The sequence below is a fragment of the Pseudomonas songnenensis genome, from assembly GCF_003696315.1.
GTDB classification, from domain to species: Bacteria; Pseudomonadota; Gammaproteobacteria; order Pseudomonadales; family Pseudomonadaceae; genus Stutzerimonas; species Stutzerimonas songnenensis.
This window is the reverse complement of the sequence record NZ_RFFN01000007.1, coordinates 1-186,378: the sequence shown is the minus strand read 5'-3', so window position 1 is coordinate 186,378 and position 186,378 is coordinate 1. Positions and strand designations below refer to the sequence as shown.

Genomic DNA, 186,378 nt, shown 5'->3' with positions numbered 1-186,378 from the left:
TTGTTCCTCTACTGCTGCATCATGGGCGTATGGGCGGAGAGGTCGGCGTTGGGTTTGGTCATCGGTTGCGGCGCGGCTCGTTGTAGGGCGAGGGAACCCAAATCATGCGTCCCCGTGGTGGCGTTGCGTTACCACACGGTTGGGAAAGGGTTCCCGCGGAAAGCCGGCAAGGTTACCACGGGCTGCATTGCCCGGCAGGGGATGGAGCGGTCAGCGTCCTGATCGATGTCGCCAAAGCATGTCATCTGTCGGGCCGCGGGAGGAAAGCGTTGACAGGTCAGTCGCCGCTGCCGATAACTCTGCCCCGTCGATCGGTTGTCGGTGCGCCACGTGCGCGACCTGCGTCATACCTTTCGATGCCTTCCGATCTTGCGACTATTCAGGCCCTCGGCGCCTGTTGCGGTAGCCTGCCTGATCGTCGTTTCTGCCTCGTATCGTTCGAATTCCGGCAACCGCCCGGCGAACAGCGAGTGCTTGCGTGCATGACCCCCTCGCGTCAGTCCCTGCAGTAACTCTGGCAACTCTCCACCAGGTCCAAAATGAGCAGCAGACATGTCCCGACTACTCGGACTCGATGCCCTGCGCGGCGTTGCGGCATTGTGCGTCGCCTATTCCCATCTGATTGCAAAAATGAAGCGTGACGGCCAATTCGACGAGATGACCGGCCTGCTGTTTCTTCTCAGCAAGGCGGTGCTGGATGTCGGCAAGACCAGCGTGCTGGTGTTGTTCGCGCTGAGCGGCTACTTCGTCGTGGCAGCGCTGTACAAGAGCCGAGGTCGATACCAGCGGCCTGTCGTGGCATTCGTCTACCAGCGCTTCTTCAGGCTGTTCCCGTTGTACTGGTTGTCGCTGTTTCTCGGCGTCATGTTCCCCTGGGACGATCCGGCCAAGGTGTTCAGTCCGGCCGTCATCGCCATCAATGCGACGATGCTGCAAGGCTTCGTGCTCGTCGAGAATGTGATCGGCCTGTACTGGACGCTGCAGATCGAGCTCACCTTCTATGTTCTCTGCATCCTGATCTTCGCGCTGCGCCTCGGTGGTTCGGCAAAACGGGACCTGCTGTTTCTGCTGGTGCAGTATCTGTTCACGCTGTCACTGGCCTTTATGCGCTACAAGTTGGAGATCAAACTGCCGGTGGCCCTGCCGCTGATGCTGAGCGTGTGTTTTCTCGGTGCACTGTGGAAGGCGACGGACAACGGCCGGGCGACCGATACCGGGCGCTACGCGCGTATCGCGGTCGGATTGTTCTATCTGTTCCTGCTGCCGATTTGCGTGCTCGCTTATTCCCGCGATACGGGGTTCGGTGAAACCTGGTACCGCTACTTCATCAGCTACGGCGTGGGGGTTGCGCTCTTTCTTGGCGCCACGCGCATCAGTGGCAATCGGCTGCGCTGGCTGGCGCCGCTTGGTGGCATCGGATACATCATCTTTCTCTCGCATCCATCGGTGTTCGCCATCGTCGAGCTGCTGGGCTTTGGCGCTGGCGATCTGGCGATTCCGGGCCCGCTTTATATCGCGGCGATGCTGATTCTGCTGACGTTGTTCGGGTTCTTCGTCAAGCGAACCCTCGCCGATCCCATTCAGCGTTATGGCGACGCGGTGGTGAGTCGGCGCGGACGGCGGGTGGATGAGAGCATCGCACTGCCGGTTCGCCAGGACGCCTGAGCCGGCCGTGGACCGCCCGGCCAGTCATGGTCTGGGCGGTCTGGACTCCACGTTCTGCTGGTGTAGGGTATGGGCCACTTTCAGGATTTTGCGAGGCGCCGATGAATCTCACTGAACTGGCTGCACGCCTGGGCGAAGCGCTGCAGCGCCTCGGCGCCCAGGTCACCACGGCGGAGTCCTGCACCGGTGGCGGCATCGCCGAGGCCATCACCCGTATCGCCGGCAGCTCGGCCTGGTTCGAGGCGGGCTACATCACCTATTCCAATGCGCAGAAGACCCGTCAACTTGGCGTGCCCGCGGAGCTGTTCGAGCAGGTCGGTGCCGTCAGCGCCGAGGTCGTTCAGGCCATGGTGCATGGGGCCCGGCAGAACAGCGGCGCGCGCTTTGCCGTGGCGGTCAGCGGCGTTGCCGGACCGGGCGGCGGTACGGCCGAGAAGCCGGTGGGCACCGTCTGGATCGCCTGGGCCGATGGCAGCCAGGTGCATGCACAGCGGCATCTGTTCAGCGGTGATCGTCAGGCCGTGCGCGAGCAGACGGTAGCAGCCGCGCTGCAAGGGTTGATCGCGCTGGCGGTCGGAGAAAAACCGGTTCGGGGCTAGGCGAGTAAAATTGCCTATGTTCTAATACTGTCTACTTATACAGTTGTTGTGGCCTCCGGCCCTCTTGATCAAGTGAGGATTTGATGGACGAGAACAAGAAGCGCGCCTTGGCTGCAGCCCTGGGCCAGATCGAAAAGCAGTTCGGCAAGGGCGCAGTGATGCGCATGGGCGATCACGATCGCCAGGCCATTCCGGCCATCTCTACCGGCTCGCTGGGCCTGGACATCGCGCTTGGCATTGGCGGCCTGCCGAAGGGCCGTATCGTCGAAATCTACGGTCCGGAATCGTCCGGTAAGACCACCCTGACCCTGTCGGTGATCGCCGAAGCGCAGAAGATGGGCGCTACCTGTGCCTTCGTCGATGCCGAACACGCGCTGGACCCGGACTATGCCGGCAAGCTGGGCGTGAATGTCGATGACCTGCTCGTATCGCAGCCGGACACCGGTGAGCAGGCGCTGGAGATCACCGACATGCTGGTGCGCTCCAACGCGGTCGACGTGATCATCGTCGACTCCGTGGCGGCGCTGGTGCCCAAGGCCGAAATCGAAGGCGAGATGGGCGATACGCACGTCGGCCTGCAGGCTCGTCTGATGTCCCAGGCGCTGCGCAAGATCACCGGCAACATCAAGAATGCCAACTGCCTGGTCATCTTCATCAACCAGATCCGCATGAAGATCGGCGTGATGTTCGGCAGCCCGGAAACCACCACCGGTGGTAACGCACTCAAGTTCTACGCCTCGGTGCGTCTGGATATTCGTCGTACCGGCGCGGTGAAGGAAGGCGACGAAGTGGTCGGTAGTGAAACCCGCGTCAAGGTCGTGAAGAACAAGGTTGCGCCACCGTTCCGCCAGGCCGAGTTCCAGATTCTCTACGGCAAGGGCATCTACCGCAGTGGCGAAGTCATCGACCTTGGCGTGCAGCAGGGCCTGGTCGAGAAGTCCGGTGCCTGGTACGCCTACAAGGGCAACAAGATCGGCCAGGGCAAGGCCAACGCCGCCAAGTTCCTGGAAGACAACCCGGAAATCGGCCGCGAGATCGAGCAGCAGATTCGCGACAAGCTGCTCGTGGTCTCGGGCGGTAGCAAGGCGAACCTGGTCAGCGAAGATCTGGCTGACGCCGACCTCTGATCCATGCCAGCCGTGCTCGATACTCCTGTCGCGGTGCGGCGGGTAGCCATGGATCTACTGGCTCGACGTGAACATGGACGCGTCGAGCTGGCCCGCAAGTTGCGCCAACGTGGCGCCCCGCCTGATCTGATCGAACAGGCCCTGGATCGCCTCTGCGAACAGGGCCTGTTATCCGAATCCCGATACCTAGAAAGCTTTGTCAGAAGCCGGGCCAATGCCGGCTATGGGCCGTTGCGCATCCGTGAGGAGTTGTCCCAGCGCGGACTGCCCCGGGCGGATATCGAGCAGGCTCTGCGCGATAGTGGCTTCGACTGGAACGAGCAGCTGCATGAGCTCTGGCAGCGCAAGTTCGGTCAGTTGCCAGCCGATGCGAAGGAGCGGGCCAAGCAAGGGCGCTTTCTCAGCTATCGCGGTTATCCGCTGGAGCTGATCAGCCGATTGTTACGCGGTGGTAGTTCGGCTGATTGAAGTGGCGCAAGCGGGCCGCCTGATTGCTTGAGCTGTTCCGGCTGCCTAGGCATTTATGTGCCGGGCTGTCGTTCCCTTGGCTCGTCGCTGCGCTGGCTGCGTCAATCTTCGGTTGCCAGCGGTGCTGCCCAGTTGGCCGGCTCGTTGACGAAATCGGTCAGCTCGCGCAAACGCCCGTGATTGCGGCCGTTGAAGACGAAGCTCAAGCGCGGCAGGCGCTGCAGTTCCGGCTCGTCGAGTTCCGATTCGCAGCAGTTCTGTTGCTCGAACGCGCCTTTCACGCAGAGATCGGTGAACTCGTCGTTCAGGTATTCCATCGCCTGCGGGTTGAGCGGGTGGTTCATGCGCAGGACGAAGCGATCCTTCAGCCAGCGGCTCGAGTGGAAGTTGCGATAGAAGTTGGCGATCTCCCTTGCCGCTTCGTCCGCATCGTCGACCAGGCGCATCAAACGCATATCGCTGGGCAGAATGTAGCGGTTTTCCTCCAGCTGGCCGCGCATGAACTGCAGCGCGTCCTTCCAGTAGGTGCCGCCGGGTTCGTCGAGCAGTACGACAGGAACCAAGGGGCTCTTGCCGGTCTGGATCAGCGTCAGCACTTCCAGCGCTTCGTCCAGCGTGCCGAAGCCGCCGGGGCAGAGCACCAGCGCGTCCGCCTCCTTGATGAAGAACAGCTTGCGCACGAAGAAAAAGTGGAATGACAGCAGATTGTCGGTACCGCCGACGGTCGGGTTCGGGTGTTGCTCGAACGGAAGCGTGATGTTCAGGCCGAGGCTGTTGTCACGCCCGGCGCCTTCATGTGCGGCGGCCATGATTCCGCCACCGGCGCCGGTAATGACCATGAAATTGTAGTGGGCCAGGGTGGCGCCCAGCTGTCTGGCCAGCGCATACAGCGGGTGCTCGACCGGTGTGCGGGCGGAGCCGAACACGGTGACCTTGCGCCGACGCTTGAACTGGTCGAGGCGGCTGAAGGCATGCTCCATTTCGCGCATGGTCTGCAGCAGGATCTTGGCGTCCCAGCGACTGCGGTCGGCTTGCGCCATGCGGGTGACGGTCACCAGCATTTCCCGGTAAAGCGGCAGATTGGGGCTGGTTTCGGAAACCACCATGGCGACCAGTTCGTCGATCTTGCTTTCCAGTTCGGCGCCGCTGGTCTTGAAATGTCGCGACAGGTAGTCGTCCGTATCGAAAGACATACAACTTCTCCATGTATGGGCTTCGCGCTCAGGCTATAGGCTACCGCCGGCGGGCTCAAGCCGGGCCGCTGCTGGGCCGAAACCGCAGAGGCTTCGGCCCGCTCGCTCAGAGTGCGATTCGATCACCCGGCTCGGGTATCCGTGCTTCCCAGTTCAGACGATCACGTATGGCCTGCTGCAGCACCTGCATCTTCTCCAGTTCACCGTGGACCAGGTAGAGCTCCGGGCGGTTCTCGAAGTTGCTGACCCAGTCGATCAACTGCGATTGCCCGGCATGGGCGGAGAAGCCACCAAGCGTATGGATCTTCGCGTTCACGGCGATGCGCTGGTGCAGCAGCTTGACGCTGCCGGCGCCGTCAACGATGGCACGGCCGAGTGTGCCACGCGCCTGGAAGCCCGGGATCACCAAGTGGCATTCCTCGCGCCAGAGGTTGTGCTTGAAGTGGTGCAGAATGCGCCCGCCGGTACACATGCCACTGCCAGCGATGATGATCACACCGCTCTTGAAGCGGTTGATGGCCATCGACTCTTCAGGGGTCGGTGTGGGCTTGAGGATTGGCAGCCAGCGTTCGGCGTACAGCTTGCCGCTGGTCCCGCTAAGGGCGGCGTCGATGCCGTTGAGGTCCAGCTGGTCTTTGTAGTGCGAATAGATGGCGTTGGCACCAATGGCCATCGGACTGTCGAGGAACACCGCCTGCTGCGGCAGGCGGCCTTCGCGATAGAAGCGCCCGAGGTAGTAGATCAGGTCCTGGGTGCGTCCGACGGCGAAGGACGGCATCAGCACATTACCGCCATCGCGGTGCGCTTGCTGCAGGATGCCGGCCAGCTCTTCGATGGTGTCTTCGTGGCTGCGGTGATCGCGATCACCGTAGGTGGACTCCATCAGCACGACGTCGGCTTCCTTGAGCACGGTTGGCGAATGCATCAGTGGCGAGCAGGCGTTGCCGAGGTCGCCGGAGAACACCAGACGACGTGTTCTGCCGTGGTCGCGGACGTCCATCTGCACAATGGACGAGCCGAGGATATGGCCTGCGTCATGGAAGGTCACGACGACGCCCTGGGCAACCTCGAAGGCCTCGCCATAGGCATGCGGCGCGCGCTGGCTCAGCATGCGTTCGGCATCGACACGGGTATACAGCGGCTGGATCATCGGTTTGCCGATGCGCGCGCGCCACTTGTTTTCCCATTCGGCATCCTTTTCCTGGATATTCGCCGAGTCCAGCAGCATCAGCTCCAGCAGCTCGGCGGTGGCCTCGGTGCAATGCACCGGACCGCGGTAGCCGAGCGCAACCAGGCGTGGCAGCAGGCCGCTGTGGTCGATGTGGGCGTGGGACAGTACGACCGCATCGAGCGTTTTGGGGTCGAAGGCGAATGCCGCGCGATTGTCGCTTTCTTCTTCTCGGCGACCTTGATGCATGCCGCATTCAAGCAGAACCCTGATGCCGTCATGGGTCTCAATGAGATAGCAGGAGCCGGTTACCTGCTGAATGGCGCCGAGAAAACTGAGCAAAGCCATGTTGCCTTCCTGTCTGTACGATGATGTCCACATTGCCTGCTCGGCCGCCCTGGTGACTTGATACATATCAGAGATAGCGAAACGAGCCCTGCCTAGACTACAGCACAACCCGCTTACCAACGGAGTGATCCCATGAGTCAGCTACTGCCCAGCCTTGTCGAGCTGGATCAACACGCACAAGCCGAACCGGAATTTGCCGCCTGGCGCGGCGGTTTTGGCCCGTTCGAGCATGGGCTGGAGACCCAGGCGGCGGTCTTTCGTCTGGCCCATCAGCTGGTGCAGGCGGGACACCAACCGGATCTGGGCAGCGTCTATCGCCTGTTGCAGGCGGTCGATCGCGTCGCCAGTGCCGGCCTCTGGCTGGTGGTGCACATGACCTACGCGCAGCACGTGCATCTGGATGGCACGCCGCTAGCCGTCGACGATTTCAAACGTAGCCCCGAGGGGCATACCGGCGGAGCACTCAACATGGTGCCGGCCTATGCGGGCTACCTGGCGCTGAATGCACTGACCGGCCGGACCCGAGCTTGGCTGATGGGGCAGGGCCACTGCGTGGCCGCCGTCGATGCCCTCAATCTGCTGACTGGCAACCTGCACCCGGAGCAGGCGCAGGCCTATGGCGGCGGCGAAGCGGGCATGAATCGCCTGCTGCAGGATTTCTACGGCTACCGCCAGGCGGCCGATGGCAGTCCGCTCGCGCCACTGGGTAGCCACGTCAACCCGCATACCGCTGGCGGGATTGCCGAGGGTGGCTATCTGGGCTTTGCCGAGCTGCAATATGCGCATATGCCCCTGCCTGGCGAGACGCTGGTGGCCTTCCTTTCCGATGGTGCGGCGGAAGAGCAGCGCGGCAGCGACTGGATACCGCGCTGGTGGCGCGCCGAAGATTGTGGCGTGGCGTTGCCGGTCATGATCGCCAATGGGCGACGCATCGAACAACGCACCGCACTGGGCACCGAGCAGGGCCTCGCCGATTTCCGCCAGCATCTGAGCCAGTGCGGTTTCGATCCGATGCCGTTCGATGGGCGCGACCCCGCGGCATTCGTTGCGACCCTTTGGGAGATGGAGCTGCGCCTGGAACGTCGGGTGGAGGAAAAGGCCCGCGGCATTCTCAATTACCCACTGCCGATGCCCTACGGTATCGCCGAAACGGTCAAGGGTTTCGGCTTCTACGGTGCCGGCAGCAATGCCGCACACAACCTGCCGCTGCCCGGCAATCCGAGCCAGGATGAAGTATCGCGTGATCTGTTCAACGAGCATGCGGCACGGTTGTTCGTTCCGCAGTCGGAGCTCGCGACCGCAGTGGAGTTATTCGAACGCAACCGCCAGGGGCGAGTGCTGGAACGCGACAACCCACTCGCGTTGCGTCGGCCACCGGCACCGGTCATTCCAAAGCTGAATTACCGCGACGACACCTGTTCGCCGATGGCCGCGGTGGACCGTTTCTTCGTCGAGCTGACTGCGGCCAATCCGTCATTGCGGCCGCGCGTCGGCAATCCGGACGAGCTGGCTAGCAACCGTCTGGGTGGTGTGCTGAAGGCGCTCAAGCATCGGGTGATAGAGCCGGAAAGCGAACTCGAAGCGATCGACGGCGCCATCATCACCGCGCTCAACGAGGAGGCTGTGGTTTCGGCCTGTCTGGGCAATCAGGGCGGATTGAATCTGGTTGCCAGCTACGAAGCCTTCTGCGTGAAGATGCTGGGGGTGGTACGACAGAGCATCATCTTCTCCCGTCAGCAGAAAGAAATCGGCCGGCCGGCGGGCTGGCTCGGTTGGCCACTTATCGCGACATCGCATACCTGGGAGAACGGCAAGAATCAGCAGTCCCACCAGGACACCACGTTCTGCGAGGCGCTGCTCGGTGAGATGAGCGATATGGTCCGGGTGCTGTTTCCTGCCGACCACAACAGCGCCCTGGCATTGCTGCCGGCGATCTATCAGGCGCGTGGCGAACTGGCTTGCCTGGTCATGCCCAAGCGTGATCGGCCGTGCTACTTCGATCGTGCGCAGGCCGAACAGCTGGCACGTGACGGTGCCATCGTGGTCGAGGAACAGCCGGGCAGTGAGCCGTTGCTCTTGATCGCCAACGGCAGTTATCAGCTGGGTGAAATGCTTCGTGCCGCCAAGCGTCTGAAGGAGGCCGAATGTGCCTATCGCCTGGTTTATCTGCAGGAGCCGGGTCGGTTCCGCGGGCCTCGTGACCACTGGGAAGTCGAGGCGCGAGCCAGCGATGGAGTAGCTGAGCGTCTGTTCCCCGACGAAATGGAGATGCGTGTGCTGCTGACCCATATGCGCCCGGAAGTGGCCCGCGGTCATCTGTGGCCGATCCTGCCCGATGCACGCAAATGCTCGGCGCTTGGCTATCGCAACCGTGGCGGTACGCTGGATGAGTTCGGTATGCAGTTCGCCAACCGTGCCAGCTGGGCCAATGTGCTGGCTGCCTGCGCGCGGTTGCGTAATGTCCCACGCACAGCGCTGCTTACGCGGGATGAGGCTGCGGCGGTGGCCGGCAAGGGTGATCCGCAGATATTGCGCGGCGATGCCTGACAGAAGGGGCGCAGCGGGAGTGCGGTCAGGTCGTACTCCCGCGGGCCTTTGCGGTACTACAGACCGCAGTCGGACGCCTTGTAGCTCTCGCTGGCAATCGGCTTGTTGCTCTGGTACTCGCTGAAGTCATAGCGCAGCACGGCGCCCTGGCTCATCAGCTTGCGCAACCCCTCATTGCCGCAGACGCTGACCGCAAGCTGGCTGCGCACGTCGGCCGGGTTATCCCTCATCTGCGCTGCATGCCGCGGCTGGACACTGAGGTGATTGACCAGCTGGTTGTTTTCCACGGTGTAACCCTGGTCGAGGATGTCTTCGTTGATCGCACGGGGCGTGCCGACGCTGCTTTCACGGGCAACCTGGTCGAGCAACTGGCTGAGCTGCTGTTCTTGCAGTGAGGCAGCGTGGGCAACGGGTAAGGCGAGGCTCAGAGCGAGCAGGGTAGTCAGACGGTACATGGCGGTCTCCTTATGACTGCGCTATTTCGACCGGCTGGCTGTGGTGCGGTTCATTTACCGGTATCGCCCGGCGAAGGCGTGGCCGCTGGTAGACTGCCGCGCTTCATCGTCCGTCTTCGAGCCCAACCCATGCCCCATGCCGTAGCCCGTCTGCGAGACGAGCGCCTGGCCAAAAGCCTCAAACCTTTCGTTGCGCGTGGCTCGCGTGCTCCGCGTTGCGTGCGTTGCCGTGTGCCGTTCAGCCACTGTGTCTGTTCGTGGCTGCCGAAAATCCATAGCGATTGCGGCGTCTGCCTGTTGATGCACGATATCGAACCGCTGAAACCGAGCAACACGGGTTGGTTGATCGCGGATGTCGTTCCCGACACTTTCGCCTTCACCTGGCAACGTAAGGGGGTCGACCCGCGACTGCTGGCTCTGCTGGCCGATCCGCAATGGCAGCCGCTGGTGATCTTTCCTGGGGAATACGCCGAGGCGCATCGGGTTGTGGGCGAGGTCGAGCGACAGTCGGACAAGCGCCCGCTGTTCATCCTGCTCGATGCGACCTGGACCGAGGCGCGCAAGATGTTCCGCAAGAGTCCGTACCTGGATGGCTTGCCGGTTCTGAGCCTGCAGCCCGAGGCGTTATCACGCTACCGGCTGCGCCGTTCGACCCGCAGTGACCACCTGTGCACCGCGGAGGTCGCCGCTCTCTGCCTGGACCTCGCCGGCGACTCGGTCGCGGCGAATACCCTGGATGCCTGGCTCGATGTGTTTACCGAGCACTATCTGGGGGCCAAGTATCATCGCCAGCCGGATCTGCAGAATCCGGCACATCTGACTTTGAAACCCGCCCCCTGATGCGCTTGCCCCTCAGACCTTGACGGCTGTGCTGGGCGTAGACGCTTCCGGCTTGCGTGGCCAGAGTTGCGCGGCCAGCATGCCGATGAACATCAGTACGCAGCCCATGTACCCGCGCAGCGTCAGGCTTTCCTCAAGGAACAGTGCGCCGGCGATGGCAGCGAACACGGCCTCCAGCGACAGAATGATTGCGGCGTGGGATGCAATGGCATGCTTCTGCGCCACGACCTGCAGCGTATAGCCGACCGCAACCGCAAACAGACCGCCGTAGATGAGCGCTGGTCCGGCGAGCCAGATGCTGGACGGATTGATTTCCTCGAAGACCAGGGCCAGCAGCAGACTCACCACTGCGCAGGTGGCGAACTGCAGAAAGGCCAGGCGGATGGCGTCGTGGCGGCTGACGAAAAAACTCACCAGCAGTACGTGCACGCCCCAGACGAAGGCGCCGGCTAGCTGAATCCAGTCGCCTGAGGCTACGGTGAAATCTTCGCCGATGCTCAGCATTGCCATGCCCGCGACGGCGAGGAATGCACCGAGCCAGGTGCCGAGGCCCGTCTTGTGGCCGATGGCGAGCCCCAGCAAAGGCACCACGATTACATAAAGGCCGGTAATGAAGCCGGAGTTTGTCACGCTGGTGAAAAGCAGGCCGACCTGTTGAAGGTTTATGCCCAACGTCAGCGCAAGCCCCATGCTCAAGCCCCCAAGAAGCAGGCCTCGCTGCAGGAACGGTTCGTGGCGCGCCTTGGTGCGGCCCTGATAGATCACCAGTGGCAGCAGCGCCAGGGCACCGAGCGCGAAACGCAGCCCGGTAAAAAGAAACGGACCGATGTTGTCCATGCCGATGCGCTGGGCCACGAAGGCAGTACCCCAGATCATGGCGGTGATCAGCATCAGGAAGTCGGCGCGGAGGGCTTGGCTGCGCATGTTTCGGCTCGTTCGGGAAAAGTCGCAAACTTTGCTATAAAGCGCCGCGCTTGACCACTTATTCATCGGTGGGCATGCTTGCGCCGCTTGATTTGTTGTAGCGGGCGACCGATATTCGGTTCGACCGGCTGAAATATCCACATCGGACCATCCCCGAAGCAATTTCTTGGGGTTCTGCCGTCATCATGTCGGCATCGGCTGCTCAAGCCGATGAAAAGCGCCAATAAAAACTACAGGTCTGCCAATGGCTGCTTACGAAATAATCATCGCCGATGATCATCCGCTGTTCCGCAGTGCGCTTCAGCAGGCGCTGACCATGGGGCTGGGGGAAAATGTACGTCTGGTGGAGGCGGCCAGCATCGCCGAACTGGAAACCTTTCTGAACCAGGGCGCCGACTGGGATCTGGTCCTGTTGGATCTGAACATGCCGGGGGCTTATGGCTTTTCAGGTCTGGTGCTGCTACGCGGGCAGTATCCGCATCTGCCAGTGGTGATGATCTCGGCGCAGGAGGACGCGGCGGTTGTGGCGCGCTCCCGCGAGTTCGGGGCCAGCGGCTTCATTCCCAAGTCGAGCTCTCTGGAAACCATTCAGGAGGCGGTGCGCGCGGTGCTGGATGGCGACGTCTGGTGGCCGAGCAACATCCAGGACGTGGCGAATGTCAGCGATGAGGCCAAGGCAGCCAGCGCGGGGCTTGCCAGCCTGACGCCGCAGCAGTTCCGTGTGTTGACGATGGTCTGTGATGGCCTGCTGAACAAGCAGATCGCTTACGAACTCAATGTGTCCGAGGCTACCATCAAGGCTCACGTAACCGCCATTTTTCGCAAGCTTGGCGTGCGCACACGAACCCAGGCCGCCTTGCTGCTACAGCAGATGGGGTCCATTCCTACCAGTTGATGCCGGCCGCGTCTGCTGCAGCTTTCAGGCGATCGGCGGTAGGTTGATCTCATCGCTGCGGCGGACACCCGAAGTCATCGCGCGGCACTGCTCGACGAATTCGAGCATGGCTGCGGTCTGGTATTTCTGCGAGTGCCAGATGAAATAGAACTGGCGTCGCAGGTCCAGCTCTGGAGTCGCCACCGGCACCAGGCTCCCGCGGCGGAACGCATCGCGCAGGGCCAGGCGAGAAATGCAGCCGATACCAAGCCCCGATTCCACGGCGCGCTTGATCGCTTCGGTGTGCTCCAGCTCAAGTCGCACATTCAGTTTGCCCGGACGATGACGCACGGCCTGCTCGAACGTCATGCGGGTGCCTGAGCCCTTCTCGCGGAGTATCCAGGCTTCGGACGTCAATTCCTCCAGACTCACCAGATCTCGTCCGGCCAACGGATGCTGGGGCGCACAGAACACCACCAGTTCGTCCTCGATCCACGGCTGGACTTCCAGATCCGGATGCTGACACTCACCCTCGATCAAACCCAGATCAAGTTCGTGTTGCGCGATCTGGTGCACGATGTGCGCGGTGTTCTGAACGTGCAGTTTCACCCGGCATTCCGGATGACGCTGCATGAAGCTGCCGATCAGCAGGGTCGCTAGATAGTTGCCGATGGTCAGCGTTGCACCCACTGCCAGTGAGCCAAAGCCGCTCTTGCCGTTCAGCAGATCCTCGATGGCACGGGCCTGATCAAGCAGGGCGACTGCCTGCGGCAGCAGCTGTTGCCCGAGTGCATTCAGGCAGAGCCGCTTGCCGGCCCGGTCGAACAGTTGACAGCCGGACTGCCGTTCCAGCTCGGCCAACGAGGTGCTGGTTGCCGACTGCGACAAGGAAAGGCTTTCAGCGGCACGAGACACGCTTTCCTGTCTGGCTACGGCGGCGAAAACTTCGATCTGACGGAGCGTGAAATGCATATCTATATAACCGATAACCGATATCTTTATTATCCATTTAACGGATATTAAAGCTATCGCTAGACTGACCCCAGGTAACGACGCCCGTCGCGACACCACGAGGAATTCGCAACATGAGCAATCTGAACGTTGAGCGTGTTCTCAGTGTGCATCACTGGAACGACACGCTGTTCAGCTTCAAGACTACCCGTAATGCAGGGCTGCGCTTCGAGAATGGCCAGTTCGTCATGATCGGCCTGGAAGTCGAAGGCCGCCCGCTGATGCGCGCCTACAGTATCGCCAGTCCGAATTACGAAGAATACCTGGAGTTCTTCAGTATCAAGGTGCAGAACGGTCCGCTGACTTCACGGCTGCAGCATCTGCAGGAAGGCGACCAGATCATGGTCAGCCGCAAGCCGACCGGAACTCTGGTGCTCGACGATCTGCTGCCTGGTAAGCACCTCTATCTGCTAAGCACGGGCACTGGGTTGGCGCCGTTCATGAGTGTCATCCAGGACCCGGAGACCTATGAGCGGTTCGAGAAAGTCGTGCTGGTGCATGGGGTCCGCTACGTCAATGAAGTTGCCTATCGCGAGTTCATCACCGAGCACCTGCCGCAGAACGAATTCTTCGGTGAGGCGGTAAAGGAAAAGCTGATCTATTACCCCACGGTTACCCGTGAGCCATTCGACAATCAGGGGCGCCTGACCGAACTGATGCGAAGCGGCAAGCTGTTCAGTGACATCGGGCTGCCACCGATCAATCCGCAGGATGATCGGGCAATGATCTGCGGAAGTCCCAGCATGCTGGACGAAACCAGCCAGGTGCTGAACAGTTTCGGCCTGAGCGTCTCGCCGCGCATGGGCGATCCAGGCCATTACCTGATCGAGCGCGCCTTCGTCGAGAAGTGATGCACCTCGGGGGCCGTGGCGTTAAGTCGCGGCGACCCGGTAGGCATCAGACATAAGCGGCGCAGCACTTCTTGAACTTCGCACCGCTGCCGCAGGGGCAGGGGTCGTTGCGTCCCGCCTTCAGCGGTACCGTGGGATCGATGAAGTACCATTTCCCGCTGCTTTGAACGAAAGCCGAGCGTTCCTGGTGGGCATGTTCGCCGCTCTGATCGTGCCAGCGCGCCGTAAAGGTGACCAGCGCATGCTCGGGCTTGCCTCCGAGTACCACGCTGTCGTTCACCTCCAGCCCCAGCCACGTGCTGTTCAGGCTCCAGCGCCTTATCCCCTCGAGATCCAGCGCGGCCTGCTGTGCCGGCAGCGTGGTCGCCTGCAGATAATCAACCCGCCCCAGCACATAGGCGCTGTAACGGGAGCGCATCAGCAACTCGGCGCTGGGCGCGGGGGTGCCTGCATGATAATGACCGCAGCATTGATTAAACGCATTGCCGCTGCCGCACGGGCAGTTAGAGTCGAGTTGTTGCTGGTCGCTCATGTCACCACCAGTATTTGCCGAACATTTCTGGGTTCGCCCAGAACCTGGCGTTCAGCCAGTCTGGAACCTGCTTGTATTGGAGCAGGTCGTAGGTGAAGAGCGTCAAGGTCTGTCCGTCGCGCTGGAAGTGGTCGCTGACCTGCAGTGCCAAGGCATAGAAATCGGTGGTCTGCCATTCGCAGGCCTGCAGATCGACGAGTACGGCCATGCGGCTGGCGTTCAGGTTGCGGACACTGCCCAGCAGCTCCAGGCCGCTGCGTTTTGGCAGATGTTCAAGGCAATCGGCGAACAACGCCAGGTCATAGCGCTGCTTTGCCAGCTCCTCGGGCAGCGGAGCACCATCGGCGCGCTCGAGTTGACACTCCGGATGACATTCGGCGTAGGCAGCCAGGGCGGGTTGATCGCTGCGCCCCACGTGCAGCAGGCGCGACGGGGCATAGTGATCAAGCATTGCCGCGAGCGCTTGCTGTGGCGTATGCGATACAGGGTTTTCAGTCAATCGAGAATCCTCGTTTCAAAGGTGAAGACTAGCGCGGTGCCGTTTGTCGGCCTAGTCTGAAAGTAACCGGAGCCACCCGGACTCCCGTACGCGGCGGTTCTGGCTGAATGTCCACACTGGAGGTTTTGATCGATGAGTACATTACGGACAGCAGTACCCGTTATTGTCATGACCACGTTCCTGGCCGGTTGTGCAGGCGTGCAGAAACAGGACTGGCCGACATGTGCGGCCGTAGGTGGCGTGACCGGTGCCGCGCTTGGGGCTATCGAGAGCAGCTCCTATGCCGGTTGGGGTGCGCTGATCGGTGGTGGCGTCGCAGCGGCCTATTGTTGGGCCAATGGCATGGAGGAGGAAACCGTTGCCGTTGTCGAAACGGTCGAGCCGATGCCTCAGTCTCAGCCGGAACCAGAGCCTGCGTCCGAGCCGGTGCGCGTCGAGCTGGACGTCAAGTTCGACTTCGACCGCGACGTGGTCAAGCAGGACAGCTACGGCGACATCCAGAACCTGGCCGATTTCATGAAGGAATACCGCCAGACCACCACCGTGCTTGAAGGTCACACCGACTCGGTGGGTACCGATGCCTACAACCAGCGTCTTTCCGAGCGGCGCGCCAATGCCGTGCGTGAAGTGCTGGTCAATCAGTACGGTGTCGAAGGTAGTCGTGTGAATTCGGTTGGCTACGGCGAATCGCGTCCGGTGGCCGATAACGCTACCGAAGAGGGTCGTGCCATCAACCGTCGCGTAGAGGCCGAAGTCGAAGCGCGCCCTTGATTAGGCTGAGGTGGTAATCCAGCCGGGCCTCGCGCCCGGCTGTTTTGTTTAGCGTCCGTTAAAACAGCGGTCTGGCACTGGCCAGCGCAATCACCAGCAGGCCCAGCACCAGGTTGATGCCGACCAGTCGGCGAATCTGGCCGAGCACAGCGCCTCCTTCGGGCCATTGCTCGCCCGCGACTGCGCGTTTGAGTGCTGGCAACTGCAGCAGCTGGATTCGCAGGAACAGCGCCAGCATCACCAGATACAGTCCCGCCATGATGTGTACATAGCGCGGCGCACTTTCCAGCGCACCGAAACGCATGTGCCACATGCCAATTCCGCTGACCGGTAGTACCAGCACCGCGACCCAGACCCAGACGAAAAAACGCCGGAACACATCAGCCCACAACTTCAGTCGTTCCGGCGCCTGCAACACCGACACGGCCGCCGGACGCAACACCATCCAGGCGAAGAACATGCCGCCCACCCACACCGTTGCGGCAAGTACGTGTAGTGCGTAGAGCAAGGCGAAGGGCGTCATGGGCAAATCTCCGGTGGCGGTTGGGCGAACGCGCGTTATCATAGCCGCCCGATTGAAATACTGAAAATATATACAGCTCCGCGCCCATGCTCAGCACCGAACTCAAGTCCCAGATCCAGGGCGCCTACACTCGCTTTCTCGAAGCCAAGGGGCTCAAGGCCCGCTATGGCCAGCGGCTGATGATCGCCGAAGTGGCCAAGGTGCTCGGTACCATCAAGACCGACGGTGAAGGGCGCCGCGAGAGCGAGCCGGCGGTGGTCGCGGTCGAGGCGGGTACCGGTACCGGCAAGACGGTTGCCTATAGCCTTGCGGCGATTCCGACAGCGAAGGCAGCAGGCAAGCGCCTGGTAATCGCCACTGCGACCGTCGCCCTGCAAGAGCAGATCGTGCACAAGGACCTGCCGGACCTGATGCGCAACAGTGGGCTGAACTTCAGCTTCGCCCTGGCCAAAGGGCGCGGGCGTTATCTCTGCCTGTCCAAGCTTGACCTGTTGCTGCAGGAGGGTCAGGCGCAGAGCGCGACCGCCCAGTTGTTCGAGGAAGAGGGTTTTCGTATCGAGGTCGACGAGCGTAGCCAGAAGCTCTTCACCAGCATGATCGAGAAGCTCGCCGGCAATCGCTGGGATGGTGATCGCGACAGCTGGCCCGAGGAGCTGGGTGATGCTGACTGGTCGCAGCTGACGACCGATCACAGTCAGTGCACGGGCCGGCATTGTCCCAATTTCCAGCAGTGCGCGTTCTATAAGGCGCGGGAAGGCATGACCAAGGTCGACGTGATCGTCACCAACCACGACATGGTGCTTGCCGATCTCGCGCTTGGCGGGGGCGCAGTACTGCCCGATCCGCGTGAGACGATCTATGTATTCGATGAAGGTCATCACCTGCCGGACAAGGCAATTGGTCACTTCGCACATTTCACCCGGCTGCGCTCGACCGCGGACTGGTTGGGGCAGGTAGAAAAGAATCTGACCAAGCTACTTGCGCAGCATCCTCTTCCGGGCGAACTCGGTCGACTGGTCGAGGGCATTCCCGAACTGGCGCGCGAACTGCGTACCCAGCAGCAGTTCATGTTCAGCGCCTGCGAGCAGCTCGCCGACTTCAAGGCTGGTGAGGACATGGAAGGTCGTGAGCGGCCACGGCATCGCTTTGTCGGTGGCGTAGTGCCGGAGCATCTCGTCGAGCTGGGTACTGAGCTGAAGAAAGGTTTCGCCAAGCTGACCGATCTGTTCACTCGCATCGCCGAGCTGCTCAAGGAGGCGATGGATGGCGAAACCGGCAGCGGGATCGCCAGTCATCAGGCCGAGGAATGGTATCCACTGTTTGGCAGCTTGCTGACGCGCTCGCAGGGTAACTGGGAGCTGTGGACTGCATTCACTGTCGAGGATCCGGAAGACAGTCCGCCGATGGCGCGCTGGCTGACGTTGGCGGACGGTGGTGCGCTGTTCGATATCGAGGTCAATGCCAGCCCGATCCTCGCTGCGGAGACGTTGCGGCGTAACCTCTGGAATGTCGCTTTCGGTGCGCTGGTGACGTCTGCGACGCTGACCGCCCTCAACAGCTTCGATCGTTACCGCATGCGTGCTGGCCTGCCAAAGGGCGCCGTCACTGCCGTGGTACCGAGTCCCTTTCACCATGCCGACGCCGGCGTGCTCCGAGTGCCTGACCTCAAGGCCGATCCGCGCGACGCCGCTGCACACACAGCCGCGATCATCCGTGAGCTGCCGGCATTGGTCGAGGGCGCCCGGGGCACGTTGGTACTGTTTTCCTCGCGCAAGCAGATGCAGGACGTGTTCGATGGGCTGGAGCGTGAATGGCGTCGCCGGGTTCTGATCCAGGGCAACCTGTCCAAGCAGGAAACCCTGAACAAGCACAAGGCGCGGGTGGACGATGGCGAGTCCAGTGTGCTGTTCGGCCTGGCCAGTTTCGCCGAAGGCGTGGATCTGCCCGGTGCCTACTGTGAGCATGTGGTCATTGCCAAGATTCCGTTCGCTGTGCCGGATGACCCGGTCGAGGCCGCACTAGCGGAGTGGATCGAAGCGCGTGGAGGCAACCCGTTCATGGAGATTGCAGTGCCGGATGCCTCGCTGCGGCTGGTGCAGGCTTGTGGGCGTCTGTTGCGTACGGAGGCGGATCGCGGAACCATCACGCTGCTCGACCGGAGGGTGGTAACGCAGCGCTACGGCAAGGCGATTCTCAATGCGCTGCCGCCGTTTCGCCGCGAGATCGGTTGAACAGGCTGCGATAACCGGGCGCGATGCTCGTCCATCACCGCGCCGCCTGGCGGTTCCATTGCCTGGCGCTGGTTGCAAGAATGCAGGGCACAGACTTCGAGAGGGTGGCAACGTGCAGGTGCAAGGCTATTTCGATCTTCGTTTCGAAGCAGTTCGCGATGCGTTCGGCTCACTGTTCGAAGGCACTCAGCAACGTGGCGCGGCACTCTGCGTGCAGATTGGTGGCGAGACGGTCGTCGATCTATGGGCGGGCGTTGCCGACAACCAGGGCGAGCAGGTCTGGCACAGCGATACGTTGGTCAACCTGTTTTCCTGTACCAAGACGTTCACTGCAGTCGCTGCGCTGCAGCTTGTCGGGGAGGGCAAGCTGGAACTGGACGAACCCGTCGCCGGCGTATGGCCGGAGTTCGCCGCCAATGGCAAGGCCGCCATCACCCTGCGTCAGCTGCTCTGCCACCGGGCGGGTTTGCCGGCGATACGCAGGCCGTTGCCCGCAGAAGCACTGTACGACTGGGATGTCATGACCGCCGCGCTGGCTGCCGAAGAGCCATGGTGGACGCCTGGCGCTGATCAGGGCTACGCCGCGATGACCTATGGCTGGCTGGTGGGCGAGCTGCTCCGTCGTGTCGATGGCTGCGGTCCGGGCCAGTCGATCACGCGTCGCACGGCTGCGCCACTTGGACTGGATTTTCATGTCGGCCTGGCTGATGCCGACGCCGATCGTGTCGCCTATCTGACTCGCATCAAGAACGATTTCGGCGATGCTTCTGCACAGCGGCTGTTCAAGACACTAATGAGCCAGCCGGACTCGATCAGCACCAAAGCATTCAATAACCCGCCGTCGATCATGAGCAGCGGCAACAAGCCGGAATGGCGTCGCATGGCGCAGCCGGCCGCCAACGGTCATGGCAACGCGCGTTCGCTGGCGGGGTTCTATACCGGTCTGCTGCAAGGCAAGTTGCTCGACGAGGCGCTGCTGCGCGAGATGACACGCCAGCACAGCGCCGGGGAGGATCGCACCCTTCTGGCTGCCACACGCTTCGGTCTGGGCTGCTGGCTGGATCAGCCGGACGTGTCCAATGCCACATTCGGCATGGGCGCGCAGGCCTTCGGTCACCCGGGCGCAGGCGGCAGCATCGGTTTTGCTGACCCGGATCGGCAGCTGGCGTTCGGCTTTGCGACCAACACTCTTGGGCCTTACGTTCTGATGGATCCGCGTGCACAAGCATTGGCGCGTTGCGTCGCGGGATGCATGCGATGAACCACTCGTCACTTCTGGTTAGGCAGGCTTTTCAAAAGAAGGACTTGCGTCCACAATTTCAACTCGAACTCACCAGTGGCCTCGCCTCGACAGGTCGCCCCTCCCAGAACGCTCGTGGTTGACGGAAACTTGCTCATGAACCTGCTGAAAAGCGTCTCCCTGATCTTCTGCATGATCGTCGTGGCGGGCTGTAGCTCGAAGAGCGAAAAGCCCAGCGAAGTTGCTGCTCCGGTCGCGGCCAAGGTCGATTATGCCTGGCTCGACGAGTATGAGCCGAAACTGCGTGACGCTCTGGTGGGTACAGGTTTTGAGGTGGAGCGGCGCGAGAGTGTGCTGGTGGTTACCGCTCCGGTGGACTCCTCGTTCAACCCTGACCGTCCAGGCATGCTTCTGCCGGTTACCCTCGGGCCAATCACCCGGGTGGCAAAACTGGTAGAGAAGGACGACAAGACAGCGGTCGTTGTGCTCGGCCATGCCGACAGTACCGGCGCCGATGAAATCAATCGCACCATCAGTCGTGAACGGGCCGGTGCGGTAGCGGCCATCTTCCGGCTGAGTGGGCTCAAGCATGACCGTCTGCGTATTCGCGGTCTGGGCTCCGACATGCCGCGTGCTGCCAACGACAGCAAGGAAGGTCGAGCGCTGAATCGTCGGGTTGAGATGGTTCTGGCGCCGCAAACAACGATGCTGGCGCTGATTGCCCAATATGAGCAGCCCGCACAGCCTGCAACCCAGGTGGCTCAAGCCGAGGTGGCAAAGTAACGCTACCCAGATGGTGTGATGTCGAACAGGCCCGCTTGCGGGCCTGTTTTCGTTGGGCATGGTTGCCTTGAATCAAGCGCGGCACGCGGGAAGGCGGCTAACCTTTACTTCGCAGGCCGGCTCGGTAATCGACCGTCGCCCGGCTACCACTCGCTTGGTACGCTGAAGCCTGCTTATTCGAGAACAAGGAGCCATGCGATGATCCAGACCCTGGCCGATATGCGCCGTGATTACACCCGTGACGGACTCAGCGAAGCCAATGCCCCCGCAGAGCCTTTCGGTCTGTTCCATCAGTGGTTTACCGAGGCGATGAAGACGGAGCAGGCTCCGGTAGAGCCAAATGCAATGTCGCTGGCAACGGTCGACGCTGACGGTCGTCCGCACTGCCGCATCCTTCTGCTCAAGGCGCTGGATGAGCGCGGCTTCACCTTCTTCACCAACTACGACAGTGCCAAAGGGCAACAGCTTCAGGCGACACCTTATGCCGCCATGACATTCTTCTGGCCCACGCTCGAGCGGCAGGTGCGGATCGAGGGGCGGGTGGAGAAGGTCAGCCAAGATGAGTCGGATGCCTATTTCCATGTGCGTCCGTTGGGTAGCCGGCTGGGAGCCTGGGCCTCGCCGCAAAGTCAGGTCATTCCGGACCGGGCGGCGCTGGAGCGTCTGCTGGCCGAGACCGAGCAGCGCTTCCTCGACAAGGCTCCACATTGCCCTCCGCATTGGGGCGGCTACCGCCTCCTACCGGAACGCATGGAGTTTTGGCAGGGGCGTGCGAGCCGCTTGCATGACCGACTCGACTACCGCCTGGTCGCCAACAGCTGGCAGCGGGAGCGTCTGGCGCCTTGATCTAAGGCGCGACGGCAGCCGCACAAGCCTTGCCTTGTCCTGAATTGCAGGGTGTCACAAGGCGGGCCGAGCACTGGCGTCGTCGTTACCCTGTGGCCGGTAATCTGTCGTAACGCAAAGGACGCACCCTCGCTTAGAGGAAGCGCCTGTTCTGCGGTCTGATGATTCAGTTCGAAGGCGCTATCGCTGCTGCGACCAGTCTGCGAAATTTCATTGTGCCGCGGGGTAACGTTGGGCCTGTTGCTTGAGCCAGCTCTCCAGGTCCCGCCGTTTGATCTTTTCGGTCTTTGCGTCGGCGAGCCGTTGTAACATCCAGCTGCGCTTGGCCGGGTCATCGCCGGCCATGGACAGCGCCAGATCGCGATCAGCCCAGCGGCGGAAGCGGACTATGAGCCAGGCATGAAAAGCCAGGCCGGCCACCGTGGTGATAGCTATGATGAAGTAATCCATGGGTCGTCTCTTGGGAAGGAACCCGGCGCACCAGGTTCGACTCGCATATGTATGCCTCGAAGGTGGCAAATGCTGAGTCAGGATGGTGAAGTTGCCAAGCGCTTTTTCATCGCTGTCACGCCAGGCCACACCCGGAACGAAACAGCTGCTTGCAGGAGAATCACAATGCGTAAATCTATTTTTGCCGCTTCCTTCACTGCCTTGGCTTTGGCCATGGGTGGCTGCGCCTCCAGTCTTACCGGAGATACCTATTCCCGAGACGAGGCCCGTGCCGTTCAGACAGTGCGCTATGGAACCATCGAATCCCTGCGTCCGGTCAAGATCGAAGGCACCAAGACACCCATTGGTTCGGGCGCGGGCGCGGTCGTTGGTGGGGTTGCCGGCAGCGGCGTCGGCGGCGGTCGTGGCAGTGCAGTCGCTGCTGTGATCGGTGCGGTGGCGGGTGGCATGCTCGGCGCGGCCGCGGAGGAGGGTATCACCCGCACGCAGGGCGTCGAGATCACTGTTCGTGAGGATGATGGCAACATGCGCGCCTACGTCCAGGCTGTCGAGCCGAATCAGGTTTTCCGGGTCGGGCAGCGGGTGCGCATCATGACTGTCAGTGGCACCAGTCGCGTCGCGCCTTGACTGCTTCACTGTTGTCCTGAGCTGAACTCAGGCGCTGCCATCCGTTCCGAAAAACGGGACGGAGGTGGCGCCTTTTGTTTTTCGTAATACATGAATCCATGACGCCGGCATCATCCGTATGGATAATCGGGCGCACATTTGTGTGCTGTTTCAGGCATTTGCTGTGCCTGCAAGGATAAGAACGCCTCCGAAACGGTGGCTTAAGGGGTCTCGTTCATGGCGCTTGCGCTGATTATCGCTTTGCCATTTCTGGGCATCTTTTTGCCCCTTTTCCTGGAGCGTTTTGGTCGCTCCGCCTGTGCCTTCGGTGCCGGGATTGCGCCGCTGGCCGCGCTGATCCTGTTGCTGTCCAAGCGTGCCGATGTGTTCGCCGGCCAAACCGAGATCATTCACTACGACTGGCTGCCCCAGCTGGGCCTGAACCTCAGCCTGCGCCTGGATGGGCTGGGTTTTCTGTTTGCCCTGTTGATTCTCGGCATCGGTTTGCTGGTGATTCTCTATGCGCGCTACTACCTGTCGAAGAAGGATCCGATGGGGCGCTTTTACGGGTTCTTCCTGCTGTTCATGGGCGCGATGCTCGGGGTGGTGCTGTCCGAGAACCTGTTGCTGATGCTTATGTTCTGGGAGCTGACGAGCCTTTCGTCGTTCCTTCTGATCGGCTACTGGAACTACCGTGCCGATGCTCGCCAGGGTGCGCGTATGGCGCTTGCGGTAACGGGGGGAGGAGGGCTGGCGCTGCTCGCTGGCATTCTGCTCATCGGTTATATCGTCGGCAGCTTCGAGCTGACGACGGTGCTGGCCTCGGGTGACCTGATACGTGCCAATGCTCTTTACCCTGTCGCGTTGATCCTGGTCTTGCTTGGGGTGTTCACCAAGTCGGCGCAGTTTCCCTTTCATTTCTGGTTGCCGCAGGCGATGGCCGCGCCGACGCCGGTGTCCGCTTTTCTGCACTCGGCGACGATGGTCAAGGCTGGCGTATTTCTCCTCGCACGGCTTTATCCCGCGTTGGCCGAGTCGGAATGGTGGTTCTATCTGGTCAGCATCACTGGCTTGACGACCTTGCTGCTGGGCGCTGTGATGGCACTGTTCCAGCACGATCTCAAGGGGCTGCTGGCCTATTCCACCATCAGCCATCTGGGCCTGATCACGCTGCTGTTCGGTCTGGATTCCCGTCTGGCAGCCGTGGCGGCGATCTTCCACATCATCAACCACGCCACGTTCAAGGCCTCGCTGTTCATGGCCGCAGGGATCATCGACCACGAGACCGGGACGCGTGACATGCGGCGCATCAACGGCATGTGGAAGTACATGCCTCATACGGCTGCGCTGGCCATGGTCGCGTCCCTGGCCATGGCCGGTGTGCCACTGCTCAACGGCTTCCTGAGCAAGGAGATGTTCTTCGCCGAGACGCTCGATCAGCATCTGCTCGGAAGCTTCTATTGGACCATTCCTGCGGCTGCGACCCTCGCCGGTGCGTTCTCGGTCGCCTATTCGCTGCGCTTCGTGCACGACGTGTTCTTTAATGGCGAGCCTGTCGACCTGCCGAAGTACCCACCGCATGAGCCTGCGCGCTACATGAAGATACCGGTGGAGATTCTGGTACTGCTTTGTCTGCTGGTGGGCATGCTGCCGGCATTTACCGTCGGCCCGCTACTGGCCGCTGCGGTGTCGGGTACCCTGAACGGAAACGTACCGGAGTACAGCCTGTCGATCTGGCATGGTTTCAATCTGCCGCTGGCGATGAGCTTCGCGGCGTTGATCGGGGGCATCCTGATCTACTCGCTGCGCAAGTGGGCGTTCCGCTGGTACGAGGGGCTGCCTACTGTCGATTCGCTGGAAGTCTTCGAACGCGTGATGGGCGGATTGACGCTTGGCGCACGTTACATCACCAGCCTGCTGGAGAATGGCTCGCTGCAACGGTACATCGCGCTCATGCTGATCAGTACGTTGGTGCTGGTTGTCTTCGCGTTGACGCCCCTGCAGAAGCTCCACGGCACGGTCGCGCTGACCCCGCTGGACGGCATTACCGTGGCGGGGATGGTGATCCTGGCGCTGACTTCATTGCTCACTGTGCTGTTCCATCGCCGGCGTCTGGTGGCGTTGATTGTGCTCAGCGTCGTTGGCCTGATGGTCGCCCTGGGCTTCGCTCGCTACTCGGCTCCGGATCTGGCGCTGACGCAGCTGTCGGTTGAGGTCGTGACGATAATCCTGCTCATTCTGGCGCTGTTTTTCATGCCTGACCGCACACCTGCCGAATCGAGCAGCCTGCGCGCGTTTCGTGATTTCATTCTCGCCGGTGGCTGCGGCACGATGGTGGCGCTGCTTGCCTATACGGTGCTAACGCGTCCTTACGACAGCATTGCGTCGTTCTTCCTCAAGAACAGTGTCTCGGGCGGCGGCGGCACCAACGTCGTTAACGTGATTCTGGTGGACTTCCGCGGTTTCGATACGTTGGGTGAGATTGCCGTACTGGCGGTCGCTGGCGTCGGCATCTATAGCCTGCTCTATGGCCTGCGTCTGCCTCATCCGATTCGGGACGCTGGTGGGCGGCTCTGGTCGCTGGACAAGCATCCAATGATGCTCGATGCGCTGGCGCGTGCGCTGTTGCCGATGGCTTTGCTGATCTCGGCCTTTATCTTTCTGCGCGGGCATAACCTGCCGGGTGGCGGATTCATCGCCGGTCTCATCACGGCCGTCGCGTTGATTCTGCAGTACATCGCCCATGGCGTGGCCTGGGCTCAAGCGCGCCAGCCGTTCAGTTATCACGCCATGTGCGGCGCTGGCCTGCTCATTGCTGGCGCAACCGGCTTAGGCAGTTTGCTGTTCGGGCACTCGTTCCTCACGTCCGCGTTCGATCATTTCCATCTGCCGCTCATCGGTGAGTTCGAGCTGGCTACCGCAATGCTGTTCGATCTGGGGGTTTATCTGGTGGTTGTCGGGGCGACATTGCTGATCCTTTCCAATATCGGCCAAGTCAGGCAGGACGAGACAAGCAGGGAGGTGCTCTGATGGAAGCGGTGTTCGCGATAACGCTTGGAATCATGACCGCCAGCGGTGTCTATCTGCTGTTGCGTGCGCGGATCTTCCCGGTGGTGATGGGGCTGACGCTGATTTCCTACGCGGTCAATCTGTTCATTTTCTCCATGGGCCGCCTGGCTACCGGCGTTCCGGCAGTCATCGGAAAGAGCGCTGAGTACGGTGATCCGTTGCCTCAGGCGCTGGTTCTTACTGCAATTGTCATCGGCTTTGCCATGACGGCGTTCGTAGTGGTGCTGGCGCTGCGCAGCATCGGCGAGTTGCGCACCGACCATGTCGATGGGCAGGAGCCCCGCTGATGAATCATGCGTTGATCCTTCCATTGTTGGTGCCCTTGTTCGTGGGCGCGGTACTGCTGTTTGCTCACCGGATGGGCAAGCCAGCCAAACGCCTGCTCTCGCTGGCTGCGACCTGGGCGCTCGTGCCGATAGCACTCTGGCTGGTGCTGCTCTCCGATGATGGCCAGCTGCGCATCTATGCCCTCGGCAGTTGGCAGCCTCCGTTCGGCATCATCCTCATGCTCGATCGCCTGAGCGCGCTCATGTTGCTGGTAACCGCTGTTCTGGCAGGCTTCGCCGTGCTGTATGCCAGTCGCGGTGACGATGAGCGTGGCCCGAACTTCCATGCGCTCTATCAGTTCCAGCTGCTCGGCATCAACGGTGCCTTTCTCACCGGCGATCTGTTCAATCTGTTCGTCTTCTTCGAGATCCTGCTGATCTCCTCATATGCCTTGCTGTTGCACGGCCATGGGCAGAGACGGGTGCGTGCCGGCATGCATTACGTGGTGCTGAATCTGCTCGGTTCATCGCTGTTCCTGATCGGTGTCAGCATGCTTTACGGTCTGCTGGGCACGCTGAACATGGCCGATATGGCGGGCCGCGTGAGCGCCGCCGATCCGTCCGATGCGCCGTTGCTTGCCGCTGCAGGTTATCTGTTGCTGGTGGTTTTCGCGCTGAAGGGCGCCATCCTGCCGCTCTATTTCTGGCTGCCCCGTGCCTATGCCTCGGCTACTGCCCCGGTCGCTGCCCTGTTCGCCATCATGACCAAGGTCGGGCTGTATGCGATCGTTCGCGTCTTTACCCTGGTGTTTGGCAGCGAGGCGGGCGAGCTCGGCAATATGGTCGAAGTCTGGCTCTGGCCATTGGCGCTGCTGACCCTCGGTGCTGCGGTGATAGGTGCATTGGCTGCACGGAACCTACAGGTGCTGCTTGCGTACCTGGTGGTGGTATCGGTAGGAACGCTTCTCGCCGGCATCGCCCTGGGTACCGATGTGGGCCTCGCTGCTGCGCTGTATTACCTGGTGCACAGCACGCTAGTTGCCGGTGGGCTGTTCCTGCTTGCCGACCTGATCGCTCGCCAGCGCGGCGACCTGGGCACCGACCTGGTTTCTGCGCCGGCCCTGCGCCAACCATTGCTGTTTGGCTCGCTGTTCTTCATGGGGGCGATTTCGGTTGCCGGACTACCGCCTTTTTCCGGTTTTCTCGGCAAAGTGATGCTGCTGCGTGCCGTCGAGGTCGGCCCGGACGCCATAGCCCTATGGGCTGTCGTGCTGGTAGGTGGGCTGGGCATGCTGATAGCGCTCAGTCGCGCTGGTAGCCTGATCTTCTGGCGTCATGCTTCGGAGGCGGTGGGGCAGGTGGCTGATCCGATCCGGGTGGTCGCGACTGCGGGGCTGCTCTTTGGCAGCGTGGTTCTGGTGGCTGCGGCCGGACCGCTACAGGCGTTCATGCAGGCTACCGCTGCGCAGCTGCTCGACGTCGCGCCCTATTTGCAGATCGTTCCGGGAGGTGCGGCATGAGGTCCCGCTGGTTACCGAGTCCTGCCCTGACCGTGCTGCTGGCTCTGCTCTGGTTGCTGCTGCATAACACGCTGAGCTTTGGCCATCTTCTGCTTGGGCTGTTTCTCGGCTGGGGTATTCCGCTTCTGGTTCGCGGCTTCCTCATTGAGGTGCCAACCATCCGCAAGCCGCTGAAGTTGTGCCTTTTCACGCTCAAGGTTCTCTATGACATCGTGATTGCCAATATGCAGGTCGCCAAGCTGGTGCTGGGGCCGAAGAAGAATCTGCGCCCGGCGTTCATCGAGGTGCCCATGGCGATCGAGAATGAGTTTGCTCTCGCTACCCTGGCCAGCATCATCTCGTTGACGCCGGGTACGGTGTCGGCGTGCCTGAGTCCGGACCGCCGTATGCTGATGGTGCATGCGCTGGACGTACCGGATATCGATGCGCTGATCGCCGACGTCAAACGCAACTATGAAGCGCCGCTGCTGGAGATCTTCGAATGCTCGCCTACGTAATTCCGCTCTGCATGGCCGTGCTGGGTGTGGCGGCTGTGCTGAACGTGGTCCGCCTTGTTCAGGGCCCAGACATGCCCGACCGGGTTCTTGCGCTCGACACGCTCTACATCAACGCCCTTGCGCTGATCGTGCTGTTCGGTATCTGGCTCGCCTCGGACCTGTTTTTCGAGGCGGCGCTGTTGATCGCCGTGATGGGGTTCGTCAGTACCGTGGCAGTCGGCAAGCACCTGTTGCACGGCGATATCATTGACTAAGGGGGCGACATGCCATTCTGGATTGAAGTGCTGGTTAGCGTTTTCCTGATCATCGGAAGCCTGTTCGCCCTGATCGGTGCGATCGGCTTGTATCGCCTGCCGGATTTCTACACGCGCCTGCATGGCCCTACCAAGGCAACGACGCTCGGGGTAGGAGGTGTCGTCATCGCATCGATGATCTTTTTCAGCAACCAGAATGACAGCTTGAGTCTGCACGAGCTGCTGATCACGCTGTTTCTCTTCCTTACCGCGCCTGTCAGCGCGCATATCCTCGCCAAGGCTGCGATGCAGCAAAAACTGCCAGCCGTCGAGCAGACCCGCGGAAAACCCTGGGATTGAGCCGATCAACCCTCCTGCCGCCGCGGGCGTGCAGCAAGGTGACGGGATTTGCTCAGATCACGATGCTGCTAGGGGAAGGTTGCTGCTCGTTCTCTTGCTGCAGTTCCTTGATCAGTGCCTGTTGCAGGCGCACGCAGAACTGCGGATCGGACAGCGGCTGATTGTCCGCGTCGGTAACGAAGAACACGTCCTCCACGCGTTCGCCCAACGTGGCGATCTTGGCGTTCTGCACCGATAGGTCGAAATCGAGGAACAGCTGGCCTACCCGTGCCAGCAGGCCGGGCCGGTCTGGCGCAATGATCTCCAGAATCGTCTGTGGCCGCTGCGTGTCGTTATGGATGGTGACCTGCGGCGGAAAGGCAAAGTGCTTGAGTTGACGTGGTACGCGGCGCTGGATGATCGTCAGGTAATCGTCCGGGTTGCGTAGCGCGGCGATCAGGCCCTTGCGGATTTCATCGATGCGTTCCGGATTGTTGCCGATGGGGCTGCCGTCGGCATCCAGCACGATGTAGGTATCGAGCGTGAACTGGCTGCTCGACGTCAGAATACGTGCGTCATGAATGTTCAGGTTGAGCTGATCCATGGCCGCTACGGTCACGGCGAAGAAGTCATGCTGGTCCGGTGCGTAGATGAATATCTGCGTGCCGCCTTCGAATTCGCGCTGTGTAGTTTCCTTGATCAGAACCAACGGTCCGCCGTTGGCCGGGTGCTCGATAATCGCGTCGGTATGCCAGGCCACATCGGTGGCGGTGTGCCGGAGGAAATAGTCGTCGCCCAGTTGCGCCCAGAGCTGTTCGGCATCGTCCGGGTCGGTGCCATGCCGCACCAGGTCGTCCAGAGCGGCGCGCTGAGTCTGACGGATCTGCTCCTCGCGACCCAGCGGATTTTCCAGGCCGCGCTTGAGTGCGCGTTTGGTTTCGGTGTAGAGCTGACGCAGCAGGCTTGCGCGCCAGGAATTCCACAGCGTGGGGTTGGTGGCGTTGATATCCGCCACGGTCAGCACGTAAAGGTAGTCCAGGTGCGTCTCGTCGCCGACCAGTTGGGCGAAATCGTTGATCACCTGCGGGTCGGAAAGGTCCTTGCGCTGCGCCGTGGTGGACATGACCAGATGGTTTTCCACCAGCCACACCACCAGACGTGTGTCCCATGCCGGCAGCTTGTGGCGGCTGCAGAACTGTTCGGCATCTACCGCGCCAAGTTCCGAATGATCGCCGCCACGACCCTTGGCGATGTCGTGGTAGAGCCCGGCGATATAGATCAACTCTGGCTTGGGCAGCTTTTCGACCAGTTTGCTGGCCAGGGGATACTTCTCGGCGACGCCCGGCTTGGTCAGCTTGCGCAGGTACTTGATGACATTGAGCGTGTGCGCGTCGACGGTGTAGATGTGGAACAGGTCGTGCTGCATCTGCCCGACGATATGGCCGAACTCCGGCAGGTAGCGGCCCAGGATGCCGTAGCGGTTCATGCGCCTGAGGTTGCGGTGAATGCCTTCCTTGCACTTGAACAATTCGATGAACAGGCTGGTGTTGCGCAGATCCTGGCGGAAGACATCATCGATCAGGTAGCGATGGTCGCGGAGCAGGCGAATGGTGTCGGAGCGCACCCCCTGAATGTCCGGATGCTGGGCCAGCAGCACGAAGGTTTCCAGAATGGCGAAGGGCGTGCGCTTGAAGATGGCTGGGTTGCTGACTTCAAGGTAGCCGTCGCGAACCTGAAAGCGGCTGTTGAGCGGCACGATCGGACCCGATTCACCTTCCCAGAGAATCACTTCGGCGAAATGCTGGCCAACCAGATCGCTGAGCTCGGCAATGCTCATGACGACCCGGTAGTACTTCTGCATGAAGCGCTCGATGGCCAGCTTGGCGTCGTTGTCTTCATAGCCCAGCAGCGCGGCGAGACTGCGCTGGTGGTCGAACAGCAACCGATCCTCGGCGCGGCCGGCAAGCATGTGCAGGCCGTAACGGACCTTCCAGAGAAATTCCTGGGCCGCGGTGAGCAGGCTGTGCTCGCCTTCGGTAAGAAAGCCCTGGTCGACCATGGCTTGCAGGTTGAGGGTGCCGAATTCGCGACGAGCAATCCAGAGGATGGTCTGGATGTCGCGCAGGCCCCCTGGGGAACCCTTCACGTTGGGCTCCAGGTTGTACTCGGTGTTGTTGTACTTGGCGTGCCGCGCGCGCTGTTCGTTGCGCTTGGCGAGGAAGAACTCCTTGCTCGGCCACATCTGCTGGGCGCTGGTGACCCGCAGCATAGCCTGGCGCAGGCGCTCCGGGCCGGCGATCGTCCGGCTTTCCATGAGGTTGGTGATGACGGTGAGATCGGCGCGCGCCTCGTCGGCGCATTCGGCGACGGAGCGGACGGCCTGTCCGACTTCCAGGCCGATATCCCAGAGCAGAGTCAGAAAGCCCTCGATCGAGTCGCGAAAGATCTCCTGGTCGTTGGCGTCGAGCAGGATGAGCAGGTCGATATCGGAGTAGGGGTGCAGTTCGCCTCGGCCGTAGCCGCCCACGGCGACGAGCGCAATATCGGCACCCTTGTTCCAGTCGAAGCGATCCCAGGCCGATCGTAGGATCTGATCGACGAACCAGGCACGATCCTGGATCAGGCGACGTATGTCCCGTCCGGCTTTGAAGCGCTCGTCAAGCACCTGCCGCGCCTGGCGTATTGCCTTCTTGTACGCGGCGATAGGACTGGCCTTCAGCGCCAGCTCTGCCTGAAACTGGCTGCGATCAAACAGCTCCGGGTCAACCTGGGGCATGCGGACGTCCTCCCATGGGTACTGCGACTGGGGAATTCTCAGGCAGAGGTGCGGGCGATGGTGTCGTCGCTGCGCAAGGTGAAAATCTCGTAGCCGTCTGCGGTGACCAGTATGGTGTGCTCCCATTGCGCCGACAGCTTGCGGTCCTTGGTTATCGCGGTCCAGCCATCGCCGAGCAGGCGGGTTTCCGAACGGCCCTGGTTGATCATCGGCTCGATGGTGAAGGTCATTCCTTCCTTGAGCTCCATCCCGGTGCCGGCTCGTCCGTAGTGCAACACTTGCGGCTCCTCGTGGAAGACCTTGCCGATGCCGTGGCCGCAGTATTCACGGACCACGGAAAAGCCATTCTTTTCGGCATGCTTCTGGATCACCTCGCCAATGTCGCCAAGACGGGCGCCGGGGCGGACCAGCTCGATACCTTTATAGAGGCATTCCTGAGTGACCTGGCAGAGTCGTTCGGCCCACTCGGGGACCTTGCCGACCATGAACATCTTGCTGGTATCGCCGTGATAGCCGTCCTTGATCACGGTGATGTCGATGTTCAGGATATCGCCATCCTTGAGTGGCTTGTCGTTGGGAATGCCATGGCAGACGACGTGGTTGATCGATGTGCAGATCGACTTGGGAAAGCCTTTGTAATTCAGCGGCGCAGGGATGGCCTGCTGCACATTGACGATATGCTCGTGGCAGAGGCGGTCGAGCTCCTCGGTGGTGACGCCTGGCTTGACGTGCTCGCCGATCATCTCGAGAACCTCGGCGGCGAGACGCCCGGCTACGCGCATCTTCTCGATATCTTCGGGCGTCTTGATGGTGACTGTCATGCAAACCTCTGATAGCGCCCGCAGGCGAAGGCAATAAAAAGGAAAGCCGCGATGATAAACCAAAGCACCCATGCCCTGCAGGCGAGGGATGGTCGACTGCCGAACGCGCGCGGGTGGTCAAAGCAGTAGCCTGTCGATGGCCTTTGTGCTATAAAACGCGCCGCTCAGCGGGGTAGACCCGGTGAGCCTAACCCCACACACGTGTCGACACGGTATCCTGGGTGCTCGCAAGAGTTGGATATCGGGACGCGTGGAGGCCTAACCCGACTTATTCGAGGACTGATCATGTCTCAAGTCACTATGCGCGATATGCTGAAGGCCGGTGTGCACTTCGGCCACCAGACCCGTTACTGGAACCCGAAAATGGACAAGTACATTTTCGGCGCGCGCAACAAGATCCATATCATCAACCTGGAAAAAACCCTGCCGATGTTCAACGACGCCCTGCGTTTCGTTGAAAAGCTGGCTGCAGGCAAGAACAAGATTCTGTTCGTTGGCACCAAGCGTTCCGCTGGCAAGATCGTTCGCGAAGAAGCTGCTCGTTGCAACTCTCCGTATGTCGATCACCGCTGGTTGGGTGGCATGCTGACCAACTACAAAACCATCCGCGCCTCCATCAAGCGTCTGCGTGAGCTGGAAGTTCAGTCCCAGGACGGTACTTTCGAGAAGCTGACCAAGAAAGAAGCACTGATGCGCACCCGCGACCTCGAGAAGCTCGAGCGCAGCCTGGGTGGTATCAAGGATATGGGCGGCCTGCCAGACGCCATGTTCGTCGTTGACGTCGATCACGAGCGCATCGCCATCTCCGAAGCCAACAAGCTGGGTATCCCGGTCATCGGCATCGTCGATACCAACAGCAGCCCGGAAGGCGTTGACTACATCATTCCTGGTAATGATGACGCCATCCGTGCCGTGCAACTCTACCTCGGCTCCATGGCTGATGCTGTTCTGCGCGGCCGTCAGAACGGTGCCGGCGGTGCTGACGAGTTCGTCGAGGAAGTTGCTTCCGAAGCGGCTCAGGGCTGAGTGCGGCGCACTGCAGCGTGACACCCGATGAACAAAAAGGGGGCTAGGCCCCCTTTTTGTCTCTTGCGAATTGATCACCCGCGTCATGGGTGAGTGGTTTAGAAACCAAATCGAGAGGATTCCCAACATGGCAGAAATCACTGCAGCCTTGGTCAAAGAACTGCGCGAGCGTACCGGTCAGGGCATGATGGAGTGCAAGAAGGCTCTGGTTGCCGCCGGTGGCGACATCGAAAAAGCGATCGACGACATGCGTGCTTCCGGCGCCATCAAGGCAGCCAAGAAGTCGGGCAACATCGCTGCCGAAGGTTCGATCGCCGTTCGCGTCGAGGGTGGCCGTGGGCTGATCATCGAAGTCAACTCGCAGACTGACTTCCTGGCTCTGCAGGACGACTTCAAAGCGTTCGTCAAGGATAGCCTGGACGAAGCATTCGAGCAGAAGCTCACCGAAGTGGCTCCGCTGATCGCTTCCCGTGAATCCGCTCGCGAGGCGCTGGTCGCCAAGTGTGGTGAGAACGTCAATATTCGTCGCCTGACCGCCGTTGAAGGCGAAGTTGTTGGTGCCTACCTGCACGGTCACCGTATCGGCGTACTGGTCACTCTGAAAGGTGGCGATGCCGAGCTGGCCAAAGATATCGCCATGCACGTGGCTGCCAGCAATCCGGCTGTTCTGAGCCCGGCTGACGTTTCCGAGGAGCTGGTCGCCAAGGAAAAGGAAATCTTCCTGCAGCTCAATGCTGACAAGATTGCCGGCAAGCCGGAAAACATCGTCGAAAACATGATCAAGGGTCGTATCAACAAGTTCCTGGCCGAAGCCAGCCTGGTTGAGCAACCGTTCGTCAAGGATCCGGAAGTCAAGGTCGGTGAGCTGGCCAAGAAAGCCGGTGCCGAAATCGTATCCTTCGTTCGCTACGAAGTAGGCGAGGGTATCGAGAAGGCTGAGGTCGACTTCGCTGCCGAGGTGGCTGCCCAGGTAGCTGCGACCAAGAAGTAAGATCGCTTCGCGGTATGACAAGAGGCTGCCCGCTTACGCGTGCGGCCTCTTTGTCGAATTGGGCAGCGGATTTGTTTTTTTGTCACGATATAGTCATCGCTTGGCACCAACCCCAGGTTGCGCTGTCAAAGCGCAGATATTTTTGGTCTGGGTCATACAGACTTGGTCATAGCACGCCGCAGGAGATAACACGCCAATGGCTCAGCAGATGAGTGCACGCAATCCTCGCTATAAACGCATTCTGCTCAAATTGAGCGGCGAGGCCCTGATGGGCTCCGAAGACTTCGGTATCGACCCGAAGGTCCTCGATCGCATGGCTCTGGAAGTCGGCCAGCTGGTGGGGATCGGCGTTGAAGTCGGCCTGGTTATCGGTGGTGGCAACCTGTTCCGTGGTGCGGCGCTTTCCGCGGCCGGTATGGATCGTGTAACTGGCGACCATATGGGGATGCTGGCCACAGTGATGAATGCACTGGCCATGCGCGATGCGCTCGAGCGCTCAAATATTCCGGCGCTGGTCATGTCTGCCATTTCCATGGTGGGTGTGACCGATCACTATGATCGCCGCAAAGCGATGCGCCATCTGAAGACTGGCGAAGTGGTCATCTTCTCGGCGGGTACGGGTAATCCGTTCTTCACCACCGACTCGGCGGCCTGCCTGCGTGCCATCGAGATCCAGGCGGATGTCGTGCTCAAGGCAACCAAGGTTGACGGTGTCTACACCGCAGATCCGTTCAAGGATCCCAATGCCGAGAAGTTTGCCGAACTTACCTACGATGAAGTGCTTGACCGCAAGCTCGGTGTGATGGACCTGACGGCCATCTGTCTGTGTCGTGACCACAATATGCCGCTGCGGGTCTTCAACATGAACAAGCCTGGTGCCCTGCTCAACATTGTGCTTGGTGGCGCCGAAGGAACACTGATCGAGGAATCGAAAGAATGATCAATGAGATCAAGCAAGACGCGCAGGAGCGCATGAAGAAAACCCTGGAATCGCTGGATCATGCGTTCGCCAAGATCCGTACCGGTCGTGCACACCCCAGTATCCTCGACAGCGTGATGGTGTCCTACTACGGTTCCGACACGCCGCTGCGCCAGGTAGCCAACGTGATCGCCGAGGACTCTCGGACGCTGGCGCTGACCGTGTTCGACAAGAGCATGATCCAGGCGGTAGAGAAAGCGATCATGACTTCGGATCTGGGTTTGAATCCGGCGACCGCTGGCACCACCATCCGCGTGCCGATGCCGGCCCTGACCGAGGAAACCCGCAAGGGTTACACCAAGCAGGCGCGCGCAGAGGCTGAAAATGCTCGCGTCGCGGTGCGTAACATCCGTCGCGATGCAATCGCGCAGCTGAAGGACCTGGTCAAGGAAAAGGAAATCAGCGAGGACGATGAACGTCGTGGCCAGGATGACGTCCAGAAGCTAACCGATAAATATGTTGCCGAGATCGACAAGGCTCTTGAGGCCAAAGAAGGCGACCTGATGGCGGTGTAAGGCCGGCATCGAAACGCTGTCGCGTCACGGATTCGCTAGACCTTCCGTGGCGCGGTGGCGTGGATGCCACCGAGCTGTTGCTTGCAGCTTTTTCTTTTGGTTCGCAGCGTGTTTTAGCGCAAGTAGAGTTGTTCATGGAAAAGGTCAGGCAGATCGCCGGGCGGAATGTACCCCGTCACGTGGCGATCATCATGGATGGCAACAACCGCTGGGCGAAGAGACGTTTGCTGCCTGGCGTGGCCGGACACAAGGCCGGTGTCGATGCGGTTCGTGCGGTGATTGAGGTCTGTGCCGATTCCGGTGTCGAGGTGCTCACGCTGTTCGCGTTTTCCAGTGAGAACTGGCAGCGCCCGGCGGACGAAGTAGGTGCGCTGATGGAGTTGTTTCTATCGGCGCTCCGGCGCGAAGCGCGCAAGCTGGATGAAAACGGTATCCGGCTGCGCATCATCGGCGATCGTGCGCGTTTCCATCCAGAGCTCCAGGCGGCAATGTTGGAGGTCGAGGAGATCACTGCCGGCAACCATCGCTTCGTCCTCCAGGTCGCGGCCAACTACGGCGGCCAATGGGACATCCTTCAAGCGGCTCAGCACCTGGCTACCGAGGCGCAGGCCGGGCGGTTGAATCCGGCTGAAATAACTCCGGCTCTCTTCCAGAGCTATCTGGCGACCGGCGACATGCCGTTACCGGATCTGTGCATCCGAACCGGCGGTGAGCGGCGTATCAGTAACTTTCTGCTTTGGCAGCTTGCCTATGCGGAGTTGTACTTTTCCGACCTTTATTGGCCGGATTTCAAGCATGTCGCGATGCGCAAGGCGCTCGCCGACTTCTCCACTCGCCAGCGGCGTTTCGGCAAGACTGGCGAGCAGGTTGAAAGCGAGGTTAAGGTCGAATGCTGAAGCAGCGAATCATCACGGCCGCCATCCTTCTCCCTGTCGCGATCATCGGATTTTTCTTCCTGCATGGGCTTGCGTTTGCGCTTTTCATTGGCCTGGTTGTCGCGCTAGGTGCATGGGAGTGGGCGCGCTTGGCCGGTTTCGCCAGCCAGCCGGCCCGCGTGGGTTATGCCGTTTTGGTCGTAGCGCTCCTGGTGGCGCTGTATCAGCTTCCTGGGTTGACGCCCTGGCTGTTGGCGCTGGCCATCTTCTGGTGGCTCGCTGCGACCTATCTGGTGCTGACGTATCCCGAAAGCAGTCGTCTCTGGGGTGGTTCCGTTGGCAGCTTGCTGATCGGGCTGGCGATTCTGTTGCCGGCATGGCAAGCCCTGGTTGTGCTCAAACAGTGGCCGCTCGGCAACTGGTTGATTCTGGCGGTAATGGTGCTGGTTTGGGTTGCCGACATTGGCGCGTATTTTTCTGGCAAGGCATTCGGAAAGCGCAAGCTTGCGCCTCAGGTAAGTCCTGGCAAGAGCTGGGAGGGACTGGTAGGCGGTCTGCTGACCAGTCTTTTGGTTACGCTCGCCGTAGGTGTCTATCGTGGCTGGGCACCGCGCGAACTGATTCTCGCGTTGCTGGGCGCTGCAGTGGTGGTCTTGATCTCGGTGATCGGTGACCTGACTGAAAGCATGTTCAAGCGCAGTTCCGGCATCAAGGACAGCAGTCAGTTGCTCCCTGGGCATGGCGGTGTCATGGACCGTATCGATAGTCTGACTGCCGCTGTGCCCGTATTTGCAGTGCTGTTGTGGCTTGCTGGCTGGGGCGCGCTGTGACTCGACCTTTGCAGATCACTGTACTGGGTGCGACCGGATCGATTGGGCTGAGCACACTGGATGTTATTGCGCGTCACCCTGATCGCTATCGCGTTTTCGCCTTGAGCGGCTTCAGTCGACTCGCCGACCTGCGTTCCCTGTGCGTCAAGCATCGGCCTGCCTATGCGGTCGCCGGCGATCAAGTGCAGGCTGCGACCTTGCAGGAGCAGCTGCAGTCCGATGGCGTTCTGACGCGGGTTTTGGGCGGCGAGGGCGGCTTGAGCGAGGTGGCTGCTCACCCGGAGGCAGACGTGGTCATGGCTGCCATCGTCGGTGCCGCCGGGCTGAAACCAACGCTCGCGGCGGTTCAGGCCGGCAAGCGGGTTCTGCTGGCAAACAAGGAAGCGCTGGTAATGTCCGGTGCGCTGTTCATGCAGGCGCTGCGCGACAGCAAGGCAGTGCTGCTGCCGATCGATAGCGAACACAACGCGATCTTCCAGTGTCTTCCATCCAACTACGCTCAGGGGCTGGCTGCTGTAGGTGTTCGACGAATATTGCTCACTGCGTCCGGTGGCCCCTTTCGTGATATCGCACCGCAGCTCCTGGCGGACGTAACGCCTGAGCAGGCCTGTGCACATCCCAACTGGTCGATGGGCCGCAAGATATCGGTAGATTCGGCGAGCATGATGAACAAGGGGCTTGAACTGATCGAGGCCTGCTGGCTGTTCGATGCGCGACCGCAGCAGGTCGAGGTGGTGATTCATCCGCAAAGCGTCATCCACTCGATGGTGGATTACGTGGACGGTTCGGTGCTGGCGCAGCTCGGCAATCCCGACATGCGCACACCAATTGCTCATGCGTTGGCGTGGCCCGAGCGGATTGATTCCGGCGTCTCGGCGCTCGATCTGCTGCAGGTCGGTCGGTTGGACTTTCAAACGCCCGACGATCTGCGCTTCCCTTGTTTGCGACTCGCTCGGCAAGCAGCGGAAACTGGCGGTACGGCGCCAGCCATGCTCAATGCCGCGAACGAGGTGGCGGTCGATGCCTTTCTCAATCGGCGCATTCGTTTCACCGAGATCGCGAGTATCATCGACGACGTATTGAATCGTGAGGCAGCGGTCGCGACCGCCTGCCTTGAAGATGTGTTGGCGGCGGACAGGCAGGCGCGCAAAGGTGCCGAAACCTGGTTGAGCCGCCACGGGCGATAGGGTCTGCGGGCCTCGAGGCTTGCAGCGAAACGTCTACAGACCCAATCCCGGAGGGAAGTATGGGCGCGCTCTACATGATCGTTGGTACCCTTGTTGCGCTCGGGGTGCTGGTGACATTCCACGAATTCGGTCATTTCTGGGTCGCACGTCGTTGCGGGGTCAGGGTGCTGCGGTTCTCCGTGGGCTTTGGCAGTCCGCTCGTTCGCTGGCACGACCGGCACGGCACCGAGTTCGTCATCGCAGCCATACCATTGGGTGGCTACGTCAAGATGCTCGACGAGCGGGAAGGTGACGTGCCGGCGGCTATGCTTGACAGCGCCTTCAACCGCAAGACTGTGCGTCAACGCTTCGCCATCGTGTCGGCTGGTCCGCTGGCCAACTTTCTCCTCGCTCTGGTGTTCTTCTGGCTCCTGGCAATGCTTGGCAGCGAGCAGGTGCGCCCCGTAGTTGGCGCTGTCGAGCCTGGCAGTCTTGCAGCGCAGGCTGGCCTGGCCGTCGATCAGGAGATCGTTGCGGTCAATGGCAAACCCGTCAGCGGCTGGGGCGAGGTCAATCTGCAGTTGGTCCGTCGCTTGGGCGAAAGCGGTCAGCTCGATCTGACGGTTCGCGACATAGGGAGCAGTGCCGAGCGACATCTGCAGGTTCCGCTGCAGAACTGGCTAAAGGGGGTCGAAGAGCCGGATCCGATCACCTCGCTTGGTATCAGGCCTTGGCGCCCGCAAATTGCGCCGGTCATCGCCCAGTTGGACCCCGAGGGGCCGGCGCAGGCGGCTGGCATCCGTCTCGGTGACCGTTTGCTGAGTCTGGATCAGCGGCCGCTCGATGACTGGCAGCAGGTAATAGACGCGGTCAGGGTATTGCCCGGTGAGCCGGTTTCACTGCAGGTTGAGCGTGACGGTCAGCGTCTGGATGTGCCGCTGACGTTGGCTGCTCGAGGCGATGGGGATGCGCGACGCGGTTATCTTGGTGCAGGGGTTGAAGGCGGAGAATGGCCGGCAGAGATGCTGCGCGAGGTCAGGTTCGGTCCTCTCGACGCGCTGGTAGAAGGTGCAAAGCGTACCTGGACCATGAGCCTGCTGACCCTCGATTCGCTGAAGAAAATGCTCTTCGGGGAGCTCTCGGTAAAAAACTTGAGCGGCCCGATAACCATTGCTAAAGTGGCGGGCGCTTCTGCCCAGTCGGGGTTGGGGGATTTCCTCAATTTTCTGGCCTATCTGAGCATTAGTCTGGGGGTTCTCAATCTATTGCCTATCCCGGTGCTCGATGGTGGTCATCTGCTCTTCTATCTCGTCGAGTGGGTCCGTGGGCGTCCTCTGTCGGAGCGGGTGCAGGGATGGGGGGTACAGATCGGTATCAGCCTTGTGGTAGGGGTGATGCTGCTAGCACTGGTCAATGACCTTGGCCGTCTGTAACGCCGAATCCGTAGTGTCGCCGTGCCGAATCGCCGGTTCATTTATCAGGTTTGAATAAGAAAGGACTTCATGAAACGTCTGCTGCTACCTGCGGTTATTTCCGCATTGATGATTGCCGAAGTTCACGCTGAGTCCTTCACTATCTCCGATATCCGGGTCAACGGCCTGCAGCGGGTTTCCGCTGGCAGCGTATTCGGCGCATTGCCTTTGAACGTGGGTGAGGCTGCTGACGATACCCGCCTCGTCGATGCAACTCGTGCGCTTTTTCGCACCGGCTTCTTTCAAGATATCCAGCTCGGGCGCGAAGGCGATGTGCTGGTCATCAGTGTAGTCGAACGGCCGTCCATTTCGGGCATCGAAATCGAAGGTAACAAGGCGATCAAGACTGAGGATCTGCTTTCGGGTCTGCAGCAGTCCGGACTGGCTGAAGGCGAGATTTTCCAGCGTGCCACGCTCGAAGGCGTGCGCAACGAGTTGCAACGCCAGTACGTCGCTCAGGGCCGCTACTCGGCAACCATCGAGACCGAAGTCGTGGCCCAGCCGCGCAATCGTGTTGCGCTGAAGATCAAGATCAACGAAGGCTCGGTTGCGGCCATCAAGCACGTCAACATCGTTGGTAACTCTGTCTTTGCCGACGAAGATCTGGTCGATCTTTTTGAATTGAAAACGACCAATTGGCTCTCTTTCTTCCGCAACGACGACAAATACGCGCGTGAAAAGCTGTCCGGTGACTTGGAGCGGCTGCGTTCCTACTATCTGGATCGCGGCTACATCAACATGGATATCACCTCGACCCAGGTATCCATCACCCCTGACAAGAAACATGTCTATGTCACTGTGAATATCGACGAAGGCGAGCGCTATACGGTTCGCGACGTCAAACTCAGTGGTGACCTCAAGGTGCCGCAAGAAGAGATCGAGGCGCTGCTACTGGCCAAGGAAGGACAGGTCTTCTCGCGCAAGGTGATGACCACTACTTCCGAATTGATCACCCGGCGGTTGGGTAACGAAGGTTATACCTTTGCCAACGTCAACGGCGTTCCAGAGGCGCATGACGAAGACAATACGGTGTCCATTACCTTCGTCGTCGATCCGGGCAAGCGTGCGTACGTCAACCGCATCAATTTCCGTGGCAATACCAAGACCGAAGACGAAGTGCTGCGCCGCGAGATGCGCCAGATGGAAGGTGGCTGGGCTTCGACCTATCTGATCGACCAATCCAAGACTCGCCTCGAGCGTCTCGGTTTCTTCAAGGAAGTTAACGTTGAAACGCCCCAGGTCCCGGGCACGGATGATCAGATCGACGTTAACTACAGTGTCGAGGAACAGCCGTCCGGTTCGATCATGGCCAGTATCGGCTTTGCGCAGAATGCTGGTCTGATCCTCGGTGGCTCCATCAGCCAGAACAACTTCCTCGGTACAGGTAACCGCGTATCGCTGGGCTTGACGCGCAGCGAGTACCAGTCGCGTTACAACTTCGGTTTCGTGGACCCCTACTGGACCGAAGATGGCGTCAGTCTTGGCTACAACGCCTTCTATCGCACCACCGATTACGATGAACTGGACTATGACGTCTCCAGTTACTCGGTGGACAGCTTGGGTGGTGGCGTCAATATTGGATACCCGATCAGCGAAACCTCCCGTCTGTCCTTCGGCTTGACTGTACAGCAGGACGATCTGGATACCGGCCGCTACACCGTGGATGAGATCTTCGATTTCATGGAAGAAGAGGGTGACAGCTTCCTCAACTTCAAGGCGTCGGTGGGGTGGTCGGAGTCGACGCTCAACCGCGGCGTGCTTGCGACACGTGGTCATTCTCAGAGCCTGGTCTTCGAAACCACGATTCCGGGCAGCGATCTGTCGTTTTACAAGCTCGATTACAACGGCCAGCTGTTCGTGCCGATGAGCAAGGACTACACCCTGCGCATGCATACCCGCCTGGGTTACGGCGACGCCTACGGGTCGACGTCAAGCTTGCCGTTCTACGAGCATTACTACGCAGGTGGTTTCAATTCCGTGCGCGGTTTTGAAGACAGCAGTCTTGGCCCACGTAGCACGCCGAGTGATGGTTCGCGTCCGGGAACTATTGCAGATCCGGATCAGGACCCGTTGCCGTTCGGTGGTAACGTGCTGATTCAGGGTGGCCTGGAAGTGCTGTTCCCGATGCCGTTCGTCAAGGATCAGCGCTCTCTGCGAACCTCCGTATTCTGGGACGTGGGTAACGTGTTCAATACGAATTGCCCATCGGGTGCGGCCAATTGCAGCGATATCGATTTCGGCGACATGGCCAGTTCGGTCGGCGTTGGTTTGACCTGGATTACCGCCATGGGCCCGCTGAGCTTCAGTCTGGCCATGCCGGTGGTCAAGCCCGATGACGCCGATACCCAGGTATTCCAGTTCTCGCTGGGACAAACGTTCTAATATTGCGGCGTTGATGCTGCCGTGTTTTCTTTCAGGAGTGGTGTTTACCGTGCGTAAGTTGACTCAACTGTTTCTCGTCGTTGCCGCGCTGGTAGCGACCCCCGCGTTTGCTGAAATGAAAATTGCGGTCATGAACTATCAGATGGCGCTGCTCGAGTCCGATGCTGCCAAGCGTTACGCGGTCGATGCGGAGAAGAAGTTCGGTCCCCAGTTGAGCAAGCTCAAGACACTGGAAAGCGACGCCAAGCGCATCCAGGACCGTCTGATGAAGGATGGCGACAAGATGCAGCAGGCCGAGCGTGAGCGTCTGGAACTCGAGTTCAAGCAGAAGGCTCGCGATTTCCAGTTCCAATCCAAGGAGCTGAATGAATCCAAGGCGGTGGCTGATCGCGACATGCTCAAGCAGCTGAAGCCGAAGCTGGACCAGGCTGTCGAAGAAGTCATCAAAAAAGGCAACTACGATCTGGTGTTCGAGCGCGGTGCCGTGGTGGATGTCAAGCCTCAGTTCGACATCACCCGCCAGGTCATCGAGCGCATGAATCAGCTGCGCTGACATGGCAGGCGCAGTTTTCACACTCGGTCAGCTGGCCGGGGAGCTGGGTGGCAGCCTGCGTGGTGACGCTGCCCTGATCGTAAATGGGCTCGCGACCTTGCAGGAAGCGGGTCCATCGCAGCTGAGCTTCCTGGCCAATGCCCAGTACCGCAAGTACCTGGCGGCTACCCAGGCCGCTGCAGTGTTGCTGTCTCCGGCGGATGCCGAGGCTTATGAACGCCCGGCTATCATCGTCAGCGACCCCTATCTTGCCTATGCTCGGGCCTCGCACCTGTTCGAGACCCGCCCGCAGACGGCCAGTGGCATCCATCCCACCGCATTGGTAGCGGCCGACGCGCACGTTCATCCATCGGCCAGTATCGGGCCCTATGTGGTGATCGAGGCAGGTGCCTCCATCGACGCGGATGTGGTGATTGGTGCGCAGTCGTTCATCGGGGCGCGCAGCCGGATCGGCGAAGGCGGGCGACTGGCTCCGCGGGTCACGCTTTATCACGATGTGCTGATAGGCAAGCGCGTGGTGATCCAGTCGGGTGCGGTGATCGGTGGTGAGGGGTTCGGTTTCGCCAAGGAGAAGGGCGCTTGGCAAAAGATTGCACAGATCGGCGGCGTGCGTATCGGCGATGATGTCGAAATAGGCTCCAATACCACCATTGATCGCGGTGCCCTTTCCGACACGCTGATCGGTAACGGTGTGAAGCTGGACAATCAGATCATGATTGCGCACAACGTGCAGGTGGGGGACAACACCGCGATGGCGGGTTGCGCCGGCATCTCCGGCAGCACCAAGATCGGGCGTAACTGCATGATCGCCGGCGGGGTCGGCATGGTTGGACACATCGAGGTCTGTGACAACGTGTTCGTGACAGGGATGACCATGGTCACTCGTTCCATTACTGAGCCTGGCAGCTATTCCTCCGGTACGGCGATGCAGAATGCTGCCGATTGGAGAAAGAGCGCGGCGCGGATCCGTCAGCTGGACGACATGGCCCGCCGGCTGCAACAGTTGGAGAAAAGCCTGGCCGCCGTGACTCAGGCTCAGAATCCGGCTTCTGATGCCTGAGCTTACCGTCTGATCCGACTTTTTCGGGGTTAATGCACTGTCAGTGCTGGCGCGAGCTTTCAGCGCAGGCTGCCCTATACTTTTTTACAGGCTCTTTCCTGACATGATGGATATCAACGAAATTCGCGAATACTTGCCTCACCGCTACCCGTTCCTGCTGGTGGATCGTGTGACGGAGATGGACCTCGAGGCCAAGCGCGTTCGTGCGTACAAGAACGTCACCATCAATGAGCCGTTCTTCAACGGGCATTTTCCACAGCATCCGATCATGCCGGGTGTGCTGATCATCGAGGCCATGGCGCAGGCTGCCGGCTTGCTGGGCTTCAAGATGATGGGTGTCAAGCCATCCGATGGCACGCTTTACTATTTCGTTGGCTCTGACAAGCTGCGTTTTCGCCAGCCGGTCGTTCCTGGCGATCAGTTGGTCCTGGAGGCTTCTTTCATCAGCGCCAAGCGTGGCATCTGGAAGTTCGATTGCCGTGCCAGCGTCGATGGCAAGCCGGTCTGCTCGGCCGAAATCATCTGCGCGGAACAGAAGATATGAGTTTGATCGACCCTCGCGCCATCATCGACCCTGCGGCCCGGCTGGCGGATGACGTCCAGGTCGGGCCTTGGTCGATCATTGGCGCGGATGTCGAGATTGGCGAAGGTACTGTGATTGCGTCGCACGTGGTCATAAAAGGACCGACTCGCATCGGGCGTCACAATCGCATTTATCAGTTCTCCTCGGTCGGTGAAGACACGCCGGACCTGAAGTACAAAGGCGAGCCTACGCGCCTGGTGATTGGAGATCACAACGTGATTCGCGAGGGTGTGACCATCCATCGCGGCACTGTTCAGGATCGCTCCGAAACCACCATTGGTAATCACAACCTGATCATGGCCTATGCACACATTGGCCACGACAGCGTGATCGCCAATCATTGCATTCTGGTCAACAACACCGCGTTGGCCGGTCACGTCCATGTAGGCGACTGGGCCATTCTTTCCGGTTACACCTTGGTGCACCAGTTCTGCCACATCGGCGCCCATAGCTTCTCCGGGATGGGAACCGCGATCGGCAAGGATGTACCCGCATTCGTCACCGTATTCGGCAACCCGGCGGAGGCGCGCAGCATGAACTTCGAAGGCATGCGTCGTCGTGGCTTCAGCGCCGAAGCCGTTCACGCCCTGCGCAACGCTTACAAGGTCGTCTACCGCAAGGGCTTGACCGTGGAGGCCGCCCTCAGCGAGCTGGCTGAGAGTGCGGCGGCATTCCCTGAGGTCGCGATCTTCCGTGACTCGATCCAGGCTTCAACTCGTGGCATCACCCGCTGAAATGAGCCGGCCGCTCAGGGTTGCCCTGGTGGCCGGAGAATCCTCCGGTGACATCCTTGGTTCGGGTCTGATGCAGGCACTGAAGGCTCAGCACGCCGATGTCGAGTTCATCGGCGTCGGCGGCTCGCGCATGCAGGCCGAAGGGTTGCAGTCGTACTTTCCGCTCGAGCGCCTGGCGGTGATGGGGCTGGTCGAAGTGCTTGGCCGTTTGCCGGAATTGCTGGCCCGCCGCAAACGCCTGGTGGATACACTGATCCAGCAGCGGCCGGACGTCTTCATCGGTATCGACGCGCCCGATTTCAATCTCGGGCTTGAGCTCAAGCTGCGCCGCGCCGGGATCAAGACCGTGCACTATGTCAGTCCATCGGTCTGGGCCTGGCGGCAGAAGCGGGTGCTGAAGATACGTGACGCCTGCGATCTGATGCTCACGCTGTTTCCGTTCGAGGCCAAGTTCTACGACGCCCACCAAGTACCGGTGCGCTTCGTCGGTCATCCCCTCGCCGATGCCATTCCGCTTTGCGCCGATCGGGCTGCGGCACGGCAAACGCTCGGGTTGCCGGCGGATGGCCTGGTTGTCGCGCTGATGCCGGGCAGCAGGGGCGGCGAGGTGGCTCGGCTGGGGGATCTGTTTCTTTCCGCGGCCGAACGGTTGCGTGCCATGCGACCGGGCATTCGCTTCGTCATGCCTTGCGCCAGCCCGGAACGTCGGACCCAGCTTGAACAGATGCTGGTCACCCGCGATCTGCCGCTGACTCTGCTCGATGGTCGCTCCCATGAGGCTCTGGCCGCCTGCAACGCGGTACTGATTGCCTCCGGCACGGCAACACTCGAGGCGCTGCTGTTCAAGCGGCCAATGGTGGTCGCCTACAGTGTCGCGCCAATGACCTATCGCATTCTCCGGCGACTGGTTAAGAGTCCCTACGTCGCGCTTCCCAATCTGCTGGCCCAGCGCCTGCTGGTTCCGGAACTGTTGCAGGATGCGGCGACTCCCGAGGCGCTTGCCCAGGCGCTGTCGCCGTTGCTTGACGATGGCGACGTGCAGACAGAAGGCTTCGACAGCATCCACCGCACGCTGCGTTGTGATGCCTCGAGTCAGGCAGCCGACGCTGTGCTGCGGCTGGTTGGGGGGCGCTGATGCAGTTCGGGCTCGATTTCAACCTGGTCGAAGAACTGGTCGTCGGCGTCGATGAGGTAGGGCGCGGGCCCCTTTGTGGTCCGGTGGTAACAGCCGCCGTGATCCTCGATCCGGCGCGTCCGATCGAAGGCCTCAACGACTCAAAAAAGCTGAGCGAGGCTCGTCGCGAGGCATTGTTCGACGAGATCTGCGAAAAAGCGGTGGCTTGGTGCATTGCCCGAGCCGAAGTCGAAGAGATCGATCAGCTGAACATTCTTCACGCCACGATGCTCGCCATGCAGCGTGCGGTAGACGGGTTGAGCGTCACGCCGCGGCTGGCCCTCATCGATGGCAATCGTTGCCCTCAGCTGAACGTTCCCAGCGCACCGGTGATCCAGGGCGACGGTCAGGTGCCGGCTATCGCTGCGGCATCCATTCTTGCCAAGGTCAGTCGGGATCGTGAAATGCAGGCACTTGACCTCTGTTATCCGGGCTACGGGCTTGCCGGGCACAAGGGGTATCCGACTCCCAGTCATCTGGAAGCGCTTCGTCGGCTGGGGCCGACACCCATCCATCGTCGCTCCTTCGCTCCCGTCCGGGCGTTGCTGGAGCAGGCCGTCGTCGACACCCAGGTTCCGGTCAGCGTTCTGTTGGTCTAGCCCGCGACAAGCGATGATCTGCTGCGTGCAGGCCGCGTGTTTTGCGTTTCCCGCTCTTCGCTGGCATCCCCGCTGACCGCATGATGCCGCGCCCCCAGTCCCCAGCCGATCCATGCTTTCCGGTACAATCCCGCGCCTGTCGTTTTACCAGCTCAAGGTCTGTACATGCCTGTTTCCTTCGTCCATCTCCGTCTGCATACCGAGTACTCGCTGGTCGATGGCCTGGTGCGGGTCAAGCCGCTGATCAAGGCGGTGGCGGCGGGCGGCATGCCGGCTGTGGCCGTGACCGACATGAGCAACATGTGCTCGCTGGTGAAGTTCTACAAGACGGCACAGGGCGCCGGAGTCAAACCGATCTGTGGCGCGGATATCTGGCTGGCTGGCTGTGATGAGGATGGTCCGCTCAGCCGGTTGACCCTGTTGGCGATGAACCCCAAGGGTTACCGCAATCTCACCGAGCTGATCTCTCGCGGCTGGACCGAAGGCCAGCGCAATGACCTTGTGATCATCGAACGCGACTGGGTCAAGCAAGCCGCGGAAGGCCTGATTGCGTTGTCCGGGGCCAAAGAAGGCGAGGTCGGCCAGGCGTTGCTCAACGGTGACGAAGCGTTGGCGGAAGCGCGTTTGGCCGAATGGCGCGACGTGTTTGCTGATCGCTTATACCTGGAGATCCAGCGCACCAGCCGGGTCAATGATGAAGAACATCTGCACGCCGCGGTCGCGCTCGCCGACCGTACCGGCACCCCGTTGGTGGCGACCAACGACGTACGCTTCCTCAAACAAGAGGATTTCGAGGCGCACGAAACCCGCGTGTGCATCGGCGAAGGCCGCACGCTGGATGATCCGCGACGGCCGCGTACCTACTCTGATCAGCAGTATCTGAAGACTCCGGCAGAGATGGCTGAACTGTTCAGCGATCTCCCTGAGGCCCTGGAAAACACCGTCGAGATCGCAAAGCGCTGCAACATCGAAGTGCAGCTGGGCACCTACTTCCTGCCGAACTTCCCGGTGCCCGAGGGCATGACCATCGACGACTACCTGCGCCAGGTGTCGTTCGAGGGGTTGGAGGAACGGCTGGAGGTGCTGCTGCCCAAGGACACGCCCGACTACGAGGCGAAGAAGCAGGTCTACATCGATCGTCTCGAGTTCGAGCTGGGCACCATCATCCAGATGGGCTTCCCCGGTTACTTCCTGATCGTTATGGACTTCATCAAGTGGGCGAAGAACAACGGCGTGCCGGTAGGCCCGGGCCGTGGCTCGGGTGCCGGCTCGCTGGTCGCCTACGTGCTGAAGATCACCGACCTCGATCCGCTGGCCTATGACCTGCTGTTCGAGCGCTTCCTCAACCCCGAACGTATTTCCATGCCCGACTTCGACGTCGACTTCTGCATGGATGGTCGCGACCGGGTCATCGATTACGTGGCCGAGGCATATGGCCGTAATGCGGTCAGCCAGATCATCACCTTCGGCACCATGGCGGCCAAGGCCGTGGTGCGCGATGTGGCGCGGGTGCAGGGCAAGTCGTACGGCCTGGCTGACCGCCTGTCGAAGATGATTCCCTTCGAAGTCGGCATGACGCTGGAAAAAGCCTACGAGATGGAGGAGCCCCTGCGTGACTTCCTCGCCGTGGACGAGGACGCCCGGGAAATCTGGGAGATGGCGCTCAAGCTCGAGGGCATCACCCGCGGTACCGGCAAGCACGCCGGTGGCGTGGTGATCGCGCCGACCAAGCTGACCGACTTCGCGCCGATCGCCTGTGACGAAGAGGGCGGCGGTCTGGTGACTCAGTTCGACAAGGACGACGTCGAGCAGGCAGGCCTGGTGAAGTTCGACTTCCTCGGTCTGCGCACGCTGACCATCATCAAGTGGGCGCTGGAAACAATCAATCGGGAGCAGGCCAAGAAAGGTCTGGAGCCGATCAACATCGACTTCATTCCGCTGGATGACAAGCCGACCTACCAGTTGCTGCAGAAGGCCGAAACCACTGCGGTATTCCAGCTGGAATCGCGCGGCATGAAGGAGCTCATCAAGAAGCTCAAACCCGACTGCCTGGAAGACCTGATCGCACTGGTGGCGCTGTTCCGTCCCGGTCCGCTGCAGTCGGGCATGGTCGACGACTTCATCAACCGCAAGCACGGTCGTGCCGAGGTTTCCTATCCGCACCCGGACTATCAATACGCAGGTCTGGAGCCAGTGCTCAAGCCCACCTACGGCATCATCCTGTATCAGGAACAGGTCATGCAGATCGCCCAGGTGATGGCCGGCTACACCCTCGGCGGCGCGGACATGCTGCGCCGTGCGATGGGCAAGAAAAAGCCCGAGGAGATGGCCAAGCAGCGTGGCGGCTTCATCGAAGGTTGCGCCAATAACGGCATCGATGGCGAGCTGGCAGGTAACATTTTCGACCTGGTGGAGAAGTTCGCTGGTTACGGCTTCAACAAGTCGCACTCGGCTGCCTATGGCCTGGTGTCCTACCAGACCGCCTGGCTCAAGGCGCATTACCCGTCGCCGTTCATGGCTGCCGTGCTTTCTGCGGATATGCACAACACCGACAAGGTGGTGATCCTCATCGAGGAATGCCGCAGCATGAAGCTGCGCATCGATCCGCCGGATGTGAACGTTTCCGAGTTCAAGTTCACGGTCAATGACGACGGACGGATCGTCTACGGGCTCGGCGCGGTCAAGGGCGTCGGTGAGGGGCCCGTGGAGGCCATCGCCGAATGCCGAGCGGAAGGCGGGCCGTTCAAGGATCTGTTCGATTTCTGTGCACGCATCGATCTCAAACGCATCAACAAGCGTACTCTCGAGGCGCTGATCCGCTCCGGTGCATTGGATCGTCTCGGACCGTATTTCTTCGAGGAGGCGAAGGCCTACCAAGCCAACATCGATCGCAATCGAGCGGTGTTGCTGGCGGCCATGGAAGAAGCTGTCCAGTCTGCCGAGCAGACGGCGCGCAGCGCGGAAAGTGGGCACATGGACCTGTTCGGCGGCCTGTTCGCCGAGCCGGAGGCCGATGTCTATGCCAATCACCGCAACGCCCGCGAGCTGTCGCTCAAGGAGCGCCTGAAGGGCGAGAAGGATACCCTCGGTCTGTACCTCACCGGTCATCCGATCGACGAGTACGAAGGCGAGGTGCGGCGCTTTGCCCGCCAGCGCATCATCGATCTGCGTCCGGCGAGAGGTGAGCAGACCATCGCTGGTCTGATCGTCAACCTGCGCGTGATGAAGAACAAGAAGGGCGACAAGATGGGCTTCATCACGCTGGACGATCGCTCCGGGCGCATTGAGGCTTCGCTGTTTGCCGAGGCGTTCAACAGCGCCCAGGCCCTGCTGCAGACCGATGCGCTGGTTGTGGTGGAGGGGGAAGTCAGCAATGACGACTTCTCCGGCGGCCTGCGCCTGCGGGCCAAGCGCGTGATGAGCCTGGAAGAGGCGCGTACCGGGCTCGCCGAGAGCTTGCGCGTGAAGGTCGCCGGCGAGGCGCTCAAGGGTGAGCGCATGCGCTGGTTGGCCGATGTCTGTGGCCGTCACCGTGGTGCCTGCCCGATTACCTTGGAATACACGGGGCGCGATGCGCGCGCCTTGCTGCAGTTCGGTGAGGAGTGGCGGATCGACCCCGCTGACAACTTGATTCAGGCATTGCGTGACCAGTTCGGACGCGACAACGTCTTTCTGCAATACCGATAGAGGGCGGACGCCTGGAAAGCAGCGCAAGCGCGCTTTTCGAGCCAAGGCCCGAACGGCCCGGTGATGACCGGGTCATGGTTCAGAACAATTTTTGTTCGACCTGAATGCGCCTCTCCCGTAAGGTAAGGCGCAAAAAACGGAACAGCCTCCCGGCCGCCTGGCCGTCGACGCATGACGGATGCCTATGAACCCGAATTTCCTGGATTTCGAACAGCCGATCGCCGACCTGCAAGCCAAGATCGAAGAATTGCGCCTGGTTGGTAACGACAACTCGCTGAACATTGGCGATGAGATTGCCCGCCTGCAGGACAAGAGCGAATCGCTCACCGAAAGCATCTTCGGCAACCTGACCAGCTGGCAGATCGCTCGCCTGGCTCGCCACCCGCAGCGGCCCTATACCCTCGACTACATCAATCACCTGTTCACCGAGTTCGAAGAGCTGCACGGTGATCGCCACTTCTCCGATGACGCCGCTATCGTTGGCGGGACCGCACGTCTGGATGGCCAGCCGGTGATGGTGATCGGGCATCAGAAGGGCCGTGAGGTACGTGAGAAGGTGCGCCGCAACTTCGGCATGCCGCGCCCCGAGGGCTACCGCAAAGCCTGCCGTCTGATGGAGATGGCCGAACGCTTCAAGATGCCGATCCTGACCTTCATCGACACCCCGGGCGCCTATCCGGGTATCGATGCCGAAGAGCGCAACCAGAGCGAGGCCATTGCCTGGAACCTGCGCGTGATGGCGCGTCTGAAGACGCCGATCATCGCCACCGTGATTGGTGAAGGTGGTTCAGGCGGTGCGCTGGCCATTGGTGTCTGCGACCAACTGAACATGCTGCAATACTCCACCTACGCGGTGATTTCGCCGGAAGGCTGCGCCTCTATTCTCTGGCGCACTGCCGAGAAGGCGCCGGAAGCCGCCGAGGCCATGGGTGTCACCGCCGAGCGCCTGAAGGATCTGGGCATCGTCGACAAAGTGATCCCCGAGCCGCTGGGCGGCGCTCACCGCAATCCCGCCGTCATGGCCGCGGCCATGCGCGAGCAGCTCAATAGCCAGCTGCACATGCTCAAGTCGCTGGATACCGATGCGCTGCTCGCGCGTCGTTATGAGCGCCTTATGAGCTACGGCATCGCCTGATCCATTGCGCCAGCCAAGCGTCTCGATTCGGTTGGTCCGAATCGAGACGCTTGGTTGTATGTCGTGGTTGCTGCTTCCCCTCGCTGCTTGCCCCGCTGAGCTTTATGCTTGCCGACAACGTCGGTTCTCGAAGCGCTTGCATGTCCCTCGATTCCCTCCTGCTTTCCGCGCTTGCGCCTTGGCGTAGCTCACCGATCTGGTGGGTGGCGTTCTCTGGCGGTCTCGATTCAACCGTTCTCCTGCATTTGTTGGCTCGGCTCGCTGATCGGTATGAGCTGCCGGTCATTCGCGCGATTCATGTGCACCATGGCCTGCAGGTTGCTGCCGATGATTGGTCGGCCCACTGCCAGCTGGTCTGCGATGAGCTTGGCGTCGCGCTAAGCGTCATCCGGGTGCGTGTCGGGTCTGGTGCCAGTGTCGAGCAGGCTGCCCGCATTGCCCGCTATCAGGCCTTTGGCGAGTGCTTGGGTGAAGGTGAACTGCTGTTGACCGGCCAGCATCGCGATGATCAGGCCGAAACGGTGCTATTCCGTCTGCTACGCGGTGCCGGTGTGCGTGGGCTGGCGGCGATGCCGGCGGTGCGATCGCTGGGGCGCGGTAGTCTGGTTCGGCCGTTGCTGGAGGTGTCGCGGGCCGATCTCGAGGCTTATGCGCGCGCCAACGGCCTCGCGTGGGTAGAGGATCCCAGCAACCAGCAGCTGGAATATTCGCGCAATTTTCTGCGCCGTCAGGTTTTGCCGCTGCTGCAGCAGCGCTGGCCGCGGACGGTATCCAGTCTGGCGCGTACCGCCGGCCATATGGCCGAGGCGCAGCAATTGCTCGACGAGCTGGCGCAGCAGGATCTCGCCGCCGCGCAGGGCATTGGCGATTGCCAATGGTCGAACCTGCCGAACCTGGCGCTAGCGCCGCTGCGTGGGCTGACATCGGCGCGACAGCGTAATGCGCTGCGTTATTGGTTGGCAGGGCTGACCCTGGCGCCGGATGAGAATCACTGGGCCGGCTGGGAGTGTCTGCGGGACGCCAGGCCAGATGCCACGCCTCGCTGGCGCTTGGCTGGCGGCGAACTGCAGCGCGGTGGAGATCGAATCTGGTGGTTGCCGGATGCCTGGCTGGAGCCCGTTGGCGGGCCAGTCAGCTGGTCCGGCCCGGATACAAGCCTGGCACTGCCGGGTAACGGCACCTTGCGAATCGAAGGGGAACTGCCCTCGGGCAGGCTGCAGGTCCGCTATCGACAGGGCGGCGAAACAATGCTGGTGCCAACGCGCGGTCGGCGCGACCTCAAGCGCCTGTTGAGCGAAGCCGGGGTGCCGACATTCGTGCGCGCCCGCCTGCCGTTGCTGTATTGCGATGAGGAGCTGGTCGCGGTGGCCAACCTGCCGCAGCTCAGTAGAGGGGGTGTTGCACTTAATTGGTGCGCGCCTGAATTCTAAGTGGTTTGAGCTGATAAGGCCTTTCCGGTAGACTACGCTCCCGTCTCAATACAGCTTCTGCGGTTTCTTCGAATCCGTGGCAGTTGCGCTATTGCCGCACGCGAGCAATGGCACCTTCGCTTTCCCCCGGCGGCGCCAGCCGCTTAACGCAGACTTCTAGGGTTTTTCATGACGCGCTACATCTTCGTCACGGGTGGTGTTGTTTCTTCATTGGGGAAAGGCATCGCCTCGGCTTCATTGGCGGCCATCCTGGAGGCGCGGGGCCTGAAGGTCACGATGCTCAAGCTTGACCCTTACATCAACGTCGATCCGGGCACCATGAGCCCGTTCCAGCACGGTGAGGTGTTCGTCACTCATGACGGCGCCGAGACCGATCTCGACCTGGGACACTACGAGCGGTTCATCCGCACCCGCATGACCCAGAACAACAACTTCACCACCGGTCGCGTCTACGAAGACGTGCTGCGCCGCGAGCGCCGTGGTGATTACCTGGGCGCGACCATCCAGGTCATTCCGCACATCACCGACGAGATCAAGCGCCGCATCATCAAGGGCGCCGGCGATGCCGACGTGGCTCTGGTGGAAGTCGGTGGCACCGTTGGCGACATCGAGTCGCAGCCGTTCCTCGAAGCAATCCGCCAGCTGCGCGTCGAAGTGGGTGCCAAGCGCGCCATGCTGATGCACCTGACGCTTGTGCCCTACATCGCCACCGCCGGTGAGACCAAGACCAAGCCGACGCAGCACTCGGTCAAGGAGCTGCGCTCCATCGGCCTGCAGCCGGACGTGCTGGTCTGCCGCTCCGATCGCGCCATCGATGTTTCTTCGCGCCGCAAGATCGCGCTGTTCACCAACGTCGAAGAGCGTGCGGTGATCAGCCTGCCGGACGCCGACACCATCTACAAGATTCCGGGCATCCTGCATGCTCAGGGCCTCGATGACTACGTGGTCGAGCGCTTTGGCCTGGAGTGCCGTGGTGCCGATCTCTCCGAGTGGGATCGTGTCGTCGATGCCAAGCTGCACCCGGAGAAGGAAGTCACCATCGCCATGGTCGGCAAGTACATGGAACTTCTGGATGCCTACAAATCTCTGATCGAGGCGATGAGCCACGCTGGCATCCAGAGCCGTACCAAAGTGAACCTGCGCTATATCGACTCCGAAGACATCGAGAATCAGGGCACCGGTCTGCTGGAAGATGTCGACGCCATTCTGGTGCCCGGCGGCTTCGGCCTGCGCGGCGTCGAGGGCAAGATCGCTACGGTGCGCTACGCCCGCGAGAACAAGATCCCGTATCTGGGCATCTGCCTGGGTATGCAGGTCGCGGTCATCGAGTTCGCCCGTGATGTGCTGGGCTGGTCCGACGCGAACTCCACTGAGTTCGACAAGGACAGCAGCCATCCGGTCGTCGGCTTGATCACCGAGTGGGAAGACGCCAGTGGCGCCGTGGAAACCCGCAGTGATAACTCGGATCTGGGCGGCACCATGCGTCTTGGCGCTCAGGAGTGCGGCCTCGAAGCCGGCTCCAAGGTATTCGAGTGCTACGGTCAGGAGCGTATCGTCGAGCGCCATCGCCATCGTTACGAAGTGAACAACAACCTGTTGCCGCAATTGCAGGCAGCGGGCCTGAAGATTACCGGGCGCTCCGGCGACGGCGCGCTGGTGGAAGTGGTCGAGGCTCCGGATCATCCCTGGTTCGTCGCTTGCCAGTTCCACCCTGAATTCACCTCCACGCCGCGTGACGGCCATCCGCTGTTCAGCGGTTTCGTCAAGGCGGCGCTGGAACACAAGGCTAAGAAGGCATGAGCCAGAAGACCATCCGCGTAGGCAACATCGAGATCGCCAACGACAAGCCGTTCGTGCTGTTCGGCGGCATCAACGTGCTGGAATCCCGCGATCTGGCCATGCAAGCCTGCGAAGAGTACGTGCGGGTGACCGAGAAGCTCGGCATTCCCTACGTGTTCAAGGCCAGCTTCGACAAGGCCAATCGCTCCTCGATCACCTCGTTCCGCGGTCCGGGCCTGGAAGAGGGGATGAAGATCTTCGAGGAAGTGAAGAAGACCTTCGGCGTGCCGGTCATCACCGATGTGCATGAGCCCTGGCAGGCGCAGCCGGTTGCCGAAGTCTGCGACATCATCCAGCTGCCGGCCTTTCTCTCCCGGCAGACCGACCTGGTGGTGGCGATGGCCAAGACCGGCGCGGTGATCAATATCAAGAAGGCCCAGTTTCTCGCGCCGCAGGAGATGAAGCACATCCTCAAGAAGTGCGAGGAAGCCGGCAACGATCAGCTGATCCTTTGCGAACGCGGCTCGTCCTTCGGCTACAACAATCTGGTCGTCGACATGCTCGGCTTCGGCATCATGAAGCAGTTCGAATACCCGGTGTTCTTCGACGTCACCCACGCGTTGCAGATGCCGGGTGGTCGTTCGGATTCCGCCGGTGGCCGTCGCGCCCAGGTCACCGATCTGGCCAAGGCCGGTCTGTCCCAGGGACTGGCCGGTCTGTTCCTCGAGGCGCATCCGGATCCGGACAACGCCAAGTGCGACGGCCCGTGCGCGCTGCGCCTGAACAAGCTCGAAGCTTTCCTCACCCAGCTCAAGCAGCTGGATGATCTGGTCAAGAATTTCCCGCCAATCGAAACTGCTTGAAAGCCTTGCAGCTATCTATGGAGTGTTAACAACAATGGCAAAGATCGTCGACATCAAGGGGCGTGAAGTTCTCGACTCCCGCGGCAACCCCACCGTGGAAGCCGATGTGATCCTCGATAACGGCATCATCGGCAGCGCCTGTGCGCCGTCCGGTGCATCCACCGGCTCCCGCGAGGCTCTGGAACTGCGCGATGGCGACAAGAGCCGTTACCTGGGCAAGGGCGTACTGACCGCCGTTGCCAACGTAAACGGCCCGATCCGTGAGCTGCTTCTGGGCAAGGATCCGCTCGATCAGAAGTCGCTGGACCAGGCGATGATCGAACTCGACGGTACCGAGAACAAGGGCAAGCTGGGTGCGAACGCTATCCTCGCCGTGTCCCTGGCTGCTGCGAAGGCTGCTGCCCAGGCCAAGGGCGTGCCGCTGTACGCCCACATTGCCGATCTGAACGGCACTCCGGGCGTCTACTCCATGCCGGTGCCGATGATGAACATCATCAACGGCGGTGAGCATGCCGACAACAACGTCGACATCCAGGAGTTCATGGTCCAGCCGGTCGGTGCCAAGACGTTTGCCGATGCTCTGCGCATGGGCGCGGAGATCTTCCACCACCTCAAAGCCGTGCTGAAGGCTCGTGGTCTGAGCACGTCCGTAGGTGACGAGGGTGGCTTCGCGCCCAACCTCGCCTCCAACGAGGACGCCCTGGCGGCAATCGCCGAGGCCGTGGCCAATGCCGGCTACAATCTGGGTGATGACGTCACCCTGGCTCTGGACTGCGCTTCCTCCGAGTTCTTCAAGGACGGCAAGTACGACCTGGCCGGCGAAGGCAAGGTGTTCGACGCCGCTGGATTTGCCGACTACCTGGCCGGTCTGAGCCAGCGCTATCCGATCATCTCCATCGAAGATGGCATGGACGAGTCCGACTGGTCTGGCTGGAAGGTGTTGACCGACAAGATCGGCGACAAGGTGCAGCTGGTCGGTGACGACCTGTTCGTGACCAACACCAAGATTCTCAAGCGCGGCATCGACGAGAAGATCGGTAACTCGATCCTGATCAAGTTCAACCAGATCGGCTCGCTGACCGAAACCCTGGAAGCCATCCAGATGGCCAAGGCCGCTGGTTACACCGCGGTGATTTCGCACCGTTCCGGCGAAACCGAAGACAGCACCATTGCCGACCTGGCTGTGGGTACCGCCGCTGGTCAGATCAAGACCGGTTCGCTGTGCCGCTCGGACCGCGTGTCCAAGTACAACCAGCTGCTGCGTATCGAGGAGCAGTTGGCCGGCAAGGCGCCTTACAAAGGTCGTGCCGAATTCCGCGGCTGATCCGCGGCACTTAAAAAAGGGCGGCGCGAGTCGCCCTTTTTTGTTTCAATCGGCGTCGTGTCGGCGCAATCGTTATTGCACCGCTCAAGCCACTCGCATTCCGATACACGAACCACAGCCGAAGTCGTTTCATGCCTTCTAAGCGTCGCCCCTACTGGTTGTTCGTCGTCCTGCTCCTGCTTCTTGGCGGGCTGCAGTACCGTCTCTGGGTGGGCGAGGGCAGCCTGGCGCAGGTCAACAGTCTGAATAAGCAGATCGCCGAGCAACAGGGTGAGAACGAACGGTTGCTGGAGCGCAATCGAATCCTCGAGGCGGAAGTCCGGGAGCTGAAGCAGGGCATGGAAACCGTCGAGGAGCGCGCCCGTCAGGAGCTTGGCATGGTCAAAGAGGGTGAGACCCTCTTTCAGCTGATCGAATGACCCGGCGCCCGTTGCCCTCGTTCTGGGTAGTCATTCCTGCTGCCGGCGTTGGCAGCCGCATGCGCGCCGACCGTCCGAAACAGTACCTGCAGCTGGGCGGCCGGAGCATCATCGAACACACCCTCGATTGTTTTCTCGATCATCCGACGCTTGCCGGCGTGACGGTCTGTATTGCGCCAAACGATCCCTATTGGCCAAATCTGCCCTGTGCCGGCGATCCGCGTGTCCAGCGCGCGCCAGGTGGCCGCGAGCGTTGTGATTCGGTGCTCAACGGGCTGCGGCGTCTCAGCGAGCTGGGCGCGAACGGGCATGACTGGGTGCTGGTGCATGATGCGGCACGCCCCAATCTTGCACGCGAGGATCTGGACAGGCTTTTGCTTGAGCTGGCGGACGATTCGGTCGGCGGGCTGCTGGCAGTGCCCGCTCGGGATACGCTTAAGCGGGTAGGGCTGGACGGTCGGGTAGTCGAAACGGTTGATCGCAGCGTCATCTGGCAGGCTTTTACACCGCAGATGTTTCGCTTGGGTATGTTGCGCGACGCGCTCGTGGGAGCGCTTGACGCAGCTGTGCGGGTTACCGACGAAGCCTCGGCGCTGGAATGGGCCGGTCACGCGCCGAAGGTCGTCGAAGGTCGCGCGGATAACCTGAAGGTGACGCGGCCCGAGGATCTCGACTGGCTGGAGCAGCGCTGGGGCGGCGGTCGCGTCGAGTGAAGCGGGCAGGGTTGCCTGCCCGCCTGACGCCATCAGAACCGATAGATCGCTGCCGCGCCCGTGCCGGTCGGCATGCGTTCGGTCGGCACCACGACCACCTCGCCGCCTTGTTCCAGCGTCCAGATCGTCAGTTCATCGAGCAAGTCCGGGGTATTGACGTCGTCCTCGGATGCAGGCGTTGCCGTCCCGTCATTCTTATCGACGTGTCCCGGAATCTGCCGCTCGGCCTCTACCAGGAGGGTGGCAACCCGACCCTGGCGAGTGGCCTGGCCGATGTCCTCCAAATGGTCGGATGCCAGCCCTTGCCCGTGGGACGCGCCAAACTGGTTGAGCAAGCCTTCAAGGCGCTTGAGATAGCGTGGCTGCATCACCATCCAGCTTTTGCTGCGCAGTTCTTCGATGCTCAATGCGTGCAGGCCCATCTCGATGCCTTCCGGTAGCAGGTTAGGGTTATGACTGAGGCGGCGGAAATGCGGCTGCTGCTCGGGTAGGGCAGCGAGGATCAGCGGTAGACCTGACGGTTTGGAGTGATGCTCCAGGATGGTCCGGTCGACCTCGCGGAAGTAGCGATCACGGTCGCGGTCTATCTCCGCCTGCTTGCCGCTGCCGCCGGCCTCTACCTGCATCGGATCGCCACGTTCGCTGGCACGACTGTACCCCTGTGGGAAACCGCTCTGGCCCTTTTCGGTAAGGTCGCTGCCAAGGGCGTCGGCGAGCGTCTTCGGTACGGCTTCATGCAGCCTTACCTCATCGAGCGCATCACGGTTGCCCTCGAACAGGCGTACCGAGTCGCGCGAGAGGCAGAGGATCTGGAAGCGATCAGCCGATTGGGCGATGCGCATCAGCGGCTTGAGGTGCATGCGCGAGTTGGCGACCGCCATCTCCGGCACACTGCGTTGCAGTCGATAGATCTGGAAGTAATCTTTCGCGCCAAAGGCTGCAAGCCCATCGAGGTTGTGGTTCCAGAAGTCGTTGTTGTCGATAAGCGCGTAAAAAGGTTCGAGCAGCGCTGAAGCCTGTTCGGCGTACCCTTGTTGCTTGAGTGTGTCTTCCAGTTGGCGGACCAGATGCCTGAAGCGGATCGGGTCCTGCTGGCGCTCGGGGAAGCTGCGATGAGTGGGCTGATAGACGGAAAGGCAGGGCCCGTCACGTCGTGCCAGCAGGTTGGTCAGGGTTTCGCGATCGAGCAGTCGGTTCATGCGTGGCCTCCAGTAGCTGTGGTTCGGTCCCTCGCAGAAAGGTCGATGGCTCACTCAATGGCCATCGTGGGCCAGGTCAATGGCGGTTGAGCTTGTCCAGTGCGTGACCCAGCGCGTGGTTCAGCTTTTCCGCTGCCCCGTTGATTGCCATGTCGAGCGTTTCGGCCTTGTGCGTGGCCGAAATGGGGTCGTGACCCTTGACTCGCGCTTCCATCTGGCAGCGTTTGTCCTGGGGGCCACTCTTGTTGCTGTTTTCGTCGTTGAGATGAACTTCGACGCGGGTCAGATGATCATCGAAGCGTTCCAGCTCGGTCTCCACCGTTGCCTTGATCCGATCTTCAAGATCACTGGTAACACTGATGCTGTGGTTGCTGTTCACCAGAACCTGCATGGCTTCCTCCTGATTGCAGCGCTGCACCCTTCGCAGCACAGGCGGCCCGAAGAGCTGCAGCTACACAAGGTACGACGTGGTGGAGTCGGGCGGGTTCCGCCACCGTCCTGGCCTCGGACGCGCGGTTCAAGTTCTGTTCAGCTTGGGCTGGCGGCATACTCGTGGCGCCGGCCAAGCCCGACCTTGAGCGCTTCGACGAGCAGGCGCACCTTCGGCAGCGGATAGCGGCGTTGCGGATAGACCGCCCAGACAGCGGTATCTGGTGGCTGGTTACCTTCCAGTAGGGAAACCAGCTCGCCGCGCTGCAGCGGGCCTTGCACGTAGTAATCCGGCAGCTGACACAGACCAAAGCCACGCAGGGCAGCGTCGAGCACCGCCTCGCCGCTGTTGCAGCGCCAGTTGCCGCTGGGCTTGAAATGCTGCTCGCGGCCCTCGATCTGGAACGTCCAGATGTCGCTCGTGCCGATCAGGCAGTTGTGCCGCGCCAGTTCCGACAGCGTGTGTGGCCGACCATAGCGCTCGAGATAGTCGGGTGCTGCGCACAGATACATCGCGCGTGGGGCAATTCGTGTGGCGACCAGTCGTGACTCGCCGAGTTTGCCTAGGCGAATCGCCAGGTCGTAGCCTTCCTGCACCAGATCGAGCGTACGGTTGGTCAGCTCGATATCGACCCGCAGCTGCGGGTGCCTTGCCATGAATTCGTTGACCAGCGGCACGATGAAGCGCTCGCCATAAGCCACCGCCGCGGTCATGCGCAGCAACCCGGTGGGGGCGCTATGCAGATCGCTGATGGCAAGGAACGCCTCGTCGCGCTCCTCGATCAATCGCTGGCAGCGGGCGAAGAAGGTATGACCGGCTTCGGTGAGCGACACGCGGCGCGTGGTGCGGTACAGCAGGCGGGCCTGCAGGCGCTCTTCGAGGCGGGCGATCTGTCGACTGACATGGGATGACGAGACGCGCAACCGCTCAGCGGCGCGCATAAAGCTGCCGCATTCAGCGACAGCCACGAATTCATCGAGGCCTTCCCAGCGATTCATGGTCACACATCCTGATGTAGGGGAGCGACGTCGCTTGATTGCGCAGTCGGGGAGATTATCCCTGTATGGCAATAATGTTTTCCAGAATCCTCCATCAATCCCTGATTGGTCGTGAATTACACTCCGTGTTTTCCAGACAGTCGAGTGATGTTCATGACCATCAAATCGCGCGCCGCCGTTGCCTTCGGTCCCAACCAGCCCCTGCAGATCGTGGAAGTGGATGTCGCTCCGCCCAAGGCCGGCGAGGTCCTGATCCGCATCGTCGCCACCGGTGTTTGCCATACCGACGCCTACACCCTCTCCGGTGAGGATTCGGAAGGCGTCTTTCCCTGCATTCTCGGCCACGAAGGTGGCGGCATCGTCGAGGCGGTAGGCGAGGGCGTCACTTCGGTGGCGGTCGGCGATCATGTGATTCCGCTCTATACCGCCGAATGCCGGGAGTGCAAGTTCTGCAAGTCCGGCAAGACCAACCTCTGCAGCTCGGTTCGCGCCACCCAGGGCAAGGGCCTGATGCCCGATGGCACCACGCGCTTCAGCTACAACGGCGAGCCGATCTACCACTACATGGGCTGCTCGACCTTCTCCGAGTACACCGTGCTGCCGGAAGTCTCGGTGGCGAAGATCCCGAAAGAGGCGCCGCTGGAAAAGGTCTGCCTGCTCGGTTGCGGCGTGACCACCGGTATCGGTGCCGTGCTCAACACCGCGAAGGTTGAAGAAGGCGCTACCGTGGCCATCTTCGGTCTCGGCGGCATCGGCCTGGCGGCGATCATCGGCGCGAAGATGGCCAAGGCCAGCCGGATCATTGCCATCGACATCAACCCGGGCAAGTTCGCCATTGCCGAAGAGCTGGGCGCCACCGATTTCGTCAATCCGAAGGACCACGACAAGCCGATTCAAGAGGTGATCGTCGAGATGACCGATGGCGGTGTCGACTATTCCTTCGAATGCGTTGGTAACGTGCAACTGATGCGCGCAGCGCTCGAGTGCTGTCACAAGGGCTGGGGCGAGTCGACCATCATCGGCGTTGCTGGCGCGGGGCAGGAGATCAGCACGCGTCCGTTCCAGCTGGTCACCGGGCGCGTCTGGCGCGGTTCGGCGTTCGGTGGCGTAAAGGGCCGTACCGAGCTACCGAGCTATGTGGAGAAGGCGCAGAGCGGCGAGATTCCGCTGGACACCTTCATCACCCACAACATGCCGCTGGACCAGATCAACGAAGCGTTCGACCTGATGCACGAAGGCAAGAGCATCCGGACCGTCATCCACTTCTGATCCCCTGGGTGGATAACGCCGTCGTTTGGCGGCTTGTCCACCTCGACCGGTGGAGGCCCGCGCGGTTTCCACCTTGCGCGAGGCCCGTTCATGACCCTTGAAATCGTTTCCAGCAACAAGAGCTTCGGTGGCTGGCACAAGCGCTACCGCCACCGTTCCAGCAGCCTGAACTGCGACATGGTATTTGCCGTGTTCCTGCCGCCGCAGGCCGAGCAGGGTGAAAAACTGCCGGTGCTGTACTGGCTGTCCGGCTTGACCTGCACCGACGAAAATTTCATGCAGAAGGCGGGAGCGCTGCGCATGGCGGCCGAGCTCGGACTGATCATCGTCGCGCCGGATACCAGCCCGCGCGGAGCAGGCGTGCCGGATGATCCCGACGGCGCCTGGGATTTCGGCCTGGGCGCGGGCTTCTATCTCAATGCGACGCAAGAACCCTGGGCCCAGCATTACCGGATGTACGACTACGTCGTCGAGGAACTGCCGGCACTGGTCGAGGCCAATTTTCCCGTTTCCAACCGCCGCGGCATCAGCGGGCACTCGATGGGCGGACACGGCGCGCTGATCTGCGCGTTGAAGAATCCCGGGCGGTATCAGTCGCTCTCGGCTTTCGCGCCCATCAGCAATCCGCTCAACTGCCCGTGGGGTGAAAAGGCGTTCAGCCGCTACCTGGGCGCCGACCGTTCGCGCTGGCGCGAGTGGGATGCCTGCGCGCTCATTGCCGATGCCAGCGAGAAGCTGCCGATGCTGGTCGACCAGGGCGATCGCGATGACTTCATGGAGGGTCAGCTCAAACCGCACTCGCTGCGTGCCGCTGCGGACGCTGCTGGGCACCCGCTGACGCTGCGCATCCAGCCGGGTTACGACCATAGCTACTACTTCATCGCCAGCTTTATCGATGATCACCTGCGTCATCATGCCGAGGCGCTGAAGGCGTAGGGTGGGTAACGGCGCTCGCGTCTACTGCCAGTACGTCAGCCACAAAAAAGGCCCGTCCGGACATGCCGGTCGGGCCTTTCCATCGCCAGGAGCTTAGAGCGACGGATAATCGGTATAGCCAATCGGGCCCTGGGCATAGAACAGCTCAGGCTTCGGCTCGTTCAGCGGCGCATCCCGGCGCAGGCGCTCGACCAGATCCGGATTGGCGATATACGGAATGCCGAAGGCCACCGCATCGGCCTTGCCTTCCGCCAGCCAGGCGTTGGCCTGCTCCTTGGTGAAGCGTTCGTTGGCGATGTAGACGCCACCGAAGAGCTGCTTGAGCTGCGGACCGAGGCTGTCTTCACCGGCCTTCTCGCGGGTGCAGATGAACGCGATACCGCGCTTGCCCAGCTCCCGAGCGACATAGCCGAAGGTTTCCGCACGGTTGGAATCGCCCATGTCATGGGAGTCGGCACGCGGTGCCAGATGCACGCCGACACGACCGGCGCCCCACACCGAGACCGCGGCATCGGTCACTTCCAGCATCAGTCGGGCGCGGTTCTCCAGCGAACCACCGTAGGCGTCGGTGCGCTTGTTGGTGCTGTCCTGCAGGAACTGGTCGAGCAGGTAGCCGTTGGCGCCATGGATTTCCACACCGTCGAAACCAGCCTCCTTGGCATTCTCTGCCCCCTTGCGGTAGGCCTCGACGATGCCCGGGATTTCATCGGTCTCCAAGGCGCGAGGCGTCTCGTAGTCCTTCATCGGGCGCACCAGGCTGACATGGCCGGCCGGCTTCAGTGCACTGGGCGCGACCGGTAGCTGGCCATCGAGATAGATCGGGTCGGAGATGCGGCCGACGTGCCAGAGCTGCAAGACGATCTTGCCGCCCTTGGCGTGCACCGCGTCGGTGACCTTCTTCCAGCCCTGAACCTGCTCGGCGGACCAGATGCCCGGGGTGTCCGGATAACCGACGCCCATCGGCGTGACCGAAGTGGCTTCGCTGATGATCAGGCCTGCGTCGGCGCGCTGGGCGTAGTACTCGGCGATCAGATCGCCGGGGACGCGGCCGGGCTCGGCGCGGCAGCGCGTCAGCGGTGCCATGATGATGCGGTTGTTCAGTTCCAGATCGCCGATCTTGATCGGGTCGAAAAGCGTGGGCATAGCGATACCGCTCCTTTACTGATGGTGCGAGAAGGGGCTCAGAGTTCCTGGCCGATGCGCTCGATGAAGGTCTGGATGACCGCGTCGTTGCGCTTGAAGAAATGCCACTGGCCGACCTTCTGGCTGGTGATCAGCCCGGCTTTCTGCAGCGTTGCCAGATGGGCCGATACGGTTGATTGCGACAGGCCGGCGCGCTGGTCGATCTGGCCGGCGCACACACCGTTCTCCAGCGAGTGGTGCTGCTCGGCGAAATAGCGCTGCGGCTCCTTGAGCCAGCGCAGAATGTCGCGGCGCAGCGGATGGGCGAGGGCCTTGATGATGTCATCGAAGTCGTCCGGCATGTGTTGGCCTGGCTGTGTATATCGGAATGAGGCGAACTATATATCGGTAAAGCCCGATATAAGATCGATTCGGCTGATGGTCGTTATCGCCGATGTCGATGGTTGCGCGGACTGGCAATGCCCTCAGGCTGCCGCCGTGTCCTGTAGAATCGCCGCCTCGAGATTTTCCAGGGTGTTTCATCTATGCGTATCGGCCACGGTTACGACGTGCACCGCTTCGGCGAGGGCGACCACATCACGCTAGGTGGCGTGCGAATTCCCCACAGGTTCGGGCTGCTGGCGCATTCCGATGGTGACGTGCTGCTGCATGCCTTGAGCGATGCGCTGCTGGGCGCCGCGGCGCTGGGCGATATCGGCAAGCATTTCCCGGATACCGATCCGCAGTTCAAGGGTGCCGACAGCCGTGTGCTGCTGCGCCATGTGTGGAAGCAGGTGCAGGCCAAGGGCTACGTGGTCGGCAACGTCGACGCCACAATCATTGCCCAGGCGCCCAAGATGGCACCGCATATCGATGACATGCGTGCGCTGATCGCTGCGGATCTGCAAGTCGAGCTGGATCAGGTCAATGTAAAGGCCACCACTACCGAAAAGCTCGGCTTCACCGGGCGTGAGGAGGGGATCGCCGTTCACGCGGTTGCCTTGCTGGTCCGCGCATGACCGAAGACCAGTTGCTCGGGCCGCGCGCCCATGGCGAACCTTGCGGCAGAGCGGTACTGAAGGCGGTCGCGGAGGATTTCCAGGTAGACGAAGTGCTCGACATCCCGCTGTCGGGAGAGGGCGAGCACCTCTGGTTGTGGGTGGAAAAGCGCAACCTGAATACCGAGGAAGCTGCCAAACGCATCGCCCGCGCCGCCGGCGTGCCGTTGAAGATGATCAGCTACGCCGGGTTGAAAGACCGACAAGCGCTGACCCGCCAGTGGTTCAGCCTGCATCTGCCGGGCAAGGCCGACCCGGATCTTGCCGCCGCCGAGAGCGATGGCCTGACGATCCTCAAGGGCACCCGGCATCAGCGCAAGCTGCAGCGAGGCGCGCACTCGGCCAACGGCTTCTGCCTGCGCCTGACAGAGCTAAGCGGTGAGCATGGCGCTCTGGATGAGCGGATGGAGCGAATCAAGGCCTTCGGCGTGCCGAATTACTTCGGTCTGCAGCGTTTCGGCTATGAGGGCAGCAACCTGCACGGGGCACGGCACTTCGCGGCGAAAGCAGAGCTTCCGGAGCAGCGCAACATGCGTTCGCGCCTGCTTTCGGCTGGCCGTAGTTATCTGTTCAATCGCGTACTTGCCGAACGGGTCGCCGATGGCAGTTGGAATCAGGCGCGCGTTGGCGATCTGCTGGCTTTCACCGACAGCCGCAGCTTTTTCCCGGCAGGGCCGGCGGAATGCAACGATCCGCGCCTAGCCATTCTGGACCTGCATCCCACGGGTCCGTTATGGGGAGTGGACGGCTCGCCGGCTGGCGACGAAATACAGGCGCTCGAAAACGCTGTCGCTGCAACTGACTCGGCGCTCGTCAAATGGTTGGCGCAAGCTGGAATGAAGCACGAACGGCGCATTCTTCGCCTCCCCATCGGCGGTTTGTCGTGGCATTATCCCGAGCCTGACATTCTGCAACTGGAATTCGTCCTGCCGACCGGATGCTTCGCCACCGCCGTGGTGCGTGAGCTGGTCAGCCTGGCAGGGCAGACGGACATCTGATGCGTATTCTGATCGCCAACGACGACGGGGTGTATGCACCCGGGCTCGCCGCGCTTTATGACGCGCTGGCCGACTATGCCGAGTGCAAGGTGGTAGCCCCGATTCAGGACATGAGCGGCGCCAGCAGCGCGCTTACCCTGGACCGCCCGCTTCACCCGGTAAGCATGCCGAACGGCTTCATAGGGCTGAACGGTTCGCCCACCGATTGCGTGCACCTGGGCCTCAACGGCCTGCTCGAGGATGCGCCGGACATGGTGGTGTCCGGCATCAATCTGGGCGCCAACCTCGGCGACGATGTGCTCTATTCGGGAACGGTTGCTGCGGCCATTGAAGGACGCTTCACCGGGCGTCCGGCTTTCGCCTTCTCGCTGGTATCACGCTCGACGGAAAACCTGCCGACTGCCGCGCATATCGCGCGCATGCTGGTCGAAAAGCACGATCAGCTGGAGCTGCCGCCACGTACGGTGCTCAGCGTCAACGTGCCGAACCTGCCTCTCGACCACATCCGCGGTATTCGCCTGACTCGGCTGGGGCATCGCAGTCGCGCCAAGCCGCCGGTAAAGCAAGCCAACCCGCGCGGCAAGGAAGGCTACTGGATCTCGGTGGCCGGTGACGTCGAAGACGGCGGGCCGGGTACCGATTTCCATGCGGTGATGCAGGGCTACGTATCGATCACGCCACTGCAGCTGGATCGAACCTTTCATGAGGCCTTCGGTGGTCTCGAGAGCTGGCTGGAGAGTGTGCTGTGAGGAATCGCGGACAAGACAGCCTGCTGCATGGCTCAGGGATGACCTCTCAGCGTACCCGTGACCGCCTCATACAGCGCCTCTACGAGGAAGGGCTGTCGAACCCTCAGGTCCTAGAGGTGATCCGTCGCACTCCGCGCCATCTGTTCGTCGACGAAGCACTGGCGCACCGCGCCTATGAAGATACGGCACTGCCCATCGGCCACAACCAGACCATTTCCCAGCCATTCATGGTCGCGCGCATGAGCGAGCTGCTGCTGGCCGACGGCCCGCTGGACAAGGTGCTGGAGATCGGCACCGGTTCGGGCTACCAGACTGCGGTGCTGGCGCAACTGGTCGAGCGGGTGTTCTCGGTCGAGCGCATTCAGGCCTTGCAGGACCGGGCCAAGGAGCGTCTGGTCGAACTCAAGCTGCGCAATGTGGTCTTTCGCTGGGGCGATGGTTGGGAGGGCTGGCCTGCGCTGGCGCCTTACAACGGCATCATCGTCACCGCGGCGGCAGCCGATGTGCCGCAGGCCTTGCTCGGTCAGCTGGCGCCCGGTGGGCGTCTTGTGATTCCAGTGGGTGCCGGCGAGGTCCAGCAACTCATGCTGATCATTCGAGAGGAGAACGGCTTTTCACGCCATCTTCTGGATACCGTACGTTTCGTGCCGCTGCTCAATGGACCCGTGATTTGATCATTCAGCGGAAGGAAGTATGAAAAACGCTTTATTGTTGTACGCCAAGGGCATGGCCATGGGCGCGGCGGATGTGGTGCCCGGTGTCTCGGGCGGTACCGTGGCGTTTATCACCGGTATCTACGATGAGCTGCTGCGCTCCATCAGTGCGGTGCCTTACGCGGTTGGCCCGTTGCTGCGTGGGCGTTTCGCCGAAGCCTGGAAAACCGCTAACGCTGGCTTCCTGCTGGTACTGTTTGCCGGCGTCCTGACCAGCATCCTCAGCCTGGCCAGGTTGATCACCTATCTTCTTGACGAGCACCCGATTCCCGTCTGGTCCTTCTTCTTCGGTCTGATTCTGGTTTCGGTGCATCTCGTAGGTAAGGAAATCCAGCGGCGTAACCTTTCGCGTCTGGTGAGTTTCTGCCTCGGCATCGGTTTCGCCTACTGGATTACCGTTGCCGCTCCGGTGCAGTGGGGCAGCAGCAGCCTGAGTCTGTTCTTCGCAGGTGCCATCGCGATCTGCGCGATGATCCTGCCAGGTATTTCGGGCAGCTTCATTCTCGTGCTTCTGGGCCTGTACCCGGTGGTGCTTGGTGCGGTGAGAAGCTTCGATGTCGCAGTCATGGGCATTTTTGCCGCGGGATGCGTGGTGGGCCTGTTGAGCTTCGCCAAGTTTCTCAGCTGGTTGCTCAAGCGTTGGCGTGACCTGACCCTGGCGTTTCTCACCGGCTTGATGCTCGGCTCGCTGAACAAGGTCTGGCCGTGGAAGGAGACGCTGACCTGGCGTACCAATTCCAGCGGCGAGAACGTTCCGGTCCTGCAGCAGAACCTGCTGCCCGGCGCCTATGGCGATCTGACCGGTCAGGACCCGCAGCTGCTGCTTGCGGTGCTGCTCGCCGTGGGCGGTATCGTGCTGGTCCTGGGGCTTGAGTGGTTTGCCGGTCGACGTCAGCCGATGACCGAAGGCGTCTGACGTACTTGTCTATGAAAGGGAGCGGGCATTGAGGCTCACAGCAGTACCGCAGTGGATTCGCGACCCCATGGTCCGTTCGTTACTCGGCGTTCTGGTGATAACCGGAACGCTGGGCGGGTGTGCGTCGTCGCCTCAGGGTGGCGGTGTGCAGGTCGTCGATCGCAACCAGCGCGACCGCGTCACCAGCGGCCAATACATTGTCCGTCGAGGTGACACTCTCTGGTCCATCGCCTTCCGCTTTGGTTGGGACTGGCGCGAGCTGGCTCGGGTCAATGGTATCCAGCCGCCGCATGTCATCTATCCCGGGCAGAAGATCCGCTTCGATGGCGGTTCGTCGCGCGTTGCATCCGCTGCGCCACGGCCAGCACCTCAGCCTGCACCGGCGCCTGCTCCTTCGAGTCCTGTGGTCGTCACCACGCCGGTACCGCGTCAACCGGCCATTACCACGCCTTCAAGCCAGCCTCCAGCTGCTCCGCCGGCGAGCACTCAAGTGACGCCGGTCGCCCGCTCGGCAAGCGGTTGGGCATGGCCGGCGAACGGCGCAATCATCGGTCGATTCTCGTCAAACGGTAGTTTGAATAAAGGAATTGATATCGCTGGGGAATTAGGACAGCCTGTCCTGGCTGCTTCTGATGGAACTGTTGTGTACGCCGGTAGTGGATTACGGGGTTACGGCGAACTTGTGATCATCAAGCACAGCGATACCTATGTAAGCGCCTACGGACACAACCGCAGGCTGCTGGTGCGGGAGGGCCAACAAGTCAAGGCTGGGCAAAGTATTGCCGAGATGGGATCGACGGGAACCGACCGGGTGAAGCTGCATTTCGAAATTCGCCGCCAGGGCAAGCCTGTAGACCCGCTGCAATATCTGCCAAGACGTTGACCTGTCGCCTGCCTGTTCCAGCACTAGGTTGGGCTTGAGCGTAGCCAGGGACCCGCGTCGCTTGGGCCTGTTGTCGAACTCGGAACAGGACAAGAATAAAATGGCACTTAAAGACCAAGCGCTGGAGTTTGACGTCGACGATGCGGTTCTGTTTATGGAAACGCCCATCCACCTCGACCAGAAAAGCAACGTGACCAGGGCTGCCACGGCAGGTAGACCCAAGGCTGCATCCAGCAAACAGCACAAGTTCATCGATTACAACCGGGCCCTGGATGCAACCCAGTTGTATCTCAACGAAATCGGTTTCTCCCCCCTCCTGACACCCGAAGAAGAAGTGCACTTCGCGCGCCTCGCTCAAAAAGGCGATCCGGCGGGGCGCAAGCGCATGATCGAAAGCAACCTGCGCTTGGTGGTGAAGATCGCTCGACGATACGTCAACCGTGGCCTTTCGCTGCTCGATCTGGTCGAGGAAGGCAATCTCGGTCTGATCCGCGCCGTCGAGAAGTTCGATCCCGAGCGTGGCTTCCGTTTCTCCACCTATGCCACCTGGTGGATACGGCAGACCATCGAGCGGGCCATCATGAATCAGACCCGCACGATTCGGCTGCCGATCCACGTGGTCAAGGAGCTGAACGTCTATCTGCGCGCAGCCCGCGAGCTGACCCAGAAGCTCGATCACGAGCCCAGCCCGGAAGAGATTGCCAATCTGCTGGAGAAGCCGGTCGGTGAGGTCAAGCGCATGCTGGGGCTCAACGAGCGGGTCACTTCTGTAGATGTCTCGCTTGGTCCGGACACTGACAAGACACTGCTCGATACGCTGACCGACGATCGGCCGACCGATCCTTGCGAGCTGCTGCTGGACGACGATCTGTCCAACAGCATCGATCAGTGGCTGTCGGACCTTTCCGAGAAGCAGCGAGAAGTGGTGATTCGCCGCTTCGGCCTGCGTGGCCATGAAGCCTCGACGCTGGAGGAGGTAGGCCAGGAAATCGGCCTGACCCGCGAGCGTGTCCGCCAGATTCAGGTCGAGGCGCTGCGTCGTCTTCGCGAGATTCTGGAGCGTAACGGTCTATCGAGCGACGCGCTGTTTCAATGAAGTACCGTCGGGCTTGGTGCTGCCAGGCCCGACACCTCCGCTCCACAGTAGAGAATTACTGTCGCGCCTGCCCCAATGGTCGATCCATTGAATTAATCCGTTTTTGCCCATTCTCCGTATTCGCCTCTTCGGCTGTAAGCATTTACTTACAAGCACTGTAAGCAAAGCTCTCAAACTAGCCGCGGCGCTGGGCGATCTCTGTTTTTTCCCTATCTAAGTGACTGATAAAAAAGAACTTTAAATTTTTCCTGCGGTAGGCTGCACAGTCCAGTGCGGATAGGCGCCAGTTGCTGGTCAGCGGCCAATCATTAATATCGCACCCGTGCTCAGGGATTAGCACGGCCTTCAGGACGAAGGTCAGGGACCATCGCAGGAAGCGGTGTCATCCAGGACGATGAGAAGGGATACAGGGAACAAGGACGGAGGCGGGCGGGGTCAAACCCGCCCCTTTTTTTGCCTGTAAAAAAGTCTCGCTGAACCGAGTGGTCGGGGCACGGCCTAAGGAATGGAATCCATCAGCGGAGAACGAAAAAATGAATGGCGACCAGCATAACGACCCGTCACCCGAAGATCGCGATGACGTGGCCCGTCGGCCGGACGAGGCTGATGAAGATCAGCTCGATGAGGCTATCGAAGAAACCTTCCCGGCCAGCGATCCTATCTCGCCTTGATCTGATGTCGCAGCGCAGCAGGCCACGCGTTCGGCTTGCGCCATGCGTGCCAGGAGGGCTGGCATGACATGGCCGCGCAATAGCGGCGCGATGTCATCCCGCTCGCACGGCGCTGCTTCCAACCAGGCCATTTCTTCCAGCTCGGCTTGCACCGTCACTGCGCGGGGCAGCCGTGCAATGAATACGTCCGCTTCCACCTGATGATCCGGTTCGTTGGCGGCTTGCGCCTGAAAGTGGCCCAGTGGATCGAGGTCGTCGTCTTCTAGCTGCAGATCCAGTTCCTCTCGCAGCTCGCGTCGGAGCGTTTGCAGCGGTGTTTCGCCAAGTTCGGCCTTGCCGCCCGGAAGCATGAAGAAGCGGGTCCCGCGTTTCCGTACCACCAAAATGCGCCCGCAGTCGTCCAGCAGGCATGCGATGGCGATATTCAGGGTGGCGTTGGGCATTGGCATCATCCTTTGGTCGTTCTGCAAGGCGATCAGCGTTTTGCTGCTTCGATAACGCGTAAGCCGGTCTGCAAGGGTGGCAGGCAGGCAGTTCGCAACCGAAAAGCCGAGGCGTGAATAGAACTCCACAAGCTCGGGTTTGCAGAACAGCCAGACCGGTCCTGCGCTGGATGCTACCGCGTTGCGCACCAGCTGCGCGCCGATTCCGCGGTTTCGCTCCGGCGGAGTTACCAGCAGACCCGTCAGAAAATGGCCCTGTGCCACAGGTGTAAGGCACAGCCCTCCTACGATATCGCCACGCCGCGCTACCCAACATATGGCTTCGGAGCGTATGCGGTTACGGCTGTTGTGCGCACGATAGAACTTCGCCAGCAAGGGCTGCAGGTGGTTCGGAAGCTGCGAATAGGCAAGAGCGGACATGGCCATCCCGGCTGTTTTCGAAGCCGCCAGTCTAGCGCTTGTGCCCGGGGGGGACGAACCTCTGCTGCGTGAGTAATGCCGTTCATCCGTTCAGTGCATCTTTTCTTCCGTCTGGGCGCTCTCACCTGTAGCGCTTCCAACGACAGGAATAACAAGATGTTGGATCTACTGATCGTGCTTGCATTCATCGTTTACGGCCTTTCGGCGGGGATGCGTGCGCGCACCAAGGCATCACAAAGCCTCGACGAGTACTTTCTGGCCGGACGCACCATCAAGGGTTGGCGTGCCGGCGTTTCGATGTCCGCCACACAGTTCGCCGCCGACACGCCGCTGCTGGTCAGCGGTCTCGTTGCGACTGCCGGTGTGTTTGCGCTCTGGAGGCTGTGGATCTACGGGCTGGCGTTTCTGCTGCTGGCCTGGGTATTCGCTTCGGGTTGGCGACGCGCCGGGGTGCTCACCGACGCGGAGCTCACGCGTGTGCGCTACAGCGGCCCTGCCGTGGTCCCGCTGCGCTTGTTCAAGGCCATCTACTACGGCACGGTGATCAACTGCGTCGTGCTGGCCATGGTGCTGGTGGCAGCCATTCGCATCGCCGAAGTATTCCTGCCTTGGCACGAGTGGCTGCCGGGCGGGGTCTACGCGGTGATCCTGGGGGCGGTCGAATCCAGCGGGATCCGCCTGGGCGAGAGCATCAGCGGGCTCGATCAACTGACGACCAGCACCAACAATCTGATTTCGATACTGCTGATCCTGGCCTTCACCGCCATGTATTCCATCACCGGGGGCCTGCGTGCGGTGGTACAGACCGACGTAATGCAGTTCAGCGTGGCCATGCTCGGTACGCTGGCATACGCCTGGTTCGTAGTCGATGCCGCGGGTGGCCTTGGAGGGTTGACGGACCGCATCGTCGAGCTCTACGGCAGTGAGCAGGCGGCCAAGATGCTGTCGTTTGCGCCGCCGAGCAACGCAGGCGAGGCGCTGATGCCGTTCCTGGTGATTGTCGGGCTGCAGTGGCTGTTCCAGATGAACTCCGATGGCACCGGCTACCTGGCGCAGCGCAGCATGGCGTGTCCGACGGATCGCGAAGCGCGTATCGCGGGCCTGGTGTTCACCTGGTTGCAGATTTTCCTGCGCAGCCTGTTCTGGCTGGCCATCGCCATCGGTTTGCTGGTGCTCTATCCGTTCAGCCCTGAAGAAATGAACGGGGAGGGCTTCACCGCTGCCCGCGAGGCGCTGTTCGTCACTGGCATCGATGAGCTGCTGCCGCCGGGATTCCGCGGGCTGATGCTGGTGGGCCTGTTGGCCGCGTTGGCGTCGACGGTCGATACACACCTGAACTGGGGCGCTTCCTACTGGAGCAATGATGTGTACGGTGGCGTCGTCGCGCCAAAGCTGCTCAAGCGCAAGCCAAAGGACAAGGAGCTGGTGCTTGTGGCCCGTTTGTCCAACGTGCTGATACTGCTGATTGCGATGGTCATCATGGCGAACCTTGGTTCGATCCAGACCGCATGGTTCATCTCACTGCTATTTGGCGCAGGCATGGGCTCGGTGCTGGTACTGCGCTGGCTGTGGGAGCGCATCAACCTCTACTCGGAGCTGACCGCAATGGTCACGTCCCTGATCACGGCGCCGCTGCTGCTCTACTTTCTCGGTACGGATCCGGAAAGAGAGTGGATTCGTCTGGGCATCATGTCGCTGGTGACCTGCAGCGCCGCGATTCTGGTCAGCTACATCACACCGCCGACTGATGAGCAAACCCTCGACCGCTTCTACCGCAGGGTTCGCCCGTTCGGCTTCTGGGGAAAGACCGCAACACGCTGCGGTGTAACGCGTCGTGACTCGATCAAGGCACTGGGCGCACGCCTGTTTGCGGTTGCGGTGACTGCCTTGTCCGTCTTCACGCTATTGATTGGTGTAGGGCGGCTGCTATTCCCGCAACCGGGCGGGAGTGCGCTTCTGGCGTGGATATGCATCGCAGTTGGCCTGGCTTTGATGCCGGTCTGGATGTATCTGGCGTTCAGCCGTTATTTCGATGACCAGCACGAAGAAGATAAAGCTGAGTTGCAACCAGGGCGCGCCGAAGTTGTTAGTTGATATCGGGTGCGAAGGAATTCCGTACTTACATCTCACCCAGATTAATGGCAAATTAATATCACGGGCATGCGAAAAATGATGTCATGACGATATTGTATGTATACATAAAATGATAAGAATCATCGGATTAGAACATTTTTCTCCTGTTTTTCATGAAATATGGGTCATTCGTCGATTCTTCGGGCAACCATTGCTTTTACATGCTTGTCTCAGGACTACGCATTGTTATGCGTATACCGACAAGCATAAATAGAGGTGCCGTCATGAACCGACTCTTCAAAACTACATTGATGATCGCTGCGATGCTGCCGGCTATTGCCGGAGCAGCTCCAATGACGGGTGACAAGGAAATTACCCTGGGTGGCGCGGGCAGCAGTGATAAAGACTTCGACGATACCATCTTCTCTGTACAGGGAAGTTGGGGCCAGTATCTGAGCGAGTCTTCTTTATGGGGTGTTCGGCAGACCGTCAATGCCCGTGATACCGAAGGCGAAAGCGTCAAGTTCGACGGGTCAACCCGGGTGTTCTACGACTACCACTTCGGTACCGGCAAGGCGCGGCCCTTCATTGGCGCGAGCATCGGCGGCGTTTACGGCGATCGCGTAGATGAGACATTCATGGCGGGACCGGAGATCGGCTTTAAATATTGGGTTCAGGACAAGACCTTCATTACCGCGATGGCGGAATATCAGTTCCTCTTCAAGAGCGGCAGCGATGCGCAGGATCGTTATGATGATGGCGTGTTCCTCTACAGCATCGGTATTGGTTTCAATTACTGATCGAAGCGTGCGCGGTGCCCATTGTGGCATCGCGCCTGCTCAGTAACCGCCATAAGCGTTTTGCTTGTTTCCGGTCAACGGCTCAGCCCTCGACCAGTTGCTGGAGAAAGTTCTTCAGCGCGACGCCGGGTTCATCGTCTTCGGATGCAATCATGCGAATGCCCCATTGCCGTAAGACTTCTTCCTGTACCGGATTGGGTTTGTGGGAAAAGACGTAGGAAATGGGCCTTACGCCCAGTGCTTCATGTTCGTTCCATATCTTTGACAACTTGTGGAAGAGCAAGCGGATATTGGTGTCCGACAGGCTGTAGCCAATAAACAGAACGGCCTTGCTTAGCGTGTCAGCACGCAATTTGATATCCAGCGGCGTTTCGAATTGCAGGCGCTGGTAGTAGCTCGTTTCGTCGAGCACGATCGATGCGTCATCATCGAAGTCCCCATGAAACTTCACGATCTGTCTGACCCCGTCGCGCGCCTTGGTCAGGTCGCTGGCATTGGCGATCTTCACATAATCGACCGCATGCGCCTCGTGGGCATATTCCAGCCAGCGGTCATAGTTGGTCGTGTAGATCGCGGGAAAACGCCCACGGACAATCAGCCGATGGATGTCCGAATCTCGTATTTCGATGTTGCGGTGCCATTCGCGATCCATCCAGCTGCGCAGCGGGCCGATACTGCCTTTCTTGATCCGGTAGTACTCCGCCAGTGCAAGGAAATTGCCATAGGTGTTGAACACCTCGGGATCGTAATCGAGCTGCACGGCGATTTCGTCTATCAGGTCCTTCCAGGGTGGGAGGCCGATGTTGGCGGAAACGCCTGAGCCGACGAACAGAATCAGGCGATTGTTTCGATACGCCTCGCGAAGCTGGTCCATGGCTACTCAGGACTCCCGCAGAAAGGTGACGAAGGCGTCCAGTGCGCGCCGGCGCATGGACAGCCCGTTCTTCTGCTTGCCCAGTTGCGCGAACGTCTCGTTGTGCCCATCGGGGATGAAGACATCGTCCCATTCGAAGCCCCCGTGACCTGCAGGGGACGATGAAATACGCCCGGCAACGATGCCCTCGAAGAAGTGTCGCTTGCGGCCGTCGCAATAGCCGATCAGGGTCCGTGCTTCTGCCGCAGGATCGTCGAGTCGCCCGATCAGCTCCGAGAATCGCTCGGCTTGCAGGCGATCCCAGAATATCTGCGTCAGGCCACCGGGGAAGCCATTGAGGCTTTTGACGAACAGCCCGGTATGCTCGACGAAGACCGGCTTGCCGATCAGTTTGAAAGCCGTCAGGAGCTTGTCGCTCACCAGTTGCTGGAGGTCCTCGGTGCGCAGCTCCTCGATACGCAGTGGGAAGGGTTTCACCTCGATCCCGCTCGGCTCGAGGATCTCGCAGACCTCGCGGATCTTCTGCTGGTTGATGGACGCAAAGCGGATTTTCATACGACGAGCCAACTCCGGGTGATCGGCGGGCTGGCGCTGCCGCGACAGCAGCTGCCATGTCTGTATGACGCGGGGCGGGTGGCTCGGTTCGCCTTTGACCGGATGACTGGAACGAGCCAGTGCGTTCATGCGCCCGTGTTTGGCGCAATCGGCATGACCTGTTCGAAGGGTGGCCAGCGCCAGGCCTAATCGGTGGTTTCAGCCGGCACGTTGCTGCTCAGCTATGGCCGGACCTCGCCGGGCAGGCCGCTTGCACCTGACGGATACGCTCGGCCGGGACGCGCAACTGACGCAACAGGTATTCGGCGAACGCCGGTGTGTAGGGCTGACGGGCAATCGCCTGCTCCATGCAGAACAGCCACGCGTCCCGCTCGGCTTCGCCCACCTGCCAGCGGGTGTGGAACTGCGGAATGCTGATGCCACCGTACTTTTCCGCGTAGCGCTTCGGGCCGCCCAGCCAGCCGCTGAGGAAGCTCGCGAGGCGATCTTGCGCTTCGCTCAGGTCATCCGGATACATGGCGCGAACCGTCGTCGCCTGGGGCGATTCGTCCATTACCCGATAGAAGTCGGCGACCAGCCGTTGCAGTCCGGGCTCGCCGCCGGCGGCCTGGAAAGAAGCGTCACCGACGCCGAACACCGGTTCTTGATCGGAGGTCATCAGGCTTACCCTGGCTTGTTGAAAGAGGCGCGCGATGATGCGCGTTTGCGCCAGATCAAGACAAGTGCAACCAGTGCCGACAGCTCAGCGGCAGCTGGTCTAAGCTGAGAATCCACACAACAGCGGAGACAGCAACATGCGCAGGCTTCTGGTTGCATACGATGGTTCGGACAACGCCAAGCGGGCTCTGCAGTACGTTGTCGATCTGGCGCGGGATACAGGGATGACGCTGCAGGTGCATTTGGTCAACGTCCAGCACGAGCCGGTCATCTATGGCGAATATTTCACTGCGGCCATGTACGACGAACTGAACAACAGCCTGATTGCCAAGGCTCGTACCGTTCTCGACGAGGCGGCTGCCGTACTGCAGGCCGCGGGTCTGACTTGTGAGACCCATGCGCTCATGGGCAACGTCGCTGAACAGATCGCCGATGCTGTAAAGCGGCTGGGTTGTGACACGGTGGTGATGGGCACCCGCGGCCTGGGCAGCTTCACCGGGCTGGTGCTGGGGTCGGTGGCGAACCGGGTGATCCATGAGGTATCGGTCCCGGTTCTGCTGGTCAAATAAGCTGAAACGCCAGCGCTGGCCGATCAGCCCTGTTTGCCCTTGAGCAGGTCGGCCAGGTTGGCGAAGGCCTTGAAGGTTTCCTTCGGACCAAGGTCGCTGCCGGGGCGGGCTTCGGCCTGGTACTGGTTATCCGTGTAACGGGAATGCTCATTGTCGTGGCAGTACAGGCAGAGCAGCTCCCAGTTCGAGCCATCCTCCGGGTTGTTGTCGTGATTGTGGTCCTTGTGATGGACCGTCAGTTCACTCAGGCGCTTGCCGGAAAACTCCCGGGCGCAACGCCCGCAGACCCACGGATACATCTTCAGTGCTTTTTCCCGGTAGCCCTGCTCGCGCTGGCTGTAGGGCGTGGTGGGTTTGCTGGTACTCATCGTCAATCCTCGCCGGATCACGTTGTTCTTCAGAGGCCGTTCCCGTTTGCCCGTCACAACGAGTGGGGCAGGAACAGCCTCAGTTAAGCCGATGGCGGTCAGCCAGCCAGGCCGACATAGACGTTCTGCACGTCGTCGTGGGCATCGATGGCTTCGAGGAAGGCTTCGACTTCTTCGAGCTCCGCGCCGGACAGGCTGACCGGGTTCTTCGGGCGATAACCCAGTTGTGCCGACTGCACCGTAAAGCCGAACTCCGGCAGCGCCTTGCAGACGGCGTCGAGATCGGTCGGTTCGGTGATGAACAGCGTGGCACCGTCATCTGCCGCTTCGAAATCCTGGGCCCCGGCCTCGATGGCGGCCATTTCGGCGTCGGCGTCGCCCTGAGGAGCTGCCTCGATCATGCCGACATGGTCGAAGTCCCAGCTCACCGAGCCGGAGGAGCCCAGCTGGCCCTTGCGGAACAGTACGCGGATCTCGGCGACGGTACGGTTCACGTTGTCGGTCAGGCATTCAACGATCAGCGGCACCTGGTGCGGAGCGAAGCCTTCGTAGAGGGTGCGCTCGTAATGAACCACTTCACCGCTGAGGCCGGCCCCTTTCTTGATGGCGCGCTCGAGGGTGTCCTTGGGCATCGAGGCCTTCTTGGCTTGTTCGACAACCAGGCGCAGACGCGGATTCATGTCGGGGTCGGCACCGCTGCGGGCTGCGATCATGATTTCCTTCGACAGCTTGCCGAAGATCCTGCCCTTGGCGTTCGCCGCCGCTTCCTTATGCTTCGCTTTCCACTGTGCGCCCATGCTCGTCCCCGTCGAAATGTGATGAAACCAGGCGCGGATTCTATAGCGTCCATACGGGTTTCGTCGCCGGGTGGTGGGCAAGCCGGGCAGCGGGTCGCGTTACGGTCCGATCGGCGGTGCGATGGCGACTGTGCCGCTCAATTGGGTTGCGACTGTATGGACTGTTCGATAGCGGTCGAAGCTCTAATGGACCTTTGCGTAACAAGGTGCGTCGCCATGTCGCCTCGGGACCTGCTGCTTGCGTTGGTTGTCATCATCGTCTGGGGCATGAACTTCGTGGTCATCATGATCGGCCTGGATGATGTGCCGCCGATGCTGCTTGGGGCGCTGCGCTTCCTGCTGGCGGCGGTGCCGGCAGTGTTCTTCATCAAACGGCCGCAAGTGCCATTGCGCTGGATGCTGGCGTACGGGCTGACCATTTCGCTGGGGCAGTTCGCCTTCCTGTTCACTGCCATGAAGTACGGCATGCCGGCAGGGCTGGCGTCGCTTGTGCTGCAGTCACAGGCGTTCTTCACGTTGTTCTTCGCCGCAATGCTTCTCGGCGAGCGGATACGCGCAGCCAACCTGCTGGGCCTGGTCATAGCGGCCTGCGGCCTGGCGCTGATCGGCGCGCAAAGCGGGCTGGGCATGACCTTGAGCGGGTTCGTGCTGACTATCTGTGCGGCGTCCATGTGGGCGCTGGGCAACATCGTCACGCGCAAGGTCGGCAAGGTGAATCTCGTCGGTCTTGTGGTCTGGGGCAGTCTGGTGCCGCCATTGCCCTTTCTGGCGCTGTCGCTATGGCTCGAGGGGCCGCAGGTGATCGAGACGGCGCTGCGCGGCATCGGCTGGCAGACGATTCTGGTGCTCGCATACCTGGCCTTCGGTGCGACGATTCTTGGCTATGGCCTGTGGAGTCGCCTGTTGTCGCGCTATCCGGCGAATCAGGTGGCGCCATTTTCGCTGCTGGTGCCGGTAGTCGGGCTGACTTCGGCCAGTGTGCTGCTGGGCGAGCGGCTGGGGACGTGGCAGTTGGGCGGGGCGTTGCTGGTGATGATAGGGCTGGCTGTGAATGTCTGCGGCGGCTGGCTATTGGGCCGGCTGCGCCTTGCCAAGGCCTGAAACGCCCGGCGTCAGACCGGGCGTAGCAGTAACTGGCTTCAATGGGTGGCGGCGTGAGCGCCGAGCAGCGTGGTGGAGCCACCCTTCTTGTCGCGCTTTGCCATACGTTTCTCTTGAGCCGTTTTCATCGGCTTTTTCTTGCCACTCTTTTTCGCGTCCATTCCCTTGCTCATGGTGTTCACCTCTGATTGCGCGGCTGGACAGGTTCCTGATGCTTGCAGACCTGGCTGCCGCTGGTGGAGCGGCGTCTGTTTCGGTCTGGTGTCTTCCGTGACCGCTGCAGTATGGCACTGCTGCGCTGCAATGCACGTAATGCTTTGTCCTGGGCTCAGTCGAACAGGCTGCGCTGGTCTCGCTGGCCGCGGCGAGCGTCGTAGCGCTGGCGGAATATCGTCCGATAGTGCGTGGCAAGGCGTGGCAGCTCGGCCAGTTGCAGCAGTGTTTCATCCGCCAGCATCGGATCGAGAAAGCAATGCCAGACATGCGCGACGCTGATGGCGGGGTATGGCCGTTCTAGCAGTTGCAAGCTGTCGCCCGGGTGCACTGTTCCTTCCTCGAGGGTCCGGTACAGCCAGCCGGTACGACCGCTCGCCGACAGCTGCCGTGCCAGGCCACGCAAGCCGTGCCGGTTGTCCAGCCTGACGCAGGGCGAGCGCGGCTGGCTCAGTTCTATGAGCGCGTCGCCCCAGCGCAGCCGGTCGCCGATGCATACCTGATGCTCATCAAGCTGTTCGCCGCCCAGGTTTTCGCCGAAGGCGCCTAGAGCAAGCCGTGTGCGCAACTGCGGGAAGCGTTGGGCCCAGTAAACGTAATGCTGCGTCGGATAATGACAGAGCGTGCGATCCGGGCCTGCGTGAAAGCGCTGGTCGGCAACCCGATCACCCTGCAAACCGGTCATTCCGAGCCAGAGCGGGCCCGTGCTTGTCCGCTTGTCCATGGCGGTGGCCTTGCTACTGCCGGGTAGTGACGAAAACCGCTCGCACAGCAGCGGACCGCTGACCGCCCAGGAATGCAGCGGGGTGGTCGCAAAGCGCTCGCTCAAGGCTGCTGTGCCTGGTTCAGCCGTTCCAGTTCGCGACGCACCATCGCGGTATATTCCGGCGGGCTGAGCTGATACAGCTCGGTGGCGACCCAGGCCAGCCAGCGCGAGCCAAGGGCCGCTTGCTGGTCCAACAGCCGTTGGGCTTCGGCGCGGGCGCGCTCGGCGTTGTTCTGATGAAAAGCTGCTCGACTCACGAATCGTCTCCGTCGCCGTGCTTGGCGATGAAAGGGGCGGCGATGGTAAACCCGCAACGCTCGCGTTAGGCTCGATGGCTCATATTTTTAGCGCCGCGAGAACGATGCATGCCGGTGTCCGTGAACTTCAAGCACAAAATCTCCCGCCAGCGCCCCTATGGCAAGGGTGAGGCAGGCCAGCGGGCCAGCGACGGCAACCTCGACGCCCTGTTGGACCAACTGGAGAGCGACCGCGGGCGCATCATCAACTCTGCCGCGGTGCGTCGCCTGCAGCAGAAGACCCAGGTCTTCCCGCTGGAGCGCAATGCCGCGGTACGCAGCCGGCTGACGCACTCGCTGGAAGTGCAGCAGACCGGCCGCTTCATCGTCCGCACGCTCTACAAGCAGCTTGGCGACAGGGCTGCCGAGTTTGGCCTGGACGGGCTTGAGCCAGCACTGCAGAGCCTGGTCGAAATGACCTGCCTGATGCACGACATCGGCAATCCGCCGTTCGGCCATTTTGGTGAGTACGCCATCGGCGAGTGGTTCGTGCGTCACCTCGACGCGCTGTTCACTGCCGCTGTGACGCCGGGGCAGGGCGACGCCGAATTGCGCAAACGGATGCTGGTCGACCTCAAGCACTTCGAAGGCAACGCCCAGGCGGTTCGGTTGGTGGTTTCGCTGCAGCGGCTGAACCTGACCTTCACGCAGACCGCCGGCCTGCTCAAATACGTTCGTCCTGCCTATCAGGCCAGGCCGGCGAAGGGGACGCCTGGCGCCTATCTGCTGAAAAAACCCGGTTTCTACCTGTCCGAGGAACCCTTCGTGCGTACCTTGCAGGCCACGCTCGACATGCAGCCGTGCACCCGTCACCCGCTGGCGTACGTGATGGAAGCCGCCGATGACATCGCCTATTGCCTGGCCGATATCGAGGATTCGGTGGAGAAGGGCATTTTCAGCATCGAACAGCTGGCGAAGCTGTTGCTCGACAAGTTCGCCCTGCATGGTTCGGTGGATGCGCCGGTGCCGGGGCCGGAGCGCAGCTTCCGCACCATGGTCAACTACGCGCTTGAGCGGGCGCACAAGGAGCCGATCAACAAGGCTGGCGAGTTCTTCATCTGGCTGCGGGTGAGCCTGGTCCATCCGCTGGTTCAGCATGCTGCGCGGCAATTCGTCGACAACATCGAGGCCGTCTATCACGGCACCCTCGACCGTGCGTTGCTGGAGGACGACAGCCTGGCCAACGCCATCGTGCAGACTTTCAAGGATGTCGCGATGGACAAGGTGTTCTGCCACCGCGAGGTCGAGACGCTGCAGTTGCAGGGCTATCGCATTCTCCAGGGCCTGCTGGAGTTCTATGCGCCGCTGTTGCGCGTGCCGGCAACGGTATTCGATGCTCTTACCCTCGGCACCTGCCGCAGCGAACCCCACCTGCAGATGCTTGCGCGGCGTCTGCCCAACCAGCTGGTCAAGGCCTATCACGAAGCCCTCAAGGACCACGGCGAGCAAGCGGCCGATTGGCCACTGTGGGAGTTCTACTACCGCAACCGGATGCTGCAGGACTACATCAGCGGTATGACCGACCAGCTCGCCCAGGACGAGTACCGCGCACTGTCCGCACTCTGACCGTGCGCTGCACCAGGGCTGTAACCAGGATTGGTACGGGCATTGCTATCGCTTGGTGCAGCAGTCGTCGTGCAAGCCCCGCAATGGCGCACGGCGGGAAACCGGTAAAATCCATAATCTATTGATTACAAAGGATTAACGACGCTCGGGCGGCATGCTCGAAGCGACCGTCGGCTGCAGGTGATGGTAATCAGTCATGGCGCAGTGATGCATCTCGGTGCGTGCGCCGGGTCGTGGTTACCGTTTTGGTGCGTAGTACCCGCTGAGGCTGTAGTCATCCATGGAAAACCTCGACAGTGCCGTGCAAACCCTGGTTCACGGCTCCAATACCCTGTTCATCCTGATTGGCGCTGTGATGGTGCTGGCCATGCACGCCGGCTTTGCCTTTCTCGAAGTCGGCACGGTGCGCCTGAAGAATCAGGTCAATGCCCTGTCGAAAATCATCACCGATTTCGCCGTATCCACCCTGGCGTATTTCTTCATTGGTTACTGGGTCGCCTACGGCGTCACCTTCATGCAGCCAGCGGATCAGCTGGTGCTGGACCATGGCTACGCGCTGGTGAAGTTCTTCTTCCTATTGACGTTCGCCGCGGCCATTCCGGCGATCATTTCCGGTGGCATCGCCGAGCGCGCGCGTTTCGGTCCGCAGCTATGTGCAACGCTGCTGATCGTCGCGTTCGTCTATCCGTTCTTCGAAGGGCTGATCTGGAACGGCAATTTCGGCCTTCAGGCCTGGCTCGAGCACCGGTTCGGTGCATCGTTCCATGACTTCGCCGGCTCCGTGGTGGTGCACGCCATGGGTGGATGGCTGGCCTTCGGTGCGGTGGTCCTGCTGGGGCGGCGCAACGGTCGTTATCGGGACGGCAGACTGGTGGCGTTCGCGCCGTCGAACATTCCGTTCCTCGCGTTGGGCTCGTGGATTCTTATCGTAGGCTGGTTCGGCTTCAACGTGATGAGCGCGCAATCCATCGAAGGCATCAGCGGGCTGGTGGCGGTCAACTCGTTGATGGCGATGGTTGGCGGAACCGCCGCGGCATGGCTGGCCGGGCGCAACGACCCGGGCTTCCTGCACAATGGGCCGCTGGCCGGGCTGGTGGCGGTCTGTGCCGGTTCCGACCTGATGCATCCTGTCGGCGCGTTGGCCACCGGTGCGATCGCAGGCGCGCTGTTCGTCTGGGCGTTCACCGCCACGCAGAACCGCTGGAAGATCGACGATGTGCTGGGTGTATGGCCATTGCATGGCTTGTGCGGGATCTGGGGCGGGGTGGCCTGTGGAATCTTCGGTCAGGCGGCACTGGGCGGGCTGGGTGGGGTGAGCCTGATCAGCCAGGTGATCGGCAGCGGCCTGGGCATGCTGGTGGCGCTGCTGGGCGGCTTCGGCGTCTACGGCTTGCTGAAGGTGACCACAGGCATACGCTTGAGCCAGGAAGAGGAATTCAACGGCGCGGACCTCTCCATTCACCGGATCGGCGCACTGAGCCAGGATTGAAGCACTCGGTCGCGTCTGGCCCCGCAGCCGCGCTTCAATAGCCGCGGCTGCGTTCCACCAGGTCACTCAACGGCTGGGCATCACGTAGCGCTCTCAGGTTCTGCACGACGATCCGTGCGGCGCTGCGCATGTCCGTTGCAGCAGCCACGTGCGGGAGCACGGTTACCTGCGGATGGCTCCAGAAGGGATGGTCCGACGGCAGCGGCTCGTTGCGGAACACGTCCAGCACGGCATGGCTGACCTGGGCGCTGGCCAGTGCCCGCAGCAGATCCGCCTCGACCAGATGCCCGCCGCGTGCCAGGTTGACCAGCCCGGCGCCGGGACGCAGGGCATTGAAGAAGCGTTGATCCAGCAGCTCGCTGGTCTGTGCAGTCAAGGGCAGCAGGTTGATCACGATGTCGCTACGGGCGAGTAGCGGCCAGAGCGCGTCCATGCCGTGTTCGAGTGGCAGCCCCTCAAGCGTACCGCCGCGCAGATTCCAGCCTGTCATCCGGTAGCCCAAGGCGAGCAGGCGCATGGCACAGGCTCGGCCCATCTGCCCCGTGCCGAGCAGCGTCACCTGGATCTCATCGGCACGTCGTTGTGGCAGCTGCTGCCATTCGCGCGCGTGCTGTTGCTGCGCGTAGGCGTAGAAGCGCCGGTGCAGCGAGAGCGTCGCCCACAGCGCGGTTTCAGCCATGGCCGCACTCATGGCGGGATCGACCATGCGTGCCACCGGCACGTCGGGCAGGGTCGGATCGTTCAGCAGGCGGTCCACCCCGGCCCACAACGACTGGATCAGGCGCAGATTGGGCAGCCCTTGCAGCGAGCCCGGCAGGGGATTGGCGACCACCGCCGCTGTGATCAGGCCGGCATTCTCCGGCGTTGCGGTCAGGTGCCAACGGGCCTCGGGCAGGGCGTCCTGCAGTTCGGCGCGCCAGGCGTCACGCTCGGCATCGTCGAAGCTGCCGCTAAGCAGTATGTCCATGCGGTGCATTCCTCGTAGGGCCAGGCGGAACTGTACTGAGCCGGCGGACCTCTGAATAGGCAAGTAGCGGAACGCGCGCGATGCGCCTTTCGGCCGTTTAACGAGCCCCTGGGAGAGCACCATGGAATTACCTAACAAAGATCTTGGCACCCTGTTCGAGCAGCTTGGTCTGGCGTCCGATCCTGCCAGTATCGATGCGTTCATCGGCAAGCACGGGCGCTTGCCGGAAGACGTCCGGCTGGCTGACGCCCCGGTCTGGAACGACTCGCAGCGTGCGCTGCTACGCGACGAGTGGGCCGAGGATGCGGAGTGGGCGCCCATCGTCGACGAGCTGAACGTGCGCATGCACGAGCACTGATGGCCCCCCGGGCTGCGGCAAGCGCCGCAGCCCGAGGCCGATTGCGCGCAGTTCAATCCAGCAGATCGGCCGGGACGTTGCCACCGTTGTCGGCCAGCTTGTTCAGCACTGTCTTGTGCAGCCACATGTTCATCTGTGCCGAGTCGGTCATCTTGTCGGCTGGGCAACCCAGTTCGCTCGCCAGCTCCTTGCGCGCCGTCAGGCTGCTGTCCAGGCCGAGCAATTTCAGCAGATCGACGATGGAGGTGCGCCAGTTGAGTTTTTCGGGGTGGTTGTGCGCCATGCCGTCGAGCTTGGCGGCGACGTCCACCTGATCCACGGCCGGTGTGGCGAGCGCCCCGGCGCCGCCTGTCGAGGCTTCTGGAGGCGTGGTGGGTGCGGTGGAATCCGGCGCGGCGTGCGCCTGGCCGAGGCCGATCTTTTCCAGTATCGAGTTGAACAAGCCCATGGGAATCTCCTGTCTGCGTGGGTGAGCCGTGGCTCGCAGATAGGACCGCCGGCTGCCTGATTCGTCGCGGCTGCAGCGTCTGCTCTGGTGCGGACAACGCTCGTCAGACACGGCAGCATCAGAGCGAACGCGCTCGCCGCCGAGGAACCTAAAGATTTCCAAGGTACCGAAGCGGAGTTGTCATGACCGAAGAACGCCGAACCCTCACGACACGTCAGGGGCATCCCGTCAGCGACAACCAGAGCCTGCGCTGCGTGGGCGAGTGCGGCCCTGCCATGCTGGGAAACTACCCGACCCAGCCCGGCGTCGTTGGCTGAAGCGTGCTGCCGGTGGCGGGAGCGCCCGCTGCCCTCGTGCTGCACGCCACGCCTGTCTAGAATGCCGCTTTTTTGCCTGGGAACCGCACCATGAGCAACCTCGACATCGATGCCCGCTATGCCTGTGCCAAGCGCCTTGCGCTGGAGGCTGCGCAGCTCGGCATGGACTACTACCGCCAGCGCGAGACGCTGGACGTCGAGCACAAGGGCAGCGACCAGCAGGATGTGGTCAGCATTGCTGACAAAGGCATCGAGGATTTCATTCGCGCACGGCTGGCCGAGCAGTTCCCGCAGGACGGCTTCCTCGGCGAGGAGAGCGGTTCGGCCGATCTCAAGGCGCGCTGCGTCTGGGTCATCGACCCCATCGACGGTACGGCCTGCTTCGTCAACGGTTTGCACAACTGGTGCGTCTCCATCGGCCTTCTGATCGACGGCGAGCCCCATATCGGCGCGATTGCCGATCCCAACCATGACGAGCTGTTTCACGGTTGCGTGGGCCGTGGCGCGTACGTCAACCAGACCCGGCTCAAGGCCAGCGCCGCGACCCATGTGCGCGAGGGGCTGACCGGCGCCGGTACCTTCCACCCGCGCGGCAAGGAGCACTTCATTCCGTTTCTGGAAAAACTCCTGGCCGAAGGCGGCATGTTCATCCGCAACGGCTCTGGCGCACTGATGACCGCCTATGTCGCTGCAGGGCGCTTGATCGGCTACTACGAAACCGAACTCAAGAGCTGGGATTGCCTTGCCGGGCTGGTGCTGGTGGCCGAGGCAGGCGGCCTGCGCAACGACTTCTTCCGTAATGATGGCTTGCTCAGGGGCAACCCCTATCTGGTGGCGGCGCCGGGCGTGTATCGGCAGCTGAGCGAACTCATCGGTCCGTCGCTGGACGCCTGAGTCGATCGACGTTCGTCGACCCGCCTGTACCCGTCGGCACAGGCCGCACAGCCTGTGCTATACCGTTCTGACGCATTGGGCCGGCGAAATCGGCCTGTTTACAGGGGGACATCGGCGGCCCATCAGGCCCGAACCACCTGCGTGTTCTGATGGCTGCCCGCACAGAGCGAGGTAACGATCATGACCATGATGCAATGCACCTACCGCGACCACCTCATCACTGCCGAGGTGATGGAGTATCCCGGCACCCCGACCCCCTGGGCGGGCGGCTGCCGGATCACCGACTCCGCCGGCAACGTCACCCGCCGCATGCCACTGCCGCTTGAACATGCGTTCATGGACGAGCTGGGCAAGGCTCAGCGACTGTCCATCGCCCATGGCAAATGGCTGGTTGACCAGCACCTCGACCATGGCCGACAGCTGTTCCAGCACGCCGCGTAGCGCCTGCGATCATCCGCTCCTGCGTCGGGCGTCTGCTGTCCGACGCAGGGGCGATCGTCCTGGCGCCAGCTGCACACAAATAGTTGCACCCCATTGGCTGCCGGCATCTGTCCAGCTTCACGCGAGCAATGGCGGCGATCGCGCTAAGTTTCGGATAGCAAAGCGAAATTTGCGTCAGGCGAGAAAAGCTTTGGCGACATCTTGGCCGTTGCTTATTCAGCGAAACGGTGGCATAGCTATTACCAAGCCACTGGCAACGGTGGTGCTCATAAGCGGAAGTAAGGACGACTTATGCAAATCCAGGTTCACAGCGATAACCACATCGAAGGCAGTGCCCGTCTGGCGGATTGGGTCAGTGCCAGTGTCGCAAGCAAGCTGGACCGGTTCGACGACGAGCTGACTCGCGTCGTCGTCCACCTCAACGATGAAAACGGTGACAAGGCCGGCGCCCACGATAAGCGCTGCCAGATCGAAGCGCGTCCGAAGGGGCTGCAGCCGATTTCCGTTACGCACAAAGCCGAGTCGCTGGAATTGGCGATCGATGGTGCGGTCGACAAGCTGAACAATGCCCTGGCGCACCAGTTCGGCAAATTGCGCAGCAAGCGCGGCGGCAGCCAACCGCAGATGATCGACGGTGCGGTCGCCGAACGCGATGCGCTGCTGGAGGAAGATTTCCTGGCGGACGAGCAGGTCCGCATCTCATAAGTCACCCAGGCAAGGGCCTTCCTCGGAAGGCCCTTCGCACATCCAACCCAGCAGTTAGTGCAGCAGTTCCGGCGGAATGCTGCCGCCGTTCTCAGCCAGCTTCTTCATCACCGCCCGGTGCAGCCACATGTTCATCTGCGCTGAGTCGGCCATCTGCTCCGGCGGGCAGCCGAGTTCGGTTGCCAGTTCACGGCGCGATTCCATGCTGCTATCGAGTCCGAGCAATTTCAGCAGATCCACGATCGAGGTGCGCCAGTTGAGTGCTTCGGGATGCTGCGCCGCCTTGGCTTCCAGCTGCGCCACCACATCGACACCACGGGTCGTGCCCGAGGTCTGATTCAGGTCGTTGTGCGGAGCGATGGTCGCGTTGTCGGTGGTGGTCGGTCTGTCACTCAGGGTAATGCCTTCGGCGCTTGAGTGCGTGGCGTCTGCCGGCGGCACAGCGGCCTTGGTCTGTGCCTCGTTGGAGACATCGCCCAGGCCGAGCTTCGCCTTGATCGTATCGAAAAGTCCCATGTCCGTTCTCCGTGCTGTTGATGTCCGCATTCGACAGCCAGGCAGGGCGGGGCATTCGCTTCCACAGGTCGGGTCGTTGCGTTAACCCGGCGTTATCCATGTTCCAGCCAGGCGAGCGCCTCGGCTTCCTGGTGCAGATCGAAGGCCTTGATCGTAAGCCCCGGGATCAATGCGCCTTCGACCTCGCTAGCCTTGCGCAGCCATTCCTTGCCGGCGATCACCGCGCAACGATCGAAGCGGCGGATGAAGCGGAACAATTGCGGCAGGCGCGACAACTCCACCCCGACGGCGCCGAGCGTGGGCAGGTCGAAATCGCCGATGCGATAGAGCATCCGGCCATTGCTGATGCCTTCGGACTTGAACAGCAGGTCGTCCAGCGCGGCGCGCATGGCCTGGCTGTCCAGCTTGCCGGAGAAGTCGATATCGATGCGGTTTTCGCCTCTGCGTGATACCTGAAACATGACTTGGCCCTCGGTCGAAATCCATAACTTCTGCGAGTCATCTCGCGTTATCTGACCATAGTCGCTGTGCCATGGTCGGGCCAAAAAGATCAGCCCTGCCGCGGGCCGTTTCGTTGACCTGGGTCAGTACGTGACCAGTCGTTCACTGCGTGCCGGCGAATGGGCGGAAGCCGCGTGGTGTCTGGCCTCAAGATGCCTGACCAGTGGTATCAAGTTGCCCCGTTGGCGGCCGAGAACCGGATGAGTGCAGCGTCATTTCGACGCTGACGACGCAACCTTTTCCGTAGTTGGAACATTCCATGACCAGCACCTTGGCGAACGTCATCCAGGCCCTTTTACGCGGACTGGGTCTGCGTACCATCAACCATCAGTTCTTCTTCTCCTACAGCCTGATCTTCTTTTGCGCGGCATTGACCGCCGGCGTGTTGTTCATGTCCAGCAAGGACGCCAGCCAGATCGATATGGCCGGTGCGCAGCGCATGCTCAGCCAGAAGATGATGAAGGAGGCCCTGCTGGCCGCGCAGGGCATTGGCGGCCCGGCCGACGTGGATAAAACCATCCAGCGTTTCGAGCAGTCGCATCGGCTGCTGCTCAACGGCGACCATGCCCAGGGCATTGCGCCCGTGGAGCTGGCCAGCGCGAAACCGCACCTGCAGCGTGTCGACCAGATCTGGCAACGCTACCGTCCAGCCGTGCAGGCGTTGGCAGCAGGTCAGGGCGCCGATGTGAAGGCCATCGCTACCGACTCCAACGATATTCTCGCCGCGGCCAATGAGGTCGTGTCGCTGATTTCCGCTGACGCCAATCGCAGCGCGTCGCAGCAACTCTGGGTCGCCCTCGGTTCGACGCTGTGCATCCTGCTGCTGGTCATTCTCGGACGGATCGCCGGCATGAACTGGCTGATGCTGCAGATCGACGAGCTGCGCGGGCGTCTGGAGAAGGTCAGCCAGGGCGACTTTTCCGCGCCGCTGCAGGTGCGGCATGCCGATGACGAGATGGGCATGATCACCCTGGCCTACAACCGCCTGCTGGGCCAGGTGGGCGAGATGATCAAGGGCGTGCGGCAGGCCGCTGACGATGCTGACGCGCAGTGCGTGCGCATGGCTGGTCTGGCCGGTGACAGCGCGCGCAACGTGGAAGGGCAGCAGGCCGAGATCGATCAGGTCGCGACCGCCATGAACGAAATGCTGGCGACCTCGCACGAGGTCGCACGTAGCACCGTCGAGGCTGCCAGTGCGGCCGACGTGGCCGAGCAGGAAACCAACGCCGGCAGCGCCGTGATGAATGAATCGGTCGGCGCCATCCGCACCCTCAGCGGCCATGTCGACGGCCTGTCCGACGTGATGCAGCAGCTGGTCCAGGACAGCCACGAGATCGGCAAGGTGCTCAATGTGATCAGCGGAATCGCCGAGCAGACCAACCTGCTGGCGCTCAACGCCGCCATCGAGGCTGCCCGTGCCGGTGAACAGGGCCGCGGTTTCGCAGTGGTTGCCGACGAAGTACGCAGCCTGGCCAGTCGCACGCAGAGCTCGGCCAAGGAGGTTGGCGTACTGGTCGAGCGCCTGCAGAGCCAGGCGACTCGCGCCGGTCAGGCCATGGATGCGTCGCGCCAGAGCAGCGCGACCACACTCACCCAGATCGAGGCAGCCCAGCATGCGTTGGGGCAGATCGTCGGTGCAGTTCAGACCATTCGCGGGATGACCAACCAGATCGCCACGGCCGCCGAGGAGCAGTCGCAGGTTGCAGAAGACATGAATCAGTCGCTGACACGCATCGCCCAGGTTGCCGATCAGGCAGCAGGCGTCACGCAGGATACGGCGGCATCGGGCAATACCATCATGCAGAGCATGAAAGGCCTCAAGGCACTGACCGGGCGCTTCCGTCTGGAGTCGTGACCGGTAGCAGGCGTAGCGGGGAGGTGCTGCTGCGGGGAGGGGCGCCTCTTTCGGCGTGATGCGGGAGGCGTCCCTGCACCTTGTGTGCAGGGACGAGGCGATCAGTCCTGGCGGCTGGTCACTTCCAGCAGGTGATAGCCGAACTGCGTCTTCACCGGGCCCTGCACGACATTGATCGGGGCGCTGAAGACCACAGTATCGAACTCCTTGACCATCTGACCGGGGCCGAACGAGCCCAGATCGCCGCCCTGGCGACTGGATGGGCAGCTGGAATTCTCCTTGGCGACTTCGGCGAAGTCAGCACCCGCTTCGATGGCGGCCTTGAGTTCATTGCACTTGGCTTCGGTGGAAACCAGGATGTGACGGGCGGTTGCACGTGCCATGGGAAAGCTCCTCTTGAAATAGGCCGCCGAGGCTACCGCAAACCGATTCTCTTGGCGACCGGGTCGGCGATGGCACTGCTGACGGCGCAATGAAGGCCCCCGACCGCAGTGCTTTCGGTTACTCTCGCGCGCTTTTTCACCGGACCCGGAAAACGCTCCATGCTTGATACCACCCTCGCGCAACTCGAAACCGTCATCAACGATCTGCTGCAGCGCAACCAGAACCTCAGCCAGCACTGCGCCCTGCTTGAGCAGCAGCTGCTGCAAGCGCGCGAGGAGAATGACAACCTGCAACTGGCTGCGCTGGAGCAGGAAGACAAGCAGGGCGCAACCCTGGCCAGGTTGCAGGCGCTGCTGGAGCGAGCGACCGGCAGCAACGCCGCATGACGGCGGATGGCGTTCAGGTACTCAAGGTGTTCGGTCGCGAGTACTCGTTTAGAGCCCCGCCCAGCCAGGACACCTTGTTGCAGGAAGCTGCAGCCATGCTGCAGCAGCGTCTGGCGGACAGTCAGCGGCAGTTCCCCAATGCCACGGGCGACAAGTTGCTGGTGCTGACCGCTCTGAACCTCTGCGTTCCGCTCCTGCAACAGCAGGAGCAGATGCAGGATGTCGAGCAACGCATCGCCGCCAGCGTCGCGCGGATCAGCCAGCAGCTCGAGGCGCAAGGCTGAGCGGCTGCCTCAGGCAGCGTCGCTGCTGCGCGAGGCTTCGCTGACTGGCCGCTCTGTCAGGTAGCGCGCCAGGCGAGCCTTTTCCGGCTCGCTGAAGGCCAGTCCGAGCTTGGTGCGGCGCCAGAGGATATCGTCAACCTGGGTTGCCCACTCCTCGCGGCGAAGGTACTCGACTTCCTGCGCGTACAGCTGCTGGCCGAGATCCTCGCCCAGTGCATCGAGCGAGCGCGCTTCGCCCAGCATGCGCCATACCCGATTGCCGTAGAGGGTTGCCCAGCGCTTGGCCAGCGGCAGTTTCAGCCCCTGCACCTTGGCCACCAGCTCTTCGGTGAGTGCTTCTGCCGTGCTCATGCCTTCGCCGCCAGGCAGTGCCGCCTGCGCCGTCCAGCTTTCACCCATGGCCGGGAAGAATGGCTTGAGCTGCGCCATCGCTGACTCGGCGAGCTTGCGGTAGGTGGTCAGCTTGCCGCCGAACACCGAAAGCAGCGGTGCCTGCTTGTCTTCCGCCGCCAGCGACAGGGTGTAATCGCGGGTAACCGCGGACGGATTATCCGACTCGTCGTCGCATAGCGGCCTGACGCCGGCGAAGGTATGCACGACGTCCCTGGATTCCAGCTGCTGGCGAAAGTGCGTGTTGGCCACGCCCAGTACGTAGGCGATCTCTTCCTCGCTGATGCTCACTTTGGCCGGGTCGCCGTGATATTCGCGGTCCGTGGTGCCGATCATGGTGTAGCGATCGAGGTAAGGAATGGCGAAGACGATGCGCCGATCCTCGTTCTGCATGATGTAGGCCTGCTCGCCTTCATACAGCTTGGGCACGATGATGTGACTGCCCTGAATCAGGCGGATGCCGTACGGCGAGCGCTGCTGCAGATGCTCGCCAATGAACTGTGCGACCCAGGGACCGGCCGCATTGACCAGTGCCTTGGCGCGCAAGGAAAAGCGACTGCCATCCTCGCGCTGCAGCTCGACATCCCAGATGCCACCGGCACGCTTGGCGCTCAGGCACTGCGTGCGGGTATGGATATGCGCACCTTTTTCCCGCGCGGCCATGGCGTTGAGCACCACCAGGCGTGCGTCGTCGACCCAGCAGTCGGAGTATTCGAAGCCGCGGGTGATCGCCGGCTTGAGCGGGCTATCGCTGCCGAAACGCAAACCCCGCGATGCCGGCAGCTTCTTGCGCATGCCCAGGTTGTCGTAGAGGAACAGCCCGGCGCGGATCATCCAGGCCGGGCGCAGGTGAGGGCGGTGCGGCAGCACGAAGCGCATCGGTTTGACGATGTGCGGTGCCTTGGCCAGCAACACCTCTCGCTCGGCCAGTGCCTCACGGACGAGTCGGAATTCGTAGTGTTCCAGATAGCGCAGCCCGCCGTGGATGAGCTTGCTGCTCGCCGATGACGTATGGCTGGCCAGGTCGTCGCGTTCGCAAAGGAACACCGACAGCCCTCGGCCGGCGGCATCGGCCGCGATGCCGACACCATTGATACCGCCGCCGATCACGGCGACGTCATAGAGCTCGGAGACGGGCTGAACGGGATGTGGCACGGGCTTCTCCTCGGAAACGAAAGTTCATGTTCGGTTTTGAACATGCTATTCGCAAAAGAATCCACGCGAAAGCATAAAATGTTCGAAATCGATAAAAAGGAAAATATTCGAAAGTCGAGGGTCGTGTAGTCTGCCAACGCGAACGTGCGGAGCCGCGTGCTTACGTCGGCGACTCCGGTTGATCTTGCGGAGGTTTTCCGACCTTGAGGACACCGAGCCAGCTGGCTACACAGCGGCGCGGAGGGTCGAGAGACAGCGCTTGCATGGGGACCGGAGCAGCGCCCATTCAGCGGATGCTGCGTGTCCGTTGTAACGGTAGGCTGGCTGCAATACGCGGTCGAGATCGCAGCTACAGGTTCAACGTCACCTGATCGGTGGGTTGGCCAGGCCGGGAATGCAGGCGGTCCAGCCTACTCGGCGATTTCCAGCTGTACCTTGTGGCGGGCCAGCAGCTCGGCGAACACCTCGGAAGGTGCCGTGTCGGTGAACAGGCAATCGATCTGTTCCAGCGAACCCAGACGCGTCATGGCACTGCGGCCGAACTTGCTGGAGTCCGCGGCGAGGAAGACCTTGCGTGCGTTGTGGATGATCGCCTGGGAGACGCGGACCTCCTGGTAGTCGAAGTCGAGCAGGGTGCCGTCCTCGTCGATGCCGCTGATGCCGATCAGGGCGAAATCGACCTTGAACTGGCTGATGAAGTCCGCGGTAGCCTGGCCCACCACGCCGCCGTCGCTGCGCACGTTGCCGCCGGCGATCAGCACGTCGAAGTCTTCCTTGGTGCTGAGAATGCTCGCCACGTGCAGATCATTGGTGATGATCTTCAGGTCGCGGTGGTTGAGCAGGGCGCGGGCGATGGCTTCGGTGGTGGTGCCGATATTGATGAACAGCGAAGCCTGGTCGGGGATGCGCGCGGCCATGGCGGCGGCGATGCGCAACTTCTCGTCGCGCATCTGGTGCGCGCGCTGGCTGTAGGCGGTGTTCTGTACGCTGGAGTCGTAGGCCGCGCCACCGTGGTAGCGCCGCAGCAGGCCGGCATCGCCGAGCTGATTGATGTCGCGGCGGATGGTCTGCGGCGTGACGGCGAAATGCCGTGCCAGCTCGTCGATGCTCACGTAGCCGCGCTCGCGCACGAGTTCCAGAATGTTCTGCTGTCGGGGCGCCAGGCTCATGAGGCTTCCTTGTTCGCGGTTGTGCGGGAAGCATGCCGTAGTCTGGCGTTCGATTAAAGCGCCGGCTGTTCGAATTCGCACATCCCAGGCCTGTCTCCGAAACCCTCCAGAGGCAGGTCTGTTGTCCGTCGGATCAGTCTTCGGCCCAGTTGCGCGTACGGTCGACCGCCTTCTGCCAGCCGCGATAGAGCGCTTCGCGCTGTTCACTTCCGCACGCCGGTTCGAACACCCGCTCGATGCTGCTCTTGCTGCGCAACTCGTCGAGATCGCTCCAGAAACCGGTCGCCAGCCCGGCCAGGTAGGCCGCACCAAGGGCGGTGGTTTCCTTCATCTGCGGGCGTTCGACCTGGGTGCCGAGCAGGTCGGCCTGGAACTGCATGAGGAAGTTGTTGGCCACTGCGCCGCCGTCCACGCGCAGGGCGCGCAGGCGCTCGCCGGCATCCTGCTGCATGGCATCGAGTACGTCGCGGGTCTGGTAAGCGATGGACTCCAGCGCCGCACGGATCAGGTGGTCGACCTTGACCCCGCGGGTCAGGCCGAACAGCGCGCCGCGGGCACGCGGGTCCCAGTAGGGCGCGCCAAGGCCGGTGAAGGCTGGCACCAGGTAGATGCCGTTGCTGTCCGGCACCTTGGTGGCGAAGTACTCCGAATCCAGCGATTCGTTGAGTACCTTCAGTTCGTCACGCAGCCACTGCACGGTGGAGCCGCCATTGAAGATGGCGCCTTCCAGCGCGTAATTCACTTCGCCCCGCGGCCCGCAGGCGATGGTCGTCAGCAGACCATGTTCGGACTGCACTGCCTTGGTCCCGGTATTCATCAGCAGGAAGCAGCCGGTGCCGTAGGTGTTCTTGGCCTGCCCGGGTTCGACGCACATCTGGCCGAACAGCGCGGCCTGCTGGTCGCCGGCGATACCCGCGATGGGAATGCCGGTGCTCTGGCCAGAGCCGATGTAGGCGTGGCCGTAGATCTCCGAGGAGGAGCGCACTTCCGGCAGCATTTCGCGCGGGATATCCAGCGCTTCGAGCATCACCGGGTCCCAGTCCAGTTTGTGGATATCGAACAGCAGCGTGCGCGAGGCGTTGGTGTAGTCGGTGACGTGGGCCTTGCCCTGGGTCATCTTCCAGATCAGCCAGCAATCGACGGTGCCGAACAGCAGCTCGCCACGGCGGGCGCGCTCGCGGCTGCCTTCGACGTGATCGAGAATCCACTTGATCTTAGTGCCGGAGAAGTAGGGGTCGATCACCAGGCCGGTGGTCTTGCGGATGTGCTCTTCCATGCCGTCGCGCTTGAGCTGGTCGCAGATCGGCGTGCTCTGGCGGCTCTGCCAGACGATGGCGTTGTAGATAGGCCTGCCGGTGACCTTGTCCCAGACGATGGCGGTCTCGCGCTGGTTGGTGATACCGATGGCCGCCACCTGCTCGTTGGTGATGCCGGCCTGGGCCAGGGCTTCGACGAACACGCCGCTCTGGGTCGCCCAGATTTCCATGGGGTCATGCTCGACCCAGCTCGGCTGCGGGTAGATCTGCGCGAACTCGCGCTGGGCGATGGTCACCACATTGGCGTTGCGGTCCAGCACGATGGCACGGGAGCTGGTGGTGCCCTGGTCGAGGGCGACGATGAATTGCTTGTTCTGGTTGCTCATGGCGTCGTTTCCTTAGCGAACTTTGCTGATATCGGGCTGGGCGGCGCCCATTTCGGCAGAGGCCTTTTCCTTGGGTTTGGGTGCATCGCAGGCGGCAGAGCCAACGCCCGGCAGGTGTCGGCAGATGAGTGCCTTGTAACCGGCAGCGCCGAGGCAGGCGCCGAGAATCGGGGCGAAGATCGGAACCAGGAAGTACGGGATGTCTCGCCCTCCGGTAAAGGCCACATCGCCCCAACCGGCCAGGAAGGTCATCAGTTTAGGCCCGAAATCCCGCGCCGGATTCATCGCAAAACCGGTCAGCGGTCCCATCGCGCCGCCGATCACGGCGATCAGCAGGCCGATCAGCAAAGGTGCGAGCGGGCCGCTGGGCAGGCCATTGCCGTCGTCGGTGATGGCCATGATCATCGCCAGCAGAATGGCCGTGATGACCACTTCCACAAGGAACGCCTGACCGAACGACAACGAGGCGTGCGGGTAGGTGGAGAAGACCGACGCGAGTTCGAGGCTCTCGACACTGCCACGCACCATCTGCTGGGCCTGTTCGAAATCGAAAAACAGGCTGCTGTACAGTCCGTAGACCAGCGCCGCGGAACAGAAGGCGCCGGCCACCTGCGCGAGGATGTAAGCCGGCACCCGGTGCCGTTCGAATGTGCCGAACAGCCACAATGCGATGGTGACAGCCGGGTTCAGATGGGCACCGGAGACGCCGGCGGCAAGGTACACCGCCATCGAAACGCCGATGCCCCAGATGATGCTGATTTCCCACAGCCCCAGGTCGGCGCCGCCGAGCTTGAGCGCGGCGACGCAGCCGGTACCGAAGAAGATGAGAAGGGCAGTGCCGAGAAATTCGGCGATGCATTGTCCCTTTAGCGTCGGGACGATGGGCGTACTCATGCGCGGAGCCTCGTTCATTTGTTTTTGTTTTATTCCGAGCACTGCATTGGTTCGGAATTGTTCGGAAACGAAAACTTAGAGGCAAAGAATGCCGCTGTCAAAGTAAAAATTCGAACATTTTGCGGGTTTTCTGCGGGAACAAATGCTGGCTCTTGCTGTCGGTCTGCACCCCGGAAGGAACGCTGTGACCGATAAAGCCTGTTCATCGGGCGGGAATCGGAAGCCGTCGGTGCCTCAGTGCTTACGCCGCCAGAGCCGCCAGCCGAGCAGCAGATCGTCAGCCATCGGCACCAGAGCCAGTGCCAGCAGCAGAGCGGCCAGCGGGACGGTGGCGAGGAAGCCGAAGTGCTTGAAGCCGATCGCGCCAGTCAACCCGCCGGTGAAGAAACTCATCACCATCAGCAGGTTGATACGCAGGCGCTGTCGGTTGGCCCGGACCGGTGGCATGTCGTCATGACGATTGCGGTTGAAATAGATCAGCCGGCCCAGCTCGATACCGATGTCGGTCACCATTCCGGTGATGTGCGTGGTGCGCACCTCGGCGTTGGAAAGCTTGGTGATGATCGCGTTCTGCAGACCCATGATGAAGCACAGCAGCACCACCGTCAGCGGTACGAAGAAGCCTGGGACCGCCATCAGCCGTGCCCCGAGGATACCGAACAGCAGCAACAGTACGGCTTCCAGCGCCAGCGGTAGCGCGTACTGGCTATGCAGGCGGCGGCGCCGCGAGAAGTTGATCATCAGCGTCGAGCACATGGCGCCGAGGATGAACGAGAGCAGGGCACCAAAACCCGCCAGCGCCAGATCGGTGGCACCGAGGGCCAGGTTGTCGGCCATTGCCGAAACGATACCGGTCATGTGCGAGGTGTACTGCTGGACCGCAATGAACCCGCCGGCGTTGGCGGCGCCCGCGACAAAGGCGAGGCACAGGCCAAGCTGACGATTGCTGTGTGCGGACCGTCGACGATCGGTCAGGCGACGGGCGTACTTGATCGGCATGGCAGGCTCGCGCTCGGCAGCAAAGCGGCGATTATAGGGCTGTTGGCCTGCCTGGATCGCGGTTGGCGGAAATTCTCAGCGTCGCCGTCCGGCCTTGCGGCCGCCGCCGCGTCGTACTGCCCGTGGCTTGCGCTGGCGTGACAGCTCGCGGGTGATGGCATCGTTGAGCAGCTTGCGCGCGTCCTCGCCGTCGTCGTGCTCGGGGAAGTGCTCGGGGAGGCTGCGGGCCAGATGCAGGTAGGTTTCCACCACATGCAGAGTGCTTTCCAGGCTGGCCAGGTCGCTGCCGAGCAGCAGCTTGGGCATCGGAATGGCGTGGCCTTCGGCGACGCGTTTGATCCAGCGCTGGGCATGCTGGCTGGCCGGGCTGTCGAAACCGCCGCGGATCGGCGTGCAGGCGAACGTCCAGCGCAGCCAGAGCGGAATCTTCGGGTCGTCGATCAGCTCGATCCACTCGGCCAGTTCGTCCGGCAGCACCGAAATGAAGGCCTCGCCGTAGTTGATGTTGCGGTTGAAGGTCAGCCAGGCGCGCAGCAGGCTCGGCTCGCCCATCAGTTCGGAAATGGCGGACAGGTGATCGATGGAAGGGCGCACCTGGAACTGACTCAGGTCCACCGGCGCATCCGGGCTGTTGAACAGGCGGCGGATGGACTTGAGCGTCTGCGGATCCAGTGCGGTGATCTCGCCGCTGTCGTGGTGGCCGAAACGCCCCGCGCGCCCACCGATCTGCTTGACCTCCTGCACCTTGAGCTGGCGGTTCTGGATACCGTCGAACTTCTCGTCGGTGTAGAAGCACAGGGTGTGCGCCGGCAGGTTGAGGCCCATGCCGACCGCGTCGGTGGCGACCATGATGTCCGCCTCGCCTTCGCGGAAGCGCCGCGCCTGCTCGCGGCGCACCTCCGGCGACAATGCGCCGTAGACCACCGAGACGCTCTTGCCGGCGCTCTCGAGCATGCCCTTGAGTTCCAGCACCAGCTTGCGGCTGAACGCCACCAGCAGCGAGCCGGGTTCCAGGCGCTCCAGCGTGATGGCGTGCTTGGCCACCTCTACCGGCGACAGGCGTTTGGTGCGCTGCACCTGCAGCTGGTCCTCGCAGAGCTCGCAGAGCGTGCGCAGCGACGGCTCGATCAGTGCCGGACCGGTCATCATCAGCTTCGGCGTATGTGCGCTGACCAGTGCATCGACCCAGGCCCAGCCACGTTGCGGGTCGGCCATCATCTGCACTTCGTCGACCACCACCACGTCCCAGTGCTCATGCCGGAAGCGGGCGAACTCCTCCACGGTGCAGCAGAAGTGCGTGGCGCCTTCGCGAATGATTTCCTCCTCGCCGGTGACCAGCGAGCAGGGCACACCCATCGACTCGATGCGCTCCTGATTCTCCAGCGCCATCAGGCGCAGCGGCGAAAGATAGATGGCGCGCTCGGCGGCGGCCATCGCCTCGATGGAGCGGTGCGTCTTGCCGCTGTTGGTCGGGCCGAGCAGGGCGATCCAGCGTCGCGTCAGCCGGCGCGCCGGATAGAGCTTGTGGTAATGGACGAAGCGCGGGTTGTTTTCCAGCAGCACGGCAAAGGCCATGCGCTCTTCATGCTCGCGGCGGGCGGCACGTATCGCCTTGCGCATGCGTCCGGGTTCGAGCGCGATGAGTTCGGTGAGACGCTTGTGGCCAAGCTGCTGCAGGTCGAAGCCGTCGGCGAGTTCGAGCATACGGTCGAACGTTGCCTGCAGGTCTTCGCGATCCTGTCGCTTCCAGGCCTCGACTTCAGCAGCGCTGAGCAGGTGATCCTGGTCGGCGGGAATGCGCCGCTGCAGTTCCAGCTCGAGCGTGCCGTGACGCAGCGTCACCAGATAGCGCAGCTCGTGGCGAATCTCGTTGACCGTGGCGACGGCGTGCGGCAGGAACTCATCGACTCGCGACAGTTCCGGTCGAATGCGCGCCAGACAGCGCTGACGCTCGTCTTCATCCATCTCGGCGAAGGGCCGTTCGAGCACCTGCAGCCGATTGCGCACATAGCGCTGTACGGCCTGTTTCAGGTTGCCGGCGAAATCGCCGCGCTGCGGACTATCGTCCAGACGCAGCGCCCATTCAGGTTCCAGCAGATGGGGCGGGGAGCCCAGGCTGAAGGTCTTCTCGCTGCCGAACAGATCGATGCTGCAGGCAATTTCGCCGAGGTCTCGGCTGACAACCCGATCGAGCAACTGGTCTGCGACCGGTTCTGCCAGCAGATCATCCACCGCCGGCCCATGCAGCCCCAGCCAGAACGCCTTGGCCGCGCGACCCAGACCGGCGATGGGGTAGCCAACGTAAGGCGTGAACCACTTTTCCTGATGGTGCTTCTTCGCGGTGAAATCCGGATAGCGCGCCGTCGCCCAGTCGAGGAAACGTGCCAGACGCTCGAGTCTGATGGATTTGAACTGCTTACCGCCGGCCTTGGCCATGATCGACACCTTTACTGATCAGTCTTCTTTTCTACGACTCGCGATGCGCTTTTTTGCTCGGCGCGGCGCATGACCGGTCGGCGATTATAGGGGCAGGTGTCGTGTTTTCTCTTGTTGCGTGACGGCAATCAAGAAAGCGAACCGTCCGTCAGGATGGCTGTTGGCCATTATCTGGCCGTGCCCTATAGTGCGCGCCGCAATGGATGGCCAACAGCCCGGGTAGAGCCGGGTGGATGAGAGCTGTCGATTTTCGATGGACACCAAGGAACTTGAACATGAACGCCAAACACCTTCTTGCCGTAGCTGTCAGTGCCGTACTGCTTTCGGCCTGCACCGCCACCACTTCGCTGCGCTCCACCGATCCGGATCTTGCCATCAAGATCAACCAGGACGCGCCGCTGGTGCTGAAGAACCCCGTCAGCAAGACCTACAAGGCCACCAGCTTCGGCCAGTACCGCTTCCGTGCCGAGAAGCCGGGTATGGAGCCGATGTATGGCCTGATTCCGTTGAAGTTCAACAGTGGCTATCTGGTCGCGGACATCCTGTTCTTTGCCCCCGCAGCGTTCTACAACCTGCGTGAGGTCTACCCGTTCTACGAGTTCGACGTAGAGAAAAACGAGGTTCGCTACAAGAAGAATGCCGGTGACCAGTGGACCGTGTACAAGCCGACACCGGCTGAAGTGGCTCGCGCTCAGGCCTACTTCGCCAACTGATTGCACCTCGGTAGCCCTTGCGCCTTCAAGGTGCGGGGGCTTTCAGCTCAACTCCCTCGCTCCACCGTATCGCCATCTTCACGGCGATCGCCACCAAGCTGCAGCTTCAGGCTGCGCACTTCCTCGGTCAGGCATTCCACTTGCAGCAGCAACCGCTGCATGGTTTCTCGATCGGCCAGTTGTTCACGGTTGTCTTCCTCGTGCCGGTCGGCGACGAACAGCGAACCGATGTACGCCGCGAAACTGCCGAACAGCCCGACCCCTGAAACCATCAACAGCACCGCAACGATGCGCCCCTGGGTGGTGACCGGATAGAAGTCGCCATACCCGACCGTGGTCACGGTGACGAATGCCCACCACAGCGCCTCTTCCGGCGTGTTGATCGAACTCTCCGGGTTCGGCGCTTCCACCAGCAGCATGGTCAGTGCGCCGAACGCCACCAGCAGCATGGTTGCCGTGGCTGCGGAGGCGACGATGCCTTCGGCGCGGTTGCGAAACAGGATGCGCCAGATCAGCCGCAGCGACTTGATCGCCCGCAGCACCCGCAGAATCTGGAAGGCACGAAACAGCTTGGCCGCCTGTAGCCCACCGGCCGGTACGCTGGCCAGCAGATCGATCCAGCCCCAGCGCATGAAGCGCAGCTTGTTCTCGGCCTGTTGCAGGCGCATCCAGAAGTCGAGGAAGAAAAAGAAGCAGACGATGTTGTCCAGATACCCGAGCAGGGTCGATATGTCCTCGGGCAGATCGAACACCAGATCGGCCACCAGCGCGCCGATCACATAGATGGACAGCACCAGGATGAGTATCTGAAAGGGCGTGACGGGGCGTTGCTTCATGGATAAACCGTTTGAGCTCGGGCGGGCGGCGCGCAAGTTTAAAGCACATGCCAGTCAACGCTGGCAGCGCGATCAAGAGGATTTTCGATGAAAACCAGCGAAAGCATTCGTCTCGGCTGCGCCGGTTGGAGCCTGCCGCGAGCGTGCTGGCCGGCGTTCCCCAGCGATGGAACGCATCTGCAGCGCTTCGCTCGGCGATTCTCGGCAGTCGAAATCAACAGTTCGTTCTACCGTCCGCATCGACCGGCAACCTACCGCAAATGGGCTGCGAGCGTGCCGGAGGGTTTCAGTTTCTGCGTAAAGGTGCCGCGGCAGATCACCCATGAACAGCGATTGCGCGACTGCGGCGCGGCGCTTGAACGTTTCCTCGAGGAAGTGACCGAGCTTGGCGACAGACTCGGTTGCCTGCTATTGCAGCTGCCGCCATCGCTCGGCTTCGAAAGCGCGGTAGCAGGGGATTTCTTCGAAGCGCTACGCGAGCGTTATGCCGGCCCACTTGCCCTGGAGCCGCGGCATGCCAGTTGGCTGGATGCCGAGGGCTTGCTCGATCGTTGGCGCATCGCCCGGGTAGCGGCGGACCCTTCACCGATTACCGGGGGTGACCAGCCGGGCGGCTGGGCGGGCATGCGCTATTACCGTCTGCACGGCTCGCCACGTATCTACCATTCAGCCTATGCAACCGAGTGGCTGGAGCGCCTGGCTGACGAACTGCGCCGATGCGCGCAGTCGGGTGTGCCCAGCTGGTGCATCTTCGACAACACCGCCAGCGGTGCTGCTGTAGACAATGCGCTGGCGTTGCAGTCGATGCTGCGGGCTAGCGGGTTCAGCGAGGAATGATGCGCACGCGGCCTGCGGTGTTGTCACGCCGCCCGGCTTTTTCGTTCTCCGCACGGCCCGGGATCGAACCGGAGTCCTGGCCTCGGTCGGGGGTTGCGCTGCCGTCGAGTTCGCGCTGGTCGACGCTGATCGACGCGGCATCCGGATAGCCGGTGGTCAGCGTCTCGGTGCTGGCGGTCACCGGGGTCGCGTCGGCATCGCCCCAGTTGGCGCTGCGCTCGTCGATATCGATGGCACCGTTGCGCTCCATGACCTGCTCGACCATCGATACCGGGCCCTCGTCATCCAGCGAAACGGTGACTACCGTAGAACCTCGACGTGCTGCTTCGGGATAGCGGCCCGCGTGCTTGTCGGCACTGTCGCCGAAGAGCTTGCTGAAAAAGCTGCCGATCTTGTCCGCGGCGGTGGCATCCTCATCCGGCTCCTCGCCAACCACCTCCACACGGCTGCCATCGACCTGTTCCGGGTTCATCGCCGCAGACAGCTGAATGTCGTCATCGGCGATGCCCTGCTGCACCAGCTCCTGCTTGACCTGCTGCGCTTGTTCGTAGCGATCGAATGCTGCGATCAGAATCTGTTTCATGGATCACCTTCGTGTGCGTGCAGCCGGGGCTGCGATTCATGGGTGGTTCGGTACCTGTCATGAGTCTTTGGCGCAACGTAGCGGGTGATGGTTCCGGCGGATTTGTGTGCGGACGTGAGCCAGTCGGCTGTGGGCGTAGCCGACTGGCGTGACCGCGGCCAATCAGGCTTGCGGTGAGCGGCGAATGGTCTTCATCAGATCGTCCGGGCTGATCTGCCCGACCACGCTGCTGGCACTGCCCGGCAGCGGCAGGTCGAGGATATGGCCCTTCATCTTGCCGATCACGTGCATCTCGCAGGGCTTGCAGTCGAACTTCAGCGTCAGCACCTCGTCGCCGTGCACCAGCTGCATCGGCGCCACCTTCGTGCGCACGCCGGTGACGCCCTTGGCCTGCTTCGGGCAGAGGTTGAAGGAGAAACGCAGGCAGTGCTTGGTGATCATCACCGGCACTTCGCCGGTTTCCTCATGGGCCTCGTAGGCCGCGTCGATCAGCTGCACGCCATAGCGGTGATAGAAGGCGCGCGCCTTCTCGTTGTAGACGTTGTAGAGAAACGACAGGTGCGACTCCGGGTAGACCGGCGGCGGCACGCTGACCGGCTTGCGCCCGCCGCGCGGACGGATCGCTTCGCGCGCTTCGCCCAGCGCCTCGATGGCTTCGCGGCGCAGCGCCTTGAGTTGCGAGTTGGGGATGAAGAAGGCCTGCGGTGCATCCACTTCGACTTCTTCGGCGTGGTAGATGGTGGTGCCGAGCTGGCTCAGCAGGTCGGCGATCTGGCCGGGCACCTGCTCGGGCTTCTTCGCTTCGCCGAACGGGCCGGGCAGGGTGGCCGTGGCATAGGCGCCTTCCTCGCTGGTGACGTGCAGCTCCAGCTCATCGGCGCGCAATTTTGCCAGCCAACGTACACCGATGCGGCGCTCGGCGGAGGTCTTCTGCAGCGCGTTCTGCCAGTTGTGGTCCAGGTTGCGATTGAGCGGATGGTTCGGGCGCACCTGGCGCATCGCGGCGGGCATTTCGTTGGGTTCGACGCGGTACTCATAGCGCGACTGACCGTCTTCCTCGAACTGCTTCAGCGGCTCGACCACGCTGGCGCGGAAGCCCACCACCTCGCGTTTGATCAACACGTTGAGGCCGTCGCCGTTTGAGAGCGGCTCGCGGGTCTGCACGGTCAGGTCATGCTTGCCGACCTTGAGCACTTCACCGACCGCAAGGCCGGTGAAGGTCGGCGAATCGAAGGCGCCGATGTCGATCTTGCGGTCGGTGACGAAGTAGTCGGTGCTGCCGCGGTGGAAGGTCTTGTCCGGGTCCGGGATGAAGAAATGATCGGTGCGGCCGCTGGAGGCGCGGGCGAGGTCAGGGCGTTCGGCGAGGATGCCGTCGAGGCGTTGGCGGTAGTAAGCGGTGATGTTCTTCACGTAGCTCACGTCCTTGTAGCGCCCCTCGATCTTGAACGAACGCACGCCGGCGTCGACCAGGGCGCTCAGGTTGGCGCTCTGGTTGTTGTCCTTCATCGACAGCAGGTGCTTCTCGAAGGCCACCACGCGGCCCTGATCGTCCTTCAGCGTGTAGGGCAGGCGGCAGGCCTGGGAACAGTCGCCGCGGTTGGCGCTGCGCCCGGTCTGCGCGTGGCTGATGTTGCACTGCCCGGAAAACGCCACGCACAGCGCGCCGTGGATGAAGAACTCCAGGGTCGAATCCACTTCGTCGTAGATCGCACGGATTTCCTGCAGGTTCAGCTCGCGGGCGAGGACCAGCTGCGAGAAACCGGCCTTGTCGAGGAACTTGGCCCGTTCCAGCGTGCGGATGTCGGTCTGGGTGCTGGCGTGGATCTCGATGGGCGGAATATCCAGCTCCATGATGCCCATGTCCTGCACGATCAGCGCGTCAACGCCGATCTCGTACAGCTGGTGGATCAGCGTGCGCGCGGCTTCCAGCTCGTCGTCATGCAGGATGGTGTTGATGGTGACAAACACACGCGCATGAAACAGATGGGCGAATTTCACCAGCTCGGCAATGTCCGCCACGCTGTTCTCGGCGTTGTGTCGCGCACCGAAGCTCGGGCCGCCGATATACACCGCATCGGCGCCATGCAGGATGGCCTCGCGGGCGATGCTGGCGTCACGGGCAGGGGCGAGCAGTTCGAGATGGTGCTTGGGCAGGGACATTGGCGCGGACCGGACTTGAATCGAAAGTCGCGCATTGTAATGGCTTGCGGCCGGTTTGGGACTGGCCGCCGGGCGAGTCGGCTGCGATGACCCGCGACCGGGGCTATGACCGCCGGCTCACGAGTGCGTCGGTGGTTCCGTTCCCACGCGTGTGCGAGGGAACGGCTGCGGTTTCGTTTACAACCTCAACATCACCTGATGGTCCCCCCCATCCAGCGCAAGCTGCACGTACCCGTTTGAACAATCGAGTGCGCGCCCATCCAGTTGTGCGTACTGGATACCGCGGTTGGCCTGGCCTGGGTTTTCCACGCGGATGGCGTAGCGCGTTTCGCCCAGCGTGATCGTGGCTTCGAACGACGGCCATTGACTGCTGATGCACGGGTCGACGATCAGCCATTCGCCTTCGCGGCGGATGCCGAGGATGCCCTCGACGCCGGCGCGATACATCCAGCCGGCAGCGCCGGTGTACCAGGTCCAGCCGCCGCGGCCGTTGTGTGGTGCGACGCCGTAGACGTCCGCCGCCACTACGTAGGGCTCGACCTTGTAGCGTCGGCTTTCTTTCGGTGTCAGGGCATGGTTGATGGGGTTCAGCAGCTTGAACATCCCACACGCCGCATCGCCATCGCCCAGCCTGGCAAAGGCGAGCATGGCCCACATCGCGGCGTGGCTGTATTGCCCGCCGTTCTCCCGCAGGCCAGGTGGATAACCCTTGATGTAGCCGGGCTCCTTTGGCGTCTTGTCGAACGGCGGGGTGAACAGCAGGGCCAGACCGTCCTGCTCGCGAATCAGGTGCTGCTGCACCGAAGCCATGGCCTGTTTTGCGCGCCCGGGGTCCGCTGCACCGGACAACACTGCCCAGGACTGGGCGATGGAGTCGATGCGGCACTCGTCGCTGTCCTTGGAGCCGAGCCAGGTGCCGTCGTCGAAGGTCGCGCGGCGATACCACTCGCCGTCCCAGGCGTTTTCTTCAAGCGAATCAGCCAGTGCCTGAGCATGCTTGCGCCAGCGCTCTGCGCGTTGGGCGTCAGCCAGCGTGCCGCGCTGGTCCGCCAGCGGCGCGAAGAGTTCGATGGTGCGCAGCAGCAGCCAGCCAAGCCAGACGCTTTCGCCCTTGCCGTGTTCGCCGACGCGGTTCATGCCGTCGTTCCAGTCACCGCCGCCAATCAGCGGCAGGCCGAGTTCGCCGGTCAGTTCCAGACACTGATCCAGGCCGCGCGCGCAGTGCTCGAACAGCGGCGCGGCGTCGCCGGCCATCATCGGCTGGAAGAAGGCGTCGTGTTCGCCGGGCTTGAGCAGAGGGCCTTCGAGGAAGGTCACCGGCTCATCGAGGATCGCCGCATCGCCGGCAACCTGAATGTAGGTCGCGGTGGCGAACGCCAGCCAGACACGGTCATCGGAGATGCGCGTGCGTACACCCTGACCGGAGTGCGGCAGCCACCAGTGCTGCACGTCGCCTTCGGGAAACTGGCGACTGGCGGCGCGCAGGATATGGCTGCGGGTGGCCTCGGGCTGGGAGAAGGTCAGCGCCATGCCGTCCTGCAGCTGATCGCGGAAGCCATAGGCGCCGCTGGCCTGGTAGAAAGCCGAGCGCGCCCAGATGCGGCAGGCCAGGGTCTGATACAGCAGCCAGCCGTTGAGCATGATGTCCATCGCCCGGTCCGGGGTTTTCACCTGCACGGCGCCCAGCACGCTGCGCCAGTGCTCGGTGACTTCCAGCAGCACGGCGTCCAGGTCCGCCTGGCGATAACGTTCGACCAGTGCCCGCGCGGCGTCTGCCGACGGGCATTGGCCGATGAAGGCGACGATTTCGATGCTCTCGCCGGCTGCCAGTTCGATGCCGGTCTGCAACGCGGCGCACGGGTCCATGCCGGCCCCGGTGATGCCGGATAGCGGCGCACCCGCGAGAAGCGCCGCTGGGGTAGTAGGCCCGCTGTTGCGACCGAGAAGCTCGCGGCGATCGGCCGTCCAGGCGGTCTGTCGGCCGCCAAGGTCGGCAAAGGCCACGCGCCCAGGGAAGGCGCTGCTCCAGGGGTTGCGTGCCAGCAGCATGCCGCAGTGTTCGTCGCGCTCGGTGATGATGAAAGGCGCATTGGCGCCCCGCGCGGTGCCGAGCACCCATTCGCTGTAGCGGGTCACCGACAACCGGCGCGGCACTGCCGACAGGTTGCGCAGGGTCAGGCGGGAAATCTTGATGGGGTCGGCCAGCGGCACGTATTCCAGCAGGTCCATGGCGATGCCGTCGGCCTGGTGTTCGAGGCGGCTGTAGCCGTGGCCGTGCCGCGCCACGTAGAGCCCCGCATCCCGGATCGGTTGGGCGGTGGGGCTGAACAGTGCGCCGCTGTCTTCATCGCGCACATAGAAGGCTTCGCCGCAGGGATCGGTAACCGGGTCGTTGGACCAGGGCGTGAGCTGGTTCTCCCGGCTGTTTTCCGCCCAGGTGTAGCCGCTGCCCTGTGCCGAAACCTGGAAGCCGAACTGCGGATTGGCGATCACGTTGATCCAGGGCGCGGGCGTGTTCGCGCCTGCGTCCAGCAGCGTCACGTACTCGCGGCCATCCTTGTCGAAACCACCCAGGCCGTTGAAGCACTCGAGGTGGGGCGAAATGTCGATAGCGGACGGCTGTGCGATGGCTGTCGAGGGTCTGGCGGAAAGGCGTGGTGCCATGAGCGGCACCTGCGAGGCGAGCAACTGATTGGCCAGTTGATTGGCGATCGGACCGCGGCGAGCGATCAGCGAAACCCGGGCCACGCTGCGCAGCAGTGCGCGCGCCTCGGTGCTCAGCAGATCGGCGCGCAGCATGTACACCGAACCCTGGGCGAGCTCGGCGCCGAAGCGCGGGCGCGACTGGCTGCTACGCACGGCGGTTTCGATGGCGATCTGCAGGTCCTGCAGGTAGGAGCTGGCGTGTTCGTTGAGAATCACCAGGTCCACCGCCAGACGCTTCATGCGCCAGTATTCGTGGGCACGCAGCAGCTGGCGAACCTGGGCAATGTCCTGCACGTCGTCGATGCGCAGCAGCACAATGGGCAGGTCGCCGGAGATCGAATGGGGCCAGAGCCCGGACTGCGCTCCGGCGCCTTCGATGATCGCCGCCGAGGGCGCGCGGAACTGCGGATCGGCATAGAGGATGGGAGCGGCCAGGCGCTGGAAGTCCGCCGCTTCCGCCGGCTTGACGTCCAGGTGACGCAGTTGCACCTGCGCCTGGGTCCAGGCCAGGGTCTTGGCGCGGTCGTAGGCGCTGCGGTCGTGGTGTTTCTCGATCAGATTGAGCAGCTCGTCCCGCGACCCGGCGACGAAGGTCCAGAACGCCACGCGGGCGACCTTGCCCGGGGCGACCCTGACGCGATACTTGAGCGCGAAGATCGGGTCGAGCACCGTGCCCACCGTATTCGAGAGCGCCAGCCCTTCGGTGATCACCGCCGCGGTGGCGACGTTCGGCCGCTGGGCGATGAAGCGGGCGCGGTCGGTTTCATACTGCGGATCGGCCACGACCTCGCCTTCCACCACTGCGAAATGCGCCGCCCACATCGGCCGTTCGCCCTCGCTGCGCAGGCGCCGGGTGGCGAGCAGTGCGCCGAAGTCGGGCAGGTATTCGGTGACCACGAACAGCTTGGCGAAGGCCGGGTGGGCGTTGTCCGTGGACGGGGTGGTCAGCACCACTTCGCTGTAGGACGTCAGTTCGATTTCGCGGGGGTTGGCGCCGCAGTTGACCAGTGATACGCGACGCACTTCGCCGTCGTCTTCGCCGGACACCAGCACGTCGAGGGTGGTGGTCAGGTCGAGATCGTGGCGAATGAACTCGGCGCGATCCTCGGCAAAGATCACCTCCTGGCTCACGGCATCGCTGTCGCCGGGCTGACCGCCGGCGGGCCAGACTCGGCCGTCGGCGGTGTCGCGCAGGAAGATGAACGAGCCGTAATCATCACGGCTGGCATCCTCGCGCCAGCGGGTCACGGCAATGTCGCGCCAGCGGCTGTAGCCGGCCCCGGCGGCGGTGAGCATCACCGCATAGCGGCCATTGCTGAGCAGATGGGTAACCGGTGCGGCACCGGCCGCGCAGGTGTTGAGGCGGCGCAGCGCCTGTGGATCACCACTGGCCTCGACCGCGCGGATCTTCACCTCTTCGGCACGCGGATGGGCAATGGCCACATCACGTGGCATGCGCTCCTGCAGCAGCAGTTCGCAGGCCTGGATCATCGGTTCGCGATGGAAGCGGGCGCGCATCTGCCCGTCCTGCAGGGTGTTGGCGATGGCGACGATGCTCATGCCCTGGTGGTGGGCCATGTAATTGCGCACGATGGCGAAGGACTGGCCGTCCGGCAGCCGCGACGGGGTGAAGTCCAGCGCTTCGTAGAAGCCGTAGCTGCCAACTGCACCCATCTGCGCCAGGCGGCGATAGTTCGCCAGCGCGCCGGGCGCATCGACCATGGTCGCCAGGCCGGTGGCATAGGGCGCGATGACCAGGTTTTCCGCCAGACCACGCTTGAGGCCCAGGCCCGGCACGCCGAAGTTGGAATACTGGTAGGTGAATTCCATGTCACGGGCATGATAGGCCGACTCGGACACCCCCCATGGGACGTTGCGGTCGTTGCCGTAGCCCTGCTGTCGTTGCACCACCAGGTTGTTGGTCTGCTCCAGCAGGCTGCCGGCCGGTGCACGCATGACCAGCGAGGGCATCAGGTACTCGAACATCGAGCCCGACCATGAAATCAGCGCCGAGCCGTTGCCCAGCGGGGTCGCGGTGCGGCCCAGACGGAACCAGTGGCGGGTGGTCACGTCGCCCTTGGCGATGGCGAACAGGCTGGCCAGCCTCGCTTCGGAGGCCAGCAGGTCGTAGCAGCTCGGGTCGAGGCTGTTTTCCGCCAGCCCGTAGCCGATCGAGAGCAGCTTGCGCTCGGGGTCGAGCAGGAAGGCGAAGTCCATCTCCAGCGCCATCTGCCTCGTCGTGCGGGAAAGCTCGCGCAGCTGTGCCTGCGTCTGGTTCAGCGTACCGCCTTGCAACTGACGGTCACGGGTGTGCTCGGCCAGGGTCCGGCCCAGGGCGTCGACCCAGAAGTGCAGGTCGGCCGACTGGTCATCCGCACTCGGCGGGGCGATTTCCAGGCTCAGGCGCGAGGCCTTTTCGGCCAGCTGGTGGAGGGTCGCGCAAAGGGTGTCGAGCGCTTGCTCTTCACCCAGCTGCGCGGCGATCTGATCGAGCAGCTCGGAGAGCGGACGCCCACGCTCGCCGCTTGTGCTCGGCAGTGCGGCCATTGCCTGACGGATCAATAGCAGGACGTCGTGCAGGCCTGCGCGGGCATTTGGCGCAGCGGGTGCGTCGAGCCATTCTTCGCAGGCGTTGGCGATGGCGATCAGATGACCGGCAAGGTTGCCGCTGTCGACGGCCGATACGTAGGCCGGCTCCAGCGCTCGCATGTCTTCGGTGGCGTACCAGTTGAAGAAATGCCCGCGATGGCGCTGCAGGCGGCTCATGCTTTCCAGGGTCGCTTCCAGACGTTCGAGGGTCTGCAGCGTGCCGGCCCAACCGAAATCACGCGCGGCAACGGCCGACAGCAGGTAGAGGCCCATGTTGGTGGGCGAGGTGCGGCGAGCGACAACCGGCTTGGGGTCTTCCTGGAAATTGTCCGGCGGCAGCATGTTGTCGGCCGGCGTGACGAAGGTTTCGAAGAAACGCCAGGTGCGCCGGGCGATCAGGCGCAGCTCCTCGGCATCCGGCTCGGCGAGTTGCTGGCCAGCAGCGGTGCGCGGTGAGCGGCTGGCCCACAAGGCAATTGCGGGGGCACAGAGCCAGAGCAGCGCGAAGGGCAGCACGACGGGCCAGGAGCCCGGCGCGATCAGCAAGGCGAAGACGGCGGTGCCGACACCCAGCGCGATGCCGCCGGCCATGCCGCGATAGAAACCGCTGAGCTTCAAACGCGGGCTGATGGCCGACTGAGCGGCGGTGGTCCATTCCAGCAGGTGATGCCGGGACGACAGCCGCGACAGCGTGCGCACGATGGCATCGCCCATGCGCCAGGCCTGGTCCGGCAGAAAGGCGAGATTCAGCCCGGTTTGCGAGGCGGCCAGGCGCAGGTCGCCGAGCAGCCGGCGCAGATGGCTCTGCGCGCAGATGCCGCTACGCGCGGGCAGCAGCGCGAAACAGATCGGCAGGAACGCCGGAATCGCCATGGTCACGAGGATCAGCGCGCTGCCGGTCAGCGCGGCGGGCAGTGGCAGCAGCCAGCACAGCGTCAGCGCCAGCAGCGTGATCGGGGCGACCAGCGAGCGCCTGAGGTTGTCGAGCATCTTGAAACGGCCGACTTCCGGCAGTGCCTGTTTGCCATGGCGGGGGCCGAAGATCCACGGCAGCAGCTGCCAGTCGCCGCGGGTCCAGCGGTGCTGGCGCTTGCCGGATACGTCATAGCGCGAGGGAAATTCCTCGACCACCTCGACGTCGGTCGCCAGGCCCGCACGGGCGAAGACGCCCTCGAACAGGTCGTGGCTAAGCATGCTGTTTTCCGGCACGCGGCCGGCGAGTGCCGCCTCGAACGCATCGATGTCATAGATGCCCTTGCCGGTGTAGGAGCCTTCGCCAAAGAGGTCCTGATAGACGTCGGACACCGCCGCGGCGTAAGGGTCCATGCCGCCAGGACTGGAGAACACCCGCTGGTAGAGCGAGCCTTCGCGGCCCACCGGCAGCGACGGGGTGACCCGCGGCTGGAGGATCGCGTAGCCGTTGATCACGCGCTGCTCGGCCTCGCTGAAACGCGGACGGTTGAGCGGGTGCGCCATCTTGCCGATCAGGCGCATCGCGGCATCGCGCGGCAGGCGGGTATCGGCGTCCAGCGTGATGACGTAGCGCACATCGGCAGGCACCTGCTGCGCGCAGCCGGCCAGCGGCATGAAGCTGGTATCGCTGGCGCCACGCAGCAGCCGGTTGAGTTCGTGCAGCTTGCCGCGCTTGCGCTCCCAACCCATCCAGCAGCCTTCGCTGGGGTTGTACTGGCGACGTCGATGCAGGATCAGAAAGCGACTGCCGCCGGGTGCCGGGCCATAGCGCCGGTTCAGATCGGCAATGGCGGCAACGGCGACGGCGAGCAGAGGGGCATCGCCGGGCAGGGTTTCCTGGTCGGCATCCAGCCCATCGGTCAGCAGCGCGAAGGCGAGATCGCCTCCGGCGCCGGCCAGGTGATGCACCTCGATGCGTTCGATCTGCTCCAGCAGGTCCGCTTCGCTGGTCAGCAGCGTCGGCACCGCGACCAGGGTGCGCAGCGACTGCGGCACGCCGGCGGTCAGGTCCAGCGCGGGCAGCGCCATGGCGCCGAAACGCCAGGTGACCAGGCGATTGACCAGCGTGGTGGCGACGTCGGTGACCGGCAGGAACGCGACCACCGCCAGCAGCGCAAGCCAGCCGGCGGTTACGCCGACCCCAGCCAGCGCCTGCAGCCCGACAGATAGCAGCAGTGCGGTCACCAGCAGGATGGAGCCGACATAGCCGACGATGCCGAGCTGCACGTTGAAGCGGCTCAGGCGCAGGCCGAGCGGCGCACTGAACCCGATGGCGCGCTCCAGTGCGAGGCGGCCTTCGCCAATCAGGTGGTAGCCCGGGTCGCCGACGCGCTCGTCCTGGGCAAGGTCCGCGGTTGGCGCGGCGTGAGCTGCGCTGAGTGCGGCTTCGGCCACCTCCAGCTCGGTCGCGCTCGAGCCGCGTGCCAGCTGTTCGATGGCGCTGCGATAGAGGTTGCGGGTGGGGAAATCCATGCTGGCGAAGGCGCTGCCGCCACGCAGTCGTGCGTCCACCAGGCTGATGCTTTCGAACAGCTCGGTCCAGTCGATATCCGATATCAGGCGCATGCTGGTGATGACATTGCGCACGCTGACGTTCGAGGCGCCCTGGCGTTGTTGCGAGTGCTGCACCACCTCGTCGATGGTGCTGCCCTGGCGCCCCAGCTCGTCCTCCAGCCAGCCCAATGCCGGGGTGGTGCGGGGGTCCTGATCGCGCAGACGCTTGGCCAGTTCCGCAGCGAAGACGACCGACATGCTTTCGCTGCCACGCGTGGCGATCTCATCCTCCAGCGTTCGCTTCGCAGAGGCAGCGGAGAGCAGGCGGCTGGCCAGCGCATCGGCGTCGGCGCGGGTGGCGCGGCCTTCGGTGATCTGGTCGCTCAGCCGGCGCAGATTCTCGATCAGCACAATGCGCAGGGTGATCGCCACGGCCCACAGCTCGCCAATGGTCAGTGGCTGAACCTGCTGATAAGCGACGATGAAGCGCCGCAGCGTTTCGGGATCGAAATGGCTGTCGCTATGGGCCACGAAGGCCCAGGCCAGGCCGAACACCCGCGGATAGCCGGCGAAAGGGCCTTCGGCCAGTTTCGGCAGCTGGCGGTAGAAGCCTGGCGGCAGATCGTCGCGAATCTCGCGAATCTGTGCTTCGACCAGGTGGTAGTTATCCAGCAACCATTCGGCAGCCGGCACTACGCTACGGCCGGCCTCCAGCTCACTGGCGCTGGAACGGTAGGCGGCAAGCAGCACCGCCGCGTTCTCGTTCAGGCGGGCATGCAGCGACGATACGACCGGCGGCCGCGTGGTGACCGGTTGAGCCGCGGCAAGGCTGCGCGCGTGGTGCTCCAGCCGTTCGGTACCGAACAGCTCTTCACGCACGGGTGCGAGGTCGCTCCATACGGGCGAGCGCTGCTGACGGCCGAGGATGTGACGGAAAACTGAGGTCATGAGCGCCTGTCCGACTAGCGGAAATAGGGGAACAGGCGTTAGTGCGCCGGCTCCTGTCGGGAGGAACCACGGCGGCAAGCTTTCGGAACAACGGGAAACCGATTGCCGGTTTCTGCCAAATCGCCGTACGGCCTCGTGCATGCACCAGACCGCGGGCGGTCTGGTAGAGGCTTCAAGAATCGGCGAGCCATGAAAGCGGAGGGCCATTGGGCCACTCCGTTTGCAGGAAGAATGCTGTCGCAGCAATTGCTCCACGATACAGCATAGGCACTTTTATTGTCGGGGCTTCGTGGTCCGGCCCTCAGACCTGATCGGCTCGCGCCAGATGCCCGACTCTGGCGCTGCACAGGTGGAGCGAGGCTTGCGTCGCCCTGGTCAGAGGCCGCCCAGCAGATCGTGCGCGTCGAGCAGGCGCCAGGCGATTTCCGGGTGCTTTTCCAGCCCGCGGCGCACGGCAGCGGCGATGGCCGGGCGGGTCTTGCGGCAGAGGCCGGGCTGTTCGGCGAATTCGACGGCGATGCCGCGCATGCTGCGCACCTCGTTGTGCCCAGGGGCGACGGTCATGCGGATGCCGAGCTGATCGCGCATGCGTTGCTGCACGCGCTCGAGATCGTCCAGGCTCTGCACGTTTTCCAGGCGTTCGAGCAGGCGGCGTTCCTCATGCCGGGTCAGCAGGAGAATGCGCACGTCGGCGCCGGACGTTTCCAGCAGCTCGTCACGCCGGCAGGTACAGGTGCCGGGCGGGCAGGATTGGCGGAGCGGTGGCGGGCTGTTCATGGTCTTCGATCATAGCCAAGCCTGCGCGACGCGCACAGCCGGTGGCCAGATGCTGGCCTGCTGATGACAAGCGCGGCGGCCTCGCGCACCATGGCGCTTCTGTTTGCGCCGGGTGCGCTTCGTTCCGTCAGGGATATTGCTGGAGAACTGTCATGCGTGTTCTGTCATCCATCCTGCTGATCGCAACGTGGTTCGTTGCCGGTGTCGCAGCCGCCGAGGAGGCCCGTTTGGTCGAAGCGATCAACGCCTACCGTGGCGACGTGCAGCGCTGCGGCAACAAGGCGAGCGAAGAACTCCCGCCGCTGACGGCCGATTCACGGCTGAACCTGCCGGTCGGCGCCGTCGGTGACCTGCAGGATGCCTTGTCCCGCGTCGGCTATCCGATGGTCACGGTGCAGGCGATCACCTTGTCCGGCCCGCGGGATGCCCAGGCTGCGATGCAGGCGCTGCGCGAAAGCTTCTGCCGGGTGATCCTCGATCCCCAGTTCACTGATGTTGGCGTCAGCCGCGAAGGTCGCGATTGGCGCATTGTGGTGGCGCGGCCATTGCTCGATGGCCGCCTGGGGGACTGGAAGGCCGAAGGGCAGAAGCTGCTGGAACAGATCAACGCCGCCCGTGCCTCCGCCCGGCGTTGCGGTACGCAGGAGTTTGCCGCTGCCGGGCCGCTCGCCTGGAACGAGACGCTGGGCGGCACCGCCGAAGCCCACAGCCGGGCCATGGCCAATGGCAACTTCTTCAGCCATCTGAGCGAAGACGGCCGCACGCCGGGCGACCGCGCCGAGCTGGCCGGTTACGCCGGCAGGCAGGTTGGCGAAAATATCGCTGCGGCATTGCCGACCGCGCGCAAGGTGCTGGACGGCTGGCTGGCCAGCCCCGGCCATTGCGCGAACCTGATGAACCCTCAGTTCAGCGAGCTTGGCGCCGCCTATGCGGTCGATCCGCAGAGCGACGCGGCCATCTACTGGACGGCGATGTTCGGCGCGCCCTGATTCGCCCGCGTGGCTGGCTCGCTTGGTGAGCGATCCTGCCAGCGCGCTGTCAGACAAACCTGTTCCCATCTTCAGGGTTGCCCTTGACCGATATCCCTACCCCTGAGCAACTGCCCGCCGTGCTGGCGGGCCCGCTATTGCGGCGTACCGAACCTGGCCTTGTGACGCTCTGGCTGGTTGGCTCGCGGCCGCTCGAGCTGTCGCTGATTCTCGAAAGCCCGGCGTTTGGACTGCAACAACGCGTTTCGCTCGACGAGCTGAGCTGCCAGCGCCTGCCGATCGGCAGGCACGCGGTACTGCACCTGATCGAGTTCGTGCCGGACGCACCGCTGCCCACCGACTGCCTGATCGAGTACGACCTGCGCATCCACGATGGTGCAGTGGAGCAGGGCATCGCCGACTGGGCACCGCATCTGCTCTACGACGGCGCGACGCGACCGAGCTTCGTCATCAAGTCGCGGCTTGATCGTGTGCTGCATGGTTCCTGCCGCAAGCCGCACCACGCCGCGGCAGATGGCCTGCTGTGCGTCGATGAATTGCTGGGTGACGCGCTGAACAAGCCGGCCGAGCGCCCGGCCGTGTTGCTGATGACGGGCGACCAGGTCTATGCCGATGATGTCGCGGGGCCGATGCTGGTGGCGATCCATGCGTTGGTGCGCCGGCTGGGGCTCTATGGTGAACAGCTCGAAGGCGCGGTGGTAAGCGACAGCGATGAGCTGATGACCCATCCGGCGAGCTATTACCGTCGCGAGCAGCTGTTGCCCGCATTCAAGTCAAACGAGGCGCTGCGCGAGCGCTTCTTCGGCGGCGTGGAAAAGCCGGTGTTCACCACCGCCAACGGGCAGAACCATCTGATCAGCCTGGGCGAGGTCATGGCGATGTACCTGCTCGTCTGGTCGCCGACGCCCTGGTCGCTGATCGCCCCGCAGGTGCCGCCGCTCGAACCGGACCAGGCCAGACGCTATCGCGCCGAAAACGCCTGCCTCGACGCCTTCCGCGAAGGCCTGCCGCGTGCGGCCCGGGCGCTGGCTCATGTGCCGTCGCTGATGATCTTCGATGACCACGACATCACCGATGACTGGAATCTCTCCGCGCGTTGGGAAGAGACCGCCTACGGCCATCCGCTGTCGCGGCGCATCATCGGCAACGCTTTGCTCGCCTACCTGCTGTGCCAGGCCTGGGGCAACGATCCGACGCGTTTCGCCGAGTTGCTGGGGCCGCTCGGTGAACTGCTGGCGACGGCAGACGACGGCTGGCTGGATTGCGCGGCGCAGGATCAGCTGATCGATGCGCTGTTCAGGCTCGACGGCTGGGGCTACGAGCTGCCCACCGATCCGCCGCTGGTGGTGCTCGACACGCGCACCCGGCGCTGGCGCAGCGAGCGCAACCTCAGTCGCCCGTCCGGCCTGATGGACTGGGAGGCGCTGAGCGAATTCCAGCAGAACATTCTCGACAAGCCATCGGTGCTGATCGTCTCGCCGGCACCGATGTTCGGCGTCAAGCTGATCGAGGCGGTACAACGGGTGTTCAGTTGGGCTGGCCAGCCGCTGCTGGTGGATGCGGAGAACTGGATGGCCCATCGCGGTGCGGCCCACGTGATGATGAATATCTTCCGCCACACACGAACGCCGGGTAACTACGTGGTGCTGTCCGGCGATGTGCATTACTCCTTCGTCTACGAAGTGCACATTCGCGGTCGCAATACGGCGCCTCAGCTATGGCAGATCACCAGCAGCGGTGTGAAGAACGAGTTCCCGCGGCGCCTGCTGGACTGGTTCGACCGCCTCAACCGCTGGCTCTACGCGCCCTGGTCGCCACTGAACTGGCTGACCAAGCGCCGCAGGCTGGAAGTCGTGCCGCGCGTGCCGGACCGCAGCAACGCCGGCGAACGGCTATGGAACGGCTCGGGCATCGGCCTGCTGGTGCTGGACGAGCAGGGCAGGCCGCGCGAGATCTACCAGCTGAATGCCGACGGCACGGCACCGGTGGCTTTTCTCGGTGAGCGATCCAAGCCCTGTGGCGAGAGGCCTGCTCCCGCGTAACCTTGCGGTCACGCGCGTCGCTCCGCATCGCTGACCAGCATCCGTTCGGATCGCAGCTCTTCCAGGGCTTGGCGGGTGATCTGCACCGCCGCGCTGATCGAGAGCAACGCCATGATCGTCGCCACGATCAGGTCGGGCCAGCCGGCACCGGTGCCGAATACCCCGAGCGCTGCGAGCATGACGGCAAGATTGCCCAGCGCATCGTTACGGCTGCACAGCCACACGCTGCGCATGTTGCTGTCGCCTTCGCGGTAGGCATAGAGCATGAGCGCCACGGCGACGTTGGCCAGCAGCGCGATGGTGCCGACGACACCCATGGTCGACGCATGCGGCACGCTGCCATCGATGAAATTGCCGATGGCGACCACCAGGATGAATACACCGAACAGACCCATGGTCAGCGCCTTGGCCAACGATGCCCGCGCTCGCATCGCCACCCCGAGGCCCAGCACGAACAGGCTGACGCCGTAGTTGGCCGCATCGCCGAAAAAATCCAGCGAGTCGGCCAGCAGCGAGACCGATCCGGAGCGCACACCCGCGCCGATCTCGACGCCGAACATCACCAGATTGATCAGTAGCGCAAGCCAGAGAATGCGCCGATAGCGTCCGCGTGCCGCCGTGGTGGTGCAAACGCCGCTGCAACAGTTTCCCGCCATGACATCGCCTCCCGTTGTCGATGGCGCTACGCTAAACCCTGTAGCCACTACAGGGTCAAGCGATGCCACTTACCATCGGCAAACTCAGCAAGGCCACGGCAGTGAACGTGGAGACCATCCGCTATTACGAACGCATCGGGCTGCTGGCGGCACCGTCGCGCACCGAGTCCGGCTATCGCACCTTCAGCGAGCAGGACGGCGCGCGGCTGCGCTTCATCAAGCGTGGGCGGGAACTCGGGTTCACCCTCGACGAGATTCGTACCCTGGTCGAACTGGCGGATCAGCCGGAGCATGCCTGCACCGATGTCGATCGCCTGGTGCAGACGCATCTGGTCGAAGTGCGGCAGCGCATCGCCGATCTGCAGCGGCTCGAAGCGGAACTGCAGCGCCTGGCGGGTTGCAGCGAATCCTCGGTTCGCGAGTGCCGCATCATCGAGACCCTGACGGGCACGCGGCAGCCCTAGTGCCGCTGTGCTGCCGACTCGGGGCGCAGGCACCGCACATCGAGATGTACGGCGCTGACGAAACGCCCGGTCTGCCCTCGGGTTCCAAGGCAATGTCACCAAAGCCCATTGTTGCCAGAGGAACACTGCCATGATCGATCCAGACGACCCACTCAAGGATGGTCTGACCCCGCCGGATTACGACGAGTACGGCGACGTGCCGGACTCGGGCGAAAACGATGCCGATTCAGGCACCGATTCGAACGACCAACCGGAAGCCGACCAGAGCCCGCTCGGTTAGGCCCCTGCGCCAGGGGCTCTACCCGACGTCGTGCAAACGCTGCATCTGCTGGACAATTCGAGCCGCCCGGCCTAAAAAGGCGCGCTGCGCCGCGAGGCGTAGGCGCCAACCGGCAGCAGTGTCCAGAAGCAGGTGAATCGTGAGAAAGAAAAAGCCCGTAGACCCCGTCCGCCAGGCCGAAAAGAATCGTGCCCACCGCATCGGCTGGCTGATCGCCCTGGCCGGCATCGTGGTGGGTTTCGCGCTGGTGATGGGCAAGTAGGCACATCTCACCGCGGCCAGCCAGGCGGCAGCCGCGGTGCCGGTGGACATGCGAGGCGTTGTCCACCTGCGAAGATGCGGACGTGGGTGGTGTCAGGTGTACGTGGCGCCTCTGGCATTCACGTACAGCGCGTAGATGCCGTGGCTGCTGGCCATGAACAGGCGATTGCCCTGCGTGCCGCCGAAGCACAGATTAGCGCAGCGCTCCGGCAGGTGAATGTGGCCGATCGCCTCGCCTGCTGGGTTGAACACGCGCACACCATCCAGTCCTTCCGGGCTCGCCTCGGGTGAGCCGGAGCTTCCCCAGCCGCACCACAGGTTGCCGCCCTCATCGCATTTGATGCCATCCAGCGCGCCATGGGCGGTGGCTTCGATGTGCTTGCTGCGCTCGCCCAGCGTGCCGTCGGCGTTCACCTTGTAGGCCCAGACCAGCCGGTTCGGCTTGGCGCGCCCCTCCACCACATAGAGCGTCGTTTCGTCCGGCGAGAAACACAGGTCGTTGGGGCCGGCGATGCCGTCGATCACCCGCGTGACCTCCAGGGTCTCGCCGCGAGAATCCTGCCCGCATACCCGTCGTTGAATTCGCGGCCGGGATAAGGGAAGGACTTGCGCGGTGATGACGGCGGCGATCAAGCAGCCAGATTGATGGCATCTAGCTATACCCTGATAAGCATTTGCATATACGAACGATTCTGTCTCCTTCTATAATCCGCCACCTTTTTCTCCGAGGCGGCCACGCATGGGCGTTTTCGAGTCTCTCCAGCAGTTCCTGATCGGCCCGATCCTGCATCAGCTCACCAGCTTTTTCGACGTCAACGGCCGCCTCGGCGTGCTGTTTCTTTCGGTCTCCTACGCGGTGGCCTATGCCTTGTTCCGCCATCGAAAACGGCACGGGCTGACGGAGGCCGGCTCGTTCTGGCAGTTTATCGGCGGCTGGCGAGTGCACTGGCATCCATCGGCGCGCCTGGACTATCGCTACTACTTCGTTCGCGGTGTGCTGAAAGTCGTGCTGGTGGTGCCGATCGTCGCGCTCGTCGACCCGTACATCCTCCGCTCGGGCGACTATCTCGCTTTCTTCACCAACCTGTGGGGCGCGCGCCCGCAGATCGGGCAGAACCTGTCGTTGTCGTTGCTCTACGGTCTCGGTGTGTTCGTCATCAGCGACTTTGCCGGCTACTGGGTGCACCGGGCCTTCCACAGTCGCTGGTTGTGGGAGTTTCACAAGGTGCATCATTCGGCACCCGTGATGGTGCCGCTGACTGCCAGTCGCGTGCATTTCCTGGAAAAGGTGGTCGGCCGGCTTGTCGACCTCGTGTTGCTGAGCGTCTATGCCGGGCTCTTCTGGTACGCCTGCGGCGGTGAAGTCAGCCGCTACACGCTGTTCGGGGTGACCTATCTCGTGTTCATCTTCAATGGCCTGGCATCGAATCTGCGGCACAGTCACGTCTGGCTTTCGTTCGGGCTGCGCATCGAGCACATCCTCAATAGCCCGGCGCAGCACCAGATTCACCACAGCGATGCACCTCGGCATTTTCACAAGAACTTCGCCACCAACCTGTCCATATGGGACTGGATGTTCGGCACGCTGTACGTCACCAGCGCCAAACCGGAAGACATCCGCTTCGGCACGGCCGAGCAGGATTCGCACCGCTACCTGACGCTCTACAGCCTCATCGTCATGCCGTTCGTGGATACCGCGCGCAAGCTGATACCGGTCAGCACGCCGCGGCGGGCAGATTACTGAGCCAGCGCGTGCGGCCAGCGTGTCGGGGGCTGGCGCGTTTCAACAGCGCTCGTACAATCGCGCTCCATACGCAGCGGACAGCCTGTGGCTGTCCTGCGCGGGTTGCCGACACTGAACGATCTTGAGAGGAATACCATGCCGACCTACGACTACCGCTGCGAAGCCAACGGTCAGGTGTATGAAGTTCGCCACGCCATGGCACTGCGGCCGAAGACCTGGGGCGAACTACGCGCCGCCGGTGCGCTGGCCGAAGATGCGACCATTGCGGACAACACGCCGGTGACCAAACTGATGACCGCCGCTGGAGTGGTCAACAGCCGCGTGTTGAAGAATCCGGAAGCGCCGGCATGCGCCCGCGGCGGCTGTGCCGGCAATTGCCGCTGAGTCAGCTCGCGGATCCTGATGTGCCGCCGGTAGGGTGTAAAACGGCGAAGCCTTTTCCACGCCGCTTCGCTAGTAGCGCATCTGCAGCGTAATCCTGGTGGGCTCGCCGGCAGTGATGTCGAAGGCGCTGTCCTCGAACGACGGCGGGCCCATCACCTTGGGATTGTTCGACAACCCGTAGCCTTCCGTTGGGATCATGCCGAAGCGGCGATCCATCTCGCCGTTGTCATTCTCGTCATGATAGGCCAGTACCGCGTAGCGCCCCGGAGGCACGTCCTGGAATACCAGCGTCACGGCTCCCTGCTCGGCCTTGGCCTTCTGCGCGGCGAACGCCTGGTCGTCCTTGCGGAAGGTCTTCGCGCTGGAATAAACCGCTACGGCCACCTGGCCGTTGTCGTGCTGGATGCCGTCGAGGGTGACGTGCAGTTCTTCGGCATAAGCCGTGGGGATCAAGAGGGCGAGGGCAACGCCCATAATCGGAAGTGCTTTCATGCTGTGCTCTTGAAGTCGAGGATGCGGAAGTCGCTGGATTCAACGGTGGCCGGCGACGCTCGGGTCGATCGCTGTCATCTTCAGCGAACTAGCGAAGCGTTGTCCACGCGTGGCGCATCCATCGTTCGGTCAGAACTGCGGCCCGGAGCGGGTGTTGTTGCCCTTGGCCAGGCGGTCGTAGAGCACCACGTTCACCGTCGCGGCGAGGTTCATGCAGCCGTTGGTGGGGATGTACACCACGTCCTCGCACCAGTCGCGGATTTCCTTGCTCAGCGAGCCGTCCTCAGCACCGAAGATGTACAGCGCGCGGTCCGGGTGCGTGTACTCGGGCAGGGCGCGGGCGCCGTCGACCAGCTCCACCGCAACCGGCACGCAGCCGAGTGGGAGAATCTTGCGCAGGTCGTCGATGTTGATCAGCGGAATGTCCTGGTGGACCTTCTTGGTGTCGGTGACGAAGTCCTTGGCGCGGTCGTAGCGGGTGCCGGTGTAGAACACCGAAGCGGCGCCATAGCAGCCTGCGGCACGCATGATCGCCCCCACGTTGGACGGCGATTTCGGGTTGCTCAGGCCGATGCAGGCATAGCGTTTGTTGCTCACGGAAGGGACTCGCGCGGAAAACGCGCGAGTATACGGGACGGTTTGGTCGGCAAAAGGTTTTTCACGCGGCGCGACCGGGTCAGGGAATGAGCTTGCGCGCCCGCAGCCTGGCGAAGACATCGAAGAACGCCTCGTCGCTGGCCTGGTAATCCAGAAAGCCGAGCCTGCGACTCTTCGACATGTCCGTCACCACCTCGATCGGGCGGCCAAGATCGGCATCGGTGTGCCACGGCGAGATGAGCGTGCTTATATCCGCCTCGGCGAGGCCGAAGTGCTTGGCCATGTCGCTCCAGATTGCCGCGTCGCCCGCCATCTGCTGTTCCAGCGGGGCCGGGCCGTCGAACGGCGCAGCGTCGATGCCGAACCACTCGGCAATGCGCGACCACATCCATTTCCAGCGAAACACGTCGCCATTGACGACGTTGAAGGCCTGGTTGGCGGCTGCCGGCGTGCTGGCGGCCCAGCGCAGGTGCCTGGCGAGCTGGCCGGCGTCGGTCATGTCGGTCAGGCTGTTCCACTGCACGTCCGAGCCCGGAAAGCGGAAAGGCCGCCCCGTGTGGCGGCAGATGGAGGCGTACACGGCCAGCGTGGTGGCCATGTTCATCGCATTGCCGACCGCGATGCCGGTGATGGTGTGCGGCCGGTGCACGCTCCAGCTGAAGCCATCGCGTTGCGCTGCGGCAAACAGCTCATCCTCCTGGGCGTAATAGAAGTTCTCGACATCCAGCCGCCCCTGTTCCTCGCGGAACGGCGTCTGCGGCAGCGCACCCTTGCCGTAGGCTTCGAACGGGCCGAGGTAATGCTTGAGGCCGGTGACCAGGGCCACATGGCGAACCGTGCCTGTCGGCCGGACGGCTTCGAGCACGTTGCGTACCATCTGCGCGTTGACGCGGATATTCTCCGCCTCGCTGGCCTGGCGCGCCCAGGTGGTGAGGAAGACGTGAGTAGGCGAAACGCCGGCCAGTGCCGAGGCGAGGGCCGTCGGGTCCAGCAGATCGGCGCTGATCGGCGTGACATCCGCGTCGGTGTTCGGCCGGCGAGCCAACCCGGCAACGTTCCAGCCTTCATCGGCCAGCAGGCGCGACAGCGCGCTGCCGACGATACCGCTCGCGCCGACCACCAGTGCTTGATTTGTCATGTGCAGACCCCCACAAAGCGAAACAGGCCTGCACCTTATCCACTCGAAAACGCCGATCCAAGTCGGCACCAAATGGTGACCATCCCCCATGCAACCGGGCTCTGACGAAGAACAATGGCGTGAAGACTGCGCGCCGAGGCGCGTGCTCGAACTCTTCGCCACCAAGTGGACCAGCATGATTCTGCACACGCTGCATGCCCGGCATGGAGGCACTTCACGCAGCGGCGCCTTGCACCGCAGCCTGCCTGGCATCTCCAAGAAAATGCTGATCCAGACGCTTCGTGAACTGGAGCAAAGCGGCCTGATCGAGCGCCACACGCTCGATTCGGTGCCGCCGGCGGTGAGCTATGCGCTCTCGCCGCTGGGCCAGCTGATGGTTGAACCCATCGAACTGATCTACGACTGGGCAAGGCAGAACTCCCGAGCGCTGGATCAGCTGCAGCCAAGAAGCACCTCGCGCAGGCGGGGCTAGATCGCGTTGGCGATCTGCTCGCGCAGCCATTGGTGTGCCGGGTCGCGATGGGCGCGTTCATGCCAGAGCATGGCCATTTCGTAGCCGGGAATCTCCAGCGGCGCCTCAACGACCTGCAGTGCGGCGCCCTGCACCAGCCGTTCGGGCAACATGGCCACCAGATCCGTGCTTTCCAGCACCGAGCGCAAGAACAGGAAATGCGGCACCGACAGCACCACAGGTCGTTGCAGGCCGTGCGCGGCCAGCACGTCATCGGTGGCACCGTGAAAGCCGCCGCCATCCGGCGAGACGATCACCTGATCCAGCGCGCAGAACTGCTTCAGCGTCGGCCGTCGCCGCAGGCGCGGATGCCCGGCGCGGCCGGCCAGCACGTAACGCTCGGTGAACAGAACGCGGCGGCGCAGGTTGGACGGCGATCCGTCGACGGTGTGCAAGGCGAGGTCGATATCACCCTGTTCTGCCTGGCGGGCGATGCGTGAAGGTTGCATCTCGACCACGGCGATGCGTGTGCCCGGTGCGGCGCAACGCAGGCCGGCCAGAGCGGGCAGCACAATGGCCGACTCGCCATAGTCGCTGGCTGCGATACGCCAGACGTTCTGCGCAGCGCCAGGGTCGAACGGGCTGGCTGGCGCGACGGCTTGCTCCAGCGCTTGCAGTGCCAGGCGCAAGGGCTCGCGCAGTTCTTCTGCGCGTGGGGTCGGGCGCATGCCCCGCGGCCCAGGTATCAGTAGAGGATCGTCGAAAATGTCCCGCAGCTTGGCCAGGTGCACGCTCACCGAGGGCTGGGAAAAATTCAGCCGCTCTGCGGCGCGGGTGACATTGTGCTCGGCCAGCAACACATCCAGGGTCACCAGCAGATTCAGATCGAGACGTCTGAGATTATTCATGGCAATACCTGAGATATGGCTTATTCATTTCAAACATACCTGGGCAAGCCACATTCTGCAGCCGTCCCGCTACGGAGGTTTCCCATGAATGTTCTGCTTGTTTATGCCCATCCCGAACCGCGCTCGTTGAATGGCGCGCTGAAGGAATTCACCGTCCACCGCTTGCAGGCGGCTGGCCATCAGGTCCAGGTTTCCGACCTGTATGCCATGGGCTGGAAGGCCGCGATCGATGCCGGCGACAGTCTAGATCGCGACCCCGAAGCGCGTTTCGATGCTTCCGAGGATTCCCGACGCGCGTTTGCCAGTGGCCGGCAGAGTTCTGACATTGCGGCTGAGCAGGACAAGCTGCGCTGGGCGGATGCGCTGATCCTGCAATTCCCGCTCTGGTGGTTCTCGATGCCGGCGATCCTCAAGGGCTGGGTCGACCGGGTATATGCCTACGGTTTCGCTTATGGCGTTGGCGAGCACTCGGATGCGCGCTGGGGCGATCGCTACGGCGAGGGCTCGATGGTCGGCAAGCGGGCGATGCTGATCGTGACTACCGGCGGCTGGGAATCACACTACAGCCCGCGGGGGATCAACGGGCCCATCGAGGACCTGCTGTTCCCCATCCATCACGGCATCCTGCATTACCCGGGTTTCGATGTGCTGCCACCGGTTGTGGTGCACCGCACCAGCCGTATCGATCCGGCGCGATTCGACACACTCCGCGACGAGCTGGGTGAGCGTCTGGACCACCTCTGGCACACGAAGCCTATCGCCTATCGCAAACAGAACGGCGGCGACTACGACATACCGGCGCTCACGCTCAAAGCCGACGTAGCACCAGGGCAGGTCGGCTTTGCCGCGCACGTCGAACAGCCGTAACAGCGCATGGGCAGAGGCGATCACTGGACGCCTCCGTCTTGCACCGCCTGTGTGCGACTGGGAAGCACGTTGCGCACGGCCTTGTCGGCCAGAGCCAGGTTCTGTTGCGCCACAGAGCCGGTTTCGTCGGTGCCTGCGCTCGTTCACGCGGCGAGGTGTGGGCCAATTCCATAATCAGACTGGCAACTTGCTCGATACACGCCAGGCGCATCCGTCGGCCGCGCTGGCTGTGATTATCTGTTTGGGCACCGCTACGAGGTCAGTCAAGCACCACTGCATGGCCCGCCAGCGGATTGATGTCGCCTTTGATCAAGGATTCGGCCAGCGCCTGTGCCGCTTCGAGGCCGGCGTGCTCGTTCACCTGCATCCAGGGCTGCTGCGCATCGCTCACCCGGGCGATAAAGGCGAGCTGCGCCTCGTTGAAGCGGCGGGTCACCTCGGCGGGGCCCCAGTCGGCGTTGCGTTTCTTGATCTGATAAGGCGCGAAGTAGGGCTGAGGCTGCGGACCGGCCAGCGTTGCGTCCGTCTGTCTGTATTCGTGGTTCTGGGCTGACCCGGCGAAGCAGTCGTACACCAGGGCATCCTTGAAATGGCTGTGGATCTGCCGGCGTAGATCGGCGCTGCCGGAGAAGTCGACGTACAGCGTGGGTACGCTCGGGGCCAGCGAGGCGAGCTGGTCGTAGCCCAACGCCTGGTGGTAGCAACCCAGGCCTTTTACGAAGTCCGTGTTGCCGGCGGAAGTCAGGCCGATCAGCTGCACCGCCGGGTTGTCCTGCAGGCAGAACGCCGTGCCGTACGCGGTCTTGCTCGAGGCGCTCGACATCAGGATCTGTCGCGCGCCGAAGAAGGCGTTGTCGTCGAGGAAGTCGGCCAGCATGAACGAAGTGATGAACAGCGGGCGCAGCAGCATCTGATAGTTTTCGCTCTCGGCGCGATAGGCGGCGTCGCTGCTGATGCGCTGGTACTGGTTGTAGGCGGATGTGAGTTCAAGTCGATGTTCGGCGCCGTCGTAGAAACCGCGCTCGGAGACGCGCACCGGCTGCATCACGACATGGCTGGCGATCGGCCAGAAGCCGTAGAAGCGTTCGCCCTTCGCCAGGCCATCGACGGTGCTCTCCACGACTTCGGCGAAGCCCCACGCCGGCATGTGGAACCACTCGCCATCGCCGGTCGGGTAGAAGTCCCAATAGCGCAGGTGAGGTGTCTCGCCGAATGCGGCGTAGGTGACATTGTTGGTGGTCAGTGCCAGCCGGCTGATACGCAGCAGGGCTTCGCCGGGTTGCAGCTCCGGCATTGCCTGGGTCTGAATGCGGGTCTGCTGCATGTCTTTCTTGTTGTTCTGCAACTGGCGGATGACGCTCATCGATGGCACCTTGGGTTCGTAAATGGACGGCTTCGACTCTATCCCTTTCGTTTCACCGCCGGGTTCGGATTTCATGAGCACACGATTGCCGAGCGCCAAGCCGCTCAAACGGCCGACTCAGCAGCGCGCCAAGGCCACCGTTCAGGCGATTTTCGACACCTATGTTCGGATATGGCAGCGCGACGGCTGGGCTCGATTGACGACCCGTGCGGTTGCCCTCGAAGCCGGCGTGGCGATCGGCACCCTGTACGACTATTTCCCCAGTAAACATGCGCTGCACTCGGGCTACGTGCGCTATTGCGTCGAGCAGCTGCTGGAGGCCATCGACGCGCAAGCGGTAGCGCCCACTGAGCTTGCCTGGCCCGAGCGCATCCGGCGACTGGTACGCACCCTTGCCGGGGTCGAGTCACGGCTGCCCTGGTTCCACCCGGATATGCTCGAACTGGAAACGCTGGTGGCCGAGCCCAAGCACCAGCGTCGGGCCTACGAGGATCTGTTGAGCGCCTGGCATCGAGTCATCGATGCAGCGACCGACCTTCCGGTGCGTCCCTCGCCGGCAACTTTGGAAGCGCTGCATCTTTCGGTATGGGGCGGGCGCCGCTACGCCATGCTGGTGCAACTCGAAGCGGATCGCATGCAGGCCTGGGCCGCCAGCATGGAGCACCTGTGTCTGCTTACGCTCAGGGGCGCGAACGAGCCAGCTTGACCTCGATCGCCCAGGGCAGACACTCGCGATGCTGCTTGGGCGGACAATTCAAGCATTGCGTCGAATTCGTTGTTCTTCGTTCGACTATCAAGGCCATCAAGGCAGATTCGATACCAGAGGAGAGCAGCCATGCCCAGCACCATCCACCTTCACCGCGTCCTGCGAGCGACACCCGAGCGCATCTATCGCGCCTTTCTGGACCCAGACGCCAAGGCCAAATGGCTGCCGCCGAACGGCTTCACCGGCAAGGTGCACGAGATCGACGCGCGGGTAGGCGGCCGCTACAGAATGTCCTTCACGAATTTCTCCACGGGTACCAGCCACAGCTTCGCCGGACAATTCCTGGAGCTGCTGGAAAACCAGCGAATCCGTTACGAAGACACATTCGATGATCCCGGCTTGCCGGGCACGATAGAGGTGACGGTGACGCTCACCCAGGTTTCCTGTGGCACCGAACTTAACATCACCCAGGCAGGCATTCCGGACGCGATCCCGGCCGAGGCCTGCTACCTCGGCTGGCAGGAGTCGCTGACGCATCTGGCGAAGCTGGTCGAAGTGGAGATTCCGGACGCGTGATCCGCGCTATCCAAACCATGGTGGTGGAGCGTCAGGGCACCGTTAGGGGCCAGGCGGTCCGCCACCGTCCGGTGAATCTCCCGCATTGCACCTGGCCACTACACAGAGGTGTGGTTGAGATATGATGCGCGCCCGCTGAAGCCCCCTCACACATCAGGTCATCATGCCCGGCGATGCTCTCTATACCGACTTGTCGGGTCACTACGACCTCATGTGCGCGGACATCGACTACCGGGCGCAAAGCCACTGTGTCCAGCGACTGCAGCAGCTGTTCGGCAACGGCGGGACGAGGCATCTGGACCTCGCCTGCGGCACCGGCCCGCACGTCCGTCATTTCATCGATGCCGGCTATACCAGCGGCGGGCTCGACATCAATCAGCCGATGCTGGACAGAGCCGCCGCGCGCTGTCCGGAAGCGCAATTTTCCCTGCAGGACATGTGCGGCTTTGCGGTCGAGCAGCCGGCCGATCTGATCACCTGCTTTCTTTACTCCATCCATTACAGCGCCGCGCTGGCCAGGCTCGAAGCCTGCATCGCCAGCGTGCATGCCGCGCTGGCCCCGGGCGGGCTGTTCTGCTTCAACGCCGTGGACAAGCGCCGGATCGATAACACCTCATTCGTCTCGCACACGGCCCGGCATGCGGACGGCCTGTTCACCTTCAGCTCCGGTTGGCACTACCCGGGTGAAGGGGAGCAGCAACTGCTGAAGTTGCGCATTGGCAGAACCGCCGCGGATCAAAGCCAGGTCTGGCACGACGAACACGCGATGGTGGCGGTGAGTTTTGCCGAGCTGAGCGAGCTGCTGCAGCGGTACTTCGAGGTGCATGTGCTCGAGCATGACTACGAAAAAATCGTGCCCTGGGACCAGGCATCCGGGAACGCGATATTCGTCTGCGTGAAGATCTAGCGGGGCCGCAGGCTGCGATTGGCCACCAAGGTTAGCGGGCCTGCTGCAACTGCTCTCGCGACGCCGTGGTGAGCTGCAACGCGAGGCCCATCAACAGCACGATGCCGACGGCCATCAGCAGCCAGGCGTCCGCCAGACTCGCCAGCCGGTCGCGCAACAGGCCCGCTCCCAGCGGTGCCAGGCTGGCAATCAGATAGCCGCCGCCCTGAACGAACCCCAGCAGCGAGCCGGCGTCGGCCGAGTCCCGCGCATGGTCCATGGCCAGGATCAACGAGAGCGGGAACAGGGCGCCGATTCCCACACCCAGCAATATCGCCGTCGGGATTGCCAGCATCAGCGGTGCCAGCGCGAGGCACAACAAACCGGCCAGCACCACAGCCAGCACGCCCAGCACCAGCGGCCGCCGCTGCCGGATTCGTCCGATCAGCGCGGAGAGCAGCAATCCGGCGCCGACTTCCGCCAGGCTGATGCCGCCGAGCAACAGGCCGCTGTCCGCAGCGCTCCAGCCAAGGCCGGTGTAATAGGGCGGCAGCCAGGCCAGCACCAGGGTATAGGCCGCCGTACCGATGCCGAAGAACAGCAACAGCCGCCAGGCGTGTGGCGATTTCAACGGCAACGGCCGGGAGGCGGTTCGCCCTGTCGCGACCGGCGGGCGCGCCAGGCTCCACCAGATCCACAGGGTCAGTAGGGCCGGAATCGCCCACAATGCCAGGCCATTCGACCAACCGAAGCGTTCTGCCAGCGGCGCGGCACTGGCCGCGGCGAGGGCAGCGCCGCCCATGATGCCGGTGGTATAGAGCCCCATCAGCGCGCTGGTCCGCTGCGGATGGCAGCGGTGGATGTATGCGGGTATCAGCGCCTGCACCAGGGCAATCCCGACGCCGCCGAGTGCGGCGGTGAGGATCAGGCCGATGCCGCCTGGCGAGCCCCAGCGCAGGGCACTGGCCAGTGCCACCAGCGTGAGCCCGAGCGCTACGCCGCGACGTTCGCCGAGCTTCGCCTGCAACCTGGCGCCGCCCAGTGCGCAGAATCCCATGGCAGCGATGGGCAGGGTGGTAAGCGCGCCTGCACCGGCACTGCCCAGGCCGGTCGCGGCCTGGATTTCGTCGAGTAATGGGCCGATGGCCGCTAGGATAGGCCGCAGATTGAGGCCTACCAACAGAACGAGCATGACCCCCAGCAGCGCTTCGCCGACCCGCGACAGTGAAGTTGACGCGGGTGATCGAACGGAAAGCATGGCAATCTCCAAGTGGGCAGCTAATGTCTTTGCGATAAGTATCTTAACATCAAGACAAATAGACGAGGTATCCGGTGATCGATAGAGCTCAACTCGCCGTTGAACAATGGCAACAGCAACGGCCGGACCTGGACACCTTGCCCATGCGGCTGATCGGTCGGCTGGGCGAGGCGGTGCAGGTGCTCAACCGAGACGTGCTGCAACCCTTCTTCGATGAGCACCGTTTGCACTACGGCGAATTCGATGTGCTGGCGACCTTGCGTCGCGCCGGCGAGCCGCATGCCTTGAGCCCGACCGCGCTGTATGAAGCGGCGATGATTTCTTCAGGCGGCATGACCAACCGGCTCGACCGTCTCGAACGTGCCGGACTGATCGAACGCAAGCCCAACCCCGAGGACCGTCGTGGCACTCTGGTTGCGCTGACCGAAGCCGGCTTCACCCTGATCGACGGCCTGATGACCTCTCATGTCGAGAACGAAAAAAGGGCCCTTGCCTCGCTCAGTCGCGACGAACAGGAACAGCTCGACAGGCTGCTGGGCAAGTGGCTGGCAGGACGCTAGCGCTACGCCTGGCGTAAGCCGCGATAAGGACCACGCGGCTCGATAGGGCGCGGCGTATATCCGCGCGGGATGGTGTGGTCGTGCATGGCGCAGCTGCGCGGCTCGGTATCACCCGAGCCTGGTGACGCCGCGCTCGATCAATGCAAACGCCGAACGCTCGATTGCACGACTTCCTGCGCCTGGCGCGCCAGTTGATCGAGCAGGCGGTCGCGCTGTTTCTCCGCCTCGCTCATCGCCTTGCGACCGTTCTGCTGCACCAGGTAGCTGTAGATCTGCCGGACTTCCTTGGACTGGAAGATCGGCTCCAGATCCTGCACCGCCACCGCACCGTTCGAAGCCTCGTTTCGCGTATTCATCACCACCTGCGGGCCGCGCGCCACTAGCGGCTGAAAGCCCAGCGCGCCGAAATACGGCACCTTGCCTGCAACGCAGGCCACCTCGGCATGGGGATAGCGCGTCACCATTGCCTCGACCATCGCCCGGCCAATGCCCTGGCGGCGACGGCCGGCGTCGACCGCCAGATAGACCAGCGCGCAGGCTTCGGGGTCATCCACAAAGGGCAAATACAGCGCGAAGCCGAGCAGGACCGCCGGGTCCTCAGCATCCAGCGCGAGGATCAGCTCCGGCTTGCCGGCCTGCGCGCCGTCCATGCTGTCCAGATAGCGATGCACCTCGAAACCCACCACGTACTGGTACAGCTGATACAGCGGGTTGCTGGGCTGCAGCGAGACCGGGCTGATGTCGCCGAGATAATCCACCACCATCTGCAGCACCTGGCTTTTCAGCGATTCCGGCGGCGGGGTGTCGAGGTGGGTGAGGGTGAACATGGCGGCGCTCCGGGGCGGTACGGCAAAGCCGACATTGTAAAGGCCGCGGCAGGATAGGCGGGAAGCGGCGATGCGTTTTCAGTTCACCACAGCGAGCGGGTTCCAGCAGTGGTTTGATGGCTTTCATGCTGCCGCGCCTACCGATCGTCCGCGCTCCGCGTCGCTTCATACCATCACTCCGCCTGGTGGACGCCCCAGGGTGCTGGAGCGTCGATAGCTGCATGCCACGCACGCATTGGGACGATTTGTCCTACGCCGTCCGACGCGGCTGGATTGCCGGAAATATCGCAGAACAGTAGTGTGGCGACCGGCCACTATCGATGGCCGGATCATGCCCGGCATCCGAGCGCTACAGCCGAAAACGCGACGGATGCCCACCACACAAGGACTGGTAAATGAAATCTGCTTTTCTCTCTTCCCTGAAATCGTCGCTGCTGGTTGTGCTGGCGGTGAGCATGGTGGGTTGCGCCACCAGCCGCTCTGTTGTCGATGTCACCGTTCCGGTACTTACGGGAACGACAGGGCAGAAGGTCGTCATCACGACGATCGACGAACGGGCCTTCGAGGCCAAGCCCCGTAGCGCCGACATCCCTTCCCTGAAAGGCGGCGAGATCAATGACAGAGCGATCACCGGGCGCGCCTATGCACGCAAACGCAACGGATACGGCATGGCGCTGGGTGACGTGGTGTTGCCTTCAGGCCGCACGGTCAGCCAGCTGGTGGGCTCTGCCGTTGCCAACGCCTACACGCAGTCCGGCTATCAAGTGGTGGAAGGGCCGGGTACGGATGCCCGCCAGGTCACGGTGCACGTCAAGGAATTCTGGACCTGGTTCTCGCCCGGTTTCGCGTCGGTGTCCGTCAACAACAAAGCGAACCTGACCATCGAAACTGACGGCCAGGCGCCAATGGCCATCGCCACTGAAGTCAACGACGGTATGCAGTTCGTGACGGACAGCGACTGGGCGAACGTAACCAGCCAAGGCCTGCAGGAAGTGACGGCTGCGGTTGGCAAGAAACTGGAAGCGAGTCGCGCTCAGTAACCTACCCTGATGGCGTCTTCACACCCGCTTGGCGGGCGCGACGACGCCAACGATCGGCTCCGCAATTACTAGACAGGCTCGACCTGTCGTTGGTAGTCCAGCTGAGGTGCCTGCTCGACGGCCGCCTGCAGCTCCGTCACCAGGGCATCCACCTGGCGCAGCGCCTCGGCCACCGAGGCGGCCAGTACCTCGCCACCGGTTTCCTGACCCTCAATGGCAATCTGGTGAATGCGGGTGATGCCGATAAAGCCCAGCGCGGTCACCAGGTTCGGCTCCAGGTGATTCATGTGCGCCATCGCCCCACCGGGACCAAAGCCGATGCCGCCCCGGGCGGTGAGGATGATCGCGTGCCGCTCCCGATCCGCCAACATGGGCACGTAGGGATCAAGCGGGTTGCTCTCGTCCAGCCCGACCGTGCGATTCAGGCGCACCACCTGATCGATCCAGGCCTTGAGCGCCGCCGGCATGCCGAAGTTGTAGAGCGGCGTGCCGATGACCAGCACGTCGGCGGCCAGCAGTTCGTCCACCAGCCTGTCGCTTTCGGCCAGGGCATCCTTCATCCAGGGTTGCTGATGCTCCTCTGGCGTGAAGGCCGACGCAATCCAGTCGTGGCTGACGAAAGAGGGCGGGTTCTGGCCGATGTCCCGGTAGGTCACGCCATCCTGCGGACGACGCTCCAACCATTGACTGACGAAGCGCTGGCTGAGGTTGCGGCTGTGGGAACCGTGTTCGTCCTTGCCGGCAAGGCCGGGGCGGGCGCTGGCGTCGAGGTGCAGAAGGTGTGTCATGGCGAATCTCCTCTGTGATTGAATTCATCTGTCGTTCGCGGTAAACCCAGCCTAGGGCTAGGCTGTACGAGCGACAAACGACCATTTCTTCGAACTACAGATGAGAGAAACTCAGCCATGGCGCACCGCCGGTTACCTTCGCTTTCTGCGCTGCGGGCCTTCGAAGCCGCCGCTCGCCACGAGAGCGCCAAGCAGGCTGCGGAGGAGCTGTCCGTCACGGCCACGGCGATCAGCCACCAGATTCGTTCGCTGGAGGAATCCCTCGGCGTGGCGCTGTTCCTGCGTAAACCGCGAAAGCTGGAATTGACCGATCCGGGGCGCGAGCTGCAACAGACGCTGGAAACGGCCTTCGACAGCATCAGCGCCACGGTCGAACGCCTGAGCGCAAAACCCTGCCGCCAGGCGATCACCCTCAGCACCACACCGGCCATCGCGGTGCGCTGGCTGGTGCCCTGGGTCTGCCTGCTGCGCGATTCCCATCCGGATATCGATCTGCGCTTTCACACCTCCCATGAACCGGTGGCGCTGGATGGCGTCACGGCGGACATCGCCATCCGCTACGGCGACGGCCGCTGGCCGGGGCTGGTGGCGGAGAAGCTGTTCGACAACACCTTCGTCCCGGTCTGCAGCCCGCACCTCGGCTTGCGCAATGTTGCCGATCTGCCCAAACACCCGTTGATTCATTTCCGTGCGCAAGCCGCCTTGTCCGCCCCGATTCATTGGGCGTCGTGGCAAAAGCTCGCCAACGTGCCGGGGCTGGATGTGAGCGCCGGGCTGGTCTTCTCCGACGAGACCCACGCCATCTCGGCCGCCATCGGCGCGCAGGGCGTGGCGCTGATGAGTCGGCAGTTGATCGAGGATGAACTGAGGGAAGGGCGGCTGGTGCAGCCGTTCGGGCCGGAGATGGAGGGCAAGCCGTTTCATCTCGTATACCCGGAGAGCCGCCGGGACGACCCAACGGTTCGGGCGGTGAGGGAGTGGGTGATGGCTGTGCCGGGTGGGTTGTGTGAGGTGGCGGGTTGATACATTGATGCCGTGAGCCAGTCGCGCTTTATGAGAATGTCGAATACCGGTTTATTTGGCGCAGCCGATTGGCGTATTCCTCTTCGCTCCACGCAGAATCTTCTCTTTTCCGCGCGCGGTCGGCTGGCGGACTGGGTAAGCGCTATTCATGACTCCGTGATATGCCAGCCAGCATTGCGGAATTTAAAAAAGTTCTAGTTGTTTTGGGCTTTGAACGTGGGTTCGTTTTCTTATTTCGTCGGCCATTCTAGCTTTCGAGTAGCTGGCATAGATTGCCGTAAGTGTGATTACAGTAAAGATTAAAAAAATGAGACCAAAAATTCGCTGTTCTAAAATTGTCTCCGATATATAACCATTCTCGGGTTTCGCTAATAGATCGCAGATAACTTCTTTGTCTCGCTTTGATGGGAGAACTCGCTCGCTCTGACAGGCTTCCGAATTAAGCTTCCACTCAAAGAGGTTCCATGAGTAAGCGGATTTGCCATTGGTCCAAAATGTAGTTTTGGTTTCCTTAACTGTTAGCAGGGCCTGGCTGGGTATGCCTAGTAATATAATTGGAGTGGAGACTAATAGTAGAAAAGTTGCCATTACCAGAATTTCGATTTTCTTTCCTTTTAAATTTGGATCGCGAATTTCGCACGTCTTGACATTAAAGTAGTTCCTAATTGGAATTATTTGCTCTAATCCGATGCCGTGTTTGTCAAGGAAATCAATGGATTGGGTGACGTTGGAGTTGCTGGAGAATTTAATACCGGTTCTGAGTCTTATGCTGTAGAAATCATAAACCTTTTGCCAAGCATTATCGATGCGTTTATCTGAAACGCTTTTGCTTCCCCCTACAATGAAAAGAAGGCGCTGTAGTATGAAAAAACCTGAGCCTGCTCTCTTCCATGCCCATAGGTAAGCTGCCACAAGTAAAGCAGGGAATATTATGGGGGCCGCAGCCTTGGAGAGTTCGATAAGCTGCGAAGCAATAGAAAAAAATTCTTTCGATTCCATACAATTCCTCTTGAGCGGATTCTGGACTCCAAGCTTTCCCTAAAGTGGCAGCTTGGCCGGCTGGGTTAAATGATAGTTACGTTAACTCATCAGGATCATAGGTTAATGCTGCTACATGGGCGATGCCAGGGCGATGCCAGGGCGATGAAAGTGGCGAATATTTACGCGTCCCACCTATGGGCGTGGGCGGTTGAGACTCTCCGTACGGTTCACTGAGAACGCAGTACTGGGCTCGCTGGGCTAGCAGACGACTCGGACAGCCCGAGCGAGGAACGAAAGGGCTCCAAGAGCAACTCCGGTGAGGAAGTCTGGCGGTAGCCATACCCGCGCGCCGGGGGCCTTCTCTTTGGTACTTTCTCTTGGCCTGACAAGAGAAAATGACTCGCCGTGCAAGGCGAAACCTGTCGGTGAGGCCGCGGAACGCGCGGCGAGTATGCAAGATGGCGAGCCAGCGGCCAGACAATGTCTTCTTTGTTTTCTTGTTGCCTTGTTTCCTTGTTTCCTTGTTTCTTAGTAGCTCATTCGTCAGTGTACACATGCTGACTAAGCAATCTGTCACATGCTTGGAGAATCATGCTCGGCTTCGGAATGGGATGATCGTTACTAACGTGATGCGCCCATATGGTGTCGGCACAATATAGGACCACATCCTCCCTATTCTCTTGGATGGCGCGCTCTTTTAACGTGCTGATGAGAAGTTTATGTCTCATTTCAGCCTCTTCCAGCGCCTCGGAAAGTACGTTTTGAAGCGTCATGTCTGCATCGCTGGCTGTCACTGGCGCCGCTAGTGCCATGCTCAAAATAATTAACTCTAATTTGATTCTCATAGGGATGCCTAAAGCCTTCAAAAGCGCTATTTGGTTGCTTTCTCGGCCAGACAAGGGAAAGTGACTTGCCGTACAAGGCGAAACCGGTCGGCGGGACCGAGGAAAACATGACGTAAAGCGGATGGGTAGGGCAGCAAAATAAATCTGTTTCCTTTTCTTGTTCCTTTTCTTGTTATATGGAAGGGCTGGCGTAAGCGTGTGGCTCGCACCGCATCGACGTTGCCGGAGGTAGGGTGGAAAACGGCGAAGCCTTTTCCACGCGTCACTTCCAGGCTACCTCGCTCTTTGGTTACTTTCTGTTGGCCAGACAAGAGAAAGTGACTCGCCGTGCAAGGCGAAACCTGTCGATTGGGCCGAGGAAAGCGTGGCGAGGGATACCGAGCGGCGAGCCGGCAGGTCAAAATTAAATCTGTGCCCTTTTCCTGGTTTATTATTTTATAAATACACCGATGAAGTCTCTAAATATGACGACTCCATCAGCGTCTTTTATGATGGCTTCCATTGTATGTAGGCCTCTGTAAGCTGTTGAGTCATGGTGCGTATGGCTATCCCCGGCAAAGAAGGGTGAGCTGAAGTTAGTATCTCTGAAAACAATTTTCTTGGGGTAACGATAAATGCCCATGTTTTTAAATAGCTGGGCTTCTTTGCCATGGTTGGTTTTTATAAGTTGTAGCTCAAGAGGAAAATTGTGGTTTTGATAAACTTCTCTGCTAAGAGTTGTTTTGAACGTAAGGCTTTCTTTCTTATTGAGGGCGGATGATACAGATGGGTATTCGATCAGATGCCCATTAATTGACCTGTAGCACTTGAAAAGCACGCCGCTGCAGTTCACGCAACGTGAAGTTAGGAATGATTGCTTAAGCTCAGGTCCGAAAGGCAGAAGATCGCGGTATTTTTCATGAGAAAGCTCTCGAACCTTATATCTATGCTGCTTGCCAGCTTTGTCAGTGTATGTGCGAGGCAGTGTGGGAGTCTCAATAGTCTCGCACTCACCCTTTGCGTTGATTTGAGTGCGAGATCTAACTCGGGTGAAGTCATCAGGAAAGTCAACTTCGCTAAGTATGCTGTCACCTAGCATTGCCTTGTTCTTTCCTGCGATGCCTTGAAGCTTAGAGGCTACATCAACATAAAAAGAGGTAGGGGTGACCTCGGAAACTCCTCTTAATCCATAAGATGACCACAGTACCTTATCATTAGGGCCGTAGTCCAAACCGATACGAAAACCCAAGTAGTCAGCTTTGGGATCTTGGTAGTATGTCTGTTCTAAAACAGGAATAATTGTGCCTGTCATAAGTGCTTCTAGAACAGATGTGCAATTTATCGCATTGACAATGCTTTCTTCTTTGGACTGTTGTTTTCCACCAAAGAAAGCCAGCAAGGCATCTCCCATGAACCGGTGAACATGGCCGTCCATTGCTCGAACTGTATCAACTGCCGCTTTCAATATGGTGTTTTTGATTGCGACAACTTCGTGCAAGTCATAGATAAAAGTTAGGCGGGTCGAATTTTTTATATCTAGAAAAAGCGAGCAAATGTAATGGTGTTCTTGGTTGTCGGTATCGGCTAGCTCTCTAAAGTCAGGGTGGGTGCCAATCGTGCCGTTATTTGTCCCAGGCTTGCCAAATGCAGATCTAATGTCGGATTGAATAGTTTCTTGGTTGAATTCGGTGGGGGTGGATGAGTCTGAGGTAATGACGGTGCGGCTATGAAATGATTGATCCGAAAAGCTCTCGCTTGCGTAGACGGATTTAGTAAAAGTCTTTTTTCTCTCGTTGTTTAGCATGCGTGAAAACGTGTCGCGAGATATGCTTTTTATCATGGTCTCTTATCCGGTCGAGCCAAAAAAACACAGTGCCAAAAAGATGAAAATGACCGCGAAATGAACGATAAGTATTGATGTTATTATCTGGATTTTCTGAAATTTCTTTGAGGCTATTGTCGAGAGAGTGTAAACTTGCGTTGTTAGATCTTTTAAATAGTCAGTTTCGTCAGTATTCAGGAAGTCGGTTGAAAACCCTGCTTCTCCATTGCGGTGATTAGCAATGTCCCCGAAGAAAATTAGAGAGTTTCCGTGGTATGCGTCTTTTTTACTATATGTTATTGGGAAAATTACCGTGCATGCGAGAACCATGCATAAAGCGGCTAGTGTCACGCTGATGCCTGAAGCTAAGGAAGTAGCGACGATGTACTGAGTGCTAAAAATCTCGAAGTTGAGCTTGCCTAGAAGCGTAAATATAAGCGCAATGGCTGCTGCGCAGTATGACATTATAATTGTGCACTTAGTATTAGTAGAGCCTATATAGGTATCTATTCGCTTAAGCACTTCGAACTGATTTTTTAATTTAAGCTCAATTGCCTTTGTATCATTGAGGGATTCAGTTTGCACTACGACACCTTGATTTTGTTCGATGTGGAATGCTTTTCGAAATGTTATTTGATGGTCTTCTGGTTTTGAATGTGGCTGCGTTGATTTGCGCAGCCACCTTAGTATTGCAAGGTCTAGTTCAATCCCAGCTCAACGCCCCACCTGTCTGATACTCAATAACCCGCGTCTCGAAGAAGTTCTTCTCCTTCTTCAGGTCCATAATCTCGCTCATCCACGGGAACGGGTTGGTGGTGCCTGGATACTCTTCCTTCAGGCCGATCTGCGTCAGACGACGGTTGGCGATGAACTTGAGGTAGTCCTCCATCATTGCGGCGTTCATGCCGAGGACGCCACGGGGCATGGTGTCGCGGGCGTATTCGATTTCCAGTTGGGTGCCCTGGAGGATCATCTGGGTCGCTTCGTCCTTCATGTCGGCGTCCCACAGGTGCGGGTTCTCGATCTTGATCTGGTTGATCATGTCGATGCCGAAGTTCAGGTGCATGGATTCGTCACGCAGGATGTACTGGAACTGCTCGGCGGTGCCGGTCATCTTGTTGCGGCGGCCCATGGAGAGGATCTGGGTGAAGCCGCAGTAGAAGAAGATGCCTTCGAGTACGCAGTAGTAGGCGATGAGGTTGCGCAGGAACTGCTTGTCGGTCTCCGGGGTGCCGGTCTGGAAGGTCGGGTCGGAGATAGAACGGGTGTACTTGAGGCCCCAGCTGGCCTTTTTCGCGACGCTCGGGATCTCGTGGTACATGTTGAAGATCTCGCCTTCATCCATGCCCAGCGATTCGATGCAGTACTGGTAGGCGTGGGTGTGGATCGCCTCTTCGAAGGCCTGGCGCAGGATGTACTGGCGGCACTCGGGGTTGGTGATCAGGCGGTAGGTGGCCAGCACGAGGTTGTTGGCGACCAGGCTGTCGGCGGTGGAGAAGAAGCCGAGGTTGCGCTTGACGATGCGGCGCTCGTCTTCGCTGAGGCCGTCCTTGCTCTTCCACAGGGCAATGTCGGCGTTCATGTTCACTTCCTGCGGCATCCAGTGGTTGGCGCAACCATCCAGATACTTCTGCCAGGCCCAGTCGTACTTGAAGGGTACGAGCTGGTTGAGGTCGGCGCGGGCGTTGATCATGCGCTTCTCGTCGACGCGTACGCGGGCCGATTCGCCTTCCAGTTCGTTGAGGCCTTCCTGGATGTCCAGGTCGTCCAGCGCGCGCTTGGCGCGGGCGATGGCGTCGGAGTCACTGGCGGCAACGGCGCGGGCTTCTTCCACGGAGCCGGCGGCTTCGTTGTCCAGCTTGGCGGCGGTCTGGCCTGCCGGCTGCGCGGCAGCGGGGGCCGGCGCGGTGGTGGTGTCTTCTTCGTTGAATTCGTCCCAGCTCAGCATGTGCGATAGCTCCTGATCGGGGACCGGGGCTTGGCCGGTCGGATATGTTTGGAGTGGCTTTTGGTTTGCACGCAAAAGCGCGGAATCTGGTTTGGTGTTGCGCGCCATCGAGTGGGGTAACGGTGGATGTGGAAAGCGACATCCACCCTACGAATCAGCCCACTCGGTGCGAGGGCGGAGCTGGGCGAGTGAGCGCAAGGCGCCTGTCGAGTCGGAACCCCTGGGCGTACAGCTGTACGTGATGGGGTCCGGCTCGGCAGGCAGCGCGGCGATCGCCGTCCAGATGCGTCCGCCTCCCTTTGTTACTGGCAGGCTTCGCAGTCGGGGTTATCGATACTGCATGCCAGCGGCACCGGAGCCGGCTTCGGCTCTGCAGCCGGCGCGGCGCTGGCGGAGTTCGCCGCCTCGCTGCCACCACTGGACACGGCGTTCAGCTTGCCGGTGTTGATGGTGGACTTCTCGGTGCTGGTCGCGGCCAGGGCACGGAGGTAGTAGGTGGTTTTCAGGCCACGGTACCAGGCCATGCGGTAGGTCACGTCGAGCTTCTTGCCCGAGGCGCCGGCGATGTACAGGTTCAGCGACTGCGCCTGGTCGATCCACTTCTGGCGGCGGCTGGCGGCGTCGACGATCCACTTGGTTTCCACTTCGAAGGCGGTGGCGTACATGTCCTTCAGATCCTGCGGGATGCGCTCGATCTGCTGTACGGAGCCGTCGTAGTACTTGAGGTCGTTGACCATCACCGGGTCCCACAGGCCGCGGGCCTTGAGGTCGTGGACCAGGTACGGGTTGATCACGGTGAACTCGCCGGACAGGTTCGATTTGACGTACAGGTTCTGGTACGTCGGCTCGATGGACTGCGACACGCCAACGATGTTGGAGATGGTCGCGGTCGGGGCGATGGCCATGATGTTGGAGTTGCGGATGCCTTTCTTGACGCGCTCGCGGATCGGCGCCCAGTCCAGGGATTCGGTCAGGTCGACGTCGATGTACTTCTGGCCACGGGCCTCGATGAGGATCTGCTGGGAATCCAGCGGCAGGATGCCCTGCGACCACAGCGAGCCCTGGAAGCTGGAGTAGGCGCCACGCTCGTCGGCCAGGTCACAGGAGGCCTGGATGGCGAAGTAGCTGATGGCTTCCATGGACTTGTCGGCGAAGTCGATGGCGGCATCGGAGCCGTAGGCGATGTGCTGCAGGTACAGCGCGTCCTGGAAGCCCATGATGCCCAGGCCCACCGGGCGATGCTTGAAGTTGGCGTTCTGCGCCTGCGGCACGCTGTAGTAGTTGATGTCGATGACGTTATCGAGCATGCGCACAGCGGTGCGCACGGTGCGCTCCAGCTTGGCGGCGTCGAGCTTGCCGTCCTTGATGTGGTTGACCAGGTTGATCGAGCCCAGGTTGCAGACGGCGATCTCGTCCTTGTTGGTGTTCAGCGTGATCTCGGTGCAGAGGTTGGAGCTGTGCACCACGCCGACGTGCTGCTGCGGGCTGCGCAGGTTGCACGGGTCCTTGAAGGTCAGCCACGGGTGGCCGGTCTCGAACAGCATCGAGAGCATCTTGCGCCACAGGTCCTTGGCCGGCAGGGTCTTGAACAGCTTGATCTTGCCGTACTTGGTCAGCTCCTCGTAGTACTCGTAACGCTCCTCGAAGGCGCGGCCGGTGAGGTCGTGCAGGTCGGGAACGTCGGACGGGGAGAACAGGGTCCAGGGGCCGTCGTCGAAGACGCGCTTCATGAACAGGTCCGGAATCCAGTTGGCGGTGTTCATGTCGTGGGTACGGCGACGGTCGTCACCGGTGTTCTTGCGCAGCTCGAGGAATTCCTCGATGTCCAGGTGCCAGGTTTCCAGGTAGGCGCACACGGCGCCCTTGCGCTTGCCGCCCTGGTTGACCGCGACGGCGGTGTCGTTGACCACTTTGAGGAAGGGCACGACGCCCTGGGATTTGCCGTTGGTGCCCTTGATGTAGGCGCCCAGGGCGCGCACCGGGGTCCAGTCGTTGCCCAGGCCGCCGGCGAACTTGGAGAGCAGGGCGTTATCGCGGATGGCGTCGTAGATGCCGCCCAGGTCGTCCGGCACGGTGGTCAGGTAGCACGAGGACAGCTGCGGACGCAGGGTGCCGGCGTTGAACAGGGTCGGGGTCGAGGCCATGTAGTCGAAGGACGACAACAGGTTGTAGAACTCGATGGCGCGGGCTTCTTTCTGCTCTTCCTCGATGGCCAGGCCCATGGCGACGCGCATGAAGAAGATCTGCGGCAGCTCGAAGCGGACATTGTCCTTGTGGATGAAGTAGCGGTCGTACAGGGTCTGCAGGCCGAGGTAGGTGAACTGCTGGTCGCGCTCGTGGTTGAGCGCAGCGCCGAGCTTGGCCAGGTCGTAGCCCTTGAGCTTGGAGTCGAGCAGTTCGAACTCGACGCCTTTCTCGATGTAGGCCGGCAGGGCCTTGGCGTACAGGTCGGCCATCTCGTGATGGGTGGCGGCTTCGGCTACGCCGAGGAAGCCCAGGGCTTCGGCACGCAGGGTGTCCATCAGCAGGCGCGCGGTGACCTGGCTGTAGTTCGGCTCACGCTCGACCAGGGTGCGGGCAGTCATCACCAGGGCGGTGTTGACGTCCTTCTCGGCCACGCCGTCGTAGAGGTTCTTCAGGGTTTCACGCTCGATCAGCGCGCCATCGACCTCGGCCAGGCCTTCACAGGCCTCGGTGATGATGGTCTGCAGGCGACCCATGTCCAGCGGCTGCTGGCTGCCATCGGCGCGGGTCACGCGGATGCTCGGGTGCGGCTGGGCGATGTCGCTGCTGCCGCTGGCGCTCTTGCGCTTGACGGCCTGGGCTTCGCGGTAGATCACGTAGTCACGCGCGACCTTCTGCTCACCGGCACGCATCAGGGCCAGTTCGACCTGGTCCTGGATTTCTTCGATATGGATGGTGCCACCGGAGGGCATACGACGACGGAAGGTGGCGGTGACCTGCTCGGTCAGGCGCGCGACAGTGTCGTGGATGCGCGAGGAGGCGGCAGCGTTACCGCCTTCCACTGCGAGAAAGGCCTTGGTGATGGCGACGGTGATCTTGTCGTCGGTGTAGGGGACGACGGTACCGTTGCGCTTGATCACGCGCAGCTGGCCCGGGGCGGTAGCCGCCAGATCCGGTGCATCGGCTGACAGCGGGTTCTCGCGAGTGGAAGGGTTCTGCATGGGGGCTCCGGATTCTCTCTTTTAGTCGCGGTTCGGATTCTGTCTGCGCGGGCGTGGTCGCCCGGGCGTCGTTACTGCATGAACCATGCCCCGCATTGCAGCGCATGGTGGTATCGCAAGGAATAGTCCTGACTCGGCCGCTCACGAGCTAAGTCGTTGCCGGAAGGATAGTCAGGCTGGAAAAACTGTCAACACAATATGTTGTGTTTTGTCTTGGCTCCAAGCACAGCTGCTAGTTCCGCGCTTGGAGTCAGGGAGACGACTGTCGAAGGCTTGCATGAATGCTTGACCTGGGGCTGCCGGCGGTGTTGCAGAGCAATGAGACGCGGGACGGTAGCCCTGCGCTCGAATATGTCTCGATTGTGTCACTTGGTACGCATAGGCCCAACATCTAGGGGCTACGACGCGCAGGGGCGACAAGATAATGCTGGCTCGAGGCCAATGCAAGGCGGCTGGCCGGGATAACCTGTGGATAAGGTGTGTGCGGTTTGTGGGTGAAAGCGCGGCGTCCGGCCGCAGGCCGCATGGCTTCGGCGCTCGGCCGAATGCCGACGAAATACGCGCCGCCGGGCATATTTTGATGATGGTCAATGACACAACATGTTGTGTTTGCCGTTGCCCGCTTTTTGTGCATCGTTCGGGCCCGGGCGTTGGGTACAATGCGCGCTTGTTCGTTTGTGGCCTGACGGTTCGGCAGGGGGCGGGGGATGGAGCAAGAGACGTGGCGGATTCTCATTGTCGAGGATGATCGACGGCTGGCTGAGCTGACGCAGGAGTACCTGCAGGGCAACGGCGGCTTCGAGGTGTCGATCGAGTCGGATGGCGCCTGCGCTGTCGAGCGCATCATCGAGGAACGACCCGATCTGGTGGTGCTCGATCTGATGCTGCCCGGCGAGGATGGCCTGTCGATCTGTCGACGGGTACGTGATCGCTACGATGGTCCGATCCTGATGCTCACCGCTCGGGCCGACGATCTGGATCAGGTGCTGGGGCTGGAAACCGGTGCGGACGACTATGTCTGCAAACCGGTGCGTCCACGTCTGCTATTGGCGCGCATCCGTGCGCTGCTGCGCCGCCAGCCGCCGGAGGCATCGGCCAATGCCAAGCGCCTGCAATTCGGCCCGCTGGTAATAGACAGCGCCCTGCGCGAAGCCTGGCTGCGCGAGCAGCAGATCGAACTGACCGGCGCCGAGTTCGACTTGCTCTGGCTGCTGACCTCCAACCCCGGGCGCATCCTTTCCCGTGAAGAAATCTTCGCCGAGCTGCGCGGCATCGAATACGACGGCCAGGACCGCTCCATCGATGTGCGTATCTCGCGCATCCGCCCCAAGATCGGTGACGACCCCGATCACCCGCGATTGATCAAGACGGTACGCGGCAAGGGCTATCTGTTCGTTTCCGAAGCTGCCGTGGCGATGGTGTAGCGCTGCCGCCCATGAACTCGATCTTCCTGCGCATCTATGGCGGCATGCTGGGGGTGCTGGTGCTGGTCGCGCTGCTCGGCGCCGGCGGCCTGCACCTGCTCAACCAGTACCGCGCGGACGATCACCGCGAGCGCCTGGCCAGCGGCACCTTCCGCCTGATGGCGCACAACATGAGCAGCATGACGCCGATCGAACGGCGCCAGGCGGCGAACCTCTGGGGCCGGCTGCTGGGCATTCCGCTGCGGGTGCGCACGCTGGATGACGTGCGCCTGGAAAGCCGCCTGGAGGCGCGCCTGCTGCGCGGGCAGGTGCTGGTCGAACAGATCCGACCGCAGAGCACCACGGTCTTCAGCCTGGTCAGTGCGCGGGATCGGCTGGTGCTTACCGGTGAAGTCGAGCAGCTCAGCGAACAGCTGGCGCGCGCCACCATTTACCTGCTGATCGACGAACTGATCCGCTATCCCGAAGCCGAACAGCCGCAGCGCCTGGCCGAGCTCAAGCAGGCGCGGGGGTTCGGCTTCGATCTGGAGTTGCTCACGCGCGACAGCGCCAACCTCGACGATGACCAGCGTCGGCGCCTGGACGAGGGCGACACGGTGATGGCGCTCGCCCAGGGCGGCGATGCAGTCCGCGTATTCGCCGCCATTGCCGGCACCGGCTGGATCATGCAGCTTGGCCCGTTGTACCAGATGAATCCCTACCCACCGCAGCTGCTGATCTTGATCGGCCTGCTCGGCCTGTCGCTGATCGGTCTTACCGTGTACCTGCTGGTGCGCCAGCTGGAGCAGCGCCTGAGCGTGCTGGAAGGCGCCGCGACCCGTATCGCCGCGGGCAATCTGGAAACCCGCGTGCCGGATGTCGGTACCGATTCGGTCGGGCGCCTGGCCGCGGCCTTCAATGGCATGGCCAGGCATCTGCAACGCCTGCTGGCCGTGCAGCGGGAGATGGTCAGCGCGGTCGCCCACGAACTGCGCACGCCGGTCGCGCGCCTGCGTTTCGGCCTGGAGATGAGCGCCGAAGCGCAGACGGACGAGGCCCGGCGCAAGTACCTGCAAGGCATGGATGGCGATATCGACGACCTCGATGCGCTGGTGGACGAGATGCTGGTGTATTCGCGGCTCGAGCGCGGCTCGCCGACGCTGAATTTCCAGCAGGTCGACCTGCGGGCACTGGTCGATCAGGTGATCGGTGAGCTGGCGCCGTTACGCCCCGATGTCAGCGTCAGCCGTGGAGAGTGCACAACGGCCGCCGATGGCAGCTGCTGGGCAGAGGCGGAGCCGCAGTACCTGCGCCGCGCCCTGAGCAACCTGATCAACAATGCCATGCGCCATGCCGAGCGTCGGGTGCAGGTAAGCTTCGCCATCGATGGGCAAACGGTGCGGCTGGATGTGGACGACGACGGTCCCGGTGTGCCGGAAGCGGACTGGGAAAAGGTCTTCACCCCGTTCCTGCGTCTGGATGACAGCCGCACCCGCGCCTCGGGTGGGCACGGGCTGGGTCTGTCCATCGTGCGGCGGATCATCTACTGGCACAGCGGCCGCTCGCAGTTGAGTCACAGCGAGCTGGGTGGTGCGCGCTTCAGTCTGGTGTGGCCGCGGCGCCGGCCGGACTGAGCGTTGCCGCGCGGGGTGAACCTGCAAGGCTCACCCTGCGCTGCAGTCGCGTCCGTGCTGTCAGCGGATACGGCCTTGTTGCAACTCGAGCTCATCCTTGGAGAAGTCGTCAACATCGATGACCTTGCGTCGAGCGAGCTCCGCCGTCCGCAACTGCTCGGCTTCGACGGCGTCGATCACACCGGCCGTCAATGCTGCGTCGACCAGGCTCTCGCCGGGGGCGGGTTGTACGGTGCCGGCCTTCACTGCCTTGGCCAGTTTCTTCGCCGTGCCCTGACTGCTGGCAATGGATTCGAACGCGTGCTTCAGCGAACCGAGGGGCTGCTCTGGATCATGCGGGCGATACATGCCGTCGAGAATACTTTCCAGGGCTGGATCGCCTTCCGGACGGCCAAGCAGGGCGGCGACTTCGGCGTCCAGTGCATCCGATGGCCCTTTGTGGCGTGCGCCGAACGGGAAGACCAGGGCATGCAGCAGGTGGCCGAGGATGCGGTTGGGGAAATTGGCCAACACGTCCTGTAGCGCGCTTTCGGCTTTCTCCAGGCAATCTTCCAGCGCCCAGCGCAGCAGCGGTTCCTGCGCGGTCGGGTGGCCGAGGTCATGGAACTGCTTGAGCGCTGCGGAGGCAAGGTAGAGATGGCTGAGTGTATCGCCCAGCCGTGCCGAAAGCCGTTCGCGGCGCTTGAGTTCGCCGCCAAGGAGCATCATCGACAGGTCCGCCAGCATGGCGAACGCCGCGGCGATGCGGTTGAGCGCGCGGAAGTAGGGCTGCGTGATGCTCGTCCCCGGTACGCGCCCCATCAGGCCGAAGCTCAGGCCCAGCAGCAGGGTGCTGGCGGTGTTGCTGACGGCGAAGCCGATATGCTGCATCAGCAGCTCATCGAATTTCACGACAGCGGCTTCGCGATCGGGCTCGTGGACCAGCTCCATTTCCCGCAGCACGAACGGATGGCAGCGGATTGCGCCCTGGCCGAAGATCATCAGGTTGCGCGAGAGGATGTTCGCGCCTTCGACGGTGATGGAGATCGGCGCCGACAGCCACAACCGTCCGAGGTAGTTGTTCGGCCCGAGAATGATGCCTTTGCCGCCATGGATATCCATGGCATCGGTGATGCAGGCGCGGCCGCGCTCGGTGAGGTGGTACTTGAGAATCGCCGAGAGCACCGAGGGCTTCTCGCCCAGGTCGACGGCGTTGGCGGTGAGGATTCGTGCCGCGTCCATCAGCCAGGCGTTGCCGCCGATGCGTGCCAGCGGCTCCTGGATGCCTTCGAAGGCGGCCAGCGGCACGTTGAACTGCTCGCGGACCTGCGCATAGCGGCCGCTCACGTAGCTGCAGACCTTGGCCGCGCTGGTGCCGGTCGCCGGCAGGGAGATGGAGCGCCCGACTGACAGGCAGTTCATCAGCATCATCCAGCCTTTGCCGATCATGTCGCGGCCGCCGATGATGGCTTCCAAGGGCACGAAGACGTCCTTGCCCCAGTTCGGCCCGTTCATGAATGCCGCGCCCAGCGGCAGATGACGACGGCCTATGTCGACACCGGGGGTGTCGGTGGGGATCAGCGCGAGGCTGATACCGAGTTCTTCCTCATCGCCCAGCAAGTGGTCCGGATCGTAGGTCTTGAACGCCACGCCCAGCAGCGTCGCGACCGGGCCGAGGGTGATGTAGCGCTTCTCCCAGTTCAGCCGCAGGCCGAGCACTTCTTCGCCCTGCCACTGGCCGCGGCAGATCACTCCGCTGTCGTTCATCGCGCCCGCGTCGGAGCCGGCGTAGGGGCCGGTCAGGGCGAAGCAGGGAATGTCGGTGCCGTTGGCCAGACGCGGCAGGTAGTGGTTGCGTTGCTCATCGGTGCCGTAATGCATCAGCAGCTCGGCCGGGCCGAGGGAGTTGGGCACCATCACGGTGCTGGCCAGATCGCCGCTGCGGGTCGCCAGCTTCATGACGATCTGCGAGTGGGCGTAGGCGGAGAAGCCCTTGCCGCCATATTCCTTGGGGATGATCAGCGCAAAGAAGCCTTCGGCCTTGATGTAGTCCCAGGCAGCAGGTGGCAGGTCCATCCGTTGCGCGATGTCCCATTCGCTGACCAGTGCGCAGAGGGTTTCGGTTGGGCCGTCGAGGAAGGCCTGTTCCTCCGCCGTCAGGCGCGCCTTCGGATAGCCGAGCAGGGTGTCCCAGTTCGGCCGGCCGCTGAACAGCTCGCCGTCCCACCAGACGGTGCCAGCATCGATGGCATCGCGCTCGGTCGCGGAAATCGGCGGTAGCACCTTCTTGAACCAGTCGAACATCGGGCCGCTGAAATACTTGCGGCGCACATCCGCGACCAGCAGCGGCACAGCGACGGCGATCAGTGTCAGCCAGAGCAGCAATACCACCACGCCGGACGTATCGGCGGCGGTCATGAAGATCAGGTAGGTGGCGACGATCACCAGGGCCGGCACCGGCGACACTCGCAGATGGGCGAGTACGGCGATGCCGAGCAGCAGGACCAGCAACCAGAGCAGTGTCATGAGTCTTATCCTTTTAGATTCGAACAGCTTCCATCGTCAGCATAGGCGCTTGCGCCGCTACAGCGAAGGGACGAGGTGCCGCCGGGCATGCGGTGGCACCGGGAATGGTTCAGGCCCGCGGTTGGGCTTCGCGGGGTTGGCGCCCGGCGTCTCCCTCGTTCTGGTTGGCGGCCGGCTTTTCCTGTGCAACGCCGGCCACGGTGATTTCCGGCAGACTGCCGCCGATGAATTCCACGCTGCGGGTCGGGAAGGCGAACTGCACGCCCATTTCGCGGATGCCCTCGAGCAGTGCCAGGTTGATCTCCTGCTGGGTATCCATGTACCGGTTGTAGTCCGAGACCTGCATGATGTAGACGACCTCGAAGGTCAGCTGGCTGTCGTCGAAGCCGAGGAAATGCGCGCGGTCGAACTTCGCCACCTCGATGCCGTCGATGATGCGCTTCACCAGTGCTGCCACCTCTTTCACCTTTTCGGTAGGGGTGTTGTAGGTGATGCCGAACTTGAAAACGATCCGCCGGGTATTCATGCGCTTGTAGTTGTGCACGATCTGTCTGAGCAGGTCGGCGTTGGCGACGACCACCTGTTCGCCGCTGAGCGCGCGGATGCGCGTGGTCTTCAGGCCGATGTGCTCGATGTTGCCGGCGACTTCACCGAAGACCACGAAGTCGCCGATCTCGAAGGGCTTGTCCACGCCGATGGACAAGGAGGCGAAGATGTCGCTCAGCAGCGTCTGTACGGCCAGGGCAATGGCGATACCGCCGACCCCCAGGCTGGCGACCATGGCGGTGATGTCGACGCCCAGGTTGGCGAGGATCGACAGCAGCATCATGGTCCAGACCACGATGCGGATCATGATGCCGATGATGGTGGTGGTAACCGGATTGCGCGCCTTGCCGTCGCGGGTCAGGCTTTCCATCCACAGGCGCACGCCGGTGTCCATCCACAGGGCGAACTGGAACGCCAGGGCGATGAACCAGCCGTGGGACATGGTCGATTCCCAGCGTGGCGACAATTCGACCGTCTTCAGGGCAATGAGTAGTGAGAAGGCCAGGATCAGCAGGTTGCTGGTGCGCGAAAGCAGTTCGGCGGCGATGCCGAGAAACTTGGTCTTCGCTCCGGTCGCCAGCTTGCTCAGGCGCCGGGTCACGATGCCGAGAATGGTGCGCAGGACCAGAAAGGTGACGATGGTGATGCCCAGCACGATGGCCAGGTTGATCCAGAATGTCTCGTTGAGCAGGGCGTCCCAGTTCATCCATATCCTCCGGCAAGGGTGCGCTTGATGCGGCGAAGACCACGTTTTTCAGTGGTCCTTGCTGCGCATAAGTTCCCTTGTCGTGCCCGGCAGGACGGGTGTGGCAGGCGCTATCGACCGGTGCGCGCTTCAGTTGCGCTGCAGGAGGGCGGCAAGCTGATCGTAGCCGCCGGCGTTGATGACCTGGCTGTAGCCGAGATCTTCCAGCACCTCCTGTGCGGCCGACGAGCGCCGGCCGCTGCGGCAGTAGAGCACCACGGGCGTGTCCTTGTCGGGCGCGATAGTGCCGATGCGCCGGGCAAGATCTGGTGTCTCGATTCGTCTGGCGCCCGGTAGCGCGCCTTCGGCGAATTCTTCGGCGGTCCTGACATCGATCACAACGGCGTCCGGGCGCTGCATGACCTGCAGCGCGGTGGTTTGGTCGATCTCGCCGGCCATGGCGCCGAGGCTCAGGGCAAGTAGTACGAACAGGGCGGGCGTGCGCATCAGGGCTTCCTCATGGGCGCGCCTGAGGCGCGCGCTCAGCTGAATATACGGGTCAGATTGGGCAGGATAAGAATCACTGCCGTGGCGATGACGATCAGGGTCGCCTGCCGGAACTTCTTCTGGTTGAGCATGACATGGCCTTTTATTCTTGTGTGCAGCGAATTGTCGCCTTGCCGGAAGGACCGAGACGGTACGCTGTTTGTGATTTCCACGAGTCGTGCGACGGAAACGAGACGTACCGGACGTTCGCCTGGCTATAAATAAGCAAGCAAGTTCCACACCAGCAAATTGACGGAGCGATGAAGTTGCGCCGGGCTTTTGGTTGTCTTCCTTGAGTGATTCATTCGGAGGGCAAGCCATGAACACGTCAAAGCTATCGCTGATAGTGCTGCTCGCTGCCGTCTCGACGGCTGTCTCTGCCCAGCAGGAGGATATGACCCTGCAGCAGGAGCGCGAGCAGATGGGGGCCGATTTGGAGGAGAATCGCCAGCAGATCGGCCGTGATATCAACCGTATCCGTGAACCTGCAGCTACCGGGAACGATACGCAGGGCCTCAATCGCGGCGGCGTGCAGAGCGATGCCATCAATCCCCGGCCCAATGTGCCTGGCACCGCAAACCCGCCTGCAGGGACCGGTTTACCGAGTGCCCAGGACAATGTTCAGCAACCGAATCGTGGCTTGGGGACGACTCCCGCTCCGGGCACTACGTCGCCGCAAGCGACTCCGGGTGGTGCCAATCGAAACGCGGGCCAGGGTGGCGTCACCCCTCCGGGTGGAATCGGAACAGGTGGCGGTAACGACGCCGGTGGGGCGGACAGCGGAGGCGCTGCCACTGGCGGTGCCACAGGTGGCGCTGCCGGCCAGCGTTAATTGTCTGGCATGGCTGTGCAGCGCTGAGGCTGATCAGTCGTTCAGCCGCTCCAGGCTAGCCGGATCCGGTTCGCTGTTGAAAAAGACCTGTAACGCTTCTGCGAATGGCGCTGGGTCCGTTGCCGCCTGGGCAAATAGCGTCATGCTGGAATGAAATTTCAGGTCATCCGGGCTGCCGAGGATCTGTCGAGCGCTGCGGGTGCCGTGTTCGAGCATCGCCTCGGTGCACGCCCGCAGCCTCGCTCCCAGTAATGGGTGCTGCAGGTACGCGATTGCTTCATCGCGACCCGAGATGGCGTAGCGCTGTGCCATGGCGCTACGGCCCAGGCCCTGAAGTTGCGGAAAGATGAACCACATCCAGTGCGAATGCTTGCGGCCGCTGCGCAGTTCCTTGAGCGCTTGCTCGTAGTGACCCTGCTGGGCATCGACGAAACGCTGCAGATCATAAGGGTCGCCCATGGGCTTCGTCTCGGCGCAGGAGGGAAGGGCGAATCTGCTACAGCTTGGTCACGCCGGCAACCGGCGGCGGATGTATGGCAGGCGAGCGTCGGACCTCAAACGCAAAAACCCCTGACTTCGTGTGAAGTCAGGGGTTTGCTTGAATCGAATATGGCGGTGAGGAAGGGATTCGAACCCTTGATACGATTTCTCGTATACACACTTTCCAGGCGTGCTCCTTCAACCGCTCGGACACCTCACCGGATCGACGGAGGTTCATGTCCGTCGAGGCGCGCTAATGTAATCGAACACACCGCCTTTGGCAAAAACTTTTTTAGCTTATTCATGCGCTTAACAAATCCGGCATCACACAGGTGACGGGCAGCATGTTCCGCTAGACTGCTGTTGCAACCCGGGTCACTGCCTGGGTTATTTTGGAAAGAAGCCGAGCGGAGCGCACCTGTCCCATGCGACGGACAAGCCAGTCAGACAACCATACCGATACCTTGTTGGTGCCGACCCGTCGCCGGGTGGCTGTCGCCAGCCTGGAATTGGGTATGTACGTCTGCGAACTGGACCGACCATGGAACGAAACGAACTTCGCATTCCAGGGCTTTCCGCTGCTGACGCCCGGTGAGATACGTGCGGTTCGCAGCTGCTGTGACTATGTCTATGTCGACGACACGCGGCGAGTCCGCCTGCAACACGGCGCCCCTGTCGCAACCGGGACGCCACGCGTGCGCAAGCCGCAGGAGCGTACCTATCACGCGCTCTCGACTGAAGTGGAAGAGGCTCGTGCCGCCTACCAGGATGGCTCCCAGCTGATCGAGCAGGTGCTAGCCGATGTTCAGCATGGCCGGGTCATCGACACCCGGGCGTGCCACGGCGCGGTCAAGCGCAATCTGGAAAGCATGTTGCGCAACGAGAGCGCGATGCTCTGGCTGATCCGGCTGAAGAACAAGGATCTGTACACCAGCCTGCACTGCCTGTCCGTTTCGATCATGGCGATGGGGTTCGGCAACCATCTCGGCCTGCAGGATGACAAGCTGCAGTTGCTGGGGATGGCTGGTCTGCTGCACGACGTCGGCAAGATGCGCATCGATCCGCAGATTCTCAACAAGCCCGGCAAGCTGACGCCGCAGGAGTTCGAAGTCATCAAGCGGCATCCGGTCTTCGGTCTGGAAGCGCTTCGCGCCCAGCCCGGAGTTCCGGAGGCGGCACTGCATGCGGCGTACGGTCACCATGAGCGGCTCGATGGTACTGGCTACCCGTTAGGCTCGGGACCCGGACAGATTTCCTATATGACGCGCATCATCACCATCGTGGATGCGTTCGATGCGATCACCAGCCATCGGGCCTACGATTGCGCGCGACCGGTCCAGGCAGCGTTCGAGATTCTGCGCAGTGGCAGTGGCAGGCAGTTCGACGAGGACCTGGTGCTCGAGTTCATCCGCTGGCTGGGCGCCTTCCCGGTCGGCACACTGGTTGAACTGCATACCGGTGAAGTCGCCGTGGTGGTGGAGAAACACAAGCAGTTCCAGCTCCGGCCGCGCGTCGTGGTCCTGCGCGATGCCGCCAAGCAGCGGTGCGCCCCGCGTTATCTGGATCTGGCTCAGGTCACGGTAGACGCGGAGGGCACTCCCTATCGCATTTCCATTGGTTTGCCCGACGGCTCCTTCGGGCTGCATATCGCCGATCCCGAACTGCAGTCCATCCTGCATCCACGGACTCTGGCCGACTTCGAGCAGGCCACCTGAGCGCCAGTAACCGTGACTCTCGACTGCTTTTGAGGTCGCGGGCGTGACTGATCGGTCGGTCATCGTGCTTTACCTGAACCGGAGCGCTGGGTAACGTCTGCGCACTTCAAAAACAAGGAATCTCGTCATGAGTGAGCTGGTCTCTTACCAATTCGAAGACGGCGTCGCCACGCTGACGCTGTGCAATGGCAAGGTCAATGCGCTCTCGCCTGCGGTGTTCGAGGCGCTCAACGCTGCGCTGGATCGTGCCGAGCAGGACCGCGCCATCGTGATTCTCACCGGCCAGCCGGGCATTCTTTCCGGTGGCTATGACCTCAAGGTCATGACCTCGAGTCCACAGAACGCCATGGCCCTGGTTGCCACCGGCTCGACCTTTGCGCGGCGGATGCTGGCGCACCCGTTCCCGATCATCGTCGCCTGCCCAGGGCATGCGATTGCCAAGGGCGCTTTCCTGCTGCTGTCTTCGGACTACCGCATCGGTGTCGAAGGGCCGTTCCATATCGGCCTCAATGAAGTGCAGATCGGCATGACGATGCACCATGCCGGTATCGAACTGGCGCGCGACCGCCTGCGCAAATCCGCATTCCACCGCTCGGTGATCAACGGCGAGATGTTCGATCCGGTGAGTGCGGTCGACGCTGGTTTCCTTGACAGGGTGGTGCCAGCCGGTGAGCTGTTGGCGGTGGCCAAAGCCACAGCGGAGCAGCTGAAGAAAATCAACATGGTGGCGCACAAGAACACCAAGCTGAAAGTGCGCAAGGCGTTGCTGGAGAGCCTCGATCAGGCGATTGCCCTGGACCAGCAGCACTTCGGCTGATCACCAGGCCGGCTGCACAAGAGAATTTCTGATCGAGTGCGCACGAGGGCCGGCCCTGCGTTTACACTGCGCGAGTGACGCCCCGCCGACGGCGGGGCGTTTTCATTTCTCATTCAGTGTCGCCTCGCAGGAGAGCCCCGATGTCCGCCCCGCACACCCCGGTAGAACGCGCCGATTTCGACCAGGTCATTGTTCCCACCTTCGCCCCAGCAGCCTTCGTACCGGTACGCGGCCTGGGTTCGCGAGTATGGGATCAGAGCGGACGAGAACTGGTGGACTTCGCTGGCGGCATCGCGGTCAACGCGTTGGGTCATGCGCATCCGGCGATGGTGGCGGCGCTGACAGAGCAGGCCGGCAAGCTCTGGCACATCTCCAACATCTATACCAACGAACCGGCGCTGCGCCTGGCTAAAAAGCTGGTCGCGGCGACCTTCGCCGATCGCGCCTTCTTCTGCAATTCTGGTGCTGAAGCCAACGAGGCGGCGTTCAAGCTGGCCCGTCGTTATGCGCATGATGTCTACGGTTCGCAGAAATTCGAGATCATTTCGGCGCTGAACAGCTTTCACGGCCGGACCCTGTTTACCGTAACGGTGGGCGGGCAGTCGAAGTACTCCGACGGCTTCGGGCCGAAGATCGAAGGCATTACCCACGTACCCTACAACGATCTCGAAGCCCTCAAGGCAGCGATTTCCGACAAGACCTGCGCCGTGGTGCTCGAACCTATCCAGGGCGAGAGCGGCATTCTGCCGGGCGAACAGGCCTACCTGGAAGGTGCGCGGCAGCTGTGCAACGAGCACAACGCATTGTTGATCTTCGATGAAGTGCAGACCGGCATGGGGCGCACCGGTGAGCTGTTTGCCTACATGCATTACGGCATCACGCCGGACATCCTGACCAACGCGAAGAGCCTCGGCGGCGGCTTCCCCATCGGCGCGATGCTGACCACCAACGAGATCGCTGCGCATCTGAGCGTCGGCACCCACGGCACCACCTACGGCGGCAACCCGCTGGCTTGCGCGGTGGCTGAGGCGGTAGTGGATATCGTCAACACCCCGGAAGTGCTCGAGGGCGTCAAGGCGAAGCATGAGCGCTTCAAGGCCCGTCTGACGCAGATCGGCGAGCGCTATGGCGTGTTCAGTCTGGTGCGTGGTCGTGGCCTGCTGATCGGCTGCGTGCTGAGTGATGCCTGGAAGGGCAAGGCCGGTGCCTTCTGCGCCGCCGCCGAAAAGGAAGCGTTGATGGTCCTGCAGGCGGGGCCGGACGTGGTACGCCTGGCGCCGAGCCTGGTGATCGACCAAGCTGACATCGACGAAGGGCTGGATCGTCTCGAGCGCGCCGTCGCTACGCTGACCCAGGCCTGATCATCCCAAGCGCGGCGCTGCTGGCGCCGCGCGTTCTACTAGCGAGAGCAATTCAATGAGCGATAGCCTGCAACTGGTTCTGGAAGATGTCGACGGAACCCAACTGGAAACCTCCTGCACCCGTTTTGCCGTGATCTGGCAGGGTCGCGAGGTATGGATTCAGCAGGTTGGCAATGGTCAGCTGATGATCGGTGTGGACGTCGAGGACGGCGACACCGAGTACGCCAATCTGGTGCTGCGTCCGCTGGCGACCAATCTGGTCAGCCTGCAGCTGGAAATGGAACCGGCCGAAGCCGATGACGACGAACACGTCCACGGCCCTGACTGCAACCACTGACGATTTCCCGGCATGCTCGCCCTTGGCAAGCTGCTGGAACTGACCCTCGCCGGGCGCGAGCCCTGCGAGAAGGTCCAGCTCACCCCGCGCGGGGTGAAGCTGCACTGGCTGGCCGACGGCGCATTGCTGGTGTCGCCGCCACCCGGCCAGGATTATGGCCTCGACCTGCTGCTTTCTGCAGGCATTCATGGCAACGAACTCATCCCCATACATGTTCTGGATCGTCTGGTCCGCGCGCTCGCGCGGGGCGATGTGCAGCCGCGTGGGCGGCTGTTGCTGCTGTTCGCCAATCCGGCAGCGATGCGCCGAATGGTGCGGCAGGTCGAACACGATCTGAACCGCCTGTTTCGCGGCGAGCATGCGGATGTGTGGGGTGGTGAAGCCATTCGTGCGGCGGAACTCGAAGCGCTGGTTGGCGGCTTTTTCAGCGGGGCCGGACGCCAGCGGCGTCACTATGACCTGCACTCGGCGATGCGCCCGTCACGCCTTGCCCAGTTCGCGATCTGCCCCTGGCGAGAATGTGAGCAGGTGTCGGCCGAGTCGTTGGCTCGTCTGAACAGGCTGGCGATCGAGGGTGTGCTGCTGCAGCGCCAGGCCACCTCGACCTTCAGCGCGATGACCGCCACCCGCTACGGCGCCGAGGCGTTCACGCTGGAGCTTGCCGAGGGTTCGGGCGAGAGCCTGCCTCTGGCCGTCACGCAGTTCGAGCAGGGCCTGTACCTCATGATCGAGGGACGCGAGGCACCGGTGGCTACACATGCGCTGCCGCAGCTGCTGCAGATTTCTCGCGAAGTCATCAAGCGCAGCCCGCGATTTCGTTTGTGTGTGCCCACCGATATCGAAAATTTCTCACCACTTCCGCTCGGCAGCGTGCTGGCCGAGGATGATGGCATGCGCTGGGTGGTCGACGAGCCGGGCGCCCGCATCCTGTTTCCCATGCCCGATGTTGCCGAAGGCCAGCGTGCGGCGCTGATCGTCGTGCCGCTGGAGCGCCCCGAAGCGGGGCTGTGAGACGCGTGCCGGGAAACGCGCGGTTGCAATTGGCTGCTCGCGCCCTTATCTAGCTTCACTCCTCCTGCGTTGTGTGCACCTTCTTATGAGTACTGCTCTGTCCATCCGGCAGTTGACCAAGACCTACGGCAACGGCTTCCAGGCCCTCAAGGGTATCGATCTGGACGTGGCCGAAGGCGACTTCTTCGCCTTGCTCGGCCCCAATGGCGCCGGCAAGTCCACGACCATCGGCATCCTCTCCACGCTGGTGAACAAGAGCGGCGGCACGGTCAACGTGTTCGGCCATGACCTGGATCGCGACCCGTCCGGGCTCAAGCGCTGCCTGGGCGTGGTGCCGCAGGAATTCAACTTCAACCAGTTCGAGAAGGCCTTCGACATCCTGGTCACCCAGGCCGGTTACTACGGCATTCCGGCGAAGGTCGCCAAGGAGCGCGCCGAGCGCTACCTCAACCAGCTGGGGTTGTGGGACAAGCGTGACGTGTCCTCGCGGATGCTCTCCGGCGGCATGAAGCGTCGCCTGATGATTGCCCGTGCGCTGATCCATCAACCACGCCTGTTGATCCTCGACGAACCAACGGCGGGTGTGGATATCGAGCTGCGCCGTTCGATGTGGTCGTTCCTCACCGAGCTCAACCGTGAAGGCATCACCATCATCCTCACCACCCACTATCTGGAGGAGGCCGAGCAGCTGTGCCGCAACATCGGCATCATCGATCACGGCCAGATCGTCAAGAACACCAGCATGCGCGAACTGCTCACGCAGCTGCACGTGGAAACCTTTCTGCTTGACCTCAAGGAGTCGCAACTGGTGGCGCCGGAGCTGGGCAGCTATCGGGCGCAGTTGATCGATCACCACACCCTCGAAGTGCAGGTGGAGAAGAGTCAGGGCGTGACTGAACTGTTCCGTCTGCTCAGCGCCCAGGGCATCGAGGTGCTGAGCCTGCGCAACAAGACCAACCGACTGGAGGAGCTGTTCGTGTCGCTGGTGGAGAACAATCTGAAGGTGAAGTCATGAGCGGCGAACTGCGTCCTAACCTGGTCGCGCTGCAGACCATCGTCCAGCGCGAGATCCGTCGTTATACGCGCATCTGGCCGCAGACCCTGCTGCCCCCGGCGATCACCATGGTGCTGTACTTCGTCATCTTCGGCAGCCTGATCGGCGCGCGGATCGGCGACATGGACGGCTTCAGCTACATGGACTACATCGTGCCGGGGCTGATCATGATGTCGGTGATCACCAACTCCTACAGCAACGTCGTGTCGAGCTTCTTCAGCACCAAGTTCCAGCGTTCCATCGAGGAACTGCTGGTCTCGCCGGTGTCGCCGCATGTGATCGTCATCGGATTTGCCCTGGGCGGCATCACCCGCGGGCTGGCGGTCGCGGTGATCGTCACGCTGCTGTCGATGTTCTTCACCGATCTGCAGGTGCACCACCTGGGCGTGACCGTGCTGGTGATCACCCTGACGGCGAGCATCTTCGCCCTGGGCGGCTTCATCAACGCGGTATTCGCGCGCAACTTCGACGATATCTCGATCATCCCGACCTTCGTGCTGACGCCGCTGACCTACCTCGGCGGGGTGTTCTACTCGATCAACCTGCTGTCGCCGTTCTGGCAGACGCTGTCGCTGGCCAATCCGGTGTTGCACATGGTCAATGCGTTTCGCTACGGGATTCTCGGTGTCTCGGATATCCGCATCGGTGTGGCGATCAGCTTCATGCTGGTAGCGGTGGCGGCGCTCTATCTGGTCTCCGTCGGGCTGCTCAAGAGTGGGCGCGGGATGCGCCAGTAGCTGGCACTTGATTTCGGCCGCTGCGCCGATGGCGCTGAAAAGAACGTCGCGAAGCGCTAAACTTCGCGGCGTTTTTCGTTCAGGTCCATTCCGATGCAGCATCCCGCCGAACATTCCCCGCTGGGCAAGTCCAGTGACTACGTCGCCACCTACAGTCCGCACCTGCTGTTTCCGATTCCGCGCGCGCCAAAGTGGGCCGAACTCGGACTGACCGCCGAGACGCTGCCCTATCAGGGCGTGGATCTGTGGAATTGCTACGAGCTGTCCTGGCTGTTGCCGTCGGGCAAGCCGGTGGTGGCGATCGGCGAGTTCGAGATTCCGGCCGATTCGCCGAGCATCATCGAATCCAAGTCGTTCAAGCTCTATCTGAACTCGCTGAACCAGTCTGTGTTCGAGTCGCGTGAGGCGCTGGTCGAGGTGATGATCGCCGATCTATCCGCGGCGGCCGGCAAAGCCGTAAAGGTGCGCCTGCGTACGCTGGATGAGGTGGCGAGCGAGGGCGTTGCAACGCTGTCGGGTCGCTGTATCGACGATCTGGACGTTGCCATCGAGCACTATGACCATCCGCAGCCGGAGCTGTTGGTCTGTGATGCGGGACGTGTGGTCGAGGAGTCGCTGCACAGCCACTTGCTCAAGTCCAATTGCCCGGTGACGGGCCAGCCTGACTGGGGCAGCGTGGTCGTGGAGTACCGCGGCGCGGCATTGCAGGCGGAGAGTCTGCTGGCCTATCTGGTGAGCTTTCGCCAGCACGCCGACTTTCACGAGCAGTGCGTGGAGCGCATCTTCCTCGATCTGCAGCGCCTGCTGCAGCCCGAGAAGCTGACCGTCTATGCCCGTTACGTGCGCCGCGGCGGGCTGGATATCAATCCCTATCGCAGTACCGAGGCGATGGCCGTCGACAATCGCCGGCTGGTACGTCAGTGACGCAACGGGTCGCGCCCGCAGCGCGACCCGCCACCCTGCTTCAGATGCCCATGTTGGCCAGAGTCTGCATGATGTTGCGCAGGGTCATGGCCATATTCGGGTGACTGACTTCAAAACGCTCTACCGCCAGGTTGACGCCATCCACCAGCGAGTCGTTGGATTCGCCGGTGTCTTGAGTCGCCAGTCTGGACTCGATGTCCTGAGCGATGGCGTGCAGCGAAGCCCGTTCCTCGTCAGTCAGCGGTGTGTCCTGGGCCAGTTGATTACGCAGTTCTTCGAGCTGCGACTGCAGATCATGTTCCGGCATTTTGCTTCCCTCTCATGGGTTTACGGGCGACTTGGTATGAACCTCGATGATCAAAGGTTAAACCAGCGGCCGCACCTTGTCTGTGCCTTTGCCAAAGGCGGCGTTGACTGAGCGCGGAGAGATGAAAGCCAAACGTCCGGCTGACTGCCGAAAATCAGGCGTTCGCTCTATACTGCGCGGTCTGCGTCGGTGCGCCGCATGCACCAGTACCTATGGAGAAAAAGCAATGCCCAAGATCGCTACGGCCTGGATCGCCGTGCTCAAGGCCGGTTTCGTCGCCACTATCGCCATGCTTGGCGCGGCGCCTGCACTGGCAGAAGAAGATCCGTGGGAAGGTGTCAACCGTGCGGTGTTCCGTTTCAACGACACTGTCGACACCTACACGCTCAAGCCGTTGGCCAAGGGCTACCAGAAGGTGACCCCGGAGTTCGTCGAAGACGGTATCGGTAACGTGTTCAGCAATCTCGGCGACGTGATCGTGCTGACCAACGATCTGCTGCAGGGCAAGGTTCGCGATGCTGGCATCGACACCAGCCGTATCCTGTTCAACACCACCTTCGGTGTGCTCGGCTTCTTTGATGTCGCCACCCGCATGGGCCTGCACAAGAACGATGAGGATTTTGGCCAGACCCTCGGTGCCTGGGGCCTGGGAAGCGGGCCTTACGTCGTGCTGCCGCTGTTGGGGCCGAGTACTGTGCGTGACGCCTTTGGCCGTGTGCCGGACTCGTTCCTCGAGCCTTATCCGCACATGGGGCACGTCCCGACGCGCAATGTCACGCGTGGCGTCGATCTGGTGGATACCCGCGCCGGGCTGCTGTCCGCTGAGAAGATGATTCGCGGCGATCGCTACATTTTCGTACGCAACGCCTATCTGCAGAACCGTGAGTTCCGCGTCAAGGATGGCGAGGTCGAGGACGACTTCTGACTCATGGCCGCGTGATCGCGGCCATCTGCAGCGCCAGTTCAGGACATGGACAGGATGGCGAGACCCAGGCTCTGCCGGCCATCGTCAAGCTGGGTGATGCGAACGACTTCGGTCTGTGCGTCGAGGCCTTTCAGCTCACTGTGTTCGGAAGGGATCAGTACGCGAACCTTGTCGCCCATGCGCAGGTCCGTACTGGCCAGTACCTGCATGCCGGTGCTGGATAGATCGGTGCAGATGCCGCTGAGTTTTGTATCGCCATGTTCCAGTGCAACGGTGGTTTCGATCTGCATGCGGATAAAATCGCGTTTTTCGCTGTAATCCCGGTCTTTCTGGCTCATGGTCTCAACCTTTTATATATGGTTCGCTGCGTTCTTATAGCTCCCCTCAATTCGACCTGTAAAGGCGCCGGCCGGTCGGCTTGAAACCCCGAACGTATGGGAGTACCGTCTGCGCCTTGAAACGTACCCAACCCGACGTTACGCGGGGCCAATGTTTTCGCCAATCATCCTGGCGATACCGCCTGGTAGGAACATGCTTAAACCAAGCGCGACGCTGCTGATCATAGATGACGACGATGTGGTTCGAGCCAGTCTGGCTGCCTATCTGGATGACAGCGGTTTCCGTGTCCTGCAGGCAGCCAATGGCCCGCAGGGTATGGAGCTGTTCGATTCGGAACAGCCTGATCTGGTGATCTGCGACCTGCGCATGCCACAGATGGATGGCCTGGAACTGATCCGCCAGATCAGCGAGCGTCAGATCGACCTTCCGGTGATCGTGGTTTCCGGTGCCGGCGTGATGAGCGATGCCGTCGAGGCGTTGCGCCTGGGCGCCGCCGATTATCTGATCAAGCCACTCGAAGACCTGGCGATGCTCGAACACTCGGTACGCCGTGCGTTGGACCGTTCCCGTCTGCGCCTGGAGAACCGTCGCTACCGCGAGCAGCTCGAAACGGCCAACCGCGACCTGCAAGCCAGCCTGCATCTGTTGCAGGAAGATCAGGACGCTGGTCGCCAGGTGCAGATGAACATGCTGCCGGTGACCCCTTGGAGCGTCGATGGCTTCGACTTCGCCCACCAGATCATCCCCTCGCTGTACCTGTCCGGTGACTTCGTCGACTATTTTCGCGTGGACGAGCGGCGCATCGGCTTTTACCTCGCCGACGTGTCCGGCCATGGTGCTTCATCGGCATTCGTCACCGTGCTGCTCAAGTTCATGACCACCCGCCTGCTGTACGAATCGCGCCGCGGTGGGATGCTGCGCGAGTTCAAACCGTCGGAAGTGCTCGACCACATCAACCGCGGTCTGATCAATTGCAAGCTGGGCAAGCACGTGACCATGCTTGGCGGGGTGATCGATCAGGAACATGACGTGCTGCATTACAGCATCGGTGGTCATCTGCCGATGCCGGTACTTTATACCGGCGAAGGTGCCCACTATCTGGAAGGGCGTGGTCTGCCGGTCGGGTTGTTCGTCGAGGCCACCTACCAGAATTTCGAGCTGAAGCTGCCGGAGACCTTCAGTCTGACATTGCTCTCCGATGGCATTCTGGACCTTTTGCCCGGTGAGACACTCAAAGAAAAAGAGTCCGCGCTGCCCGGCCTGATAACCCAGGCTGGTGGCACGCTGGATGGATTACGTCGAGTCTTCGGGTTGGCCGAACTGGCTGACATGCCCGACGATATCGCCTTGCTGGTGTTGAGCAGGAACCTTGCATGAGTACTGGAAGAATCCAGTTCGCCGAGATGGATGGCACCTTTGTTCTGAAGTTCATTGGTGAGATTCGTCTGACGCTCTGTTCGGCGCTGGATGCAACGATCGAGAAGATCTTCTCGTCGCTCAATTTTTCGTCCATCGTCATAGATCTGACTGAGAGCCGTAGCATCGACAGCACCACCCTGGGCCTGCTGGCCAAGCTGTCGATCCTGTCGCGGCAGAAGGTCGGCATGTTGCCGACGCTGGTCACTACCCACCCGGATATCACTCGACTCTTGCAGTCGATGGGCTTCGATCAGGTATTCAATATCGTCGACACTCCGCTCCCTTGCCCCGAGTGCCTGGCTGATCTGCCATCGCAGGATCAGTCGGAAGAGGTGGTGAAAGCGAAGGTGTTGGAGGCTCACCGGATTCTGATGAGCCTCAACGAGTCCAATCGCGAGGCCTTCCATGACCTCGTCACCGCTTTGGAGCGGTCCTGATCAGGCCAGTTTGGCCAGCAGCGCTTCTAATTTTTCCTGATCGCGCGCGAACTGACGGATGCCTTCGGCGAGCTTTTCGGTCGCCATTGCATCCTCATTCAGGCCCCAGCGGAAACTCTTCTCATCCAGGCTGATACGCGCTTCTGATTCGCGACCGGGCTGCAGTTGGCGCTCCAGCGTGCCGCTGGCTTCGACCAGCTCGCCGAGCAGTTCCGGGCTGATGGTCAGCCGGTCGCAACCGGCCAGTGCCTCGATCTGTCCGACATTGCGGAAGCTCGCGCCCATTACCACCGTCTTGTAGCCGTGCGCCTTGTAGTAATCGTAGATGCGGCTGACCGATTGTACGCCCGGATCTTCCGCGCCCTGGTAGTCACGACCCTCATGCTTCTTGTACCAGTCATAGATGCGGCCAACGAACGGGGAGATCAGGAACACGCCGGCCTCGGCGCAGGCCACGGCCTGGGTGAAGGAGAACAGCAGCGTGAGGTTGGTCTGGATGCCGGCCTTTTCCAGTTGCTCGGCGGCGCGGATGCCTTCCCAGGTGGAGGCGATCTTGATCAATACGCGATCGCGGCTGATGCCAGCCTGCTCGTAGAGGCCTATCAGGCGCTCGCCGCGCTGAACCATGGCCTGGGTATCGAAGGAAAGGCGTGCGTCGACCTCGGTGGAGATGCGCCCGGGGATCAGCTCCAGAATCTGCTTGCCAACGGCTACGGCGAAGAGATCGCAGGCCAGGCCGATATCGCCCTGGCACTGCTTCATGGCATTGCCGAGGTGCTCCGCGTAACGCGGCATGGCTGCTGCCTTGAGCAGTAGCGACGGATTGGTGGTGGCGTCCACCGGCTTCAGGCGGGCAATGGCGTCGATGTCACCGGTATCGGCGACCACCGTGGTGAACTGCTTGAGTTGTTCCAGCTTGGAAGTCATGTAAGAGGGGCTCCGTCCTGTGAGTGGCATGACCTTACCCGAGCCAGACGGCCCGCTCAACGAGCGTGTGGACCCGGATGCGCCTGGCTTTGATTCAATTGCGCAGACTGCGTTCCTTGCATGCGGACGGTCAGTGCCCTTCGAGCAGCGTTACCGCCTGATCGAGCAGTGCAAGAGGCTGGCTGGTCTTGTGAATGTCCACCGAAAGCAGCTGGCGAAAGCGTCGTGCGCCGGGGAAGCCCTGTCCCAGGCCAAGTACATGCCGAGTGATGTGGTGCATTGCACCGCCTTGCGCCAGATGCTGCTCGATATACGGCCGCATGTTGCGCAGTGCCTTCGCCCGGCTGATCACCGGCGTATCGCTGCCGAACAGCTCCTGATCTACCCGCGCCAGCAGATAGGGATTGTGGTAGGCCTCTCGGCCGAGCATCACGCCATCGAAGATCTGCAGATGCGCCCGGCATTCTTCCAGCGTCTTGATACCACCGTTGAGGATAATCTCTAGGTCCGGGAAGTCCTGCTTGAGCTGGGCGGCGACGTCGTAGCGCAGCGGTGGCACTTCGCGGTTCTGCTTGGGCGACAGGCCTTCGAGGATAGCGATGCGCGCATGCACGGTGAAGCTGCGGCAGCCGGCTTCGCGCACCTGACCGATGAAGTCGCAGAGCTCGGCATAACTGTCGCGTCCATTGATGCCGATGCGGTGCTTGACCGTTACCTCGACGCCCACCGCATCGCGCATGGCCTTAACGCAATCGGCGACCAGTTGCGGATGGCCCATCAGGCAGGCGCCGATCATGTTGTTCTGCACCCGATCGCTGGGGCAGCCGACGTTGAGATTCACCTCATCGTACCCCGTAGCTTCGGCGAGCCTCGCGCACGCCGCCAGATCGCCGGGCACGCTGCCACCCAGTTGGAGTGCCAGCGGGTGTTCGCTCTCGTCATGCTGCAAAAACCGCTGCGCATCACCATGCAGCAGCGCACCGGTGGTGACCATCTCGGTGTAGAGCAGGGCATGCTTGGAAAGCTGGCGCAGGAAGTACCGGCAATGGCGATCCGTCCAGTCCATCATCGGTGCGACGGAGAAGCGGCGGGTAAGTACAGGGCGCGGCGTGTCGGCTAGGGCGGATTCGTACATAGGGTTCCAGCAGTGTTGCTGCAGCATTTCCTGAGGGAGCGTTCTCACGCCACGCCGAGGGGACGACAAGGCGTTTGGCTGATCACGGCGCATGCCCTGTATGGTGGGTTGCGCCACAGCCCTGTGAAAAACAGTGCGCAAGTTTACACGCAGTAGCTCGTGTGCGCGCGACTGAGGGGCAGGCAAGCTGGGCGAGGCTGACCGGATGATGAGGCAATCGGTCAGGTCTTATGTGCTGCAGAGAAATGTCGCCTGGCTGGTTTAGCCAGGCTCATTCGAGACGGAAACTTAACGGCAGCCAAAAGTTGATCGGTTTGCTTTTTTTGGCAGTGTCAGTTGTGACTTGCGAGGCTACGGTTTTTCCGTGTTCCTAAAGTGTTCCAATTATGGAATTAGATGAAAGTCCATATCGGAAATTGATATTGGCTAAACGGGAATGTTAAGTCGCTCACATAATTGCAAGCAGGAGCTGGGCTCTGTCATAGTGCCATTAGTACGCCTCGGTTTATGTAATGTATGAAAACAGTCCTGATCGTTGATGATCATCCATTCATATGTCTGGCAGTGCGCATGCTGCTCGAGCGTGATGGTTATAGCGTAGTGGGAGAGGCCGACAACGGCGTCGATGCCATACAGCAGGCCAAGGCACTTGAGCCTGACCTGGTCATTGTCGATATCGGTATTCCGAAGCTGGACGGCTTGTCGGTGATCATGCGGTTACGGCTGTTGAATGATGCGCTCAAGGTGCTGGTGCTGAGCTCGCAGCCGGCAGGCCTGTTCTCTACGCGGTGCCGCCAGGCAGGGGCGGCGGGCTATGTTTGCAAGACCGGAGATCTTGGCGAGCTGAGCAGCGCGATCCAGGCGATAAGATCTGGCTACGATTATTTTCCGAGCCTGACTGCCGGTTCCTTCAGCCATCGCGACGCTTCGGGGTCGGAGATCGAGCGGTTGAACTCACTCTCGGACCGGGAAATCACGGTGCTGCGTCTTTTGGCTCTGGGTCACTCGAACAAGCAGATTGGTGAGGATCTGGCGCTCAGCAACAAGACCATCAGCTGCTACAAGACACGCATCATGGAGAAGCTCAGGGTCCGTACCTTGGTCGATCTGGCGGAAATCGCCAAGCGTAATTCCTTCACCTGAGCACGGCATCAACGAGCCGGGGCGAGCGTGCCGCCTGGCATATTGCGGTGCTTCCTCACTTACCGAGTCGAGCTAATGGTTACCAGCCTTTATCCAGCAGATAGGCCGTCTGGTGATGAATCCGCGAACCCGCCGCAACTGGGATTGCTCGTTGTCGATGACTATCCGCCTGGATTGATGCTGCTTCAGCAGCAGTTCAGCTTTCTTGGCTATCGGGTCGTCGCCGCATCTGATGGTGAGGCAGCGCTTGCCCAATGGCTTTCCGGTGATGTTGACGTTGTGATCACCGACTCTCGAATGCCGGTGATGGATGGTTGTGCCTTGACCCTGGCAATCCGCAAAGAGGAACAGGCAGCGTCGGCGCAACCCTGTCTGATCATCGGCTTTACGGCCAATGCCGTTGCGGAGGAGCGTGAGCGATGCCTGTCGGCAGGAATGGATGAGTGCTTTTTCAAGCCAATGGATCTGGTCGATATCGACCACTATATAAAGGCGCATATGCAAGGCGTGTCGTCAGATGCGCAGAACGCTCCAGGCGGTGAACTGGGTTCGCAAGCGCTGCGGGAACGACTGAGGCGTTTGCCCGCGGCGGATCCGAATGCGATGCAGTTGCTGATAAGCACCTTGCATCGGACCACCCAGGCAGATATTCGCAAGCTTGAGCAGTTGATATTGGCGCCCGACATCGAGGAGCTGGCCAGTTTCGCCCACCGGATCAGGGGGGCGGTCGGTCTGATTGGCGCACAGGATGTGGTTCGTAGTTGCCAGGCGTTGGAAGCTGTCTGTATCGAACAATCGTCTTTCGGTGGCGTGCGCCGTGAGGCGGAGTCGCTGCTGAACGCATTACGAAATCTGGACGCCGCTCTCCAGGAACTGCAGCTCGGCGCTTGTTGACTGCCGTTCGCAGCACTCGAGTCAGGACGCCAGGCGCTCCAGCGCGGGATTGAGCAGGTTGTCTCCAAAAAACTCCAGATGCGCGCGGGGATAGACCGGCAGCGGCCATTCATCGACCTTCTTTGCCAGCTTTTGATACGCCATGGCGCATTTCGACTTCGGGTAGGCTTCGAATACCGCACGGCGCTTCTGCGCTGCCGCGCGGACGCTTTCATCGAATGGCACGTCGCCGAGGTAGTCCAGTACGACGCTCAGGAAGCGATCGGTGATCTGGACCAGCCTGGAGAACAGCGCGCGACCTTCATGGGGCGTGCGGGTCATGTTCGCCAGCACATGGAAGTGATTGATCCCGTAATTGCGGTTGAGCAATTTGATGAGGTTGTAGGCGCCATTCAACGATGCCGGCTCGTCGGTGATGACCACCAGTACCTGCCGCGAGGCACGAATGAAATTCATCGTCGAATCGGAAATCCCTGACGCCGTGTCGATAATCAGAGCGTCGGGCGTGTCGCGGATATCGCTGACAGCATGAATCAGGCCTGCTTGCTGGGTGGCGGTCAAATTCGCCATCGACAGATCGCCGCATGTCCCTGGCAGAAGCCGGACATTTCCCTTGAAGGTCAGCATCGCCTGTTCCGCTGAGCAGGTGCCGCGTAGCACGTCGGCGACGGTCTGCTTGCTGGTTAGCCCAAGCAGGACATGGGCATTAGCCAGCGCCAGGTCCGCGTCGAGAATCATGACCCGGCGCCCCAGGGAAGCCAGGCCCAGCGCAAGATTCACGGTAACGTTCGTCTTGCCGCAGCCCCCTCTACCTCCAGTAACAGCGATAACCTGGACAGGGTTCACTGTGTTTCTCCTTTGCTCGGGAATGATTCACCCGGTTTCCGTGAGCGGATTGCTTGGCGACACCGGGCCAGGGGCAGATTCCTTGCTGCTCGGTCAGGTTCCTGCCTGTCTGTCGAAATGATCCCAGAGTTTTTTTCCGGCTTAACGGCGAAACGTCGGATGCCGCTGTAGGAAATTTCTTATTAGCTGGCGCCGCCTTGAATTAACGTGCACGTCTCCGCAGAATTTCCTCAGCAAATGTGCGTGTGCTGCGCTCTTCGGGCACATATCTCTGGTGGCGCAGGTTTTCGCGCCCCTGCAAACCGAATGGTCACGCACTTAGGTCAGCCAGCCATACGGCTGTTCGGGCTGACCTTCTTCTTTGCAACCTGGGCTTTTTCATTCGCCGTTTGGCTACCTGTATCAGGCCCATGCTCAATCATTCGAACTGCCCGCAACTCTTGCGCATCTCTAAGTAATCTGGGAATTACCTTCATGCGGTCGAAAACTTTTCTCGGGCTGCGTAAATGGATCTGGCGCGCGTTCGTCCAGAGTGCGCTGATTCCACTGGTTCTAGTGGAAATGGTGCTTATCGCGGTGTATCTGCTGAGTAACAACGCGATTCGCGATGCTCAGATCGAGTACCTGAGGCAAAGCGCCGTCGAGGACCTCGAAGCCTCGGCGAATCAGGAGGCCCGCGTGGTGGTCGAGCAGCTTGTGCAGGTTCGGGCGCAGGCCGAGACCTATCGCAATCTCACCACTCGGGCGCTGCTCGACGAGAGCACGCCAGCGCTGCCAAAGCTCGCGCTCAGCGACAGCGGTGTGCGCTATACGCCAGTAGATGACGGGGGCGCCGCGGTTTTCTACGCGAACTCCACGGCGGCCGAGCAGCAGGACCTACAAAAGGTCGCGAAGCTGTCGGTTCTGGAGCCGCTGATGAAAGAGATCGAGCGCAACAACCGGCTCGTGGACAGCGTTTACTTCAACAGCTGGGACAGTCTCAACCACATCTATCCCTGGTTTCTGACGCCGGATCAGTATCCGCATGACATGGTGATCCCCAACTACAACTTCTACTACCTGGCCGATGCCACGCATAACCCCGAGCGCAAAGTGGTGTGGACCGATGTTTATGTCGATCCGGCCGGGCACGGCTGGATGATGTCGGCGATCGCACCGGTATACCGTGGCGACTTCCTCGAAGGTGTGGTCGGGGTCGATATCACGGTTGGCGGCATTCTTGAGCAGATTGGCCAGTTGCAGGTGCCATGGAATGGCTATGCGATGCTGGTCGGGGCTGACCTGAACATTCTTGCGCTGCCCGAGCCCGGTGAAGCCGATTTCGGCCTGGACGAGCTGACCGAGCACTCCTACGACGATGCCGTGCGCCGCGAAATCTTCAAGCCGGAGGACTTCAGGCTGGACAGGAACCCGCAGACGGTGGCGCTGGCGAAGGCCATCGATGCAAGGTCCAGCGGTGTCGAATCAGTCGTACTCAATGGGCGTACCCACCTTGTGGCGTGGTCGGTCATCGAGCCTACCGGCTGGCGCCTGCTGACGGTCGTCGATGAGGCGGACGTGTTCAGCCGGACCAACGCGCTGGCCAGTCGCTACCAGCAGATCGGCTATCTGTTGATTGGTGGTCTGGTGCTGTTCTATCTCGCCTTCTTCGCTTACATGTGGACGCGCGCACGCAGGCTCAGCCAGCAGCTCCTGGCCCCGATTGCCGGTATTTCGCAGATGATGGATCAGATCGGGCAGGGCAACTGGCTGCCTGCCCGGGTGACCTCCGACATACGCGAACTCGACCAGATGGCCGGGCACGCCTCGCTGGTCGGCATGCAGCTGGAAAACAGCGAAGCGCAGCGCCTGCGTACCCATCAGCGCCTTGAATTGGTCCTGGAGAGTGCTACCGAAAGCCTCTGGGAAATCAATTACCGAACCGGGATGACCCGACTTCGCGGGCGTTTCTGTCAGCGCTTCGGTCTTTCCAGCGAAGTCATCGCGCTTGAAGACTTTTTCCTTCGGGTGCACCCGGATGATGTCGAGCGGGTTCGTCAGGCTCACGTGGATATGGCCAATGGCACGGATGACAGCTATTCGGGCGAATTCCGTTTCGCCGGCCGCGACGGTGAATATCACTGGCTGCTGAGCCGCGGCAGGGTGCTGGAGCGAGACCCGGTCAGCCGGAAGGCCACGCTGGTCGCCGGAACCCATGTGGACATCGATGGGCTCAAGCGTATCGAGGCGGAGTTGCGGCAGGCGAGCCTGGATGCTCAGGTGGCCAACCAGGCGAAGTCTCGCTTCATCTCCAGCATGAGCCACGAATTGCGTACACCTCTGAATGCCATCCAGGGGTTCGCCCAGCTCATGCGCATGAAGCAGGACGTGCGGCCCGATGGCAACGCCGACTTCCTCGATGAGATTCTCAGGGCCAGCCGTCATCTCAATCAGCTGGTTGGCGACATCCTCGACTGGTCAGGCACCCAGCTGCAGTCAACCTCGGTAGAGCTGCAGATGGTCAACGTCAGCAAGCTGATGCAGGAGAGTGCCGAGCTGGTACGTGCGGAGGTGGCCGAGCGCGGGCTGCAACTGAACGTCGATCTTCCCGAAAGCACACTGCAGGTTCGCGCCGACCCGCGGCGGCTGCGCCAGGTCCTGCTCAACCTGCTTTCCAATGCGATCAAGTACAACAAGCCGGCCGGCCAGGTGACGCTCAGCTATCAGGTGGCGACCGGATATATCCGGCTGCTGGTGGAGGACACCGGGTTGGGTATCGCAGGCGACCAGCAGAACCGGGTATTCGAGCCGTTCCAGCGCCTCGGACGCGAGAACACCATGATCCAGGGAACCGGTATCGGCCTGGCGCTCTGCCAGGAGCTGGCAACGCTCATGCGGGGTCGCATGGGTTTGCACAGCGAACCGGGCATTGGCAGCAGCTTCTGGATCGAGCTGCCGCTGCTGGGGAACGAAGCGTCACTGGAACCCGTGGTGCGCCAGGAATTACCCCGTGTCTTTTACGTGGAGGACAACCCTGCCAGCCAGTTTCTGGTGCGCACTGCGCTTGCGGACATTGCGAGCGTCGAGGTGGCGAGCAATGGCGTCAGCGCGCTGCAGCAGATTCTTGCAGCGCCGCCTGATCTGGTGTTGCTCGACCTCAAATTGCCGGAGATGAATGGCGAGGAGCTGTTGAGTCGCTTGCGCCGCGATGTGCGCTGCCAGGGCGTGCCCGTCGTGGTGCTGAGTGCCGTCACTGGCGCCGAAGCCTTGCGAGCGGCAAGCCTGGACTGCCAGGGGCTGTTGCGCAAACCGCTGGATATGCAGGAGTTGCGCGGGTTGATCGAGGCGCTGTTGGCGGAGGTGGCGCAAGGTGTTGTCTGATGAAATTCGCCACTCCACCGTAGTCGTCATCGACGACATCACTGCCAGCCTGCGTCTGCTTGAGTCCAGCGTTCGGGCAATCGGCGTGCAACGGATAATGGCTTTCAACGACTCTGCTGCGGGGCTTGCGTGGCTGCAGCAGAACGATTGGGACCTGCTGTTGCTCGATGTGGACATGCCGACTCCCAACGGCTTCGACATTCTCCGCAGCCTTTCCGACCGCGAACACAACCGCATGGTAGTCATGGTCAGCGCGCTCAGTGACAGGGAAAGTCGTTGCACAAGTCTCAAGCTGGGCGCCAATGATTTCATCAGCAAGCCGCTGGACCTGCCGGAGCTGCTGCTGCGAGTACGCAACCAGTTGCAGCTGAGCTGGGCCAGCAAGCAGCTGAAGACCGAACGGGAAACACTGGAACGCAAGGTCCTGGAGCGTACCGAGCAGCTGAACGCGAGCTACCAGTCGGTCATCTGCAGTCTGTCGCGCGCCGCGCAATACAAGGATGACGAGACAGGTCAGCACATTATCCGTATCGGTGAGTCGGCAGCGTTGATCGCGGCGGCGCTCGGCCAGCCTGCCGAGTGGGTGGAGCGCATACGCCTGGCTGCTCCGATGCATGATGTTGGCAAGATCGGCATCCCTGACCACATTCTGCTCAAGCCCGGCACGCTCACCGACCTCGAGCGCAAGATCATGCAGCGGCACACCCAGATCGGCCACGCGATCTTGCGTGACGGGGAAGAGTCTCCGTTGCTGGAAATGGCGGCCGAGATTGCCCTGTACCACCATGAGCGCTGGGACGGCACCGGCTATCCCCAGGGCCTCAAGGGTGAGCAGATCCCGCTCTCGGCGCGGGTGGTAGCGCTATGCGACGTATACGACGCGCTGCGCTCCCCGCGGCCGTACAAGGAACCCTGGTCGAAGGAGAGGGCGCAGGCCTATATCCGTGAGCAGGCGGGGTTGTACTTCGACCCGGCGCTGGTCGATGTATTGAGCGGTATGTTTCAGCAGATCGAGGACATGCAGGGCAGTCTGGCGGACCCGCTGCCTCAGACGGCATCGGTTGCTGCCGCGCAGGATCACGCGGGATCGGTCGTCGATGCGTTGTCTCAGCGTCGTCGTGCCCGATTCTGACCGCTTCGAAGTCATGCATCGCGGCCGATAGCAAGGCTTCGTCGCGGTGCGCAATCTCTGGCGGCGAAGGTTTGCGAGGGCGGCGGAGCTGTACAAAAACTGTGCGGTCACCGAACGAACATGTGTTGTCCGTTGGTCGAATCTCCTATGCTTGGATCAACCTATATTCTTGACATGGATCAAGCCCGAGCACTTGCAGTGTGCAGGTGTAATGGCGCTGGTGCGTGAGCGCCGCGAACTATAAAAACAATCTGAGTGCCTGGTGATGGACAGACTGCTGAGCGATAAAAGCAGGATCTTCGAGCATGCCGACCCGCATGCCGTCTCGGAATACGTCAATCAGCACGTGGGGTCACATTGCATTCGTCTGCCGCGCACGGGCAGCCCGCAGGCGAGCCTGAGCCACTGCAAGTTCGGCAAACTCGATCTCTGCCAGATCAGCTATGGCGGGAGCGTGCATGTCACCTCGCCGGCGCTGGAAACAATCTTTCACCTGCAGCTGTTGCAGCGCGGCCACTGCCTGTGGCGCGGGCGTGGCCAGGAACACTATTTCACTCCCGGCGAGCTGTTGCTGATCAACCCCGATGACCCGGTCGACCTGACTTATTCGGATGATTGCGAAAAGCTCATCGTCAAGTTGCCGGCATCCTTTCTGGAAAAAGCCTGCAGCGAGAACCAATGGCAGGCACCTGCTGACGGTATTCGCTTCAGCGCCAATCGCCATGCGCTCAAGGATCTGGATGGCTTCGACAGTCTGGTCAGCCTGATCTGCCGCGAGGCTGGGTCCGAGCAGAGCATCCCGCAAGTCCAGGAGCAGTACAGTCGGATCATCGCCAGCAAGCTGCTTTTCAGCCTGGCCAGCAATATCCGGCGCGATCCTTTCGTTGACAGTTGCCCTTCGTTTGGGCGGCTGACCGACTACATCGACGAGCATCTGAAAAAGGACATCTCCGTCGAGCAGCTGGCCGCACTGGCCAACATGAGCCTGCGCTCGCTTTACCTGCTGTTCGAACGCAAGGTCGGCACCACGCCCAAATCCTATATCCGTCAGCGCAAGCTGGAGCAGATCCACGGTCGGTTGAGCGACCCGTCGGCAAAGGTGCGCAACATCACCGAGATCGCCATGGACTACGGCTTCATGCACTTGGGGCGCTTCTCGGAAAGCTACAAGAGCACCTTCGGCGAGCTGCCTTCGGACACGCTGCGCCGCCATCACTGAGTCCCCTTGAGTCGCTGCCATTCCGACGGCAGCGGCTCCTTTTCTTCACTACCACCCTCGCTGTCGACCTGTATCGCCCCTTGCGGGCGGTGTGGTCGGCGGCTGCCTGCGGGTGCGTCAATTTGCCTTCTTGTGTTGTGCAGAAAACGGATAAAGGTCCTGCAGGAAACGGATATTGATGCCGCTCCCAGCGCCGTAGCCTTCATCACGTAGAAACAATAACAACGGAGGCCCCGGCCATGTCCCTGGGAATCGACTACCTTGATTCGCTGCTTGAAGAAGACAAAGAGAAAGGCATCTTTCGCTGCAAGCGCGAGATTTTCACCGACCCGGAGCTGTTCGAGCTGGAGATGAAACACATCTTCGAGGGCAACTGGATCTACCTTGCCCACGAGAGCCAGATTCCGGAAAACAACGATTACTACACCACCACCATGGGGCGGCAGCCGATCTTCATCGCCCGCAGCAAGGATGGTGATCTCAACGCCTTCATCAATGCCTGCAGCCATCGTGGCGCGACCCTTTGCCGTTACAAGCGCGGCAACAAGGCGACCTACACCTGTCCGTTCCATGGCTGGACGTTCAGCAACACCGGCAAGCTGCTGAAAGTGAAGGACCCCAAGGAAGCCGGTTATCCCGACAGCTTCAACTGCGACGGCTCCCATGACCTGAAGAAGGTCGCGCGCTTCGAGTCCTATCGTGGCTTTCTGTTCGGCAGCCTGAACGCCGACGTTTCCTCGCTGGAAGACTTCCTCGGCGAGTCGCGCAAGATCATCGACATGATCGTCGACCAGTCGCCGGAAGGCCTGGAAGTGCTGCGCGGCTCCTCCACCTACGTCTTCGACGGCAACTGGAAGCTGCAGGCCGAGAACGGCGCGGACGGCTACCACGTCACCGCCGTGCACTGGAACTACGCCGCCACCCAGCAGCAGCGCAAGCTGAAGGAAGCCGGCGACGACATCCGCGCCATGAGCGCCGGCGGCTGGGGCAAGAAAGGGGGTGGTTTCTACTCCTTCGAGAACGGCCACATGCTGCTCTGGACCCGCTGGGACAACCCGGAAGACCGTCCGCTGTTCTCGCAGCGTGATCGTCTGGTCGAAGAGTTCGGCGAGGCCCGTGCCGACTGGATGATCGGTCACTCGCGCAACCTCTGCCTGTACCCGAACCTGTATCTGATGGACCAGTTCGGTTCGCAGCTGCGTATCGCCCGCCCGCTCGCCGTCGACAAGACAGAAGTCACCATCTACTGCATCGCGCCCAAGGGCGAGAGCGCCGAGGCCCGCGCCCGCCGCATCCGTCAGTACGAAGACTTCTTCAACGTCTCGGGCATGGCCACCCCGGACGACCTGGAAGAGTTCCGCGCCTGCCAGGAAGGCTTCATGGGCCGCGCGCTGCAGTGGAACGACATGTCCCGCGGCGCCGCCCACTGGATCGAAGGGGCCGATGAAAGCGCCCAGCAGATCGATCTGCATCCGCTGCTCAGCGGTGTGCGCACCGAAGACGAAGGCCTGTACGTGGTGCAGCACGGCTACTGGCGCGACCAGATGGTCCAGGCCGTGAAGAAAGAGCAGGGCCAGCTGATCCATGTGGAGGCGCGTAAATGACCATTTCCTACGAAGCGGTACGTGACTTCCTCTATCGCGAAGCGCGCTACCTGGATGACAAGGACTGGGACGCCTGGCTGGAGCTGTACGCGCCGGACGCTTCCTTCTGGATGCCGGCCTGGGACGACAACGACGAGCTGGTGGAAAACCCGCAGACCGAAATCTCGCTGATCTGGTACGGCAACCGCGGTGGTCTCGAAGACCGCGTGTTCCGCATCCGCACCGAGCGCTCCAGCGCGACGATCCCGGACACCCGTACCTCGCACAACATCACCAACCTGGAAATCGTCGAGCAGGGCGAAGGCTTCTGCAAGGTGCGCTTCAACTGGCACACCCTGAGCTTCCGCTACAAGACCGTCGACCACTTCTACGGCACCAGCTTCTACACCCTCGATACGCGCGGCGAGAACCCGCTGATCAAGGCGAAGAAGGTCGTGCTGAAGAACGACTACGTGCGGCAGGTCATCGACGTGTACCACATCTGAGTCGCCGGTCGGGGAGCGGATCCGCTTCCCGTCCACCTTACGTGTGCGCATGGCCAGACCATGCGCTGAAAACAAGAAACGCCTGAGCGAGGTGCGCCATGAGCCACAAGATCGCACTGAATTTCGAAGACGGGGTCACCCGCTTCATCGACGCCAAGATCGGCGAAACCGTCGCCGATGCCGCCTATCGTCAGGGCATCAACATCCCCCTCGATTGCCGTGACGGCGCCTGCGGCGCCTGCAAGTGCTTCGCCGAAGCGGGTCAGTACGACCTCGGCGAGGAATACATCGAAGACGCGCTGAGCGAAGACGAAGCCGCGCTGGGCTACGTGCTGACCTGCCAGATGCGCGCCGAGAGCGACTGCGTGGTCCGCGTGCCGGCTTCCTCGCAGGTCTGCAAGACCGCCCAGGCCAGCTTCGAAGCGACCATCAGCAACGTGCGCCAGCTGTCGCAGAGCACCATCGTACTGTCGATCAAGGGCGAGTCGCTGACCCAGCTGGCCTTCCTGCCGGGACAGTACGTCAACCTCAAGGTGCCGGGCACCGACCAGACCCGCGCCTATTCCTTCAGCTCGCTGCAGAAGGATGGCGAAGTCAGCTTTCTGATCCGCAACGTTCCCGGCGGCCTGATGAGCAGCTTCCTCAGCGGCATGGCCAAGGCCGGCGACAGCCTGACCCTCGCCGGTCCGCTGGGCAGCTTCTACCTGCGCGAGATCAAGCGTCCTCTGCTGCTGCTGGCGGGCGGCACTGGTCTGGCGCCGTTCACCGCGATGCTGGAGAAGATCGCCGAGCAGGGCAGCGAGCATCCGCTGCACCTGATCTACGGTGTCTCCAACGACTTCGACCTGGTGGAAATGGATCGCCTGGCGGACTTCGCCGCGCGCATCCCCAACTTCACCTACAGCGCCTGCGTGTCGAGCAGCGACAGCCAGTATCCGCAGAAGGGCTACGTCACCCAGCACATCGAACCCAAGCACCTCAACGACGGCGAAGTCGACATCTACCTGTGCGGCCCGCCGCCGATGGTCGAGTCGGTCAACCAGTTCATTCGTGAACAGGGCCTGCAGCCGGCCAATTTCTACTACGAGAAGTTCGCCGCCAGCGCCTGATCGGCCGGTCGCAGGGTGGGTATCCGCGCCGCGATACCCACCGCAACCCTCGCATACAAGAGGTTGGGTAGATGAGCACACGTTTCCACAACAAAGTCGCGGTGATCACCGGTGCCGCTCAGGGCATCGGTCGCCGCGTGGCCGAGCGCATGGGCGAGGAGGGTGGCCGGCTGCTGCTGGTCGACCGTTCCGAGCTGGTCCATGAGCTGGCCGATGAGCTCGGTGCCAAGGGCGTCGAGGTGCTGACCATGACGGCCGACCTCGAGCAGTTCGCCGATTGCCACCGCGTCATGGATGCCGCCAGGGAGCGCTTCGGGCGCCTCGACATTCTCGTCAACAACGTCGGCGGCACCATCTGGGCCAAACCGTTCGAGCATTACCAGGCGCACGAGATCGAGGCCGAAGTGCGTCGCTCGCTGTTCCCGACGCTGTGGTGCTGCCACGCCGCGCTGCCGCACATGCTGGAGCAGGGCGCCGGCGCCATCGTCAACGTCTCCTCCATTGCCACCCGCAGCCTGAACCGCGTGCCTTACGGCGCGGCCAAGGGTGGCGTCAACGCGCTGACCGCCTGCCTGGCGTTCGAGAACGCCCAGCGCGGCATCCGCGTCAACGCCACCGCACCGGGTGGCACCGAGGCGCCGCCACGCCGGATTCCACGCAACAGTGCCGAGCAAAGCGAGCAGGAGAAGATCTGGTACCAGCAGATCGTCGATCAGACCGTCGATTCTTCATTGATGAAGCGTTACGGAACCATCGACGAGCAAGCCGGCGCCATTCTCTTCCTGGCCTCTGATGACGCGTCCTATATCACCGGGGTGACGTTGCCGGTGGGAGGCGGCGACCTCGGTTGAGTGATCGATACACCGGCCTTGGCCGGGGAAACGCCAGGGCACGCTACCGGTGGTTACGCCGGCAGTGACCCGCCCGCGACTAACAAAAACAATAGAGAGTCTCGCCATGCGAAAAGTAGACGTACACGAGGTCATCGATAACGCCCGCTTCAACGGGTTCCACTGGCTGGTCGTGTGCCTGTGCGCACTGCTGCTGATCTTCGACGGTTATGACCTGTTCATCTACGGTGTGGTATTGCCGGTGATCATGAAGGAGTGGGGGCTGACCCCGCTGGAAGCCGGAGCTCTCGGCAGCTACGCGCTGTTCGGCATGATGTTCGGCGCCCTGGTGTTCGGCACCCTGGCCGACCGCATCGGCCGCAAGATGGGCATCGCCATCTGCTTCGTGCTGTTCAGCTCGGCCACCGTGCTCAACGGCTTCGCCAGCACACCGACCGAATTCGGCATCTTCCGCTTCCTCGCCGGACTCGGCTGCGGCGGCCTGATGCCCAACGTGGTCGCACTGATGAACGAGTACGCGCCCAAGCGGCTGCGCAGCACGCTGGTCGCGATCATGTTCAGCGGCTATTCGCTGGGCGGCATGCTCTCCGCCGGTCTTGGCATCTACATGCTGCCGCGTTTCGGCTGGGAAGCGATGTTCTTCGCTGCCGCCGTGCCGCTGCTGTTGCTGCCGGTGATCATCTGGTACCTGCCTGAATCCGTCGGCTTCCTGGTTCGCCAGGGGCGTACCGAACAGGCCCGTGCGCTGCTCAACAAGGTCGACCCGACTCGCCAGCTCGGCGCCAACGATGAACTGGTGATGACCGACATCAAGGGCAAGAGCGCCTCGGTACTGGAACTGTTCCGCGACGGTCGTGGTGTGCGCACCGTGTCGATCTGGGTCGCCTTCTTCTGCTGCCTGCTGATGGTCTACGCACTGGGCTCCTGGCTGCCGAAACTGATGGCCAACGCCGGCTACAGCCTGGGTTCGAGCCTGTCCTTCCTGCTCGCGCTGAACTTCGGCGGCATGGCCGGCGCGATTCTCGGCGGCTGGCTGGGTGACCGCTTCAACCTGTCCAAGGTGGTGGTGGCGTTCTTCGCGATCTCCGTCGTGTCGATCAGCCTGCTGGGCTTCAAGACGCCGATGCCGGTGCTTTACACCCTGATCTTCCTCGCCGGTGCCACCGTGATCGGCACCCAGATCCTGCTGTACGCAACCGCCGCGCAGTTCTATGGCCTGTCGATCCGCTCCACCGGTCTGGGCTGGGCCTCGGGTATCGGCCGCAACGGCGCCATCGTCGGCCCGCTGCTGGGTGGTGCGCTGCTGGGCATCAACCTGCCGCTGCAACTGAACTTCATGGCCTTCGCCGTACCCGGCGTTATCGCTGCCATCGCGATGTCGGTCTACGCCATCTCCGCCAAGCGCAGCACTGCTTCCGCGCCGGTAATGATGAGCGCAGCGAAAGCCTGATCACTGAACTGATACTGGAAATCGGAAACCGATATGAGCCCCATCCTGATTGAAAGCATCCAGGCGATCGTCGTCGACCTGCCGACCATCCGCCCGCACAAGCTGGCCATGCACACCATGCAGCGGCAGACGCTGGTGGTGATCCGCGTGACGTGCAGCGACGGCATCGAAGGCATCGGCGAGGCGACCACCATCGGTGGCCTGGCCTACGGCAACGAAAGCCCGGAAAGCATCAAACAGAACATCGACAGCCACCTCGGCCCACTGCTGGTGGGGCAGGATGCGGCGAATATCAACGCAGCCATGCTGCGTCTGGACAAGGCGGCGAAGGGCAACACCTTCGCCAAGTCTGGCCTCGAAAGCGCGCTGCTGGACGCCCAGGGCAAGCGCCTCGGGCTGCCGGTCAGCGAGCTGCTTGGCGGTCGCGTTCGCGACAGCCTGGAAGTGGCCTGGACCCTGGCCAGCGGCAACACCACCAAGGACATCGAGGAAGCCGAGCACATGCTCGACATCCGCCGCCACCGCATCTTCAAGCTGAAGATCGGCGCCGGGGAGGTGGACGCCGATCTCAAGCACGTGATCGCCATCAAGCAGGCCCTCGGCGAGCGCGCCAGCGTGCGTGTCGACGTCAACCAGGCCTGGGACGAGTCGGTCGCGCTGCGCGCCTGCCGCATCCTCGGCGACAACGGCATCGACCTGATCGAACAGCCGATCTCGCGGATCAACCGCGGCGGCCAGATCCGCCTGAACCAGCGCAGCCCGGCGCCGATCATGGCCGACGAGTCGATCGAGAGCGTCGAGGACGCCTTCAGCCTGGCCGCCGACGGCGCCGCCAGCATCTTCGCCCTGAAGATCGCCAAGAACGGTGGCCCGCGTGCCGTGCTGCGCACCGCGCAGATCGCCGAAGCCGCCGGCATCGCACTCTACGGCGGCACCATGCTCGAGGGCGCCATCGGCACCCTGGCCTCGGCGCACGCCTTCGTCACCCTCAACAGGTTGACCTGGGCCACCGAGCTGTTCGGCCCGCTGCTGCTCACCGAAGAAATCGTCACCGAGGCGCCGGTCTACCGCGACTTCCAGCTGGAAGTACCGCGCACGCCGGGCCTGGGCCTGACCCTGGATGAAGAGCGCCTGGCGTTCTTCGCCCGCCAGTAACCGGAGGCTGAACCGATGCTGTTCCACGTAAAGATGATCGTAAAACTGCCGGTCGACATGGACCCGGCAAAGGCCGCCAAGCTCAAGGCCGACGAGAAGGAACTGGCCCAGGGCCTGATGCGCGAGGGCAAGTGGCGCCACCTGTGGCGCATCGCCGGCCAGTACGCCAACTACAGCGTGTTCGACGTTGCCAGCGTGCAGGAACTGCACGACACCCTGATGCAACTGCCGCTGTTCCCCTACATGGAGATCGAGGTCAACGCCCTTTGCCGGCATCCCTCGTCGATCCGCGACGACGACCGCTGATTTCTGTTCGAAGCCGGGGTTCGCCCCGGTCAGTTAAACCGTGACCACAATTACAAGATGAGGCCTGAGCCATGACTGTAAAAATCTCCCAAGCCAGCGACGTACAGAACTTCTTCAAGGAAGCCAGCGGCTTCAACAACGACGCCGGCAGCAGCCGCATGAAGACCGTGATCAACCGCATCCTGGTCGACACCGCGAAGATCGTCGAAGACCTGGAAATCACCCAGGACGAATTCTGGAAGGCAGTGGACTACCTCAACCGCCTGGGCGGTCGCCACGAAGCCGGCCTGCTGGTTGCGGGCCTGGGTCTGGAGCACTTCCTCGACCTGCTGGAAGACGCCAAGGACGCGCAGCTCGGCCTGACCGGCGGCACCCCGCGCACCATCGAAGGCCCGCTGTACGTGGCCGGCGCGCCGATCAGCCAGGGCGAAACCCGCATGGACGACGGCAGCGAGCTGGATATCGCCACCGTGATGTTCCTGCAGGGCAAGGTCACCGGTCCGGACGGCCAGCCGGTCGCCAATGCCGTGGTCGACCTGTGGCACGCCAACACCAAGGGCAACTACTCCTACTTCGACAAGAGCCAGTCGGAATACAACCTGCGTCGCCGCATCGTCACCGACGAGAACGGCAACTATCGCGCGCGCAGCATCGTGCCGTCCGGCTACGGTTGCTCGCTCGACGGCCCGACCCAGGAAGTGCTGGACATGCTCGGTCGTCACGGTCGTCGCCCGGCGCACATCCACTTCTTCATCTCGGCACCGGGTCACCGTCACCTGACCACCCAGATCAACCTGGCTGGCGACGAGTACCTGTGGGACGACTTCGCCTACGCCACTCGCGACGGCCTGGTCGGTGACATCCGCTTCGTCGAAGACGCCGAAGCCGCCCGCGCCCGTGGCATCGAAGGCAGCCGCTTCGCCGAACTGAACTTCGACTTCCAGCTGCAGAAGGCCCCGGCACCGGAAGCCGAACAGCGCAGCGCCCGTCCGCGCGCTCTGCAGAACGCCTGATAGCACCTCCGGGTGTGGCCGGATGAAACCATCCGCACCCGGAGGTGGTGGTGCCAGTGGCAGCGCTGTGCGTTTCCAACCCTGCGCACCGCAACGCGGGGCTGCGACACAAGCGATGCGGCTTGCCGGCCGCATCACATAAAACAAGAGTGCTCCGGACACTGTCACGGACACCCAAGCCTTACCTTGCGAGGCGACATGAAAGCTCTACTCAAAGACTTCTCGCTCTCCGCCGTGGTCGCCGGTTTTATTGCGACCGTGATTTCCTACGCCGGCCCGCTGGTGATCATTTTCCAGGCGGCCAAAGCCGGCAACATGCCGCACGACGTACTGTCTTCCTGGGTCTGGACGATCTCCATCGGTAGCGGTGTGCTGGGCATCCTGCTCAGCCTTCGCTACAAGGTGCCGATCATCATCGCCTGGTCCGCACCGGGCTCGGCATTGCTGGTGACGATGTTGCCTGACATCACGCTGAACGAGGCCGTCGGTGCCTATATCGTCACGAGCGTGGTGGTGTTGCTGGTCGGCCTGTCCGGCGCGTTCGATCGCATCATCAATCGTCTGCCGCCCGCGATTGCTGCAGGCATGCTCGCGGGCATCCTGTTCCGCTTCGGTACCGGGCTGTTCGTCTCCATCAAGGAGCAGCCCTGGCTGGTGCTGGCGATGTTCTGCGCCTACCTGATTTTCAAGCGCGCCATGCCGCGTTACGCGGTGCTCGCGGTGTTGGTGGTCGGCGTGACGATCACGATCGCATCAGGAGAACTGCGCAGCGAAGCCTTGGTGATCGGGTTGGCAACGCCGGTCTGGATCAACCCTGATTTCAGCTGGCAGGTCATGTTGAACATCGCCTTCCCACTGATAATGGTTGCGCTGACCGGGCAGTTCGTTCCAGGCATGGCCGTACTACGCAACGCGGGTTACAGCACGCCAGCCAGTCCGTTGATCAGCAGCAGTGCCTTGGGTTCGCTGTTGCTGGCGCCCTTCGGCTGTCACGGCCTGAATCTAGCTGCAATCACCGCGGCGATCTGCACCGGACGAGAAGCGCACGAAAACCCGGCGAAACGCTACGTGGCCGGGGTATCCGGCGGCGTCTTCTATCTAGTGCTGGGCGTCTTTGGCGCGACGCTGGTTTCCATTTTTACGGCCTTCCCCGCAGCCCTGATAGCCGCGCTAGCAGGTCTCGCCCTGCTTGCGGCCATTGGCGGGGCGCTGAGCGCAGCGATGGCCGTGCCCGATGACCGTGAGGCAGCGCTGATTACATTCCTGGTTACCGCATCCGGCATGTCATTCCTTGGCCTGTCTGCGGCGTTCTGGGGGCTGATCTTCGGCATCGCTGCCCATCTTCTACTGCGCTTGCACCCAGCCTGGGCAACAGCGGCGAAGGGGCAACAGACAGTGCGCTGATTTCGCGACACCAACGCCACACCCGAACAACCCAAAGCTGCCGTTACCGCCGACGCCATGTCGGAGGGTGGCCGCGCGCACCCGCAAACAACAACAAGAGACGCCAACCATGCAAAAACCAATGATCTCTCGACTCGCCTTGACCGTTGCCGCGGCTTCCGCCTTTCCCGCTGTGCAGGCGGCCGAAGGTGGCTTCATCGAGGATTCCACTGCCACGTTGCAAGCACGGAATTACTACTTCAGCCGGGACTTCTCCGACATCGTAGGCAAAAGCCAGCAATCGAAGGCAGAGGAGTGGGGCCAGGGTTTCATCCTGAACTTCAAGTCCGGTTACACCCAGGGAACGGTCGGCATGGGTATCGATGCAATCGGGCAGCTCGGACTCAAGCTGGACAGTAGCCGCGATAGCGCGGGGACCGGTCTTTTGCCAGTCGGAGACGATGGCCGCGCAGTGGATGACTACAGCCGACTGGGTGCTGCGCTCAAGGTGAGACTGTCCAATACCGAGCTGAAGATTGGCGAGCTGCAGCCGAACCTCCCAGTCCTTACCTTCAGCGACATTCGCCTCTTGCCTCCCACCTATCAGGGCGCAAGCATCGTTTCAAACGAGATCGATGGCCTGACCTTGCAGGGAGGCCGTCTGCGTTCGACCAGCTTGCGCAACGAAGCGGGGGACGACCGGATGCGGGCAATGTTGGGGCGTACGCCGCAGACCGGGCTGAGCGATGGCTTCAACTATGCTGGTGGCGACTATGCGTTCAATGCCAAGCGTACGTCGCTGAGTGCCTGGTACGCGCAACTGGAGGACATCTATAACCAGCGCTTCATCGGTCTTAAGCACAGTGAGCCGCTGGGCAACTGGACGCTTGGCGCCAACCTCGGTTTCTATGACTCGCAGGAGGATGGCAGCAAGCTCGCCGGTAGCATCGACAACCAGGCTTTCTATTCGCTGTTGTCAGCCAAGCGGGGCGGCCACACGTTCTATGTCGGCTATCAGGCGATTTACGGTGATAACGCGTTTCCTCGGGTCTTCGCCAACGTAACGCCCCTGGGTAACGAGGTGCCGACCTACGAGTTCGCCGAAAAAGACGAGCGCTCCTGGCAGGCACGCTACGACTATGACTTCGCCGCTCTCGGCGCTCCGGGCCTGGTCGCAACGGTGCGCTACATCACCAGTGATAACGTCGATACGGATAATGGCTTCGAAGGCAATGCACGCGAGCGCGATCTGGACCTCGGTTATACCGTCCAAAGCGGTCCGCTGAAAAACGTAGGTGTTCGTATCCGCAATGTGGCGGCACGTTCTAATTATCGCAGTGACATTGACGAGAACCGTCTGATCCTGAGCTATACGCTGACGTTGTTCTAAGGCGTCACCTCGCCGCACGGCTATAGCTATAGGAGCCCGGCAACGAATTCGGTCAATGTGGAAATAAACGGTTGACGGCAGTTTTCAGGCTCCTATAATGCGCACCACTTCCGATGCAGTCCTTAAGCAAAACGTCTTGTAAATCAAAAGGTTAGCT

176 protein-coding genes, 1 tRNA gene and 2 pseudogenes are annotated in these 186,378 nt (G+C 61.9%); 112 read left to right on the top strand and 67 right to left on the bottom strand.

What is annotated here, in order from left to right:
- Positions 1-552: 552 nt before the first annotated feature.
- From EA798_RS17645 to recX, 4 genes are all read left to right on the top strand, one after another.
- Entirely contained in the window at positions 553-1,665 is a 1,113-nt protein-coding gene (locus EA798_RS17645) for an acyltransferase family protein (protein WP_122099779.1), read from the top strand.
- Positions 1,666-1,766: 101 nt separating this feature from the next.
- Entirely contained in the window at positions 1,767-2,264 is a 498-nt protein-coding gene (locus EA798_RS17640; protein WP_122099778.1) for a CinA family protein, read from the top strand.
- A gap of 83 nt (positions 2,265-2,347) precedes the next feature.
- On the top strand, positions 2,348-3,391 hold the full coding sequence (gene recA, locus EA798_RS17635; RefSeq protein WP_122099777.1) for a recombinase RecA: 1,044 nt from the start codon (positions 2,348-2,350) through the stop codon (positions 3,389-3,391).
- A 3-nt stretch (positions 3,392-3,394) separates the two neighbouring features.
- A complete protein-coding gene (gene recX / locus EA798_RS17630) occupies positions 3,395-3,859 on the top strand; it encodes a recombination regulator RecX (RefSeq protein WP_106155409.1) in 465 nt (154 codons plus the stop codon).
- A 101-nt stretch (positions 3,860-3,960) separates the two neighbouring features.
- Here the strand turns inward: recX and EA798_RS17625 are convergent, their stop codons facing one another.
- On the bottom strand, positions 3,961-5,052 hold the full coding sequence (locus EA798_RS17625) for an LOG family protein (RefSeq protein ID WP_106155408.1): 1,092 nt from the start codon (positions 5,050-5,052) through the stop codon (positions 3,961-3,963).
- Positions 5,053-5,158: 106 nt separating this feature from the next.
- Entirely contained in the window at positions 5,159-6,568 is a 1,410-nt protein-coding gene (locus tag EA798_RS17620; RefSeq protein ID WP_106155407.1) for an MBL fold metallo-hydrolase RNA specificity domain-containing protein, read from the bottom strand.
- A gap of 132 nt (positions 6,569-6,700) precedes the next feature.
- Here EA798_RS17620 and EA798_RS17615 point away from each other — a divergent pair, with 132 nt between their 5' ends.
- Positions 6,701-9,115, top strand: coding sequence for a phosphoketolase family protein (locus tag EA798_RS17615; RefSeq protein WP_122099776.1), 2,415 nt, complete (start codon positions 6,701-6,703; stop codon positions 9,113-9,115).
- 56 nt (positions 9,116-9,171) lie between these two features.
- Here the strand turns inward: EA798_RS17615 and EA798_RS17610 are convergent, their stop codons facing one another.
- Positions 9,172-9,570, bottom strand: coding sequence for a PA3611 family quorum-sensing-regulated virulence factor (locus EA798_RS17610; protein WP_122099775.1), 399 nt, complete (start codon positions 9,568-9,570; stop codon positions 9,172-9,174).
- 129 nt (positions 9,571-9,699) lie between these two features.
- Here EA798_RS17610 and EA798_RS17605 point away from each other — a divergent pair, with 129 nt between their 5' ends.
- The gene (locus EA798_RS17605) at positions 9,700-10,410 is read left to right on the top strand and encodes a tRNA-uridine aminocarboxypropyltransferase (RefSeq protein ID WP_106155404.1); all 711 of its coding nucleotides are present in this window, start codon (positions 9,700-9,702) and stop codon (positions 10,408-10,410) included.
- Between the two features lie 12 nt (positions 10,411-10,422).
- Here the strand turns inward: EA798_RS17605 and EA798_RS17600 are convergent, their stop codons facing one another.
- The gene (locus EA798_RS17600; RefSeq protein ID WP_122099774.1) at positions 10,423-11,334 is read right to left on the bottom strand and encodes a DMT family transporter; all 912 of its coding nucleotides are present in this window, start codon (positions 11,332-11,334) and stop codon (positions 10,423-10,425) included.
- Between the two features lie 244 nt (positions 11,335-11,578).
- Here EA798_RS17600 and erdR point away from each other — a divergent pair, with 244 nt between their 5' ends.
- Entirely contained in the window at positions 11,579-12,229 is a 651-nt protein-coding gene (gene erdR, locus EA798_RS17595) for a response regulator transcription factor ErdR (RefSeq protein WP_015277618.1), read from the top strand.
- Positions 12,230-12,253: 24 nt separating this feature from the next.
- Here the strand turns inward: erdR and EA798_RS17590 are convergent, their stop codons facing one another.
- Positions 12,254-13,180, bottom strand: a complete 927-nt coding sequence (locus tag EA798_RS17590) for a LysR family transcriptional regulator (RefSeq protein WP_122099773.1) — start codon at positions 13,178-13,180, stop codon at positions 12,254-12,256.
- Between the two features lie 113 nt (positions 13,181-13,293).
- On the opposite strand from EA798_RS17590, the gene fpr reads away from it, so the two are divergent.
- Entirely contained in the window at positions 13,294-14,070 is a 777-nt protein-coding gene (fpr, locus tag EA798_RS17585) for a ferredoxin-NADP reductase (RefSeq protein ID WP_106155401.1), read from the top strand.
- A 46-nt stretch (positions 14,071-14,116) separates the two neighbouring features.
- Here fpr and EA798_RS17580 read toward each other — a convergent pair whose 3' ends face one another.
- Both EA798_RS17580 and EA798_RS17575 read right to left on the bottom strand, forming a co-directional pair.
- A complete protein-coding gene (locus tag EA798_RS17580) occupies positions 14,117-14,602 on the bottom strand; it encodes a YchJ family protein (RefSeq protein WP_122099772.1) in 486 nt (161 codons plus the stop codon).
- A 1-nt stretch (position 14,603) separates the two neighbouring features.
- The gene (locus EA798_RS17575) at positions 14,604-15,101 is read right to left on the bottom strand and encodes a DUF6231 family protein (protein ID WP_122099771.1); all 498 of its coding nucleotides are present in this window, start codon (positions 15,099-15,101) and stop codon (positions 14,604-14,606) included.
- Positions 15,102-15,518: 417 nt separating this feature from the next.
- Here EA798_RS17575 and EA798_RS20790 point away from each other — a divergent pair.
- Positions 15,519-15,872 (top strand): annotated as a pseudogene (locus EA798_RS20790) (OmpA family protein); the annotation flags it as partial.
- A 58-nt stretch (positions 15,873-15,930) separates the two neighbouring features.
- Here EA798_RS20790 and EA798_RS17565 read toward each other — a convergent pair.
- The gene (locus EA798_RS17565) at positions 15,931-16,395 is read right to left on the bottom strand and encodes a CopD family protein (protein ID WP_122099770.1); all 465 of its coding nucleotides are present in this window, start codon (positions 16,393-16,395) and stop codon (positions 15,931-15,933) included.
- Positions 16,396-16,481: 86 nt separating this feature from the next.
- Here EA798_RS17565 and dinG point away from each other — a divergent pair, with 86 nt between their 5' ends.
- The 4 genes from dinG (at position 16,482) to pdxH (ending at position 21,495) form a co-directional block, all read left to right on the top strand.
- The gene (gene dinG / locus EA798_RS17560; protein WP_122099769.1) at positions 16,482-18,626 is read left to right on the top strand and encodes an ATP-dependent DNA helicase DinG; all 2,145 of its coding nucleotides are present in this window, start codon (positions 16,482-16,484) and stop codon (positions 18,624-18,626) included.
- Positions 18,627-18,738: 112 nt separating this feature from the next.
- Positions 18,739-19,887, top strand: a complete 1,149-nt coding sequence (locus EA798_RS17555) for a serine hydrolase domain-containing protein (RefSeq protein WP_122099768.1) — start codon at positions 18,739-18,741, stop codon at positions 19,885-19,887.
- A 135-nt stretch (positions 19,888-20,022) separates the two neighbouring features.
- A complete protein-coding gene (locus EA798_RS17550; protein ID WP_015277609.1) occupies positions 20,023-20,649 on the top strand; it encodes an OmpA family protein in 627 nt (208 codons plus the stop codon).
- 198 nt (positions 20,650-20,847) lie between these two features.
- Positions 20,848-21,495: a pyridoxamine 5'-phosphate oxidase gene (gene pdxH, locus EA798_RS17545; protein ID WP_106155394.1), complete on the top strand. Its 648-nt coding sequence runs from the start codon at positions 20,848-20,850 to the stop codon at positions 21,493-21,495.
- 210 nt (positions 21,496-21,705) lie between these two features.
- Here pdxH and EA798_RS17540 read toward each other — a convergent pair whose 3' ends face one another.
- The gene (locus EA798_RS17540; RefSeq protein WP_106155393.1) at positions 21,706-21,945 is read right to left on the bottom strand and encodes a hypothetical protein; all 240 of its coding nucleotides are present in this window, start codon (positions 21,943-21,945) and stop codon (positions 21,706-21,708) included.
- 165 nt (positions 21,946-22,110) lie between these two features.
- Between EA798_RS17540 and EA798_RS17535 the strand changes: the two genes are divergently transcribed.
- From EA798_RS17535 to EA798_RS17505, 7 genes are all read left to right on the top strand, one after another.
- On the top strand, positions 22,111-22,572 hold the full coding sequence (locus EA798_RS17535) for an outer membrane lipoprotein (RefSeq protein ID WP_106155392.1): 462 nt from the start codon (positions 22,111-22,113) through the stop codon (positions 22,570-22,572).
- A gap of 216 nt (positions 22,573-22,788) precedes the next feature.
- Positions 22,789-25,581, top strand: a complete 2,793-nt coding sequence (locus EA798_RS17530) for a monovalent cation/H+ antiporter subunit A (RefSeq protein WP_122099767.1) — start codon at positions 22,789-22,791, stop codon at positions 25,579-25,581.
- Complete coding sequence (locus tag EA798_RS17525; protein ID WP_015277604.1) at positions 25,581-25,907, top strand: Na+/H+ antiporter subunit C; 327 nt, start codon at positions 25,581-25,583, stop codon at positions 25,905-25,907. Before EA798_RS17530 ends, EA798_RS17525 begins: the two co-directional genes overlap by 1 nt.
- Positions 25,907-27,406 carry a monovalent cation/H+ antiporter subunit D gene (locus EA798_RS17520; protein ID WP_106155390.1) on the top strand — a complete coding sequence of 500 codons (1,500 nt, stop codon included), beginning with the start codon at positions 25,907-25,909 and terminating at the stop codon, positions 27,404-27,406. The genes EA798_RS17525 and EA798_RS17520 overlap by 1 nt, the downstream gene beginning before the upstream one ends.
- A complete protein-coding gene (locus EA798_RS17515; RefSeq protein ID WP_106155389.1) occupies positions 27,403-27,903 on the top strand; it encodes a Na+/H+ antiporter subunit E in 501 nt (166 codons plus the stop codon). Before EA798_RS17520 ends, EA798_RS17515 begins: the two co-directional genes overlap by 4 nt.
- On the top strand, positions 27,888-28,157 hold the full coding sequence (locus tag EA798_RS17510) for a K+/H+ antiporter subunit F (protein ID WP_003285751.1): 270 nt from the start codon (positions 27,888-27,890) through the stop codon (positions 28,155-28,157). The genes EA798_RS17515 and EA798_RS17510 overlap by 16 nt, the downstream gene beginning before the upstream one ends.
- Positions 28,158-28,166: 9 nt before the next feature.
- The gene (locus EA798_RS17505; RefSeq protein ID WP_106155388.1) at positions 28,167-28,496 is read left to right on the top strand and encodes a Na+/H+ antiporter subunit G; all 330 of its coding nucleotides are present in this window, start codon (positions 28,167-28,169) and stop codon (positions 28,494-28,496) included.
- 52 nt (positions 28,497-28,548) lie between these two features.
- On the opposite strand, the gene EA798_RS17500 is transcribed toward EA798_RS17505, so the two are convergent.
- The gene (locus tag EA798_RS17500) at positions 28,549-31,251 is read right to left on the bottom strand and encodes a [protein-PII] uridylyltransferase (protein ID WP_122099766.1); all 2,703 of its coding nucleotides are present in this window, start codon (positions 31,249-31,251) and stop codon (positions 28,549-28,551) included.
- A gap of 38 nt (positions 31,252-31,289) precedes the next feature.
- Positions 31,290-32,072 (bottom strand): type I methionyl aminopeptidase, encoded by a 783-nt coding sequence (gene map, locus EA798_RS17495; protein ID WP_106155386.1) that lies wholly within the window; start codon positions 32,070-32,072, stop codon positions 31,290-31,292.
- Positions 32,073-32,357: 285 nt separating this feature from the next.
- Here map and rpsB point away from each other — a divergent pair, with 285 nt between their 5' ends.
- From rpsB to ispD, 23 genes are all read left to right on the top strand, one after another.
- The gene (rpsB, locus tag EA798_RS17490) at positions 32,358-33,098 is read left to right on the top strand and encodes a 30S ribosomal protein S2 (RefSeq protein WP_015277598.1); all 741 of its coding nucleotides are present in this window, start codon (positions 32,358-32,360) and stop codon (positions 33,096-33,098) included.
- 127 nt (positions 33,099-33,225) lie between these two features.
- Positions 33,226-34,089: a translation elongation factor Ts gene (tsf, locus tag EA798_RS17485; RefSeq protein ID WP_106155385.1), complete on the top strand. Its 864-nt coding sequence runs from the start codon at positions 33,226-33,228 to the stop codon at positions 34,087-34,089.
- Positions 34,090-34,285: 196 nt separating this feature from the next.
- Positions 34,286-35,029, top strand: coding sequence for a UMP kinase (gene pyrH, locus EA798_RS17480; protein ID WP_014819904.1), 744 nt, complete (start codon positions 34,286-34,288; stop codon positions 35,027-35,029).
- A complete protein-coding gene (gene frr / locus EA798_RS17475) occupies positions 35,026-35,583 on the top strand; it encodes a ribosome recycling factor (protein WP_038661658.1) in 558 nt (185 codons plus the stop codon). The genes pyrH and frr overlap by 4 nt, the downstream gene beginning before the upstream one ends.
- Before the next feature lie 134 nt (positions 35,584-35,717).
- A complete protein-coding gene (gene uppS, locus EA798_RS17470; RefSeq protein ID WP_015277595.1) occupies positions 35,718-36,479 on the top strand; it encodes a polyprenyl diphosphate synthase in 762 nt (253 codons plus the stop codon).
- On the top strand, positions 36,473-37,288 hold the full coding sequence (locus tag EA798_RS17465) for a phosphatidate cytidylyltransferase (RefSeq protein ID WP_122099765.1): 816 nt from the start codon (positions 36,473-36,475) through the stop codon (positions 37,286-37,288). The genes uppS and EA798_RS17465 overlap by 7 nt, the downstream gene beginning before the upstream one ends.
- Positions 37,285-38,475: a 1-deoxy-D-xylulose-5-phosphate reductoisomerase gene (gene ispC, locus EA798_RS17460; protein ID WP_122099764.1), complete on the top strand. Its 1,191-nt coding sequence runs from the start codon at positions 37,285-37,287 to the stop codon at positions 38,473-38,475. Before EA798_RS17465 ends, ispC begins: the two co-directional genes overlap by 4 nt.
- A 59-nt stretch (positions 38,476-38,534) precedes the next feature.
- Positions 38,535-39,887: an RIP metalloprotease RseP gene (rseP, locus tag EA798_RS17455; RefSeq protein ID WP_122099763.1), complete on the top strand. Its 1,353-nt coding sequence runs from the start codon at positions 38,535-38,537 to the stop codon at positions 39,885-39,887.
- 69 nt (positions 39,888-39,956) lie between these two features.
- Positions 39,957-42,308: an outer membrane protein assembly factor BamA gene (bamA, locus tag EA798_RS17450; protein ID WP_122099762.1), complete on the top strand. Its 2,352-nt coding sequence runs from the start codon at positions 39,957-39,959 to the stop codon at positions 42,306-42,308.
- 49 nt (positions 42,309-42,357) lie between these two features.
- Positions 42,358-42,861 carry an OmpH/Skp family outer membrane protein gene (locus EA798_RS17445; protein ID WP_015277590.1) on the top strand — a complete coding sequence of 168 codons (504 nt, stop codon included), beginning with the start codon at positions 42,358-42,360 and terminating at the stop codon, positions 42,859-42,861.
- 1 nt (position 42,862) lies between these two features.
- A complete protein-coding gene (gene lpxD / locus EA798_RS17440; RefSeq protein WP_106155379.1) occupies positions 42,863-43,921 on the top strand; it encodes a UDP-3-O-(3-hydroxymyristoyl)glucosamine N-acyltransferase in 1,059 nt (352 codons plus the stop codon).
- A 103-nt stretch (positions 43,922-44,024) separates the two neighbouring features.
- Positions 44,025-44,465 (top strand): 3-hydroxyacyl-ACP dehydratase FabZ, encoded by a 441-nt coding sequence (gene fabZ / locus EA798_RS17435; protein ID WP_015277588.1) that lies wholly within the window; start codon positions 44,025-44,027, stop codon positions 44,463-44,465.
- Complete coding sequence (gene lpxA / locus EA798_RS17430) at positions 44,462-45,238, top strand: acyl-ACP--UDP-N-acetylglucosamine O-acyltransferase (RefSeq protein ID WP_106155378.1); 777 nt, start codon at positions 44,462-44,464, stop codon at positions 45,236-45,238. The genes fabZ and lpxA overlap by 4 nt, the downstream gene beginning before the upstream one ends.
- A gap of 1 nt (position 45,239) precedes the next feature.
- A complete protein-coding gene (lpxB, locus tag EA798_RS17425; RefSeq protein ID WP_122099761.1) occupies positions 45,240-46,373 on the top strand; it encodes a lipid-A-disaccharide synthase in 1,134 nt (377 codons plus the stop codon).
- Positions 46,373-47,011 carry a ribonuclease HII gene (gene rnhB, locus EA798_RS17420; protein ID WP_122099760.1) on the top strand — a complete coding sequence of 213 codons (639 nt, stop codon included), beginning with the start codon at positions 46,373-46,375 and terminating at the stop codon, positions 47,009-47,011. Before lpxB ends, rnhB begins: the two co-directional genes overlap by 1 nt.
- Positions 47,012-47,176: 165 nt before the next feature.
- Entirely contained in the window at positions 47,177-50,698 is a 3,522-nt protein-coding gene (gene dnaE / locus EA798_RS17415; RefSeq protein WP_122099759.1) for a DNA polymerase III subunit alpha, read from the top strand.
- Positions 50,699-50,882: 184 nt separating this feature from the next.
- Positions 50,883-51,833, top strand: coding sequence for an acetyl-CoA carboxylase carboxyltransferase subunit alpha (locus tag EA798_RS17410; protein WP_013982338.1), 951 nt, complete (start codon positions 50,883-50,885; stop codon positions 51,831-51,833).
- Positions 51,834-51,973: 140 nt separating this feature from the next.
- Positions 51,974-53,263, top strand: coding sequence for a tRNA lysidine(34) synthetase TilS (gene tilS, locus EA798_RS17405; RefSeq protein WP_122099758.1), 1,290 nt, complete (start codon positions 51,974-51,976; stop codon positions 53,261-53,263).
- A gap of 168 nt (positions 53,264-53,431) precedes the next feature.
- Complete coding sequence (locus tag EA798_RS17400) at positions 53,432-55,063, top strand: CTP synthase (protein WP_106155373.1); 1,632 nt, start codon at positions 53,432-53,434, stop codon at positions 55,061-55,063.
- Positions 55,060-55,905 carry a 3-deoxy-8-phosphooctulonate synthase gene (kdsA, locus tag EA798_RS17395; RefSeq protein WP_106155372.1) on the top strand — a complete coding sequence of 282 codons (846 nt, stop codon included), beginning with the start codon at positions 55,060-55,062 and terminating at the stop codon, positions 55,903-55,905. The genes EA798_RS17400 and kdsA overlap by 4 nt, the downstream gene beginning before the upstream one ends.
- A 34-nt stretch (positions 55,906-55,939) precedes the next feature.
- Positions 55,940-57,229, top strand: a complete 1,290-nt coding sequence (gene eno / locus EA798_RS17390) for a phosphopyruvate hydratase (RefSeq protein WP_122099757.1) — start codon at positions 55,940-55,942, stop codon at positions 57,227-57,229.
- 131 nt (positions 57,230-57,360) lie between these two features.
- Positions 57,361-57,648, top strand: a complete 288-nt coding sequence (gene ftsB, locus EA798_RS17385; protein ID WP_106155370.1) for a cell division protein FtsB — start codon at positions 57,361-57,363, stop codon at positions 57,646-57,648.
- A complete protein-coding gene (gene ispD, locus EA798_RS17380; protein ID WP_122099756.1) occupies positions 57,645-58,361 on the top strand; it encodes a 2-C-methyl-D-erythritol 4-phosphate cytidylyltransferase in 717 nt (238 codons plus the stop codon). Before ftsB ends, ispD begins: the two co-directional genes overlap by 4 nt.
- Before the next feature lie 32 nt (positions 58,362-58,393).
- Here ispD and EA798_RS17375 read toward each other — a convergent pair whose 3' ends face one another.
- The 3 genes from EA798_RS17375 to EA798_RS17365 all read right to left on the bottom strand — a co-directional run bounded on the left by EA798_RS17375 (position 58,394) and on the right by EA798_RS17365 (position 60,988).
- Positions 58,394-59,560: a baeRF3 domain-containing protein gene (locus tag EA798_RS17375; RefSeq protein WP_122099755.1), complete on the bottom strand. Its 1,167-nt coding sequence runs from the start codon at positions 59,558-59,560 to the stop codon at positions 58,394-58,396.
- Positions 59,561-59,636: 76 nt separating this feature from the next.
- Positions 59,637-59,951: an HPF/RaiA family ribosome-associated protein gene (locus EA798_RS17370; protein ID WP_106155367.1), complete on the bottom strand. Its 315-nt coding sequence runs from the start codon at positions 59,949-59,951 to the stop codon at positions 59,637-59,639.
- Between the two features lie 137 nt (positions 59,952-60,088).
- Positions 60,089-60,988, bottom strand: coding sequence for a LysR family transcriptional regulator (locus tag EA798_RS17365; RefSeq protein ID WP_122099754.1), 900 nt, complete (start codon positions 60,986-60,988; stop codon positions 60,089-60,091).
- A gap of 153 nt (positions 60,989-61,141) precedes the next feature.
- Here EA798_RS17365 and EA798_RS17360 point away from each other — a divergent pair, with 153 nt between their 5' ends.
- A complete protein-coding gene (locus EA798_RS17360; RefSeq protein ID WP_122099753.1) occupies positions 61,142-62,257 on the top strand; it encodes an S-(hydroxymethyl)glutathione dehydrogenase/class III alcohol dehydrogenase in 1,116 nt (371 codons plus the stop codon).
- Positions 62,258-62,347: 90 nt separating this feature from the next.
- On the top strand, positions 62,348-63,193 hold the full coding sequence (fghA, locus tag EA798_RS17355) for an S-formylglutathione hydrolase (protein ID WP_122099752.1): 846 nt from the start codon (positions 62,348-62,350) through the stop codon (positions 63,191-63,193).
- Positions 63,194-63,286: 93 nt separating this feature from the next.
- Here the strand turns inward: fghA and EA798_RS17350 are convergent, their stop codons facing one another.
- Complete coding sequence (locus EA798_RS17350; RefSeq protein ID WP_122099751.1) at positions 63,287-64,336, bottom strand: alkene reductase; 1,050 nt, start codon at positions 64,334-64,336, stop codon at positions 63,287-63,289.
- A 38-nt stretch (positions 64,337-64,374) separates the two neighbouring features.
- Positions 64,375-64,677, bottom strand: a complete 303-nt coding sequence (locus EA798_RS17345; protein WP_106155362.1) for an ArsR/SmtB family transcription factor — start codon at positions 64,675-64,677, stop codon at positions 64,375-64,377.
- Positions 64,678-64,860: 183 nt separating this feature from the next.
- On the opposite strand from EA798_RS17345, the gene ispF reads away from it, so the two are divergent.
- The 7 genes from ispF to rpoS all read left to right on the top strand — a co-directional run bounded on the left by ispF (position 64,861) and on the right by rpoS (position 70,728).
- Complete coding sequence (ispF, locus tag EA798_RS17335) at positions 64,861-65,334, top strand: 2-C-methyl-D-erythritol 2,4-cyclodiphosphate synthase (protein WP_106155360.1); 474 nt, start codon at positions 64,861-64,863, stop codon at positions 65,332-65,334.
- A complete protein-coding gene (gene truD / locus EA798_RS17330; protein ID WP_122099750.1) occupies positions 65,331-66,371 on the top strand; it encodes a tRNA pseudouridine(13) synthase TruD in 1,041 nt (346 codons plus the stop codon). Before ispF ends, truD begins: the two co-directional genes overlap by 4 nt.
- A complete protein-coding gene (surE, locus tag EA798_RS17325) occupies positions 66,371-67,120 on the top strand; it encodes a 5'/3'-nucleotidase SurE (RefSeq protein WP_106155358.1) in 750 nt (249 codons plus the stop codon). The genes truD and surE overlap by 1 nt, the downstream gene beginning before the upstream one ends.
- A gap of 38 nt (positions 67,121-67,158) precedes the next feature.
- Positions 67,159-67,794 carry a protein-L-isoaspartate(D-aspartate) O-methyltransferase gene (locus EA798_RS17320; RefSeq protein ID WP_122099749.1) on the top strand — a complete coding sequence of 212 codons (636 nt, stop codon included), beginning with the start codon at positions 67,159-67,161 and terminating at the stop codon, positions 67,792-67,794.
- Between the two features lie 19 nt (positions 67,795-67,813).
- Positions 67,814-68,749 carry a polyprenyl-phosphate transporter gene (locus EA798_RS17315; RefSeq protein WP_122099748.1) on the top strand — a complete coding sequence of 312 codons (936 nt, stop codon included), beginning with the start codon at positions 67,814-67,816 and terminating at the stop codon, positions 68,747-68,749.
- Positions 68,750-68,816: 67 nt separating this feature from the next.
- The gene (locus EA798_RS17310; RefSeq protein WP_122099747.1) at positions 68,817-69,632 is read left to right on the top strand and encodes a peptidoglycan DD-metalloendopeptidase family protein; all 816 of its coding nucleotides are present in this window, start codon (positions 68,817-68,819) and stop codon (positions 69,630-69,632) included.
- Between the two features lie 100 nt (positions 69,633-69,732).
- Complete coding sequence (gene rpoS, locus EA798_RS17305) at positions 69,733-70,728, top strand: RNA polymerase sigma factor RpoS (protein ID WP_122099746.1); 996 nt, start codon at positions 69,733-69,735, stop codon at positions 70,726-70,728.
- A 613-nt stretch (positions 70,729-71,341) separates the two neighbouring features.
- Here rpoS and EA798_RS17300 read toward each other — a convergent pair.
- Positions 71,342-72,262 (bottom strand): GNAT family N-acetyltransferase, encoded by a 921-nt coding sequence (locus EA798_RS17300; protein ID WP_106158736.1) that lies wholly within the window; start codon positions 72,260-72,262, stop codon positions 71,342-71,344.
- Positions 72,263-72,418: 156 nt separating this feature from the next.
- Here EA798_RS17300 and EA798_RS17295 point away from each other — a divergent pair, with 156 nt between their 5' ends.
- Both EA798_RS17295 and EA798_RS17290 read left to right on the top strand, forming a co-directional pair.
- A complete protein-coding gene (locus EA798_RS17295; protein ID WP_106155353.1) occupies positions 72,419-74,356 on the top strand; it encodes a sodium:solute symporter family protein in 1,938 nt (645 codons plus the stop codon).
- A 263-nt stretch (positions 74,357-74,619) separates the two neighbouring features.
- Positions 74,620-75,135, top strand: a complete 516-nt coding sequence (locus tag EA798_RS17290; RefSeq protein WP_015277560.1) for a hypothetical protein — start codon at positions 74,620-74,622, stop codon at positions 75,133-75,135.
- Between the two features lie 82 nt (positions 75,136-75,217).
- Here EA798_RS17290 and EA798_RS17285 read toward each other — a convergent pair whose 3' ends face one another.
- The 3 genes from EA798_RS17285 to EA798_RS17275 form a co-directional block, all read right to left on the bottom strand.
- Positions 75,218-76,009: an SIR2 family protein gene (locus tag EA798_RS17285; protein WP_106155352.1), complete on the bottom strand. Its 792-nt coding sequence runs from the start codon at positions 76,007-76,009 to the stop codon at positions 75,218-75,220.
- 6 nt (positions 76,010-76,015) lie between these two features.
- Entirely contained in the window at positions 76,016-76,564 is a 549-nt protein-coding gene (locus EA798_RS17280; RefSeq protein WP_106158735.1) for a non-canonical purine NTP pyrophosphatase, read from the bottom strand.
- Between the two features lie 217 nt (positions 76,565-76,781).
- A complete protein-coding gene (locus EA798_RS17275; RefSeq protein ID WP_122099745.1) occupies positions 76,782-77,222 on the bottom strand; it encodes a group II truncated hemoglobin in 441 nt (146 codons plus the stop codon).
- A 136-nt stretch (positions 77,223-77,358) separates the two neighbouring features.
- Here EA798_RS17275 and EA798_RS17270 point away from each other — a divergent pair, with 136 nt between their 5' ends.
- Positions 77,359-77,790 (top strand): universal stress protein, encoded by a 432-nt coding sequence (locus EA798_RS17270; RefSeq protein WP_106155350.1) that lies wholly within the window; start codon positions 77,359-77,361, stop codon positions 77,788-77,790.
- 23 nt (positions 77,791-77,813) lie between these two features.
- Here the strand turns inward: EA798_RS17270 and EA798_RS17265 are convergent, their stop codons facing one another.
- Positions 77,814-78,158 (bottom strand): YajD family HNH nuclease, encoded by a 345-nt coding sequence (locus EA798_RS17265; protein ID WP_015277555.1) that lies wholly within the window; start codon positions 78,156-78,158, stop codon positions 77,814-77,816.
- Between the two features lie 98 nt (positions 78,159-78,256).
- Positions 78,257-78,955 (bottom strand): YebC/PmpR family DNA-binding transcriptional regulator, encoded by a 699-nt coding sequence (locus EA798_RS17260; RefSeq protein WP_106155349.1) that lies wholly within the window; start codon positions 78,953-78,955, stop codon positions 78,257-78,259.
- Positions 78,956-79,171: 216 nt separating this feature from the next.
- Between EA798_RS17260 and EA798_RS17255 the strand changes: the two genes are divergently transcribed.
- Positions 79,172-80,056, top strand: coding sequence for an EamA family transporter (locus EA798_RS17255; RefSeq protein WP_122099744.1), 885 nt, complete (start codon positions 79,172-79,174; stop codon positions 80,054-80,056).
- Between the two features lie 38 nt (positions 80,057-80,094).
- On the opposite strand, the gene EA798_RS20825 is transcribed toward EA798_RS17255, so the two are convergent.
- The 3 genes from EA798_RS20825 to EA798_RS17245 all read right to left on the bottom strand — a co-directional run bounded on the left by EA798_RS20825 (position 80,095) and on the right by EA798_RS17245 (position 81,292).
- Positions 80,095-80,229: a hypothetical protein gene (locus tag EA798_RS20825; protein ID WP_256075896.1), complete on the bottom strand. Its 135-nt coding sequence runs from the start codon at positions 80,227-80,229 to the stop codon at positions 80,095-80,097.
- Positions 80,230-80,384: 155 nt separating this feature from the next.
- Positions 80,385-80,993, bottom strand: a complete 609-nt coding sequence (locus tag EA798_RS17250; protein ID WP_244221296.1) for an MOSC domain-containing protein — start codon at positions 80,991-80,993, stop codon at positions 80,385-80,387.
- Between the two features lie 101 nt (positions 80,994-81,094).
- Positions 81,095-81,292, bottom strand: coding sequence for a hypothetical protein (locus EA798_RS17245; RefSeq protein ID WP_122099742.1), 198 nt, complete (start codon positions 81,290-81,292; stop codon positions 81,095-81,097).
- A gap of 108 nt (positions 81,293-81,400) precedes the next feature.
- On the opposite strand from EA798_RS17245, the gene dgt reads away from it, so the two are divergent.
- The gene (gene dgt / locus EA798_RS17240; RefSeq protein ID WP_122099741.1) at positions 81,401-82,897 is read left to right on the top strand and encodes a dGTPase; all 1,497 of its coding nucleotides are present in this window, start codon (positions 81,401-81,403) and stop codon (positions 82,895-82,897) included.
- A 280-nt stretch (positions 82,898-83,177) separates the two neighbouring features.
- Positions 83,178-84,386, top strand: coding sequence for an ammonium transporter (locus EA798_RS17235; RefSeq protein WP_122099740.1), 1,209 nt, complete (start codon positions 83,178-83,180; stop codon positions 84,384-84,386).
- A 34-nt stretch (positions 84,387-84,420) separates the two neighbouring features.
- On the opposite strand, the gene EA798_RS17230 is transcribed toward EA798_RS17235, so the two are convergent.
- On the bottom strand, positions 84,421-85,353 hold the full coding sequence (locus tag EA798_RS17230; RefSeq protein ID WP_122099739.1) for a 2-hydroxyacid dehydrogenase: 933 nt from the start codon (positions 85,351-85,353) through the stop codon (positions 84,421-84,423).
- A gap of 121 nt (positions 85,354-85,474) precedes the next feature.
- On the opposite strand from EA798_RS17230, the gene EA798_RS17225 reads away from it, so the two are divergent.
- The gene (locus tag EA798_RS17225) at positions 85,475-85,711 is read left to right on the top strand and encodes a DUF2789 domain-containing protein (RefSeq protein WP_106155342.1); all 237 of its coding nucleotides are present in this window, start codon (positions 85,475-85,477) and stop codon (positions 85,709-85,711) included.
- A gap of 52 nt (positions 85,712-85,763) precedes the next feature.
- Here the strand turns inward: EA798_RS17225 and EA798_RS17220 are convergent, their stop codons facing one another.
- Positions 85,764-86,159, bottom strand: coding sequence for a DUF3597 domain-containing protein (locus EA798_RS17220; protein WP_122099738.1), 396 nt, complete (start codon positions 86,157-86,159; stop codon positions 85,764-85,766).
- A 182-nt stretch (positions 86,160-86,341) separates the two neighbouring features.
- On the opposite strand from EA798_RS17220, the gene EA798_RS20820 reads away from it, so the two are divergent.
- From EA798_RS20820 to EA798_RS17205, 4 genes are all read left to right on the top strand, one after another.
- The gene (locus EA798_RS20820; RefSeq protein WP_256075891.1) at positions 86,342-86,476 is read left to right on the top strand and encodes a hypothetical protein; all 135 of its coding nucleotides are present in this window, start codon (positions 86,342-86,344) and stop codon (positions 86,474-86,476) included.
- 90 nt (positions 86,477-86,566) lie between these two features.
- Positions 86,567-87,370 carry an inositol monophosphatase family protein gene (locus EA798_RS17215; protein ID WP_122099737.1) on the top strand — a complete coding sequence of 268 codons (804 nt, stop codon included), beginning with the start codon at positions 86,567-86,569 and terminating at the stop codon, positions 87,368-87,370.
- A 180-nt stretch (positions 87,371-87,550) separates the two neighbouring features.
- On the top strand, positions 87,551-87,811 hold the full coding sequence (locus EA798_RS17210; protein ID WP_122099736.1) for a hypothetical protein: 261 nt from the start codon (positions 87,551-87,553) through the stop codon (positions 87,809-87,811).
- A 291-nt stretch (positions 87,812-88,102) separates the two neighbouring features.
- A complete protein-coding gene (locus tag EA798_RS17205) occupies positions 88,103-88,516 on the top strand; it encodes an HPF/RaiA family ribosome-associated protein (protein WP_106155338.1) in 414 nt (137 codons plus the stop codon).
- Positions 88,517-88,570: 54 nt separating this feature from the next.
- On the opposite strand, the gene EA798_RS17200 is transcribed toward EA798_RS17205, so the two are convergent.
- Together EA798_RS17200 and EA798_RS17195 are read right to left on the bottom strand one after the other, a co-directional pair.
- Positions 88,571-89,032: a DUF3597 domain-containing protein gene (locus EA798_RS17200; protein ID WP_122099735.1), complete on the bottom strand. Its 462-nt coding sequence runs from the start codon at positions 89,030-89,032 to the stop codon at positions 88,571-88,573.
- Positions 89,033-89,124: 92 nt separating this feature from the next.
- The gene (locus EA798_RS17195; RefSeq protein ID WP_122099734.1) at positions 89,125-89,493 is read right to left on the bottom strand and encodes a SpoIIAA family protein; all 369 of its coding nucleotides are present in this window, start codon (positions 89,491-89,493) and stop codon (positions 89,125-89,127) included.
- Between the two features lie 299 nt (positions 89,494-89,792).
- Here EA798_RS17195 and EA798_RS17190 point away from each other — a divergent pair, with 299 nt between their 5' ends.
- The gene (locus tag EA798_RS17190; protein ID WP_122099733.1) at positions 89,793-91,388 is read left to right on the top strand and encodes a methyl-accepting chemotaxis protein; all 1,596 of its coding nucleotides are present in this window, start codon (positions 89,793-89,795) and stop codon (positions 91,386-91,388) included.
- A 101-nt stretch (positions 91,389-91,489) separates the two neighbouring features.
- Here the strand turns inward: EA798_RS17190 and EA798_RS17185 are convergent, their stop codons facing one another.
- Positions 91,490-91,771 carry a peptidylprolyl isomerase gene (locus EA798_RS17185; RefSeq protein ID WP_106155335.1) on the bottom strand — a complete coding sequence of 94 codons (282 nt, stop codon included), beginning with the start codon at positions 91,769-91,771 and terminating at the stop codon, positions 91,490-91,492.
- A gap of 159 nt (positions 91,772-91,930) precedes the next feature.
- Between EA798_RS17185 and EA798_RS17180 the strand changes: the two genes are divergently transcribed.
- Both EA798_RS17180 and EA798_RS17175 read left to right on the top strand, forming a co-directional pair.
- On the top strand, positions 91,931-92,158 hold the full coding sequence (locus tag EA798_RS17180; protein ID WP_106155334.1) for a hypothetical protein: 228 nt from the start codon (positions 91,931-91,933) through the stop codon (positions 92,156-92,158).
- On the top strand, positions 92,155-92,442 hold the full coding sequence (locus tag EA798_RS17175; protein WP_106155333.1) for a cell division protein ZapA: 288 nt from the start codon (positions 92,155-92,157) through the stop codon (positions 92,440-92,442). Before EA798_RS17180 ends, EA798_RS17175 begins: the two co-directional genes overlap by 4 nt.
- A 9-nt stretch (positions 92,443-92,451) precedes the next feature.
- Here the strand turns inward: EA798_RS17175 and glpD are convergent, their stop codons facing one another.
- From glpD to EA798_RS17145, 6 genes are all read right to left on the bottom strand, one after another.
- Entirely contained in the window at positions 92,452-93,987 is a 1,536-nt protein-coding gene (gene glpD / locus EA798_RS17170) for a glycerol-3-phosphate dehydrogenase (protein ID WP_122099732.1), read from the bottom strand.
- A 410-nt stretch (positions 93,988-94,397) separates the two neighbouring features.
- Positions 94,398-95,156, bottom strand: coding sequence for a DeoR family transcriptional regulator (locus tag EA798_RS17165; protein ID WP_106155331.1), 759 nt, complete (start codon positions 95,154-95,156; stop codon positions 94,398-94,400).
- Between the two features lie 133 nt (positions 95,157-95,289).
- Positions 95,290-96,798: a glycerol kinase GlpK gene (gene glpK, locus EA798_RS17160; RefSeq protein WP_106155330.1), complete on the bottom strand. Its 1,509-nt coding sequence runs from the start codon at positions 96,796-96,798 to the stop codon at positions 95,290-95,292.
- 12 nt (positions 96,799-96,810) lie between these two features.
- Positions 96,811-97,692, bottom strand: a complete 882-nt coding sequence (locus EA798_RS17155) for an MIP/aquaporin family protein (protein ID WP_106155329.1) — start codon at positions 97,690-97,692, stop codon at positions 96,811-96,813.
- A 234-nt stretch (positions 97,693-97,926) separates the two neighbouring features.
- Positions 97,927-98,691 (bottom strand): YoaK family protein, encoded by a 765-nt coding sequence (locus EA798_RS17150; protein ID WP_122099731.1) that lies wholly within the window; start codon positions 98,689-98,691, stop codon positions 97,927-97,929.
- Between the two features lie 75 nt (positions 98,692-98,766).
- Positions 98,767-101,127: an SUV3 family DEAD/DEAH box RNA helicase gene (locus EA798_RS17145; protein WP_122099730.1), complete on the bottom strand. Its 2,361-nt coding sequence runs from the start codon at positions 101,125-101,127 to the stop codon at positions 98,767-98,769.
- 275 nt (positions 101,128-101,402) lie between these two features.
- On the opposite strand from EA798_RS17145, the gene EA798_RS17140 reads away from it, so the two are divergent.
- Entirely contained in the window at positions 101,403-101,840 is a 438-nt protein-coding gene (locus tag EA798_RS17140) for a hypothetical protein (protein ID WP_122099729.1), read from the top strand.
- 47 nt (positions 101,841-101,887) lie between these two features.
- On the opposite strand, the gene EA798_RS17135 is transcribed toward EA798_RS17140, so the two are convergent.
- Entirely contained in the window at positions 101,888-102,676 is a 789-nt protein-coding gene (locus EA798_RS17135; protein WP_122099728.1) for an ion transporter, read from the bottom strand.
- A gap of 87 nt (positions 102,677-102,763) precedes the next feature.
- Here EA798_RS17135 and EA798_RS17130 point away from each other — a divergent pair, with 87 nt between their 5' ends.
- Positions 102,764-103,513 (top strand): DUF72 domain-containing protein, encoded by a 750-nt coding sequence (locus EA798_RS17130; RefSeq protein WP_122099727.1) that lies wholly within the window; start codon positions 102,764-102,766, stop codon positions 103,511-103,513.
- Here the strand turns inward: EA798_RS17130 and EA798_RS17125 are convergent.
- From EA798_RS17125 to EA798_RS17110, 4 genes are all read right to left on the bottom strand, one after another.
- Positions 103,500-104,096 (bottom strand): hypothetical protein, encoded by a 597-nt coding sequence (locus tag EA798_RS17125; protein ID WP_106155323.1) that lies wholly within the window; start codon positions 104,094-104,096, stop codon positions 103,500-103,502. The two genes, EA798_RS17130 and EA798_RS17125, sit on opposite strands and share 14 nt — an antisense overlap.
- A 162-nt stretch (positions 104,097-104,258) precedes the next feature.
- Entirely contained in the window at positions 104,259-106,259 is a 2,001-nt protein-coding gene (locus tag EA798_RS17120; RefSeq protein ID WP_122099726.1) for a peptidase U32 family protein, read from the bottom strand.
- A 177-nt stretch (positions 106,260-106,436) separates the two neighbouring features.
- Entirely contained in the window at positions 106,437-114,968 is an 8,532-nt protein-coding gene (locus tag EA798_RS17115) for a GH36-type glycosyl hydrolase domain-containing protein (protein WP_122099725.1), read from the bottom strand.
- Between the two features lie 375 nt (positions 114,969-115,343).
- Complete coding sequence (locus tag EA798_RS17110) at positions 115,344-115,745, bottom strand: hypothetical protein (protein ID WP_122099724.1); 402 nt, start codon at positions 115,743-115,745, stop codon at positions 115,344-115,346.
- Between the two features lie 152 nt (positions 115,746-115,897).
- Here EA798_RS17110 and EA798_RS17105 point away from each other — a divergent pair, with 152 nt between their 5' ends.
- Together EA798_RS17105 and EA798_RS17100 are read left to right on the top strand one after the other, a co-directional pair.
- Positions 115,898-116,734 carry a CAP domain-containing protein gene (locus EA798_RS17105; protein ID WP_122099723.1) on the top strand — a complete coding sequence of 279 codons (837 nt, stop codon included), beginning with the start codon at positions 115,898-115,900 and terminating at the stop codon, positions 116,732-116,734.
- A gap of 119 nt (positions 116,735-116,853) precedes the next feature.
- Positions 116,854-118,776 (top strand): metallophosphoesterase family protein, encoded by a 1,923-nt coding sequence (locus tag EA798_RS17100; protein WP_122099722.1) that lies wholly within the window; start codon positions 116,854-116,856, stop codon positions 118,774-118,776.
- A gap of 8 nt (positions 118,777-118,784) precedes the next feature.
- Here the strand turns inward: EA798_RS17100 and EA798_RS17095 are convergent, their stop codons facing one another.
- A complete protein-coding gene (locus EA798_RS17095; RefSeq protein WP_106155318.1) occupies positions 118,785-119,432 on the bottom strand; it encodes a cation efflux transmembrane domain-containing protein in 648 nt (215 codons plus the stop codon).
- Between the two features lie 62 nt (positions 119,433-119,494).
- Here EA798_RS17095 and EA798_RS17090 point away from each other — a divergent pair, with 62 nt between their 5' ends.
- From EA798_RS17090 to EA798_RS20815, 3 genes are all read left to right on the top strand, one after another.
- Positions 119,495-119,896 (top strand): MerR family transcriptional regulator, encoded by a 402-nt coding sequence (locus EA798_RS17090; protein ID WP_122099721.1) that lies wholly within the window; start codon positions 119,495-119,497, stop codon positions 119,894-119,896.
- Positions 119,897-120,026: 130 nt separating this feature from the next.
- Positions 120,027-120,176, top strand: a complete 150-nt coding sequence (locus EA798_RS20670; RefSeq protein ID WP_165362555.1) for a hypothetical protein — start codon at positions 120,027-120,029, stop codon at positions 120,174-120,176.
- A 139-nt stretch (positions 120,177-120,315) separates the two neighbouring features.
- Positions 120,316-120,438 (top strand): hypothetical protein, encoded by a 123-nt coding sequence (locus tag EA798_RS20815; protein WP_003281475.1) that lies wholly within the window; start codon positions 120,316-120,318, stop codon positions 120,436-120,438.
- Between the two features lie 92 nt (positions 120,439-120,530).
- On the opposite strand, the pseudogene EA798_RS17085 reads toward EA798_RS20815, so the two are convergent.
- A pseudogene (locus EA798_RS17085) lies at positions 120,531-120,986 on the bottom strand (SMP-30/gluconolactonase/LRE family protein); the annotation flags it as partial.
- Between the two features lie 190 nt (positions 120,987-121,176).
- Between EA798_RS17085 and EA798_RS17080 the strand changes: the two are divergent.
- On the top strand, positions 121,177-122,181 hold the full coding sequence (locus EA798_RS17080; protein WP_122099720.1) for a sterol desaturase family protein: 1,005 nt from the start codon (positions 121,177-121,179) through the stop codon (positions 122,179-122,181).
- 135 nt (positions 122,182-122,316) lie between these two features.
- Positions 122,317-122,565, top strand: coding sequence for an FmdB family zinc ribbon protein (locus EA798_RS17075; protein ID WP_122099719.1), 249 nt, complete (start codon positions 122,317-122,319; stop codon positions 122,563-122,565).
- A 69-nt stretch (positions 122,566-122,634) separates the two neighbouring features.
- On the opposite strand, the gene EA798_RS17070 is transcribed toward EA798_RS17075, so the two are convergent.
- The 3 genes from EA798_RS17070 to EA798_RS17060 form a co-directional block, all read right to left on the bottom strand.
- A complete protein-coding gene (locus EA798_RS17070) occupies positions 122,635-123,057 on the bottom strand; it encodes a DUF2141 domain-containing protein (RefSeq protein WP_106155314.1) in 423 nt (140 codons plus the stop codon).
- 129 nt (positions 123,058-123,186) lie between these two features.
- Positions 123,187-123,654, bottom strand: a complete 468-nt coding sequence (locus EA798_RS17065; protein ID WP_122099718.1) for an RNA methyltransferase — start codon at positions 123,652-123,654, stop codon at positions 123,187-123,189.
- Between the two features lie 79 nt (positions 123,655-123,733).
- Positions 123,734-124,792 (bottom strand): SDR family oxidoreductase, encoded by a 1,059-nt coding sequence (locus EA798_RS17060; protein WP_122099717.1) that lies wholly within the window; start codon positions 124,790-124,792, stop codon positions 123,734-123,736.
- An 88-nt stretch (positions 124,793-124,880) separates the two neighbouring features.
- Here EA798_RS17060 and EA798_RS17055 point away from each other — a divergent pair, with 88 nt between their 5' ends.
- Positions 124,881-125,264, top strand: coding sequence for a winged helix-turn-helix transcriptional regulator (locus EA798_RS17055; protein WP_122099716.1), 384 nt, complete (start codon positions 124,881-124,883; stop codon positions 125,262-125,264).
- Here EA798_RS17055 and EA798_RS17050 read toward each other — a convergent pair.
- Positions 125,261-126,151, bottom strand: a complete 891-nt coding sequence (locus EA798_RS17050; RefSeq protein WP_122099715.1) for a LysR family transcriptional regulator — start codon at positions 126,149-126,151, stop codon at positions 125,261-125,263. The two genes, EA798_RS17055 and EA798_RS17050, sit on opposite strands and share 4 nt — an antisense overlap.
- Before the next feature lie 84 nt (positions 126,152-126,235).
- Here EA798_RS17050 and EA798_RS17045 point away from each other — a divergent pair, with 84 nt between their 5' ends.
- Positions 126,236-127,018 carry an NAD(P)H-dependent oxidoreductase gene (locus tag EA798_RS17045; protein WP_122099714.1) on the top strand — a complete coding sequence of 261 codons (783 nt, stop codon included), beginning with the start codon at positions 126,236-126,238 and terminating at the stop codon, positions 127,016-127,018.
- Positions 127,019-127,277: 259 nt separating this feature from the next.
- Here EA798_RS17045 and EA798_RS17040 read toward each other — a convergent pair whose 3' ends face one another.
- Positions 127,278-128,381, bottom strand: a complete 1,104-nt coding sequence (locus EA798_RS17040) for a DUF2855 family protein (protein ID WP_122099713.1) — start codon at positions 128,379-128,381, stop codon at positions 127,278-127,280.
- Between the two features lie 73 nt (positions 128,382-128,454).
- On the opposite strand from EA798_RS17040, the gene EA798_RS17035 reads away from it, so the two are divergent.
- The 3 genes from EA798_RS17035 (at position 128,455) to EA798_RS17025 (ending at position 130,570) form a co-directional block, all read left to right on the top strand.
- Positions 128,455-129,087 (top strand): TetR/AcrR family transcriptional regulator, encoded by a 633-nt coding sequence (locus EA798_RS17035; RefSeq protein ID WP_244221294.1) that lies wholly within the window; start codon positions 128,455-128,457, stop codon positions 129,085-129,087.
- Positions 129,088-129,216: 129 nt separating this feature from the next.
- A complete protein-coding gene (locus EA798_RS17030; RefSeq protein ID WP_122099711.1) occupies positions 129,217-129,663 on the top strand; it encodes an SRPBCC family protein in 447 nt (148 codons plus the stop codon).
- Positions 129,664-129,826: 163 nt separating this feature from the next.
- Positions 129,827-130,570, top strand: a complete 744-nt coding sequence (locus EA798_RS17025) for a class I SAM-dependent DNA methyltransferase (RefSeq protein WP_122099710.1) — start codon at positions 129,827-129,829, stop codon at positions 130,568-130,570.
- Positions 130,571-130,601: 31 nt separating this feature from the next.
- Here the strand turns inward: EA798_RS17025 and EA798_RS17020 are convergent, their stop codons facing one another.
- The gene (locus EA798_RS17020) at positions 130,602-131,741 is read right to left on the bottom strand and encodes an MFS transporter (protein WP_122099781.1); all 1,140 of its coding nucleotides are present in this window, start codon (positions 131,739-131,741) and stop codon (positions 130,602-130,604) included.
- Between the two features lie 140 nt (positions 131,742-131,881).
- Here EA798_RS17020 and EA798_RS17015 point away from each other — a divergent pair, with 140 nt between their 5' ends.
- Positions 131,882-132,367, top strand: a complete 486-nt coding sequence (locus EA798_RS17015; protein WP_208643729.1) for a MarR family winged helix-turn-helix transcriptional regulator — start codon at positions 131,882-131,884, stop codon at positions 132,365-132,367.
- Between the two features lie 137 nt (positions 132,368-132,504).
- Here EA798_RS17015 and EA798_RS17010 read toward each other — a convergent pair whose 3' ends face one another.
- Positions 132,505-133,194 (bottom strand): GNAT family N-acetyltransferase, encoded by a 690-nt coding sequence (locus EA798_RS17010; RefSeq protein WP_122099708.1) that lies wholly within the window; start codon positions 133,192-133,194, stop codon positions 132,505-132,507.
- Between the two features lie 395 nt (positions 133,195-133,589).
- Here EA798_RS17010 and EA798_RS17005 point away from each other — a divergent pair, with 395 nt between their 5' ends.
- The gene (locus EA798_RS17005; RefSeq protein ID WP_244221293.1) at positions 133,590-134,234 is read left to right on the top strand and encodes a flagellar biosynthesis protein; all 645 of its coding nucleotides are present in this window, start codon (positions 133,590-133,592) and stop codon (positions 134,232-134,234) included.
- 68 nt (positions 134,235-134,302) lie between these two features.
- Here the strand turns inward: EA798_RS17005 and EA798_RS17000 are convergent, their stop codons facing one another.
- A complete protein-coding gene (locus EA798_RS17000; protein WP_122099707.1) occupies positions 134,303-135,022 on the bottom strand; it encodes an FMN-dependent NADH-azoreductase in 720 nt (239 codons plus the stop codon).
- Positions 135,023-135,139: 117 nt separating this feature from the next.
- On the opposite strand from EA798_RS17000, the gene gcvA reads away from it, so the two are divergent.
- A complete protein-coding gene (gene gcvA, locus EA798_RS16995) occupies positions 135,140-136,045 on the top strand; it encodes a transcriptional regulator GcvA (protein WP_122099706.1) in 906 nt (301 codons plus the stop codon).
- Between the two features lie 183 nt (positions 136,046-136,228).
- Here gcvA and EA798_RS20545 read toward each other — a convergent pair whose 3' ends face one another.
- The 6 genes from EA798_RS20545 to EA798_RS16970 form a co-directional block, all read right to left on the bottom strand.
- Positions 136,229-137,044: a DUF6216 family protein gene (locus EA798_RS20545; RefSeq protein ID WP_147456787.1), complete on the bottom strand. Its 816-nt coding sequence runs from the start codon at positions 137,042-137,044 to the stop codon at positions 136,229-136,231.
- Positions 137,045-137,562: 518 nt separating this feature from the next.
- On the bottom strand, positions 137,563-137,871 hold the full coding sequence (locus tag EA798_RS16990) for a hypothetical protein (protein ID WP_122099705.1): 309 nt from the start codon (positions 137,869-137,871) through the stop codon (positions 137,563-137,565).
- Between the two features lie 430 nt (positions 137,872-138,301).
- Entirely contained in the window at positions 138,302-139,654 is a 1,353-nt protein-coding gene (locus EA798_RS16985) for an adenylate/guanylate cyclase domain-containing protein (protein ID WP_167462984.1), read from the bottom strand.
- Positions 139,655-139,696: 42 nt separating this feature from the next.
- Positions 139,697-140,257, bottom strand: coding sequence for a Pycsar system effector family protein (locus EA798_RS16980; RefSeq protein ID WP_122099703.1), 561 nt, complete (start codon positions 140,255-140,257; stop codon positions 139,697-139,699).
- A 118-nt stretch (positions 140,258-140,375) separates the two neighbouring features.
- On the bottom strand, positions 140,376-141,620 hold the full coding sequence (locus tag EA798_RS16975; protein WP_122099702.1) for a ribonucleotide-diphosphate reductase subunit beta: 1,245 nt from the start codon (positions 141,618-141,620) through the stop codon (positions 140,376-140,378).
- A gap of 302 nt (positions 141,621-141,922) precedes the next feature.
- Positions 141,923-144,805 (bottom strand): ribonucleoside-diphosphate reductase subunit alpha, encoded by a 2,883-nt coding sequence (locus EA798_RS16970; protein WP_122099701.1) that lies wholly within the window; start codon positions 144,803-144,805, stop codon positions 141,923-141,925.
- A gap of 707 nt (positions 144,806-145,512) precedes the next feature.
- Here EA798_RS16970 and EA798_RS16965 point away from each other — a divergent pair.
- Positions 145,513-146,229, top strand: a complete 717-nt coding sequence (locus EA798_RS16965) for a winged helix-turn-helix domain-containing protein (protein WP_106155298.1) — start codon at positions 145,513-145,515, stop codon at positions 146,227-146,229.
- An 11-nt stretch (positions 146,230-146,240) separates the two neighbouring features.
- On the top strand, positions 146,241-147,842 hold the full coding sequence (locus tag EA798_RS16960) for an ATP-binding protein (RefSeq protein WP_106155297.1): 1,602 nt from the start codon (positions 146,241-146,243) through the stop codon (positions 147,840-147,842).
- Between the two features lie 60 nt (positions 147,843-147,902).
- On the opposite strand, the gene EA798_RS16955 is transcribed toward EA798_RS16960, so the two are convergent.
- The 3 genes from EA798_RS16955 to EA798_RS16945 form a co-directional block, all read right to left on the bottom strand.
- Positions 147,903-150,347, bottom strand: a complete 2,445-nt coding sequence (locus EA798_RS16955; RefSeq protein WP_122099700.1) for an acyl-CoA dehydrogenase — start codon at positions 150,345-150,347, stop codon at positions 147,903-147,905.
- Between the two features lie 109 nt (positions 150,348-150,456).
- The gene (locus EA798_RS16950) at positions 150,457-151,599 is read right to left on the bottom strand and encodes a mechanosensitive ion channel family protein (RefSeq protein ID WP_122099699.1); all 1,143 of its coding nucleotides are present in this window, start codon (positions 151,597-151,599) and stop codon (positions 150,457-150,459) included.
- A 129-nt stretch (positions 151,600-151,728) separates the two neighbouring features.
- Positions 151,729-152,085, bottom strand: coding sequence for a rhodanese-like domain-containing protein (locus EA798_RS16945; protein ID WP_122099698.1), 357 nt, complete (start codon positions 152,083-152,085; stop codon positions 151,729-151,731).
- A gap of 358 nt (positions 152,086-152,443) precedes the next feature.
- On the opposite strand from EA798_RS16945, the gene EA798_RS16940 reads away from it, so the two are divergent.
- Positions 152,444-152,956 carry a hypothetical protein gene (locus EA798_RS16940; protein ID WP_122099697.1) on the top strand — a complete coding sequence of 171 codons (513 nt, stop codon included), beginning with the start codon at positions 152,444-152,446 and terminating at the stop codon, positions 152,954-152,956.
- Between the two features lie 33 nt (positions 152,957-152,989).
- Here EA798_RS16940 and EA798_RS16935 read toward each other — a convergent pair whose 3' ends face one another.
- Both EA798_RS16935 and EA798_RS16930 read right to left on the bottom strand, forming a co-directional pair.
- Positions 152,990-153,415 (bottom strand): DUF1810 domain-containing protein, encoded by a 426-nt coding sequence (locus EA798_RS16935; protein WP_122099696.1) that lies wholly within the window; start codon positions 153,413-153,415, stop codon positions 152,990-152,992.
- Positions 153,416-153,566: 151 nt separating this feature from the next.
- Positions 153,567-153,656, bottom strand: a tRNA-Ser gene (locus EA798_RS16930).
- A 205-nt stretch (positions 153,657-153,861) separates the two neighbouring features.
- Here EA798_RS16930 and EA798_RS16925 point away from each other — a divergent pair.
- The 8 genes from EA798_RS16925 to queF all read left to right on the top strand — a co-directional run bounded on the left by EA798_RS16925 (position 153,862) and on the right by queF (position 161,392).
- Positions 153,862-155,151 (top strand): HD-GYP domain-containing protein, encoded by a 1,290-nt coding sequence (locus EA798_RS16925; protein ID WP_106155291.1) that lies wholly within the window; start codon positions 153,862-153,864, stop codon positions 155,149-155,151.
- 127 nt (positions 155,152-155,278) lie between these two features.
- Positions 155,279-155,968 carry a crotonase/enoyl-CoA hydratase family protein gene (locus EA798_RS16920; protein WP_106155290.1) on the top strand — a complete coding sequence of 230 codons (690 nt, stop codon included), beginning with the start codon at positions 155,279-155,281 and terminating at the stop codon, positions 155,966-155,968.
- A 140-nt stretch (positions 155,969-156,108) separates the two neighbouring features.
- The gene (locus tag EA798_RS16915; protein WP_122099695.1) at positions 156,109-157,329 is read left to right on the top strand and encodes an aspartate aminotransferase family protein; all 1,221 of its coding nucleotides are present in this window, start codon (positions 156,109-156,111) and stop codon (positions 157,327-157,329) included.
- Positions 157,330-157,384: 55 nt separating this feature from the next.
- On the top strand, positions 157,385-157,666 hold the full coding sequence (locus EA798_RS16910; protein ID WP_015277480.1) for a hypothetical protein: 282 nt from the start codon (positions 157,385-157,387) through the stop codon (positions 157,664-157,666).
- A gap of 12 nt (positions 157,667-157,678) precedes the next feature.
- Positions 157,679-158,677 (top strand): succinylglutamate desuccinylase, encoded by a 999-nt coding sequence (locus EA798_RS16905; RefSeq protein WP_122099694.1) that lies wholly within the window; start codon positions 157,679-157,681, stop codon positions 158,675-158,677.
- Positions 158,678-158,762: 85 nt separating this feature from the next.
- Complete coding sequence (locus tag EA798_RS16900) at positions 158,763-159,692, top strand: ABC transporter ATP-binding protein (RefSeq protein WP_106155287.1); 930 nt, start codon at positions 158,763-158,765, stop codon at positions 159,690-159,692.
- Positions 159,689-160,468, top strand: a complete 780-nt coding sequence (locus EA798_RS16895) for an ABC transporter permease (protein ID WP_014820047.1) — start codon at positions 159,689-159,691, stop codon at positions 160,466-160,468. The genes EA798_RS16900 and EA798_RS16895 overlap by 4 nt, the downstream gene beginning before the upstream one ends.
- A gap of 93 nt (positions 160,469-160,561) precedes the next feature.
- Positions 160,562-161,392 (top strand): NADPH-dependent 7-cyano-7-deazaguanine reductase QueF, encoded by an 831-nt coding sequence (gene queF, locus EA798_RS16890; RefSeq protein ID WP_122099693.1) that lies wholly within the window; start codon positions 160,562-160,564, stop codon positions 161,390-161,392.
- A 40-nt stretch (positions 161,393-161,432) separates the two neighbouring features.
- Here the strand turns inward: queF and EA798_RS16885 are convergent, their stop codons facing one another.
- On the bottom strand, positions 161,433-161,699 hold the full coding sequence (locus EA798_RS16885; RefSeq protein WP_106155285.1) for a DUF4404 family protein: 267 nt from the start codon (positions 161,697-161,699) through the stop codon (positions 161,433-161,435).
- Positions 161,700-161,925: 226 nt separating this feature from the next.
- On the opposite strand from EA798_RS16885, the gene EA798_RS16880 reads away from it, so the two are divergent.
- A complete protein-coding gene (locus EA798_RS16880; protein ID WP_106155284.1) occupies positions 161,926-162,624 on the top strand; it encodes an MlaA family lipoprotein in 699 nt (232 codons plus the stop codon).
- Between the two features lie 38 nt (positions 162,625-162,662).
- Here the strand turns inward: EA798_RS16880 and EA798_RS16875 are convergent, their stop codons facing one another.
- A complete protein-coding gene (locus tag EA798_RS16875) occupies positions 162,663-162,962 on the bottom strand; it encodes a PilZ domain-containing protein (RefSeq protein WP_106155283.1) in 300 nt (99 codons plus the stop codon).
- Between the two features lie 193 nt (positions 162,963-163,155).
- Between EA798_RS16875 and rssB the strand changes: the two genes are divergently transcribed.
- Both rssB and rssC read left to right on the top strand, forming a co-directional pair.
- Positions 163,156-164,340: a two-component system response regulator RssB gene (rssB, locus tag EA798_RS16870; RefSeq protein WP_106155282.1), complete on the top strand. Its 1,185-nt coding sequence runs from the start codon at positions 163,156-163,158 to the stop codon at positions 164,338-164,340.
- Positions 164,337-164,819 (top strand): anti-sigma factor antagonist RssC, encoded by a 483-nt coding sequence (gene rssC, locus EA798_RS16865; protein ID WP_015277472.1) that lies wholly within the window; start codon positions 164,337-164,339, stop codon positions 164,817-164,819. The genes rssB and rssC overlap by 4 nt, the downstream gene beginning before the upstream one ends.
- Here rssC and tal read toward each other — a convergent pair whose 3' ends face one another.
- Together tal and dusA are read right to left on the bottom strand one after the other, a co-directional pair.
- On the bottom strand, positions 164,820-165,746 hold the full coding sequence (gene tal / locus EA798_RS16860; protein WP_122099692.1) for a transaldolase: 927 nt from the start codon (positions 165,744-165,746) through the stop codon (positions 164,820-164,822).
- 130 nt (positions 165,747-165,876) lie between these two features.
- The gene (gene dusA / locus EA798_RS16855; RefSeq protein ID WP_122099691.1) at positions 165,877-166,881 is read right to left on the bottom strand and encodes a tRNA dihydrouridine(20/20a) synthase DusA; all 1,005 of its coding nucleotides are present in this window, start codon (positions 166,879-166,881) and stop codon (positions 165,877-165,879) included.
- A 516-nt stretch (positions 166,882-167,397) separates the two neighbouring features.
- On the opposite strand from dusA, the gene EA798_RS16850 reads away from it, so the two are divergent.
- Positions 167,398-168,024: a response regulator transcription factor gene (locus tag EA798_RS16850; protein ID WP_122099690.1), complete on the top strand. Its 627-nt coding sequence runs from the start codon at positions 167,398-167,400 to the stop codon at positions 168,022-168,024.
- A 75-nt stretch (positions 168,025-168,099) separates the two neighbouring features.
- Positions 168,100-168,918, top strand: coding sequence for a response regulator (locus EA798_RS16845; protein ID WP_122099689.1), 819 nt, complete (start codon positions 168,100-168,102; stop codon positions 168,916-168,918).
- A 21-nt stretch (positions 168,919-168,939) separates the two neighbouring features.
- Here EA798_RS16845 and EA798_RS16840 read toward each other — a convergent pair whose 3' ends face one another.
- Positions 168,940-169,764: a MinD/ParA family protein gene (locus EA798_RS16840; protein ID WP_167462981.1), complete on the bottom strand. Its 825-nt coding sequence runs from the start codon at positions 169,762-169,764 to the stop codon at positions 168,940-168,942.
- Between the two features lie 474 nt (positions 169,765-170,238).
- On the opposite strand from EA798_RS16840, the gene EA798_RS16835 reads away from it, so the two are divergent.
- From EA798_RS16835 to EA798_RS16775, 13 genes are all read left to right on the top strand, one after another.
- On the top strand, positions 170,239-173,124 hold the full coding sequence (locus EA798_RS16835; protein WP_122099687.1) for a hybrid sensor histidine kinase/response regulator: 2,886 nt from the start codon (positions 170,239-170,241) through the stop codon (positions 173,122-173,124).
- The gene (locus tag EA798_RS16830) at positions 173,114-174,256 is read left to right on the top strand and encodes an HD domain-containing phosphohydrolase (protein WP_122099686.1); all 1,143 of its coding nucleotides are present in this window, start codon (positions 173,114-173,116) and stop codon (positions 174,254-174,256) included. Before EA798_RS16835 ends, EA798_RS16830 begins: the two co-directional genes overlap by 11 nt.
- Before the next feature lie 265 nt (positions 174,257-174,521).
- Positions 174,522-175,475 (top strand): AraC family transcriptional regulator, encoded by a 954-nt coding sequence (locus EA798_RS16825; RefSeq protein ID WP_122099685.1) that lies wholly within the window; start codon positions 174,522-174,524, stop codon positions 175,473-175,475.
- Between the two features lie 239 nt (positions 175,476-175,714).
- Positions 175,715-177,079, top strand: coding sequence for a benzoate 1,2-dioxygenase large subunit (gene benA / locus EA798_RS16820; RefSeq protein WP_122099684.1), 1,365 nt, complete (start codon positions 175,715-175,717; stop codon positions 177,077-177,079).
- Positions 177,076-177,564 carry a benzoate 1,2-dioxygenase small subunit gene (gene benB / locus EA798_RS16815; RefSeq protein WP_106155272.1) on the top strand — a complete coding sequence of 163 codons (489 nt, stop codon included), beginning with the start codon at positions 177,076-177,078 and terminating at the stop codon, positions 177,562-177,564. The genes benA and benB overlap by 4 nt, the downstream gene beginning before the upstream one ends.
- Positions 177,565-177,662: 98 nt before the next feature.
- Entirely contained in the window at positions 177,663-178,673 is a 1,011-nt protein-coding gene (gene benC, locus EA798_RS16810) for a benzoate 1,2-dioxygenase electron transfer component BenC (RefSeq protein WP_122099683.1), read from the top strand.
- A gap of 71 nt (positions 178,674-178,744) precedes the next feature.
- Positions 178,745-179,524: a 1,6-dihydroxycyclohexa-2,4-diene-1-carboxylate dehydrogenase gene (locus tag EA798_RS16805; RefSeq protein ID WP_122099682.1), complete on the top strand. Its 780-nt coding sequence runs from the start codon at positions 178,745-178,747 to the stop codon at positions 179,522-179,524.
- Between the two features lie 106 nt (positions 179,525-179,630).
- Positions 179,631-180,974: an MFS transporter gene (locus EA798_RS16800; RefSeq protein WP_122099681.1), complete on the top strand. Its 1,344-nt coding sequence runs from the start codon at positions 179,631-179,633 to the stop codon at positions 180,972-180,974.
- Positions 180,975-181,007: 33 nt separating this feature from the next.
- Positions 181,008-182,129, top strand: a complete 1,122-nt coding sequence (locus EA798_RS16795) for a muconate cycloisomerase family protein (RefSeq protein ID WP_122099680.1) — start codon at positions 181,008-181,010, stop codon at positions 182,127-182,129.
- Positions 182,130-182,144: 15 nt separating this feature from the next.
- Positions 182,145-182,435, top strand: coding sequence for a muconolactone Delta-isomerase (gene catC, locus EA798_RS16790; RefSeq protein WP_015277457.1), 291 nt, complete (start codon positions 182,145-182,147; stop codon positions 182,433-182,435).
- A gap of 71 nt (positions 182,436-182,506) precedes the next feature.
- Positions 182,507-183,448 carry a catechol 1,2-dioxygenase gene (gene catA / locus EA798_RS16785; protein ID WP_122099679.1) on the top strand — a complete coding sequence of 314 codons (942 nt, stop codon included), beginning with the start codon at positions 182,507-182,509 and terminating at the stop codon, positions 183,446-183,448.
- A 198-nt stretch (positions 183,449-183,646) separates the two neighbouring features.
- Positions 183,647-184,852, top strand: a complete 1,206-nt coding sequence (locus EA798_RS16780) for a benzoate/H(+) symporter BenE family transporter (RefSeq protein ID WP_122099678.1) — start codon at positions 183,647-183,649, stop codon at positions 184,850-184,852.
- 121 nt (positions 184,853-184,973) lie between these two features.
- Positions 184,974-186,221, top strand: coding sequence for an OprD family porin (locus EA798_RS16775; protein ID WP_244221295.1), 1,248 nt, complete (start codon positions 184,974-184,976; stop codon positions 186,219-186,221).
- Positions 186,222-186,378 lie beyond the last annotated feature (157 nt).

Coding starts and splice junctions, on each gene's coding strand:
- EA798_RS17090 (WP_122099721.1), top strand. CDS start 119,495: ATGCCACTTACCATCGGCAAACTCAGCAAGGCCACGGCAGTGAACGTG.
- EA798_RS17095 (WP_106155318.1), bottom strand. CDS start 119,432: ATGGCGGGAAACTGTTGCAGCGGCGTTTGCACCACCACGGCGGCACGC.
- EA798_RS17310 (WP_122099747.1), top strand. CDS start 68,817: ATGGTCCGTTCGTTACTCGGCGTTCTGGTGATAACCGGAACGCTGGGC.
- benB (WP_106155272.1), top strand. CDS start 177,076: ATGACCATTTCCTACGAAGCGGTACGTGACTTCCTCTATCGCGAAGCG.
- EA798_RS17000 (WP_122099707.1), bottom strand. CDS start 135,022: ATGACACACCTTCTGCACCTCGACGCCAGCGCCCGCCCCGGCCTTGCC.
- EA798_RS17055 (WP_122099716.1), top strand. CDS start 124,881: ATGCAACCGGGCTCTGACGAAGAACAATGGCGTGAAGACTGCGCGCCG.
- EA798_RS16845 (WP_122099689.1), top strand. CDS start 168,100: ATGGTTACCAGCCTTTATCCAGCAGATAGGCCGTCTGGTGATGAATCC.
- EA798_RS16835 (WP_122099687.1), top strand. CDS start 170,239: ATGCGGTCGAAAACTTTTCTCGGGCTGCGTAAATGGATCTGGCGCGCG.
- EA798_RS17125 (WP_106155323.1), bottom strand. CDS start 104,096: ATGAAACAGATTCTGATCGCAGCATTCGATCGCTACGAACAAGCGCAG.
- EA798_RS17230 (WP_122099739.1), bottom strand. CDS start 85,353: ATGGACATACTGCTTAGCGGCAGCTTCGACGATGCCGAGCGTGACGCC.
- EA798_RS17060 (WP_122099717.1), bottom strand. CDS start 124,792: ATGACAAATCAAGCACTGGTGGTCGGCGCGAGCGGTATCGTCGGCAGC.
- EA798_RS16975 (WP_122099702.1), bottom strand. CDS start 141,620: ATGCTGAGCTGGGACGAATTCAACGAAGAAGACACCACCACCGCGCCG.
- EA798_RS17110 (WP_122099724.1), bottom strand. CDS start 115,745: ATGAACAGCCCGCCACCGCTCCGCCAATCCTGCCCGCCCGGCACCTGT.
- EA798_RS17465 (WP_122099765.1), top strand. CDS start 36,473: ATGCTGAAGCAGCGAATCATCACGGCCGCCATCCTTCTCCCTGTCGCG.
- EA798_RS17130 (WP_122099727.1), top strand. CDS start 102,764: ATGAAAACCAGCGAAAGCATTCGTCTCGGCTGCGCCGGTTGGAGCCTG.
- EA798_RS20825 (WP_256075896.1), bottom strand. CDS start 80,229: ATGAGCAAGGGAATGGACGCGAAAAAGAGTGGCAAGAAAAAGCCGATG.
- EA798_RS16825 (WP_122099685.1), top strand. CDS start 174,522: ATGGACAGACTGCTGAGCGATAAAAGCAGGATCTTCGAGCATGCCGAC.
- EA798_RS17540 (WP_106155393.1), bottom strand. CDS start 21,945: ATGGATTACTTCATCATAGCTATCACCACGGTGGCCGGCCTGGCTTTT.
- EA798_RS17115 (WP_122099725.1), bottom strand. CDS start 114,968: ATGACCTCAGTTTTCCGTCACATCCTCGGCCGTCAGCAGCGCTCGCCC.
- EA798_RS17605 (WP_106155404.1), top strand. CDS start 9,700: ATGCCCCATGCCGTAGCCCGTCTGCGAGACGAGCGCCTGGCCAAAAGC.
- EA798_RS17535 (WP_106155392.1), top strand. CDS start 22,111: ATGCGTAAATCTATTTTTGCCGCTTCCTTCACTGCCTTGGCTTTGGCC.
- EA798_RS17260 (WP_106155349.1), bottom strand. CDS start 78,955: ATGGGCGCACAGTGGAAAGCGAAGCATAAGGAAGCGGCGGCGAACGCC.
- EA798_RS16985 (WP_167462984.1), bottom strand. CDS start 139,654: ATGCTAAACAACGAGAGAAAAAAGACTTTTACTAAATCCGTCTACGCA.
- EA798_RS17220 (WP_122099738.1), bottom strand. CDS start 86,159: ATGGGCTTGTTCAACTCGATACTGGAAAAGATCGGCCTCGGCCAGGCG.
- EA798_RS17410 (WP_013982338.1), top strand. CDS start 50,883: ATGAACCCGAATTTCCTGGATTTCGAACAGCCGATCGCCGACCTGCAA.
- EA798_RS17070 (WP_106155314.1), bottom strand. CDS start 123,057: ATGAAAGCACTTCCGATTATGGGCGTTGCCCTCGCCCTCTTGATCCCC.
- EA798_RS17360 (WP_122099753.1), top strand. CDS start 61,142: ATGACCATCAAATCGCGCGCCGCCGTTGCCTTCGGTCCCAACCAGCCC.
- catC (WP_015277457.1), top strand. CDS start 182,145: ATGCTGTTCCACGTAAAGATGATCGTAAAACTGCCGGTCGACATGGAC.
- EA798_RS17365 (WP_122099754.1), bottom strand. CDS start 60,988: ATGAATCGCTGGGAAGGCCTCGATGAATTCGTGGCTGTCGCTGAATGC.
- EA798_RS16960 (WP_106155297.1), top strand. CDS start 146,241: ATGAACTCGATCTTCCTGCGCATCTATGGCGGCATGCTGGGGGTGCTG.
- pyrH (WP_014819904.1), top strand. CDS start 34,286: ATGGCTCAGCAGATGAGTGCACGCAATCCTCGCTATAAACGCATTCTG.
- EA798_RS17615 (WP_122099776.1), top strand. CDS start 6,701: ATGAGTCAGCTACTGCCCAGCCTTGTCGAGCTGGATCAACACGCACAA.
- EA798_RS17140 (WP_122099729.1), top strand. CDS start 101,403: ATGAACGCCAAACACCTTCTTGCCGTAGCTGTCAGTGCCGTACTGCTT.
- EA798_RS17610 (WP_122099775.1), bottom strand. CDS start 9,570: ATGTACCGTCTGACTACCCTGCTCGCTCTGAGCCTCGCCTTACCCGTT.
- dinG (WP_122099769.1), top strand. CDS start 16,482: ATGCTCAGCACCGAACTCAAGTCCCAGATCCAGGGCGCCTACACTCGC.
- bamA (WP_122099762.1), top strand. CDS start 39,957: ATGAAACGTCTGCTGCTACCTGCGGTTATTTCCGCATTGATGATTGCC.
- EA798_RS17045 (WP_122099714.1), top strand. CDS start 126,236: ATGAATGTTCTGCTTGTTTATGCCCATCCCGAACCGCGCTCGTTGAAT.
- EA798_RS17525 (WP_015277604.1), top strand. CDS start 25,581: ATGGAAGCGGTGTTCGCGATAACGCTTGGAATCATGACCGCCAGCGGT.
- erdR (WP_015277618.1), top strand. CDS start 11,579: ATGGCTGCTTACGAAATAATCATCGCCGATGATCATCCGCTGTTCCGC.
- pdxH (WP_106155394.1), top strand. CDS start 20,848: ATGATCCAGACCCTGGCCGATATGCGCCGTGATTACACCCGTGACGGA.
- uppS (WP_015277595.1), top strand. CDS start 35,718: ATGGAAAAGGTCAGGCAGATCGCCGGGCGGAATGTACCCCGTCACGTG.
- EA798_RS16955 (WP_122099700.1), bottom strand. CDS start 150,347: ATGACACTGCTCTGGTTGCTGGTCCTGCTGCTCGGCATCGCCGTACTC.
- EA798_RS17195 (WP_122099734.1), bottom strand. CDS start 89,493: ATGTTTCAGGTATCACGCAGAGGCGAAAACCGCATCGATATCGACTTC.
- EA798_RS17320 (WP_122099749.1), top strand. CDS start 67,159: ATGACCTCTCAGCGTACCCGTGACCGCCTCATACAGCGCCTCTACGAG.
- EA798_RS17290 (WP_015277560.1), top strand. CDS start 74,620: ATGAACCGACTCTTCAAAACTACATTGATGATCGCTGCGATGCTGCCG.
- EA798_RS17075 (WP_122099719.1), top strand. CDS start 122,317: ATGCCGACCTACGACTACCGCTGCGAAGCCAACGGTCAGGTGTATGAA.
- surE (WP_106155358.1), top strand. CDS start 66,371: ATGCGTATTCTGATCGCCAACGACGACGGGGTGTATGCACCCGGGCTC.
- truD (WP_122099750.1), top strand. CDS start 65,331: ATGACCGAAGACCAGTTGCTCGGGCCGCGCGCCCATGGCGAACCTTGC.
- recA (WP_122099777.1), top strand. CDS start 2,348: ATGGACGAGAACAAGAAGCGCGCCTTGGCTGCAGCCCTGGGCCAGATC.
- EA798_RS16920 (WP_106155290.1), top strand. CDS start 155,279: ATGAGTGAGCTGGTCTCTTACCAATTCGAAGACGGCGTCGCCACGCTG.
- EA798_RS16780 (WP_122099678.1), top strand. CDS start 183,647: ATGAAAGCTCTACTCAAAGACTTCTCGCTCTCCGCCGTGGTCGCCGGT.
- EA798_RS17400 (WP_106155373.1), top strand. CDS start 53,432: ATGACGCGCTACATCTTCGTCACGGGTGGTGTTGTTTCTTCATTGGGG.
- EA798_RS17640 (WP_122099778.1), top strand. CDS start 1,767: ATGAATCTCACTGAACTGGCTGCACGCCTGGGCGAAGCGCTGCAGCGC.
- EA798_RS17020 (WP_122099781.1), bottom strand. CDS start 131,741: ATGCTCGTTCTGTTGGTAGGCCTCAATCTGCGGCCTATCCTAGCGGCC.
- EA798_RS16795 (WP_122099680.1), top strand. CDS start 181,008: ATGAGCCCCATCCTGATTGAAAGCATCCAGGCGATCGTCGTCGACCTG.
- dnaE (WP_122099759.1), top strand. CDS start 47,177: ATGCCTGTTTCCTTCGTCCATCTCCGTCTGCATACCGAGTACTCGCTG.
- ispD (WP_122099756.1), top strand. CDS start 57,645: ATGACCCGGCGCCCGTTGCCCTCGTTCTGGGTAGTCATTCCTGCTGCC.
- rnhB (WP_122099760.1), top strand. CDS start 46,373: ATGCAGTTCGGGCTCGATTTCAACCTGGTCGAAGAACTGGTCGTCGGC.
- EA798_RS16990 (WP_122099705.1), bottom strand. CDS start 137,871: ATGAGAATCAAATTAGAGTTAATTATTTTGAGCATGGCACTAGCGGCG.
- EA798_RS17215 (WP_122099737.1), top strand. CDS start 86,567: ATGAGCAACCTCGACATCGATGCCCGCTATGCCTGTGCCAAGCGCCTT.
- EA798_RS16880 (WP_106155284.1), top strand. CDS start 161,926: ATGCCCAAGATCGCTACGGCCTGGATCGCCGTGCTCAAGGCCGGTTTC.
- EA798_RS17500 (WP_122099766.1), bottom strand. CDS start 31,251: ATGCCCCAGGTTGACCCGGAGCTGTTTGATCGCAGCCAGTTTCAGGCA.
- EA798_RS17315 (WP_122099748.1), top strand. CDS start 67,814: ATGAAAAACGCTTTATTGTTGTACGCCAAGGGCATGGCCATGGGCGCG.
- tal (WP_122099692.1), bottom strand. CDS start 165,746: ATGACTTCCAAGCTGGAACAACTCAAGCAGTTCACCACGGTGGTCGCC.
- EA798_RS17510 (WP_003285751.1), top strand. CDS start 27,888: ATGCTCGCCTACGTAATTCCGCTCTGCATGGCCGTGCTGGGTGTGGCG.
- EA798_RS17135 (WP_122099728.1), bottom strand. CDS start 102,676: ATGAAGCAACGCCCCGTCACGCCCTTTCAGATACTCATCCTGGTGCTG.
- EA798_RS17270 (WP_106155350.1), top strand. CDS start 77,359: ATGCGCAGGCTTCTGGTTGCATACGATGGTTCGGACAACGCCAAGCGG.
- EA798_RS16805 (WP_122099682.1), top strand. CDS start 178,745: ATGAGCACACGTTTCCACAACAAAGTCGCGGTGATCACCGGTGCCGCT.
- EA798_RS17200 (WP_122099735.1), bottom strand. CDS start 89,032: ATGGGACTTTTCGATACGATCAAGGCGAAGCTCGGCCTGGGCGATGTC.
- EA798_RS16945 (WP_122099698.1), bottom strand. CDS start 152,085: ATGCGCACGCCCGCCCTGTTCGTACTACTTGCCCTGAGCCTCGGCGCC.
- lpxB (WP_122099761.1), top strand. CDS start 45,240: ATGAGCCGGCCGCTCAGGGTTGCCCTGGTGGCCGGAGAATCCTCCGGT.
- EA798_RS17285 (WP_106155352.1), bottom strand. CDS start 76,009: ATGGACCAGCTTCGCGAGGCGTATCGAAACAATCGCCTGATTCTGTTC.
- eno (WP_122099757.1), top strand. CDS start 55,940: ATGGCAAAGATCGTCGACATCAAGGGGCGTGAAGTTCTCGACTCCCGC.
- tsf (WP_106155385.1), top strand. CDS start 33,226: ATGGCAGAAATCACTGCAGCCTTGGTCAAAGAACTGCGCGAGCGTACC.
- EA798_RS16900 (WP_106155287.1), top strand. CDS start 158,763: ATGAGTACTGCTCTGTCCATCCGGCAGTTGACCAAGACCTACGGCAAC.
- rssC (WP_015277472.1), top strand. CDS start 164,337: ATGAGTACTGGAAGAATCCAGTTCGCCGAGATGGATGGCACCTTTGTT.
- EA798_RS17050 (WP_122099715.1), bottom strand. CDS start 126,151: ATGAATAATCTCAGACGTCTCGATCTGAATCTGCTGGTGACCCTGGAT.
- rpoS (WP_122099746.1), top strand. CDS start 69,733: ATGGCACTTAAAGACCAAGCGCTGGAGTTTGACGTCGACGATGCGGTT.
- EA798_RS17375 (WP_122099755.1), bottom strand. CDS start 59,560: ATGAACCGACTGCTCGATCGCGAAACCCTGACCAACCTGCTGGCACGA.
- EA798_RS20545 (WP_147456787.1), bottom strand. CDS start 137,044: ATGGAATCGAAAGAATTTTTTTCTATTGCTTCGCAGCTTATCGAACTC.
- EA798_RS17120 (WP_122099726.1), bottom strand. CDS start 106,259: ATGTCCCTGCCCAAGCACCATCTCGAACTGCTCGCCCCTGCCCGTGAC.
- EA798_RS16910 (WP_015277480.1), top strand. CDS start 157,385: ATGAGCGATAGCCTGCAACTGGTTCTGGAAGATGTCGACGGAACCCAA.
- EA798_RS16935 (WP_122099696.1), bottom strand. CDS start 153,415: ATGGGCGACCCTTATGATCTGCAGCGTTTCGTCGATGCCCAGCAGGGT.
- EA798_RS17645 (WP_122099779.1), top strand. CDS start 553: ATGTCCCGACTACTCGGACTCGATGCCCTGCGCGGCGTTGCGGCATTG.
- EA798_RS17185 (WP_106155335.1), bottom strand. CDS start 91,771: ATGGCACGTGCAACCGCCCGTCACATCCTGGTTTCCACCGAAGCCAAG.
- EA798_RS17010 (WP_122099708.1), bottom strand. CDS start 133,194: ATGTTCACCCTCACCCACCTCGACACCCCGCCGCCGGAATCGCTGAAA.
- queF (WP_122099693.1), top strand. CDS start 160,562: ATGCAGCATCCCGCCGAACATTCCCCGCTGGGCAAGTCCAGTGACTAC.
- EA798_RS16915 (WP_122099695.1), top strand. CDS start 156,109: ATGTCCGCCCCGCACACCCCGGTAGAACGCGCCGATTTCGACCAGGTC.
- dgt (WP_122099741.1), top strand. CDS start 81,401: ATGCCGGTGTCCGTGAACTTCAAGCACAAAATCTCCCGCCAGCGCCCC.
- lpxD (WP_106155379.1), top strand. CDS start 42,863: ATGGCAGGCGCAGTTTTCACACTCGGTCAGCTGGCCGGGGAGCTGGGT.
- EA798_RS17180 (WP_106155334.1), top strand. CDS start 91,931: ATGCTTGATACCACCCTCGCGCAACTCGAAACCGTCATCAACGATCTG.
- EA798_RS16800 (WP_122099681.1), top strand. CDS start 179,631: ATGCGAAAAGTAGACGTACACGAGGTCATCGATAACGCCCGCTTCAAC.
- EA798_RS17235 (WP_122099740.1), top strand. CDS start 83,178: ATGGAAAACCTCGACAGTGCCGTGCAAACCCTGGTTCACGGCTCCAAT.
- EA798_RS17040 (WP_122099713.1), bottom strand. CDS start 128,381: ATGAGCGTCATCCGCCAGTTGCAGAACAACAAGAAAGACATGCAGCAG.
- EA798_RS16970 (WP_122099701.1), bottom strand. CDS start 144,805: ATGCAGAACCCTTCCACTCGCGAGAACCCGCTGTCAGCCGATGCACCG.
- EA798_RS16895 (WP_014820047.1), top strand. CDS start 159,689: ATGAGCGGCGAACTGCGTCCTAACCTGGTCGCGCTGCAGACCATCGTC.
- tilS (WP_122099758.1), top strand. CDS start 51,974: ATGTCCCTCGATTCCCTCCTGCTTTCCGCGCTTGCGCCTTGGCGTAGC.
- EA798_RS17590 (WP_122099773.1), bottom strand. CDS start 13,180: ATGCATTTCACGCTCCGTCAGATCGAAGTTTTCGCCGCCGTAGCCAGA.
- EA798_RS17205 (WP_106155338.1), top strand. CDS start 88,103: ATGCAAATCCAGGTTCACAGCGATAACCACATCGAAGGCAGTGCCCGT.
- EA798_RS17370 (WP_106155367.1), bottom strand. CDS start 59,951: ATGCAGGTTCTGGTGAACAGCAACCACAGCATCAGTGTTACCAGTGAT.
- EA798_RS17005 (WP_244221293.1), top strand. CDS start 133,590: ATGAAATCTGCTTTTCTCTCTTCCCTGAAATCGTCGCTGCTGGTTGTG.
- EA798_RS20820 (WP_256075891.1), top strand. CDS start 86,342: ATGACCGAAGAACGCCGAACCCTCACGACACGTCAGGGGCATCCCGTC.
- EA798_RS16850 (WP_122099690.1), top strand. CDS start 167,398: ATGAAAACAGTCCTGATCGTTGATGATCATCCATTCATATGTCTGGCA.
- fabZ (WP_015277588.1), top strand. CDS start 44,025: ATGATGGATATCAACGAAATTCGCGAATACTTGCCTCACCGCTACCCG.
- EA798_RS17620 (WP_106155407.1), bottom strand. CDS start 6,568: ATGGCTTTGCTCAGTTTTCTCGGCGCCATTCAGCAGGTAACCGGCTCC.
- EA798_RS17520 (WP_106155390.1), top strand. CDS start 25,907: ATGAATCATGCGTTGATCCTTCCATTGTTGGTGCCCTTGTTCGTGGGC.
- EA798_RS17030 (WP_122099711.1), top strand. CDS start 129,217: ATGCCCAGCACCATCCACCTTCACCGCGTCCTGCGAGCGACACCCGAG.
- rssB (WP_106155282.1), top strand. CDS start 163,156: ATGCTTAAACCAAGCGCGACGCTGCTGATCATAGATGACGACGATGTG.
- EA798_RS17080 (WP_122099720.1), top strand. CDS start 121,177: ATGGGCGTTTTCGAGTCTCTCCAGCAGTTCCTGATCGGCCCGATCCTG.
- EA798_RS16940 (WP_122099697.1), top strand. CDS start 152,444: ATGAACACGTCAAAGCTATCGCTGATAGTGCTGCTCGCTGCCGTCTCG.
- lpxA (WP_106155378.1), top strand. CDS start 44,462: ATGAGTTTGATCGACCCTCGCGCCATCATCGACCCTGCGGCCCGGCTG.
- EA798_RS17300 (WP_106158736.1), bottom strand. CDS start 72,262: ATGTCCGCTCTTGCCTATTCGCAGCTTCCGAACCACCTGCAGCCCTTG.
- EA798_RS17255 (WP_122099744.1), top strand. CDS start 79,172: ATGTCGCCTCGGGACCTGCTGCTTGCGTTGGTTGTCATCATCGTCTGG.
- EA798_RS17035 (WP_244221294.1), top strand. CDS start 128,455: ATGAGCACACGATTGCCGAGCGCCAAGCCGCTCAAACGGCCGACTCAG.
- ispF (WP_106155360.1), top strand. CDS start 64,861: ATGCGTATCGGCCACGGTTACGACGTGCACCGCTTCGGCGAGGGCGAC.
- recX (WP_106155409.1), top strand. CDS start 3,395: ATGCCAGCCGTGCTCGATACTCCTGTCGCGGTGCGGCGGGTAGCCATG.
- EA798_RS16885 (WP_106155285.1), bottom strand. CDS start 161,699: ATGCCGGAACATGATCTGCAGTCGCAGCTCGAAGAACTGCGTAATCAA.
- EA798_RS17625 (WP_106155408.1), bottom strand. CDS start 5,052: ATGTCTTTCGATACGGACGACTACCTGTCGCGACATTTCAAGACCAGC.
- EA798_RS17275 (WP_122099745.1), bottom strand. CDS start 77,222: ATGACCTCCGATCAAGAACCGGTGTTCGGCGTCGGTGACGCTTCTTTC.
- benA (WP_122099684.1), top strand. CDS start 175,715: ATGTCCCTGGGAATCGACTACCTTGATTCGCTGCTTGAAGAAGACAAA.
- EA798_RS17600 (WP_122099774.1), bottom strand. CDS start 11,334: ATGCGCAGCCAAGCCCTCCGCGCCGACTTCCTGATGCTGATCACCGCC.
- EA798_RS16905 (WP_122099694.1), top strand. CDS start 157,679: ATGCTCGCCCTTGGCAAGCTGCTGGAACTGACCCTCGCCGGGCGCGAG.
- fpr (WP_106155401.1), top strand. CDS start 13,294: ATGAGCAATCTGAACGTTGAGCGTGTTCTCAGTGTGCATCACTGGAAC.
- EA798_RS17105 (WP_122099723.1), top strand. CDS start 115,898: ATGCGTGTTCTGTCATCCATCCTGCTGATCGCAACGTGGTTCGTTGCC.
- EA798_RS17210 (WP_122099736.1), top strand. CDS start 87,551: ATGACCATGATGCAATGCACCTACCGCGACCACCTCATCACTGCCGAG.
- EA798_RS17295 (WP_106155353.1), top strand. CDS start 72,419: ATGTTGGATCTACTGATCGTGCTTGCATTCATCGTTTACGGCCTTTCG.
- EA798_RS17565 (WP_122099770.1), bottom strand. CDS start 16,395: ATGACGCCCTTCGCCTTGCTCTACGCACTACACGTACTTGCCGCAACG.
- kdsA (WP_106155372.1), top strand. CDS start 55,060: ATGAGCCAGAAGACCATCCGCGTAGGCAACATCGAGATCGCCAACGAC.
- EA798_RS17515 (WP_106155389.1), top strand. CDS start 27,403: ATGAGGTCCCGCTGGTTACCGAGTCCTGCCCTGACCGTGCTGCTGGCT.
- rpsB (WP_015277598.1), top strand. CDS start 32,358: ATGTCTCAAGTCACTATGCGCGATATGCTGAAGGCCGGTGTGCACTTC.
- EA798_RS17265 (WP_015277555.1), bottom strand. CDS start 78,158: ATGAGTACCAGCAAACCCACCACGCCCTACAGCCAGCGCGAGCAGGGC.
- map (WP_106155386.1), bottom strand. CDS start 32,072: ATGACAGTCACCATCAAGACGCCCGAAGATATCGAGAAGATGCGCGTA.
- EA798_RS17025 (WP_122099710.1), top strand. CDS start 129,827: ATGCCCGGCGATGCTCTCTATACCGACTTGTCGGGTCACTACGACCTC.
- EA798_RS17345 (WP_106155362.1), bottom strand. CDS start 64,677: ATGCCGGACGACTTCGATGACATCATCAAGGCCCTCGCCCATCCGCTG.
- EA798_RS16965 (WP_106155298.1), top strand. CDS start 145,513: ATGGAGCAAGAGACGTGGCGGATTCTCATTGTCGAGGATGATCGACGG.
- ftsB (WP_106155370.1), top strand. CDS start 57,361: ATGCCTTCTAAGCGTCGCCCCTACTGGTTGTTCGTCGTCCTGCTCCTG.
- benC (WP_122099683.1), top strand. CDS start 177,663: ATGAGCCACAAGATCGCACTGAATTTCGAAGACGGGGTCACCCGCTTC.
- glpK (WP_106155330.1), bottom strand. CDS start 96,798: ATGAGCAACCAGAACAAGCAATTCATCGTCGCCCTCGACCAGGGCACC.
- EA798_RS17580 (WP_122099772.1), bottom strand. CDS start 14,602: ATGAGCGACCAGCAACAACTCGACTCTAACTGCCCGTGCGGCAGCGGC.
- catA (WP_122099679.1), top strand. CDS start 182,507: ATGACTGTAAAAATCTCCCAAGCCAGCGACGTACAGAACTTCTTCAAG.
- frr (WP_038661658.1), top strand. CDS start 35,026: ATGATCAATGAGATCAAGCAAGACGCGCAGGAGCGCATGAAGAAAACC.
- EA798_RS17250 (WP_244221296.1), bottom strand. CDS start 80,993: ATGGACAAGCGGACAAGCACGGGCCCGCTCTGGCTCGGAATGACCGGT.
- EA798_RS17530 (WP_122099767.1), top strand. CDS start 22,789: ATGGCGCTTGCGCTGATTATCGCTTTGCCATTTCTGGGCATCTTTTTG.
- EA798_RS20670 (WP_165362555.1), top strand. CDS start 120,027: ATGATCGATCCAGACGACCCACTCAAGGATGGTCTGACCCCGCCGGAT.
- fghA (WP_122099752.1), top strand. CDS start 62,348: ATGACCCTTGAAATCGTTTCCAGCAACAAGAGCTTCGGTGGCTGGCAC.
- EA798_RS17225 (WP_106155342.1), top strand. CDS start 85,475: ATGGAATTACCTAACAAAGATCTTGGCACCCTGTTCGAGCAGCTTGGT.
- EA798_RS17550 (WP_015277609.1), top strand. CDS start 20,023: ATGAACCTGCTGAAAAGCGTCTCCCTGATCTTCTGCATGATCGTCGTG.
- EA798_RS17280 (WP_106158735.1), bottom strand. CDS start 76,564: ATGAAAATCCGCTTTGCGTCCATCAACCAGCAGAAGATCCGCGAGGTC.
- EA798_RS17350 (WP_122099751.1), bottom strand. CDS start 64,336: ATGCCCACGCTTTTCGACCCGATCAAGATCGGCGATCTGGAACTGAAC.
- dusA (WP_122099691.1), bottom strand. CDS start 166,881: ATGTACGAATCCGCCCTAGCCGACACGCCGCGCCCTGTACTTACCCGC.
- EA798_RS16875 (WP_106155283.1), bottom strand. CDS start 162,962: ATGAGCCAGAAAGACCGGGATTACAGCGAAAAACGCGATTTTATCCGC.
- gcvA (WP_122099706.1), top strand. CDS start 135,140: ATGGCGCACCGCCGGTTACCTTCGCTTTCTGCGCTGCGGGCCTTCGAA.
- EA798_RS16775 (WP_244221295.1), top strand. CDS start 184,974: ATGATCTCTCGACTCGCCTTGACCGTTGCCGCGGCTTCCGCCTTTCCC.
- EA798_RS17190 (WP_122099733.1), top strand. CDS start 89,793: ATGACCAGCACCTTGGCGAACGTCATCCAGGCCCTTTTACGCGGACTG.
- EA798_RS17505 (WP_106155388.1), top strand. CDS start 28,167: ATGCCATTCTGGATTGAAGTGCTGGTTAGCGTTTTCCTGATCATCGGA.
- EA798_RS17155 (WP_106155329.1), bottom strand. CDS start 97,692: ATGAGTACGCCCATCGTCCCGACGCTAAAGGGACAATGCATCGCCGAA.
- EA798_RS17145 (WP_122099730.1), bottom strand. CDS start 101,127: ATGGCCAAGGCCGGCGGTAAGCAGTTCAAATCCATCAGACTCGAGCGT.
- EA798_RS17175 (WP_106155333.1), top strand. CDS start 92,155: ATGACGGCGGATGGCGTTCAGGTACTCAAGGTGTTCGGTCGCGAGTAC.
- rseP (WP_122099763.1), top strand. CDS start 38,535: ATGGGCGCGCTCTACATGATCGTTGGTACCCTTGTTGCGCTCGGGGTG.
- EA798_RS17150 (WP_122099731.1), bottom strand. CDS start 98,691: ATGCCGATCAAGTACGCCCGTCGCCTGACCGATCGTCGACGGTCCGCA.
- EA798_RS16925 (WP_106155291.1), top strand. CDS start 153,862: ATGCGACGGACAAGCCAGTCAGACAACCATACCGATACCTTGTTGGTG.
- EA798_RS16950 (WP_122099699.1), bottom strand. CDS start 151,599: ATGAACTGGGACGCCCTGCTCAACGAGACATTCTGGATCAACCTGGCC.
- EA798_RS17165 (WP_106155331.1), bottom strand. CDS start 95,156: ATGAGCCTGGCGCCCCGACAGCAGAACATTCTGGAACTCGTGCGCGAG.